Genomic DNA, 230,686 nt, shown 5'->3' on the forward strand with positions numbered 1-230,686 from the left:
CCCCGGCATATGAAAGGAAGAAACTTAGTTTTTTAGACAGGTACCTGACCTTATGGATATTTCTTGCTATGGCCGTGGGTGTGGCAATTGGTTATTTTTATCCATATTCATCAAAGTTTATCAATTCATTTTCTTCTGGTACAACCAATATTCCTTTGGCTATCGGATTAATCTTAATGATGTACCCGCCGTTTACGAAAGTGAAGTATGAAAATCTAAAAGAGGTGTTCAAAAACACCAAGATTTTAGGAGTGTCTTTATTCCTTAACTGGGTAATTGGTCCCATCCTTATGTTTCTACTTGCCATTACATTTTTACAAGGTTATCCTGAATATATGGTCGGTTTAATTCTCATTGGCCTTGCCCGTTGCATTGCAATGGTTATTGTTTGGAATGAATTAGCAGAAGGCAGCAGGGAGTATGCAGCAGGTCTCGTCGCATTGAACAGCATTTTCCAGGTATTGATGTTCAGTGTCTATGCTTATGTATTTATCACAGTTCTACCCCCTTTATTTGGATTTACAGGTTCAGTGGTCAATATCACAATTAGACAGATAGCAGAAAGCGTTGCAATCTATCTGGGTGTTCCGTTTGCTGCTGGATTTTTCACAAGAAAAGTTTTATTAAGCGTAAAGGGGGAAGAATGGTATCAAACAAAATTCATTCCTTTTGTCTCTCCCATCACATTAATTGCTTTGCTGTTTACCATAGTTGTTATGTTCAGCCTCAAAGGAGAATTGATTGTGCAAATTCCGTTTGACGTTCTGCGTATTGCACTTCCGTTGGTAATCTACTTTGCCATTATGTTTTTAGTCAGCTTTTTTATTGGTAAAAAAATGGGTGCTGATTATTCAACAAATGCCTCCATTGCTTTTACTGCAGCTGGTAACAACTTCGAATTAGCTATTGCAGTTGCCATTGGTGTATTTGGTATTAACAGTGGTCAGGCATTTGCTGGTGTTATAGGGCCATTGGTTGAAGTACCAGCGCTGATTGCATTGGTGAATGTTGCTCGCTGGCTTCGCAATAAGTACTATACAAAATCACAAATCGCTTAATAAAATATCAAAATGAGAATCGCATTATTTTCCGACATCCACGCCAATCTTCCTGCACTGGAAGCATGTTTTAAAAGTATAGAAGAACAAAAACCAGATGCCATTTATTGCCTGGGCGATTTGGTTGGTTACAATATCTGGCCGAATGAAGTGATAAATGAAATAAGAAAAAGAAGTATTCCCACTATTGCAGGTAATTATGATCAGGGCATTGGCTTACTGAGTGACGAATGTGGTTGTGCCTATAAAACCGAGGCGGAAAAAGACATGGGTAAAATATCTATCTCGTACACCAACCATCTTGTAAAGCCAGATGAAAGAAAGTATCTTCGGACACTTCCATTACATATTAAAGTGGAGTTTCAATTGAATAACGATAAGCTGAGTTTGCTGTTAGTACATGGCAGTCCAAGAAAAATAAATGAATACCTATTTGAAGATAGAGAAGAAAAAAGTCTTTATCGAATTATGGAACAGGCGGACGCTGATATTATGTGCTTTGGTCATACACATAAACCTTACCACAGGATATTGCCAACAGAGCAAACTGAAAATTTACACTACCGTCATGCAGTCAATATCGGTTCAGTAGGCAAACCAAAAGATAATAATCCAAAAGGATGTTATGTAATTCTTACTATTAATGTAGATAGCAGCACACGTAATAAGGATGCTGTGCAGGTAGAATTTGTCCGTTTTGAATATGACGTTGAGAAAGCTGCTAAAGCAGTTGAGGATAGTCCACTGCCAAATGAATATGCTGATATGCTAAGAAAGGGACACTAACGGTTACATTCAAAGGCCGGCCATTATACCGCTGTTGTTTTAATTATTATTGATAAGGAAAGAATCTTGTGTAAATAATTATTGGCTAAGCAATAGGCTGTTAGCCACTTTAAAACTTACGACTACTTCTTTCTTTCCTTTTAATTGCAGGGTGTAGGTTTGATCATATTTCTCAATCCCTTTTACTTTAATCGGATCGCCTAAGGAGAACCCGGTTTTATCAAGGTAATTCAAAAAAGTAGCAGAATGATCTGTTACGCCCGTAAAAGTACCTTGATCACCTTCTGCAAATGTTGATAGCAAAACCGCTTTCGATTTCGGAAGAATGCCATTTGCATCTGGTATTGGATCGCCATGCGGATCGGCTTTGGGAAATCCCAAGAAACTATCCAGTTTATTGGTCAGGTCTTCACTGTGTATATGTTCCAGTTGTTCTGCGAGGTCATGTACTTCATCCCATTTATACCCCAATTTATCAACCAGAAACACTTCCCAAAGCCTGTGGTTGCGAATGATGCCCACAGCCACCTGTCTTCCTTTTTCTGTTAGTTTAACTCCTTTAGATTTTTGATAAGTAACGAGTTTCTTTCCAGCCATCCTTTTCAGCATATCCGTTACAGATGGGGCATGCACTTCCAGTACTTGCGCTAGTGATGAAGTCGCAACTACTAAACCATTGGCTTCCTGTAACTTATAAATAGCCTTAAGATAATTTTCTTCTGTAAATGAATGCACTGGTTCTCTATTTTAATAAAGGTACGTAAACCTGTATAAAAAATAAATTAGATGAACCTAATTTATTAATTAAAATAATCTAATTTTGAACCCATGTAATCGTATTTACAATGAAGAAAACGATCATCCTATCCATAATAATTTTAAGCATTACAGGTATAATAGCTTGCCAGAAAATATTACCAAAAGCCCCCCCAGAAGATGCGTTATTGGACGGTCCTGTAGAAGGGCTTAGTTACGAAGAGCATAGACGGTTTTTGGCAGGTGATGTAGCTTTTAATGATGAAATATTCACTTCAGCAAACGGTTTAGGGCCTGTCTTTGTAGCCACCAGCTGTGGAAGTTGTCATGCAGGTGATGGCAAGGGACACCCTTTTACCACACTTACAAGGTTTGGTCAGGTGGATAGTACAGGTAACAGATTTTTGCACCTGGGCGGACCGCAATTACAAAACAGGGCATTGCCCGGCTATATGCCTGAGCAGATACCTGCTGGAGCCACATTTTCAAATTTTATGCCCCCCGCTAATACGGGATTAGGATTTTTAGAACTGGTTACCGATGCCGATATATTGGCAATGGCTGATCCTAATGATGTTAATGGTGATGGGATAAGCGGTGTACCCAACTATGAATACCTGCCTCCATTTGTAACTCCCTTTACAAAAGCCATTGCAAGAAACGGAAAGTACATTCATCGTTTTGGTAAAAAGGCTGCGGCGTATAATTTGCTGCAACAAACAGTAAATGCTTACAGCCAGGATATTGGTATCACTTCTACCTTTCAGCCAAAAGACGTTTATACCGGATTAAATATTGAACCCGAAGTTTCTGATGTAACGATACACCATGTTGTCTTCTATCTACAAACTTTGAAAGCACCTATTCAAAGAAATCAAAATGATGCTGACGTAATAAAAGGGAAGAACACATTTATACAAACGGGTTGTGAGCGTTGCCATAAGCAGACACTGAAAACAGATTTTTCTACCATCGCTTCATTATCAAATAAAACATTCCATCCTTATACAGATCTGCTGTTGCATGATATGGGACCGGGCTTAGACGATGGGTATACAGAAGGTAGTGCAACAACGGCTGAATGGAGAACTCCACCACTTTGGGGATTGGGCCTGTCTCCGAATTCGCAGGGAGGGAAATATTTTCTACTGCATGATGGTCGGGCAAAGAGTATTGAAGAAGCCATACTCCTGCACGGAGGCGAAGCACAGCAAAGCAAAAATAAATTTATACAGCTTACAGCACAAGAGAAAAACAACCTGCTGAAATTTTTAGCATCACTGTAGTATTTTGAAAAGATGAACAGAAAAGATTTTATACTTAGATCCTGTACAGCTTGTCTCGGCGTATCCTCTGTGGCAACACTTTTGGGTTCTTGTGCAACTACAAAATTTTCCAATGGTAAGTTACTCAAAGACGGAATCGAAATAGATAAACAAGATTTTGTCATAAAGGGAAGTGATAAACATCGCTTATACATCGTAGTACGCAATGAGGAGTTGGTGTTTCCTATTTGTGTGTACCGGTTTAGTGATCAAGATTATTCCGCTATCTGGATGGAATGTGCGCACCAGGGAGCTGAACTTAATGTGGCAGGTGATTACCTGCAGTGCCCGGCTCATGGCAGTGAGTACGATAATCACGGTAAAGTAACCAACGGACCTGCCGACAAAAACCTGCGGACTTTTCCGGTTACGATCAATAACAACGAACTATTCATTGACTTGAGAAAAATATGAGACTATTTATTTTCTTACTGACATTTGTTTTCTTTTCCTCAACTGCTATTGCACAGATAGACCCTGTATTGCTTCGCAGAATGGCAAAAGACACCTCGGGTATGCTATTAAACATGGATGCCGTGTATAACCGACCTTTTCTTCAGTCAGGTAAATTACCTGTAGCATTGGGCGGTTATGCGGAAGCCAATTATCAATATTTCCAGAAAGACGGTATATCAGAGGGTCACCAGTTTCAAATGAGAAGGTTGACCTTGTTTGTATCCTCCTCTATTTCAAAAAGAATAAAATTTTTAAGTGAAATAGAATTTGAAGACGGTACTAAAGAAATCAATATTGAATTTGGATCTGTTGATTTCGAATTTGCACCTCTCTTTAATCTGAGGGGCGGTATTGTAATGAACCCTATTGGCGCATTTAATCAAAATCATGATGGTCCAAAATGGGAATTTATTGATCGCCCTGTGTCAGCCACTCAAATGCTCCCGGCCACCTGGAGTAATATCGGTTTTGGTTTGTTTGGAAAAAAATACACCAAGGATTGGGTGTATGCTTATGAGGCATACCTCACCAATGGGTTCGATGATAAAATCATTGACAACGCAGCGGGCAAAACATTCCTGCCAGCCAGCAAAGAAAACAAAAATCGCTTTGAGGAAAGCGCTAATGGTAGCCCATTGTTCACGGGTAAAGTTGCGGTACGAAACAGGGGGATAGGTGAATTAGGGCTATCCTATATGGGAGGCATTTATAATAAATATCAAGCTGATGGATTGATATTGGATAAACAAAGAAGCGTCAATGTATTTGCGGTAGACTTTAATACTACCCTTCCCAAAATCAATACCTTCATCAATGCTGAATGGGCATGGGTCAATGTCGATGTACCAGAAACCTATACCGAGCAATTCGGCAGTAAACAACAGGGAGGTTTTATTGATTTTGTGCAGCCTGTTATCAAGCAACCTGTATTTGGCTTTGAAAAGTCAGTTATCAATGCAGCTTTGCGTATTGAATATGTGGATTGGAATAAAGGAAGGTTCAAGTCTTCGGGCGATAATATTGGTGATGAAGTATTTTCCATTGTTCCTGCCATCAGTTGGCGACCTACTGCACAAACTGTGATTCGGTTGAACTATCGTTACAATTGGCAGAAAGATATCTTAGGTAATCCACCAGTTAAGCTGGCAGGATTTCAATTTGGGGTGAGTACCTATTTTTAATCGTTTGTTGGATTGATATTCCTTCGAGCCGCCGAATACCTGCCTGATTTTGTCGACTTCAAATTCCATTTCCATAGAACATGCATCGAGGAGTTTGTAGGTATTGGTAACCAGGGTAGGGTAGCGGCTGTACTCAGTCAATAAAGCAGATGGCCGGTGTGAAGTTGCACAAAGACTTTAGTTAATAGGGTTTGAGATCTTCAATTTTTTTGAGTCATTGAGGTAGATTACAAACACACATGTTCAGAAGCATTGGGATCAGGTGGAAAGTCTAGTTTAGCTATCAGGTGATGTGATAAGAATTCATTGAGCCATTGTAAGCCTTTATTATTTTTACGATTAATAAATAGCAGTGCTGATGTTTGTTTCTGATGCTAACATTAAGTACCGGTTTGATACCCGCTTCGTGACAAAGTTTTACGAATTCCCAGTGGTAGTAGGTGGAGTTGATGTTGCACAAGGTCAGTGTTGTGATGCCATGTTCCACAGCAGCTTTTATGAGGTCTGCAGTAGAGTAGGTGCGGAAACAGAACGAATAATATAATAATATGTCTTTGCGTCTAAATGCATTGATTTTCAGGAATAAACGCTGATGTTTTTGTAAATTAGAGAATGCAAACAATCGAAACGGAATTACCAGGCTTTTGGGCACAGGTTGGGATCAGATCTGGATGTGAGAAGATCTCGCTTGGCGGTGTTGTGCCAGGCGAACATTATACTATCATCTGGAAACAAGGGGAGCGAAAGATTGACTTACACATTACCTACGATGATCCGCAGAAGGCAAAAGATAAAATTTTCGAGATTACTTTCTTCGCTGCTAACCGTGTGCTAGTGCATTTAAAAAAAATGGAAGCACTCTATAAAATATATTTTTTGGGTCGGATCACAACTATGGAAAAGGTCGCAGAAAAGCATAAAAACTGGCTTTTGCATCCGTTAACCGGCTTCGGTGATGAAATATCGAAATGGCTCAAAACAAGTGATAGGGAATTGCGCGTCCGCAAATCAATGAAGCATCATGTAAAAGCTACGTTTCTACATCCTTCCGAAGCATCCTTTTATGACGGTTGTCACTGGCAGGTATATGATGCAAACATCCGGTGGCTCGGGTACTTGTTTCAGAAGGAAAAGACGGGTTCCGCTCCTCAATTTATTTACGTCAGCCGGTACAGGCATAATCTATTTAAAAGAGAGGTTCGGGCACTGATGGTTCACGTATTTTCGGAAGTACAGTATTTTTCTAAATATAAACTGGTATAATACCGTATTGGGATCTTTTAATTATTGAAGCATTTTCCCATCAAACCATAAAGGTGAAGAAGGTTTCTATAGCGTTCATCATCTTTATCAACCCAATGAAGTAAAACTATCATAATAACCTCACCGATAACCAACGCGGCATCGTAGTTCATCATAACTGACCGTTTATCCGAATCATTGTAGTGACTGTGGAGTATATTAAATGTGAACAACCCATTGTGTTCAACTTTTGAGAACAAACTATACAATTTAAGCGCACGATCAGTGGGTTTCTTCAACTCTTCAACATGCAAGCTGTCAATCATTTTTTTTGTTGTAATTCTCTCAATATCCGCTCTGAATTTCCCTGATTCAAAACACCATGGATATTGATTTCTGATTTCAAGTTTTTTTTCTTCATTGGACGTACTTTGATATATAGACCGCACATGATCATTTAAAATATTGTCAATTCTTTTTTTCTGATCCTCTTCATCATTTGTTTGGTCAAGAACATAGTAAAGGCAGATAGTATCCAGCATCGAAGTTCTTGCCAGAATAATCGCACTGTTGGCGTAATGGGGTTTGGCATCAAGGTTCGTGATTAAAAAAGCAATAACGTCACTAACTGTTGCAAGTTTGTGAAGGATGGTATAATAAAACCGCTCTGGTTCATCTACGTATTTTTTTGATGGATAAATGGTTTCATCTATCACTTCATGAACCTGGTGGATAAAGGTTAGAAATTGGCTTCCGAATGTAACTGAGTCTGTCATTAATTGATAATTATATCCGGGGCAATTGTTCTTCGTTATCTAATTCTTCATGCTTGATTTGTTTACGCAAAGAGTTCGCTTCAGAGACTGACCATTGACGCACCAGATCGATAGGGTGATCTTTAAGCAATTGCATCAACCAGAATACCGATTGAAGGTATGGCACGCTGCTACCTACAGAACCGTATGTGCCGATATTAGCTGAAAGGTTGCTGATCACCTCTTTATTCGCCCCAAAATTATCAATAATCATTTTTGCGAAAGGATGCCATTCGATGTTCTCACTTGACCCAGCCTCAATTGGCATCATGTGGGCCATTCGTTTCGGTCCTTCTTCTGGATGCTCTTTGCACCAGGCGATCAGTTTTTCAAATCTTTCCGGATTTTCAAATAAAACACCGACAGATTCTTGGCTTCCCTTCTGTGCACCAATGGTATGGTTAATATGAATAATAAAAATGTAATTCTTCCCCAATAATGCATTTCCAAAAATAGGCCAGGTTTGATCAAAATACTTATCAAACAGGATTCTGTAAATCTTGGGAAGATAAGGATCTATGTTATAGTTATAGTCCCGCTCAGATCCAATATCGATCAATTGCTTCATGATGGTCAGCGCAAATTCATTGTCACTTTCCATTGTCAATAGTTTTTCAACAGTACTTGCCCAATGATAATCGTCCATTTGAAAAGCTATGTTTTTATTGACTACCATGTTCTCTTTTGTGATGATCTCTTTCATAGCAGCGGAGCAGGATTGCCAGTAGCCTTCATTGTTAAAGCAATACATGTAAAGTAACGTCAACGCTACCCAATTACCATCAGGATATGAGTTGATTTTCCTGCAAAAATCGATGACATTCTCTTCAGAAGTATCGGAAAAAAATCCACCGTATTTAAAATTTAGAAAGTAGCCAATGTTTACTTTATTGTTATCAACCAGATTGAACAAACGATACAAATCCGGCATTTTTATATTCAATGCTCGGGCAAAGTAAAAAGCAGTGTGCATGTAAGTGTTACTGTTTAATACCGAAGTGTATAGATCGCTAATTAACTGGTCATCTTTTGAGCCTATTGCAAAACCTGCAAGTAACTCCGGACTTTGCTGGTTAAAGGGAATAGCATCCAGAGCGGAGAGTCCTTTGGTGATAAATTCCTTTTTATCCGACATAAGCTCACCCAGACGTTTGCCAAAATTGAAACTTTGCCGCTGTTCACCTGTTAGAAGATCAGGCAAAAATTCTGATATATCAATGTTGTTCTGGACAATTTTTTCAGCAAGTGCTGTTGCATTTTTAGCAGGCCGATCTCCATTTATATCTTCCGCATGGTCAAACCATTCCGGTTTGGATACTTTCAGTATTAACTCACTGCGTAAGTCCTTCGGGGTTAGCAGTTCAATGATGCTTTCAATTCGGGTTACTAAAACACTCATTCCTTTTACTTCGTATGCGATTGCCCTACGAAGTGCATTGGTAAGATCTGGCCAGGTTCCTTTAAAATCTATTATCACTTCACGAATGAAATTTTCTATTTCACCTAAAAAACCATCCCGTATCAGGATACGGACGTTTCTGGTAAATTCTTTTCTTGCCAATTCTCCGTTAGATGTGTCTTTCTTTGCGATAGATTTAAAAAACGCAAGTAAGGTCTTCCAGTATTCATGAACTTCTTTTCCAGAGGGTACATAATCCTTTAATGGTGCTCCACTTCCCTGATTCTCCAGTCCACCAGAGCGATGAAAATGGTGATTGTCCAAACCGGTTATCATTGCAAGCACAGCTACACGTTCAAAATCCTCCCTGTTTTTCGATAGTGCCCATTCTAAGACCGGGATACGATCGTTCAGGCTTGCTTCTGTACCGGCCAGCCGAATTTGAAATAATTGTCGCAACTGACCTGTGGCATTATTCGCCCATGTTTCGTTCTCAGCCACTGCTAAAGAAAACATCATTTTAGTGGCATCTGTGAAAGTCTCTTTTCTAAAACATAGTTTTTCCAATGCCCAAACTATATTACGGCGAGAAGCAGTTTCAGAACGCAATTCTTCCGTGGATAAACTGCCGAATACATAACTCAGCGTATTCATTGTTTCAACCGGGTTCACTTCAACTACATGGCGGAAGAGGAGTGAGCCCCATTCTGATTTAAGCACTTCCGCTGATCCGAAAAAACCGCCTGTTCCCCAGAGTTTTCCTACTAATTCTTTTGCCTCGTCTATCTGATCCAGATCGGTTAACCGCTCAATAAATTTTGTATCTAACTGAGCATTTTTTAGCTTTTCAAGAATAGTAATAATTCTTTGTGGCGATGTTTCTTTTAACCAAGTCGCTGCCAGGTGCGTAGCGAGTACGGTAGGTTTCACTGAATAGTAAACTCCTTTTTTCTCAATGATGTCTTTATCCTTGTACCGTTTACATATGCTCCGGAACTTAGTATCGGAGATCGTTCCATCGTAAATTTCTTCACGAATAAAATCCATTTGCTTTTGCAGTGTATCAACCAGTTGCTTGTTAATAACAAACTGAAAACTGTCGTCCAGAAAACCAAATGAAGAGAAAACGGAACAAGCACGAATTACATCATAGTCCAAATCATTTTGTTCTCCGTGATCAAAAAGCAGTCGTTTGATTAATGTGTCGATGGGATAATTGTGAAGTTCATTCAATCCCAACTTGGATACCTGATCGGAAAACTTTACCGCCATCCAAGGGTATCCTTCACATACGGAAGATAAATATTGTCTGTCAGCCAGCGTATGCGTTTTCCCTAGCCTTTCATCGATGATCTGTTGTACTACCTCTTTTTGATTGTCCCTGATCAATTTAATTTTTCGATCAGTTACCTCTCTGCTGTCGTCAAGGCCAATAGTAATGAGTTTTATTCCTTCATATGGTTTAACCAGCCCTGAGAATTTCAAGTGTGTACTGACTTCGCAGTTATCAACTACGATTACACCTGATTGTTTTTCCCTGTGCGACATTACATAATCGATAACATCATCAATCTTATTGGTTAATTCGGCATCGAAATAAACGAAGAGGTTTTTCAACCCTTCAACAACAGGATTTGCAGGGCGGAATGTTTCATATATGAATCTTGTTTTTCCCAACCCAGAATGACCGTGAATCCTGTATATCTTTTCTGTTAGAATTCCTGCACGAATGGCTGCAATAGCATCAGTCAGTTCAACATTTGGTTGATAGGTAGCGTCTTTCTCTTTTATGTCAGGCCCCAATTCGTCCCATGTCCGAAATCCAAGTGGTCGTGTTATTCCATTGAATTTTTGTACAAGAATAACTGCACTTAAGTATTGATTCGCCCAGTCCTTGATTTCGTTGGCATCATAAACAGCCATTTCAAAGGTGGCATGATTAACGTGGCCGCTATCTTCAATTGCTTTTCTAAACTTTGCAATTCTTTCCTGTTTGCCATCATCGACAATAGCCCTGTTCGTAAAGAGAATATAACAGCCATCTGCTTTCACAACCTTTTCGATTTCGGCTTTCAGTTTCCTGGGTTGCCCGGCAACCGCATTCTCTAAAATTTCTTCGTAGCATTTCGAAGGAATAAGATCTGTAGCCTTGTTTTGAAAAACGCAGTATTGGTTTAATAACTTCGGTGTTCGCGACGGTGTTCCTGACCACTGAGCCCGGCCATCAGAACCAGCGTCAGCAGTGGTAATATTGAAAGGAACTGATACCGTGAAATGACCGGGAATAAATTTGGAGGCTTCACAATGCAGCAGGTGGTGAAGCAGTTGGCTCAGCTCGATGTCTTTTAGGTTTTTAATCTGATCAAGCGTTATTTCATTAAGACCTGCCATATAATTTAATTTTGCATGTATTCAAATGTATTACAGGTAAACGAATCTTTTGAAATCTAGCTATCAACGTAATTTTTCGATTTGATTATCAATAGATTAAAGGCGGGTAAGTATTTTAATGATCGTTGTTGCCTGCCGGCAAGTCAATATGTTTTGCCACTACATTAAACTGGCTGTAATCAATGTAGAAGTCTGCATAGCGGAGAACCTTTAAAACGATCCTGTTAAAAAGAGTCTGGTATATCCGTGTCATGACAACATCGTTCTGACTTGTTTCATCATCTGAATAATCTCTGACTGAGTGTGCCATTTTATTCCGCAGTGCGAGTGCTTGTTTTTCTAACTTTCCCGGAATGATCCCAATCAGCTGCAGGAACAGCAAAACTTTCTCAGCCGGATTTCTTCGATTGGCACCCTTTATTTTTCGCAAAATATTTTCTGCGCCGTCCAAACCCGAAAGGTTCTTTGACAGTATTTCTAATTCAGGGGAGATCAATTCTGCATACTTTTCATCCGTGATGAATTGCTCGTTTAGTTTTCCTTCTTTTTTCAGGTAATTAGTTGACAGTATTTCGAGCGCATTGGCAAGGATCGGAAGGTTAACACCAATAGGTGTTTTCAAGGCAATAAAATATCTTTCGATTACCTGGTTTAACTGCAATGGCTCATTCAGCCTAATGTATTTTCCAAGCATTGATTGCGCCAGACACTGAAGATTTCCCCAATCATAGTGATAGTTAAAATGAACAGGCGGAAGTGCAAACGAACAGTATTTTTTGATATTGTCTTGCCATGGATTTTGAAAATACGCTTCAGTGGTTTCATTGCCTGATACCATCGAATGACCGACCGGGATCAATACACTGCCCAATAAAAACGAAATACACTTTGTAATGGATTCTTTAACTTGGTTGGTAAAATCCTGTGTATTTACCGGATAATATTCAATACAGATGCCCTGCGCCCATTCCGGTGTAAAATCTTTTGCGACAATCGAAAGTATGAAGTAACCCTCTGGTAAATCAACCTTGATATAATCATGAGACCAGCTTGTGTAAGCCAAATGGTCATCAGTGATTTCTTGTGGGATAATATCAATACCTTCTCGCAGTTTTTTGTAAAACGGTTTGCCTTTGCGTAGCGTTGATCCCTTTAGCCTCGCTTTTGTACGTGCAGTGATGAACCATTCCAAACGTACAGGAGTATTACTTGTGGTTTCTAAGGATGATTTATTGATCTGGCAGGAGTCAATCAGAATATCTGATTCAAAATAATACCCATTCTTATTGCTGTTTGCATTAGTAGATGTAAAGCTATCTATATAGCATTCATGTAAAATCACTTCATTGCCATCAGCATCTTTTCCACGGATTGTATCTCCTTCAATGATTGTTGAATTTCCTTTAAAATAGTCTTTTTGAAAGACTTCAAAATTGTCTGTCCATCCGCGCAGTTTCGCTTTTAGTTTAAATTCGTCCGACCGTTTGATTTCTATCACTGCGCCCTCATCAAAAGTATAAGCACTCCGCTCAAAATGGATTTGAGATATAATCATTGGGTCTGGAAGGTTTTCCCATTCCAGGTGACGGATGGGAGACATATCACTGAGCATATATCGATTTTGTTTATATTTCTATCAAATTCCGTTAAAATGAATTAAAAACTAATTCTTTTCCCAATTTTATTTTGCCTCGTAATTATAGCATTTGGGCAAGGGGCTACCGATGCAAAAACTCAATCCTTTTGGTATCAATATAATATGCCCTGGATCGCTACTTTAGCCATCTCTATCATCACCATAACCATCAATTTCTGGATCTCAAAAGCCGGTTTCAAAGAATATAGAGCGAATCTCCGTCTGCAGTTGAGCGCAGCTCTTTCATCTAATAACCCGCAGAAATGGGTAGATGAATTACGAATAACTGTGGGAGAGGTGAGCGCAAACGCAAAAATGTTGAATATTGAGTTTCAGGATCCGGCGGTTAATCTCGATAGGAAAAAGACCCTGATAGAAAAACTCACACTTTCTAAAAACAAACTGTTGTTGCTGCTTGATCCGGAAAAGGAATTACACATGAATGTTATTCGGGGTGGGCAAGTCTTCCCTTTGCCAGTTCATACCATACCATCGTATCGCATACTACTCTTGTCATGCAGTATATGATTTTGATTTAACCTTGCTCAGGCAGGAAAACATTGCGCATCACTTCAATCAGATCCGCTGGTGATGCCCCAATTTTCATTCCCTTCAGCGACTGCTGAATCCCTTCGCTTTCGGCTTCCATCACAGCGATGAATTTCTCAATATCTGGGCGGATGGAATCAGGAACCGGGAGACGAAAAGCAGGATTGATGACGCTTAACAAACGAAGCACATCTTTTTTGTGTTTGTAAATTTTATCGTCCTGTATTTTCACACCCTTTTCCTTCAGTTCCAGATTGCCAAAGTAGGCGCGAGTCTTTAAGCAAACAAGGCAAGGTTCGCTGGCCACCCTAAGACCATCTATCAGCGGGCTATGCTCCATCGTAAGATTGTAATAATCATCATTCATTAGTATCGCCGACAGGCTGGAAACATCTTCCCCGGTCTCAATATCTGTGATATGAATGTCTTCCGGCGGCGCACTTAGCACTTCCGGGTGCCGTGAAAATAGTTCCAGCATATAAGGATATCCTTTTGCCTTGGGTTCTATAAAACGGTAAAATGTTTTCTTGCCATCGACTTCTGCTAACACGTATTCTCCTGCGCGGATAAAATCATAAAAGTGTTTCACGAACGCATCGTTTAACGCTTCTACCACGAGTATAATATCCAGATCCTTTGTAACCCTGAAGGGTAATTCCCTTTGCGAAAAATGACGGTCACATGCCGTGCCACCAATCAATACATAATGCGCCGTGTGATCTGCAAAATGTTCCGTAAATAGATCCAATCCTTCTACCATTCCATTTTATTTAATAATTCCTGCAATGCTGCTTCCATCCGTTCATCTTCAATATTGTCTTTCATTGATAAATAAAGTGACAGCCTGTCCACTACAGCTCCAAAATTGCCCATGACTAAATCAGGATCGTACTCCCATATCTGGATGATGAAATCACCATAGTGCTGCTGCAGTTGTTGTAATGCTGGGGCCCTCTTTAAAAAAGAAAACATCTTTTTACCTACAGCGTAGGTAGCTCCATTACCTTTTGAAAGCATGGTGTAATGTGCTAAAGCTGTTTCTCCGGATATCTTCATGTCTACAGTCGTATCAATCGGTTTTTCACTCCGCCATACCGTTTTTACAGGGGAGGAGAGTAGCGGCAAAGCCTGATCCCATAGTTCTTTTCCGTGCGCGTTGAAGTAAACCAGATTAGGCTTTCCCTCCTCAATGGTCACCAATCCAGCACTTGCTAATTCCCGCATACTTCTGCTCACTGTCATCAATGAGCAGTCCATAACATTGGTCATGTGCTGGTATTCGAGTGGCTCAATGCACCTTTTATTTAGTTTCCACAGCAATATGGCCTGTGATTGCATCCCCAACTTTTCACCCACATGCAACTGCATCGAATTGCGACCCGAAGTATCATTCAAATGCATCAACAGCTCCGGGACATAGAGCTGTCTCCCAGGTTCAATAAAGGAAACGTTCTGTTCAATCAACCTCGACCGGTTCCAGCTTTCCAATTCCTTCAGCACGAAGATCACCGGATGGTGCAGCATATTCCTGAGATCCCGAGCTTGCTTTTTCAAGCGCGAAGGAGACAGTTCCTCCCTATCTTTTACTTCTGCAAAAATCACTTTATTATTCAGCATCCTTCCCAACCAGAAGTCATATGCTCCCCGCAAATAAACGGGGAGTTTCCCCAAATCCTTGTTGTCCAGCCGGTGCAAAGGTACTTGCAGACCAAAAGCCTTGTCTATATAGTTGCTAATGTCATTCACGATCCAAATATAACACAAAATTGCACAATAACAAAATATATGTTATCGTGCAAAATAATGTTATTATGATAAGCTATTGATTTCCAATTTTATAGCTAGATGCAAAGTTTAATGAAGGGGATGAAATTATAAATCTAAAGGTGCAAACACAATATCGCCATTTTGGTCTGGAATACCGGTAGCCCTGGGTAAGAATGAAATTTCCTTTGGATTTCCTGGGTTTCGCTGGAAATAATACAAAATTGCTACGTCACAATAGATATTTTGAGGGGTAATGAAATCTTTTTCCAGAACGATATTCATCCCTTCGCCTTTTGTATTTGCACTTGGGTAAATCAGGCCGTGTAGCCTATCTTCCATTTGTTCATTAAAGTTCCTAAGCATTTCATTGTGTACACTTGATGTGACACGGTAGGATGCTTTTTTATTTTCAGCACAACAAAACAAACCGCTGAGGTATTCAGCTTTGGCTTTAAGGTCAAGGTAGGTTGCCTCGTCTAGGCTTATCTCCTTCAATTTTGTGTCAAACTGCTCAAAAAGAAATTTAAAATTTTCATTCAGTTCCAGTGAACCTGAATGAAAGGGTAGCACCCAAACCAGCGGTGATTGCCGAAATATCCATCTGGTGGCAACAATAAACCGGTTATTAAAAGTTGGATCTTCTTTAATCCGGTCAAAGCAGGTTTCCATAAAGGAAGATTGTGCGGCATCGCTGAGGTTGGTCATTCCACCGGGGATGGTTCCATAAAATACTTGTTGTCCTTTATTATTGCACCTCTGCAAAGGGATTTGGGTAGTGTCCGGATTATAGGAGCATCTGGAAATATTCTGACAATGTTCACCTGGATCCAACACCGAAGTCCTAACTATAAAAGGCATATTGATCTTCTGAAATGAAATAGGTGTTTGAGACAATAATTGGTTGACAAGCATTATTAGGCTGTCGTCTGGTAAATTTTGTGCAGTGATCAACTTATTGAAAACCTCTATGTATTCAGTTGAGCTCATATACTAATATACACAAACGTAATCGCTCGTTTAGTTGTTGTGATTTTTATAATGATATTTTACTTTCCCTTTTTTTTGAAAGAAACTACTGAGTATTAATCGGATAAGCAAGCATCATTTTTTATCCCTCACTTGTCCATTTAGTTACACATTGTTAACTTCGGTTTGATGGTGGTACTATTTTACTGCCTGTTTTCTTACCCTTGTAACCCTTGAAATGACTGAACTGAATCTTATAACATCCCCGGTATTATTGGTACGCCGCTTACGGGCTGGTGAGGTGGCAGCATTCACTGAAATCTTTGATGCCTACGCAGAACGGTTGCTTGTGTATGCCGTTAATGTATTACACGACCGTGAGACCTGCGAGGATCTTGTTCAGGACGTTTTGTTATGGCTTTGGGTCAACCGGGAGAAACTTGATCCCAACCTTTCACTCGAACCCTACCTTTTCCGGGCCATGCGCAATGAAGTCATTGACCACATACGCAGGGGCAAAGTAAAAGAGCGGGTGTTTGACCAGATTGAAAAAAGAATCTGGATGGAGGCAGTCACTGAAAACCAGGTTTACCAACGGGAGCTACAGGATAAACTAAAACAGGCTATTTACGATCTGCCGGAAAAAATGCAGCAGGTCTACCTATTAAGCAGGGAAGAGCACTTAAGCCATAAGGAAATAGCAGAAAGACTATCCATTTCTACTAAGACTGTTGAAAATCAGCTTGCTACGGCAATGAAAAAGATACGTGCCTCCCTTGGTGACTTTCTGCCCCTTGTACTTTTATTCCTTGGTGGAAAATAATTTTCAAGAGCGCATGGGGGATTTCTCTCACTGATCCGCTATTATCATTGTATTACTATTTTAATCTGTGGTCCATTGAATAAAGAGGAATTCATTATACTTATTACCCGATACCGAGAAGGGAATGCGAGTGAACTGGAAGAGCAGCAGCTTATCAACTATTTTAGTTCATTCCAGCAACCGTGGGACGAGGAAGTATTCGGGTCAAAAGCAGCAGCAGTATCCCGGATAAAGGAACAACTACTTGCAAAAATTGAGCACGAAAGCGTTTTTGCACCTATAAAGCCTAATCATAAAATTCATTTTATCCGGCGGTTCCGTTGGGTTGCAGCGGCCATATTGCTTTTAGCTCTGGGAGCAGGTTGGTTGTATTATATGGGTTTAAAAGACAAACAGGATCTACTTGTATCAAATACACCTGCTCAATTTTTGCCCGGTGGTAACAAAGCTGTATTAACGCTTGCATCTGGAAAAACCATCGTACTTGATGATGCCAGTAATGGAGATGTTGCAGATCAGGACGGCGTTCGGATCATTAAATTGGATAGTGGATTGTTATCCTATAAAGGCACTGCAGTGCAGGTAGGTTATAATACGCTTACCACACCTAGAGGTGGGCAATATCAAGTAGAATTGCCTGATGGATCAAAGGTCTGGATCAACTCTGCATCCACACTTCGTTATCCAACCGCATTTCTTGGTAACAATCGGGAGGTTTCATTAAGCGGGGAAGCCTATTTTGAAGTAGAAAAAGATCCTCAGCATCCTTTTGTTGTTAAGACTAATGAGGTTAATGTTCAAGTCCTTGGAACTGGGTTTAATGTGATGGCATACCCAGAAGAAGGTGCTGTTCGCACTACACTTTTACATGGTAGTGTGAAAGTACAATCACAACAACTTGAGAAAATGATTATCCCCGGAGAACAAGCACGAATAGTAGGTAAGCAATTCGAAGTGACTAAGCCCAATTTGGAACAGGTATTAGCTTGGAAGAATGGCAGTTTTAATTTTCAAGGGGCAGATATGCGAACGATTATGCGACAAATATCCAGGTGGTATGATGTGGATGTAGAAGTGCAGGGGGATCTTGGCTCAGTACAGTTTATGGGGATACTTTCAAGAAGGCAGAATGCAGAGCAGTTACTGGAGATTCTTGCAGAAACAGGGAAAGTGCGTTTTGAAACAAAAGGAAGAAAAATCATTGTGATGTCAACATCTAAATGATTCAACATATTGATTTGAATAAAAAACCGGAAGTGGTGGAACACTCCCGGCAACAATTCAGGTCAATCAAAAAGTCCGACAAGACTCGATATTGTTTAACCCAAACTAATGCAAAGCTATGACTTTGATCCCAAACGGGAAAGACATGCATTCACCAACAGCAGTTTTTCTCTTTTTCCGAACCCCAATCCTTAAAGCAATGAAGCTGACTATTTTATTCCTTCTTGCTGCCTCTTTAACTGTGAGTGCAACATCCTATTCCCAAAAGATTACTTTGAAAGAAAAGGGAATTTCACTCGTCCAGCTTTTTACCGAAATCCGAAAACAGACAGGTTACGAATTTTTCGCAGATCAAGCAATCATGAATGGAGCGAAAAAAGTCAATATATCTGTACAAGGAGAGCCCCTTTCGAGGGTATTGGATGAAACCCTGAAGCCTCAGGGTTTAACTTATTCGATTAAGAACAATTCCATCATTATTAAGAAAAAAGATTTCCCGATTCAATTAAAGGAAGAGAATGAGCTTCCACGAAACGGAATTCTAGAAGAGACTATTACAGTTGATGTGAAGGGTAGGGTAGTCAATGAAAAGGGCGATCCATTGGAAGTAACGATTCAAGTAAAAGGGACACAGAGAGGTGGTTTAACTAATCCTGATGGGTATTTTATTTTGAAGAATATTGAAAAAGATGCGATATTAATCTTTAGTGCTCTAAATGTTGAAACTCGAGAAATTAGTATAAATGGGAAATCTGATTTGTCTACAATTACATTAACAACAGTCATTAATACCCTTGTTCCTGTTGTTATTAATAAAGGATATTATTCTACTTCGCAAAGACTAAATACGGGTAGTGTTTCCAAAATTACTTCTGATGATATTAAGCGACAACCTGTTTCAAATCCAATCATCGCTCTTCAAGGACGCGTTCCAGGACTTTTAATTACCCAAAGAAATGGATTGCCTGGTTCAAATTTAGTTATTCGTATAAGGGGTCAAAACTCAATACAGCAAGGAAATGAACCTCTATATATTTTAGATGGGGTGCCATTTTCTTCTGAAAATTTAGATAAAGCAGGTGTTTCTCTCAGTGCTACAAATCCATTTAATACAATAAACCCATCAGATATTGAAAGTATTGAAATATTAAAAGATGCTGATGCAACCGCTATATACGGAAGCAGAGGTGCAAATGGAGTTATTTTAATTACGACAAAAAAATCAAGAGCTGGAAAAATGGCTGTTAACTTGAGCTATACTGTTGGATTAAATAAGCCTACACGAACAATGGACAATTTGAATACTAAGCAATATATAGAAATGCGAAGAGAGGCTTTCAAAAATGATGGAGTAATTCCCAATTCGACGTTGGCTCCAGATTTATTTCTCTGGGATACTACAAGAAATACAGACTGGAAAAAGGAAATAATTAAAGGTCCAGCTTTCGTGACAAATTTTCAATTAGGTATAACTGGGGGGACTAAAAATATTAATTACTCTTTAAATACAGGATATTACAAAGAAGGTACTGTACTACCCGAAAATCAGAATTATTCTAGAGGGTCTCTTAGTTTTAATGTGACCAATACTTCTAATAATAATAAGTTTTCAGCGATACTTTCAGCACTTTATACTTTTGATAAGAACCGCTTACCAAGTCAAGATATGACTCCATTTATTGGACTTCTTCCCCCCAATATGTATAAGCCATACGATTCGCTTGGTAGGCTTCAATGGAGTGAAGGCGGATTTTCTTATGGTAACCCGTTTTCAATCTTACAACAAAAATATATAGCAACATCAGATAGGTTTATTGCAAATGGGCAATTATTATATAAACTATCAAATAAAATTACTGTAAAGTCAAATTTCAATTTTAATTCAGTTTATTTTAATCAATCCAGCAATAGGCCGATTGCATCTCAAGATCCAATATTTAATCCTAGAGGCTCAGCTAGCTTCAATTATAGTTCTTCGAAAATTTGGAATATTGAACCCCAAATAGATTATAGTAGTTCTTTTTTAGATCGAGGAAAATTTCAATTTTTAATAGGGAATACCTATCAGCAAAAAATTGATAATGTAGTATATTTAATAGGGTCTGGATATACTAATGATGCACAAATCAATTCTATTGTCGGGGCTGGAACTATCAATGTTCAAAATGATTATTCTCAGTATAAATTCTCATCCTTGTTTTCAAGAATAAATATTAACTGGGATGATAAATATTTATTCAATTTTGTAGCAAGAAGAGACGCATCTTCGAGATTTGGACCTGCTAACCGTCTAGCAAATTTCGGGGCGCTTGGAATTGCTTGGGTTTTCGCAAAAGAAAACTTCCTTTTCAATAAAAATCAATCATTCAGCACAGGGAAAATTAGATTTAGCATTGGGTCTACTGGAAATGATAGAATAGGAGATTACCAATATTTTGATACATGGACAAATACGCTTAATTCATATCAAACACAGTTAGGCCTGCGACCCACTAGACTGTTCAATGAAAAGTATGGATGGGAAGAAATAAATAAAATTAATCTTGGTTTTGATATTGGAATTAGTCAGGATCGCTTTACTCTATCTATTGATTTTTATAGACATAGAAGTAAAAATCAGTTAGTTTCTTTTAGTTTGCCTGATCAAACTGGTTTTAATAGTATTATCAACAATATACCAGGGGTTATTCAAAATAAAGGTGTAGAAATTCTTTTAAGTACGAGTAATATTCTGAGCAAGGTTTTTTCGTGGAAAACGTCTTTGAATTTAACAATTCAGAGAAATAGCCTTATTGAATTTTCAGGGTTGTCAAGTTCAAGTTATTCAAATCGTTACATATTAGGCAAGCCCTTAAACTTATTGATTGGGTATGCCTACCAAGGTGTAGATCCACAATCAGGAATTTATCAATTCGACGATAAAAATAAGGATGGTATTTTGAACACTAGCGATTATGCCTATCAAGGAACTACTGATCCTGATTTTTACGGAGGATTAAACAATATAATTCGATATAAGAATATGGAGTTAAGTTTCTTGTTCGAATTTAGAAAACAAATAGGTCGTCATGCTATTTTGGGAAATTCTAACACCCCAGGGGGATTTGCCAATCAACCTGTAGCAGTTTTGAATAGATGGCAAAAACCTGGAGATATTTCTGAGTATCAAAAATTTACACAATCATTTGGGACTCCTGCTTCAGATGCAGCTTCACGAACTTATATTTCGAGTGCTGCATTAACAGATGCATCATTTATACGACTCAAAAATATTGCACTTTATTTCTCTTTACCTGAGCGTATGACTAAAAAAGTAGGATTCAATTCTTGTCAATTATTTCTTCAGGGGCAAAACATTTTTACAAGTACAAAATATGTTGGGGCTGACCCGGAAAATCAAAATATTCAAGCGCTACCTCCAATGTCAGTCTTTACATTCGGATTTAATATTAACTTTTAATTTGAAAGACATGAAAAAAAATATCATACTTTATTTTATTTTGTCCATTATACTGGGATCGTGTAAAAAATTTGTTGATGTATCTCCATCCCCAACTCAAATTATGAATTACAAAGTATTTGAGAATGATGCAACTGCAACTAGAGCTGTGATTGGAATTTACATACAAATGATGCTAAACAATCAATTTACTTCTAGCAATACTACTTTATATGCAGGGTTGTCTGCAGATGAACTATATTATTATACTAATGATCTTAAGCAAGAATTTTTAAAAAATGAGATTGGTTTCTCAAATCATGATTTAATTGCGATCGTTTTTTGGAATCCTGCTTATCGATATATCTATGCAGCTAATGCCTGCATAGAGGGCTTAAATAAATCACAAACTCTAACAGCGAGTATGAAAAGTCGTCTAATAGGGGAGGCTAAATTCATACGAGCATATTGTTATTTTTATTTAGCTAATTTGTTCGGAGACGTCCCGCTAATTACAACAACTTCTTATTTGGATAACGCAATAAAAGCTCGGGATCCTAAATCAAAGGTTTATGATCAAATTGTGAAAGATCTTATTGATGCAGAAATGCAATTGACTAATGATTATCCTACTGCGGAAAAAGTAAGGCCTAATAGTTTGGTAGCAAGTGCTTTGTTAGCAAGAGTGTATTTATACTTGGGAGACTGGAATAAAGCAAATGAACTTTCTACGAAGGTAATAAATTCTGGGGTGTATTCTCTGTCTACAAATTTAAATTCTGTCTTCTTGAAGGGGAGTTCTGAGACTATATTCCAACTTCAACCAGGGGCTAGCAATATAAATACTTGGGAAGGTAGTACTATAATTCCTACTTCCAATTCTGCTTTACCAACTTATTTGATTACAAATACATTATTGAATTCATTTGAAACTGGGGATTTAAGAAGAGTAAATTGGATCCAGTCTAGAATATTTTCAGGTCAAGTAATATACTATCCATATAAATACAAGGTGCAATCCAATCAAGCAATTAGCGAATATTATGTTTATTTGAGACTTGCTGAACAATACCTAATCAGAGCAGAAGCTAAGATTCAGTTAAATGACATAGCTGGATCCCAAGCAGATCTAAACATTATCCGTCGAAGAGCAGGATTAAACAATACTAATGCAACTGATAAGGGATCAATTTTATTAGCAATTGAAAAGGAACGACAAGTCGAATATTTTGCTGAATGGGGACATCGCTGGTTTGATTTGAACAGAACAAATCGTAGTAATACAGTTTTGGCGACACTTAAGCCAGCGACTTGGCAGATAACGGATATGCTTTGGCCAATTCCAACAACCCAATTAAATCTAAATACAGCATTAGTTCAGAATCCAGGGTATTAACGATTTAGTACGGATAATAAGTTAAAACTCAATTGAGTAGTTATTGCTACTTCATATATTTAAATCTATCAAGTTTTGAATAAGATTATATTTTTCTTAATACTAATATTTTTGTCTTATAATATTTTAGGACAAAAAAAAGTAAGCCAATTAAAAATCGGAGATACATTCAAGAATTATTCATTTAAAGTTACACAAGGTGATTCCATATTTAATCTCGATATTAAATCAATAAAAGAAAAAGCTATTATTATTGATTTATGGGATATCCATTGTGCTGGTTGTATTTCAGGAATGTATAAATTGGATTCTATTCAACAAAAATATTCTAGCTCTATTAAAATTATTCTTGTAACAAAGAATTCTAAGGCTGAAGTAACCTCTCTTTTTCGAAGAATCAAAAAGTTGCCGCCAAATTTGCCAATTGTAGTTGCTGACACAATTGTTTATGATATTTTGTTTCCTCATTCAGGAGATCCTCTTCATATTTGGATTGATTCCTCAAGAGTTATTCGATATATAGCAGGAGGATATAACACAAATGAAGAAGCTATAAGCAAATTTCTAAATGGAGTTTCATTAGATTTTGCATATCAAACACGTATTGAGGAACTAGACTATAAGCAACCTTTTATTAATGAAGCTACAACTAAATTGAAAGAATATACAGAGACTTATTCTGTGATAACAAAAGGTCTTCATAATGTCCTTAATACTTATCGAATTGAAGTATTGCCTTCTCAAAAGAGCGAAGAACCTCAACAAATTAAAGTATTGAATGCGTCCATACTTTCACTTCTTCAATTAGCTTACAATAAGGAAATATATGGTGTTAATCCAAATCTCTTTCGATTATTGAAGAATCATAGAGTTCTGTTAGCATCAGATAGAGCAAAGCTTCTTGAATCGCCTAGTTCTATTCAAAAGTTTGATTCATGGAGAGATAAAAATTTATACTGTTATGAGATCTATTTAAATCAAGACAATCCACGGAGTATTTATAAAATGATGCAATTAGACCTTATGCGTTTTTTCGATTATTCAATTTCAATTGAAAAGAAAATTGAAGAATGCTTAGTCTTATCTAATGTTTATATAAACTCAAACGATAGCAATTTAACTAAAAGCCAATCGAAAATTAGTGAAGATTATAATCCCGAGTTTAAGTATGAAAATCGCCAACAGATGAGAGATTTTATTTTGGATTTAATCTACTTAACACAAAAGTTCGGATATCCTTTTTTTGATGGGACTTCGAATACAACAAATCCTAAATTTAAGTTACCTGGTAATGTAAATAGCCTAGAAGAGCTAAACCAATTTTTAGTAAAATTCGATCTTAGGGTTGATAAAAGGAGACAATTGGCTGAGTTTATTGTAATTAAATAATTGTTCCTATATGTATTATTACCAGATTAATATTTTCTATGTTAATTTATTTGAAATAGCATAGGGTCATTTCACAGGTTTCGTTTTCTTGATAAGGGGTATAGCTATTTTCTAACAGATTTTCGATTTTTAATTACAAATTGACTACCCATTATTTTAATTGGGAAAGTCTATACTATGTTAAATAATTAATTATGAAACGATTTGATCAAAATAAAAAGACTTATTTCTTGCTGATTGCGGTATTTCTTATTGCCAATTTTGGGTTAGGACAAATAATTAACTGGCACTTTAAATCATACACTATAAAAGATGGCGTATACTCAGTTTCAATAAAGGCAGCAATTGCAAAGTCATGGCATATTTACTCTCAAGTAAGTCATGAAGATGGCCCTACACCTACTAAGATCACATTTAACTCTAATCCGCTGATCAGGTTAGAGGGTAAAGTCATAGAAAAAGGGAAAAAGATTAAGCACTTTGAAGAGGTGTTTGATTTTGATGTTGAATACTATGAAGATAGTGTTGAATTCTCACAGTTAGTACGTTTTAATGCTAAACAGAAATTCAAAACCAATATCACTGGTACGGTGGAGTATATGCTTTGTACAAATGGAAAATGTTTATCCCCTGCAAAAGAGAATTTTTCCATTGCTCTACAATAAGCAAATAATCGCTTTGATTGTCTGCTGTATAATAGCGATGCAAGGGTGTAGAAGTACACGGATTGATACAATTCAGGGTGAGCCTAAATCAATATATAATTATTGTATTGATTTAGATGCAATAGAAGTATCATCCAGTGAACTGAACCAAGTTATACAGGTGTTAATTAACCTAAAGGCGACTAAAGTAGAAATTATAACTGATTATGCCTTTATTGATACGCATTTAAAGGTTAGGGCCTGGTTTGAAAAATTATCGCCTTTTATGGAGGATAATTTAAGGTATAGGCTGGGGTTATACTTTCCGCAATACAAGATTTCATTATATGCTAAGACAATGAACTGAAAAGTTTTCTCATGTGTATTTTTTTGGAGAATGCACGACCGGGTTTGTTTTTACTTACCCGGTTTTTATACTATCTACGTCCAAAGGTTGAAAAGATTGTTTACATGAAAAGAATCTATTTAGACAATGCTGCTACTACTCCCATCTGCTCTGAGGTATTGGAAGCAATGGTGCCTTACTTTATAGAGGAATTCGGTAATCCTTCTGCTCGATATGCAGAGGGTCGAAACGCAAGACTTGCCATAGAAAACGCACGTAAACAGATCGGAGTCCGCTTAAGTACAGATCCTTCGCAGCTTATTTTCACCTCTGGTGGTACCGAGGCCAATAATCTTGCGTTGCGTGGATTTGTCATGGCAAAAAGGGTTGCCACTGTTTTCAGTTCACCCATTGAACATGCAAGTGTTTCAAGAACACTCAAAGCGTTGTCTAACCAAGGCTTTTTTACCTTACAGATGGTGGATATCACTAAGGAAGGCGTGCCAGATTATGACCATTTAGAAAAATTGTTGCAAGGATCAAAAAATGAAATTGTACTTGTGTCCCTGATGCATGGAAACAATGAGATCGGATCCATGCTTGACCTGAATATAGTCGGGAAACTGTGCAAACAATACCAGGCCTATTTTCATACGGATACGGTTCAAAGCATCGCTTGCTATCCTTTTGATCTTTCTGATACGAGTATAGATATGTTGACTGCTTCGGCACATAAATTTCATGGACCAAAAGGGGCTGGATTCCTGTGGGTCAAAAAGGACCTGGGATTGCATGTTCAACAGACAGGAGGGAGTCAGGAGCATGGATTAAGAGCCGGAACCGAATGTGTAGCCAGTATTGTAGGTATGGGCAAAGCATTTCAACTTGCAATGGAGCATCATGAATCCGCTTTAAAACTGATACAACAACTAAAAGACCAATTAAGGAATGGGCTTGAAAAAATCGGAGTTAGGGTAAACGGAATGAAAAATGGAGAAGGGCTGCCTACGATACTAAATATTGGTTTTGAAGAAAATGAGCGATCCCGCCGTTTATTACTTGAGTTGGATTTAGCAGGTGTATCTGTTGGAAGTGGGCCTGCCTGTGCCGGTGGTACACCCTCCAGTGTTATTTCGGCTATCCAGGCTGAAGACAGAATCAATATCCGGTTTTCCTTTTCCCGGTTCAATACAGCTAACCAGATTTACCGGGTGTTAAACCTGATTGATTATCAATTAAACGACAGCCTATTTTGACGACCAGGACTGACGACATGATCATTGCTATGTTACAATCACTAGAGGGTGAATTGGTCAATCTTGCATCTGATCACCGGCAGGATAGATTGGAGCAGCTAACAGCCATGCAAAGGCTGGTGATTGAAACAGCCAACGCGCTATTGATCCTGGAAATAACAGTTGGATGGGCTTATTTTGAAGATAAAAGCGTTTTTTGTTTTGTTCGTGATCGAATCCTTTACTACCTGGTCTATTTCGAACATGAATTACGAAAAATGGAAGGGGAGAACCTGCTAACTATTGAAGTGATGCAACCTTATTACCGATTGGCTGCATACCAGAATTGGCAAACAGCGTTTAAACATGTGGGCTGTTGTTGGAGTATAACAGCCGCAACCCAACGGATGGTTTTATCCAATGCTATCCATGTGTGGAATTAAGGATTTTCTCATTTGTATGCATTACCATGCACACCCGGATCCGTTTCTACGATGTCCGGTTTTTTAGAAGATTTTTAATCACTAATATGAACTATTGCTTAATCATTCATGATCATCGAGAACAATCAAATTTGCTAGCGAAATACTTAAGTGCAAAAGGTTTTCAGGTGCATGAACTAACTAATCAGGAGGAGGTATATGAGCATGCGAAATTATATGCTTATACATGGGTTTGGATTCATGTGAAGCGATGGGATTTTAATTTGTTGGATTGTTTCCCCAATGATCAGCGTTTTTTACTGTTGAGTAAATTTTTGGAACGATATACTGATTCATTGGATCGTCAGATTCCTTTTCATTTAAAAGAACCTTTTAAAAGTGAAAAAATCGAACGGTTGTTTGAAAGATTAGAAAGGTCAACTGAATATTTAAGAGCAGATTGTATGATTGTAAAATCCCATTGGCAATATCGAAGAATATTTTTAAAGGATATTGAATTTATAAAGAGAAGTAAGGCGCAATATTTTTCATGGATAAAAACAAGCCAAGAATTATTCCCCATTGCTGGTACTTTTAGCTATTGAGATAAGCAGTTATGCAGGCATCAATTGTTCAGGCGTGAAAAAGATCAACTGATTATTCCTGATCAAGTGTATCGTAAGCTTATTGCTGATGAATTGATAACTGCTCACTGATATTATTTTAACTTTCTTGAATCAAACATGCATCTGCAAGAACTACAATAACAGTTGTGTTGCTCTTGAGTAAGCACCGGGTGCATGGGATTACAAGTCTCAGCCAGGGCAGTTTCTCCTGCCAAGCGGGGTATTTTCATACCCCGCTCATTTTTGGTCTATATTCCTATGCGGCTTCTTAGGTTTATCGTAAGTAACTTTCATCAATTAATTTGATTTCCCTAATTTGGCGGCTGGACATGTGCAGCTTTTTTAGTTTGCAAACAGTCTTTTGAGTAACCCCATGTATCAAGTGCATTCTCCCATATCATTGGACCTGATCCACCAGGTTGCTGCCGGTGAACACCTTGCATTTGAGCTTTTTTTCTATCATTACAAGTCTTATGTGTATAGCATCGCACTGAAATTTACACATGAAGAATCCCTTGCCGAAGAAATCGTGCAGGATGTTTTTGTGCGGGTTTGGAAATACCGGGAGAAATTAACCGAAGTGCAGGATATCGATGCCTGGATGCGCACGGTTACAAAAAACCGAAGCCTTACAGAACTAAAAAGGCTGGCTAAGGATGCAGCGGGCAAAAAAGGCTATTTCGATTGGCAACCTGTAGCATGGCAATCAGCCAACAGCAATGGCCAAAGCACCGATCAACTTTTGCAGAAAGCCATTTCCAGACTTACCCCTCAACAACAAAAAGTTTTTGAACTGTCTTTTCTGGAAGGGATGAAAAAGGATCAGATAGCAGCAATGTTGGGTATCAGCCCTGCAACCGTAGGTGTCCATTTAAAACTGGCAGCGAGGTCTGTTCGTGCATTTCTGACCCATCAAAGTGACCTGGCTATCCTGTTATTGATCCTGTATGCATAAGGAATTTCAGGCTGTTCTTATATTTTTTTTCTGTTAACTACTCTTTTTTTCATCCGTTGAAGTCATCTATCATATGGCATCATTCAGATTGGAACAATTGTTTAAGGGGCATCTCGCCCAATCCCTTACTCCATTGGAGACAGCGGAGTTTTACGCCCTGGTGAATGATGCCAATCATACTGAGCAGTTACAACATTTGGCGGATCAGGTTGAACTTGATTCCCATGAACTCATAGATCTAAATGAAGAGAGTTCGAGAGAAATTCTGGATGCGATCCTGTCTCTTCAACAACAAGCTCCGGTTCGAAGGCTCTGGTGGCGTTATGTGGCTGCCGCCTGTGTTATAGCATTGATGGCAGTGGGAACCATTTGGCTTATTCATCCAGATCAGCCAACGCAGCATAGTCTTGTCCAGCAGACTATCATCGCGCCCGGCAGCAATAAAGCGATACTTATTACCGGTGATGGAAAAGAAATGGTCTTAGATGGGAAGGGGAATGTACAAATTGGTAATGCTACTATTCAGAATGGGGTAGCTACCTACCAGGAAGCAAATGCAGTCGCCTATAATACCTTGAAAACACCAAGGGGTGGTCAGTTCCAGGTGATCCTTCCTGATGGTACACATGTGTGGATCAATTCTGCTTCTCAACTGCGTTATCCCACTGCGTTCACGGGATCAACCCGTACCGTTGAATTAGAAGGGGAGGCCTATTTTGAAGTAACAAAAAATACCCAGCAGCCTTTTATTGTAAAAACAAGTACTGATCAAATAGAAGTATTGGGAACCCATTTTAATATCAATGCCTATTCGGATGAAGGTGCAGTAAGGACAACATTGGCTGAGGGTAAGGTGAAAGTGGGACCATTGATCCTGCGTCCCGGTCAGCAACATCAATCCGGTCAATTAACGAATGCTGATCTGGATGAAGTATTGGCCTGGAAGAATGGACGCATGGTTTACCATGATGTTGCCATCGATGGGATACTTCGTGCCATCAGCAGGTGGTATGATGTCGAAATTGAAATGAAGGGTGATCTGGGACAGCAAAGCTTCTATTTTGAAGTATCACGTTCAGCCACCTTAAATGAACTGGTGAAAGTGCTGGAACTGAATGGTTTGAACTGCAGTATTGATGCTGCCCATAAAAAACTAATCGTGCGACCTCAATAAAACAAAACCGCTCCGGGTCGTAACCGAAGCGGGGATGCAGGTTCACTTTTAATAATGTCCGCAAAGACCTATTTGTTAACCCACAAACCAAAGCTATGCATTTTGCTGCTTTCGGCAAATTAATGCCGTACCCTATCCCTAAAACGCTGTTGCGTATGAAATTAACAGCCATTTTACTCTTTCTTTTTGCTCTGCAATCCATGGCAGAGTCCTTTGCACAGGTCACACTCAAAGAAAAAAATGCGACACTTGAGAAAGTATTGCAAACCATCAAAAAACAAAGTGGCTTTGATTTAGTGTACCAAAAAGAATTAATAAAATTGAAATCTAAGCCTGTTTCAGTGTATGTATACAATGCTAACCTAAGGGAAGCATTGTATCAAATCTTTAAAAACCAGGATTTGGATTATGAGATTATAGGTAAGATTATAACAATCAAGGAGAGAGTTAAGACTAAACGACTTGCAATTTCTACCATTGATTCTTTATATCAAAAGGTGATCGAAAATGAGATAGAATTAAATGGAAGGATCGTTGATGAAGAAGATAATCCGGTTAATGCATCTATTACAGTAAAGGGTAAAAATTCTATTGGAGTAAATACAAATGAAAGAGGATATTTTAGTTTAAAATCTATAGAAAGTGGGGACGTATTGATTATTTCAAGTATTGGTTATGTAACAGAAACAATCAGATATGTTGGACAAAAGGAACTTTTTGTAAGGTTAAGAATTGCAATAAATTCTTTAGACGAAAAAATTGTCATCGCTTATGGGAAAACTACAAAAAGGTATTCTACTGGTAGCGTTTCACGCATAAAATCAGACGATTTAAATAAGCAGCCTGTATCTGATCCCATCAGTGTATTAGCCGGAAAAATTCCAGGTCTTCAAATAATTCAAAATTCAGGAGTTCCGGGATCCTTAATTAGCGTTCGATTACGAGGTAGAAACAGTATTGCGAATGGGAATGAACCTCTTTACATTGTTGATGGTGTTCCTTTCCCTTCTACGACTTTAAGTGGCTCATTTGGAGGTGGGGGAGGGATAGCATCAAGCCCTTTTAATAATTTGAGTATGGCTGATATTGAAAGTATTGAAGTACTAAAGGATGCTGACGCTACCGCAATCTACGGATCAAGAGGTGCAAATGGTGTCATCTTAATTACTACAAAGCGAGGGAAACAAGGTCGATTGATTACAAACTTTAGAATGTATAAATCGATTGGGCAAGTATCTAGAAAAATGAACTTGCTTAATACGCAAGAATATATTTCAATGCGTAAGGAAGCGTTTTTAAATGATGGAACTGTTCCTACGGTTTCTAATGCTAGAGATTTATTGTTATGGGATACTACTCGATATACAGATTGGCAGCGTATTCTTATAGGAAATACATCACATACTACTGATGTTAATGTTAGTGTTTCAGGAGGCAGCGAGCTTACACAATTTATGTTTTCAAATAGTTATAGAAATGAATCAACAGTATTCCCCGGTGAATTTGGGCAATCAAAATTTTCAAGTAGTTTAAACTTTTCTCATAAATCATTAAATAATAGGTTGAGAATTTTTCTTAATACAGCCTTTGTATTTACTAAGAACAATTTGCCTCAGCAGGATTTTTCCAGTAGTATAACTCTTTCTCCAAATGCCCCAGCAATATACCTCCCTGATGGGAGTTTAAATTGGGAGAATTCGACTTGGTCAAACCCTTTTGCAGCAATTTATAGTCAGCTCAATTCCAAAACAGAGAATTCGATCTCTAATCTAAATTTTTCTTATAATATTACTAAGGGATTAGATTTTTCTTTTAATACAGGTTATACAAAAATTAGTACACAAGAAAATCTACTAAATCCCAAGAAGTCTTTTGATCCTGCACTTTCCGCCAACGGTAGCGCGGGATTTGGGGATAGGCAGATTTCTACCCTGATCTTCGAACCTCAGCTAAATTATAAGAAAAATTATGAGAAGTCAAGTTTTGAGGCTCTTGTAGGGTCTACTTTACAAAGTACTCGTCAAAGTTCATTGTATGCAGTAGGTCTTGGTTATACGAGTGATGACTTATTATATAGTTTAAGAGCAGCATCAAGTATATTAATTAATAGTGAGAGTGACTCAAAATATAAATACTTTGGAATCTTCGGGAGATTAAATTATAATTATAATAAAAAATATTTAGCCACAATAACGGCCCGAAGAGATGGGTCAAGCAGGTATGGTTTAGCTAATCGGTATGCAAATTTTGGTTCAATTGGACTAGGTTGGATTTTTAGTAATGAAAATCTATTCAAAAATTCTAGATTGTTGAGTTTTGGCAAATTAAGATTTTCAACTGGCGTAACGGGTAATGATCAGATCGGCGATTATCGATTTTTGGATCTTTATTCACCATACACTTTTTCTTATCAAGGAGTTACAACATTATCTCCTACTCAATTATTTAATAGTAGATTTAATTGGGAAAAGGTCAATAAACTAGAGTTCGGATTAGAAACAGGGTTCCTAAACAATCGTATTTTAATAAACATTAACTATTATCGAAACGAAACAAGAAATCAACTATTGGAGTATGGACTACCGGCATTAACCGGATTCAATAGTGTTTTACAAAACCTCCCTGCAAGAATACAAAATACTGGTTTGGAAATCGAATTAAATAGTGATGTTATCAAAACAGATAAGGTTAAATGGAATAGTACTTTTAATATTACAATCCCAAACAATAAGCTGATAAAATTTGATGGACTTGAAAAATCAAGCTATGCAAATCAATATGTGATTGGCCAACCGTTATTTATAGAGAAAAGGTATCAATGGTTAGGTGTGGATCCTAATTCGGGGAATCATAGATTCTTTGATTATGATGGTGATGGTCGCATTACTGCTCCTAATGATCAACAAGTTATTGTTAATACAAGTCAAACTCTATTTGGTGGTTGGGAAAATAGATTAGAATTCGGAGATCTCTCACTTTCATTTCTTATGCAGTTTACTAAACAGCCATATGTTCAAAATTATCTTTCACGTTTTTCCAGACCAGGTTTATTAATGAATCAACCTCGATTAGTATTAAACAGGTGGAGGGTACCCGGTGATTTAACTGATATTCAAAAATTTGCTAATTCTAATACGGCTTCAAATAACGCTTTTACAGCATTTAGACAGAGTAACGCAGCGTTTACTGATGGCTCATTTATTAGATTACGAAATATAAATTTAGAATATACAATTCTTTCCAAAGCGGATAAAAGAAAATACATATCTGACTTGGGGGTTTATTTCCAAATCCAAAATTTACTTACAATTTCTAAGTACGAAGGATTGGACCCAGAGACTCGATCTTTTTTACCCCCAATACGATCATTTACAATTGGTATTAATGCTTCATTTTAAAATCGTTCTTGTATGAAAAGTATCAAACTATTATCATTTATATTTTTAGCTTTTACTTCTTGTTCAAAAATTCTTGAAATTGATAACCCAAATACACAGCTTGTTGGATCTTCTGTATTTGAAAATGATGCTACAGCTACAGGGGCTCTTGTAGCCATTTATTCTCAAATGGAGAATGATGGCTATATTTCAAGTATAGTGCAATTAACTGGGCTATCTTCAGATGAATTCATAAATTATAATAATACATCGGGGGCAATGGATCTCGCTTTTAATAATTTAACATCTGAGAATGCTATCACATCTAGATTTTGGTCAGACTCTTATAAATTTATATACCAGGCAAATGCAGTGATTGAGGCTTTGCAAAAATCAAGAAACGTCCGGAGTGTCGTTAAAGAAAAACTCACTTCCGAAGCTAAATTTATTCGTGCATTTTGTCATTTCTATTTAGTTAATCTATTTGCTGAAGTGCCGATTGCAAACAGTACGGACTATAGAGTGAATTCTACGATTAGTCGCTCTTCAATAAATAAAGTATATGAATTTATAATTGGAGATTTAACTGACGCATCAATTTATTTAAATGATGATTATCTAAATGGGAATAATGCCATATCAACAGAAAGAGTAAGACCTAATCTTTCAGCTGTAAATGCTTTATTGGCAAAAGTATATTTATATATCGGGGATTATAGTAAAGCAGAAGAAACGGCAACAAAAATTATTTCAAAATCGAGCACATATTCATTATTGACAGATTTAAATTCAGTGTATTTAAAAAATAGTAAAGAAGCTATTTGGCAATTAATGGTAACAGCACCTTTGAGAAATTCAAGAATAGGGTTTGATCTTATACTAACAAGCTCTCCCAGCTCTGTTTCTTTGAGGCCTAGCATAGTTAATGAGTTTGAGAATTCCGATAAAAGAGTGAATTCTTGGATAAATTCTATTACAATTGGTTCTCAGCGATATTATTTTCCATTTAAGTATAAGATTGGGCAAAATGCGACATCTGTTGTTGAATATACCATGATTTTCAGATTAAGTGAAATGTACTTAATTCGATCAGAAGCTAGAGGTAGACAATCTAATCTGTTAGGAGCGTATCAAGACTTAAATGCAATAAGGCTACGCGCAGGATTGATTCCTCTTGTCCCAACCACATTGACAGATCTGCTTAATCAAGTAAATAAAGAGCGCTATTTGGAATTGTTTGCTGAATTGGGGGATAGATGGTTGAATCTGAAAAGAAGTAATTCAATAAATCAAGTTATGACTTCTGTGAAAGGCAGTAATTGGGCGACAACAGATCAATTGTACCCAATCCCATTACAAGAGATATTACGAAATGCTAGTTTAACTCAAAATCCTGGATATTAAAAAGTAATTTAACACTACTTATGAAATTTAGCTTAACTATTTTTTTCCTTTCGTTAATACTTGGTATTTATTCTGATGCTCAACCTAAAACAAATGTATCTATAGGTAAGTTGTATAATGACTATACCAATTTTAAAATTGAAAATGAACAAAACGAAACATTCACGATACCGGCATTAAGAGGTAAAAACATTATTGTGGATTTTTTCTCATCTACTTGTATAGTTTGTTTTCGGTCCATGCCTAAAATTGATTCTCTCCAAAGAAAATTTGAAAACAATTTTGAATTTATTCTAATTGGGAAAGAAGATGAAAATATCCGTTCAATATATAAACGTGTTGCAAATAAGTATTCTCTCGATTTGACAACTGTTTTCGACTCTACTATATTTTCTAATTTGGGTATCCAAATGGTTCCATACTATATATGGATTAATAAGGATGGTATCATAGTCGCAACAACGGGACCTGATGAAGTTACAGAAACTAATATTCAAAACTTCATACGCGGAAATGATTTTGTCTTAAATACAAAGGAAACAATAAACACGTTTTATCCTGATAAACTGATTTTTAGTACTGATTCTACTCATGGGGTATTTAAAATATTAAATAGAACATTACTGGCAGAATGGAAAGAAGGAGATCCTTTTTTCATACCCCGAACAATATCGGATTCAAAGTATTCAGATAAATTTCAAGCTATAGGAGTTACATTATTTGATTTGTACAACTATGCTTATTATGGAGAGACTAATTGGGGATACAAAACCGAAAAGTATGAAAAATATTTCCCATTTATAATGATTAAAGATAGTCTTAATGGGATCAAAATATTTGAAAACTCTAAAAAACGCTATCAATATAGCATCTTTAATACTGCCACAAGTTTTACGAATGAATTTATACAAAAAAATTTAAAACGGGATCTTGAAAACTTAACTGGATATCAATCTAAGTTAATTGAAATTAATGCTCCATGTTGGATTCTAAAAGTAACTGATAAAAATAAACTCGTACACGCTACGGATAAGGATAATGTAATTCGAAAAGATAACTTCGGATTGATTTTCAAAAATCAACCAGTTTCAAAACTTCTTGATATTCTACGTCAATATAATCGAGAGGATATACCCATTTTTAATGAGTCAGGAATAAATCATAATATCCAGCTTCACATTGAAGCTGATATGTCGAATTTGCAAGATGTTTCAAAAGAACTTGAAAAGTTTGGTTTAATAATCGAGAAAGGTAAAAGGCTGATGACGGCAATAGTATTGGAACTTAAACAAATTGCTAACGATTAAATTGCAAAGTCTTTCTTTTAAGTTGGAAATATTGTATTTCCTTTTCATTAAAAATCTAATAAGCATCTAAGAAACGATAATTAAATGTAAAACATCTAAGCGATAATATTTCGATTCTTTTTTATATAGTAACTATAGGAGAAAGATTACAAAATGCCAGTATAAAGAGATGTTTAGTCCAGATCAAAGTGGAGATATTGAAACTGCTGGATTAGTTTAATAAAGCCGAGGTTAAGATTAATGAATTCAGTTTTGTCTACGCAATTAGTGTTAGCAGGTATAACTTTCGTTGCTTAGTAAGTCTCTTTTACAATATGTCAATTTACTAGCCCGGCAGATACCTTTTTATCTAAATCCGCCATTCGATTTCGATAAAAATTTATTTTATTGCTTTCCTTTTAGTGTTCTTATTTGTTGGCGCATTTGGACTACGGAGCTCTTTGAATTTTTGAATGTCTGAATCTGTAATTTTTTCATACCGTTTTGCAAAATCAATTATACTTCTATTAAATGCTGAAAGTACAGGCAATAAACTTGTAATTTTAGTACCTGTCTTTCCAGAAAACATTGACAGTAAATTAGATTTTGTAATTCCTGTTTCGGCAGAAAGTTTGCCAAAGGAATTTACGATTTCAATCTTTCTATCATTTATTCGAGCATTTTTGTTTCCAACAGATTGTGCCTCTTTCAGCATTTCGTTTAGTACGATAGCTGTTTTGAGTTTTATCACATCTTGTTCTGAAATCATATGATAAAACAACATCCATAAATCATAATAAGTGGTATTGTAAATAGACCTTTTAGAATATTTGATTTATCTTTGCTGATATTTCCAATCATGCATCAAGATAATTTCAAAATTTACGAAGCAAAAGGGCAGATAACCCTGTTGGAACTCTACTCAATGAATAATTGTCTTCCAGTTTCTATGGATACTTATTTAAGAATCCTTCACGGCTTATTAGCAAAAGGATTGATTAAATTACCCGGATGCAATTCAACAATGCGGGAAAGCCGCCAATGATTCTGTAAACGCCGCCACAGTCACGGTAAGTTCTCAGCATAGTATTGTAACCTAAAACAAATACTATGCAAAACAATTTCATTCAACATTCGATTTCGCTAACTGAAGCGATTCAGTTAACCTCACATTTCCAGGCAGATCGACCTGCTGATATGCCCATCTGCGAGACATTTGAAAAAGCATCTGTGCTTGCCATGCTTGCTGTGGAAGGAGCAACTCAATTCCGTATTTATTACGGGAAAAAAGAAAACGGAGATGTATGTGCAGTGCTGGTTGCGGTTGATGCTGCCGGATATGATATACTGCCTCCTGTCAGCAAAATTGAACCTAATAACCTAGGCGAGGAGGGCGAGGCACTTGTGCTTGAAAACTCTTATAAGTGTCCGCACACCTGCCCGCCTGAGTCGCCCTTAATACCTTAACTATGACAGCTTTTGAATTTTGTCATCTTTCCTCTTTTTCGATACTTATTCCACTTTCAGCAGTTGGCTGGAAGTGGACAGGTATCTCCAAAAAATATCCATTTTTAGTGGTGTTGTTAATCATAGGCGCTTTAAGTGATCTAATCAGTTATATCACTATTAAAGTCTATGGTCAAAATACATTGAACGGGAATATATACCTGTTGTTAGAGTTTGTTTTATTTGGCTTCTTATTCAAAAAGTGGCCATCACATAGAAGCAGTCGTTTTCATTTATTGATTCTTTCTGCTGGTGTACTGGTTTGGGTGGGTGATAATCTTATTGTTCATTCACTGTTTTCCAATAATTCCATGTCAAGACTGGTTTGTTATGTTCTACTGGTGAGTGTCTGTAACGACCAACTGGTTTCCACACTGTTGAACAGAGCCGGCTCGGTTATCTTATCAGATATCCTTATTAGCCTGGCTTTTCTGTTTCATTATATCTATCGTGCTTTTATCGAGTCTTTTCAATTATACACCACCCACCTGGAACCATCCTATTTTATCAGGTTATGGGTGATTGATAATGGACTCAATATCCTGACTAATTTAATGATCACTGTAGCTTTTATATGCCACCGACACAAACCGACTTATTCTATTCTTTCCTCGCAGGGCTGACTGTTATTTCTGTCCTGTTTAGTGTATTTGCCCTTTCCATCTTCTACCATCTCCGGAAGAAGCGCAAACAGTTAAGAGATAAATTGTTTCAGGATGAATGCCTAATTGAAGCTGATAAGGCGAGGATAGCCAGGGATCTGCATGATGATCTGGGTTCATTACTGACCGGGCTGCAGTTTTCTTTTGCTGCGCTTGCTGAAAAGGACCGGAGTAATCTGTTGTTGGTGTCCTCTACTGAACAGATCGGTGCTTCCATTCTGCGACTTCGTGAGATTGCGCTGAACCTGTTGCCGAGGGAACTTGAAACAGAAGGACTGAATGCTGCGATTGAAAGTTTTGTAGAACGTATTAATTCGGTTAACCGGATCCAGGTTAACTATTTACCCGTTGCAGGTATTGAAGCGATGGACAAACAAAAAGCGATGGTGCTATTCAGGGTGATACAGGAAATTGTCAGCAACTCAATCAAGCATTCAAAGGCTTCGGTAATTGATATTGGGATTGTCCTGGATCATTCTCGTCTTATCCTGGAAATCAGAGATGACGGAACCGGGTTTGATTATGAGCGTTGCTTGCAACAAAAACATCATTCAGGGCTTAAGAATATTCAGTCCAGGATTGACATGTTGCATGGGATTATGATTGTTGAATCGAGCGGCGGCAACGGTACGCATTATTTTATTACTATACCTTATCGACAACTTATCCATGCAAAGAACTGGTAAAATAAAGATCGTTTTGGCGGATGATCATGAAGTATTTATTGAAGGCATGCTGCGCGTGTTTGACAATCATCCGGATTATGAGGTTGTTGATACGGTGCGGAATGGGCAGCAGTTGGTGAACAGTGTCCGGGCGAACCGGCCGGATGTGGTGCTGACGGATATTAGTATGCCAGGTGTCAATGGTATTGAGGCGATTCAGCAGATCAGGGTTTTTGCTCCGGATATGCTCTGTGTGGTGCTGACGAATTTTGATAGTGATCATTTGATTTTAAATGCGCTGGAGGCGGGTGCGTTCAGCTACGTGAACAAATCCATGCCAAAGGAGGTCATTTTCACCGCGCTTGAATCCTCTCTTGATGGTGTACCTCATTATTGCGACTCGACTTCTCAGCGGATCTTGCGCATGATACAGGCCAGTCATATCGGTAAGCCACAGAAGTATGAAGAACTATTCAACAGCAGCGAAAAGAAAATCATCTCCCTGATCGTGAAGGACATGATTATGAAGGATATTGCTGCTGAACTCTGCTTAGGTGACAGAACAGTAGAAAGGTATAAGGCAAAGATCAAAGAGAAAATGGGTGTCAAAACCAGGGCCGGGATTGTAGTCTATGCCATTCGAAATAAGCTCGTAATTTTAGACGATAGCGGTGTATAGGAATATTGCGGGAATGCCGCCAGTGTTTCTGCAAGAGCCGCCATCTGCCAAGACAGTTTTAAATGTATTTTCATATCGTCTTATTCCCCCCATAAGACGCAGTTGGTTTAGGGTGGGACGGGCATTTAGTTGGCCCGTCCCTTTTTTGTAACGTGAAAATAAAACTGCTGATGGATGAATTTTTTCAATATCTCTCTACGCTGCACCCGCTTTCTGACGAGATCCGGGCTGCGCTGGTCGGGCGATGTCATCGGTTTAGTTTCCGGAAGAATGTTCCGCTGCTCAGGACCGGTGATCCTTGCGACTGGATGGCTTTTATTGAAAAAGGACTTGTGAAGTGCTGCTATGATATATCCGGTGGGCAGGAGCGTATTATCTGTTTTCTGCGTACCGGTGAAATTACCTGCGCTACCAGTAGTTTTCATGCGCTTGCTCCATCCCGACTTTCTATTGTCGCTCTTGACGAAACAGTGATCCGCAAAATCAGTAGGGTAGAGGCGGAGGCGGTAGCTGACAAATTTCCTGTCTTTCATACGCATTTGCGCAAGATTACAGAGTTGCAATCTGCGCAACTGGAACAACACTACCTGCTACAAGCTGAATCGGCTAAAGAAAGACTTTCCAGGCTTCCTGCACTTTGCGGTTGGATGCTGAAAGATAAACGCATCAAGCAGTATATGATTGCGGATTATCTGGGGGTGGATCGGGCGACGGTGAGCAGGTGGAAGCGGTAGGGATTCCACTCATATATCCACAGGATCATATGGTGGTGTGGTTTTAGGGTTCTGGAGGAAGTCTGTCAAGGATCAATTTATAGAGTTGATCTTGTGGGTGACACGGAGATTTTTATAAAATGTTGGTTATTGTCTACAAAAATGTTCTATTTGTAGATAATAACCAACAAATGAAAACTAAAAAACAGGTGATTTTCCCGAAATACCAGCGTGTACTGGACCAACTGGGGGAAAATATCAAACTGGCGCGAAAGCGCAGGCACCTGACCACTGTACAGGTATCTGAAAGGGCAGGGATTGACCGATCGACGCTTTATGAGATTGAGAAAGGTAGTGCCAGTGTTTCATTGGGGGCTTATTTTAATACATTACGCGTTTTGGGTTTGCAGGATGATTTTTTAAAATTGGCTGCTGATGATGAATTCGGTCGCAGACTGCAGGACCTGGATCTGCTTACTACTAAAAATCGAAGCCGCGATCCTCGTCCTGAATAATCGAAGATTGAGACTGGCATACCAATTATGATCATGGTTCAAGTGGTTTATGGCATTTCAATTTGCCGATCATCCATTCTTTTACCGAGATTTTTGGAAATTAGTATTCAATTCCCCTATATTTATCCCGAAATTTTACTTAAAAGTGAAATAGTTCGGAGATATGGTCCTATTTTTGTACTCTATTTTATGTATAAGTGAAATATCAAATCGTCGAACTAGCAGCGCTTTCGGGAACAATGGCCACCGTTTACACTGTCCTTCTGGATGGTGATGAAACGAGCTTATTTGATTATTTTCTTAGTGAAAATGCGGAAAAATACCCGGACGAGGTGCAATCAATTTTGAAACGTTTACGTGAAATAGGAAGTTCAACCGGAGCAAGGGAAAAGTTCTTTAAACATGACGAAGGAATACCCGGGGACGGGGTTTGTGCGTTATATGATGATCCTGACAGCCATCTCAGGCTATACTGTATCCGTTATGGATCGGTAGCCATTATTTTGGGTGGTGGCGGTCCCAAAGAGGTAAGAGCCTGGCAGGATGACCCTAAACTGGAAATGGAAGCAAGGGAAATGATCGACTTATCTGCCAGTATTATTACCCGTATTTCTAACGGGGAACTTTCCTGGTCGTCCGATGGAGCTAAACTCCTGGGTGACTTAGCCTTCAACAATGATTCTGCTGATAGTGCAGAAGAAGAGGAAGGCAATTAATTTTAGGATAGCCTTGAATAAAGGCTCGTGATATATGAAAACCAAACTACAAGACAACATGACCAAAGAGAGAGCAGTCAGCAAGCACAGCAGTAAGATTCTTGGTGACCTTCTTGCCAAGATCACTCCAGTCAGCCAGTTTCAGACCAACACAAGGATGACAGTTGCCGCCAGAATTGATGATTTAATTATTGCAAGGGGATGGGGCAAAAGTGAACTGGCACAAAAACTGAACAAGAACCCTTCTGAGGTAACCAAGTGGCTTAGTGGTACACAAAATTTTACGCTCGATACTTTATCTGAGATTGCATTCATTATGCAAATTCCTGTTTCTGAGTTATTTGCTCCGATGCAGATACAAATTGTTGGCAGGATGCATGTAACAATAAAGGTTGAGATGGATCGTCCTGCTATACAATATCTGACAAGGTCTATCGGCGGAGAATTATGTGACATTGAAGGATATGAAAATGCGATTAATAAGAACTTGATGATCACTTCTTATTGTTACAATAGAGAACATTCCCGATTCTAATATGGACAACGAACAAAATATTACTTTAGAAGAAGCTACTTTTTCATTTAAGGGCATTGAATTATTGCGAGGCAGTTTGCATTACCCTCCACAGGTGAATACGCAACTCACGAATTTCACTTATGAGCTAGCTGTTGAAAACCAAATTGACTCGGTTCAAAAATTGATATTTGTCATTGTAAAGATCCGGATCAGTTGCAGTGAAAGCAAAGAGCCTGTCGGTGCATTGGACGTAAGTTGTATCTATGAAATTATCAATTTCCCAGACGTGATTAAGTTAAATCCTGATGGTAAATGGTCTGTACCTAAAACATTGTCCGATACGCTGAATTCAGTTTCGATTTCTACTACACGAGGGGTTATGTTCTCTACTTTTAAAGGCACTTTTCTGCATAATGCAATTCTTCCTATTATTGATCCTTCCGCATTGCATTTGGAAAAATAAAGTAACTGTTTATTAGTGGACGTATTTAATTATATAAAAACCTGTGCATACAGGTTTTTTTGTTTGATGTTAACACTATGCTTGTTAAAATCTCAGAAACTGCAATGCTTTATTTTTCTATGATCTCTTTGAATGAATAGTTTTGTTGTTATGCAAGCTGAAAAAGGGTTTATTAATTTACTTCGAGAAGCTATCCAACATAACAAAGGAGAGGTCTTCTTCGCGGATGATTTTTTGCATTTGGGTGAACTTTCTAAAATTCAACGCGGACTATCTTTATTAGTTAAACGACAGGAGATACGACGTATTAGCAGAGGCATATATTATTTGCCGATTATAGATGAATTGATTGGCCCTCTAGTTCCTTCGATTGATGATATTGTTAAAAAAATTGCTCAGCGAGATCAAATCATGATTAGACCTACCGGCGCAGATGCTCTCAATAGACTTGGATTTTCAACGCAAGTACCTATGCGTATTGTGTACCTTACGAGTGGGCCATCCAGGCAAATAAAAATTGGAAAAGGTTTCATCACATTAAAGCATCGAAATCCTAAATACATGGGTGCAAAAGATCCAATGGTTTATCTAATTATTCAAGCCCTTATTGAGATTGGTGACTATATTAAAAAAAATAAAAAACTTAAGGAGCATCTCGTCAAAATATTAAATCTTGTTCCATCTTATATTGTAAGACAGGATGCAGTTTTTGCTCCTGTATGGATCACCCGTTTGCTTCTTTCAACAATTAAACGGATTGAATTGAAAAATGAAACTCTCTCTAAATCATAATGACCTGATAAAAATGATTTCAGTGATCAAAGTCATTTTATATTTTTCTTCCTGTTGACGAGTGTCAATTAAGCCCCTTTCACGTGTAGGTAGTTTTGTGTTGTCAAGTTTCAGCATTTAAACTACTGATCATGAAAACAATTATCGCGATCTTTTTAGTCATCATCAACAGCCAGGGGCAAGCGCAAAATATCAGCCTGCAAATGGGGAAGAGTTTGTGGCCGGCGGATCATATTGCTTTGCGCTATGAACACTGGACCAATGGTGGGATCAATTTTTCCGGTGGTCTGTTTCACCAACGTTCCCATTACAAGCGACTGAACTATTCCTGTTACGGACTTGACCTCTTGGGAGAATATATCAGCAACCGGAATGCAGATCCCTTACCCTGGTTTGGGTTAAGACTGGGGGCGGGTGCGACCTGGCAGGTGCAACAAGAGCCCTGGCTTTATCAAAAACTTTCTTTTCGCGAACGCATGAACTACGGACTGCTTTCTGAAGTCAATCTCGACTGCAATATCACTGAACATTTTCGGCTGAGTCTTTTTGGACAGCAAAAATATTTTTTCCGAAAACAGATGGGCAGCTATGCTTTCTGTTTTGGTCTTGGCCTCGCTTACCGATTGAGTGCCTATTGATTTTAAGTGAACTAAATCCTACTTACATGTCAGCTTTCAATTTTTTCCGGCGATGCCGGCTGGGGATGCTTTTGCTTTTTTTTCTGCCGATTTGTGTACGTGCGCAAAACACCAGCAATAATAATATCCTGATTTCCCTGATCAGTAAAACCTATGATTGTTCCACCGGACAATTAAGTGTCCGCTTCCATATCCGTAATATCGATGAGTTTGGCAATTATGGATTTTACAGAACCATCTGGAACATTGATCTTGGTAATAGCAGTGTCATCGGCAGACTGCTTCCGAGCGGTGATGGAGAAGCAAGTTTTACGGGTGCCTACACACCCGGTGATGAGATCATCTGTTCGGCAGAGGGTTATCGGGAGAATGAAGCACCACTCACGGAATTCCGGGATACCTATATTGTTTCTGCACCGCCGAAACCATCTATCCAGGTAACGGGTTCCACTCCACTCTGTAATGGTGCGTCCGCGACATTGAGCGTGACTGATCCTCTCTATAGTTATGTATGGTCAAATGGTGCGACAGGCAATTCCATTTCTGTGAACACGCAGGGTGCTTATAATGTCTATGCGATCAATGAATGCGGTGTGGCTTCGCCGGTGAGTGATCCGGTTTTTATTGCTACGGCTAGCACACCTGCTGCGCCGGTGATCGGCAGCAGCGGCGGCACACTGCTCTGCAATGGTGCTTCCACAACGTTCAGTGCCACGGTTACAGATGGTATCGTTCAATGGAGTAATGGTGCCAGCGGTGCATCTATGACCACGGCTGCGGCAGGTGCTTATTATGCATCCGCTACCAATGGTTGCGGCACGAGTGGTAACAGTAATGTGATTGTGATCAGCACGAATCAAACGCCGCTGCCACCCGTTGTGAGCAGTAGTAATGGCAGTTCACTTTGCAATGGTTCTTCTACCACGCTTTCTGCATCGCCGTCTTATGGCGGAACTATTAGCTGGAGTACCGGAGCCCTTGGAAACAGTATACAAGTGAACAGTCCCGGTAATTATTATGCGTATGAAACGAATAGCTGCGGCACGAGTGGAACCAGTAACGTGATGGCCATCACTACCGGTTCCGTGCCGTCAGCGCCAATAATCAGTTCTTCCAACAGCACTCTTCTCTGTAATGGTGCATCTACTGTGCTTACGGCTTCGGGATCGGAAACGATTAGCTGGAGCAACGGAGCTGTGGGTGCTTCGATTGGTGTGAGCAGTGCAGGTGTTTATTATGCAGTGGCAACAAATGATTGCGGAACGAGTGGACAGAGTAATAGCATTGTTATCAGCACCGCATCCACACCGGGTGCGCCGACTGTTACCAATAGTAACGGCAATTTGTTGTGTAATGGAGCGAGTACGGTTTTATCTACAATGTCTTCTTTTGGTGGTACGATTCTCTGGAGCAATGGAGCGGCGGGAAATTCGCTGACGGTAAGTGTGGCAGGCTCTTATTATGCTTATGAAAGCAATGGATGCGGTAGTGGCAATATCAGTAATGTATTTAACATACAAACTGCTACAACGCCAACCGCACCGACTGTTACGCCATCGGGTAGCCAGCAATTGTGTAATGGCGAATCCATAACACTGAGTGCTACGGGCAATAATATTATCTGGTCAACGGGTGCGGTCGGTCATTCGATCAGTACGAATACGGCAGGTAATTATTATGCGGTTGATCGCAATAGTTGTGGTAATAGTGTGCAGAGTAATCTGGTCAATCTAACGACAGTTGTTTGTCCGACACCGCTACCCGGCAGTTCTTTCTTTGTTTGTCCGGGTGTGCTGAAAACGCTTGATGCAGGTGCGGGTTATGATACGTATGCATGGTCGAATGGTGCGACTACCAGAACGATTGAAGTTGGACCTGGCACTTATACGGTGACGGTGAGTAAGCAGGGATGTTTTGCGACTTCTGCACCTGTGACCGTGGGTTACTATACGGTCAGTACGCCTACGGTTTCAACCTCGGGTGCGACCAGTTTTTGCGCGGGCGGAACTGTCACACTTTATTCCAGTGCAGCCAGTGCTTATGCATGGAATAATGGTTCAAGTGCCAGTTCTATTACTGTTAACAGCTCCGGTAATTATTTTGTTACTACGACAGATGCCAATGGATGTGCTGCCACTTCATCCGCTATCAATGTTACCGTACATCCATTGCCAATCGCTTCGATCACCGGCGGTGGTAATGCCTGTCTGAATGGAACGGCGCCGAGTGTGGTGTTTACGGGAAGCAATGGAACTGCACCTTATACTTTTAGTTACCGGATTAACGGAGGTGTTTTACAAACCGTATCAAGTGTTGGTAATAGTGTCAGTGTTGCTGTGCCGACAACGGTGTCGGGAAATTATACCTATACATTGGTGAGCGTGCAGGAGTCGGGGATTGGGGCCTGCAGCAATAGTGCGAGTGGTGCTGTTAGTGCTACTATTCAATCTTTGCCTTCTGCTACAATTACTGGCACGACGCAGGTTTGTGTGAACAGTGCTTCACCGATGGTGCAGTTTTCGGCGGCAGGTGGTCAATCACCTTATACTTTTAGTTATCGTATTAACGGTGGTGCTGTACAAACTATCAGTAGCGGACCCGGTCATATTGCCAGTATTCCAGTTCCTACGCAAACTGCCGGTGCATTTGTTTATTCATTGGTTAGTGTGCAGGAAGCGGGGTCGTGCATTGCATCTGCTTCGGGTAATGCGACCATTACAGTTCATGCAGTTCCGACTGCAAGTATTACGGGTGCTGCGACGGTTTGTCAAAATGGGGCTTCGCCTGCTATTGTGTTCTCGGCAAGTGCCGGTATAGCTCCTTATGTTTTTTCTTATCGTGTGAATGGAGGAGCGGAGCAGACGATTACTACTGTGAGTGGTAGTTCTGTGAGTCTTGCCGTTCCTAGTTCTGCGGCGGGTGATTTTGTGTATGAACTTGTGCGTGTGCAGGAGTCTGGGATCGCGGCTTGTGCGAATGCGGCGAGTGGTTCGGTGACGGTGCGTGTTCAACCTTTACCCGATGGTAACATTACGGGTGATGCGGTTGTCTGCAGGAACGCGTCTTCACCATTGATACAGTTTAGTGGAACGGGTGGGACAGCACCATATACTTTTATCTATCGTGTGAATGGCGGTAGTCCGCAAAGCATCAGCACGACCTCGGGTAATGCTGTGAGTCTGCCTGTGTCCACGCAAAACGCCGGTAGTTATACTTATACGCTGATCAGTGTGCAGGAGGCAAGTGGTAATTCCTGTCTGGCTACCATCAATGCATCGGCGACGGTAGTCGTGCATCCGCTGCCTACAGCGAGTGTCAGCGGAACGGCAACGGTTTGTCAAAATGGAACTGCACCGCTCATCAGTTTTACCGGAGCGAATGGAACTGCGCCATACCTATTTACCTATCGCATCAATAACGGAACGGATCTGACTATCAGTAGTACAGGAAATACTGTTTCCATTCAGGCACCGACAACTATTGCGGGGACCTTTAGTTATCAATTGGTCAGTGTGCAGGATGTATCAGCAACAGCCTGTCAGCAAGCTGCGAGTGGAACGGTGCTGATTACTGTTCATCCGCAACCAGTCAAACCAGTTCTCTCTACTGTAAATAATCATTTGTGTAATGGAGAGATAGGTGTGTTGAAGGTCAGCAATTATGTGGCGGGACAGACTTATGCCTGGTTCAAAGATGGTGTGATGATCAGGACGACAACGGGTGATACGATCCAGGTGCAGGCTGCGGGCTCTTATACCGTGTCGGCGGTTTCTGTTAATGGCTGTGTGGGTGAGACGGTTTCCGATCCGCTGGTAATCACTTCGGGGACTGTTGGTAAACCGATTATTACCGGATGGCTCAAAGTATGCGAAGGTGGTAAAACATTACTTACAGCAAGTGTTGAAAAGGGTAGTGGTAGATACCGATGGGGATCACCACCTACCAGTCCCAGCTTATCGGAGGATTCCAGTTTTTTCGCTTATGCCGGACAGTATCGTTTATGGGTTAGTGCGCAGGGTTGCACTGACAGTGTGAATGCAGTTGTGATGAACAACGATACTGAGTTCCCGGCGGGTAGACTGATACTTTCTTCTGATTCGATTGGTTATGGTGAAGCGGTTACGATGCGGGCTGAGGTTAGCCACGCTGCTCGTTATATCTGGGAGATCGGTGATGGAAGAGTTTATACGACAAGTGGCAATACAATGGTGCATCGGTTTTACCAGGAGGGTGATGGTATTCCCATTCGGGTGCGTGCGATCAGTGCGCGCAACTGTTCGACGGAATTTACGGCACGCTTGAAAGTGGCAGCGCGCGTGCCGACCGTGATTCCCAATCATTCTTTTTCCGGACAGCTTCGTGACTGGAATGTATATCCGATTCCCTTTAGCCACTACTTACATGTTTCTGCGGTGCTGAAAAGAAATGAAACGGTGCGCATCGATCTGTTTGCTTCGGACGGCAGGTGGTTACAGCAATGGACATTCAAGGGACAAAAGGGTGATAATGAATTTCAGATCAAAGGGCTGGGTCATCTGTTGAGTGGTACCATCTATTATCTCACTGCTTATTACAATCAACAAAAACATAGTGAACTCATCGTTAAACAATAAAATTATTTCTATGAAATCATTGATGGCAATTTTAATCTTTTTGCTGCTATTCTCTTGTAACAAAAAACAAGAACAGACAGGTGCCGGTGAAACCAATTTCCGGTTTTCCAGGGATACCATTTTTGTGCGGGAGAAAGATTATTTCAATATCAATCAAACCAATAACGGGCTATTCAGCATTTTCAGTCAACCGGCGGAACATCAGCTAAACATGAGTTATAATGAGCCGAGTGGGCGGGTGCGTTTTTATTACCGGGGCGCTCCGCTGGTGGATGGGCAGCCTTTTGTGGTGGCGGCGGACAGCAGCGCGCTATTTTGTGCGGCAGATACTGCGGGTATTTATACAGCTGATTTTTATCTGACGGACAGACTGGGGCGGGTGTTGCACCGACAACTGGTGGTTAAATGTATGACCAGCCCTAAACCCGTGGCGGGGCTTGTTTATAAGCCTTTGGGAAAAAGCCCGGACAATTTTCTTTACTATTTTATTGCGGGTTCGAGCAAGCAGCCTTATGGTGCGATTGTTTCCTATCATTTTCTAATCAACGGGCAACAACAAATTACCAGTACACCTTACCTGCAATGGTATTTCCACGACCGTGGGCAGCAGGAAGTTTTTTTTCATGTGGTGGATGATTTAGGTGTTTCATCTGATACGCTTCACTATTCAATTCTTGTACCATGAAAGCAATCCTGATCTTTTTATTTTTTCCCGTTATAGTCCTATCACAACCGATGCCTTTGCCTACCAGTTTTCATGTGTTGTCCATTCCCGGATCTGCGAGGGGATGGGCGATGGGCAATAGTGGTATTGCGTCATCGATAGCAAATCAATCACTCGTGTACAATGTTGCGAAAGCTGCTTTTACGCAGCACCGTCACCAGGGAAGTTTGCACTATATGCCATGGCTGCCGGGTGTTAACAGTGATGCAAGATTGATACATGCGGGTTATCTCGGTTCGCTGGGCAGTGCTGCGATGGGCGTGAGTGTTCATTATTTGCATTTCGGAACGCTTGCGATCCGGGATGCGGGTGGTGCAACGCTGGGTTTGTATAAAGCGGGTGAATATAGCATCGCCGGTTCTTATGGCTTGCAGATTGGCAGCCAGGCTTCCCTGGGAACGACGCTCCGCTATTTTGCGCAGGTGGTTCCGGGCGTGAACGCGAATAACCGCAGCAGTGTTTGTGGTGATATCAGTTATTACCAGTCCATTCCTTTAAGTGATGCATTACATACACTATCTATCGGTGCTGTTGTCAATAACCTGGGTGCGAATATTGATTTGCCGACTGCTGCGGGTGTTGGGCTAGCTTATCAATCTCATTCACCGGATAATAATGCACTCGCAGTGACAGTGGAAGCCAGTAAGCTGTTGAAAGAGGATTGGCGCGGTACGCGTATTTCCTGCGGTGCGGAATACGGGGTTGCGGAGTCGTTCTTTATGCGCGGAGGTGTCCATCTTGAACATGTAACAAAGGGTAATCGCAAATTTTTCTCACTCGGTGCAGGGTATAAAGGGTTTGTCAGTGATCAGCATTATGGGATCGATTTTTTTTATCTCATCCCCTTTGGCAAACAAGGCGCGGTATCTCCCTTTCAAAACAGTTTTGGGTTCACCCTCTCTTTGAATATCGGTCATCTTGAATAATGGAAATGATCAACACGATTAGCTGGTTGCAGTTTTTCAGGACACTGGTGATTGTCTTTGGCATTTACTACCTGGTACTGCTGGTTTATTATCGAAAAGAATTATTGCAGTGGTGGAAGGAAAGAAAAAAGTGAATCAGGCAACTGCAGTATGCATGTCCCGCTGTCGTGCAGGAAAACCAAGTGCATTCAATTTGGACAGCGGGCATGTTTTTAAAATGATGGTGAAATGAAAAAGTGTATCGATTCTATCATGAGGCGAAAAATATTTTGGTTGTTGGTGATGGTATTTTATTCAGTAACAGTTGTTGGACAGGATGTGAATGCGGGTTTACTGGAGGCGAACCAAAAAGTGAGAAGTTATTTCGCAGCGGGTACGCAACTACTCTATGCGGTAGGTGCCATTGTGGGACTGATTGGTGCTGTGAAAGTGTTTAATAAATGGAACGCTGGTGAACCAGATACGGGCAGGGTGGCGGCGGCATGGTTTGGCTCCTGTGTATTCCTCGTAGTAGTCACTACGGTTATCCGTGCATTCTTTGGTATCTGATGGGAAGGGCATTACCAATCGTTGATATAGCGGGTCAACAATATTTTATTGACCTGCGACTCTATGAGTTTCGTCATGTAGAAAATTTTATGAACCGGGTTTTTATCCATGATGACCTACAGGAAAAGGGGGACAAATTATACCTGCTCTACGATAAATTTCATCGATGTGTGTTTCGCGGAGGGCAGGCAGAGCTGGAACAGCGAAAGGATAAAGAGATTGTGCTTGTTGAACTGCCCAGCCTGGAGAAACTGGACCCTATTGGTTTTGAATGGCTCTGTGCTAATCAGGAAGAGCACCAGCGATCACTCGATACTTTACTGCAGTGGGCTCAACGCATGATGCCGGTGCTTGAAGAGGCGCGCAGGGCGAAACAGGAAGCCAGGACGGTTAAACTTCAAAAGAAAAAATTAAGAAGCGGAAAAGCCAGACGACTATGAACAGTGTTTATGCTATCAATAAGGGCATTCATCAACCGATTGTGTTTAAAGGGTTGAAAGGACAGTGGATTAATTATCTGGCAGGTGGTCTGGTTGCATTGTTTTTGGCTTTTGTGTTTTGTTATCTGCTGGGTGTTCCGCTTGTTGTTTGCAGTTTGGGTTTGCTGGTGCTGGGTGCTGTTCTTTTTTATGTGATTTATCGGTGCAATCGAAAGTATGGCAGAGATGGCTTTATGAAACAATATGCAACGCGTCTTTTGCCCAAACATATCAAACAGGATCAATTTTTTATCGGATGAAATCTATCTCAGACATATTACCCCTTTATGGTGTAGAGCATGATATCCTGCTTTCCAAACGAGGTGATCTGACAATTGCTTACCGACTGGAACTGCCTGAGCTGTTTACGCTTTCGGTTTCTGATTATGAAACGCTTCATCAAAGCTGGTTAAAGCTGATCCGTCTTTTACCCGATGGTTGTCTGTTGCATAAACAGGACTGGTTTCTGGAAGAAAAGTTTGTGGGCGATTTTCAAGAGGTTCAAGGACTTCTGGGACGGTCGAGCGAAAGACATTTTAATGAAAGGCCTTTTATTCAACATCACAGTTACCTGATGCTTACGATGCCAGCCCATACGCGCAGGCAGGTTAATTCACTTTATTCATCGCTCTTACAAAAACATTTTGTTCCGGCTGAAACGATGGATCCGGCTTTTGCACTCAGTTTTGAATCCGTTTGTTCACAGGCAGTTCGTTTATTGGCTGATAGCGGACTGGTCAAGTGCAGCAGGTTAAAGCAGGATGCATTGGTTCGTTTGGTAAATGAATATTTGAGTTTAGATACAGATGGTTTGCGGCGGGATCTAGATTTTCAGGATGGTGTGCGGGTGGGTGAGAAACACTGTGTGCTATACACAATCGGTGATACGGCGGCTCTGCCATCACACTGCGGACCCAGTATCCGCTTTGATCCGTATTCTACTGATACCAGCAAATTTCCGATCGGGTTTGTCAATAGTTTTTGTCAATTACTGCCTGTAAATCATCTCTACCAGCAATTTATCAAAATAGAAAACCAGGGCGAGCTGGTGGAGCGGCTGGAGAAAAAAAGGTTGCGGCTTCAATCCCTGTCTGCTTATTCGAGGGAGAATGCTTTTGCGCGCGATGCGGTGAACCTTTTTTTGCAGGAAGCGGTGGCGGATCAACGGCAAATTGTGAGCGCACATTTCCACCTGCTTGCGTGGACGGATCAGGCAAGTGGTTTACAGGCTTTGCGGAATCAATGTCTAACTGCTATGTCTACTATTGATGCTTTTCCAAAACTGGAAACGGTGGGTGCGCCGCAACTTTACTGGGCGGGTATTCCGGGTAATGCGGCTGATCTTCCATCCAATGAAACTTTTCTCAATTTTTCAAACCAGGCGGCTTGTTTTTTGAATACAGAGACCGGCGCGTTAGCGAAAGGGCAGGGCTTTGGGATCAGGCTGGGTGACAGGGTTAGCGGGCGGCCCTTACTGGTGGATATTTCGGATGGACCAATGAAGCAGGGGATTATCGCTAACAGAAATAAAGTCATCATCAGTCCTTCCGGTGGTGGTAAATCCTTTACACTGAATCATATTGCCCGATCTTATCATGAACAGGGTACGCATATTGTGCTGATTGATATCGGTCATTCTTATCGTGGACTCTGTAGCATGGTGAACGGCACTTATTTTACTTATTCGGATGAACGCCCGCTTTGTTTTAATCCGTTCTTCCTGCCTGCGGGGGTTACTGCTGACGGCGAAAAAAAAGAAAGTATCAAAACATTGATCCTGGCACTCTGGAAAAAGGATGATGAGCATTTTACTCGCAGTGAATATGTGGCATTGTCGAATGCGGTGCAGGGTTACTATGAAAAGGAAATCGGGTTTCGTTGTTTTGATTCCTTCTATACCTTTCTGAGTACTGATTATTCGATGCAGATGAAGGCTGAAGTGATTAGCCCATCTGATTTTGATCTGAACAACCTGCTTTTTGTTTTACGACCTTATCACAAGGGTGGTGAATTTGATTACCTGTTAAACGGAAAGGAAAACCTTGATCTGCTGCATGAACGATTTATTGTTTTTGAACTGGACACGATCAAAGACCATCCGATCCTGCTGCCGGTGGTGACCATTATGATCATGGATGTATTTATTGCCAAGATGCGACAGTTGAAAGGGGAGCGCAAAATGCTGGTGATAGAGGAAGCCTGGAAAGCACTGATGCGAACCGGGATGGCAGAATTTATCAAATTCGTGTATAAGACCCTGCGTAAATATTATGGAGAAGCTATTGTGGTCACGCAGGAAGTGGAAGATATTTTATCCTCACCGATTGTCAAACAAACCATTATCGCCAATAGTGATTGTATGATCCTGATGGATCTGTCGCGTTATGAAAATAAATTCCAGGAAGTGCAGTCCATGCTGGGGTTGACGGAAAAGGAACGAACGATGGTTTTGTCACTGAATAAGGCGAATGATCCGGATAAAAAGTACAAGGAAGTTTTTATTTCCCTCGCTCATCGTCAAAGTAAAGTGTACCGGGTAGAAGTTTCTCCTGAAGAATATTATTGCTATACCACGGAAGAAAAAGAAAAACTGATGGTTACCAAAGCTGCTCATGAATGGGGGGGTATGGAAGCAGGTATTCAATCTATGGTTGCTCATCTTCAAAAATAATTGTCATGAAAAAGGTAGTGCTTGTTTTATTGCTGGTGTCTGTTTCGCATGTGAGCGTGAAGGCGCAAAGTATTGATCCGGTATCCTTACTGATTTCTAAATTGATTCGTGCGCTTGAACTACAGGTAAAAAAAATGCAGTACGCTACCATGGTATTGCAGCAGGCCCAGCAGGTGGCGGAGCGTGGGCTTTCCACGATTAAGATGCAGGAGATTGCGGATTGCCAGCGTAAGCAGCAGGATTTGTATGCGGGTTATTTTAAGGAACTGAGACATGTGAATCAGTGGGTGAAAAATTTAAAACAGGCTAAGCAGATCGGTGATCTGCAAGCCACACTTGAAAAAGCTGGCAGTTATTTATCTGCTGGTTCCAGACAGGCTTATATGCAGCAACTCGACAAAAGCCGTTTGTTGATGCAGTCTTTGAAGCAATTGTTGTCTTCCGATCAATTGGTCATGAAAGATGCAGACAGGTTGCTGTATGTTCAGCAACTGCGAACTGCTATGAATGACTGTGTAGAAGAAGTTGAACGTCTTCAACAAGCATATCTACAGGGTGTTGCATTGAAGGAAAGCAAGCAAAGGGATTTGCGCTATTTGTCCAGTTTAATCAAGCAAAAATGAAACAGCTATTTGTTTTTATTTCTCTGCTGTTGGCGTTTAGCCGATTGGCGGCGCAATCACAGGAGTTGGAAACACTGAAGGTGGAAATGCAAAAGCTCGCACAGTTAAAACTGATGTTAAGCGAAATGAAAAATGGTTACCAGAGCCTTGTAAAAGGATACGATACGATACGTGATATAGGCAAGACTAATTTTCAACTGCACCAGCAACAGTTAGACAAACTGCTCCAGGTTAGTCCGGAACTGCAACGTGATCCTTTGATCAGGTATATCCAGGTTTCTCATCAGCAGATTCAAACTACTGGTGTGACGATTTTGCAGGAGTTCAGGAAAACTCAGCTATTCAGACCCGATGAAATTTTTCAATTGGATGGACAATGTAAGCGCATCATCCATTCCTGTGATGCGGATATGGAAGTTTTGAGCCGGGTACTCAGTCCCGGAAAATTCAGGATGAGTGATGGAGAGCGAAAAGAAGTCATCAACAGCATCCGTCAATCCATGGAGACCAATATGCTCAAACTGGATTCGTTGCGCATGAACTATTTGCGTACGCTTTCAGAGAGACAACAAAAAACTAGGGATATCCAAAGCCTTAAACGATTGAATAAAATTCAGTAGACAGCATGAAAAAGTGGATCGGTCTATTCTTCCTCTGTTCGCCCCTGATGGTTGCGGCGCAGTCTATTTCCAATGGTACTTATATGCAATCCATTCTGGACAACTTATACCACCAGATGATGCCCATGTGTAAACAACTGATTGGCGCGGCGCGTGGCATAGCTGCGATAGCCACGCTTTGCTATATCGCTCTTCGGGTCTGGAAAAGTATTGCAGCGGCTGAACCAGTTGATCTGTATGGACTGCTTCGTCCATTTGTGATCGGGTTCTGTATCCTGATTTTCCCATCCGTGATTGTATTGCTCAACACCCTTTTGCAACCCACGGTAACCGGGACGGCATTAATGGTAAAGAATGCCAACCTGGCTATGGAAAAATATATCGCCATGCAGGAAAGCAATAATACGCTGCTTGAATCATTACATCCGGCGAACTGGATCCGAGATGGAATTAAAATGCTACTGGAATGGATATTTCAGGCGGCTGCACTGATCATTCATGTGATCCGCACTTTCTATTTGATTGTGCTTGCGATTATCGGCCCGATTGTTTTTGCGCTTTCGATTTTTGATGGTTTTCAGCACCTGTTAACCGTTTGGATGGCCAGGTATATCAATGTGTTTCTGTGGTTGCCGGTGGCGAACATCTTTGGAGCCATTATCGCTACGATCCAGGAACATATGGTGAACCCTTTGAGTACAGGTGTGCGTTATCCGGGCGTTTTTATTGCTACTGACTGGGCTTATATCGCTTTTCTGCTGATTGGTATTGTCGGGTATTTCACGGTTCCTTCTGTTGCAGGTTATATCGTGCATGCGGGTGGCGGTAATGCACTGATGGATAAAGTTACCCGGCTTACTGTTGGCTCAGCACGCACAGCAACCAGTGCAGCAACGGGAGGTATGTCAGGGGATGCTTATGGAGGAGCGGCTAATAAGATGAACAATGGGATGAGTGAAGCGGGTGCCAGCAATGGTTATTTCAAAGATAAAATCGGGGGTAAATAATATGTTTCAACCTACTCAAAATATTGATACGGCTTTTCGTGCGATGCGGATGCTGATGTTGGTGGTTATCGTTGGATGTCTTTGTATCAGTCTGTATGCTCTGTACCAAAATGTGCAACTGTCTGCAAGGATGCAAGATCGTGTGTATGTGCTGGCGAATGGGAAGGCCATGGAAGTGGTAGCGAGTAGTCGTACAGAAAACCTGGAAGTGGAGGCGCGCGATCATGTGGCGATGTTTCATCACTGGTTCTTTACGCTTGATCCCGATGAGCAGGCGATCACCACCACTATTACCCGCGCCCTGTATATGGCGGATGGCTCCGCTAAAACCCAATATGATGACCTGGTAGAAACGGGTTATATCTCCGGTATTATTTCGGGCAATGTGAGCCAGCAAATACATATTGACAGTATCAGGGTCAATACAACTGCAGCACCTTACCAGTTTGCCTGTTATGCAAAAGTTCAGATACTTCGTTCTACCAGTCTTGTTACGCGATCCCTTGTTACACAGGGCTATCTGCGCAATGTGAGCAGAACAGATCATAATCCGCATGGTCTTTTGATAGAAAAATGGGATGTTATAGAGAATAAAGATTTAAAAGTTGAAGTGCGATGAAAAAGCGTAGAACAGTCCTCTTTTATGGTATGCTGCCTCTATTTGTGATACCCTTTATCAGTGGGTTTTTCTGGCTGATGGGTGGTGGCAGTCCCTCCGGTAAAGCGAATGCGGCAACTGGATTAAATTTTAAGTTGCCATCGGCCAGGGTCGAAAAAGACAGTATGAGGAATAAACTTTCCTTTTATGAGCAGGCGGGTATGGATTCGCTTAAAAGGGAAGAAGCCTTACGGAATGATCCGAATATTTTAAAAAGTTCCGAGCCTGTTCCCGAATTGACATTTGAGGACTATACTCCTGTCGAGGAAAAATATTCTCCCCGAAAAACATCGGTGCCAGTGGATGAAACTGTTGATGAGGCCATCGATCATTCTGTGAACCATTCAAAAAAAGTTCTTGTACCTGATCCAGAACTGGAAGCCATCAATCAAACCATTGAAAAATTAGCAGCCTTACAAAGGCCCGATATCAGTGTGGAGAAAAAATCAGTGGTAAAGGAATCAGCATTTAGTGTCAGTGGCAAACCGATGCAGGACGAAAGTTATTTTGGTAAGCGCATGGTTTTACCGTCAAATGGCTTTTTAAGCGATCAGCTGGAAAATGAGTCTGTTCAACATTCATTTGGTGCGAGGGTTCCATTCAGACAGGTTTTACAATCCGGGTCGGCCATGCAATTATTACTGAACCAACCACTCTATATAGCAGGTGTAATCATTCCTTCCGGGCATTTATTGCATGGCATTGTTTCGATACAACAGGAACGCTTACAGGTATTGATTCCCTCTATTCGTATTGACAAAAAAATATTGCCTGTTTCACTGTCGGTGTATGATCTCGATGGAATCGAAGGTATTTATATACCCGGATCAGCACCAAGGGAAATACTTAGATCTGCAGCAGATCAATCCATTCAATCGGTCAATGTTCTCTCACTTGATCCATCTATCAAGACACAGGCTGCTATGGCCGGAATCGGTGCGGCTAAAAACCTGTTATTAAGAAAAGTTAAAAACCTGCAGGTGACTGTTGAAGCCGGTTACCAGGTCTTATTGCGGGATACAAAAGAGCAATAGTTATGAGAAACGGAATTGTGGTGCTTTTGTTTTTTTTCTGTTTTGGCGCGAAGGCCCAGCAGGCTGACAGCGTCCGTTATATTGCTGTTTCGTCCAATAAAACGACGAGCGTCATATTCCCTTCCACCATTATTTCCATTGACCGGGGAAGTGAACGGATTGTCGTGCAAAAATCTATCCATAATATTCTGCGGGTGAAAGCTGATTCAGTTTTCACTGATACCACCAGTCTTACTGTAATCACTTCAGACGGAAAACTCTATGCATTTCTGGTTCATTTTTCTGTTGTGTCTTCTGATCTGACGATTCATTTAAGTAAGGGTGTGCAAATACATAAGGATACTTTTCTGCTCGCGCTTTCACAAAGGGTACAGCAGGCGAAAAATTTGTTGCATGGGATTGGGAATACGGAAGGGGGCGTGCGCGCTTCTATACTGGGGATCTACGCAACGGGCGAACTGATCATTTGTAAACTGAAGCTGGAAAACAATTCTTCTCTTTCTTATGAAATAGGGGGTGTACGTGTTTATTCAAAGGAGCGTGTTACTGCCAAGCGCCGATCGTCTCAGGAGCGTGTCGTGGAGCCACTACTGTCCCTTTCCCAGCAAACCATTGTGCGGGAAAAGGGAGTGCTTGTCTTTACGCTGATCATTCCCAAACCGTCACTGACCAATGCAAGGTCGCTTCGGATTGATATTGCTGAAAAGGATGGTGAAAGAAATCATTCGCTCTCGATCGTCAACAGGTACCTGGTGAATGCCATTCTGATTCATTAAAACAATTTCCATGCACATTCAATTCCGTGAGTTGCCAGCAGTGGTGAATACTTTGCAACGCTTTGTGGAGGAAGGTAAAGCATTTGTAGCTATTCACCTGAATGTCGATCAACTCTCAGTGGCTGATTTGCATCCTTTTAAATTCAGAGAGGATGGGTTGGGTTTTGTCGAGTTTAATGAAACGCAATCAAAGGAAGTGTACCTGTTTCCAACTTCGGCTGTTCATGATATGATTCAGGAATTTGCCCGGCAAAGACTGGTCATGAATCCTGATGCAACAAGCACATTTTTAGCATTAAGGGATCAGTATGAAATCAATCTTCGTGAACGGATGGGTGATGCTTTTAATCAATTCGTTTATGAACTCGATAAGGTTGACTGGAACCGGATTGATTATAAAAGAGGGCAGTCACAGTTCGACAATATCGAATCAAAAATCGCCTATAACAGGATTGACTGGCTCATAGATCAGCTTTCTCTTTTTTGTCTTACCCATCTTTCAGGTAAAGAAATCATGGCAGATATATTATACGGTTATTGGCATCATACGCCTATGGAGATGCATATGAACCCTGTCCTCACCGGGCAATATGCTGCCGATCAAATAAAAGCCTACAAAGCATTGCCGGAAGAAGGCTCTGGTTTGCTGAATGAAAAGGATGGAGGTTCCTATTTACAAAATACTAATAAACAAAACAATACAAACATGAACGCAGAAAATTTGGAATACCTGCAAAAGCAAATGCTTTATTCAGGTTTTGGGGAGGGTTTGAACGCTCAATTGGAAAAGAAACTGAAAGAGGGGCATCCTGATTTTCAGATACAGGCCAGCCATGAGTTTGGGCGCGATACAATGGAAGCTGTGCTTTATTTTTCCCGATCGAAGCAGGATGGAAGCGATAAGTATTTTTTCAACAAATACGACGCTACTTTAAACAATGACCATGGAAAATTTCAGCAAACTTTTTTTATCAATAACAAAGGGCAGAGCATCACTTTCCGGGAAGCCTGTAATCTGCTGAACGGCAGAAGTGTGTACAAGGAATTAACGCCCAAGGAGGGCGCGCGCTACAAGGCCTGGGTTAAACTGGATTTCAGTAAGCGGGATGAATTCAACAATGCCAAGCTGAATATTTTCAATGAAAAGTATGGCTTTGATTTAAAGGAGGCACTGTCGCGTATTCCGCTTAAAGAGTTGGGCGATCCTGATAAAATGGCTACACTCTTTACTTCCTTACAGCGAGGTGATATGGCACAGGCTACCATGGTGAAACCAGAAAAAGAAATCTCTGTGCAAATTGCTGCTGATCCCAAGTTTAAAACGATCCGGATGTTTGATAAAGAAGGCACCAAATTGTACGTGCCGGCACCCAAACAGGAAGTGCAGTATGGAAAGGCTCCTGTGGACGAGAAGCGTGTGGAACAGGGGGCTGTGCTGGAGGTGGGTGAACCGCTGAACGCGGGTTACCAACAAAATAACGACAAAGGCCTTCCGCTATCCGAAAATAATGGATCAAAAGCTAGACGCCAGAACCGCAATGAAGTACAACCGGGTCAAGGCGTTAAACTCAATAAAAACAGAACAGGTAAGAGTAAATCAAGAAATATTGGATAAAAGGAAGTGCTATGAATCGTAAAAATATGGACATGCTTGCTGGAAGGCTTCGGCAGCTTGGGTTTTCAGAAGACATTCAATACAGGTTACTGGCCAATGTTTGTTTTGCACCCGCACATTTTGAAATAGAACATCAAATGTTGGTTGGCTCAGATAGATGCAAATTCAGCGTTCATTGTGTGCGTGGCGATCAGGATTTATATGATGCCATTTACTTTATTGCAAGTCTGCGTAAACTCCCTGAAACGCCTCTGGATTTATCAGAGATAGATGCATCCATGCATAAGATTGACTGGCAGGCATTGTATCAGGGAAAAGAAGGTTTGGTATTAGGCGATCCTGTTCAGGACACATATATTATTGCTGATCTATTACAGGAAGCCATCAATTTTGATAAGGATGGGTTGGTGCGATATAAGCATTGGTCCGGAACATCCCTCGAAGAAATGGTTCCAAATCTGGGCTACCTGAAAACACAGTTTGAAATCAGTCAACGGTTTTACCTGATCGATCAACAGTCTCCCATCAATTTTGGGGATGCCATGCGTTTTTTGCAAAGCCGGTGGCTGGAACGAAGGATGAACGCCGACAGAAAACAATTGTTGAAAAGCAATAGCGGGAGACAAGGTAGTCATCTGCTAAAGAAACGGCTTCGCCATAACCGTCGTCTAAATGCCAACAATTCATGAATGCGGATTTCAAACTGCAGGATTTTTTCTCAGTAGTTTCTGAGGATACGCGGATTACTGTTGCCCATATCAGCCTATACCTTGCGTTAGTGAATGAATGGCAGACCCTAGGGTGCCCCATTGGAATACCCGTTGATAGAACAAGATTGATGTATCTCGCTAAGATAAACGCCCGGCAGACCTATGATAAATGTATGCATGATCTCCACGCTTTTCGCTATATCAACTACCTGCCAAAAAGAGCGAAGGGTGAAAGTTGGTTAGAGTTTAGGCGGTTGGTATAGACTTTCTTTTGAGTTTTTCTGGAAATAAAAACCGGTGATTTTTTGCCGGTTTTTTTGTGAGTATGAAAAGTGAATTTTATGGGAAACTTTATCTACATGACCCCTGAAAAGGTTATGGAAATTTTAGCTAAAAATGGTAATTTTGTTACCTTATCCGAGGCGGAGATAATTCTATCATTCCTTGCCAATTTGGCCTCTATATCTTTACATCAAATCGTAGAAAATGAGGGCAGATTTATACATCCGGGTGAGCACGGATGAGCAAGCCGAAAAAGGGTATTCCCAAAGAGATCAGGAAGAAAGATTACGTAAGTATTGTGCTTACAAGAATATCCAGATCCGCGACGTTATTTACGAGGATTTTTCTGCCAAGACATTTCTGAGACCAGCGTGGAAAAAGATATTGGAATCCTACCGATCCAAACGTGGGCAAGTCCAACAGATTTTATTTACCAAATGGGATCGTTTCAGCAGAAATGCAGCGGATGCTTTCCAGATGATTAATCTTCTTCGCAAATTAGGTGTTGAACCCAGTGCTATTGAACAACCCTTAGACCTTGATATTCCTGAAAACAAGATCATGTTGGGCATTTACCTGACAGCTCCTGAAGTAGAAAATGACAGACGTTCATTAAATGTTCGTTATGGTATGCGAAGGGCAGTTAAAGAAGGTAGGTATATGAATGGAGCTCCAATAGGATATCTTAACAGAACCACACCGGAAGGGAAAAAATACATAGCTGTCGATCCTCCAAAAGCTGAAATTATTAAATGGGCATTTGAAACGATTGTAAACCGTCAGCTCCATATTGAAGAAGTATATAGGTTAGCAAAAGAAAAGGGGTTGAGCTGTGGTAAGAATCATTTTTGGAACGTATTGCGGAACCCGGCCTATTATGGTAAGATTTTTCTAAGGGGCTACAAGGATGAGCCGGATTGTATCGTCAAGGGTAATCATGATCCAATTATTTCTGAGAAACTTTTTATTGATGTTCAGGATAGATTAAATGGGGGCAAACGGGTTAGAAAAACCAGTGGAGAAACTCCTGAGAGGTTTTTCCTGCGTGGATATTTGGAGTGTCCCCGTTGCAGAAAAAGTCTTACTGCCAGTTCTTCAAAAGGCAGGTCATCTTATAGTCATTACTACCATTGTAATAGTAAATGCGGAATAAGATTTAAGGCACTGGAAGTAAACGAAAAATTTAGTTCTGAATTAAAAAAGTTCATTCCTAAACCTGGAATGGCAGACATCTATGCTGAAGTTGTCAATGACTTGTTTAAGAAAAATTCATCTTCAAATAATATTGAGATACAAAAATTGAATACCCGTGTTTCGGAATTACAGGATCAGATAAATAAGGCAAGAGGCAAATTTATTATTGATGAAATTGATAAGACAGATTACCACGAAGTAAGGAAAGGGTGTGAAACTGAAATAGAACGACTGGAAGCTGAAATTTTCGAGCTTTCCAAGAAACGGATTAATATCAGTGATCAAATACGAAAAGCGATTCATAACCTGTCTAATTTGAATGAGATTTTTGAGAATGGAACTATTTCTAACCGCAGAAAGGTCGTTGGTTCGATATTTCCTGAAAAATTGGTTTTTGAAGGTTCGGATTTTCGAACCACAAAAGTGAACGAAGCAGTTCAGCTAATATTCAATATGGGGGAGGGTTTTGGAGAAAAAAAAAGTGGACAAACCGATAAGAAAATCGATTTATCCACTTGGGTGAACCGGATTGGATTCGAACCAATGACCTACTGCTTAGAAGGCAGTTGCTCTATCCAGCTGAGCTACCGGTCCTAAAATGAATAGATTCATCCATTTCAGAGGCGCAAAATAAAGGAAAAAATCGTAACCGATCAAAAGAAGCTCAATACTCTTTTTCAAACCCCAAATCCCCTTACTTTGTAGCAAAGGATTGCTTTCATGAGTTATAATTATCTCCCCTTAGACCAAAAATGGCTGCATTTCAGCCAGGTGAAGAACCTGTTAGACTTTAACCAGCATATTTCTATCACTTTCGATGCCCATGAACGTATCCTCGCCTGCAGGGAGTACCTCGACCGTAAAATGGCCGAAAAAGACCGTTCCTATTATGGTATTAATACCGGTTTTGGGTTTCTCCAAAATGTAAAAATAGATGCAGGCCAGATAGGTCAGCTACAATATAACCTGCTCGTCTCACACGCCTGTGGCCTCGGTGAAGAAGTGCCCCATGATATTGTGAAACTGATGCTGATGCTAAAAATTAAATCGCTCAGTTATGGTCATAGTGGGGTGCAGATAGACACGGTAAAACGACTCATGGAAATGTATAATAACGATGTGTTACCAGTTATCTATACCCAGGGATCACTTGGTGCATCTGGTGATCTGGCTCCATTAAGTCATTTAAGCCTGCCTTTAATAGGATTAGGAGAAGTATATTTCAAAGGCGAGCGTATGCCGTCTGCTAGAGCGCTTGAACAACTTAACTGGAAGCCTATTCAATTACAAAGTAAAGAAGGATTGGCCCTCATAAATGGCACCCAGTTTATGAGTGCCTATGGGATGTATTGTTTAAAGAAAGCAGAACACCTGTTGGAAATGGCTGACCTGATCAGCGCAGTTTCATTTGATGCATTTGCCTGTACTACAGAACCGCTTAATGAACGGATTCATGCTATACGGGCACATGAGGGGCAGATAGATACTGCCAATAAACTGCGCAATTATCTGGCAGATAGCGAAATAGCACAACTTAAAAAAGAACAGGTTCAGGACCCATACTCATTTCGTTGCATTCCCCAGGTGCACGGTGCTTCCAAAGATGCTTTTAAACATATTTTGTCCGTCTTTCTTCGTGAAATAAACGCCGTAACAGATAATCCCAATATTTTCCCCGAAGAAGATATGATACTCAGCGGGGGCAATTTCCACGGGCAACCCCTTGCTTTATCTCTAGATTATCTGGCAATTGCTATGAGTGAAATAGGCAATATCGCTGAAAGACGAACTTACCAGCTTATTAGTGGTCAGCGTGGCTTACCGTTATTCCTGGTTAAAGACCCAGGCCTGCATTCCGGCTTTATGATTCCCCAGTACACTGCTGCCGGAATTGTAAGTGAAAACAAACAACTCTGTACCCCGGCATCTGTAGATAGTATTTCGTCTTCAAATAACCAGGAAGATCATGTGAGTATGGGTGCCAATGCTGCCACAAAATGTTACCGGGTAATTCAAAATGTTGAAAAACTATTGGCCATCGAATTGCTGAGCGCTGCCCAGGCCCTGGATTTCCGACGTCCTCAAAAAAGTAGTACTGCTGTAGAAAAAATAGTACAGGCTTTCCGTGAAAAGGTAAGTTTTAATGAACAGGATCGCGTTTTGCATGATGATATGAAGATGGCGATTGACTTTGTAAATAGTTATGGCGTATAGGTAAGATGGTATTTTAGCCACAGATTCACAGATTTTGAATGAATATCTGTGAATCTGTGGCTAAATCGTCACAACAACAGAAACGAGGTTAGTGCACAAGCCTTAACTTTGTGCCCCTAATAGCGTAGTATGTCAGAAGAAAAAAGCCTGAATTTTATTGAAGAAATCGTAGAAGCAGACCTGAAATCAGGGAAATATAGCTCTATTGTAACCCGTTTCCCCCCAGAACCCAATGGTTATTTACATATAGGCCATGCAAAAAGCATCTGCCTGAACTTCGGTTTGGCCCTTAAATATGGCGGAAAAACCAATCTTCGTTTCGATGATACCAATCCTGTTACAGAAGATACCGAATATGTAGAAAGTATAAAAGATGATGTTCGCTGGCTTGGTTTTCAATGGGCGGAAGAACGTTATGCATCCGATTATTTTGAGCAATTATATGGTTTTGCAGTAAAACTAATCGAAAAAGGACTGGCCTATGTCGACGATAGTAGCAGCGAAGCCATCGCCGCACAAAAAGGTACGCCAACCCAACCCGGCACTAATAGTCCATTTCGCGACAGAAGTATAGCAGAAAACAGTCACCTGTTTGCAGAAATGAAGGCAGGTAAATATAAAGACGGTGAGAAAGTATTACGAGCTAAAATTGATATGGGACACGTAAATATGCACATGCGTGATCCTATTATCTATCGTATCAAACACGCCGATCACCACCGTACAGGCAGTAAGTGGTGCATTTATCCAATGTATGATTTTGCACATGGACAGAGTGATGCTATCGAAAATATCACGCACTCTGTTTGTACACTGGAATTTATACCACATAGGGATCTCTATAACTGGTTTATTGAACAACTTGATATTTTTCCTTCCAAACAATATGAGTTTGCGCGCCTTAACATGACCTATACCGTTATGAGTAAGCGTAAACTGCTTCAACTTGTTAACGAAAATTATGTAAATGGGTGGGATGATCCTCGGATGTCTACCATCAGTGGTATGCGCAGAAGAGGGTATACGGCTCCTGCTATTCGTGATTTCTGTGATCGTATAGGAATAGCAAAAAGAGATAACCTGATCGATGTTGGTTTGTTGGAATTTTGCGTAAGGGAACACCTTAATAAAATTGCTGTTCGTCGAATGGTTGTTTTCGATCCTTTGAAAGTGATCATCACCAATCATAATGGTGAAACAGAAATGTTAAGCAGTGAAAATAATCCTGAAGATGCCAATGCAGGTAGCAGAGAAATACCTTTCTCTAATGAATTATACATTGAGCAGGATGACTTCATGGAAGTACCCACCAAAAAGTATTTCAGGCTTGCGCCCGGACAAATGGTTCGATTAAAAAGTGCATACATCATCCGTTGTGATGAAGTTGTAAAAGACGAAAGTGGTAAAATAACAGCCTTGCATTGTACTTATATTCCCGAAAGTAAAAGTGGAGAAGATACTTCCGGTATCAATGTTAAAGGTACCCTACACTGGGTAAGTGCCAAACATGCCGTAAAAGCTGAAGTACGACTTTATGATCGTCTGTTCAAAGTAGAAGATGTTGGTAATGCAGAAGGAGATTTTAAAGATCATATCAATACAGATTCCTTGGAAATTGTAGCCAATGCATTCGCGGAACCTGCGCTGGCAAAGGATTCTTCTGATGACCGATACCAGTTTTTACGCAAAGGGTATTTCTGTCTCGATAAAGACAGTACCCCTGAAAAATTGGTTTTCAACAGAACCGTAACCTTAAAAGACACCTGGGCCAAGGAGCAGAAAAAAGGTAGTTAAGAGGAGCGGGAAAATAAGGAATAAGAAATAAGGAATAAGAAATAAGAAATATGGAATAAGAAATAAGGAATAAGAAATAAGGAATAAGAAATAAGAAATGATTTTTTTTAACCTCACCTAACGCCTAGTACCTAGTACCTAGCTCCTAATACCTAGCACCTAACACCTAACACCTGGCACCTAGCACCTAATGCAATTATCTCAAAACTTTATATTACACTGGTGGAAACAGCGATTCCAACATCTGCCTACAGCTAAAGTACATTTACTATTAGCAGTAAGTGGAGGGGTTGATAGTGTTGTTTTGACAGATTTAGTTGCAAATGCAGGTATTGATTTTTCCATACTACACTGTAATTTTCAATTGAGGGGTGAGGAGAGTAATGATGATGAACAATTTGTAAGAAAACTGGCTGTTAAGTATGGAAAGCAGATCGAAGTAAAACATTTTGATACAGAGCAATTAGCTGCGGAAAGAAAATTATCTATACAGGAACTCGCGCGGGAACTTCGCTATAAATGGTTTAGAGAGATAAAATCTTCTCTTGAAACAACACATCCAGATAAGATCTATAAAATTGCAGTGGCTCACCATGCGGATGATAATATTGAAACGGTACTCATGCATCTGTTTCGCGGAACAGGGTTAAATGGATTGACAGGAATGGATGACTGTCGAAATGATTTAATCAGACCCTTACTCAATTTTAGAAAAGAAACCCTGGTTGCTTATGCAGAAGCGAATGGATTAACCTATCGAGAAGATAGTTCGAACCTGAAGAGTGATTATACGCGAAATTATTTTCGTAATGAATGGATTCCTGCTGTAAAAAATATATTTCCGAATGTGGAGGGTAATTTGCTTCACACAATCGCCCGACTTAAAGAAACGGATATTATTTACCGGAATGCTATAAACGGGATCATTCAAAAGATGGTTACCGTAAAAGGAGAGGAGCTGCATATTCCGGTTTTATTATGGAAGAAAGCAAATCCGATTTTTACTATAACTTTTGAATTGCTGAAAGACTATGGATTTAGTGCAGCTCAAACCGCTGAAGCGATTAAATTATTAGATGGGGATAATAGTAGCTACATTCATTCTTCTACACACCGTTTAATCAAGAACCGTAACTGGATGATTATTGCACCACTGGCCGATACTTATGAGCCTGTATTGATATCCATTGAAAAGGGATCAGATAAGGTTGCATTTTCAATGGGTAGTTTGCAGCTTTCAGTAACCAATAATCCGGCAATTAGTGCAGAGCCTGATAAGGCAGTCATCAATGCTGCATTACTCACCTTCCCTCTAATACTGCGTCCTTGGAAACAGGGAGATTATTTTTATCCCCTTGGAATGAACAAGAAAAAAAAGATCAGCCGCTTTTTAGCTGATTTGAAATTATCTAAAACCGATAAGGAAAAAGTATGGGTGCTAGAGTCCAATAAAAAGATTGTTTGGGTATTGGGCATGCGTATAGATAACCGTTTTCGAATAACAGATTCAACCTCTGATTTCTTGTGCATTACTTATTTAAAGTAGCCCGCAACAGCATCAATAAAATTAGTGATCGGATTAAAGTCGGTTAACAAAAGACTACTTACAATAATAAACACAACACCCCAGATAGCCCCCCAAAAGTGGGCGGAGTGATTAACATTGTCGCCACCTCTTTTAGCCATATAAACAGATAAAAAGAGGTATAAGGGACCAAAAATAAACCCTGGGATCACAGGAGGTAAAATAAAGAGCCCGATTTTTATCGTAGGATCCAGGAATATGCCGGCAAATACCACAGCCGAAACAGCACCCGAGGCTCCAAGACTTCTATACTGATAATTATGCTTCTGTTGCAAATAAGTTGGAACCAGACAAATGATTAATCCGGTTAAGTACATCGCTAAATATAAAGCACGCCCTTTTTCTTCAAAATAATAATTGAAATATTTTTCTACAAAATCACCAAACAGGTATAAGGAAAGCATATTAAATGCCAGGTGGGCAATATCGGCATGAATAAATCCATTGGTTACAAAACGATACCATTGGTTACGTTCTGAAATGGCCGGCGGATAAAATATCAGGTCATCGATTACTTTTTGATTAGAAAATGCGGTAAAAGAAACGACACAGGTAACGATAAGGATGAGGAGAGTAATGCTTAACATAGAGCCAAGTTAGTAAATTCTGCTAAACAGGCTCTAAACATGGTGGTATTTTTCATTTCGTAAAATGGTACAGGCACGGTACAATTGTTCCGCTAAAATCAAACGAACAAGCATGTGCGGAAATACCAGTTTAGATAAGCTCCAGGTTAGATTTGCACGGTTGGTGATACTTTGGTCTACCCCAAATGCACCGCCAATCAGGAATACAATATTACGGGTACTTTCATTGGCTCTTTTTTGAATAAAGTCAGCTAATTCCGTGGAACTAAATTGTTTCCCTCTTTCGTCGAGTAGTACCAAATAATCGTCTTTATCTAAAAGAGATAATAGTTGTGTAGCTTCTGCTTTTTTCAAGGCCGTTTCGTTTAAGGAAGCAGCCTGTTTAGGTGGTGCAATGATCTGCCACTGAGCCGGGAAATAGTTTCCGATTCTTTTGGTGAAATCCTCAATTCCCGATTTTACATAAGTTTCATGCGGTTTTCCGACAGACCATAGTTGCATTTTCATTTGACAAAGTTACTACAGTCCTTTAAAAAAATGGCCGGAGCTGCGAACTCCGGCCCTAAACCTATAAACCTTGAGAAAAACCTACACTATTTTGTTCCATCCGGCTGACTAGCTTTCATTTTTTCCAATATCTCTTTATACTTTTCTGCATCGTCGTTTGCCGGATCGAGGGCTAAAATTTTATCGTAAAGTGCCAATGCGTCGTCGTATTTCTTTTCTGCATTTACCCTATATGCTGCGATATATCCATATGCCTGAATCAGCCACTTTTTATTGTTAGCGTTGCTGGTGTCTTTTAAGGCAACTTCAATCATGTCTTCATAGTGAGGAATGGCAATGCCCATTTCCATTGCGGTATCGATAGCAGCGTTACAACGGGCTCTCCAGTAGTATCCAAAAGTCTGATCGGGGTATTTTTCTGCATAAATACCAAAAACGCTGTCGGCCATTGTATAGTCTTTGGCATTATAATACGCTACCCCCCAGTTAAAAATATCTACATTGGTAAAGGCCGATTTAGTGAGCTTATATTGCTCGCCAGTCCAGGCGGCCTGTTCTGCATAATTTTTTTCCTTTTTATAAAAGGCAGTAATGTTTTTCAGGTATCCAAGTCTTGCGATTGAATCCTTTTCTATTTTAAATGCCTTTTCATACCATTCAGGAGCAGTAGCAGGCGCATTTTTGGCGGCAATTTTAGCCATCAGCTCATAATCTTTTGAAACATAATTACTGTCCGCCTCATTCGAAAAATAGTCTTTCATCCATTTTTCCGCGTTAGTATAATCTTCAAGTCCTTCGTAACTATATGCTAGTAATTTATACAGTCTAGGCTTGGTAGCATCTTCGCCTTTCGCCATGATTTTTTGCGCGGTTTGAATGGCTTCATTGTATTTTTTTGAAACATAATATAGATCGGTAAGCATATAATCATGCTCAATGGTATAATCAGATTTGGCAATATATGTTTGCAGGTATTCCATTGCCTTATTTACATCTCTGAAATAGTAATAATAGTAGAGAGGATAGTAGACAGGCGCAAAATCGGGATCTGCAGCAATCGCTTTATTAAAATATTCTGTGAATACAGATACATTATTTTGTGTTTGGTAAATTTTACCAATCATATAGTAAGGGTAGGCCAGTTTTGCATTATAGTCAATGGCTTCCTGATAGGCTTTTACTGCAGAAGAGCCATCATATAATTTCCTATAAGCATCGCCGGCTGCTATCGCATGGGCGGGGTTCTTTTTGTCTCTTTTTGAGGCTTCTTCCAGTAAATTGAGTGCTTGAATAAGGTTACCTTTTGGGGCATCAATCAAAGCCCTGGCAACGGCCCATTGTATAAATGGATCTTTCTTTCTTTTTGTACCAATGGCATCATTAAACATTGTCCAGGCAGCAACGGAATCGCCTTTATTCAATAAGAGCTCTCCTTTAATTACTTTGGCCAATGGCTGTTCTGCAATAGTTTGAGGCAATTGCTGAATAGTTAAATTAGCACTGTCTGCCTGATCTGCTGCGAGTTGCGATTTGCTAAGCCAATACCAACTGGTTAGATCAGCAGGGTTTTCAGTGATGCTTTTTTTCAGGGTTTGAATGGCACTGTTATATCTTTCATAGTGATACAGTGTTTCTCCTGATTTTGCATCCTGAGCAAATAAGCTGCCAGCAGCAATCAGTAGTATTGCTGTTACAATGGTTCTTTTCATATCTATCCTTTTAAATGCTTCTTCTTAAATACGGTTTCAAGGTGAGGATGTGCAATGCCGATAAAGGCTGCATCATATCCGTAATTTTTCCCTGGAAAAAACCTGGTATCATTTTTTTCTTTTCCGGGTTTACTAAAATCATATCTGCTTTTACCTGGTTTGCATATCTGACTAATGACATATCGGAATCATTTCCGTGCAATATTTTGTATTGCGGTGAATGGCCAAGTTCTGATAGTATTTTATAGGTCAGGTAAAAAGCATCTATTCGAATTTTTGTATTTACATCGTTGCTGTCTAATATGGTTACCAGATGTATATGTGCATTGAATTTTTTTGAAAAAGCCAGTGCCATATGTATTTTTCTTTCTGGAACAAAAGAAGTGACAGGCAACACAATCGATTTTATTGGATGGTTCAGGCAACCTTTTGTTACCGTGAGTACCGCAAGGTTTGCTTTTACGGAAAGGTCTTCATGTATACTTTTCCTAAAAAATGAGAACCCGGTTTTTTGTTGTTGATTAGTAGCGATTACTAAATCAATTTCCTGCTCCTGCACAAACCTCAATAAATTATTGCTGATGGTTGTTTCAGTAATAACTATTGTTTTTACCACAATCTGCGGCACTAAATCATAAATTTTATCACGCAGTGTCTCCAATTTTTTTCGGGCCAGCTCCTTTTTTCGGTTTAGTCTGGGTTGTTTTTGCGTGTTGGTATAAATCAATTTGTGCCAAAACGATTCATACTTGATAATGGCTACCAGGTAAACAGTAGTTTCACCGGCTTCAGATAACTCAAGTGCTTTATCAACCGCAATTTGAGCATTGTAAAGAGAGTCGACCGGGATCAATATATTTTTAAATGGCACCATTTATTAAATCAAACCTACAGTTCAGTAATTAGTGTTTAATTAAACTCGTATTAAAAGCATATTAGAATCTAGTGCACCGCATAAGCCAATACTGGATTAAATCTGGGCTCTTCTATCAATAAATCCGCTGTTTGTTTGAGGTATTCATTCTTAGAGCGGAAAGCCACACCAAATCCTGCTTTTTTTACCATGCAGATATCGTTCTCACTATCGCCTATAGCCATACAATTACCTTCATCTATATCGTATTTTCTCAAAATATGATCCAGTGCATTTGATTTACAAATGGTATGCAGGCATGAGCTATTGTTGTGGTGGAAGAAGAAGGACGGAATTTTTACTTCGCCGGTTGCTATGCTGTTAGAAAACTCAAGCTCATTGGCAAGGTAAAAATCTGCACCGATTTTATGTTTTACATGATTGGCCACAAAATCATAGCTATCCGTAATGATACCTACCACATAGCCTCTTTCATGTAAAATATTAACAACATCCTTTATGTCTTCAATGATTTCTATAGAATTAACCGTATCTATTAATTCACCAAAATGTTTTCCTTTAAATAATTTTGCGATGGCTTTTGTTCTGAGGGTACTGTCAGTGAGTTTTTTTCTGATTTCTTCTAACTCGTCTGTAAGTCCAAACTGCCTTGCATAAGTATCTACAAATCGTCCTAATAGAATGGTATCATCCATGTCGAATACCACCATTTTCTTGGCATCTTTCAATTGTTCGCTAAATGCTATTTCCATTTGATCCCTGATTATATTTATAGATTGAAATTCCTCCATCGATACCGCCTTGCTATTTTGAGAGAATGCTTTTTTAATAATGGCACTAGCCACTTCTTTACTCATTTTCCCCAATTCATGTAAAGGCTTACTATCGTTTTCTATATATCCAATATTTATTTCGGTTATCCTGGCATGTTGTGTATGCATGTCAATAAGAATTCCAACATCTACGCCATAATCGTTGAAGAATTCGATTTTCTCAAAAAATGGCTTCTTCCCGGCAATCATGCCACTCAGTGGTTGCGAATAATGCGATAACCCGGGGAAAAACATGGAAAGTAATGGCTTGGCTACCAATTCAGTTACCCTTCCGCTGTTTCTGGCAAATGTGGCTTTTACAAAGTCGTATTCATTGTTTATAAGGGGGGATGACATCTGCTCTATCATTTGATCGGGGTAAGGGTTAATGTCTCCGTCAATAAAAAGGATGATTTCATTGCTTGCGCAGAGCATACCATCTTTCATAGATGCCCCCTTGCCAATTTTAGTACTGGTTATTACTTTAGCACCAGCCTCCGTGGCGAATTTTACAGTATTATCGAAAGATTGATCATCCACCACAATCACTTCAGAAACATTGGGTTTCGACCAGCAATATTTCACCACACTTGCGATGGTTTTCTCTTCATTTAAAGCGGGTATTATAACAGTAATCATATAAGCAAAAGTCGGAGGGAGGCCTTAGAAAGGCATTAACATGATATTAGAAGCGTATTATAAAGCCAAAATGGCTTAAAAAAACAAAGCCACTCTTAGAAAAGAGCGGCTTTAAACTAAACCCTGAGCAAATAATAACAGTGTTAAATTATTTGCATGCAATATGTTACCGTGCTATTAAGCATGGATTAATACAAGATTAGAATGAGATTAGAAAAGGATAGAAGGGCTTTAGGAGAGAAACTATGACTAGATCAGGTGAAAATGTCTGGCTATAGGCAGGGTAATGGTGAAGCAGCTGCCATGCGGGATTACTTCCGTATATAAGATATCCCCTTTATGCAATTTTATAATTCTGTAAGCCAGTGACAAACCTAAACCAAAACCCTCTGAATTTGAATCTTTTTCACTTCGGAAAAAGGGTTGAAAGATCATTTCCTGGTGTTCTTTTATTATGCCGGGACCGTTATCCGTGATTACAATATATAAGTGGTTATCGGAGAAGTTGAGGGCTACATTTGCAGTATGATTGTTAGAGTATTTACAGGCATTTAAAACCACATTTTTAATGGCACTCTCCAGCAGATCGCCGTTTCCAAATACCAGCAGGTTATCTTCATTTTCAGGGAAAGTTTCGAAATGCAATTCTACCTTATAAAGACTCTTTGTTTTATGCATATCTGCCGGTAACCTCATTAACAACTCATCTATTCTTACCAGGGTTAATTCCATTCCGTCAGAAGTTCCACTTGCTTTCGCTAGTTCAAGCAAACTTCGTGTTAACCTGTTCAGGTTTTTTACGTCTTCATAAACCGATTGAATGATTTGTCGGTATTCATCGGCTGTCCTGTTATTTTGCAGGGTTATTTCCAACTGACTTGAAATCGACGTAAGTGGGGTAGATAACTCATGGGAAGCATTGGCAATAAATCTGCGTTGTATTTCAAAAGATTCCTGTAAGCGGGTCAATAATTGGTTGAAGGTAAAAGAGAGTTCGTATAACTCATCTTTTGTGGAGGTCAACAAGATTCTTCTGGAAAGATTCTGGGAAGAAATCTCGTTTACTTCATTGGTAATTTTTTTAATAGGGCGTACAAGTCTGGATGAAAAAATCAACCCGGTTAATAAGGTAATCAACGAACCGCTGATAAAACTGACTAGCAGAATAAATTTCAACTGTTCAAGTTTATCCAGACCAACATCATCGTAGGCCGCCGCAACTGAAACATATTGATGACCACCGGATTTAAGTGCAACAGCGATCACGTCGCGGCTCCCACTGCTATAGATGTACTCGCCTTTATCCCTTGCGCTTTGTAAAATGGTCAGGGTTGGTCGTTCATAGTTGGCTCCCTGATCTCTGTACCGATAAATTTCCTTATTTTGTCCATCGTACACTAGCACACTTTTTTCCTTCAGTGAAATAAGTGTGTTTTCATCGATACGTTTTAATAAGGCCTGATCCATTCCTTCCACTTTAACAAGCAGACTAATGGTAGAGAGTGCCCTGTTGCGTAAGCGTCTTTTAAAATCTAATTCCCTGTTAAGGTTCGAAAAATAGTATATGGAAGCGCATACAAAAAATAAGATGAGCGTAACCAGAATGGTAAATAATATGGCTATCCGATACTTAATTTTCATCAATAAGGTTCTTTCATGATATAGCCCATTCCAACCTGGGTATGAATTAATCGGGTTTCAAATTTTTTGTCGATTTTGTTACGCAGATAGTTCACATATACGTCTATCACGTTTGTCTGCGTATCAAAATCGATTTCCCAAACCCTTTCTGCAATATCGGATCTTGATAATACCCTGTTTCTGTTACGCATGAAGTATTCTAATAATTGAAACTCTTTAGCGGTAAGGGTAATAGACTGGTTTGCCCTGCTTACTTCCTTTGTGTCAAGGTTCATTTCGAGATCTGCAACCTTTAATATATTTCCAGTGGGTAACTGCTGGTTCATGGTTCTTTTCAACAATGCCCTTATTCGAACCAATAATTCCTTAAACTCAAAGGGTTTAATCATATAATCATCTGTGCCAGTATCGAAGCCTTCAATTTTGTCTTCAGTGGTATTCATGGCCGTTAGCATGATAATAGGAATTTGCTGATTATGATTACGGATGGCCTTACATAACTCAAAACCATTCATGCCCGGCAAGTTGATATCAAGGATGATTAAATCATACTCATTAGAATCGAACAAACGTTTTCCAATATTGCCATCAAATGCAAGATCAACATGGTAACCGTTTTCTGTTAACCCCTTTTTTAGGGTAGTAGCAATCTTTTTTTCATCCTCAATGATCAATAATTTGCGTTCTTCTGACATATTTCAACAATTGAATACTGCGGCAATTTAGTGAATAGAGCTTACTGAATCTTTTCTATTTTCTAATTTTATCAGGTACGAGTTCTGACTTACAGAATACTTAAATTTACAAAAAAGGCGTATTTATTGCTATGACTGACCAATCCAGACGTAATTTTATCGAAAAGGCAACAATACTTGGTATTGGATCTATTACAATGCCAATTGCACATTCGTTCAATCAAAATGAGAAAACCTTGGTACACCATGTATTTTTCTGGCTGAAACAGCCTGGTTCAACCGTTGACCGTTTGAAATTGGTAGAAGGACTAGAAACATTAAAAGCCATTCCTACTATTCAACAATTGCATATTGGCTTTCCGGCTAGTACAGAAAAACGGGATGTGGTTGATAATAGTTGGGATGTTTCTGAGCTCATGTTTTTTGCGGACCTGGAGGGACAAAAAATCTACCAGGATCATCCGATTCACCAGGAATTTGTAAAGAACTATAGTCATTTGTGGTCCAAAGTGTTGGTATATGATATGGGTATATATGTGACAGCAAAATAACAGAGGGGCAAAGTCAGTGCTCTTTTGGAAAATAGGCTGCTAGCTTCTAGCTTCTAGCTGCTAGCCTTGAATGGTGCTTGGTTTAGGTTTTCTGCTATTATTTGAATAAATGAAAATGCTTGCGAATTTGTTTTGTAAAAATCCTACTTTAAATAATAGCAAAAAAAGCTAGAAGATAGTAGTTAGCAGCTGTTTTTCCCCCGAAATCAATAATTGAAATTATGAATTGGTCTTTTACTTTTTATACTATTTCTATGCGTGTATTATTTATTTTTTTGTTTTCAGCAGTATGGATGGGTGTATCTGCTCAGGATAATCCATCCTTAAAGAAATATTATGAACAGGTAAGGAAAGCATTTCAGGAAAAAAGTGCTTTTGAAACAGTTGCTTTTGTGGAGCAACGCTGGCGGTTGCCGGGTAATAGTGGATTTAATGAGAGTATTTATTATGTTGAGAAAATACTCCTGAATGCCGGATATGTTCAGGAAAACATGGCCAGTCCCGATGATAAATTAACTTACCGGATCGAGAAAAGACCCATGCGTAGGAAAACCTGGGAACCGGTTGATGCACTTGTTGAAATAGTAGGAGAGAAAGAGCCCTTGCTTTCTTTTAAGACCAATCGAAATATGCTGGCTATTAATTCTGCTTCAACTCCTGAAGGAGGTTATGAAGCAGAAGTTTTGTTCTTGCCAAAAACATCTGCTGATGTACTTGCTACACAGGATTTACAGGGAAAAATTCTTTATGCTGATCAACCAGTTTCTATGGTAGATCGTGCAGTATCAGGAAAAGGTACAATTGGTGTAATAGGATATTCGCTTCCTTCCTATACACAACCGGAGAAGCATACGAATTCAATTCAATTTTCATCTATAACGCAGGTTGATAGTACCAAAAAACAAGGTTTCGGTATTTTGTTGTCAACAGCAGCAAGGGCCAGACTAAAAAATGCCTTAGCGAAAGGATCAGTAAGATTACGGGTGAAAATTGAGACTAAGTCATACATAGCTGAAGAACTTACCTTGGTTGCAGACATAAAGGGAAATGCAAAGCCTACAGAACGATTTGTATTTTCTGCACATGTGCAGGAGCCAGGGGCTAATGATAATGCATCAGGTGTGGGAACCCTTGCAGAAATGGCGAGTGTAGCTGCCAGGTTGGTTAAAGAAAAATCCGTTATACCTGCACGTACGATTAGTTTTTTATGGGGTGATGAAATAAGCTCAACCAGGAGATATATTGTAGAAGATACAGTAAGGGCCAGGGGAATAAAATGGGGCATGAGTTTAGATATGGTGGGAGAAGACACCAAAAAAACAGGCGGCACTTTTCTGATTGAAAAAATGCCAGACCCTTCCGCTGTATGGACCAGGGGGGAAGAGAAACATACAGAATGGGGTGGAAGTCCACTACCGGAATCTGCCATTGTACCGCATTATTTCAATGATTTTATGTTGAGCCGTTGCCTTGATCAGGCAGCAACAAATGGTTGGGTCGTAAAAACAAATCCATTTGAAGGAGGCTCAGATCATACGCCCTTTCTGAATGCGAAGATTCCGGGATTATTATTGTGGCATTTTACAGATGTGTTTTATCATACCGATGCAGATCGGATTGATAAAGTTTCTGCGTGGGAGATGAAAAATGTAGGCGTATCTGCATTGGTCGCAGCTTATTCATTAACAGCCAACAATAAGTCGATGGTTGAATATTTAATAAAGGAATATGAACAATCGGCCATTAAACGCTTAAATATTGAATTTGCTCTTAGTAAAACTGCTATCGAAAAAGGAGGGAATAAAGAAACGGAAATACATATTCTGGAAGTGTGGGCTAAATTTTATATGGATGCATTGGGGAAGATGAAGGAGGTTGCTTGTTTTCCTATGGATGTTTCAAATTTTATTCAACTTGCCCAAAAGAATGTTTCAAATAGGTTAAAGGAGTTGATGGTAACAATAAACTAATGAAATTATTAAAAACGATTCAGCGGAAATAGCTGAGTTTAGAATCGTCTGTACAAATCGGAATTAGCCTATAGTTATTTCAAATCATTTTTGCAAGAAACAGAAGAAAGAACCATCTAATAATGCGAATCAAGGGTTGAAATCAGCCAAAAATGAAAAAATCATCGATAGAGGACTCATTTAAAATCATTAATGTAGGCTCCTAAAAAATATTAGCATCTAATCTTATTTGGCTGCTTAGATAGAACACGGATTTATCATGATCTATCATGATAATCATGATAAATCTGCGTTCCATTGTCCGCTCCTATGAAATTTCAACCCTTGATTCGCATTAGTAGTTAACTTTTTCTTCTGAGTGACCTCGTCATCCTCCTAATGCGGAAAACCTGAAACCTTCTGATCCGTATTCAGATGCTTCCGTTTGAGGCGGATTGAGCAACGAGATAACATTGTATTTTTTTCGAAAGAACTTTTTGAAGATGATAAGTATAAAAAAAGAGTCAATTATTTAAATAATTGACTCTTTTTTCCGAGTGACCTCGTCAGGATTCAAACCTGAAACCTTCTGATCCGTAGTCAGATGCTCTATTCAGTTGAGCTACGAGGCCATATGAACATTTGCCATTAAAGATGCGTTGATTAAACAACAAAGGCCATTTCCTTATTCAGGGCTGCAAATATAAGACTGCAACCAATAACTAACAAACTATAAGTAGTTTTTTCTGGTTAATCCAGCTCATAAATACTGGCAGCGGTTTTTTCCGCCAGCTTTTTGGGAAATAACCATACAAGAAACGCACCCAGTTGATTTATAAATCCGGTAATTACCTCGGCTTTTCTTGCATACATGGCTTTTACGGCAATGCGTGCTACTGCTTCCGGTGTCATATTTACCTTCTCGGCTGCTTTTAATCCCTTTGCGCCTACCTTGGCCCTGGTCGCGAAACCAGTGTCGGTAGAACCCGGACTAACAGCCGTCACAGAGACTCCCTTATTTCTCAGTTCATACCGGAGACCACGGCTAAAACTTAACAGAAACGATTTGCTGGCTGCATAGGTGGTCAAGCCTGGTACAGACTGGTAGGCTGCAGAGCTTACTATATTCAGGATATAAGATGGCTGATTTGCTTTTAACTGGGGTAATAGAGTGCTGGTTAAAGCTACAGGTACCTGCATATTAACCTGCATCATTGTGGTATGCTCTTCGAGGGTATAATCTGTAAAAGCGCCACTTAAACCATAGCCGGCATTATTCACCAGGATATTTATACGGTATAGATTTGTTTCTATCCAGGTATGTAAGGTTTGTACAGCATTGGGTTGTGATAAATCAAGCCCCAAAAACTGCACATCAACCTGGTATGCTTTTTTTAGGGTAGCACTAAGCTGTTCCAACGAGGAAACATCCCTGGCAACCAATAAAAGGTTTACACCTCTTGAAGCAAGTTCTATGGCTATCGCCTTCCCAATTCCCTTACTCGCGCCTGTAACTAATGCATACATGATGCTGAATTATTTTGAATGAAAAAGGTCAACCCAAAGTTGACCTTTTATAATAAAATTTTCTATTTAATTAGTGGTGTACTTTGCCAGTGAAGCGATGATAAAACGGTGTTTTACTGTTTTCATCTTTTGGTTTGTATTTACCAGTAACAATTGGCACATACATAACCCTTCTGCGGCTTTCTTCACCAAATTTTGGTGATTGTTTCACACGATGCCATAAACGACCATCATGTACAGATAAATCACCAGAGAAAATATCAAACCCAACTTCTCTTGGGTCATCATTATTATCAATGAAATATTTCTTGCCAAATAATAATTTGAACATACCCTGTTTGTGGGTACCTGGTAAAACGCGTAATCCACCATTTTCAAAAGGACAGGTATCAAGGTGTATACCTACGTTCAACATTGGCATAATTTTCTGTCCCATGAATAAATCTCTTGGACTATCTGTATGCCATCCCATTTGGGTAAATGTACTGTTGGGGGTATTGATGTAATTATTTATTACAAGACCATCCTTTTCGTTTTCTGCAATGCGACCTTCATAAGGTTGCAGAAATGCCGTTAAAGCTTTGAGTCTTTCGTCTCCCAAAAGATCGTGAAGCGCATTGCTGTAAAGTGAACTGAAGCAAAGGCGTTGAATAGTAGTATTACCCTGATCGTCTTTTCCAAACTTCAGAGGTATACCATTGATCTTATCCTTTTTTTCATCAAGCCACTGTTTTTCCAGTCTTTGTAACTCACTAATATAAGTGGTTACTTTTTCTTTGTCCAGGAAATTGCGAAACACGATTACACCATGCTTGTCAAAAAAATCCAATTGCTCGGGGGTTACCGTATCGCCAAGCTTAAAATGACTTTCCCATTTTTTCATTCGAATCCGGTTCGTTTAGTATATAACTGTAATGTTAATTATTTATTACAAAATTGTAAAGCACCAAGGTCTGTAAAACAAACAAAAATAAGCAAATTATAGCTAGATTTCTCATTATAATGGTATCAACGGCTTATTTTGCATTTATATGACACCTATTATCAGGCAATTATGGTTATCAGCATTGGTTTTGACCTGTTTTTCCACAGTAGGGGCACAAGATTCCACCCATAAAAAACCTAAACTCGTCGTTTTCCCAGCCATGACCCGATCCGTCGAAACAAGTTGGGCATTTGGAGGAGCTGCTTCTTATACATTCCGGGCTTCAAAAACTGATTCTATATCACGCACTTCGAGTCTGCAATTTGGCGCTTTGTATTCATTAAGAAAGCAACTGGTATCGTCTTTTAGAGGTACACAATACCTCCATAATGAAAAATGGATATTTAACGAACAGGTTTCCTTTAGTTCATTTCCCGATAAATTCTGGGGATTGGGTAAAAATACACTGGACGGTAAGTCAGAAGACTATTCATTCAAGCAGATGTACGTATACCTGCATTTTATGAAAAAAATTGCCCCAAGGCTTTTTGGAGGGTTATTATACGAGTACCAAAGAGTATGGGATATAAAATACCAGCCTGGAGGTTTATTCGACCAGCAACAGATAGATGGAAGGTATAATTACCATGTTTCCGGTCTTGGACTTAGCCTCACATATGACAGCCGAAACCATGCTTTTTATCCTACAAAGGGATTTTTTGCACAGGGGTATTTTAACCATTTCAGTAAGGTTACCGGTTCTCAATTTCCCTATACCAATTTTGTACTTGATTTCCGCAAGTTTATGCCTGCTGGCAGGGAAGGTGTTTTTGCGGCGCAGGCCTGGTTATTTGGTAATATTGGCAAATCGGTGCCTTTGAGAAGTCAGGCTGCTTTTGGAGGAGATAATACCATGCGTGGCTACTATCAGGGCCGCTTTAGAGATCTTCAGCAATTTGTGCTTCAGGGTGAATACCGGAGACATTTATATAAAAAAATCGGCATTGTCGCTTTTGCCAGTTGCGGCAATGTAGCACATGATATTAATGCCTTAAATTTTCAAAACCTGAAATACTCATTTGGTGGGGGACTACGCTATGCGCTGAATGCCTCTGAAAAACTAAACCTTAGGATTGATTACGGAATTGGAAAAGGTCAGAACAGCGGGTTCTATTTTCAACTGGCAGAAGCATTTTAATAGGTGCTTGTTCGTATACTTACCCTGTATATTACATAAGTGAAAAGAAATGCAGCCAATACATCAATCGTATAATGTACATGCTGCACCAGTACAAGAATGCCAACTATAATGGTTGCAATTAATGCCAGGTATTTATCCATTTTTTTCGGCAGACAAAGGCACATCAGGAACATATTTGAAGTATGTCCAGAAAAGAAAAGGTCTTTGGTTATGAATTTATCCTTCCCCCCATAAATCATACTGGTCAACGGATCTTTAAGTTTGATTAGTCCATCAGGCGGGTTTAGCGGTACCATCGTAATACTAACGATTCGTGCAATACAAAGCAGGGTGAATGATGATAACATGAGTAAGGCAAATCCCGGGTCTTTAATCATTCTTACAATAACTAACCCGCTGATCCCCCAAATAATCAGAAAAGTAGGTAAGGATACATCCGTTGCTGGGATGGCCTGTAAAACAAGATCGTGCATATAGGCGCCTTCTCTTTGCTCTATGTATTGAAAGAAGGGCGGTAAGCAAAGGATAATAATGAAAAGAATAATACCAGTTATGGTAAGCTTTCTCCTGAAAACCATGTTTTGCCATGCTTCAGGCCAATTTGACTGAATAGAAAGCTGGTTATGTCCTTTATCCTGCATCCGGCAAATATAAAACCTCCGTTTTGTTTTATAACGGAGGTTTTATAGGAATGGTTTTGCTAATTAATAATGCCAGCGAACAAATGCTTCCATTGCGGCATATTTTGTCATGCCCAATGCTGCATAAAGATTGGCTGTATTTGCATTTCTGTCTTCTGCTCTTTGCCAGAATTCGCGGCTATCACTTCCCTGAAAAGGTACCATGTCTTTTTGCGACTGGTGTATGAAGATGCCGAAACGCTTTTTCATTACCTGATCCGGACTCATAGGGATTGCCATTTCAATTTCAGCGATATCCCATTCCTGCCAGGCGCCTTTATACAACCATACCCAGCAATCTTTTACCCAGCTATCTCCGGCGGCTTTAATTCTGCGAAGACTTTCAAAAACAATATCTAAGCAAACTTTATGTGTTCCATGCGGATCAGCGAGGTCGCCGGCACAATAAATTTGTTGTGGTTGCAATTTGCGTAATAGGGCAATGGTAATTTCAATATCTGCTTCACTCATCGGTTTTTTGTCGATGGTGCCTGTTTCGTAAAATGGCAGGTTCATAAAATGCCAGCGGTCATCAGGCAACCCTACATACCTGCAGGTTGCTTTAGCTTCACATCTTCTTATCAAACCCTTAATAGCCCTGATTTCATTGGTATCGGTCTGATTTTTTTGTTTTGATGCAATGAAATTACTCGCAGATTTGAGGATATGTTGACTCTTCTCATTGTCTATGCCGAATAAATCCTCAAATCCAACGGCAAAATCAAGGAAACGTGTTACAAATTCGTCAGTGACAGCAATATTTCCACTTGTCTGATAGGCCACATGTACTTCATGCCCCTGATCATGCAGTCGCATAAAAGTGCCGCCCATGCTGATGATATCATCATCCGGGTGAGGAGAGAAGATCAGGCATTTTTTTGGATATGGGCTACTCCTTTCAGGGTGTGCAGGTATTACTGCGTTGGCTTTGCCACCGGGCCATCCTGTTAAGCTATCTCGCAGCATGTAGAAAACCTGCAGATTTATTTCGTAAGCTTCTCCTTTTTCTACAATTAAATCAGATAAACCATTTTCATTATAATCAAGTTCAGTAAGACTCAAAATGGATTTATTCAATTTCAAAGCCAGGTTTATGACCGCACGTTTAATCATTTTAGGCGTCCACTCACATTCTCCCGTTAACCATGGCGATTTAATCCTGGTTAATTCAGCGGATGCAGCTTCGTCAATAACAAAAGTGCAATCATTGTGTTGTTGAAGAATACTAGCTGGCACTTGTTCTGTTACATCTCCTTCCACAGATCGTGCAACAATTTTCCCTTTCATTCCCCAACCCATCAGCAATATTCTCTTGGCTCTCATAATTACCTGAATTCCCATTGTAACTGCCAGACGAGGCACTTTCGAAATATTTTGGAATTCGTATGCGTTGGCAATTCTGGTAGTATTATCGAGGTTTACAAGTCTTGTGGTAGAATGAATACTGGAGCCCGGTTCGTTAAAACCAATATGTCCATTATTACCAATTCCCAGAATTTGTAAATCAATGCCACCCAAATCTTCTATTAACTTATCATATTCACTACAATGCTTTTTAATCGAATCTTTTGGCCAATCGCCTCCAGGGATATGAATGTTTTTGGGATCTATATCTACATGATTGAAAAGGTGTCTATGCATAAAACTCCAATAACTCTGATAGGCATCTTTTTCAATAGGATAATATTCATCGAGGTTAAAACTGATTACATTGGAAAAGCTAAGTCCTTCTTCTTTATGCATACGCACTAACTCAGCATACATACTGATAGGAGTAGATCCCGTTGCAAGCCCCAGAATGCAGGGTTGTCCGGCTTGCTGTTTTTCCCTTATCAGGGCCGCAATCTCCGCTGCTACATATTTTGATCCATCCTTAGAGCTAGGGTAAATTTTAACCGGAATCTTTTCAAAAGAGTCAACCATGTTTGTCATGACTTTAGTTTTACGAAAATACAGCGATTTCTCGAAAAACGCAAAAACCTGCATATATGACCTTTTTTATGCGGACTATTTAGCCTGTTTTTGCGTTTTAATGCACGTATTTCTGATTAATTATATTGAAAATAACCTGATAATCAACCCAATGTATGAAGTAACAAAATAAAAAAAGATTCCCACCGGGGAATCTTTTTGTGCAATTAAATTATGAAAGGCACTAAATAACCTTAGTGAGTTTGATAATATTGGTTGGAAGATGCTGATCTACAGGAGTTGAACCCGTGTTTACAACCACATCTCCGGCTTTTACAAATCCGCGTTCTTTAAGGATATTAATCTGGTCGAAAATAATATCATCCAAACTATCTTCTTCAGCATAATAAAATGCGCGCACACCCCAACTCAGACTTAACTGATTTACCAGTGTTTTTTCTTTTGTGAAAATGTAAAGTGGGGAAGACGGACGGTAACTGCTCAACATAAATGCGGTATAACCGCTTTGTGTCATACCAACTAATGCTGTTGCTGCAACATCTTCAGAAATCTTACATGCGTTATAGCAAATAGCATCACTATGGAAAGATGGTGAGTGTGGTTGAGGTTTTAGGTCTTCAGATCTGTTATACCTGTATTCTTTTTTCTCTACCTCCAGGATAATTTTACGCATGGTTTCAACTACCAATGCCGGATGGTTACCAGCAGCAGTTTCACCACTCAGCATTACAGCATCTGCACCTTCAAGTACAGCATTAGCTACGTCTGTAATTTCACTTCTGTTTGGTTTTACCCTGTCTATCATACTTTCCATCATCTGGGTAGCTACGATAACTGGTTTTGCCCGGTGTATACATTTACGGATCAGTTCTTTCTGGATCAGAGGTATTTGTTCAACAGGAAGTTCAACACCCAGGTCGCCACGAGCAACCATGATACCATCACTTTCAATAATGATATCACGAATATTTACCAATGCTTCCGGTTTTTCGATTTTTGCAATGATCTTCGTCTTGCTTTTCTTTTCAGTAAGCTTGCTTCTGAGAATAACGATGTCTTTTACACTACGCACAAAACTCAGGGCTACCCAATCAAGTTGTTGTTCAATGATAAAATCAAGGTCAATCAAATCCTTTTCTGTTAATGCAGGCAAGGAAATTTTGGTATCCGGCAGGTTGATTCCTTTCTTGGATGAGAGTATGCCACCAAGTGTTACCACTACTCTAACGTCACCATTTTTTTCAATGCTGACTACTTTAACTTCAATCTTGCCATCATCAATCATGATGATATTTCCAATAACCACATCGCCTGCCAGATTAGGGTAGGAGACATATATTTTTTCAAGATTGCCAATACATTTTTCATTGGTAAAAGTGAGTATATCGCCCACTTTTACATCTAATGCATTGTTCTCAATTTCACCCACACGCAGTTTCGGTCCTTGTAAATCGCCAAGAATGGAAATATTATAAGGTTGTGTTTTATTGATATTGCGAATATGTTCAATGATGCGTTGTTTGTCTTCATGACTTCCATGTGAAAAGTTCAGTCGGAACACATTTACACCCGCTTTCACCAATGCCAGTAATTGCTCATAGCTATCACATGCAGGTCCAACAGTTGCAACAATCTTTGTCTTATGATTTACGTGTTCAAGTCCTGCTTGTTTGTCCATATTCTTGTGCAGGTACTTGTCTAGGTTCTTTGACATTGTGGAGGGTATGTTTATTGGTTTACGATCCTTTCTCTGTTTGCTTGATATTAACTGGCTAGAATCTTAACGATTTTCATCCAGTCGTCTGAAATTTTTTGTTTGGCTTTAATGGCGTTGTCAAGTGGGATATAGTTCATTTTATTATTGAGGATGCCCACCATTACATTATACTTACCATGGATTAAATTTTCAACGGCATGGTAACCCATTCTGCTGGCGATTAATCGGTCGAGACAGGTAGGAGAGCCACCTCGCTGAATATGTCCAAGTATACAAACCCTGGTATCAGCATTAGGTAAACGTTTTTTTATAATTTCTGCTACTTCATTCCCACCACCGAATTCATCACCTTCAGCAACCACAATCAGGTTAACCAGTTTTTTTCTTTTTTCTTTTTCAGTGAGTGAACTGATTAGTTCTTCGATATCCGTTTTAGTTTCCGGGATAAGGATGTTTTCTGCACCGGTAGCAATGCCACTATGCAAAGCAATATAACCAGCATCGCGCCCCATTACTTCAACAATAAATAATCTGTCATGGGCATCTGCCGTGTCACGAATTTTATCGATGGCTTCAACGGCGGTATTTACTGCTGTATCAAAACCAATGGTAAAATCACTACCGGCAATATCTTTATCAATGGTGCCAGGTAAACCTATGCAGGGGATATCAAATTCATTACTGAATTTTTGTGCTCCCCGAAAGCTACCATCTCCGCCTATTATTACCAATCCGTTAATGCCTCTTTTTTTGAGGTTTTCATAGGCTTTGGCGCGGCCTTCAGGCTCAAAGAAATCTTTACTCCGGGCCGTTTTTAATATGGTGCCTCCTCTTTGGATAATATTAGCAACTGAGCGGGAATCCATCTGGAAGATATCGTCTTCTATCATGCCACTGTAACCTCGCATGATGCCATATACTTCCAAACCGTGATATATTCCAGTTCTAACGACAGCCCTTATTGCGGCATTCATACCAGGAGCATCGCCACCCGATGTAAGTACGCCTATTTTGGTTACTTTTTTAGCAGACATTTCTTTTGACAATTCTTCTTTCTTGATGCAATGGGTATTTCTCTATAATTGTATGTGTATCAGCTACACAGAGTTTCAAAAATAAGCAATTGGTATTAAATGCCAACAATAGCATCTAATTACATTTTAGTAAACTTGCCGAATGAAAATCTTAGTAACCGGTGCTAATGGCTTTACCGGACAGCATTTATGTATAACACTTGCTAATAACGGGTTTGATGTGCATGCTACCGGACGTGGTCCGCAAAGGATTGCTGTTCATAAACAAATTACTTATCATACTATGGAACTAACAAGTGTTCGTTCCGTATTGCGTGTTTTTTCGAAAGTAGCGCCGGATGTGGTTATACATACTGCCGCCATGAGTAAGCCGGATGAATGCGATCAAAACAGGGATGCCTGTATGTTAAATAATGTGACGGCAACCAATTATCTTTTAGAAGCCAGCAGACATTATCCGGTTCATTTTATTCATCTTTCTACAGATTTTATTTTTGGAGAAAATGGTCCCCATAGCGAAGATGACATACCTGATCCCCTGAATTTTTATGGACAAAGTAAATTAATGGCCGAAAAGCTGGTGCAAGACAGCGGTATACTTTATACAATTATTCGACCCGTTTTTATTTATGGCCCGGTATTTCCCGGAATGAGACCAAGCTTTGTACAATGGGTTAAACAGAAGTTAGCAGCAGGGGAAAATATTAAAGTAGTAAATGATCAATTGCGTACACCTACCTATGTTTATGATTTGTGTAAGGGTATTGAACAGGTATTAATGTTTAAAAAGAATGGCGTTTATCATTTAGCAGGTAGTGAAATTCTTTCACCATATGATATGGCTATTGCTGTTGCTGACCATATAGGAGCAGATAAAAATCTAATCGAACCTGTTAATGCAGCAATTTTCCCAGAACCCGTCAGAAGAGCAAAGAAATCAGGTTTAAAAATTGATAAAGCAATTTCGTCATTAGGGTATCAGCCATTGAGTTTTAAAGATGCTTTAGGGATGTGTTTATAGTAACAATCTGTCGAAGTGATTTTTGTCTGGGGGATTTGGCTTCAAGCTTCAGGCTACAAGCTTTGATATGTGGTCATTTTGGGGTTTCTGCCTTTAAAATGCGATTATGAGAACACGGATCTTCATGATTTTCAAGATTTGTCATGATAGATCTTGGAAATCATGAAAATCTATGTTCCATATTGTACTATAGTTGTAGCTAGTACCTAAATTCTATAGACAGTATTGGTTCAAATGCACCACTTATCCCTTGAAGAAAAAATACCCATAACTTTAATTACCACAACCTGCCTTATGAAGCGAAAACAATCATTGATTGCTGTATTTATACTACTATTAATCGCGCATCTGCTTTGTATCTATTCAGAACTGGAATTATGGAGGGCGGTAACAAAGCTATTATTAGTGCCATTGTTAATAACCTATCTGTTATTATCGCAAGACAAATTTAACTGGAAGATAAAACCTGTTTATGCTTTGTTCTTTTCTTTTCTCGGAGATGCGTTATTGATAGGGAAGGGACCTGTATTTTTTCTTTCCGGAATGATTTCCTTTGTGATGGCACACTTGAATTACAGTTATTATTTCATTCAATTAAACCCTGTACAGAAAAGCACAAAACAGCTATTTATTTTACCCTTGATCCTTATGTTGGTTTTTAGTGCAACGGTGTACACGTTTCTGGAAAACTATCTCGGGGCATACCAGTTGCCCGTGGTTTTTTATATGCTATTCATCAGCCTGATGGCTTCTTTGGCAATCCATACTTTCTCTAATCCAACAATCAAACAAATAGCTATTAAATATTTTGCCCCTGGTGCTATTTTATTTGTTTTGAGCGATGCAATACTAGCCTTAAACCTTTTTCGTTTTCATGAACCATTGTTAGATTTAGCGGTAATGCTCACTTATGGGCTCGCCCAATGCTTGTTAACGATCGGTTTTACTAAGACCTCAGCAATTGTTGTATCCCCGGAAAATTAAAGAACAATAAGTAGCTGTATTACCTAATTAATTGGGTACATAAAAAAATCCCCTTGCATTTGCAAAGGGATTTTTTTATGTGTATCAGTAAAAACTGATGAACTTTTGAATTAGTAACCCATACCACCCATGTCAGGTGCACCTGCATGACTATGCGGAGCTTCTGGTTTTGGTTTGTCTGCAATTACGCATTCTGTAGTCAGTAACATTGCTGCAATAGAAGCTGCATTTTCAAGTGCTACACGACTAACTTTGGTAGGATCAATAACACCTGCTTTGAACAGGTTTTCGAATACTTCTGTACGTGCGTTGAAACCGAAGTCAGCTTTTCCTTCTTTGATTTTTTGAACCACGATAGAACCTTCGATACCGCTGTTAGCAACGATTTGACGGAGAGGCTCTTCAATAGCTCTTTTTACAATCTGGATACCAGTTGCTTCGTCTTCGTTAGCACCTTTCAGTTTTTCCAGCGATTCTACAGCACGGATGTAAGCAACACCACCACCTGGTACAATACCTTCTTCAACTGCCGCACGTGTTGCGTGTAATGCATCATCTACACGATCTTTTTTCTCTTTCATTTCTACTTCTGTAGCAGCACCAACGTATAATACTGCAACACCACCGCTTAATTTAGCAAGACGTTCCTGTAATTTTTCGCGGTCGTAATCAGAAGTGGTATTTTCAATTTGCGCTTTGATTTGGTTCACACGCGCAACGATATCAGCTTTTTTACCTTTACCTCCAACAACAGTTGTGTTGTCTTTGTCGATGGTAACAGAAGCAGCCTGACCTAAATAAGACAGGTCAGCATTTTCCAGTTTGAAACCTTGTTCTTCACTTACAACAGTACCTGCAGTAAGAATTGCGATATCTGTAAGCATTTCTTTCCTACGGTCACCAAAGCCCGGAGCTTTAACAGCAGCTACTTTAAGGGTACCACGTAATTTATTCACCACCAGTGTAGCCAGTGCTTCACCTTCAAGGTCTTCAGCGATGATTAACAATGGACGGCCGCTTTGTGCTACTTTCTCCAGGATGTGGAGGATATCTTTCATAGCGCTGATCTTCTTATCGTAGATCAGGATGTATGGATTCTGTAATTCAGCTTCCATTTTTTCGCTATTGGTAACAAAATATGGAGAGATATAACCACGATCGAATTGCATACCTTCTACTACATCAACAGTAGTATCAGTACCTTTTGCTTCTTCAACAGTGATAACACCTTCTTTACCAACTTTGCCCATTGCAGTAGCAATCAGTTTTCCAATTTCATTATCGCTGTTGGCAGAAATAGTAGCAACCTGCTCAATTTTTTTAGAATCGTTACCAACGGTTTGAGACTGTGCTTTCAGGTTTTCAACCACTTTAGCAACAGCTTTGTCGATACCGCGTTTCAGGTCCATTGGATTAGCACCTGCAGCAACGTTTTTCAAACCTTCGCCAATAATTGCTTGTGCTAATACAGTAGCTGTAGTAGTACCATCACCAGCAATATCTGCAGTTTTAGAAGCAACCTCTTTCACCATCTGAGCGCCCATGTTTTCGATAGCGTCTTCAAGTTCAATTTCTTTAGCTACAGTAACACCATCTTTTGTTACAGAAGGTGCACCGAATTTTTTCTCAATAACCACGTTACGGCCTTTTGGTCCGAGGGTTACTTTAACTGCATTAGCAAGGGTATCAACACCCTTTTTCATTTTATTTCTTGCTTCGATATCGAAGAATATTTGTTTTGCCATTTTTTGTCAATTTGAAAATTTGAAAATTTGGAAATTTGAAAATGTAGGTCTTACTTTTTAGTTGAAAATTTGAAACTGAAACATATTCATTTTCAAATTTTCAAATTACCACATTTTCAAATTAGACGATCGCAAGTAAATCGCTTTCACGCATAATGAGAAGGTCTTGTCCTTCGATCTGAATCTCAGTACCTGCGTATTTTCCGTACAGGACATTGTCGCCCACTTTTACGGTCATCGGTTCGTCTTTTTTACCAGTACCTGCGGCTACGATGGTACCTCGCTGTGGTTTTTCTTTCGCTGTGTCAGGGATGATGATTCCGCCGGCAGTTTTTTCTTCAGCAGCGGCCGGCTTAACAATTACTCTGTCATGGAGGGGAGTAACGTTGAGTTTCTTAGCCATACGTTATTGGTTTTTAATTTATTAAGGTTAAAAATCTTTTTGCCATTCATCGATAATTGTGCCACCCGGGGCGAACAGGTCAAAATTGCAGATTTCCTGCTCCGGAATGCCCTGGACAAGCTTTCGTACTGTCAGAACGGGCGGCAAAGATGCAGTAAGTTTCTGGTTTATAGTGCCAAATTTTCATTTGCCTCCCCGGATAAAATTTCTAATTACTCCAATCCAAGTTTAAACGAATGCCGTATCTGCATAAAATGCAATAACATGAAACTACTCAAAAGGATATTAAAAGGGGTGGGAATACTGGTGCTCGTATTGTTTGCTGGGTTGTTTATATATGCAAATAAGGCAAAACCATCATTGGGTGAGCGGGTTTATATGGAAAACCCTACACAGATCGTGGTAATGCAGTTTCCTGATAGCTTTTCCAGTAAAGATTCCACTGAAATGGAAGCCTATTTTATGCAGCAAAAGGGTGTTTATTCTAATGTTATCAGTTTAAAGAGCCAAACCCTTTGTGTGACCATCGACCCCCGCAAAACCAGCAGGTCGGCCATTCTTGATCTGGCGAAGGGGTATCACCCCGGTCTGGTAGAAAGACAACCGCTTCAATCAAGGGCAGAATGTCCGGTAAATATGTATGCTTTCCGGAAACTTACTTATGCCTTAAACATCCGTAAATAATCATTCAAAATACAATCACCATTAAATTAAGAAAACCATGAAAAAAACATTTTTAGGGGTTACCGCAATCGCCTTAGTGGTTGCGATAAGTTTTACAGCCTGTAAAAAAGATGATGCAATGCCTGTAAACAGTGGTAGTGATCTATACAAAAGACTTGGAAGTAACGCAGGTATTAAGAAAGTAGTCGATGATTTTATTGGAATTGTGGTGGCTGATAATGTGATCAATGGCTTTTTTGCGAATACTGCCAAATCACAGGAGCGGGTTGATGACCTGAAAATGCACCTGGTTAACCAGATCGGAGAGGCAGTAGGTGGACCAGAGAAGTACACAGGTTTGTCTATGAAAGCCGCACACGTAGGGCTGGGTATTAAAGACGTTCATTTTAACGCATTGGTTAATGATCTGGTGGCGGCCCTGAAAAAGAACAATGTTTCTGATGCAGATGTGAACACCATTGGCGGAGCACTTGTTCCTTTAAAAGGCGATATCGTAGAACCTTAATCCGGAAAGGGTTATGTATAGGTTGTATCAAGGTTAAACCTGTCCGTTCCCGGACGGGTTTTTTCATTTTGACATGCATCCTGAAATTAATACCTTTGCAACTTTCCAATAAGTTCTTACCAGATGATCAGTAGAAGAAATATCCGTGTTAAAGTAATGCAGCTCCTTTACATGATTGAGGCTGCAGATACCAGCGTAACACGTCAGAAGCCTGAAATTGAATTGAAGAAGCAATTTGATCAGACAACTTCCCTGTTTGTATACCTGCTTTATTTTTTAACTGAAATTGCCCGTTATGCCGAAACCAATGCGGTTAAGCGTGCATCCAGAAACCTTCCCACCAGTGCCGATTTAAATGTTAATACCAAAATCGCTGGTAATGAGTTTTTATGGCAGATTTTAGAGTCGGCAACTTTTCAGAAGGCTAAAGAAGCCCATTTTCCAGAGAAAATACTCGATAAAGACCTGGTCTATAAGATTTACCAACAGTTAACCGAACTTCCCCAATATCAGGAATATATAGCGGTCCCGGGTAGAGAAAAGGTGAAGGAAAAAGAAATCATTAAAATCATCTTTACTCATCTGATGTTACCAAATGAGTCGTTTATCAGTCATTTGGAAGAGCATTTCAATAACTGGGATGATGATGCTGAAATGATGGAGCAACTAATGCTCAATTATATTCAAAAGCCAACGAGTTATAATCTCCAGGAAATGATTAGTCAGGAAAAATGGCAATTTGCCAAAACCCTGCTAATTACCAGCATTGAAAAGAAAGAACTGGCCACAGATCTAATCAAACCAAAATTGAAAAACTGGGATGCCGAAAGAATCGCCTTATTAGATATGATCCTTATGCGCATGGGAGTATGCGAGTTGTTATATTTCGAAACGATTCCCACCAAAGTTACTATTAACGAATACATAGACCTGGCCAAGGAATACAGCACCCAGCAAAGCGGACAGTTTGTAAATGGTATTCTGGATAATATTCATAAAGAGCTTACAGATGCCGGTAAAATCCAGAAAATAGGCTATAAGAAATAGCAAATACGAAATAAGGAATAAGAAATATATAATTTATGGGGTTTGTTTTCATAAGACGGATTGTCTTGGGGTGTGTTATCGGGGGTTGGATAATAGCTTGTGCAGGACCTGATAAAAAATCTCCCCTTACTAATCCAAAATTGATCGATACGGCAAATTATACAACCATACAGTGGCTTGATTCACTGGTAGATTTTGGAACTATAACCCAAGGAGAGAAAATTCAACTTAAATTCAGGTTCAGGAATACAGGAAATAAGCCATTATTTATAACAGATGTAAGGGCTGGCTGTGGTTGCACGGTTCCTGATTATACAAAAGAAGCCGTAGTTCCCGGGGGAGAAGGGGCCGTAACAGCGGCATTTGATACCAATAAAGCCATGACGGGAGATACCAGAAAAACAGTACTGGTATTTACAAATACTTTTAATGGTAGCGAACACACCCTTATCTTTACAGGCCATGTTAAGGGCGTCAAAAATTAATTAGTCATTTTTCATTTAAACAAATAACAATGTTTTATCTCAATTCAGTATTACTTGCCGCTGGTGGTCAGCAAGGTGGTGGAATGGTTCAATTGGTAATGATGGGTGCTATCATCCTTGTTTTTTGGTTGTTTATGATTCGTCCACAAGCCAAAAAAGCCAAAGAGCAAAAGAAATTCGTAGAAAATATGCAAAAAGGTGATAAAATCGTTACCATCGCTGGTATCCATGGCGTCATCAATAAAATCAATGAAGACAATACTATCCAATTGGAAGTGAGTCCGGGCAGCTACCTGAAAATCGAAAAATCATCCGTTAGTATGGAATGGAGTGCTGCTATTAATAAGTCTGCGGACAAAAAATAAATCAACCTTCAACAGGTGGAAAATAAAGGTCCGGGAATGCAGTTTCCGGACCTTCTTGTTTTATCTTTAATCTATGTTGAAAATCGGACTCACAGGTGGTATTGGTAGCGGCAAATCTACCGTTGCAGGAATTTTTCAGGTACTGGGTATTCCGGTATTTGATGCTGATGCGAATACCAAAATAATTATGGAGTCAGATGCAACTCTTCAGGCTGGTATAAAGTCTTTATTTGGAATTGATTCATTTATTGGAGGTCGGTTAAACAGAAAATTAATCGCCGATATTGTTTTCAAAGATCCTTTGCAATTAGAAAAATTGAATGCCCTTGTTCACCCAGCGGCTATTCGTGCAGCGGAAGAATGGGCGGATAAGCAGAAGGCGGCATATGTTATAAAGGAGGCGGCTCTGTTTTTTGAAGCTGGGTCTGCTGAAGGGATGGATTATATCATTGGGGTATATGCTCCGAAACATATCAGGATTAAACGGGTTATGGACAGAGATGCTTTGTCAAGGGAAGCGGTACTCGACCGAATGAATAAACAAATTCAGGAAGAAATTAAAATGCGTTTATGCGATTATGTTATTCTGAATGATGATCAACACTTGCTTATTCCGCAAGTATTACAACTGCACGAACAGTTTTTAAAAGAAGTTAACGATTCTTCAGATGAATAAAATAAATGTGTTAGAAGCCTTTAATCAGGTTAATGGTTACTGGAATCCTTTAGTAGCCGGATCTTTAAACGGTCAGGAGGTAAAATTGGTTAAATTCAAAGGACCATTTACCTGGCACCATCATGATCATGAAGACGAGTTGTTTTATGTTGTGAAAGGTTCTTTTGTCATGGAGTTTAGGGATAAAGATGTTTTACTTGAAACAGGGGATTTCCTCATTGTTCCCAAAGGAGTAGAGCACAGACCCAATGCAAATGAGGAAGTATGGGTAATGTTATTCGAACCAGCTACTACGTTAAACACAGGTAATGTTCAAAATGAATTCACTAAAACAAATCTTAATAGAATATGATCGCTGAAACTCCAGCACCTCCGTATTACGCAGTAATATTTACGAATGGACTTACAGAAAATACAGAAGGTTACGAAGCAATGGCAGATAAAATGTGTGAAATGGCTTTACAGTCACCCGGATGTCTGGGTTTTGAATCGGTAAGGAATGGGATGGGTATAACGATTTCTTACTGGAAAGACCTTGAAGCTATAAAAAACTGGAAAGCCAATATTGAGCATATGGAAGCACAAAAAAAAGGGCGGGATATTTGGTATCAATACTTTAAAACCAGAATTTGCAAGGTAGAACGTGATTATGGCTTCGATCGTTCAGTTAATCAACTTTAATACCTGTAAAATTAAAAAATGATACCGGCAGAAAATCCAAATAATGAACAGGATCGTTTGCGGGAATTACTTCGCTATGAAGTACTTCATACACAGTATGAAGAAGATTTTGACCAGATAGTGCAACTGGCCTCATCTATCTGTAAAACACCGATCTCTACTATAACCTTACTGGACATTCACCAGCAATGGTTCAAAGCAAAAATAGGTATTGATAAAGCAAGTGACGATCGGAGTATTTCATTTTGTGGTCATGCCATCCATCAGACGGATATCATGGAAGTAGAAGATGCACTGAATGATATTCGTTTCTTTGATAATCCACTTGTATTAGGTGATCCGAATATTAGATTTTATGCAGGTTACCCATTGATAAGTCCATCTGGCTATCCCTTAGGTACTCTTTGTGTTATTGATAAAATTCCCCGAACACTTACTGAAGAACAGAAATTTGCATTGAGGACTTTGGGAAATCAGACCATGAAAATGTTTGAACTCAGGCTGAAAAACAAAGAAGAAGTATTAAGGAATCAGGTAATTGAAGAGCAAAAGAAAAAACTTGAAATCTCAAAAGCAATTCAGAATAAAATTATATCCATTATTGCACACGATGTACGCGGGCCGGTAGCATCTGTTAAAAGTATGATCGAATTGAGTAACGATCAAGAACTTGCGAAACAGGATCAGGAAGAGTTGTTAAGATTGCTGGATAAACAGATGGATGCTACGTTGGATATGCTGACTAATTTGGTAGAGTGGGGTAGTATACTTATTCAAAAAGATAAGCCACAGACACAGGTTCTTGATTTGAGAAAAATTGTTCAGAACATAGTGACCAATCTCCAGCCGTTTGCGAGTATTAAAAATAATACAATCGTCAATGATATTGAACCAGCCTGTATTGTTCACTCCGACGAAAATTCTCTAAGGTTTATATTTCGCAATATTATCAGCAATGCCAATAAATTCACCAGTTCCGGAACAATTCGTTTAACCAGTGAACGGTTGGGAGCCAATAAAGTTAAAATAGCTATTACTGATACCGGGTGCGGTATGACGGAAGATATGTTAAAGCAATTATTTATTCCGGGAATACGTAATAGCAGGGAAGGTACCAATAAAGAAAAGGGGAGTGGTTTGGGTTTAATTTTAGCCAAGGAGTTTGCTGAAGCATTGGGAATTGAAATGGAAGTTGCCAGTACACCTGAAGTTGGAACAACATTTAATCTTTTATTCCAGCTTGTATCATAATATTTAAAGAAACTATAAGAAAGCATAGTTTGCTTTAAATTGTGTTTTTAAGCATGTTATTTCTCGAAAAAACATGTCTGTTATCTATAAACCAGTTTTACACGACATTTTCTACAATACACCTATTTATTTTCATATCCGATCACCTGTTGATTTGAAGGGATAACTGTGTTGATAGTTTAAAAGAAATAAGGGTATGATTAGCTTTAGGAATGCAACTTCCAGTGATAGCAATATAATATTGGATATTAAATTAAATTCTACAAAACAACTCACCGAGCCAGTTTGGGGATGGGATCCAGTAATACAGATTGCGTATCATGCAAAACATTTTCGTCCTGAAACCTATCAATTAATTATCGTCGATGAAAGGATTGTTGGATATTTTTCTGTGTACCAAACTGCTTCCAATCTGTTATTCCTGGAAGCTATAGTCATTATAGATGATTTTCAGCGTAAAGGAATTGGCAGTATAATTCTTGATAATTTAAGAAAAATAGCGATTCAGGATTCATTTGAGATTGAGCTACATGTCCAGAAGAATAATCTAATGGGTAAAAAATTCTTTCTTAAAAAAGGGTTTAGTGTATCTACTCATTCTGTAACGCATTACAAAATGAAATACGTCCCGGAAAAATCAATTAATTATGAATTATAAACCCCTCGCTATCCGCTTAATAACGCTCATGTTATTATTCATTTGCTTTTTTTTCACAACAGACTTAAATGCACAAACTGGCTTTATAGGTAATAGAAAACTTGATTCAATGCGTTTGCATTACCTGAATGAACAATATATCCAGTCATGGATCAGGTCAGATACCATTACCTATAACCATTTGTTGTGGGACAAAAATTTTGTTCATCTTGGCGCAAGTAAAGGGCGGCTTATACCTCGTGTGGAATTAGCGCCCATTTTTGGTGAAAAACGATTTGGTGCAATCAGACTATTTTATGCTGACAGTGTTGAGATTCGGTTTATTAGTGATTCTATCGCATTTGTATATGCAGTAACGCCTTATGCGGATTTTGACGCAGAAACAATTTCCTATAGCAGGTATAATGATGTGTATTTAAAAAGTGGAGAAGGGTGGAAATGTATTGCAGCCAATACTGCTAATATAGCCCTGGATAATTACATCCTTCCTGAAATTACTAGTGTGCCTGTGCTGCTAAAGCCAGCTATAGCCACATCCCAAAACCAATATGAGGAAGAGTCAAACGTAATGAAATTAAACAGAAAATGGGTAAATGCATTTGCGCTTAATGATATTGCTTTAATGAAAAATGATACTTCAGCCGAAACCTGGATATCTTATCCTGATGGAAGTTTGCATAAGGGGGGCTTACAATTTTTAAATCCTTGCAGACAATCAAGTATAAACACGACATTATTAATGAGGTTGTCTTCTTTCCGCGTAAAGATTTTGCTGTAAGCTGGAGTGTGATCAAATTAACTAAAGCAAATGCAAGAATAAGTGCCTTGCAATTGTGTAATTACTATTTCTATGAGCAAGGCCAATGGAAACTAGTTTCGTTTAATGCTGTGGCGATACAAGATTAAATTCATGCAATAGTCGGTCCTGTTATGATATCTGCATAAATGATTCGACCTGTTTCTTATAAGACCTGCCAATAGGTATCTGGTGTTCGTTAAGGTGAATTTTGCCATGTTGTATATACTTTATACGGTTCTTGGCAACAATAAAGGATTTATGAACCCGAATAAATAAATCTTCAGGCAATTTTGATTCAATGATTTTCATATAGCCGAGAATTACATGCTTTTGATTGCCTGCATAAACGATTGCATAGTCTTTGAGTCCTTGCACATGTGTAATATCATTGATGTTTACCCTGGTATATTTAGTGCCTGATTTTATAGTAATTATTTCAGTTTCTATTTTGGAAGGTTGTTCAATCGTTTGGGCACCAGCGTGAATCAGGTCTAGTAGTTCTTTCGCCCGATTGCAAGCCTGCTCAAATCTTGGAAGTTTTATTGGTTTCAGCAGATAGTCAATAACACCGGCATCAAATCCATCAAGTGCATATTGTCTGTATGCCGTTGTTATAATTGTAATAGGCTTGTTTTCAAGCGATCTTAAGAAATCGAGTCCATTAATTGTAGGCATTTCTATGTCTAAAAAAAGAATGTCTGGTTTTTCATTCTCAATTTCTTTTTTAGCATCAGATGGATTAAGATGTTTGCTATGAAGTTGTAATAAATTTGATTTGTGGATATAATTCTCTATTACTTCCATAGCCAAAGGTTCATCATCTAATATGATACATTTATACTTTCTCATAATTCAATAGATAATTGAATGGAATAAATGTCAGCATTTTTCTCCTGTGTAAATTGGTGTTTATCTGGATAATATAATGCCAACCTTCTCCTCAGGTTTATCAGGCCCATTTGTTTGCCGGGTTTCTGAATTGAAGCCGAATAACTGTTTTCGCAATGAAATAATAATATATTTTCATTTAGTCGGCAGCTTATTTGAATGAAACTCTTTTTATGATCCGCTGCATGCACATACTTAAACGCATTTTCAACGATTGATAATAAAAGCATTGGTGCAATTTTGAATGATTTTTTGGGTATTTCATCAATCCTGTATTGTATATCGTATTCACTAATGTCTTTGCGGAGTTTTTCAAATTCTATGTAGTTAACCAGGTTATTTATATCGGCTTCAAGTGGAACAGTATTTTCGTCCGTTTCATAAAGCATATACTCCATCATATCTGATAACTTAAGTATGAGTTCAGGTGTTTTCGCTGAATTCTTTAAAGACAATGCGTAAAGGTTATTTAATGTATTGAAGAGAAAATGAGGGTTAATCTGAGCTTTGAGCAGGGTTAGTTCTGTAGATAAATAATCAATACGCATCGCATTTATTTGCTCTTTTTGTCTGAATTGCTCTTTTAGGTAATAAAACAAAGAAGAAATCAGGATATATCTTAAGGCGAGAAAATAGTTGTTCCAGAACTGGATTGGGTTTGATTTATAGGTAATAAACATTTCTGATAAACTCCTGTAGTCGGCCTGATAACAAAAGGCAAATCCAGTCATTAAAAGCAAGTGTATCAGGCAGTATTCAATATATTTCTTTTTTACGTAGAATTGAGGTATCAGGTACCAAAGATTGATATAGGTAATACATGCCAATAAAAAAACACGGTAGAATAGTGAAAAGAAAAATACAAAAGGGTATTCGGGCAATAACCCGATTACATCAAAGATGAAAGAGCAAAACATCGTAATCCAAAACAATACATGGTAAATGATCCATGATTTTTTTTGCTTTTTTTGCATCTTTTACGGGGTTTGTATTAGTGCAAAGGTACTCGATCATTAGTCTTGCAACGCGCTCAAAAACCTGTGGTAGTCGTTTTTGATCGAATTCTAAAGTTGTTTATCGGTAATGTTTAGGAGTCGAAATTTGCCATTAATAATATTGAAGTTCAATACCCTTCAATATGACGATCAAAAAACTACTGGTATTTCTAGGTATTTTCCTCCAAATTAAGGTTGCTGGTCAAACAATTACCCTGACACAGCCACCCAATGGCGGTAATCAAAAATCAGCCGTCTCACAATGGATGGGGATTGGGTTTGTTACCGTTACCTACCGGGGGCCAGATGTTCATGATAACAATGGAAATGATCGCAGGGGAAAAATATGGGGAAACCTGGTTCATAATGGGTTCGCGGATTTAGGTTTTGGACCATCTATGGCTTCTCCCTGGAGAGCAGGCTCCAATGAAATTACAACGATTCAGTTCTCGCATGCTATGAAAGTAAACGGCAAATCAATTTTACCGGGTACTTATGGGTTGATGCTGGCTTTAGACTCCCTGAATGCATGGACCTGGATATTTTCCTCTGTTTCCACAAGTTGGGGTACGTATTATTATAATGAAGAAGACGATGTTCAGCGCATCCCGGCAAATCCGGAGAATGCACCATATTCAGAATGGTTAACGTATACATTTGAGCAAAGAAATGCTGCATCCTGTCAATTGTGGTTGAATTGGGAAGATAAACGGATAGGTTTTCGAATTGAACTTCCCAATGCCAATGATTTATATGTTGCCAAAATGAAAGAAGAATTGGTAGGATATGCTGGGTTTGATAGCCGGAATTGGATTCGTGCGGCTAAATTTTGTTTAGATAGCATGGTTCAAATGGAAAAAGGACTATGGTTCATTGACCGAGCACTTGATACAGCTCGCATGAATGGAATTATAGATGCGAATTCACTACGTATAAAATATGAACTTTTACTACAATTAAATAGGGGAGAGAAAGCGAAGTTGGTATTTGATCAGTTGGTCGGACTGAAAGAGCTCCTGGTAACAGATCTTTATTTGCTTGGAAGAAATGTACTCAAAAAAGGATATTTAAAAGAAGCATCCTCAATTTTTATTTCCAATAAAGAGAAATTCCCGATGGACAAATATTGGACAAATATGGGATTGGCATTATCTCTCACTGCTGAAGGAAAAAATACTGAAGCTATTGCATGCTGGGAGCAAGTGATTGAAAATTCTCCACCAGATCGTATTGCCAGTATTCCTGAATATGAGGCACAAATAAAAAAATTAAAGGAGGAAAAATGAAACAACAAGGTGTTCCTCTATTTAACTGGTTCTTACTCTTATTTACTAACAACACTAAGAAAACTTTTATTTTTTTGCATACTCAAATTGCAAAGTTGATATGATGTAAATAGGTATAAGAAACATCGTTATTAAGCAAACAGGTTACCTGACCGACAAAGTTTATCCCACTCTTGTTAACTCCCCAAGCTTATCAAAAGCGTAATGGTAACCTTTAATGAGAACAGGCAAGGTTTAGATTTCTCATGTGTGTAATTCGCATAGGGTACGCACATCGGCCTGTATTTCTATACGGGCCCATTTTCATTCATCGGTTTTATCCGCATGATGGGTCGAATTCAACAATTATTGTTTTCTATTTATAGAAACAGGTAGGTCGTTTTTTATATAATGTATGATACATGAAAAGGTATAATTTATGCAGACAATTACAATAACCGCAGCAGATGGTTACAAGTTAAGCGCACTTTATAGCAAGCCCGTAGGCCAAAATATTGGCTATATAGTTTTAAGTTCTGCCACAGGGATAAAAAAGGAATTCTATATAAATTTTGCCCGATATCTGGTTCAAAATGGTTACGCTGTTTTATTGTATGATTATAGAGGTATCGGCAAATCGGCTCCTGTAAACCTACGGAAATGCGCATCTTTTATGCATGAGTGGGGTACTCTAGATATGAATGCTGTTTTGGATTATATGGTAACCGAAAAAAAAGCGACCGATATTATTTGGGTTGGACATAGTGTTGGAGCACAATTGGTTGGATTTCTAAAACATAAAGAACATATCCGGAAAGTAATTGCTATTAGTGCAGCATTTGGCTACTGGAAATATTTTCCTTCCCCCATAAAATGGAAAATATGGGGACTCTGGTTTTTTATAGGCCCACTTATGGTGTCTTTGTTTGGATATGGTGCGATGAAAAGAATTGGATGGGGAGAAAATTTGCCGCGTAATATGATGAAAGAATGGAGAGAGTGGTGTTTAAGTAAAACCTACTTTGCCTCAATGCTGAACAGGAAAATACATGCCGATAAATTTTATGGATTTGACATTCCGATCACTTCTGTATATATGAGTGATGACCCACTGGCAAATGATACTACAGCTCCTATGATGCTATCTTTTTTTCCAGATGCTAAATATGAATTATTAAAACTTTATGTAGATGAATACACCCATTGTCCTGTTGGACATGTTGGTATCTTTCGGAAGAAATTTCAAAACAATCTCTGGCCATTGCTGGTAGAGATTATCGAAGGGAGTCATTATATGAAGAAAATTCAGCGATTATAATAAAACAAGCCATGAATATGCATTTCTAATGCATATTCATGGCTTGTTTTAGGTTAGCTTACCTAACGGCCTCCAGCCACTTCGCTGATCACTTTACCAACTGCGCCATTAGGCATTTGGATACTCAACATTGCCGCAACTGTTACAGCAATATCAGTCATATAGTGTTCTTTATAAGTTTTGCCCGGATTTACTTTCCATCCATACCATACTAAAGGTATATGAGAATCATAGGGGTTCCAAACGCTATGGTCTGTGCCTTTGGAATTATCTTTAAACCAGGCTGGTTTTGGAATTATTTGAAGCTCGCCGCTTCTATATGGAAAATATCCGTTGATTAATCTTTCACGAATGGTATGCTGAAGATTAGATTCCCCAAGTGTTGCTTTATCAACAACCCTGTAAATACCTTCTTCTTTTTCCATCATGTTAATAATGAATGATTTGATTTCAGTAAGATTTAGTTTTAATGAATCAATATCCTTCAAATTCAATGCAAGATTATAATAGGTTGAATTGATGATGCCATTCTTTAATTTGTATTTAGTCAACAGTTCGGCATTTATTTTTCGAACGATTGAGCCTAGTGGAATAGATCCACCCGGAAGATTGTGCTCCTTTAAAAATGCAGGAACATGCGCTGCACCATGGTCTGCAGTTAGAAACAATAAATAATTACCCTTTCCCACTTGCTGATCCAGAAAGTTCAGGAATTGCTCAACGTCTTTGTCAAGGCGCAGGTAAGTATCTTCCAGTTCTACAGCATTTGGACCATAAGTATGTCCAGCATAATCTGGCGATGATATACTAACTGCCAGGAAATCAGTTTCCTTTCCCTTACCCATCTTTTCATTGATTGCAGCCGCTTTGGCCATTTCAAATGTATACGTGGCTGCTTGGGGAATATGAGGAAGTTTATAGTAGTCTTTTCCTACATAGCCAGACAGGTCATAAGGGAAACTGGTTTTAGCTACTAATTCAGAACGTTCATAATCTTTTACATCTTCTGAACTCTGTGTATAGGTGTCAATTGGATAAAGCGTTTTCCAACCTTCTTTATAGTAGGTGTCTGGCAGTTTTTTGTTATTGAAGTCATTTACCCATTGAGGTAATTCTTTCATGTAATAAGTGCTGGAAATGAAAAGGCCCTTTGATTCGTCATACCAATAAGCAGCATTGGCCGAATGACCAGCCGGAAATATGGCACCGCGGTCTTTAATTGAAATGCCTATCACTTTACTCCTGAAATTTGTCGCAAGTCTTAATTCATCGGTTACTGTATTAGATACCATGTTGGCCGGGCTCATTTCACCATCCTTACTGTCAGAACCCACTGTTTTAACAGTTTTATCTTCTGCACAGTAAACGGTTCTTTGCATTTTGGTATCCCACCAATTGTTGCCGGTAATACCATTGATGGCAGGTACCGAACCTGTATAAACGCATGAATGACCGCAACCGGTTGCAGTAGGAGTATAGGGAATAAACGTGTTCTCACAACTAAATCCCTGATTCAACAAGCGGTTAAATCCACCCTTGCCATAGCGATTTTGATAGCGGTAGAGGTAGTCCCAACGCATTTGATCAACCATGAGTCCAACCACCAGTTTTGGTCTTGAAACGCCATTTGTGGCTGGTGCAGGGGCTTTCTGAGCGTGTCCGGCTGTTGTTATAACCAGGAGGCTTGCAATAAACAGAATTCTTTTCATGAGATTGAGTTTTCCTTTGTAGAAGCTTAAAACGGGGTGAAGATACGATACCGTGTATAAATCAGCTTGCCCCATAGTCTTAAAAAGATTAGTTTTGCGGCAATTTCGAACCAAAGTAATAATTTAATAATATGGCAGACATTTTTGAGAAACTGGTTAAGAACTATGGTCCAATTGGTCAGCACCGTGAGCGTGCGCATGGTTATTTCGCTTTTCCAAAACTGGAAGGTGAAATTGGAAGCAGGATGATTTTTCGTGGAAAGGAAATGATTGTCTGGAGCCTGAATAACTACCTGGGTCTTGCCAATCACCCGGAAGTTCGTAAAACCGACGCAGAAGCTTCTCAGCAGTTTGGTCTTGCATTACCTATGGGAGCAAGGATGATGAGCGGAAACAGTAATTACCACGAGCAGCTAGAGCAGGAACTGGCCGCTTTCGAATCAAAAGAAGATGCTATCCTGATGAATTTTGGTTATCAGGGTATCATGAGTGCTATAGATGCAATTTGTGGCAGACATGATGTGATTGTTTATGATGCAGAAAGTCATGCTTGTATAATTGATGGATTACGTTTGCACCCCGGACATCGTTATGTATTCAAGCATAATGATATGGAGGATTGTGAAAAGCAATTACAACGTGCAACCGCTTTAATTGAAAAACAAAAAACCGGTGGCATCCTTGTAATTACTGAAGGTGTATTCGGAATGGCCGGTGATCAGGGTAAATTAAAAGAAATAGCCGCATTAAAAGCTAAATATGAATTTCGTCTGCTGGTAGATGATGCACATGGTTTTGGTACACTTGGTGAAACTGGAGCAGGTGCAGGTGAAGCACAGGGTTGTCAGGATGCAATCGATCTTTATTTCTCCACTTTTGCAAAATCAATGGCATCAATCGGTGCATTTATGGCCGGACCAAAAATCATCATCGATTTTATTCGTTATAATATCCGCTCTCAAATCTTTGCCAAAAGCTTACCGATGCCTATTGTAATTGGTAACTTGAAAAGATTGGATATGTTGCGCACCATGCCTGAGTTAAAAGAAAAACTCTGGAGCAATGCCATGAAATTGCAGAATGGACTAAAAGAAAGAGGTTTTGATATTGGTAAAACCGATACTCCTGTTACACCTGTTTATATGAAAGGTGGGGTAGAAGAAGCTACTGCAATGGTAATGGACCTCCGCGAAAACTATCATATTTTCTGTTCTATTGTTGTGTATCCGGTAATTCCTAAAGGACATATCATCTATAGATTGATTCCTACAGCCGCACATACGGATCAGGATATTGAAGAAACATTGAAAGCTTTCAGTGAAACCAAAGCCAAACTGGATGCCGGAGCTTATAAGGTAGAAGCGATTCCTGATATGGCGGAAGCGAAATAAACAGAGGAACAGAGGAACAGAGGAACAGAGGAATGACAAATTTCGAAGTTAGTATATTAATAAAAGAAGCCGCTCATTTTGGGCGGCTTCTTTTATTAATTAGACTCGAAGTGTTTACTTATAATTTTTTGATCAACTCTGTGCCGAGTTTTACGTATTCTAAGTTTGGTGTGGGAGCAGCTTTGGCTAATTCGATACATTTTTCTGCACTGGCTTTCGCACTTATTTTATCTCCCAGGTCGCGCTGAATTTTGGCCTTTAAAAGAAACATCCAAAAACCGTTCGGATTTGATTCGGTTGCTTTTGTAACTGCTACTAATGCTTTATTCAGGTCTTTATCCATTTCATAATAAAAGTTAGCAGCAGGGAAGTAAGCATTTGGATTTACCTTTTCGGCACTTAAAGCCTTTTCTACCTGAGCACGAATACGATCTTTAATGTTTGTACTTATGGGAATACGTACAGAAGTACCACCCCATATAATAGTCAGATCGCAGGTTTCCGGAGCGATATTGGCAAATTGCATGGTAAACGTTTCGGTATTACCTGCTGATTTATCGGCTTTTACTTTAAATCTAACCACATCTTCTGCTTCTTTATATCCATCTGTACCCCAGTTAGATAAACCTTTGTTTAGGATAACTTCCCAATTGTCTTTTCCGGGGATAGTGTATAATACATAAGCACCTGTATCTAATCTTTTACCGCCAATTGTAACATTATCAGTGAAAGTAAGACGGGTAGCTGCATTGGCACCGGTTCTCCACATTACATTAAGTGGAGCCAGGTCGCTGCCTTCTTTCAGGTAACTGCGGCCATTGATATTTGGTCTTGAATAGGTTAATTCAATTGTTCCCATGCCAAAAGCCTGTTTTATGGTTTGAGTAGTACTGGGCTGGGGCATATTGATTTGTGCAAACGCATTGATGCTGCATACAGTAGCGGCAAGCAATAAAAGTTTTTTCATACTGATAATTGTTTTAGAGTCACAAAACTACCCGAAAATCATTCAATAAAGCTTGTTCTTTGTTAACGAAGGCTATTTTTTTTAAAGGCAGGGTGGAATTGCTGTAAGGTATTTCGAAGAAAATCCCGATCGAGGTGTGTATAAATTTCAGTAGTGGTGATGCTTTCATGCCCTAACATTTCCTGCACAGCTCTTAAATCTGCGCCACCTTCTACCAGATGGGTAGCGAAAGAGTGACGGAATGTATGCGGGGAAATTTGTTTGTTTATCCGGGCTTTCTGGGCCAGATCCCGGATAATATAAAATATCATTACCCTTGATAAATGCTTCCCCCTGCCATTCAGGAACAAAATATCTTCAAAGCCAGGCTGGGGTTGTTGGTGCACCCTTATTTGTTCTTTGTATATTTTAATACACTTAATGGCATCTGAACCGATTGGTACCAGTCTTTCTTTATCACCTTTTCCGATTACCCTTATAAAACCTACATCAAGGTATAGACAGGAAATCTTTAATCCTACCACTTCGCTTACCCGTAAGCCACAACTATACATGGTTTCAAGTATGGCTTTATTGCGACCACCTTCTGGTTTACTCAAATCTATTTGCTGGATAATCAGTTCAATTTCCTCAAAACTTAAAACATCGGGTAATGCCCTTTTGGTTTTTGGTGCTTCCAATAACGCAGATGGGTCAACGGTTATGGATTGCTCGGTAAGCAGGTATTTATAAAAACTTCTGATTCCAGAAATGATCCTGGCCTGTGAAGTGGCGGTCATGCCAAGTTCTCCGATCCACTTTACAAAACCCTGAAGATCTTTTAAAACAACTCCGGAAGGAGCTACTTGTTTTTCGTTAAGTAAAAGGTATTGGGTAAGTTTTTCAACATCACGGAGATAAGCTTCCACAGTTAAATCGCTCAGCGATTTCTCCAGCCGTAAAAATGCTTTAAATCCTTTTTTATAGGCATCCCACATATAATTTGAAAATTAGTGAATTTGAAGATTTGAAAATGGAATGCTTTTGATTTTTACCAAGGTAAAAATAAGGATTCATTAGCGGTAATGATATTTTCAGTTATGCCTTAGCTTCTAGTCTTGATTGAAACTTATTTGAATCTAATACTATTATTTGAATCAATGCGTTTACCATTGACTATTGACTATTGACTATGGTCTATGGACCATTGTCTAAACTGCCATAAGTCAGAACCTGTGCCGAATACTACATTGTATAAAATGATTTGGCATAACGCCGCTGCTCACCGATATTGCAAGCCAAACACTTTAATACTGTACATGCAGCCGATTAATCTCCGTTCGTTTAAACAGAAAGTACGACATCACCAGAAGGCATTTAAAAAATTCTTAGGTAAAATTGAGAAGAACCCGCCCAGACATTTGGATAAGATTGCTGAAACAATTGATACAGAAGTGTGGAAGGAGATTGACTGCTTATCCTGTGCCAATTGTTGTAAAACAATGAGCCCCACTTTTACGAATACGGATATTAAAAGAATAGCCACTCATTTCAGCATGTCGCCTAAGGAGTTTAAAGAGAAATGGTTATACTTTGATGAAGAGGATGGTGATTGGATGAATAAAAAACAACCATGTCAGTTCCTGGATATGTCTACCAATATGTGTGCGATTTATGAAGTAAGGCCTTCTGATTGTGCCGGGTTCCCTCATTTGAAGAAAAAGAAAATGGTAGAATATATTCACGTACATCAACAAAACGTTGAATATTGTCCGGCCACTTTTAAGATGGTAGAAAAAATGATGGAACGGTTCTAATCTCTGATTCATTATCCCATCAAGACTGAAGTCATAGAGATAGAACCATAAATGGTCTTGTCGTTGAAAAAATGCATGTTATCTTCTGGCGATTTTAGTCCAAGCAGGTACAATAAAGGAAGAAAATGCTCTGGTGTAGGAATCGATTGTTGTACGGCTTTGCCCAGCATAGTATAGTTACTTAACGGCTGGTAATCGCCTTGTATAATCATCGATTTGAATTGCTGGTTTGCTTCAACTGCCCAATCATAACCTGAATCTGGTTTATGCCAGTCGATCATCCGGAGATTATGTACCATATTTCCGCTAGCAACAATTAAAACACCTTTATTTCTAAGTGCCGTCAATTCTCTGGCAAACTGATAATGCCATTCCGGTTTTTGTAATTGATTCATACTAAGTTGAACAACAGGAATATCCGCTTTAGGATACATGTGGTTCAGAATACTCCAGCATCCATGATCTAATCCCCATTTATAATCTGGTTGTATGACTTCCTTTGTAACAATTTCTTGTGTGAGTGCTGCAAGAGTTGGACTTCCAGGTGCAGGGTATTGAACATCAAATAGTGGTTTAGGAAAGCCGTAGAAGTCATGGATGGTAGATGGCTTTTCCATAGCTGTAACAAATGTTCCCCGGGTTTCCCAATGAGCCGAAATACAAAGTATGGCTGTTGGAGTTGGAATTTCTTTCGTGATATTATGCCAGCCAGTAGAGAATTCATTGTATTCAATTGCGTTCATAGGACTTCCATGTCCTACAAATAGAGCAGGCATTTTTTGGGTGGTTGCACTGTTCCCTAGGATCTGATGAAGGGTTTGAAAAGACAATATTCAATGTTTAGACATTAAATATACAAACTATTTAGCATCTTCAGAAATAAACATCATCAATTCGAAATATTTCTTTTGCGATACCATTTACTAGCGTAATAGCTATCACATCAAATTGGAGGTATTTCCAACTGGGATTTTGTAATTGGTATGCTTCTGCAGCATTTTTCAGGTGGTTCATTTTTTCCCTTGTTATGCTTTCTTCCGGTTTACCGAATCGGTGAGAGTTTCTTGTTTTTACTTCAACAAAATGCAGTTTTCGGGCTTTGGAAGCAATGATATCTACTTCCCAATGCTTAAAGCGCCAGTTTTGCTCCAGAATTTCGAACCCATTTTCTTTAAGATAGGAGCAGGCAATTTCTTCTCCTTGCTGCCCTATTTGCTGGTTATGATTTGCCATAGATTGTTAAAACTTATTACTGATATATTATTTAGGCTGTTTTCGACGTTACTTCATCTATAAATCCTGTTATGCAATCGTCGTATACTATTCTTCCCATCCAAGGTAAAGTGCAGCACTACGAGTGGGGTGGCTTTAGCTTTTTGCCTGCTCTTTTGGGGATAAAAAATGAAGAAAACAAACCCTTTGCAGAATATTGGCTGGGGGTTCATCCACTTGGATTAGCATCGGTGACCGTTCAAAACGAAATATATACTTTGACGGATCTGATTAATCAAAATCCTGAACAGGCTCTTTCACCTTCAGTTTTGGCACAATTTGGTGGCTTGCCATACCTTCTGAAAATACTGGATGTAAATCAAATGCTTTCAATCCAGGTGCATCCAACCAGAGAAGTCGCTAAAGCGGGTTATGCAAGGGAAGATAATCTCGGAATAGCCAGAAATGCATATAATCGAAATTACAAGGATGAAAATCATAAGCCAGAAGTTATGCTGGCTATCAGTGAGTTCTGGCTGTTACATGGATTTAAAAATGAAGTAAAGCTAGCAGCTACACTTGATTCTGTAAACGAATTTCAGGTACTATTGCCTCTTTTCAAAAAGGAAGGAATTAAGTCATTGTACAGTTTTATCATGGAAATGGATCAGGCATCCGTAACCAACCTTTTAATGCCCTTGGTTAAAAGAGAGATACGTAATAAGAAAGATGGTATTCTTACCAAAAACGATCCGGGTTGGTGGGTTTCAAAATATTACCATGATACAAACCCGGCTGGGGACATCGACAGAGGCGTATTCTCAATTTATTTTTTCAATATAGTACAGTTGCAACCCGGAGAAGCCATCTTTCAGGGGGCAGGTATTCCACATGCATACCTCGAAGGACAAAATGTAGAATTAATGTCTAACAGTGATAATGTATTAAGGGGTGGATTAACCAGCAAATACATTGATGTGGCTGAATTATTGGCTAATACCAGTTTTGACCCTGTAATACCTCAGATTTTAAAAGGCACCAAACTAAAAGATGGGGAAACGGTTTTTGAATTTCCTGTTCCGGATTTTGGCCTTACACATGTTTCTTTAGCCGAGTCAGGAACATTTGAGGACCATGCATTCGGACCTGAAATCTGGATAGTGATGGAAGGAGGGGTAATCATAAATAATCAATTAGTGCGCAAAAAAGGAGATGCTTTTATTGTTTTTCCAGGTCAGGATTACCATTTTCAAACCTCAGGTAAAACCCAATTATGTAAAGCATTTGTTCCATTAAAAAATGCTTATGCACAAAATGAGGAAAATTGAGGGCTGAACTTTACCGATAAGACCTATTTTTGCTGCTGAAACTCATTACAATGAAATTGAACCGTTCCTTAATTATTTCGATCGTACTTACTGTTTTTCTAAGTGCTATTTATCGTGCAATGCCAAACAGGCCTTGGGGATTTGCTCCACAATTTGCCATTGGGTTATTTGCAGGGGCCTTATTTGTAAAAGATAAAAAATGGGCTTTTATTATACCATTGATTTCAATGTTTCTTTCAGATTTGCTTTACCAGGCATTATATGTAAACGGATTAACTGAAATACAAGGCTTTTATAGTGGTCAATGGCAGAACTATCTATTATTTACCGGGTTAACCTGTTTTGGATTTTTATTGAGAAATGGAAAACCTATGCATGTATTGTTGGGTTCCCTCGCTTCTCCAACTACTTTTTTCCTCGTATCAAATTTCATGGTATGGTCTGGCGGCGGTGGATTGAACCGTACAAAGACATTTGAAGGTTTAATTCAATGTTACACCGATGCATTACCTTTTTACGGAAACAGTTTAATAGCTACAGTAGTATTCTCCGCAATACTATTCGGTGGCCATTACCTGTTGACCCAATCAAAAAATAAGGCAGAACTAATTAAATAAGGTTATAAATCCTTTTTGAAAAGCAGCTTATCGATTGATAAGCTGCTTTTTTATGTGAGTACAAGCTCCGAGAACCAATATTGCTCATGCTCCATTTTATTGGTAACAGACACATTAAGTGCATCTGAAAAAAGCGGACAATTGTACACCAGTGTATGAAATTCTCCATTTTCACCACATGCATCAACTCCAAGCGCTTCTAATTCATCTACCAAAGAAGGCGTAATAGTTTTACCTAAAAAGGATGGCCCCATGATGGAATTACAGCTTACAATCATAGTCTCAATACCTGATTGCATCATTTCAAACACAAGCTTTCTTCTGTCGCCTAACCATAATGGGAGATAGGCTTCTAACCCTGCTTTGCCACATACCTTTTCTTCCCAGTCACGATGTGCTTGCAGGTCTATATCGCCAAACACAGCATGCGTTAGGTGATAATTTGTCTTTAGATAAAGTAGTGCTGCCACAAAATTTTGTTCATAATCCTGCCAACTACTGCTGATCAGGTGTATAGGTAAGCCTGCTGCCGCAGCCTGCGCCCTCAGTATGTTTTCAGGGATACCATGACTCCTGGAAATTTTTCCCGACTCGTTCATCACATTCAAAAGAACAGCAGGTTTTAACCCTGCTTCCATTGCTTTCATCAAAGCAAAACAACTGTCTTTACCACCACTCCAGGAAGAGAGAGAATGCATATAATTTGAAAATTTGAAGATTTGAAAATTTGAAAATGATGAATATTTGTGTCTAAGACACAAATGATTCATCCTGACAATTTATTTTCTGATTAAAAACTGATTTCTAGTCGACCATTGGCAATAAAAGCTTCCCACATTTCCAAATTTTCAAATTTTCAAATTTTCAAATTCCTCATCCACCAACAAATGATTGCCATCTGCAGCCGATGTTGCTAACTCATCGCAACGATTGTTCCAGGGGTTATCGGCATGACCTTTAACCCAAACAAAACGTACCTTGAAATGATTGGCAATTGCTTTATAACGTAACCACAGATCCTTGTTTTTTTTGCCGCCTTTAAAATCTGTTCGGATCCAGTTGTCTAACCATTTTTTTTCTACTGTATTTACAATATACTGGCTATCGGTATAAATGGTAACGGCGATATTTTTTTTGGTGAGAGATTCCAATGCAACAATCACCGCTAATAATTCCATTCGGTTATTGGTGGTGAGTCTGTATCCTGCTGAAATTTCTTTTCGCTTATCTCCCCAGATCAAAACAATACCATATCCACCCGGCCCCGGGTTACCCCTGGATGAACCATCTGTATATATAATTAATTGATGCTTTTCCTTTTCACTCATTGTATCCTGTATGTTCCTTTCATGTATAAAACTGCTTTGCCGGAAATAGTAACACGATCGCCCTGCAATCCGCACCAGAGATGTCCCTTTCGTTTAGAGAGTTGAACTGCTGTTAAACTAGTTTTGTTTAATGTATTGGCCCAATATGGAATTAGTGTTGCGTGTGCAGAACCGGTAACAGGATCTTCCCCTATAACAGAATTAGGTACAAAGAAGCGGGATACAAAATCCGTTTCTTTTCCTTTTGCAGTGATAATAATGCCGAGCGTTTCTACCTGGTTCAGTTTCGTAAAATCAGGCACCGCATTTAATACTTCTTCTTCCGATTCATAAATCAGGAAATAATCGCGGGAACGCAATACTTCTTTAGGTTTAATACTGAATCCTTCCAGTAAGTGCGCTGGAATTTCACAAGCAACCGGCATACGTGCAGGAAAATTCATTTCCATCAGATCGTTATTCCTGGAAACCGTTAGAAGACCACTTTTGCTATGGAATTGTATGGTGGTTTTGGCGTATCCTAGTTCATAAAACAATACATAAGCAGTAGCTAGTGTAGGGTGTCCGGCAAGATCAATTTCCAATTCAGGCGTGAACCAGCGGATATCGTAATCACCATCAGCTCTTTGTACAAAATAAGCCGTTTCTGAAAGGTTGTTTTCTGCGGCCAGTTGTTGCATGGTTTCTGTCGGTAACCATTCCTTAAGTGGACAAACCGCTGCCGGATTTCCTCCGAATACATGATCGGTAAAAGCATCTACCGTATAAATTGGGTATGAAGACATAGTATAATTATTGATCGCAAAGTAAATGGATTCAAGCCAAGAATGTTAACCGTTTATAGATAATACGTTTAAATCAAAAGCAGGAGTCATTCTGACAAGGTTCGGACTGCAAATAACCCGTTTATGGGACACAGATTTTCATGATCTTCAAGATTTATCATGATAGATCTTGAAGATCATGAAAATCTGTGTTCCATCCTACGCTTATCTAATGCTTGCAGCTAAATTATATTGCATTTAAACCTGAAAAACACCTGTTTTAAAAGTTTCCATATCAGGGTTATGGTTGGCGGCATTCAGTCCTTCCGCAATTACTTTCCTGGTTTCAATCGGGTCAATGATATTGTCTACCCAAAGTCTTGCAGCGGCATAATAGGGAGTTGTTTGTTTTTCATATCTCCCTTTTATTTCATTCAATAAATCCTGTTCTTCCTGCTTATCCACTTCTTTGCCTTTGGCTTTTAAACCTGCAACCTGTATTTGCGCCATAGTCTTGGCAGCCTGCTCTCCACCCATAACCGCAATTTTTGCAGAGGGCCAAGCATAAATAAAGCGAGGATCATAGGCTTTACCGCACATGGCATAATTTCCTGCACCATAACTATTACCAACAATGATGGTAATTTTTGGAACAACTGAATTGGCAACAGCATTCACCAGTTTGGCACCGTCTTTAATAATGCCACTGTGCTCGCTTCTGCTTCCTACCATAAAACCGGTTACATCCTGTAAAAAAACAAGGGGGATTTTTTTCTGGTTACAGTTCATGATAAACCTTGCGGCTTTATCGGCACTATCATTATAAATAACACCGCCAATCTGCATTTCACCTTTTTTATTTTTACAGATCAAACGTTGGTTTGCTACAATACCAACGGCCCATCCTTCAATACGGGCGTATCCGCAGAGAATGGTTTTGCCATAATCCTGTTTGTATTGTTCAAATTCACTGTTGTCTGTAATACGCTCGATAATCTCAAGCATATCATATGGTTTCAGGTTTCCTTCTGGTATTATTCCATATAATTCAGCTGGATTTTTTACAGGTGCTTTTGCCGCAATTCGGTTAAATCCCGCTTGCTGTGGACTACCCAGTTTCGACATCATTTTTTTGACGTGGTCGAGGCAGTCTGTTTCGGTTTTAAACTTATAATCAGCAATACCACTTATTTCGGTATGTGTAACTGCACCACCCAATGTTTCATTATCAATATCCTCCCCAATTGCAGCTTTTACTAAATAGGCACCTGCCAGAAATATGCTTCCGTTGCCTTCAACCATCAATGTTTCATCACTCATAATTGGCAGATAGGCCCCTCCGGCCACACAAGCGCCCATTACGGCAGCTATTTGTGTAATACCCATAGCACTCATACGGGCATTGTTTCTGAATATGCGGCCAAAATGTTCTTTATCTGGAAATATTTCATCCTGCATCGGCAGGTATACACCTGCACTGTCTACCAGATAAATTACCGGCAAACGGTTTTCCATGGCAATCTCCTGCATCCGCAGGTTTTTCTTACCAGTAATAGGAAACCATGCACCGGCTTTTACAGTTTGGTCATTGGCAACAATTACAGCTTGTCTGCCACTCACATAACCAATACCTGCTACTGTTCCGCCTGCCGCGCAGCCACCTTCTTCCTGGTACATTTCAAAACCTGCAAAAGCACCTATTTCAACAAAGGGTTGATCCTTATCGCATAAATATTCAATACGCTCCCTTGCGGTTAACTTGTTGCGTTCTTTTTGTTTTTCCATTGATTTTTTCCCACCGCCCAGCTTAATTTTTTCCATGTGTTGATTAAGCTGTACTGTGCTAAGTTTCATCCAGTCTTCATTCCTGTTAAATGCCAAATCAGTCATACGAACAATTGTTAGTTTTTACAAAGATAGGGGTTGGGATTGATGGATAAACATGGACCATCTGTTGTATTATGATCAAATCTATCCTGAAAGCTTGTATAGCAGACAATTTCGTTTATTTTTAGCGGAACAGCAATCAAACTGTTGTTAAACTGGCTTTATCGCTGGTGATTGGATCCTTTGAGCAAAATTCGAAACCAACTGCAATATTTCGTTTATGTCATTCGACTACATCATCATCGGTGCTGGATCAGCGGGTTGTGTACTGGCCAATCGTTTATCTGAAAACAAAGCCTGTTCAGTATTATTACTGGAAGCAGGTGGGCGTGATACCAAAAAAGAAATACATATTCCGGGTGCTTATGGAAAGCTGCATAGATCAGAGGTAGACTGGGCATTCTGGAGCACTCCTCAAAAGAATATTGATAACAGACGCTTATATATACCAAGGGGTAAAACATTGGGAGGAAGTAGCTCAACCAATGCAATGGCATATGTTCGGGGTAATCGGGCAGACTTTGATGATTGGGCAGCTATGGGTAACAGTGGATGGTCTTACGAGGAAGTATTACCCTATTTCAAAAAATCGGAACACAACCTGCAATTTGGTGGTGAATACCATGGTTGGGAAGGGCCGCTGACTGTTACTCAGTCTATGCAACCGCACCCACTATCCAATGTTTTTTTACAGGCTTGCGAGGAAGTGGGTATACCCAGGAACGATGATTATAATGGTGCTGATCAAATGGGTGCTTCCTTACTTCAGTTTACCATCAGAAATAATATGCGTCACAGCACGGCAACTGCATTTCTAAAGCCTGCAAAGAAGCGAACAAATCTTACTATCAGAACCGGTTGCCAGGTAAAATCAATTTTAATTGAAAATGGAACGGCCGTTGGGGTAGAAGTGATGTCTGGACAAACTGGCACTGAACGCATCAATTGCAAAAAAGAAGTGCTGCTAAGTGCCGGTACCATTCAATCCCCACAATTATTAATGTTATCCGGTATTGGAGACCCGATAGAATTGGGAAGAGCTGGAATTAATATTTTACATCATTTAGAAGGTGTTGGTAAAAACCTGCAAGATCATGTATGGACAGGTGTTGGTGCCCAAACTATTTTGCCTACTGGTAATGCACTGTTGTCGCCGGTTAAAATGGGCATGGCTTTTTTACAACATTTATTAATGAAGAATGGCCCTCTTGCAAACAGTCCTATAGAAGCCAATGCATTCATAGCATCAGATAGCCAATCCACAAGACCCGATATCCAATTTCATTTTGTTCCGGTTGGTATTGCAGACGATTATAGCACGGATATCTATAACCTGAATAGTTTTCCCAAACAGAGTGGTATTGGCATTTTAGCAATTTTATTGAAACCACAAAGTCGGGGAACCATTGGTTTAAAAACTGCTAACCCAAAAGATTATCCGGTTATCAATCCTAATGTATTAAGTGAAAAAAATGATCGTGATAAACTGTTGGCAGGATTACAAAAAGCCATCGAATTAATGCGCACTAATGCCATGAATGCCTATTGCATAGACGGAATAAACTTGCCCAAGGATCCGGATAATGAAGCAGCACTACACCAACACATCAACCGAAGCCTGGAAACCTTATATCATCCTGTAGGTACTTGTAAAATGGGAAATGGAGCCGACGCTGTTGTTGACCATCAGTTAAGGGTACATGGGATCAAAGCCCTCAGGGTTGTAGATGCGTCGATTATGCCAGAAATAATTTCCGGTAATACCAATGCTGCTACTATTATGATTGCAGAAAAAGCAGCCGACCTTATTAAATCAAGCTGGTAGTCTTAGTTTTGCCTGCCTATTATTGAATTATTGTGTTGTATTTACACATTAAATAACTACTTTGTGACTCCAAAACCAGCTCAAGTGGCTACTACTAAAAAAACGATTGCAGCACCAAAAGGTAAACCTATGCCCATAACCGGCAAAGGAACAGAAAAATCTAGCCCTAAAAAGTCTGCGCAAACTAAGCCTGTTGCTAAAAAGGCCGCAAAAAAGCCAGCCAAACCCAAGTCAGGGGTTAAACATGTAACTTTTCAAATACGATTTAATACATCATTCGGACAAGACCTACTCGTGTTGGGTAATCATCCATTATTGGGAAGTGATCAGGTAGAGCAGGCCGTTCCCATGCAATATTTTAATGAAGAATACTGGGTATTAACGCTTCCTTTTGAATCAGCAGATTGTACAGGAGAAGTTACCTATCATTATGTACTTCGAAATGCGGATGGTTCTATACAACAGGATTGGGGTAATGACAAAACATTCAACCTGCTCACTACAAAAGTGAACCATTTGCATATTATAGATACCTGGAACTATGCTGGGTATTTTGAAAATGCTTTTTATACAGAACCTTTTAAACAGGTATTACTTAAGGATAATAACACTTTCTTCAAAATTGATCAACCAAAATCGTATACGCATATAATGCGTGTGAAAACGCCCTTATTAAAAAAGGGGGAAACGGTTTGCCTTGTAGGTAGTAGTAATACTTTAGGCTTCTGGGATACAGCATCTCCTGTGTTATTATCAAAACAACCAGGGTCTGATTATTATGAAACTGCCTTGAACTTAAATAAGGATGGATTTCCCATTGCTTATAAATACGGAGTCTTTGATATAATCCAGCAGAAATTTATTCGCTTTGAAGAAGGCAATAATCGCATACTGCATGAAGTAGCTCAAAAAGATAAACTCACGATAGTACACGATGGCTTTGCTGTTTTGCCTGAAAGCAATTGGAAAGGAGCAGGGGTAGCCATTCCTGTATTTAGCATTCGAACAGAACATGGATTAGGTATCGGGGAGTTTACCGACCTGAAACTGATGGTTGACTGGGCCGTTAAAGCAGGGTTGAAAATGATTCAGCTTTTGCCCATTAATGATACTACTGCAACCCATAGTTGGATGGATTCTTATCCCTATGCCGCTATTTCTGCCTTTGCATTACATCCCATTTACCTGAACCTGGATGCATTGGTTACGGATGACGCAAAACTTCAGAAACAAATCAATGTTGAAAAAGCAAAACTGAATGCATTAACAGAAATTGATTATGAGGCTGTACTGAAATTCAAGACAAAGCTGATTACAAAAGTTTATGCTGAAAAAGGTCTAGTAACTTTAGCTACAGAAGGTTTTAAGGACTATTTTAATCAAAATAAACATTGGCTGCAGTCTTATGCTGCGTTTTGTTATCTCCGCGATCAATATGGCACCGTTGATTTTAGCCAGTGGCCTGCTTACAGGCATTTTCGTGAAGAAGAAATCAATGCGTTAACTGCTGCTGATACGGCCGCATATCCGGAAATAGCCCTTCATTATTATATACAGTACCAGTTACATCTGCAATTGAAAGAAGCTACCGCCTATGCTCATCAAAACGGCATCATACTCAAAGGAGATATTGCAATTGGCGTGTACAGACATGGAGCAGATGCGTGGCAGCATCCTGAATTATATCACATGGATGCACAGGCGGGTGCGCCACCTGATGATTTTGCTGTAGCTGGTCAAAACTGGGGTTTCCCTACTTACAACTGGCAACAAATGCAAGCAGATGGATTTGCCTGGTGGAAGCAAAGATTCGCCCAAATGAGCGATTATTTTGACGCATTCCGAATCGATCATATTCTCGGCTTCTTCCGTATATGGAGTATTCCAATGCATGCGGTTGAAGGCATTATGGGACATTTTGTTCCCGCTATTCCTGTTCATATCAATGAATTTCAACAAAGAGGTATTTCGTTCGATCACCATCGCTTTACCCAGCCTTTTATCAACGAAAATGTATTATGGGAACTTTTTGGGTATGATAATGACCTGGTAAAAAAAGAATTCCTTGAACCGGATGGGGAAGGATTTTATCGCCTTAAACCAACATTTGCTACACAACGACAAGTGGAAGCCTATTTTAATACACTTGAACAGGATGAGCAGCATGAAAAAGTAAAAAAAGGATTGTATGACCTGATCAGTAATGTGTTATTGTTCCCTGCAGCAGAAGCAAGCAATGACTCATTTCATTTTCGTATCGGTATAGAAAATACCTCATCCTTCCGCTATCTTGATGCACATGTACAGGGTTTACTTAAATCGCTCTACATAGATTATTTCTATCGTCGTCAGGATGATTTCTGGAAGAATGAAGCCATGCAAAAACTCCCTGCGTTGAAAAGGGTAACCAATATGCTGATATGTGGAGAAGACCTTGGAATGGTACCAGATTGTGTACCTGATGTAATGCGTCAACTCGGACTTTTGAGCCTGGAAATTCAAAGGATGCCAAAAGATCCTAAGAAGACTTTCTTTCACCCGAATGATGCTCCATACCTCAGTGTGGTGACTCCATCAACCCACGACATGAGTACAATTCGTGGATGGTGGGAAGAAGACAAGGAAAGGATTCAGCAATTTTACAACCACGAATTGGGTCAGTGGGGCGAAGCACCGAATTACTGCGAAGCCTGGATCAATCAGTCCATTGTATTGCAACATTTATATTCACCCGCAATGTGGGCAGTATTTCAGCTACAAGACTTACTTGGCATGAATGCAGTACTCAGACGTGAAAATCCCAATTCCGAAAGAATCAATGTTCCGGCAAACCCTAAACATTACTGGCGTTACCGCTTACATATAAGTATAGAAGAATTACTCAAAGAATCGCTATTCACAGAGGAAATACATGGCTTTGTAAAGGCAAGTGGGAGAGCCTAGTTGCATCCTTTGAGAAGCTGGTCCATAGACCATAGTCGATAGTCCATAGTCCATAGACCATAGTCCATAGAATATTGACCATGGACCATGGACTATGGTCTAAATTGCATAAATCCAGTTACACCCGAATACCAAGTCGTTAGCCATCATAACAATAATCTGTTGAATAAAATCCGGCACTTATTAATTCAATAGGCATCACTAGGGCATATCTATTATATTTGCGATTCCAAAATCAATCCCTTTGAAACTGAGTTATCGGGCAATCAATCTGCCATTTCAATACCCATTTACCATTTCTCACGGAAGAACCAAAACACACCAGCCTTCACTAATTGTGGCCCTTGAACTTGGCCCATTTGTGGGCTTTGGTGAAGCGCCTGCTATTACCTATTACAATATTACCGTAGAGGAAATGATCGCCGACCTGGAGAAACACAGGGTAATGATCGAAAAATTTGCACTTACGGAGCCAGAACGATATTGGCATTATCTGCATCATTTGCTTCCTAATAACCCTTTTTTGGTTTGTGCCCTCGACATGGCCTGCTGGGATCTTTTTGGTAAGATGAAGGGGAAACCTGTTTACCAATTATGGAATACTGAGTGGGATCATACACCTGAAACAGATTATACGATTGGCATCGACACTATTGATGTGATGGTCAATAAAATGAAAGCCCACCCATGGCCCGTATATAAAATAAAACTTGGCACTCCTCAGGATATAGCCATTATTGAGGCATTAAGACAATACACCAATGCAAGTTTCAGGATTGATGCCAATGCTGGCTGGACAACCGAAGAGGCATTGAGCAAAATTCCTCAACTGGCAACATTAGGGGTTGAGTTCATTGAACAACCACTGGCAAAAGATAATTGGGAGGGGATGAAAATTTTATACGAAAAATCTTCACTTCCTTTATTTGCGGATGAATCATGTGTATCGGAACATGATGTAAAAAAATGTGCCGGTCATTTTCATGGAATCAATATTAAACTTACCAAGTGCAGTGGACTTACCCCCGCAATCAGAATGATTCAGGAAGCAAGAACACTGGGATTAAAAGTAATGATGGGCAGTATGAATGAATCTACCATTGGATCTGCTGCAATAGCCCAGTTTTTACCACAACTGGATTACGTGGATATGGATGGGCCATTGCTATTGGCAGAAGATATTGCATCAGGACTTAACTACGATTTTGGTAAAGTTCAATTAACCGGTAAACCGGGATTCGGTGTACAACTGATTTAATCGGTGTACGCCAATTCAGCTATTTCCACATTCACTTTTTTATAACAGTTGTGGCCATTTCTGGCATTGCGTTTGGCTTATATAATGTATAAACCAACAAACCATGAAATGAGCCATAATAGTGTTAGGATTACCTGCAATATTCATCGGCAAGTTTCATGTATTTAAACGCTAAAAACGATTAGTCATGAAAAAGAAAATTTTACCCATCGCCATTGTATTATCAGTATTACTGATCAACACATCCGAAGCTCAAGTGAGGGTAAACCTCAACGTGAATATTGGTCAACGACCAGCCTGGGGCTTGCCTGGTAACTATGCGGGAGACTTCTACTATTTCCCCGAAATCGATGTCTACTATAATATTCCCCAACGCCGTTTCGTATACCTCGAACGTGGCAGATGGATATATGTGAGTGAATTGCCAAGAGCCTATCGTGGATTCGATCTTTACCGTGGTAATAAAGTGGTGATTAACGACCCAAATCCTTTCGCCCGCCCTCAATATTATCGGGAAAGATATGGCCGTCAATACACTGCCTACAGACCACCGGTAGTAATTGTTGATAAAAGAAGAGGATATGACCGCGACGATCACCGTCGAGACAGGAGAGACCACGATCGCGGCCGCGGTAGATGGTAAGGGCAATGGTGAATGATGAATAATGAATGATGAACGTTGAAGTAAAGCACAACCCCTCCTTCGTTATTCATCATTCGTTATTCAATATTGTCCTGTAAATAACAGCTTTTAGCTTTTAGCCTTTAGCTGTTAGCCAGGATTGGCGGTTATTTTAGACTATCTACTAATAATGGAATAAATGACAGGGCTTGCAAATTTGTTTTGTAAAAATCCTACTTTAAAGAAGTATTTAATTGTCTCGGTTCTGATCGTAGATGGTTAAATTCATAGCAAAAAAGCTAATGGCTAACAGCTAATGGCTAATAGCTGTTTTATCCCCTGACAGCAATGATTCGTTATTCAACATTCTTTTGTCTATTTCTGATTTAGTACCGACTTTCGGGTTATGACGCCAGCACGAAGAGAAAAATTACTCCGGGTTCTGCAGAACAGACAGGCGAATCTGGCTGTTGTTATGGAAAATGTACAGGATCCGCATAATATTTCCGCCGTTATGCGCACTTGTGATGCAGTTGGTATACAGGATATTTATATTCTGAACACCAAAATCCCCCGACACTTGAAATTTGGACCTAAAAGCAGCAGTAGTGCCGCTAAATGGTTAACCATACACCAGTATGAAGATGCTCAGCTCTGCTTTCAGGACCTACGAAAGAACTATAAGAAAATATTAACCACCCATCTTGCTTCAGATGCGATAAGTCTTTATGATATTAATTTTACGGAAAGCATTGCACTTGTATTCGGCAATGAGCATGCAGGTGTTAGCGATGAAATAAGGGCTCTTGCTGATGGCAATTTCGTCATACCACAAATGGGTATTATCCAAAGCCTGAACAATTCTGTAGCTTGTGCTGTAAGTATTTATGAAGCCTGTCGTCAAAAGCAAATAGCTGGACAGTATAACCAGGTGTCTATGTCTACTGAAAGACAAGAACAATTGTTACAGGAATGGGGATATGAAGAAGAAACTTAGTTTAATACGGTTTTAGTTCTGTCTGTCGGGGTCGAGTAATTCTATAAACTTATATAAGTTGAAAATGAAAAAAATATGCTTTCTTTTTGCCTGTATTTTATTATTAAACCAGGCAGAAGCGCAACAAAAAAATATTCAGAAAGTCAAGATCAAGGACCTGCAGAAAATCATTGATACAACTTCTGTTCCATTGGTCGTAAATTTTTGGGCAACCTGGTGCCCTCCATGTATCAAAGAAATTCCCTGGTTCGAAAAAGCAGTTGCTTCTTACAAAGATCAACAGGTAAAATTATTACTGGTGAGTTTGGATTTTGCAGACGACTATCCAAAAGGAATTGCCGATTTTGCAAAGAAAAATAATTACAGCTCTACCATCATCTGGCTTGATGAAACAGATGCCGATGTTTTTTGTCCTAAAATAGACAAACAGTGGGATGGAGCTATCCCAGTTACACTAATGGTAAATAAAAAGAAAAAATACCGGAAGTTTTTTGCGCAGCAATTACCGGAACAAAAGTTTATACAGGAGTTAAACGCATTGACTGCGCAATAAACTATTGGTAATCATTTTCAGATTCTTCTAACTGTTTATCCATACGCGTAGTAAGATAAATGGCATAAACAAGGGCAATCAGACTGCAGGTTGCTAATACAATGCCAGTTGTGCTTCCATAGTTTATCCCTTCAGCAAGTGCATAAGCGATTAATACCAGCATAATGATGATAAGAATGGGTCGCATATAACAGTAGTTTGGTTACTAATTGGATGCCTGAACGATTATTTTCCATAAAAAAAGCGGATATTTTTTTTACCTAAATAATCCGCTTTTACAATTTATTGATATTGAATCAGTTTCGTTTAATGCCGCAACCGACAGAACGACTTTCACGAACTGTAATGGATTGCCCTTTAACAAGCTGATTAATGGCTTCAACACTATGTACACGTTTCACATTTCCGGCATCGGAAGGGTTATCATCTATGGCTCCTTTATATTGTAATTTTCCCTTGGCATCAAAAAGAAATATCTCTGGCGTTCTTGTTGCGCCAAATGCATTGGCAATTTTCGAATCTTTATCAACTACATAAGCAAAATCATACCCTTGGGTTTTCGCATATTCCTGCATCGCACTAAATGAATCATCATCATCTCTGGATGCTTCATTCGAATTCAATAGGATAATGCCAATATTATTTTGTTTGGCATAAGCTGCCAGGTTTAATGTGCGTTGTTGGTTTTTAACTACATAAGGACATGTATTACAGGAGAACATTACCAATACACCATTTTGCTGAAACTCATTTTTTATACTCGTTTCTTTTCCTGAAACATCTTTCATTTTCACATCACCCATTGGTAAATCAGCTCCAATGGATAGAGATTGGGCTTCTAGCGATAAAAGACTACCCAATAACAAGGCTGTTATAAACAGTTTTTTCATAAGGTATACTTTAATTAGGTTAGAAATTGACTGACTTATTTTTTGGATGTGTAAAAATCAGACTTCTTTAGCAGCTTCTTTTTGCTGTCTGAGTTCAGCTTCTCTTGTAAGATAAGTTATACTAACATTAAGTTCAAACCCAATTAACAAAATTAACGAATTGATATAAGTCAATAGCATGAGAATCAATACAGTGCCAATTGAACCATAAATTCGGTTATAGTTTGAATTGGCAAATAGACTTACCCAATAAGAAAAGATAATAGTCGTAATCAGGGTTAAAAATGTAGCTAGTAAGGAGCCTGGAGTTACCAATTTCCATCTCTTGGTAACTGATGGAGCATATTTATAGGTAAAAGCTATTCCATAAAATACCAGCGCAATAATTACCAGCCAGCGTAAAACATTCCAGAATGGAAGTGATTGTGATCGTATGTTGAATAAGTTTTTCAGGAGTTTCAAAAGTTGTTCCTGTCCAATTAAAGCGATAGACGACCCAAGCACTAACAAAATTAGAATGGCGGTTAATTGAATAGCTCTCCAGCGCTGGTGAAATATAAATGCTTTCTGCTGTTGAATAGATCTGTCGAAAGTTCTGATAATACCAATCATGGCATTTGAAGCATAAAAAATCAATAACAGAAATCCGAAGGAGAATACACCGACTTGTTTATCAAGTAAATCAGCTAAAATTTTATCCAGGAACTCGTATGTTTCTGTACCTGGCGATATATCCTTAAATAACCCCAGTATTTGTTTTTCTACATTGATGGATGCAGGAAAATAGGGAATAAGCGAGAAAAGAAACAATAGTGCAGCAGGCAATGCCATGATCAAATTAAATGAAATAGCTGAGGCCCTTTCATTTAATCCCACTTTATTAATCTGTTTGAAAAAGAACACAACCACATCATACAATGGAAGTCCACGAAACCCTGGTATTAAAAGGGTTTTGCTTTTGCGAATTACAAAAGCAATAGGTTTCCAGGAAATGATGATTCGTTGTAGTTTAATCAAAATGTCGTTATTTTTTATTGGCCATATAGATATCTAACTGACGCTGGTATTCTTTTGCATATTTATTATGCTCTTCATAATTAGCGCTAAAATGATGATAACCACTAAAGTCGCTTTTAGCTACAAAGAAAAGATAATCAGTAACGGGCGCTTCTAAAATAATATCGATTGTTTTGGGTGATGGGGTACAAATTGGGCCAGGAGGCAATCCTTTATTACGATAGGTGTTGTAAGGAGAAGGATTCGATAAGTATTTTTCGTAGATCCTGGTAATGGTAAAGTCCTGCATCGCATACTTTATCGTAGGGCATGCCTGAAGGGGCATTCCTTTATCCAATCTGTTCAGGTAAACACTTGCGATCTTATATTTATCACTGTCGAAATTGGTTTCTTCCTCCACAATTGATGCAAGGGTGTATGCGTCGGTTTGTGTTAGTCCTTTAGACTGCGCTTTAGCGAGCCGGTTATTTTGTTGCCAGAATTGCTCGCTACGGTCTTTTAGTTTACGCATGATTTTAATCAAAGGAGTGTTCCAGTAAAAAATATACGTATCTGGAATTATCTGTGTAAACAAAAGAGTAGTATCTGTACCTAATTGAATCAAAGAATCATTAGATGAAAGAAATGCCATTGTTTGGACAGAATCCGTTGAAAACTGTTTGCCTATCAATTTAGCAAGATCTGCTTTTGTGCGAATTTTATTGATGACCAGTTTAAGCTCAGCCTGTTTTCCATTACGAAGCATTCTTGCTATACTAAATGCCGACTGACCTTTCTTCACTTCATATTTACCCACTTTCAACTTTGGCCAGAGGGTAGTTAATGACCCGATTATTTGCAAACCAGTTGTACGGGATACAATATTTTCATCTTTTAAAAGTGCCAATACTGCTGCTTTATCTGTTTGTCCTTCCCGAATGATAAAATAGCGACTCTTTTCATCAAAATTGGTGGTACTCCCAAAAAGGAGCCATGCGGCTACAGAACCTACAAAAACCGCCAGTAAAAAGGCCCAGGCCGATATCCGTTTCATGTGTTTGAAAGATTGATTTTATCCAGCAATTTCAGGCCAATAAATATGCCAATAATTAATGGTTGATGTTTTACCACATCAATTTAAACAAAAAACCCTGTCTGTACTCCAGGCAGGGTTTTGAATGAATATTTTTTATGGTTATTTCTTACCAGTGTCCGGTGTAGCTGTTGCAGTATTTGCAGGAACAGTTGGCGTTGGAGCAGGTTGGCTGGTAGTTGTATTTACTTTTTGTAATACAGAATTATCAACCCCTGAACCACCTTTCAGGAACAGGCTTGAAACAAGTGCAAGTACAGCAATAATGGCAGCAAAGATCCAGGTGCCTTTCTCCAATACATCGGTTGTTTGTTTAACACCCATAAAGTTATTGGTCAGGCCACCCACATTGGCAGAGAGGCCGCCACCTTTGGGGTTCTGAATCAGTACAACAAAACCTAGTGCCACACAGGCTAACACAATCAGAACAAGAAACAGAATGATCATTTTATATACCTTTTAAATGTTGAATCCTGGCCGCAAAATAAGCGGATTTTTCAGGATTTATGAAACTTAATTTAATATAGAGCTGGATTGCTTTCTCAGTTTGCCCCTGTTTTTCGAGCACTTCGGCCATGGTTTCGGTCACAACCTCCCTTGATTCATTGGAATTTTCCGCTATCAGCGCCACAGCCTGTTCAAGGTCGGAGCCGGTTCCCAGGTCTGTATTTGACGGGTTTGCCTGCTTCATTTGCTTTAGCCAATCGGTAAATTTCCTGAGTTGGGACGTGAGCTTATCCTGTGGAATACTACTCAGATCGATTTTAATGCCCTGAGAAGCAAAATAATCGATGGTATGGAGTTTCTCGGTTTCAATTTCCAGCTTTTCATCCTCCTTAACCGGTTTTTTAAAATCGGCCAATTGTTCCGATAACAGATCTGAAAGCTTTGCATCGGGTAGGGGGAGGGCCTCTGTATCATCCGGATCAACTGCATCAGTATCGTCTACATCAGGAGGGTTGTCGGGTATTTTCCGGGGATCTATGGCTCGGATAATATCCTGAACGTCTTCTATGGAAGGAATGGAAATATTTTTATGAACCGGCTTATCAATTACCGGAGTTTCCGGCATACCAACCGTTTCCGTCCTGGCATCCACTTCTACGATATATTGAAACCATAGTGCATTGGGAATATGTAATAAAGACTTGCCAATAGACTTTTCATAAGCAGCCGAATTACCCAATTGCCTGAGTCTGGCACTGTATAATACCTGTGCAGGTGCAAAATAGGGGTACGACTTCACCAATGCCTCCAATTGATCAACAGGTACAAAATCAGCAGAAGACTGACCTGTTAAGTGGAATAAAGCTTTTTCCCGGATGGCATTCATTTGTTTCTATTGGTTGATTTAAGCCAGTTTAAAGAAGCAGTTAAACCTGCCACTGTTCTAAATGGGTTAATTCGTAGCGATAAATGTACTAATTGATTACCAGTTAGAAAAAAGTCGGTTAAATATTTCATCAACCATATTTCTTACTACTTCATCTAATAATTGCGCTTCTGCTGTATTGAAAGCTAAATTGGCACTGTAATCGAAACTTCTGCTTACATCAAATTCTTCTTTCTGGTTGTCTAGTGTTTTATTGAAGATGATATGAATGGTAACTGTTAATCGGTTGGTACTGGCTTGTCTGTTGCTAACACCCACGGTTTGTGTACCGTTATAGGTAGTAATACTTCCCCCAACTATATAATGTGCATCATCAGTGGTTACCCGGGTGAGTTTGGTTTGATTGGTTATTTTTTGTTGCAGTTTATCATTCAGTTTTGGACTAAGCTGTGGGTTGATATACGATGCTTTATTGTCGATAAAGTTGAGCTTAATGGTTTTTACTTTGGGATCGATACTTGCATCGTTGAATTGGTATTGCACTTTGCAGCCTGCAAATAATACAGTCAACATTATCAGGGTAAGAAAACCATGTATATTATATGAACCGGTTGATTTTTTCATGCTTAATTATTCTTCAATATCGTATTCTTTTAGTTTCCGATAAAGGGTTCTTTCACTGATGCCTAAATCAAGCGAGGCATCTCTACGCTTACCCTTGTGTTTTTTTAATGCTTTCAGGATAAGTTCCTTTTCCTTATCCATAATGTTTAACGATTCTTCCACTTCTTCATGGTGATGAATATCTTCATCATGCAATATTACTGGCTGACCATTCGCAGGTAGTATCTGGTGCTGCGGGGCACTGTTATTCATTACCGGTTGAAGTTCGCTGTTCGATTGAAAATCCTGCAGTAATGAATCTCTGGTAAAATTAGCCGCAGAACCTGCCAGTGAAGGATTCTGCAATATTTCCAGGAACATTTTTTTCAGCTCTGTAACATCCTTCTTCATATCGAAGAACAACTTGTACAATATTTCACGTTCATTGGCAAACTCTCCAGATCCGCCGTTAGACTGTCCCGCCAAAACAGGCATTCTTGAATATTTAGCCTGATCTGGTAAGAACTGGCTAAGTGTTGCTGCAGATATCTGGGTTGTTTGACTAAGCACAGAAATTTGTTCTGCAATATTCTTTAATTCGCGGACATTACCCTGCCATGGATGGTTAATTAACAGGGTTTTTGCGTCATCATCCAACTGTACCGGGGTTGTTTTATAGCGCTCGGCAAAATCAACTACAAACTTTCTGAAAAGTAAGAGCACATCTTCTTTACGGTCGCGCAGAGAAGGTACTCGGATAGGGACGGTACTTAAACGGTAATATAAATCTTCCCTGAATCTGCCTTTTTGTGTAAACTCTAATAATTCACGGTTGGTTGCGGCAATTACCCGCACATCGGTTTTTTGCACTTTTGAAGATCCAACCCTGATGAATTCTCCTGTTTCTAGCACACGTAGTAATCGGGCTTGGGTACCCAATGGCATTTCGCCAATTTCATCGAGGAAAATGGTACCGCCACTAACCGTTTCAAAATATCCTTTGCGGCTGTCTACCGCGCCGGTAAAAGCACCCTTTTCATGTCCAAACAATTCTGAATCGATGGTACCTTCCGGAATTGCCCCACAGTTAACTGCTATAAAGGGGTTATGTTTTCTTGCGGATAAAGCATGAATAATCTGCGAAAAAACTTCCTTACCCACACCACTCTCACCCACAATAAGCACCGTAAGATCAGTAGCCGCAACCTGCACAGCAGTATTCAGCGCATGGTTTAATGCCGGCGCATTTCCTATAATCCCAAACCTGTTTTTTATACTTTGAAGATCCATAAGATTAATTTGATGATGGCTGACGGCTGATGTCTGATTTGATTTTTGGATCTCAGATCTCAGATGTCAGATTTAATGTTTCTATACTAACTCACTAATAACAATTAACACCCCACTGTCACGCTCAATTTCGATATTGGATATTGGATATTGGATATTGAATATTCTTCATTCCTTCTCTCTTTCCCCCAACAGTGTTGTTTTGGTGCAATCTGTAACCTTGACCATTACATAGCTGCCTTTGAGGTTTTCATTCGGATCAATTTTAGGGAATACGAGTACTTTATTTTGGCTCGTTCTGCCCATCCAGGCTGCATCACTTTTACGGCTATTTCCTTCTACAAGCACTTTGAATGTTTTACCCAGATCATTTAGATTGCTTTGTCTCGATAATGCTCCTTGCAGGTCTACGATTTCCTGTAAGCGTCTTTTTTTAACATCTTCTGGAATATCATCTTTGTACCTTCTTGCAGCAAGTGTTCCTGGTCTTTCGCTGTAGAAGAACATATAACTCATATCGTATCCACTATAGCGCATGATGCTTAGTGTATCCTGGTGATCCTCTTCCGTTTCAGTACAAAATCCAGCGATGATATCTGCACTGATACCACATTCAGGTAATAGTTCCCTGATGCGATCAACCTTGGACATATACCATTCACGTGTATAGGTTCTGTTCATCAATTGCAATATTCTCGTACTACCACTTTGAACAGGTAAGTGTATATACTTACAGATATTTTCATACCTGGCCATGGTTTGCAATACTTCGTCTGTAATGTCTTTCGGGTGTGACGTACTGAAACGAACCCTAAGGTCCGGACTTACCAGTGCAACTTTTTCGAGCAGGGAAGCGAAAGTTACTGTTTCATCTTTTTGCTCATCGATCCAATAATAACTATCTACATTCTGACCAAGTAAAGTAACTTCTTTATACCCTTTGCTCACCAATTCGCTTACTTCATGTAAAATTGAATTGGCATCCCGGCTTCTTTCTCTTCCTCTGGTAAAAGGTACCACACAGAAACTACACATGTTATTGCAGCCACGCATGATCGATACAAATGCACTGATGCCATTACTATCTAAACGAATCGGAGCGATGTCGCTATAAGTTTCTTCCCGACTCAATAATACATTCACGGCTTTCTGTCCGGTTTCAGCTTCTTCGATTAGTGCCGGTAGACTTCTATAAGCATCCGGACCGACTACAATATCAACCAGCTTTTCTTCTTCCAATAACTGGGCTTTTAGTCTTTCGGCCATACAACCCAACATGCCGATCAATAAACCGGGTGTTCGCTCTTTCAGCTTGCGAAATTCAGTTAAACGCTTACGAACCGTTTGCTCCGCTTTTTCGCGAATAGAACAGGTGTTTAAAAATATCAGGTTAGCGGCTTCTACATTTTTTGTAGCACCAAAACCTGCATTGTTTAGTATGGAGGCAATTACTTCACTATCCGCAAAATTCATTGCACAACCATAACTTTCTATATAGAAATATTTCGAATACCGATTGGGGTCATTTGTAAATGGACTAAATGCTTCTCCCTGGCGAGCTTCGTCGTGTACTTTTTCCCCTATATCCAATACATCCATGAATCTTAGAATTTAAGAAATGCAAAATTAACAAAATTGTCTGGTTTTTGTGCCAGTTTGACAGGTTTTCAAGCTTGAAAATTCTGTTAATCAATTAGTTTTGCAGCGTAAATGCCCAAAACACATGAAGAAATGGATCTTAGGCCTGCTTTTAATTGTAATTGTTAAGGCAGGATTAGCACAGGATATAGTTGTTAATAAGCTCAGAAGCGAAACATCCCGTACCATTAAGAAAGAAGCAGATACCAGCAGATGGACCTGGAAAAGGGGTGGATTATTAAGTGCAAATTTATCACAAGGCTCCTTGAGTAACTGGGCTGCGGGTGGTGATAATTTTTCTCTTGCGGTTAGTTCCTATTTTAATACCTATTTCTTTTTAAAGAAAGGGAGGCATTACTGGGACAATAACTTCGATATGAACCTGGGGTATGTACAAACAACAAGCTTAGGAGGACGTAAGAATGATGATCGTTTTGATTTCCTGAGCAAGTATGGTTATAAAATGGACAGTGTAGGTAAAATATTCCTCTCAAGTCTGTTTAATTTCCGTTCACAATGGTTTGATGGTTATACATTTTCTGGTGGGGTTCCTTCTTTAGCTTCTTCATTCCTTTCTCCGGCATATGTAATCCTATCTGTTGGTTTTGATTATAAGCCCAATTCCAAACTTTCTGTATTCGTATCACCGCTAACATCCAGGTGGACAATCGTAGCGAATAAAAGTCTTTCAGCATTAGGTAAATATGGTGTGCCAATTGGCAAGAATTCATTTAATGAGATAGGTACTTTTGCAACCGTAAACTATAACAATACGATTGCTAAAAACATTACCTATAAAGCAAGGCTTGATATGTTCTCCAATTACAATAACAAAGCGCAGAATATCGACTTCTTTATGACCAACCTCTTTTCATTCAAAATCAATAAATTCTTCTCTGCTACCTATAGTCTGGATTTGATTTACGACGACGACGTTCGCCTATTCGGCCCCAACAAAAACTCTCCCGGACTTCAAACAAAAAGCCTAATAGGCATAGGGTTTCTGAAACCGTTCACGGTTAAAAAAGGATAGGGGAGATTTAGGGTTGTCTGATGGTAGGTTTTTTATGGCTGATGTCTGATTTAGGAAAGCAGTAATAGGATTAAAGCTAGATTTGTTAATATACAATGTTTAGTACACAATCTACTTAATTCAACAACCCAACTCCTAACAGCTAATATCCAAATCGACATCAGCAATCAGACATCAGCGATCAAAATCTGCCATCTGAGATCTAACATCATCAAAGCCCGTTATGCCTTTACTTTCAACAGGTGCTTAATCTTATTCGCTTTGTGTGTAAGATCCTGGTAGTCTTTGTGGATGATGGTTACATGTCCCATTTTACGGCCTGGTTTGGTTTGTTGTTTTCCGTAAAGATGAACAAAGACATTGTCCATTTTTAATACTTCTTCGAGGTTTTCATAAAATGCATTTCCGCTGTATCCTTCAGCACCTAAGAGGTTTACAATTGCAGAGGGAAGTATGGCATCAGGGTTACCTAATGGGTAGCCTAACATAATGCGCCAGAGCATATCGTATTGACTCGAATAATTGGCTTCGATGGTATGATGTCCGCTGTTATGAACCCTTGGGGCTGTTTCATTAACCAATACTTCTTCTTGTTTGTCAACAAATAATTCAACTGCAAATAATCCTGGACTATTAAGGGCCTTTACCACACGAAGAGCGATGGCTTCTGCTTTCCAGAGTACTTTTTCGGGGAGTTTTGCCGGACTAACCTGGTAATCTAATAAGTTCAATACCGGATCGAATACCATTTCTGCGGGAGGGTATAAAGTAGTTTCTCCTTTTTCGTTCATGGCAACAATCATAGCGATCTCCTTTTCAATCGGTACCATTTTCTCTAGTACCGCCGGGGCATCGAAGCCTTTAGGAATATCATCTTCTGCTTTAATGATCTGTACACCTTTACCATCATAACCACCCTGACCTATTTTATGTACTGCAGGAAGCAGGTTGATATGTTGTTGAACTTCTGCCAGTGTTTGGGTTACCACAAATAGAGAAGTGGGGATGTCGTTTTGCTGGTAAAATTCTTTCTGCAGTATTTTGTTTTTTATGGTACGAATTGCAGATGGTTTAGGAAATACTTTCACACCTTCCGATTCCAGTTTTTCAAGGGCATCAACATTTACTGATTCAATTTCGATAGTCAATACATCAAGGTCTTTCCCAAACTGATAAACCGTGTCAAAATCGTTGATATTACCCTGAACAAAATGGTGGCATAAATGGGCCGCGGGACAGTTAGGATCGTTTTCCAGAACATAAGTTTCTACCGTATAATTGGCCGCGGCTTGTAATAACATGCGGCCCAGTTGGCCTCCTCCAAGTATTCCTGCTTTCATGCAGCGAAGATAAGGGGGGAACAGAGAAATAAGGAACAGAGAAATACGAAATGGCAGGCAGAATCCCCTAATTTTGTTGCATGCTTCCCGACTATCCACATAAAATCTTTGGCGACAAGCGATTCTGCTATTGCCTGCTTATGGAAGCATTGGCTATGGATGCGGCGATCTGATTGATAACCTCTGCCGTTTTATTTATTCATCCTTAAATTTTATCGAATGGGAACAAGCGCCAATACCATGGTTTCTCCTGATATTACCACAGATTTTCTGCCTTTACAGGGCACTGATTATGTAGAATTTTATGTAGGCAATGCCAAACAGGCTGCCCATTTTTATAAGACAGCATTTGGGTTTCAAAGCCTGGCTTATGCCGGCCCTGAAACTGGTGTTAAAGACAGGGCCAGTTATGCTGTGAGACAAAACAAACTCACTTTTGTATTTACAACAGCATTACGTGGCGATAACCCTATTGCAGATCATGTTTACAAGCATGGCGACGGCGTTAAAGTACTTGCCCTAAAAGTGGAAGATGCTACTGATGCCTGGCATCAAACTACCAAAAGGGGAGGGAAAAGTTATATGGAGCCACAAAAATTTACCGACAATGATGGTGAATTAGTTATGAGTGGTATTCATACCTATGGAGATACCGTGCACCTTTTCATCGAAAGGAAAAATTACACAGGTGCATTTTTACCTGGCTATAAAGCATGGAATAGTCATTATAATCCAACCCCAACAGGACTCCTATATGTTGACCATTGTGTAGGCAATGTCGGATGGAACCAGATGAATCCATGGGTGAAATTTTATGAAGATGTAATGGGTTTTAAAAATATCCTCAGTTTTGATGATAATGATATCTCTACCGAATACTCTGCACTGATGAGTAAGGTAATGAGTAATGGAAATGGATTTGTTAAGTTTCCGATCAATGAGCCGGCCGAGGGAAAGAAAAAATCGCAGGTAGAAGAATACCTGGATTTCTATAATGGAGAAGGTTGCCAGCACGTAGCCCTTGCAACAAATGATATTGTTCAAACAGTAACAGAACTCCAGGACAGGGGTGTTGAATTCCTGAAAGTTCCCACTACTTATTATGATGATCTTTTGGACAGGGTAGGACATATCGACGAAGACCTTGCTCCGCTGAGAGATTTAGGGATTCTGGTAGACAGGGATGATGAAGGTTATCTGTTACAGATATTCACGAAACCCGTTGAGGACCGTCCAACCTTATTCTTCGAAATAATACAGCGCAAGGGCGCCAAAAGTTTCGGCAAGGGCAATTTCAAAGCCCTTTTTGAAGCCATCGAAAGAGAGCAGGAAAGCCGCGGCAATTTGTAGCGCCGCTGGCGCTAGACCATAGTCGATAGCCCATAGACCATAGTATTTTAATACATTGTTTTCCTATGGACTATTGTCTATGGTCCCGCCAGCGGCCAGGCTCGCAAACAATAATCTTCGCCAAACTTCGTTTCTTTAACACGATATTGAAACCAGCGTATCAATCGTTTTATTATTTTGCAGCTATGCGGCGATCCCTGCTCCTTATTATTTTCAGTTTTATAGCCAGTTTTGTGTTGGCCCAAAATGGCTTTATTGATTACCAGCGAGTTTTTCCCAGGGTTGCCGGTGCGATAAAGACCAAGGAAGATACCCTCAAAAAACAGTTTGCTGCGGCTAAATTGCAATGGCCGGCAAAAGATATCTATGTACGTAGTTTCAAATATGATAGTCAACTGGAAGTATGGGTAAGAAATACTTCAGCAGAACCGTATAAGTTGTTCAAAACCTACAAGATATGTGCTTTATCGGGGACGCTTGGACCTAAACGAATTGAGGGTGATTACCAGGTTCCGGAAGGGTTTTATTATATTAATCAGTTCAACCCCAAAAGCATGTATCATCTTTCCCTTGGGTTGAATTATCCGAATGCATCAGACCTTTTACTAAGTGATTCTATTAAGCCGGGCAGCGATATTTTTATCCATGGAAGTTGTGTAACTGTTGGTTGTATACCTATACAGAACGACCAGATCGAGGAACTCTATGTGCTCGCATCGCATGCACGTAATCAGGGACAGGATTTTATCCCCGTACATATTTATCCTGTTCGTTTCAGCAATAACAGGAGCCAGGAATACCTCTCCAGAAATAGCAAAGAAGACAGCGACTACCAAAAATTCTCCACACGTTTAAAAGAAGTGTACGACTTCTTCGAAGAACACAAAAAACTCCCATTGATTTCGGTGAACAAAAAAGGGGAATACGTGATTCTTTGATGGCTGATGGCTGATCGCTGATGTCGGATTTTTGATCTTAGATTTTTGATCTTTGATTTGAAATAATGAATTTGCCCTATGAAAAATAAATCCTAGATCAGAGATCCTAGATCAAAGATCAATTTTTTGGGCTGAGTTTTTGCCTCACAACATGATACAGTTGCATGGCGTCGGGGGTTAGTTTGAAATAGAATACTCCTCCGATCATGATACTGGAGAACACAATACCATTGAGGATAATGGATATCCAACCATTTAATGTTCCAAAAGCAAAATAACATACGCCATATGCTGCCACACTAAGTAATATGGCATAAACCGTTTTTGCATTGAATGGTTGCATATTGAATTTTCGCCGGAGGAATTCGTACCGAATGAAATTATAGGTGGCATAAGCAATCAGTTCTGCAATAGCAGACCCAAGTATGCCATAATTTTTAATTAGGTAATAAGTAAGTGGTAAGCGCAATCCGATAAGTACCACACCGCTAATAAAATCAAATCGCCACGAGGTAGAGGTATTAATTACCATAGCATTTAACCCAGTACCTGCATCAATAATACGAACCATGCTTAGAATAAATAAAACGGTCATGCCATCTAAATATTCGTTTTGTATATTCAATACACTAATTCCTTCCCTGACATTAAGCCAGATATTGCCAAATAAAAACAAGGCCATCAGCAATAAATTAATACAGGAGCGTGAGTATATACGGTTAACTTCTGCGTGATTCTTATCCTTCCAGGCCCTGGCAAGAAAACTGGATGATACCGCCTGAATACTTCTTTGAGGTACTTGTAAAACATTGGCTCCAAACTGTGCAAATACAAAGATGCCAACTGCTGTAAGGTCATAAAATTTAGCAATGATAAAGGTATCGATGGTTGCAGCAAGAGAAGCGATTAATGTTCCACCATAAACAAGAGCCTGCATTGCCAACATTTTTTTCCAGAACTTACGAGTTACCTTACTGAGGGAAATCGTAAAGGGGAATTTCCCGCTACGGATCATGTATACCAGCAGGAAAAGAAAAACAGCCAGGTATTGAAAAGCAAATAGTTTAATAAATAAATTGAAATCAATAACCTTGAAATAAAAACAACCAATTAGTACGCTGGTTATAATGCGTAAAACAGTTTCTTTTAAAAAATTAGAAACAACAGATAATTGTAATGCCCAGCAAAATCCTTCAATGATCGAAAAAAACAGGAGCCCAATAGCGAAAGGAAACATCCAGTAATAATAATGAACAATTAACGAAGATTTTTTCAAGTATTGTTCTACAAAATAAGGTTGAAGGGCATAACCGCTGATCAGTACAATTAAAAAGCCAATAAAGGAGGCTACCATAGCCCAGCTCATCAGGTCAATCTTCTGAAAAGGCAGGTTGTCTTTATAATAAGGATAGAATTTATAAATAACAGGAATAATACCCATTGCACCAAAGGCCGTCATATTTTGTGCGAAATCGAAAAATATTCTTGTAAGACCGAACTCCTCTGGCGTAAATGATCCGTCTTTGGTATATAAATACTGATTAATAAAACCAATCAAAAAGCCAATATAAATTAGCACACTAGAAATAATTGTTTGTTTCCTGATACTTCCCATGCCTGGTTAATAATTTATAGTGGCTTTTGCATTGATCGGTTAAAAATAGGATATTCGGGGCAGGATGAAAGCAATCAATAATACAATAACTTTTTTTTATATACTTATCGGTGCTTACCTGGTAATAGGTACGGGTTGCAACACGAAACTTCAGTCAGACAAAAAAGTCTTTTATTACAATGAAACAACCGGAATTGCTACCCTTGATCCTGCATTTGCTAAGAACCAGTCTATCATGTGGGCCATTCACCAGGTCTACAATACATTGGTTGAAATAGACAGCAACCTAAATATTGTTCCATCACTTGCTAAAAGCTGGGATATAAGTCAAGACCGCAAGACCTACACTTTCCACCTCCGTACAGATGTTTATTTCCATGATAGCAATATATTTCCTGGTGGGAAAGGGAGAAAAATGAGTGCCGGCGATATTGCATTTAGCCTGGGAAGAATAATAGATAAAAATACTGCCAGCAGTGGGGCATGGATTTTTAATAACAGGATAGATAACGATCAACCATTTACGGTAATAGACGATTCGACTTTTCAGTTAAAATTACTTCGGCCTTTTCACCCCATTATGGGTATTTTAAGTATGCAATATTGCTCCATAGTTCCCAAAGAAGCGGTGGATAAATATGGCAAAGATTTCAGGAGAAACCCTTGTGGTACCGGACCATTTAAATTTGTATCATGGGATGAAGGTGAGGCCCTGGTATTTCATAAAAACGAACAATACTGGGAACGCGACGAAGAAGGCAAAACCTTGCCTTACCTGGATGCAATACAGATAAGTTTCTTCGATAATAAAGCAACGGAGTTCCTGCAATTCAGGCAGGGCAGACTTAGTTTTATCAATGATATTGATGCTTCTTTTAAAGATGAATTATTAACTAAAAAAGGATTGTTGCGGAAGGAGTGGGAGGGTAAGCTATTACTTAATAAAGCCGCCTACCTCAACACGGAATATTTTGGCATATTGGTAGATGACCAAAATCCACTGGTGAAAAATTCTCCGGTTAAATTAAAGCTGGTAAGACAAGCCATGAACTATGCAATCAACCGTCAACAATTGATGATGTATATGCGTAATTCAATTGGTATTGCTGCTGAGTCTGGCTTTGTTCCGGGTGGATTACCTTCAAAAAATATAGACTCGGTAAAAGGCTATCATTATAGTCCTGAGACTGCCCGTAAGTTGCTTAAGCAGGCTGGTTTTACAGATAACAGGAAGTTGCCAGAGATAAAACTACTCACCATTCCCATATATGTCGATATCGCCAGTTTTGTGGCCAAACAAATGGAGGAAGTGGGTATTCCGGTTCAGGTAGAAGTAATTCAAAAAAGCCTGCTCCTTGAACAAACCGCTAAGTCGCAAGCCATGTTTTTTCGTGGCAGTTGGATAGCTGATTATCCTGATGCGGAAAATTATATGGCGATGTTTTACAGCAAGAACCCGGCTCCACCAAATTATACAAGGTATAAGAATCCGGAATTCGATAAGCTATATGAGCAGTCATTACTCGAAACCAATGACTCCCTTCGCTATGCACTTTATCGCAAAATGGATCAGATGGTCATTAATGATGCACCCGTAATCCCAATCTGGTATGACATGGCAATCCATTTCGTTCAACCCAATATAAGCGGATTTCATGCCAATGCATTAAACCTGCTGGAACTAAGAAAAGTAAAAATTCAATAAGCGGGCAATAGAACGCAGATTTATCATGATAATCATGATAATAGATCATGATAAATCTGTGTTCTATCTAAGCAGCCAAATAAGATTAGTAGCGATTATTTTATAGGAGTCTGCTTTAATGACGTCAAAACTCCCTCTATGGATAATTTTCTCTTTTTGGCAGATTTCAAGCCTTGATTCGCATTACTCACTATAATTTATTGACAATTCACAATTCACAAATGACATCTCACCCTTTTTTCTTCAATTTATCCTTAAACACTTTTTCAAATTTCTCCAGTTTAGGTCTGATTACAAACCTGCAGTAACCCTGATTAGGGTTATCGTTGTAATAGTTCTGGTGATAGTTTTCTGCGGGATAGAAATTTTTAAAGGGCTCGACTGTGGTGACGATCGGTGCATCCCAGGCGCCGCTTTTGTCGAGCAGGGCCTTATATTTCTCTGCTTTTTCTTTTTGAGATGCATTGTGGTAGTACACTACACTCCTGTATTGCGGGCCTATATCATTGCCTTGCTGGTTTGGAGTAGTAGGATCGTGTGTTTTCCAGAATACTTCCAGTAATTCATCATAACTGATTTTTTTAGGATCGAAAATAATCCTTGCCAACTCCACATGTCCGGTATTTTTATCACAAACCTGTTCGTAGGTAGGGTTTTCAACAAATCCTCCTCCATAACCGCTGATTACTTCCAATACACCGTCAAGACGTTGAAAAAAAGCCTCTGTGCACCAAAAACATCCTTCTCCGAAAGTTGCAGTATCTGTTTCGATGCCTGCATAGTTAATCTTAGTGTTCATCTTATTTGATTTTGTTGCGGGTTGCTGGGCGCAGGATACCAGGCTAAACCCCAGTACCAGTAAACTCATGACCATTCGCATATTTCCTGTTTTAATAAAATTACGTAATTGGTAGTATAACAGATTAGACTATATATATGTTCTGTACTTACAAAAAAGCTGTTAAAACTCATGTTGTTAATTTTTTAGGGAGGGGGCAGAATTCAAAAATCAAAAGTCAAAATTCAAAAATCCCTAAGGAGGCCAACCTCTAAAAATCAAAAAATCAAAGATCAAAGATCAAAATTTCCCCCCTTACCTTTGCGCCTGAAATAACCATTATGCGCTTATACCCGGAAACAGCCTTGGTACAACTGGAATTCGACAAAGTACGTGCTTTGCTGGAAGGGTATTGTAAAACAGTATATGCCAAAGAAAAGGCTGCCCAATTGCGCATACATACCCGAAAAGAATACATAGAGCTGGAATTGAAGCAAAGTTTCGAGTTTAAGTCCATTCTTCAGCAGGCACAATATTTCCCCAACGATTTTGCACAACCACTACAGAAAGAAATAAAGCTTTTAGGTATGCAGGGAGCATTAATTACCGGAGAGCAGTGGTTACAAATTCGAAAACTGGCTGAAAACACCGCCAATATTTTTCGTTGGTTCGATCCCGAAAAAAGAATGGCCTTCCCGGCAATGGCAAAAGTGATAGAAGGGGTTTATTATGAAAAAGCAATTATTGCACTGATCGATGAAGTAATAGATGAACAGGGAAATGTAAAAGATAATGCTTCTGATGACTTACATAAAATCCGTATGAGTCTTTACCGGAAGCGTAATGAATTGAGGCGTGTGTTTGAGAAAGTGATCAGTAAACTCGCCAAATCGGGTTATACGGCTGATATCGACGAAAGTTTCAGTAATGGAAGAAGGGTAGTAGCTGTGTTTTCAGAACATAAGCGACAGGTAAAAGGTATTCTGCATGGAGAGAGTGATAGTCGCAAGACAGCATTTATTGAGCCGGAAGAAACCATTGACCTCAATAACCAGGTATTCTCGCTTGAAAACGAAGAAGCAAAAGAGGTTCAGCGAATACTTCGCCAACTTACATCACGCATATCTGCTTATGCTTCATTACTAGCACAGTACCTGATGATTGCCGGAGAATATGATTTTATCAGGGCAAAAGCAAAACTGGCCATTGACATGAATGGTCAATTACCTGAGTTATCAGATAAAGCACATATACACTTAATCAATGCCTATCATCCATTATTGTATTTGTATAATAAAACAAGTGGTAAAGCAACCATTCCGGTAACCCTTACCCTGGATGATAAAAACAGGATATTGGTGATCAGTGGCCCGAATGCGGGGGGTAAAACGGTTACGATGAAAACCATTGGACTAAACCAGCTATTACTCCAAAGTGGTTTACTGGTGCCCGTTAGTCCCGATTCGCAGATGGGTATTTTCAAGCAATTGTTTATTCATATTGGGGATACACAAAATTTAGAGTTTGAACTGAGTACTTATAGCAGCCATTTACTACACATGAAATATTTCATTGAGTCTGCGAATGGTAAAACCATGTTTTTTATTGATGAATTAGGTAGCGGAAGTGATCCCAACCTGGGTGGTGCTTTTGCAGAAGTGATTATGGAAGAATTGGCCAGGAGACATTCATTTGGGGTTGTTACCACACACTACCTTAACCTGAAAGTGATGGCTAACAGAACACAGGGTATCATCAATGGGGCCATGCAGTTTGATGAAGTGAACCTTCAACCAATGTATAAACTCATTGTAGGCAAGCCGGGCAGTTCATACACTTTTGCCATTGCTGAGCGAATTGGCTTACCTCAGCACCTCATCAACAGGGCAAGAAAATTGGTGGATGAGGATCATTTTAAACTGGATCGTTTATTAAACCGTACAGAGCAAGACCTGCAGCAATTAGAGCAGGAGAAAAAGCAATTACACAAACTCCTGCGTGAAAATGACCGGTTGAAAAAGGAGATGGAGACGGTAATGGACAAAGAAAGGCATCGTCAACAGGTAGAATTACTGAAAAACCAGAATCGTATTACCGAGGAGCGTTTGGCGTACCTGAAAGACATGGAACGTAAGTTGAAGCAAATTGTGCTCGACTGGAAAAAAGCTGAAAACAAGCAAGATGTAATCAAAAACCTGCAAAACCTGCTCTTTAAACAAAAAGAAGCAATTGTAGTAAACAAACTTGCTAAAAAAGTAGACCAGAAATACAAAGAATTGAACCAGCTTATTGCAGTAGGCTCAATGGTTAAACTGAAAAAGAATTACCAGGTAGGCGAGGTAAAAGAGATCAGGGGCAAAAGAGCCATTGTGCAGGTAGGCCAACTCCCCATCAACGTAGACTTAGCTGATCTTGTGGTAGTGGAGAAAGTAGTGAATAGTGAGTAGTGAATGGTCAATGGTGAATTGTCAATAGAAAATTGCAAGTAATGCTCTCTATTGACAATTCACCATTGACCATTCACATCAAAACTATCCTTTCTTATAAACCGCCTTAGTATCAAAATCTCCCTGAGGAGTAGACAGGTGGTTGCTGAGGGTTAATGTTTTTCCATCGGCGCTGATTTCCCATTTTTCGTTGCCTTTCATTTCAAAGCTGTTTCCCTGAAATTCCATTTTGAGGTCAAAGTCTATTTTAAAACTTTGTTCACCATCCCAGGAAAGGGTACCGGTCTTCTTACTGTTCATCATACCTGCATTTTCTACGGGTTTTCCTACTGTATAGTTTTCGGTAATTTCCCCAGCGCTACCATCGAATGCGGTAACAGAGCGCACCATTTTAAATGCATCAGTTGATTGTTCAATGACAATTTTAGACGCAGCAGATCTTGCACCAAATTGTCCCAGTTCACTGGCACTCTCATCGAGGTTCCAGGTGCCAGAGAAATTAGCTGCTTTGTATGAAAAAGAGAAAAGTACAGACAGGCTTAAAAATGCGCCTGCGAGTAGAAATAGTTTACGGGTCATGGTTGTTAGTTTAGGTCTTAAATATAGTTAATTTATCATGTAAAATTCAAGTCGCTGTTTTAATTTGGATGAGCGGATGAGGCCAGGCCACCTGGTATAACTCCTTGTTAATCTGTTTATTTTGATAATCTTTTGAATATTTTTTGGTAGAAATTTTTCAACCCTTACTTTTGCCGCGGAGAGATGGCAGAGCGGTCGAATGCGGCGGTCTTGAAAACCGTTGACTGTCAAAGGTCCGGGGGTTCGAATCCCTCTCTCTCCGCCTTCACCCACCGAAGCCTTGGCGCAGGTGGGTTCTTTTTTTTTTATACATGCTCAATTGCTGGTGGGTTTCGGCGGACAAGTCCATTCCCTCGACCACCGAAGCCTTGGCGCAGGTGGTTTTTCTACCCGCCCAATTCCCTTGTGGGTTTCGGCGGGCAAGTCCATTCACTTGACCACCGGAGATTCTGCTAAGGTGGAAGAAGGTGGAGTTTCACCCACCAAAGCCTCTGCATAGGTGGAGTTGCACCCACCAAAGCTTCAGCTTAGGTAATATTTCGGCTTGCCCACCGAAGCTTCAGCGTAGGTGGGGAGGTGGGGAAATCAGGTATAAATACGTATTGTCAACTTCTTTTTTAAAAGAAATCTTTGCTTTAAAAAATGCAATACGTATACATACTCTTATGCAACAATGGACATACCTACGTTGGATGTACGAAAGATCTGAGGGCTAGAATTAATCAGCATAATGAAGGAAGCGTAACGTCCACAAAGTCTTATTTACCTGTAAAACTGCTATTTTATTGTGCTTTTCCTGATAAAATAAAGGCTTTCAATTTTGAGAAGTATTTGAAATCAGGATCGGGAAGAGCATTTATGAATAAGCGTCTTTATTAATCGGTTGGTTTAGCTTCAGGGCATCTTTTTTGAAAAGGAATATTTGTAGTCAACTTGTCGGCTTTTAAATCTTCTTTACCCGATTCGGTTATTTTGACTAATTTTTCCATCAATAAGTCATTTTTTTAATTATTATGATGGAATTTGCCGTCTTTTTAATATCTTTGTATTGTTGAGATAAGCCAACATTATCTAATATTAATGCCTTTAATGATGGAAAATAACAACACGAATTGGTATTCTTTCAGTGATCCTGCTATACTGGTTCAATTGGGCAGTTTTGTGCAACAAACACGTTTGCAACAGAATAGAACACAGCAGGAAGTAGCAAAAACTGCAGGCATCAACCGTTCAACACTTGTTCAGATTGAAGGAGGAGGGGGCGGAACCTTGTTGTCATTCATTCAGGTATTAAGGGCTTTACAACAATTACAGTTGCTGCAAAATTTCGAAGTAAAACCAGTAATAAGTCCCTTACAACTGGCGAAAATGGATCAGCAAAAAAGAAAAAGAGCCGGTAGAAAAAATACTGAATCAGATTCACAACAAAAATCAGATTGGTAATGATCACCACAGCTTTTATACATATCTGGAACAAGCGGGTTGGAGCCATTGCCTGGGACGATAAAACAGGTATTGCCTCTTTCGAATATGAACCTTCATTTCTGAATCAGCAATGGAACTTATCGCCAATAAAAATGCCCATAGCAAATGCCTCTGGCAGGATATTTTCATTTCCGGAACTGAGAGACAGTATTACTTTCAAAGGATTACCCGGATTGTTGGCAGATGTCTTACCCGATAAATACGGTAATAGTCTAATCAACGCATGGCTTTCTAAAAATGGACGGCCAGCAAATAGTATGAACCCCGTAGAGCTTCTTTGCTTTATTGGGAAAAGGGGAATGGGTGCATTGGAATTTGAACCTGGACTTTATACCGCCAATAAAACTGCTACAAAAATTGAATTGGATGGACTGGTAAATATGGCACAGGAAATTTTATCGGGCAGGCAGGAATTCAATACCAAACTAAGTGCGGATGAAGCGAAGGCTTTGACAGATATCTTAAAAATTGGCTCTTCAGCAGGGGGAGCAAGGGCAAAAGCAGTTGTGGCATTTAATCCGGATACCGGTGAAATAAGGTCTGGTCAGGCAGATGTGCCCAATGGATTTAGTCACTGGCTACTAAAATTTGATGGTGTAACTGATCAACAACTAGGTTCATCTTCCGGATATGGAAGGGTAGAAATGGCCTATTACCTGATGGCCAAAGAAGCAGGTATTGAAATGATGGAATGCCGATTACTCGAAGAAAATAATCGGGCGCATTTCATGACCAAACGCTTCGATCGTTTACCCGGTAATGAAAAATTACACGTACAAAGTTTTTGCGCAATGGCCCATTATGATTTTAATGAAATTACTTCATTCAGTTACGAACAGCTATTCGAAACCATGCGCAGTCTTTTACTCCCCTATACAGATGCTGAACAACTATTCAGAAGAATGGTTTTTAATGTGATGGCAAAAAACTGCGATGACCATACCAAAAACTTCTCCTTTGTAATGGATAAAAACGGTAGCTGGAAACTTGCACCTGCATTTGACCTTTGCCATGCTTACCGTCCCGATAGTTCATGGGTAAGTCAACATTCACTCAGTATAAATGGCAAACGACTAAATATTACAAGAGACGATCTGCTGGCTGTGGCCAAAAATATGAATATCAAAAAAGCGGCCTCTATCATTGATCAGGTAAAGGAGGTTATAAGCAGGTGGAACGATTTTGCTTCAAGTACTTCCGTAAATACCGAATTAAGAGAAGCAATCGGAAAAACCTTGTTATTATTATAAATAACTGCTTAAGTTAACTTTTCTGAATTAATACATGCCTTTATTTCAAACCATATTACATTATTTTTTGCATTTCGGATTACCGGTAATTATTTCATGGATTTTTTTCAGAGAATATTGGAAAAGAGCAACACTGATCTTATGGTTAACCATGCTCATTGATCTCGATCATCTGCTCGCCACTCCTTTATTTGATGCCTGCAGATGTAGTATTAATTTCCATCCGCTACATAGTTACCCGGCTATTGCTGTGTATGTAATTTTGCTATTTGTTCCCAAATGCCGAATTATTGCCATCGGACTTCTTATCCATATACTCACCGATCAACTCGATTGTCTGATCAATTTATATACCTGCCAATAAATAAATACAGCTATTTCCTGTAGAACTATTTGTTTTCGGATTTATACATGCCATTGCTGAATAAGGGTTTCAGCTATCATCCTGATTATTGATTCTGATCTTGTTACCATTAATATAAAAACTACATGTCTGCGTTGGGATATGCATTTACTTACGGCAAATAATTAAATAATATGTTCGTAAATCGATTGGCAGGTATGCTTGTTTATACATTGGTTGTAGTTGCAATTGGCTTTGCACAGGATACTAAGAAAATAATCACAGGTGTTGTAATCGTTGCTGATGGAACCAAAGCAGATGGTGCAAATGTTTTTTTATACCGCTCAAAGGATTCATTGCTCGTTAAAACCAGTATTACAGATGCCTCAGGAGCTTTTGTGCTAACCAATATTAATATCGGAAATTATTTTCTCCAGGTAAAATACAATGGCTATGAAGAACTGATAATAAATCCGGTAAATATTGATGACTCAAAACCTGCATTTAACCTTCCGCAAATAAGCTTGGGAAAACCAGTTGCAAATCAACTGAAAGAAGTTGTAGTAAGTAGCCGCAAAAGTTTTGTTGAACGAAAATCCGACAGGGTAGTAGTTAATCCGGATGCACTCATCAGTAATGCAGGAACAACAGCATTAGAAGTACTGGAGAAAGCACCTGCCGTTCAAATTGATGCCGATGGCAATATCAGCTTGCGAGGTCGACCAGGTGTTTTAGTTTTTATCGATGATAAACCTACTTATATGTCTCAGCAAGACCTTACAGCTTACCTTCGATCCCTGCCTTCTGGCGACATTGAAAGTATTGAAATCATGACTAACCCACCCGCCCGTTATGATGCTTCGGGAAACAGTGGTGTAATAAATATCCGGCTAAAGAAATCTAAAATAAGCGGATTCAACGGTGCGGTTAATCTTGGTTATGGACAAGGTACCTATGCGAGAAGTAATAATAGTTTCAGTTTAAACTATCGGATCAATAAACTTAATTTCTTTACTAACCTGAGTAGTGCTATTAATAATACGTATCAGGATCTTACTTTAAAAAGACAATATTTCTCTCCATCAGGCATCCTTCAATCGGCATTTACACAACGTTCTTTCATAAAAAGAATGCCACGTGGATTTAATTATAAAGCCGGAGTGGATTATTATGCCAATAAAAACCTAACCATGGGTATTGTTATTACCGGTGTGTCTAACAGAAATAAAGAAGATATAAAGAATGATGCAGTTATCAGTAATGGTAATGGTGACCTTATTAATACAGTTTCTGCTTATGCTCCCCGCAACAGGTCGTTCAATAATATAGGAACCAATCTTAACCTAGCATATAAGCTGGATGGAAAATCAAAATTACTCACCGTGAATGCGGATTATCTTAAGTATCGTTCAGATCAGGACAATAGCCTGTTAAATATTGTATACAATCCTGATCAGACCATCGCAGGAAGAACCAATCTGATATCTGATTTACCCGCTTCCATTGAAATAACTACTGCTCAGGCTGATTATTCACAACCCTTGTTTAAAGGAACGCTTGAAGCTGGAGCAAAAACGAGTATCATCAGAACCAATAACAATGCCCTCTTTTATGATGAACAAGCGGGTGGCGGCTTTTCTTTGAATACAGAGTTTTCGAATAATTTTAAATACGAAGAAAATATCAATGCTGCATATCTGACCTATAGTATCGATAAAAAAAGGTTTAGCAGCAAAGTTGGACTTCGATATGAAAATACAGAGATCAGGGGCCTTCAATATGGTACTCCGGGTAAACCAGATTCTTCCTTCAAACGTACATTCAATAATCTTTTCCCGACCTTTTATTTATCCTATAAGATCGATACAGCCGAAAATCATTTGCTCAATATTAATTTTGGAAGGAGGATCAACAGGCCAAATTATCAGGATATGAATCCGTTTACCTACCCCTTAGACAGGTACACTTTATATGGCGGTAACCCGTTCCTCAAGCCTACATTTTCCTACAACACAGAATTGAGTTATACTTATAAAAGAAATTATACCTTTTCGTTACAATATAGTTTTGTCAATGACCTGATTATGGAAACTATTGAACAGAAAAATGGTATTTTTTACAGCAGGCCCGGCAATTTCGGTAAACAGGTTTCTTTCAGTGCATCGCTAAGTGGCATGGTACCGATTACTAAATGGTGGAAACTTCAAATGTATACTGAGCTAACTAAAAATAAATTTACCGCAACACTCTATCAGCAAAATTTGTTGAACGAAGGAACTTATGTTTATGTAGGGCCGGTGAATATTTTTCAAATCAATTCATTATGGTCGGCTGAACTGGGAGGTAATTATCAATCCAGTGTGTATGTTGGACAGTTTGTTACTATACCAGTAGGTTCAGTAAGAGCTGCGGTTGCTAAAAAGATTTTAAAGCAAAAAGGAACAGTACGCTTTAGTGTGAATGATTTTCTTTATACCAATCAGCCTGGCGGAAACATCAAAGGAATTCAAAATTCCACTGCAAACTGGAAAAGCTATTTAGATTCAAGGGTATTTACACTTTCCTTCTCTTACCGATTTAATAAAGGTAAAAGTCTTGCTCAGCGTAACACAGGATCTTCCGATGCTGAAAGAGGCAGGGTTGGTGGATAGGGAAGGTTTATGGTTTTAAGCCATTGATGTCCGGGGAAAATTGGCTTCAAGCTTCAAGCTGCAAGCTACAAGCCTTGATGCGTGCTTATTTTAGGATTTCTGCTTTTTATTGGAATTATTGGGGACTTAGGAATTAAATAATCTAAAGTCTCTGATGCTTAAAGGAATATTTGGTTGAGGTGAATGCATTTGTTGCTAATAATTGAACACAGATCTTCATGATTTTCAAGATTTATCATGATATATCTTGAAAATCATGAAGATCTGTGTTCAATCATACGCACGCCTACAACTCGTATTACAAATTTCCCAGGACAGCAATACGTCCTAATGCTAGGTAACAAAAAGTGTCATTTCCTCGCTATCATGTTCTGCGATGTAGAAGATAAAAGGATCTTTTTGAATAAAAGACAATTCCCCAGCCTCATCCATTTCACGAAGTGCGAGGTGCAGGAATAGCCGTGATTGGTATTGGTAAAAATTCATTAACTGACTTCCGAGGTTTAGCAAGTCGCCATCTAAATCTGTCCGCTCAATCAATTCACTGCAATCAGGCCATACTGGTGAAAAATCCGGGCCCTTTGCAAATGCATCGTAATGATCGGGCGGTAATTCATGGTTCAGGTACCTTGGCTCAAGTATAATGGGGTAGGAGAAAATATCTTTGAAGAAGTTTATGCCGGAATCATAATGAAAGTACCAATCGTAAGAAAATGAAACAGCGCCAGATTTTTTAAACTGTTGTCTTGCTGCTTCCTCCGAAAAGCATTCCCTAAGTTCCTGTTTTAAGTAATGTACTGCTTGCTTAATATCTACTTGATGAGCATCCATAAATGCTGCAAATTCATTTTGGGCACCGATATCATTGGCTTTCTCAGACAGAATGGACTCAATATCTTCCGAATCTGAAAATATAACACGGCCATCATGGTGCATTTTTAATAACTCGGCATACTGAAGAAATACGGGTCTGGTCAGTTGTTCCTGAATGGACAGAACCTGCTCTTCTAGTTTTTCGTAAATCAGCCTGTTTAATGATGCTTTTGCCATGTGCTGTATATTAGACACCCCAAAATCTCAAAACGCTGTTTCCTATTTAAGTGGAAGGAATACCTCGGCCATCATACACCTTGCGCTTCCTCCTCCATTGGTTTCAATAGTCTTAATGCCTGAATGTAGAATAGGATTAAATGCTTCTATGGCTTTGATCTGGGTTTCTGTAAGACTGTTATAAGCCTGGCTAGACATTACAAGGTATTTATTGCCGGAATTATTTTGAACCTGTAACATATTACCTGCAAATTGATTCATCTGAGAAAAACTGATTGGAATAATCGTTTTGCCCGAATTCAATAAAGCATCCTTCACCATATTTTGTTTGGCTATATCTGGTATAGCTTCCAAACAGATAACGGCATATTGGTCTGCCACACACATCATCACATTGGTATGATAAATAGGCAAACCATTATTATCAACAGCAATAAAATCAATAACTTTATAACCTGCTTTTTCTGCCCAGTTATTTAAAACAGTAATAGCTGTTCTTGGTGATAAACAGGCATAGGCTATTTTATTGACCCGATCCAGCACCATACTTCCAGTACCTTCCAGGAACAAATGACTATGTTCAAAACTGGTAAGGTCAATGGTTTGTTTTAAAATGAATTTTTGCTTAATGGCTTCTATTACTGCCGGCTTTCTTTCCAGGCGACGATTCTCAGCAAACATGGGGTAAAGAAACACCGTGCCATCATCATGAAAGGAAATCCAGTTATTAGGAAATACAGAATCAGGTGTATGTGGCTCTGGGCTATCCTGTACAACCGTTACATCAATACCGGCATTGGAAAGTACAGTAACAAACTGATCAAATTCCATTGCAGCTTTTTCAGCTATAGAATCATCAGGTGAATATTGCTGAAAACTATTATTAACCGCCGTCTCCGCATTAAAATCGAATCGAACGGGTTTTATCATGAGCAGGTGTGATGTTGTTTGCATAGGGGATCGGTTTATTGGTGAGCAAGGTGTGAATGGTGAATGGTGAATGGTGAATTTTTACCTATTGACCATTCACCATTCACAATTCACATCCCTATCCCTCCTCGCTTCTCCAAAGCGGCATACTCATACAGTGAAATCCTCCGCGTGCACGGGAGAGTTCGGCTGATGGCATTAATATCAGTGTATCAGTAATTGATTCCGGACTCACCGTGCCAGCTTCCAGTTGGTTTAATAAATCTTTTACATGTACAATCGTAAATCCTGCTTTGCGAAAAGCTTCTGTGGTTTTGTCGTTTCTGTCGTAGCCTAATACAACACCCTCTTTCAACGCAAGCAGGTTACAGGAATCTGTCCATTGTTCCCTTGCATTATAGGGGAATTCATTATTACCCGAGAAGATAAAACGCACTTCGTTTTCACAATGCAAATCATTTACGCTGATATCTACCAGTAAATCTTCCAGGCTATCGAAAATGGTGGGGTTATCTGGACATTTCTTATGAAATTGGGTAATCTTTATTTTCTCTTCTTTCTTTACCTGTAATATTCTTTCAATGGTATTATCGTCTTCATGTTTCACTGCCTTACGTGAAAAATTACCCAACATCACCCATACATCTTTTTTAACCTGTGTAAAAACAGTATCAATATGCATGTAATCACGCTTTTTAGGAATGCGTATGATGGAGACTTTTTCCATTAAATTTTTTTCAAACACCAGGTTGGTAATCAATGCTGCGGCTTCTGCAGATGTTCGTTCACTGATACCTACCAATAAATGCTTTGGACTAACCACCATTATATCACCGCCCTCAAGGGTTGTTTTTCGATCATCTTCTTCTTCCTCGGGCATAAGAAAGCCCTGGTTCGAATCGTTTAGTTCAATGATATTCTTCTGCCAGGCTGCAAACATAGGGTGATGGAAAAAGATGTATTTGGATAGAAGGGCTTCCCTGGTTCTTGCTTTTTTTGCAGGCTTATTCAATAGCACATGATCTTTGATGGTAATGCCGATATCACGTGTAAAAATAAAATTGGGAATAGGGGCAAAAAGCAATTTTTTATCGATCGAAGTACCAGAGATAAAAGTTTTGGAAAGCTCCACTGCTGAATATTCAAATAGCTTTTGCTGTACTTCAAAAGTACATCCTTCAAGTGCAGCTACGGATGCTATTAATTGAGAGCGGATATTTTTATCTTCCAATATTTCTGCCAGCAGACATTGTAATTCAACTACTTTATCTGACTTATGAAAAGAAGGTGAATCCGGTTTGAAAAAATTTCTGTCATCCTGATCCACTTCTTTAAGTCTTCCCTTTATTTTTCCCGGATCAAGAAAATACAAAAGCAGCTTTGTATAATAATCGTATTCGTCTTTGCGAATGGTATCAAGGTGAACGATATCTTCAAATAACCAGTCCTGCGCCTTTGAAGGCACTACTTTTCCTAAACCACTATCAGGACTATGTACCAATAAACGTTTTAACGTACCTATTTCTGAGGTAACAAACAATGTATGTTCCATGTAAGAACGGAATTAAATGAATAAAGTAATGCTAACGGGGAAAGGGAAAATATTTCGACCTCAGTGGTCGGGCATTGAATTAAGACCACGATACATCCAGGCAAAATGTGCGGTAAGTAATGATATGGTCGAGCAATGATGCATCTATAGTATAAAGTTACGAATTTTCCCTAATTGGCGATAATACATTCAGATCTCCTTCATTATCAATGATTTGGAAACGGACGAACATTTCTTCGCTATACCAGTTTTCGCTTCTTGTTTTCCTGACTACTTCTGCATGCTCCTGCATTTTATAGGCAAAGCTGGTCATAGCATCTTTTGATTCCCATATGCTGAATGTGGCTTGTTTGATCCATGGTACTTCACCAATACCTACTGAGCCAAGAAAGCCAGGAGCTGTTGCCATTTTCTGTGCTACAGCATCTACCTGGCTCCAGAAACTGCTGAGTTTATTGATCCGGATGGTGGCCCTTGTTAAGATGGCGATCTTCCCATTGTACAAACTTTTCTTAGGCAATGTTCCGAATACATGTTTATGATCCCAGGTGCCATGACCTTCAATCGGGTTAAGCAGTAATATTCTTTTATTGCAACCGAAGAATTTCCACCATAGTTGTATGAATCGGGGATGGGTTCCTTGTTTTGTTTTGGCGTCCCATATTTCAAGCAGAGCCCATTGTCGCCAGTCGGGTGTTTTATCGAAACTGCCATTCCTTCCACAACCCATCAGTTTCCAAAAGCTGTGTGTACTGCTTAACCATAATGGAATACGAAACAATGCCATCGACAAAAAACCTGCCCATCCCATCCATTTAGGATATTTTACTATGGTCAATCTTGCTATCACCTGCTTAATAGTTTTGAATTAGTCGAAGGTAACATATTCATTATTGGTGTTAATCATCGTTTATTTACAACTTAGGATAACCGACAGGGTGATTAATCATTGCCAATAATTTCATTTCAAGGCAATATGTTTTTCCTTAATTTGCTGGTATGTCTAATTTGCTAATCACCAACATTCATCAGCTCATAAATGTTCGCAAGCATCCTGAATTATTAAGGGGAGAAGCTTTAAAAAACTTGCCCGTGCTGAATAATGCATGGGTACAGATCATCAATGGACGTATTGCAGATTTTGGCACCATGGATATTTGTCCGGACGCAACTGAAGTACTCGATATTAAAGGAGGAAGTATATTGCCATGCTGGTGTGATAGTCATACTCATGCTGTATTTGCGGCCAGCAGGGAAGATGAGTTTGTAGATAAGTTAAAAGGACTTAGTTACGCAGAAATAGCTGCAAAAGGGGGAGGCATCTTGAACTCAGCAAATAAACTGGCCCTTACAACAGAAGATGTGCTTTATGAACAAGCCAGAAAAAGAATACTAGAACTTATTGCTTTAGGAACCGGAGCTATTGAAATAAAAAGTGGATATGGTTTATCACTGGATGCTGAGTTAAAGATGCTGCGCGTTATTCGCCGTTTGAAAGAACACCTCCCGATACCGGTAAAAGCTACATTTCTGGGAGCACATGCATATCCGGTATTATTTAAAGAAGACCATGAATCGTATATCGACCTAATCATCAACGATATGTTACCTGCAATCGACAGAGAGCAGTTGGCAGATTATATAGATGTTTTTTGCGAGGAAGGTTTTTTCAGTCAGGAAGAAACCATGCGCATCTGTGAAGCGGGTAAGCGATATGGATTAAAGGCAAAAATTCATGCCAATCAGCTAAACCTTTCAGGAGGAGTGCAGGCAGGTGTTGCTGTGAATGCTGTATCTGTAGATCATTTAGAAACCATGGATGAAGCGACTATCAATATATTGGCATCATCCAATACTATTGGTACACTCTTACCTACAGCAGCCTATTTTCTTCGCATGCCCTTCCAGCCTGCAAGAAGCATTATAGATGCAGGAGCGGCCGTTGCCATAGCTTCTGATTACAATCCAGGATCAAGTCCAAGTGGCAACATGAATACCGTTGTTTCGATGAGCTGTATTCAAATGAAAATGTTACCCGAAGAAGCCATTAATGCGGCCACTATTAATGGTGCATTTGCCATGGGACTCGAAAAGGAAGTAGGAAGCATTACAGTCGGCAAGCGTGCAAACCTCATCATAACTAAACCTATTCCGTCAATAGCCTATATTCCCTATGCTTTCGGATCGAGTTTAATTGACCGGGTTTTGGTGAATGGGAGTGAATGGTGAATGGTGAATTGTGAATGGGGAATGATGAATGGGGACTAGTTAGTTTGGTTGATACTTATATATCGTGCTATTGACCATTCACAATTGACAATTCACCCCTCACTTTTTCCCAGTTTTCCGTATATTCAACTACAAAACCCAACGCTTTGCAACTGCCACATTTGAAAATTTATAATAAGCAGGATATCCTGTCTGTTACACGCATCCGTCGGTTTGAGACAAAAATCGGGGAGCGGATACAGGTTTTACAACATGCGCCTGATTTGGAAACAGCTATCAGGCAGTCTAGTGCGCCTTTTGTATTGATTGGTATTCCGGAAGATATTGGGGTATTGGCAAACCAGGGTGTGGGAGGTTGTGATTCTGCATGGATTGCTTTCTTGCAGGCATTTTTAAATACACAGAGTAATGATTTTTTTGAAGGAAGTAGTATCCTGTTAATTGGTCACTTTGATTTTAATGAAGCCAAGCAACTCATCGATTCAAATGCGCAGGGATACGATGAACAATTAGCCGCCTACAGACATGCCGTAAATATGATTGATGATGAAGTGGAGCAGTTGATACACCTCATCACCCAGAACCAAAAAATTCCGATTGTAATAGGAGGTGGACATAATAATGCTTACCCCTGTATCAAAGGAGCGGCAAAAGGGTTGTATAAATCCGGAATAATTCCATTAGCACAAATCAATGCGATTAACCTCGATGCACATGCAGATTTCAGACCCATGGAAGGCAGGCATAGTGGCAATGGATTTTCCTATGCTGAAGCTGACGGTTACCTGGAGAAATACTGTGTAATCGGCTATCATGAAAACTATCTCCCTCAAAATGTATGGATGGATATGGTGAATAATCCGTTCATAGATTGTATCAGTTACGAAGATATTTTTCTCCATGAAAAAAGAACATTCCTGCAATCAGTAGCACATGCCACTGGTTTTACCGAAGATACTTACTGCGGTATTGAATTAGATATGGATGTAATTGAAAACAGTATCAGCAGTGCGTCTAGTCCGGCAGGTATCTCCCTGGCTCATGCCCGTCAATATATCAACTTCACCGCCACCGACAGCAAAGTGGCCTATCTCCATATTTGCGAGGGCGCCGTACAACTATCAGACGGCCGCGGCGGACACGGTACCGGCAAAATGATCAGCTATCTTGTTGCCGATTTTGTGAAAGCAATGTTTACGAGCAGGGCGTGAATTGTCGGGTGTGAATTGTCAATGGTGAATTGTCAATAATAAAATTTTATTACTCATAACTTCCTATTACCATTCACCATTCACCATTGACAATTCACGCCGGACAATTCACACCCGACAATTCACTATTTTCGCTTCAAATTTCTGCTATGTCCGTAAATGTTGAGCAGTACCAGGAACTCAGTGCAGCATTAACTGCTGATGGAGTTTCCTTGGTTGCAGTTAGTAAAACCAAACCTGTTGAAGATATTCAAGCATTATACGCATTAGGGCAACGTGATTTTGGTGAGAACTATGTTCAGGAACTGGTAGATAAACAGGCTGTACTTCCTCAGGATATCCGTTGGCATTTTATTGGACATTTACAATCCAATAAAGTAAAATATATCGCACCGTTTGTACACCTGATTCATGGTGTTGATAGTTTAAAGTTGCTGAAGGAAATTGATAAGCAGGCAGCAAAAAATAACAGGGTTATCAATTGCTTATTACAGGTTCATATAGCGAGCGAAGAGACTAAATTTGGAATGGATGAACATGAATTGACTGAAGCGATTAGCCAGTTGCATTTATTTCCAAATGTAAAAGTTGCTGGCCTTATGGGGATGGCCTCTTTCAGTAATGATGAAACCAAAGTGCGGAATGAATTTAAAGTTCTACACCAATTACTAATCAAATCCGCCATCAGCGATCCTACATCAGCCATCCTAAGCATGGGCATGAGTGGTGATTATAAAATTGCTATTGAAGAGGGGAGTACAATGGTTAGGATTGGAAGTTTGCTGTTTGGGGCGAGAAATTATGCCTAAAATTTATTGCCACTGAGGGCACTGTATGACTCTGTGCTCCTCTGTGCCCTCAGTGGCAATAAATATATTATCTACTTCTTAACCTTCGCATAATCAAACACCAATTGACAAAAAGCCTTCACTCCTAGATCAAATCCGCTTTCATCAATATAAAAATCGGGTGTATGGTGCAAAGAAGCTTTGGCCGGATCCATGCCCTTAGGCATTCCACCCAGATAAAAGAAAAAGCTGGGAATATCAACCCCATAAAAAGAAAAATCTTCAGCGCCGGTATCCCAGTCTCTTTCAACCACATTGCCTTTACCAGCCGCCTTTTCTAAAAAGGGAAGGGTTAGTTTTACTAATGCGGGATCGTTGTAGGTAACCAGGGTTTTTGTATCAATAAATACATCCGCTTCTGCACCGGAACTGGCTGCTATATGTTTTACAGTATTGCGGATGCGTTCATGTACTTCTTTCTGCATTTTACTATCGAGTGTACGGATGGTGCCGAGCAATTCACATTCTTCCGGAATGATATTATTTCTAACACCGGAATGAATAGAACCCACACTAATTACCACCGGAGCTTTTGTAAGTTCCATTTGTCTGCTAACAATCTGTTGTAATCCTTCAATAATATTAGCTGCCGAGGCAATAGGGTCAACGCCAGTCCAGGGTTTGGAACCATGTGCGCCTTTGCCTTTTACTTTAATGCGGAACCAGTCTGACGAAGCCATAAATGCCCCGGTTTTATATTGTAGTTGTCCGGCAGGCACTTCTGATTTTATGTGCATTCCGAAAACCGCTTCAACTTTAGGGTTATTCAATACGCCTTCTTTAACCATTAATGATGCCCCACCTTCTTCATTTTCTGGAGCACCTTCTTCAGCAGGCTGGAATAAAAAGACAACGGTCCCCGGAACATCTTTTTGCATTTGTTTTAAAACAGTAGCAGTTCCCATTAAAATGGAAGTATGTGAATCATGTCCGCAGGCATGCATTACGCCAACGTTTTGTCCATTGAAAGAAGTAGTTACTTTGGATGCGAATGGAATATTTACCCTTTCTGTAACAGGCAGCGCATCTATATCTGCTCTTAATGCCACTACAGGACCAGGCTTGCCGCCTTTGAGTACTGCGACAACTCCTGTTTTCGCAACATTGGCTTTTACTTCATACCCTATTGAGCGCAGGTAATCGGCGATATAGGCACCTGTTTTAAACTCACGGTTAGACAATTCCGGATTCTGGTGAAAATGTCTGCGCCATTCAACCAGTTTAGGGGTTATATCTTTTACCAGTTGAGGATAAGTAGCGGGTAAATCTTGCGCCGTCACTACTGTGCCTATCAGCAATGCTGTACTGAATAAAATAGTTCTCATGTAATTAGCCTTGGTTAAAGTGAATTTGTTTACAGAATAGCAATATACATAGAGATTATGACCTTTCCAGCAAATTAAAATGTCGTATTTTCAATGTTAAATCCATCAAGTATGAAAATCTTTACCCTTCTGTCTATTGCACTTGGTTTAACGATTACTACTCAAGCCAGTGTAATTACCTCCAAAACAAGTAATACGGATACTTCGGCCGCTATAACCACAGAGCCAGTTATGAATGATATCGTGGTTGAAGACGCAATGCGTGAATTTAAAAGCCTGACCAGAACCGAAAGAAAAGCCAGGATGAAAGAAGTAAAGAAAATGCTTCGAGAATACAAAGCCACCAAGAAAGCCGGGGGAGAAGTGAGTACCAATCAGGTATTACTAGGTATCCTCTGTGTAATACTCCCACCATTAGCCGTAGGCTTACACCAGGGCGAAATAAATGGAAAGTTCTGGCTTAGTTTACTACTAACACTCTTATTCTGGCTACCCGGCGTTATTTATGCGTTGATAGTGGTTTTCGGGAATTCTTAATTATAAATTTGGAAATTTGGAAATTTGAAAATTTGAAAATGAGGAATATGGAGTGTAAGAACTAATTTTTACAATGAACATTTTTATGCACAGCATAAAAAATTCCCTCATTTTCAAATTTCCAAATTTCCAAATTATCACATCCCACTCATCCGCATGATCCCAATAAGTATGAATGGTTTTGAAGCCTACTTTTTCGTGGGCACGTAGTGAACGGTGGTTGGATGTGGATACTTCGGTCAGTAAGAAATCATAGGACTGTCCGTATACTTTTTTGTGATGCTGGTATAGCTGTTCAAATAAACCTTTACCGCGATGTGCTTTTGCAATGCAGATTTGTCCCATCATATAATACCGGTAATCATTAAGGGGTTTGCCCAGGTATTGAAGTGTTGAAAGATTTTGGAGCATTACTTTCATTTCAGCATGAACATCTGCCATTGCATGTGTGGCAGTTAATGCATATCCGACCACATCACCCTGATAAGTAACGATAACACTTGACGCTATCTCATGCATGGCAGATAACAATTCCACGTTGTATTCCCAGGTAAGAAACCCTTGTTCAATTTTAGTATTTTCATCAACTGCAGATTTTAAATTTGCTGCCGATAAATCAGCGATCTGTTGAATCTGTCTGGCATTGGTAACCAATTCTGTCTGATACATGATGTAATGCTTATTGGTATTCTCCAAAAACTTTTCTGAGGGTATCTGAAATTTCTCCAAGGGTTGCATATTGTTCTACTGCATGAATGACTAACGGCATCAGGTTTTCACCAGACACTGCAGCCTGACTGATTGCTTCAAGAGCTTTTTTAACCTGGTCATTATCTCTTTTAGCCCTAAGCACTTGAAGTTTATCGGATTGTACCTGACGGATGGTATCATCAATTTTAAATACCGGTGTGGAATTGGTTTCTGTTACCTGGAATTTATTTACGCCAACAATTATTTTATCTCCACTCTCAATATTCCGCTGGTATTCATAGGCACTCTTGGCTATTTCATCCTGCATAAACCCTTCTTCAATGGCACTTACACTGCCACCCATTGCATCAATTTTTTGTACCAGTTGCCATGCTTTTTCTTCCACTTCACTGGTAAGATTTTCTATAAAGAAACTACCAGCCAGTGGATCTACGGTATCGGGGGCACCACTTTCAAAAGCAACAATTTGTTGAGTACGAAGTGCTATCCTGGCGGCTTCTTCTGTAGGCAGACTTAATGCCTCATCATACCCGTTTGTATGCAAACTCTGTGTTCCGCCCAATACTGCAGCGAGGGTTTGGATGGTTACCCTACAGATATTATTCAAAGGTTGTTGTGCAGTTAGGGTAGCTCCACCAGTTTGCGTATGAAAGCGCAGCATCATTGCTTTTTCATCTGTAGCACCTAGTTCACGCATCATTTGTGCCCACATTCTTCTGGCTGCCCTGAATTTGGCCACTTCTTCAAACAAATTATTATGCGCATTAAAGAAAAAGGAGAGTCGTTTTCCAAATACATTGATATCAAGTCCTTTTTCTAGTGCTGCTTTTACATAGGCTTTCCCATTGCTGAGTGTGAATGCTATCTCCTGCACCGCTGTACTTCCTGCCTCACGTATATGATAACCTGAAATAGAAATGGTATTCCATTTAGGTAATTCCTTACTGCACCATTCGAAAATATCGGTGATGATACGCATCGATGGTTTTGGAGGATAGATATAGGTGCCTCTGGCAGCGTATTCTTTTAAAATATCATTTTGGATGGTTCCGCTGATTTTAGACAGATCCGCACCTTGTTTTTTGGCAAGTGCAACATAAAAAGCCAATAAAATAAAACCAGTAGCGTTGATGGTCATAGAAGTGCTGACCTGTTCAAGTTGTATGCCTTTGAAAAGGGTTTCTATATCTTCCAGACTGTCAATCGCCACACCTACTTTTCCTACTTCTCCCTCAGCAAGCGGATGATCGCTGTCGTAACCAATTTGAGTAGGAAGATCAAACGCCACACTTAAACCCATTACCCCCTGTGATAATAAATAATGATACCGTTTATTACTTTCTTCTGCCGTTGAGAAGCCAGCGTACTGACGCATCGTCCATAATTTACCACGATACATATCTGGCTGTACGCCTCTTGTGTAAGGGAATTCTCCGGGTGCTTCCAAATTTGTTACAGGATTATCCGCAGACTGGTATACCTGTTTTATTTCTATTCCGCTATCAGTAGTTATTTTTTTCATTGGCAAGAGTTTAGGGTGTGAATGGTCAATTGTGAATGGTCAATTTATTCACCATTCACAATTGACCATTCACATCATCACAATAATTTCTTGGCTTCATAACTTAAAGCCTCGCTGACTATTTCATGAAGATTTGATTTAGGATCGTTCACCAGATATTCCAGTATTGCACGGTTTAATAGGGAGGCCGGGGCATTATCTGGAAGTGTAGCCGCTATCTGATGAATGAGTAAAAGGTTTTTTTCTTTAAGGTTTTTAATGGCATTCCAGATTTCGGGAACTACATAAATCTGTTGGGTGATATTATAATCGAATTCATCCTTAATATGTTTGCTTAAAAGGAATTGCATGTCTTTAGCAGGAATATCCGGAGTGCCCAGTCTGCTGATAAGATTTGGTAAGGCAATCCTGTCGGTTAACAAGGTCAGACGCTCATAAGCCTGTAACTGAAGTTCAACGGAGCCTTTTTTGTCTTGCTTTTCTTCACGCTGGTTTTTTCTCTGAAGATAAAAAAGGTATCCTGCAAAGCCGGCAATCATTAAACCAATCACCACGGTTAACAACATCGTAGTATCCATCATGTAAGCGAATTTCGACAAAAATAGGCTCTCTGATTGAATTGACCGTTATATACCAGAAAAGGCTAAAAATGGGTTTTTCGGGAATCGAAAACGACAAAAAACCGGGTTTATTAAATCATTCGTAATTTTGTCATAGAATTAATGATTTATGAATACAGTAACCAGTACTCCCGTAAGTTTAACAGAAGGCGCCATTCTTGAAATAAAACGCCTGATGGGAGAACCTTCGTTCGACCAAAACCAGGTTCTTCGTGTTGGTGTGAAGGGTGGAGGTTGTAGTGGTATGACTTATGTTTTAGGATTCGATCTTCCCACAGATGAAGACGAGCATTTTGTAATTGAAGGAATACCCTGCGTTATGAATAAAAGCCATCAATTATACCTCTATGGAATGGAAGTTGACTGGCAAGGCGGCTTAAACAGTCGTGGCTTTACATTTACCAATCCCAATGCAAGCAAAACCTGCGGCTGCGGAACTTCATTTGCAGTATAAATTAGGATGTCTGATGTCTGATGTCTGATGTCTGATGTCTGATGTCTGATGTCTGATGTCTGATGTCTGATGTCTGATGTCTGACATTTTTTGGAATTGCAAGGTACAATAATTACTTAATAGCGCTATAGGCCTAATAACTAAATCCGCCATCAGCCATCCGACATCAGCCATAAAAAAGAGGTTGCCTTTCGAACAACCTCTTCTTAAATTATCTTCTCTCTGTAAGATTATTTCTCTTTATTAGCCTTACCCAGTGGTTTATCTTTTGCAAAATCTACCAGGATTGGAGCGGCTACAAATATGGATGAATAAGTACCGGTGATTACACCAATCATCATTGCGAAGGAGAAACCACGGGTTACTTCACCGCCAAAGATGAACAGAATCAACAGTGTCAGGAACACAGTTAATGAAGTCATTACGGTACGACTCAATGTTTCATTAATCGCTTTATTGATAATTGATGCATTATTCATGCCTTTCAAAATGCCACTATCTTCACGAATACGGTCATACACAATTACAGTATCGTTCATTGAGAAACCGATTACCGTTAATATCGCGGCAATAAAGTGCTGGTCAATCTCAAGTGGGAAAGCAACAAAATTACGAGCATAACTGAACACAATCAATGTTACGAATACATCGTGCATCAGTGAGAAAATGGTTCCCAATGAATATCTCCAGTCACGGAAACGGATGAAGATATACAGACAGATTATGATTACCGCGAAAATGGTTGCCTTAGTCGCACCAGCTTTCAGGTCATCAGAAATCGTAGGTAATACCGTCTGTGAACTCTGTTTATACTTGGTTTCAAAATCGTAAAGGCTTAGTCCTTGAGGCAGGTGTTTTTGTAACCCGGTAAACAAGGTGCTTTCTACCAATGAATCAACATTGTTGCCAGACTCTTCGATTTTATACGATGTAGTGATGTTAAGCTGATTATTGCTGTTAACTGTTTTGATAATCGGTGATTCACCAAAAACTACTTTCAGGTCATCACGCACCGCTTCAACATTAACAGGCTTATCAAACTTAATAGTATAGCTACGACCACCCGCAAATTCTACACCTTCATCAAAACCATTGAAGAAGGTTGATACACCCATCACAAAAATTACTGCTGAAATGGTGTAGGCAACTTTTCTGTATTCAATGAACTTGAATGAAGCTTTCTGGAAAATAGTTCTTGAAAGCTTGGTGAAGTATTCGAAGTGACGGTTCTTATTTGTGTACCAGTCTGTAATGAGGCGTGAAACAAGGATACCGCAGAACAATGATAATAAGATACCAATGATCTGTGTGGTAGCGAAACCTAATACCGGACCAAGACCAAAATAAGCAAGTATAATCGCGGTTAATAGGGTAGTGATATGTCCGTCAAGTACAGGAGCCATAGAACGCTTGTAACCATCGTTTACAGCGGCCTGGTATCCTTTACCCTTGGTTAATTCTTCTTTGATACGTTCGAAGATGATTACGTTGGTATCTACTGCCATACCGATGGTTAGTACCAGACCGGCAATACCAGGAGCGGTTAACGTAAAGCCTAATGCACTCAGAATACCTACTGTAAACAATAAGTTGAGGATAAGGGCAATATTCGCAACCCATCCGCCGGTGTTAAAGTAAACCAGCATCAGGATAAAAATCACCAGGAATGAAATACCAAATGATAATGCACCACCTTTTACAGATTCATTACCGAGGGTAGGACCAACCTGTTGTTCCTGTACAATTTTTGCAGGAGCAGGAAGTTTACCACTTTCCAGTATTTCAGATAAATCCTGTGCTTCTTTCAGGGTATAGCTACCGCTGATTTGAGAATTACCAGTAGTAATCGGATCATTTACATTGGGAGCTGAATAAACGAAATTATCCAGAACGATAGCAATTGGCTTGCCCACATTACGTGTGGTCATTTTAGCCCAGATATTGCTACCAACTTTATCCATATTCATTTTGATAGCAATCTTACCACGCTCATCAAAATCCTGTGATGCACTTGAAATATGATCGCCTTCCAGTTCTGCCTGGCCGTTATCCAATGTTTTAATTGCATAGAATGCAAGGATATCTTTCATGCTGGCATCTGAAGATTCAGTTTTACCATACATGAATACCAGGTTAGAAGGGAACTTGTTTTTTACGAAATCAAGTTTCAGGTAATCATTTAAAGTACCTGTGTCTTTCGACTGAATATAGCCTAAAGCAGCAGGAAATATAGTTCTGCCAGATGCCTGATCAGCATATGGTTGAGAGAACTGAATCAAACGCGCAAGTGGATTTTGATTCAGACTGTCTTTAGGCACAGCAGTTTTAGCAGTAGCGCCGGTTTTACCTAAATCAGATAATGTACCTGTTTTAGTGGTGTCCACTGCATCTTTTGCTACAGGAGCAGTTGCGGCTGTATCTGTTGTCTTTTGAGTAGTTCCGTTCAGGTAATCCTGCACAGCTTTATCTGCGGCAACCAAACCATCCTGTAAATCACGGCTCTCAAAAGTATATACTTCAAAGAACTGAAGGTTAGCGGTAGATTGTAAATAAGATCTTACACGCTCTTTATCGTTAACACCAGCAAGTTCAATGTTGATGATACCCTTGGCAGGATCTGGGTTAATATTCGGAGACGCAACGCCAAATCGGTCGATACGTGTACGTAAAATGCGGAAAGTATTATTAAATGCAGCCGTTGCCTGGTCTTTCAGGTAGCTTGTAACTGCGTCGTCAGAAGCATCAAATTTGACCTTACCATTACTTCTTGTAGCAAAGAAAGGGGCCAGGTTGCCAGAAGGATTAAGCTTTTTGTATTCCTCACGGAAAAGCGTAATCAAATCTGCACCGCTGTTAGCCTTACGGGCAACTGCTGTTTCCAGCGCTTTATTAAATACAGCATCCTTACTATAATTGGCGAGCGACTTAATCAGTCCATCCAATCCAACTTCCATGGTAACACTCATACCACCCTGGAGATCCAGACCCAGCATAAGTTCTTTTTCTTTGGCACTGCGATAAGTGGTAAGTCCAAAAGCCAGTTTAGTGTCTTTGGTACTATCCAATAAGCGCTGAAGTCTGTCTTTCTTCACTTCTGCAATACTATCAGCATAAATAGCCTGCAGTTCCTTATTACCCGGATATTTTTGTTCAGGGGTAGGGAAACGTGAAATCCAGGCCTGAGCCTTTTCGTCCATGGCTTTCTCATGACTGCGAACAAACCAGGTAAAAGATAACTGGTAGAGGCAGATTAAAATCAGGGCAATCGCAAAAAATCGCACTAAACCTTTCAGTTGCATATTAGTAAGGGTTTACAAAAAATTTTAGAGCGGCAAAGATAGGGGAATGGTAATGAAATTTCTCAGTTCCGCCAAGTTTGACTTTTTTGGGTTGGAAAATCTTCTAACAGATTGATATACAATACATATAGATATGCAGATACGGAATGATAACCCGTCTTATCAACAGATGTTATAAAATAGCACTGTTTTCACCAGCCGATAAACCTATTTAACGTCTGTCAGTGTAACATCAAAAAACAATGGACTATTAGGCGGAATCGATCCGGAACCAGTGCAGCTATAAGCTAAAGCCGAAGGGATTACCATTAAAATCCGACCTCCTTTCTGAATGAGTGGGATACCTATTTTCCAGCCTTCAATAACCCCACCCAGCGAGAAGCTTACAGGATTTGCGGTGGCGTCGAAGGTCGTTCCGTTTAATAATTTGCCTGTGTACACGGTTGATACCGTATTATTTACGGTAGGGGTATTGCCAGACCCCTGGGTAATAATCTGGTATAAAATACCACTGGAATGCTCTGTATAGTTAATATTATTACTGGTGCAAAATGCTACCATATCTGCCTTTTCTGAAGCAGGTGTTTTGGGTTGACAACCAGATTCCTGTTTGCCACAGGATAAGAGAAGCGAAAAAATCACGACACTCAATAACAACAAAGTTCTTTTCATGGATATATTCATCTATTTGCCTATTAGACCATTTTTTTGCCCGTGGGGCTGCTTAAGAATTATTTTTTTGGAGGGCTTTTTTCTTTGCTAGGAGCTCCTTGTATTGTTGTTCGCGACTTTCCCATCTGAATTTGCGATATACAAAAGCCATAAAAAAGGATATTCCCATAATAGCGAGCAAAAAAACAAATGAGCTTAATCTGGCATTGGCAACCATATTTGCCCTTTCATACCATCCTGTATAAAGCACCGAAATAACACCTATACCAAATACAAAACCAGCAGAAAGCCCTATCATAAATGGCCTTGTACTATGTTTTTGCTGTATCCGGTTTTTCTCCCAGAAAACAATAAAGTTCTCTTCCTCACTGGTTAACATGCCGCAAATGTAAGTGTTGTTGTTAAAAGAGCTCCAGGCATCTCGTTTGATGGACCGCAGATTTTCATGATTTTCAAGATTTATCATGATAGATCTTGAAAATCATGAAAATCCGTGTTTTAATTATAGCAAATAGTGAATTTACACAACCAACTATTTCTTAAACAGGTCTAAATATTTATATGAATAATAGCAGGATTTCCTAAATGCACACCAATTAAAGCTTGCCGCTTGCTGCTTGAAGCCTGCAGCTTTAAAAACCTACTTTATGATTGCTCTAACAATTCCACTTATAACAAATTACCTCACACTTGGACTGGTCGCTTTATTTTTGCGTTTAAATCGGCCATATTAGTGAAGCAACTCTCCGCGGTTAATAAATATTTCTGGAAATACAGGTATCGGTTCTTTCTGGGTATCTTTTTTGTATTGCTTTCCAACTATTTTGCTGTACTGGCACCGCAGATTACAGGGTATGTGGTTGGTGCTGTTCAACAGCAATTGCCCGGTGCAAAAGCAGTCACCAGCAGACCAGTAAACGATTCTCTGGTTACCCTTTTTATTCAATGGATTACTAATTCGAAGTTTAGTTTTACCTGGCTTGTAGCAGTCTGTAGTATTGTAATACTGCTTCTGGCCATTTTACGTGGTATCCTGATGTTTTTTATGCGTCAGACTATTATCGTAATGAGCCGTCATATTGAGTATGACCAGAAAAATGAAATCTTTCAGCATTACCAGCAATTAGATACCAGTTTTTATAAGGTACATAGTACCGGTGATTTAATGAGCCGCATGACAGAAGATGTTAGCAGGGTAAGGATGTATACGGGGCCGGCTATCATGTACTTGATTAACCTGATTAGTTTAATCGGCTTTTGTGTGGTAAACATGTTTCGGAAAGATGCTATGCTTACTATATATGTATTAGCACCATTGCCAATTCTGGCCCTTACCATTTACTGGGTAAACAGCATTATTAATCGCAAAAGTGAAAGAATTCAGGCACTATTGGCCAATCTAACTACCAATGCGCAAGAATCTTATTCAGGTATCCGGGTTATCAAATCTTTCGTTCAGGAGAAGGCAATGATGGGCTTTTTTCAGAAAAATAGTGAATCGTATAAGAAAAATGCTATTGGTTTGGCAAAAGTTGAAGCAATTTACTTTCCAAGCATGGCTTTAATGATTGGGTTAAGCACCCTGATCACCATTTTTATTGGAGGAATGCAGGCATTGCAAGATCCAACAAGAGTAGGTTTGGTAGTTGAATTTGTGATCTATATTAACATGCTCACTTTCCCGGTTAGTGCAATTGGCTGGACAGCCAGTATGATACAAAGAGCAGCTGCTTCACAAAAAAGATTGAACGAGTTCCTCGATACCAAACCTACCATTACTGACAGTAAAGAAGCAAGTAATACAGCAGTTACCGGGGATATCAATTTTAAAGAGGTTTCATTTACCTACGCGCATACTGGAATCAAGGCATTGCAGGATTTTAATCTTACTATCAAAAAAGGAGAAAAAGTATTGGTGCTGGGTAAAACAGGAAGCGGTAAAACAACACTGGCACAACTATTACTTCGATTCTTTGATCCAGACAGCGGGTCAATTGAAATAGGAGGGAAACCACTAAAATCTATTAGTCTTGCCCAGTTACGTTCGCAAATAAGCTATGTACAGCAGGATGTATTTCTATTCAGCGACAGCGTACACGACAATATAGGGTTTGGTTTAAAGGAACCTGCTACCACCACCATGGTTGAAGAGGCAGCCAACTTTGCAAGTGTTCACAAGGAAATCCTGGGTTTCAGTAATGGATATAAAACGATGATAGGGGAACGCGGAGTAACCTTGAGTGGCGGTCAGAAACAAAGGATATCAATTGCCAGGGCTTTGATTAAAAATCCAGAGATCATCGTTTTTGATGATTGTCTCAGTGCGGTAGACGCAAAAACAGAATTTGAGATCATTGGCAACCTCTACCGATTTTTACATGATAAAACAGCCATTATCATTACGCATAGGATATTTTCCAGCTTCCATTTCGATAAGATTATCGTACTCGAGAACGGTAGATTAATAGAATCTGGTACCCATCAATCTTTAATAGATCAAAACGGTTACTACGCAGAATTGTACAGACTGCAACTTACAGATGCTGCAAAAAATACAGAGATAAACACTGTTTCTGCGGATAAATAAGTTCTTCATTGAAGATGCATTGAATGATGCGTCCGGAAAATTTGGTTTATAAAGTACCGTTGCCGGCTTTCAAAAGCTTGTCCCATCTGGCTTATGACATATTTCTATTTAGTTTCTATAAAATTTTGGTAATTCCGAAACATCCCTATATTTGTCAGGCATTAAAAATCAGATAACCAAAAAACAACAACTGTGGCGTACGAGAACAACGACAAGAAAATGGAAAGTGTTTACAGCAAGCGAATCAGGGCTGGAAAGAGAAGAACCTATTTTTTTGATGTAAGGGCTACTCGTGGTAATGATTATTACCTGACAATTACCGAGAGCCGTAAGCGATTTGATAACAATGGTTACGACAGACATAAAATCTTCCTGTACAAAGAAGATTTTAACAAGTTCATTAAAGCATTAGGAGAAGCGGTTGATTATGTGAAAACGGATCTTATGCCTGATTTTGATTTCGACGCATTCAACCATGAATACGATGATGTAGAGGGCGCTGAGGGTCAGAACGACAGCTTTGCTGGCGAAACTGAAACCGAAGAGGTAGTTACTGCTCCAGTAGCAGAAGCACCTACTCCGATAACCGATGCTGCCGCTGCTTCTACCACTGCTTCTGAAGAAGTAGACAAATGGTAAAAAACCACCAAAACCAACTGCGAAAAAGCCGGTCGATTGACCGGCTTTTTTAATAAGAAATAAGGAATAAGAAATAAGAAATATAAAACGGAGTGGAGAAAAGTGTTGTACTTGTAAACCAGGTTTTCCTAATCGAATTTCCTGTTTCCTATTGATTATTTTCTATTGTCTTTAGCATCCATATATCACATCCATTATGGCCACTATTGCCCATTGGACCTGAGAGATAGGAGAAACCAAATTTTTCGTATACACTTACTGCCTTTTTTAGCTCTGGCATGGTTTCGAGGTAAATTTGATGAAACCCTTTTGCTTTTGCTGCCTCAATACATTTTGCTATCATAGCACGGCCCAATCCTAAACCGCGGGCAGCCGGAGATAGATACATTTTCACCAGTTCGCAAGTGCCCTCCGGTAAAGCTTCAGTAGGGTAGATGCCGGCACCTCCTAATAAAATACCCTCCTTTTCTGCAACGAAATATTCACTTAAAGGTTCGGCTTGAAATAATTCAAATAAATGATCGGTGCTTTCATCAAAATATACAGTGCCTGGCTTGTTGGCACCAAATTCTTCCAGGGCATTACGGATAATTTTAGCCATTGCAGTATTATCGCCGGCTTCAATATGACGAACAATTATATCTTCCATACTATACCTTACGGAATTGTTTGTAAGCATTGATCAAACCGTTGGTAGAACTGTCGTGGGAATTTATTTTATCCTCAATCGCCAATTCTGGTAACACACGGTTGGCCAATTGTTTGCCTAGTTCAACACCCCATTGATCAAAACTGTATATATTCCAGATTACTCCCTGCACAAATATCTTATGCTCATACAATGCAATAAGTGATCCCAAAGTGAATGGATTTACCTCTTTTACCAGTATTGAATTAGTAGGTTTATTTCCTTCAAAAATTTTAAAAGGGGTAAGTTTTTTTATTTCCTCCTGATTTTTCTCCTCCTTCATCAATTCAATCTTCACTTCATTTTCAGATTTACCATTCATCAATGCTTCTGTTTGAGCGAAAAAGTTGGATAATAGTTTCTGGTGATGATCGCCTATTGGGTTATGACTAATTGCAGGGGCTATAAAGTCGGCAGGTACTAATGGTGTTCCCTGGTGCAACAATTGATAAAAAGCATGTTGGCCATTCGTTCCGGGCTCACCCCAGATTACAGGGCCTGTGCTGTAGTTAACCGGGTTACCGCTTCTATCGATACTCTTGCCATTACTTTCCATATTTCCCTGCTGGAAATAGGCGGCAAAGCGGTGTAAATATTGGTCGTAAGGTAGAATAGCTTCGCTTTGTGCACCAAAGAAATTGGTGTACCAGATACCTAATAAAGCCATCAATACGGGAATATTCTTATCAAATTTTTCTTTTCTGAAATGTTCGTCAGCAGCATAAGCACCTTTCAATAAATCTTCAAAATGATCATAGCCGATGGTCAGTGCAATAGATAATCCGATTGCACTCCACAATGAATAACGACCGCCAACCCAATCCCAAAATTCGAACATGTTCTTTTTGTCAATGCCAAATGCCGTTACGGCCTGTTCATTGGTACTAAGTGCCACAAAATGTTTGGCAATATGTTTTTCATCAACGGCTTTTTCAAGGAACCAGTTTCTTGCAGTATGTGCATTGGTCATGGTTTCCTGTGTAGTAAATGTTTTAGACGCAACAAGGAATAGTGTTTCTTCCGGACGAACCAGTTTTAGCACTTCGCTGATATGCGTACCATCAATATTGCTTACAAAGTAGGTTTCTATTCCTTTCTTCCAATAAGGTTTGAGTGCTTCTGTAACCATTACTGGTCCCAGATCGCTACCACCAATTCCTATATTAACAATAAAGCGAATTTTTTTGCCTGTATATCCTTTGTGTTTACCGCTGTGTACTTCCTCACAAAATGTTTTCATGTGCGCCTGTACCCTTTGAATATGCGGCATAATGTCTTTGCCGTCTACCAGGATGGGCATATCAGAAAAATTGCGCAAAGCAGTATGTAAAACGGAACGGTGCTCTGTTTCATTGATCTTGATGCCTGCAAACATTTCGTGAATGGCATCTTTCAGTTTGCAATCGTCCGCAAGTTGCAGTAATAACTGCAGTGTTTTCTGGTTGATGATATTTTTGGAATAATCAAAAAGTATATCATTAAAAACAAGGGAGAATTTTTTGAATCGATCCGGGTCGGCTGCAAACAGGTCTCGCATATGCCTGCGGTTCATTTCTTCCTCATAATGTTTCTGCAACAGGAACCATGCCTGCGTATTCGTAGGGTTGATCTTAGGTAACATGTGTTTGCTTGCTCTTTTAAATACTTTTAATCCTTGCTAATACAACAATCGTTCTATAGGGCTTTTAAAACATTTAGTGTTTCCTGAATTTTGGCAGGTGTAATATCTAAATGTACCACGAGCCTGATCTGGGTAGGAGATATGGCTATGGCAAGAATATTGGATCGTTGGAGGGTTGTCACCAGATCGGGGGCGGTGAAGCGTCCATTGACCTCAAAAATAATGATATTGGTTTCAACGGGCAGAATTTCCCCGACAAAATCTTTTTCCTTTAATGCGTTTACCAGTAATTGTGCATGTGAATGGTCTTCTTGTAACCTGGCCACATGATGCTCTAATGCATATAAACCAGCAGCAGCCATAAATCCAGCCTGACGCATACCTCCACCAAATACCTTTCTAAATCGTCTGGCTTTGCGAATAAAATCTGCAGGCCCCAATAGCACACTTCCAACAGGAGCGCCTAATCCTTTACTTAAACAAATGGAAATTGTATCAAACACTTCTCCGTATTGCTTGCAGGTTTCATTTTTAGCAACCAGGGCATTGAAAAGTCTTGCACCATCTAAATGCAACTTCAAATTATGCTTTAAGCAAACGGATTTAATTGCTTGTATTTCATTAAAATCATAACAACTTCCACCGCCTCTGTTTGCTGTATTTTCAAGTGATACAAGTGTGGTAACCGGCTTATGAATATCGTTGGGGTTAATGGCAGCTGCAACCTGGTCTGCAGTAATCCTGCCTCTGTTTCCATCCAGCAAACGAACTGAACAACCGCTATTAAAAGCAATTCCTCCGCCCTCATATTGGTATATATGCGATAAGAAATCACATATCACTTCATCACCCGGTTGGGTATGACATTTAATAGCAATCTGATTGGTCATTGTGCCACTGGGACAAAACAGCCCGGCTTCCATTCCAAATAAAGCTGCGCTAAATTTTTCCAGTTGGTTAACGGTAGGATCTTCTCCAAAAACATCATCACCAATGGGTGCCGCAAACATGGCTTCTTTCATACCAGGGGTAGGTCTGGTAACAGTGTCGCTCCGAAAATCGATCATAGTTCTCAAAGATAAGGTCTAAGTAAGCGAAAGCAATATTTACATGCTCCGCTCATCCAAATTATGAAAATCTGACAAAATAATGTTGCAACTATGAATCATTCCTTTATACCTTTACACGCATTTTCTTCAAAATTGTAACCCTCAATTGAAGTTTTGCTGACTTCTGCAGATAAAACGCCTTACGATTACCTGTCGCCATTCCAGAAAAGCGAAAAGAAAAACTTATGATGCTACAAATACGTTCCTGCTACAGGATATTGTTGATGAATTTATTATTATGGACGAGCCTGATTGGTTATAGTCAAACAAATAACGACCCTCTTTATTTAACACAGGGCACACTTGACCAGGTTATACAGTATGCACTTAAACACCAGCCAACAATTAAGCAGGCTGAAATTGACCAGGAAATTGTTGAAACAACTTTGCGAAACAAACTTTCCGCCTGGTATCCTCAGTTAAATTTCAATTATAGCCTGCAACATAATTTTCAGGTGCCGACCAATATTATCGGCGGTAACCCTATCAGACTTGGTGTAAATAATACCTCTAATGCCCAGTTCAATGTATCACAAAATATATTTAATCGCGATGCATTATTGGCAAACAGGAGTCAGGCAGACGTACGCAACCAGGCCAAACAACAAACAGGATTAAACAAAGTAGAACTGGTTGCTGGTGTATCCAAAGCCTTTTACGATGTATTGGCCACTATGCAGCAAATAAAAGTGGCAGATGAAAATATTACTCGCATTCAGAACAGTCTGGCAGTGGCCACCAATCAATATAAAGCAGGCATTGCTGATAAAACTGATTACAAAAGGGCTACCATTCTGTTAAACAATACACGTGCAACCAGGTCGGCCAACCAATCTGCCCTTGAAGCAAAAATCAGCTACCTGAAAAACCTGATGGGATATCCTGACAGTCTTTCTTTACCTATCCAATACGATAGTTTATTATTGGAAAAGGAAGTATCACTAGACACACTTCAGGTGGCAGATGCAACAGCAAGACCAGAGTATGTTTTATTGCAAACCCAACAAAAACTACTCAACGCAAACCTGCAATATGAGAAATGGTCATTCCTTCCTCAGGTAAGCTTAAATGGAGCCTATAACCTAAATTATCAGAACAACCAGTTCAGTAAATTATATAGTAATAATTTTCCGAACTCTTTTGCGGCACTTACATTATCGTTCCCTCTTTTACAGGGTGGTAAACGTAAAGCCAATATTGATCAGGCAGGCTGGCAGATTAAAAGAAAAGAACTTGATATACTTCAATTCAAACAAACTGTAAACACACAATATGCCCAGGCTCTCGCTGCCTACAAAGCCAGCTACAGTAATTTCACTGCATTAAAAGAAAACCTGGATCTGGCAAAAGAGGTTTATGGTATTATTGATCTGCAATACAAAGCAGGTGTAAAAACCTATTTAGAAGTAATTACTGCTGAAACCGACCTACGAACTTCTCAAATTAATTATTACAATGCGCTTTACCTGGTATTGGCCAGTAAGGTTGATGTTAAAAGAGCTTTAGGTCAAATCAATTATTAATTCATTCAAGCAATCTTATATTATGTTTTCCATGAACAAAAACTACTACATCATTATATGCGCCATTACCGGAGCAATGGCTTGTGGAAACCCTCAACCTACTACTCAGGCATCTACAGCACCGCCAGCAGTAGCTATTACTATTGATACGGTTGAGACAACTGCTGCTGTATTTCATGATGAATATCCCGGCACTGTTGTAGCGCTTAACCAAACTGAAATACGTGCTCAGGTAAGTGGTTATATTACCGGTATTTATTTTAAAGATGGTGATAGGGTTCAAAAAGGACAAAAACTCTATTCTATCGATGCCCAGGTATACAATGCCAATTACCAGCAGGCACTGGCCAATCTTCAGGTGCAGGAAACCAACCTCATAAAGGCACAAAAAGATGCAGATCGCTACCATGAACTGGATAAAAACGATGCGATTGCCAAGCAACAGGTAGATTATGCCGATGCCGCACTGGCCGCTGCTAAAAAGCAGGTTGAAGCAGCAAGAGCAGCTTTAAACAGCACGAAGAGCAGTGTTAACTTCGCCACAATTTATGCCCCTTTTACCGGAACAATCGGTATATCACAGGTAAAAGAAGGAACAGCAGTGGTGGCAGGACAAACGATTTTAAATACAGTATCTACCAATGATCCTATTGCGGTAGATTTTGAAGTAAATCAACAAGACCTATATCGCTTCTCTCAATTACAACAAACAGGTTCAACAGATTCCACTTTTACGATTGCATTTGGAAATGATATCTATCCTTATACGGGAAAAATTAGCCTGATAGATAGGGCCGTAAATCCACAAACAGGAACAATAAAAACAAGGTTGAGTTTTCCAAATGGGAAAGACTTACTGAAACCTGGTATGACTACACTCGTAAGGGTATTAAATAAGCAAAATACCGAGGCAGTATTGATTCCATATAAAGCGATTACGGAACAATTAGGTGAATTTTTTGTGTATGTAGTAACAGATAGTAATACCGTAAATCAGCGTAAACTCAAACTAAGTAAACAGATTGGTAAAAGCATTATTGTGACAGATGGATTAACGGCAGGTGAAAAGATTGCTGTTGAAGGTGTACAGAATTTACGTGAAGGAGCGAAAATTACCGTTCCATCTGCTGCACCAGCAAAACAATAGGGTGGATTAACATAAAAAGAAAAGCATGATTGCAGATATATTTATAAAAAGACCAGTTACAGCCATCGTAGTATCGATTGTGATTGTGCTGGTTGGACTTATCTCTCTGAGCACATTACCGGTGGCTCAGTATCCGGATATTACACCACCAACTGTTGCTATCAGTGGTAACTATTTTGGTGCCGATGCCCAAACAGTAGAACAAACTACTACAACAGCTATTGAGACACAGGTGAATGGTACTCCTGGTATGACTTTCATTAACAGTAACAGTACTGGTAGCGGACAGAGTAGTATTACTGTTTCATTTGAAGTGGGTACCAATATTGACCTTGCTACACTCGATGTACAAAACAGGGTAGCAGTGGCAGAACCTACTTTGCCAGATGCGGTAAAAAGATTAGGATTAACAACACGCAAGCGTAATCCAAGCATTATGATTGCACTTGCCTTGTATTCTCCGAATGGTACACATGACGCATTGTTTTTAGGGAACTATGCTAACATCTACCTGAAAGACGCCTTATTAAGGGTGAAGGGAGTGGGTGATATTGTAGCACGTGCAGATGATTTCGGAATGCGTATCTGGCTTGATCCACAAAAACTCGCTGCACTTTCGCTCACACCAGCAGATATTAATGCTGCGTTAACTGAACAGAATTTACAAATAGCCGCAGGAACGGTAGGAGGAAATCCACAACCGGGTGCACAGGTGTTTGAATATAGCGTACTCACCAATAGCCGCATTAATACCAAAGAGCAGTTTGAAAAAATTATTGTAAAGACCCAACCAGTAAGTGGTAGTCTCGTTTACCTGAAAGATGTTGCAAGGGTTGAACTGGGTAAGTTTGATTATTCATCCAATGCTTTTGTAAATGGTAAGCCTTGTGCTTTTATCCTGATATACCAGGCACCCGGAGCAAATGCATTAGATACGTATAATGGGGTTATTAAGGCATTGGAAAATATGCGCAAAACCTTCCCTAAAGATGTTGATTACCTGATACCACTCGAAACCGCTTCTGTAGTAAAAGTGTCGATTAATGAGGTAATGCATACACTCATTGAAGCTTTATTATTGGTAGTATTTGTGGTGTTTTTATTCCTGCAAAACTGGAGGGCTACTTTAATACCCGTTTTAGCCATCCCGGTTTCATTGATCGGTACATTTATACTTTTTGTTCCCTTTGGTTTTACCATTAATACACTAACCTTATTCGCCTTTGTATTGGCTATCGGTATTGTGGTGGATGATGCAATTGTGGTAGTGGAGGCAGTGCAACATAATATTGATCATGGTAAGATGTCGCCCAAAGAAGCCACACAAAAAGCCATGAAGGAAATATCAGGTCCGGTAATTGCCATTGCATTAATCCTTGCAGCGGTGTTTATTCCGGTTGGGTTTATTCCAGGTATAGTGGGTAGACTTTACCAGCAATTTGCTATTACCATTGCAGTATCTGTTTTAATTTCTGCATTTGTGGCACTTTCACTGACTCCTGCTTTGTGCAGTATTATGCTGAAGCCATCAAAAGATGCCGATGCGAAAAAGAACCTGCTCGATCGTTTCTTTATCAGCTTTAATAATGGTTTCGGAAGAGTTACCAGAAGATACGGAAGAAGTGTAGGTAAATGGATAAAAGCAACACCATATGTTTTAATTATGATGGTTTGCTTATTTGCGGGGCTGTTCATATTATTCAAAAACAAACCATCTGCATTTATTCCAACCGAAGATGAGGGCCGCTTATTCGTTACCTATGAAATGCCGGAAGGAACTTCAACAACGCGAAATATCGCCATGATGAAAGACCTGATGGCCAGGGTGCAGGATATTCCTGCCGTTAAAGTGGTAGGTGGATTGGCTGGTTTAAACATCCTCAACTTTTCAAACAAGTCTAATACAGGTACGATGTTCGTAAACCTGAAGCCTTGGGAAGAAAGAAAGAGCAAAGAACTGCAGTTGCAGGGAGTAATTGCAGAAATAATGAAACGAACTGCCAATGTGAAAGAAGCAAGAGTATTGCCAATTGCACCACCAGCGATTCCCGGACTTGGACAAAGTGCCGGATTTAGTTTTGCGATTCAGCAAACAACCAGTACGGATAATATCCAGCAATTTGAAGCGGTGACCAGAAAATTCCTGGGTGCATTAAACCAGCGACCTGAAATTGCAATAGCTTATACCTTCTTTTCAACCCGTACACCTGCTTATCAGGTAGATGTAGACAAAGAAAAAGCCAAAAAACTTGGTGTATCAGTTGCCGAAGTTTATAGTACGATGTCAACCCTTTTAGGAAGTAGCTACGTAAATGATTTTAACCTCTATGGAAGAAATTTCAGGGTGGTAGCACAGGCTGATAGCAGTTTCCGTGGATCTGTAGCGCAACTGGCAAATTATTATGTAAGGAATAACCAGGGTAGTATGATACCATTAAATACATTGGTAACAACAAAAGTAATCGAAAACCCTGCGCTCATTACGCACTTCAACCTTTACCGGTCTATAGATATAAATGGTTCGGCTAAACCTGGTTTCAGCAGTGGACAAGCCATTGAGGCCATTAAAGAAGTGGCGGCTAAAGAATTACCAGCAGGGTATGGGTATGAATTTACCGGTATGAGCAGGGAAGAGATAAAAGCCGGTGGAAGCAGCACTTATATTTTTGCGATTTCCATTGTGTTTGTATTCCTGTTTCTGGCAGCATTGTATGAAAGTTGGTCTATTCCATTCTCAGTATTGTTTGCGGTTCCGATTGGGGCATTTGGTTCAATCTTAACTCTTACATTACTGCCTTCAATTACCAATAATATCTATGCGCAGATTGGTTTGATAACCTTGATTGGACTGGCAGCTAAAAATGCCATCCTGATCGTGGAATTTGCCAAGGAGAGGGTGGATAAGGGGGTTGAAGTGGTACATGCCACTTTACAGGCTGTGGAATTACGATTAAGACCGATCATAATGACCTCCTTTGCCTTTATTCTTGGGGTATTACCACTGGTTTTTGCAAGTGGGGCTGCCGCAGAATCGAGGAAAACGATAGGGTGGACTGTTTTTGGCGGTATGCTGGCAGCTACTACTTTGGCCATTTTTGTGGTACCGGTACTGTTTGTATTGTTTACCAAACTGGCATATGGCCGCAAACTTAAAAAGCTGCGGGAAGCCCAGCTTACAGAAGAAGCTGTGGATCAATCGATTGCAGAGGGTAGAATTAGTTAAATGGCCGATTTTTTTGCCCATTTAAGCAAGTTTTTCCACAAAAACTGGCATATTCAAAGGCTGATTCGTAACTTTGCACGCTTCTGAAAGCGGTTTTGGTGCAAAATTTTAACGTATCAGTCGACAGCTTTTATGCAACATTAGGGGTCTAATAGTCGTTTATATAAATAGATAATAGCACAACATGAGGCAGCTCAAAATTGCAACACAGATTACCAATCGCGATTCACAAGCCGTTGAGAAGTACTTACAGGAAATCTCGAAAATTCCGATGATCACCCCTGAAGAGGAAACAACACTGGCCCAAAGAATCAAGATGGGTGATCAGAGAGCACTCGACAAATTGGTGCAGGCGAACTTACGTTTCGTGGTATCTGTGGCTAAGCAGTACCAGCACCAAGGCCTTTCACTTAGCGATCTGATCAACGAGGGAAACCTCGGTTTGATAAAAGCAGCCCAGCGTTTCGATGAAACCAAGGGTTTTAAATTCATCTCATACGCCGTATGGTGGATTCGCCAGTCCATTTTACAAGCGTTGGCAGAGCAGGGCAGATTGGTCCGCCTGCCTCAAAACAAAATTGGCACCTACAACAAAGCCAATAAAGCTTATATGGCTTTTGAACAGGAACATGAGCGTGAGCCTTCAACAGAAGAGCTTGCTGAAATCCTGGAAATGAGTGAGACCGAGATCAACAACATTTTCCAAAGCAACACCCGTCACACTTCACTGGATGCCCCTGTGCACGAAGCTGAAGATGTAGCCATGGGTGACTTATTGGAAGGTAGTGATGACACAGATGATGATGTGATGAAAGATTCACTCCGCGAAGAAATCCGCAGGGTACTGAAATCACTTAGTCCACGCGAAGCCGAAATCGTTAACGCGTATTTTGGTCTAGACGGTGAAAACGGTGTAACCATTGAACAAATTGGTATGAAATACGATCTTACCAAAGAACGTATCCGCCAGATTAAGGAAAGGGCTATCAAACGCTTGCAAAAAGCACGTTATAGCAATGCCCTCAAAGCTTATCTAGGCTAATAACTATTTAGTTTCTAAAAAAGCCCTTTCACTTTTGGAAGGGCTTTTTTATGATTATTTTATCATATGTTTTAAAGTAAATTTGCCGCATGAAACGCTTGATTGGAGCTTTGTTTGTATGGATGGCAATGACCGGATGTGAGAGAGACATTGATATATCTCCAATATCCGCAAGCCCCAAACTTGTAGTAGACGCAGAAATTGAAACAAATCGCCCTCCACTTATATTTTTAAGTAAATCACTCAATTTCTTCACCACCATCGACTCGGCAGAATTAGCTAATTCTTTTGTACACAATGCCACCGTAACCATTCAGGAAGGAAATACGGTATATCCGATGAAAGAATTTGAGATAAGAGGATCCAATGGTAACCGTATCTTTTTTTACAGCAATGATCCTCTCAATTCGCAACCATTAACTGGTCAACAAGGTAAAAAGTACAAATTAAGCATAACCGTAGATGGTAATACCTATACCAGCGAAACAGAAATACCCCTGCTTACAAAAACGATCGACTCTCTCTGGTGGAAGAAAGCACCTAATAATGAAGATAGCGCCAAGGTAGTTATTATGGCCAGGGTAACTGACCCTCCCGGACTTGGAAACTATATCCGTTATTTCACCAGTGTAAACAACCAGCCTTATTTTCCCGGTGCCAATTCTGTTTTCGACGATAATATTATTGATGGAAAAACTTATGATATCCAGATTGATAAAGGTGTTAATAGAAACGAGGAGATAGACTTTAAAGAGTATGGCTTTTTTGCCAAAGGTGATACAGCCGTTATAAAACTTTGTAATATATCAAAACCCACCTTTGATTTCTGGCGAACCTGGGAATTCAATTTTCAATCCATCGGCAATCCCTTTTCTTCTCCCGGAAAGGTAATCGGCAATATAAGTAATGGCGCTTTAGGGGCTTTTTGCGGTTACGCATCACAATATAAAAGCCTTATTATCCCCAAATAGACGATACTGTGTAAAACCGGCATTTAAAACTGCAAGGGTTCTATAAATTTGTTCGTCTAATAAGTAAAACACACAGTATGGCAAGTGAAGCAACAGAAAAAGTACATGTATTGATTATCGGCTCAGGGCCTGCCGGTTACACAGCCGCAATTTATGCAGCCCGTGCAAATATGAAACCCGTATTATACCAGGGTATACAACCAGGTGGACAGCTCACCATTACCACAGAAGTAGAAAACTATCCGGGTTATCCTGAAGGTATTCAGGGGCCGGAAATGATGGTACATTTTGAGAAACAGGCTGCACGTATGGGTGCAGATATACGTTATGGACTGGCTACAAAAGTAGATTTCAGCAAGCAGCCCTATCGCGTTGAAATAGATGAAGAAAAATGGATCGAAGCAGATGCTGTGATCATCAGCACTGGCGCATCAGCTAAGTGGCTGGGACTGGAAAGTGAACAAAGATTAAATGGTTTTGGGGTTAGTGCCTGCGCAGTATGTGATGGATTTTTCTTCAAAGGAAAAGATGTTGCTATCGTAGGGGCAGGAGATACTGCTGCTGAAGAAGCACTTTATCTGTCGAAACTCTGCACCACTGTACACATGTTTATTCGCAGAGATCAGATGCGTGCAAGTAAAGTAATGCAGGATCGTGTGCTAAATACTCCAAATATTAAAGTGTACTGGAACACAGACACAGATGAAATTTTGGGTGAGAAAAAAGTAGATGCTGTTCGCATTAAGAATAACCAAACTGGTAATACAGAAGAAATTCCTATCAGCGGATTTTTCGTTGCTATCGGTCACCAACCCAACAGCGATATTTTTAAAGGTTGGATCGATATGGATGATACAGGCTATATAAAAACTATTCCTGGCACCACCAAAACCAACCTGGAAGGTGTGTTTGCCGCCGGCGATGTACAGGATAAAAATTACCGCCAGGCTGTAACCGCCGCAGGCAGCGGATGCATGGCCGCACTCGATGCAGAACGCTATCTTACATCCAAAGGGTTGGCCTGAGAAACATAGAAATAAGGAATAAGGAATGAGAAAGTGAGATTCTGCTACCCAATTCCTTTTTCTCCCTACTTTTTTATTCCTTATTTCTCATTCCTTATTTCTTATTTCATATATATATGCTTTCCATCCATCTCCACCAACTACAGTTACACGCATACCACGGGTTGTATGAAGAGGAGAAAGTGTTGGGGAATGATTTTATCATTGATCTGACAGTTAACTATCATCCCCCTGTATTACCCGTTGTTGAATTGGAGCAAACCATCAACTATGTATCTTTATTCGAACTGGTGAAGAAACATATGCAAGAGGCTACACCATTGCTGGAAACAGTGATTTCTAATATTGCATCAGATATTCTGGCACAGTTTTCTCTGGCTGAAGAAGTGAATATTGCTATTCGGAAAATGCATCCACCTATAGCAGGTTTTATCGGAGCTACAGGTGTTTCACTTTCCATTCACCGAAAAGACATTCAAGCATGAAGATTTTTTTTAAAAAGTGGGTCACTCTCTCAGTAATAATGCTTTCCGTACAATTAATTGCTGCGCAGGACATTAATATTCTGTATAAAGAAGCCAGCAACCTGGAAAGGGTGCAGAAAGACAATGAAGCATTAGAGAAGTACAAACAAATCCTCACTACAGAGCCGACACAAATAAAGGCACTGGTTAGGGCCGCAGAACTGAGTGCTTCTATCGGAGGCAAACAAACAGATAAAAAAACAAAGCGCTTGTTTTATGAAACGGCTTTATCTTACGCAAAAAGAGCCTGGCAGGCAGATAGTACACAGGCCGACGCTGCCTATGCTATGGCAATGGCATCAGGGAAAATGACGGATATTGAAACCGAAAACAAACAAGTGGTTGCCTACGTTAAAGATATTCTACAGTATGCCGAAAAAGCACTGCAAATAAACCCTGAACATGCCAAAGCAAATTATACCATGGGCAAATGGCATTATGAGATGGTAACATTATCTGGTTTCAAAAAAGCTGCTGTGAAGCTATTATACGGTGGGTTACCACCTAGCGATCTGGATAAAGCGATTCAATACATGGAAAAATGTAAAACACTTGAACCCTATTTTGTAGCCAATTACCTGGATCTTGCTAAAGCTTATAAAGAAAGCAGACAACCCGCAAAAGCCATTGAAGTATTGAATAAACTGGTGAAGCTACCTACGCGTACCGGAGACGACATTGGCTTAAAAGCCGAAGGGGCCAAATTGTTGGAATCAATGCAATAATAATTAAGAATATAAACCCTAACTATGTCATTACAAGAACTATTTACAACGGCTGTTGCCAACAGTAAAACACTAACAGAAAAGCCTGATAACGAAACCCTGTTAAAACTTTATTCGCTTTATAAACAAGCTACAGAAGGTGATAATAATGATGCAGGCCCGGAAAACATGTTCGATTTTGTTGCAAAATTTAAACATGAAGCCTGGGTAAAACTAAAAGGCATGACAAAAGACGACGCCATGCAGCAATACGTAGATCTCATTAATAAATTAAAAGGAGCATAATTTAAAAAGCCACTGCTATCTAAATGCAGTGGCTTTTTAAATTTGGTTATTTTAACGGATAAGGTACCCGACACCAATCGAAAGATTATTGAATGGTGTACCATTGAAACCTCCTGTGAAGTTAATACTGTTGTTTTTTACATCACTTACTACCAGTCCGGCATTGTTATATGCTTTTGTCCGCGCATTATTATAAGATATCTGTCCTAGTGATATGATATTAGCCATGAACACCCATCTTTTTTGTGTCTGGTATAATAAACCCATATTAGCAGAGATTGCTACTGAAAAAGAATTACTGGAAGATGACAATACATTATTGTTCCTGGTTTTGCCATTCCCCACACTAAAACCTCCGGTAAAAGGAAAGCTCAGGTAAAATCTATTGGCAAGTTGCGAAAGCATGGTATGTCCTAAAGCAAGCCCTATTTGGTTATAGGAGAACTTATTGATATTGCTTCCACTTTCCTGTTTATTTGTTGTATTAGAATAAGAAAGTTGAATACTATTAAATCTTGTAGGTGAGCTGAATTTTGATGCAGAGAGATTTATACCTGTGCTAAATCCAGTAACTTTTGTATTGGAGATTGAATTTTTTTCAGCGCCATTATTAAAGAAAACCTGACCAGCCAATAATCGGTCATTTTTTTGAAATTGAGCAAAGCTGGCCGATGTAATCACAGTTCCCAAAATCCATAATAGTGTTTTTTTCATCGCATTTTTTTACTAAGAAAAGACAAATAAAATATAGTAGGAATGTATTAGTGTTATTTAACAATTGATTACAAGCTTGTAGTGCATAGTCCATAGACCATGGTCCATGGTCTATGGACTAGATCTTCCCCAGCTTCCATCTACCGCTACGCATAAACCAGAAAGAAGGGATGAGCAGGGTAGTCCAGTATATTCCTTCACTTGCCCAACCCCAGCCAATGGGGAGGTTAAGTTTTTCAAGTACGATGTATACATAAATGCAGTAAAGACATATTGCTGCTATTTCGCTGTACAGGTTCACTTTTGTATTTCCCGTTCCGGTAACTGCGTTCAGCCAGATTACTGATACAGCCATTAATACCAATGCAAAAGACACGATTCGCATAACCGGAATAGCTGCTTCAATAAACCCTTCTCCTTGTCCGTATATGGAAAGAAATGTATGAGGAAATAGATTTAGAATAATACATACACAAACGGCAAAACCTAAACTCCACTTCATTATTTTATTGACCAATTCAGGTACGCGATGTTCTAATCCCTGACCAATAATATTGCTTACCATACTATTGGCGGTTGCTCCGAATGCCCAGGTAAAACAACCAAAAAATCCAAAAATATTTCGCATGGTATTCGAGATGGCTAGATCCCTTTCGCCATGGTGCTCAATAAGTATATAAAAAAACTCCCAGCTAATTACACTGATTGCTAATTGCATAATAATAGGGAAGGAGATACGTAAAATCAATTTTACATTGATCCAGTCGAATTGTATATTCTTAAACAATTCGAGCTTTTGTCCTAGTCCTTTTTTGTGTATCACCAAAAAAATAACCAGCAACCCTGCTATTTCAGAAATGATGGATGCATAAGCAGCCCCATTAAACCCTAATTCGGGGAGTCCTAATTTGCCATAAATAAACCCATAATCAAAATAGATATTGGTGAAAGCTTCTACTGCGGTTCCTATAATCAGTAATCGGCTCTGATTGATGCCCACGAGTAATGCATTTCTCATTTGGTATATATACAAAAAAGGCAGTCCCAGCATACGGATGTTCAGAAACTCAATAGCCATTTTAACGCTTTGTGCATCATGCAGAGCGAATCGAAATAAAATAGGGGCAAAAAACCAGGTAAAAAGGATACCAAATAATGAGAATATCAGAGAAATGCGAATACCCTGGGAAAATAGGTTTCCTATCTGATCAATACGGTTTTCACCGGCTCTTCTGGATATAAGCGCCTGAAGCCCGTTATTCAGTCCATTTCCAATAACAGCAAAAATGAGGTAATAAACGCCTGTAATGCCCGCTACACCCAATGCTTTCTGTCCAAGTCCGCCAAGGAAAATATTATTTGTGATAAAATTGATCTGAGGAACAACAATAGAAGCCGATATTGGCAATGCGATTGACAATATCTGCCTGTTTGTTACAGACACCTGTAAGTTAATATTTGATCCTGCGGAAGCCATGGGCCGCGCAAAGCTACTATTAAAACAGGTGTTGAACTCAGGGTCTTTTTTTATATCATTGCAAAGAATAATCGAACAATGGCCCAAAAAACAATTGCATTTTATCATCCCGCTGGAATCGATTCGGGTAATGGCAAAACCTTAAGACTGGATATTGCGCCCGTTCATGTAGCCTGTGCGGTGATAGCTGACGGAAAACCTTATGCGTTCGAATTTTTTGAGCTTACTGATGATATAAACGATTGGAGCGATGTTTTTTTTGAAATAAAGCGAAATTCCGTATTGCTCGAGCATCATTTTGATCAGGTTTTCATTACTTGTAATTTTAAAGAGGCCGTAATGATACCAGTTGAAAAATCAAGTAATGCCGCGGGTGAAGATTTTTTAGCCCTTTTATTCGGAGATAATTATACCGACGACACCAAACACGATAAACTGGATACGGAAAAGCCGATGATGAATGTTTACCGGGTAAAGAAATCTATCCACGAGCAGGCTCTCCGACATTTTCACCTTTATCAGTTCAAGCATATTTATACTGAAATAGTTGAATCGTTGTCGCAAAACCAAACACCACATTTGTTATTCTTACAGGTTTATCAATCAACCTTTATTGTAACATTATGGGATAATAATCAACTGCAATTCATCCAAACATACGATTATAGCTGTCCGGAAGATATAGGCTATCATATACTAGCTTTACTGAAAGAGTACCAGTTACAACCAGAAGATATTATGTTGGAGATGAGTGGGTTTATAGAACCGCATGGCGAATTACACCGAAAATTACAGATGCTCTTTGTGAACAGACAGTTTAAGCAAATTCCTGAATCATTACTACTCCCAGGTATGCTTGAATCACATCATCCACATACTTTTACCCCTTTCTTTAATTCAATCATATGAGGATTATTTCAGGGAAATGGGGTGGACGAAGGATAAGTCCACCTGCAAACATGCCGCATACGCGGCCAACTACAGATATAGCTAAAGAGGGTCTATTCAACATACTACAAAACCGAATGGATTTTGAAGGCATTAAAATACTTGATTTATTTGGGGGCACAGGTTGTATCAGTTATGAGTTGGCATCAAGAGGGGCGGCTGATCTTACCATTGTAGAAAAAGATACGATCATGCATGGTTTCATAAAAAATAATGCGACCATGTTGGGTATGGAAAACCATAAGATCCTTAAAATGGATGTTTTTGCCTACCTAAATACCTGCACTGAAGACTTTGATTTCATATTCGCGGGCCCACCATATGCACTGGGCACTATTGATGAAATACCGAAAATAATTGTAGCGAAAAAAATGATCAGACCCGGTGGCTTTTTTGTGCTCGAACACACACCGAGGAACAATTATGAGAAATTCCAGGGATTCAGTTTTCAAAGAAATTATGGAACGACGTTGTTTTCCTTTTTTAATAGTGTGAATGGTTAGATGTGAATTGTCAATGGTGAATGGTCAATTTTACGGGTGATTAAAGAATATTAATTACTCCCTATTGACAATTCACCATTGACAATTCACATCTGGACATTGACGATTCACCATTGACAATTCACAATATGCGCCAACCCATCCTCATAACCGGCATTGGTACCGATATTGGTAAAACATTAGTTTCAGCAATTGTTACTGAAGCATTGCATGCTGATTACTGGAAGCCTGTACAGGCTGGCTTTGCAGATGGTACAGATGCCCAAACAGTGGCTGCATTAATCAGCAATGCCAATACAGTAATACACAAGGAAGCATATTGTTTAGCAATGCCCGCATCTCCACATATAGCAGCGGCAAAAGAAGGGATGGAAATTGACTTATCTTTTATTCAAAAACAATGCACCGATATACTTGGTGCATTAGGTAGTAAGCAATTGATTATTGAAGGTGCAGGAGGATTACTGGTGCCATTGAATAAGAATGAAACTGTTGCCGATCTTGCTAAACGGTTGAATGCAAAGGTAATTTTGGTAAGCCGTAATTATCTTGGAAGTATCAATCATTCCAGACTGACTGCAGCTTACTGTAAGCAGCATGGAATTGATGTGGCCGGTTGGATATTTAGTGATCAATACCTCGATTATGAACAGGAAATTGTTGAGTGGACAGGCTATCCTTCTCTGGGAACAATTCCTTACCTTGAACAAAAAAATCCTGATACCATCCATTATTATGCGGATTTGCTGAAAAACAACTTAGCATCGGTATTGTAACCTCAAATGACTAAACAGGAACTAAGAAAAAAAATCAAAGCAGAAAGACAACAACTATCTGCGCGCGAAAGGATGATCATGGATGATCTCATGCTCATTCAATTGCAGCGTTTACCACTTGACCCCTGGCAAATTCTGATGAGTTATATGCCCATGGATAAATATGGAGAACCGAATGTTGCGTTATTTGAGTCATATTTAGAACATTTTCTTCCGGGCTTACAATTCGCTTACCCGGTTAGCAATTTGCAGGAACATCGCATTTCTGCACATCTGGTATCAGATTCTACCATATTCCAACAAAATGAATGGGGCATTGAAGAGCCCATTTATGAACCAGTATTAGACCCCATGGATATTGATGTCATATTCGTCCCAATGCTTTTATGTGATGAAAATGGCTATAGATTAGGGTATGGTAAGGGGTTCTATGATCGTTTTCTACCTGAATGCAAACCAGATATTGTTAAAATAGGATTCAGCTATTTCGAACCCATTCCCCTTATCTCCGACACCCATGAATTTGATGTACCTTTGAATTACTGTATTACGCCGAAGGATATCTATGAATTTTAATACCCTTTTTCTTAAATCGTTCCGAGTTCTATTATTGCCAGTTGCCCTGCTGTATGGTTTGGTAATACGCATCAGGAATTGGATGTTCGATAAACAATACCTCAAATCTTCCGGATTTAATTTCCCACTGATCTGTGTTGGTAACCTGGCTGTTGGTGGTACCGGTAAATCTCCCATGGTTGAATATTTGCTGTACCTGCTTAGCGCACAATTCAAAGTCGGTACACTTAGCAGGGGATATAAGCGGAAAACAAAAGGATATGTATTGGCAGGAAATAACACAACGGCACTTGAAATAGGCGATGAGCCCATGTTGTTTCACCTGAAATTTCCGAATGTTCCTGTGGCTGTGGGTGAAGAAAGATTGGTGGCTATTCCGCAATTGCTACAAGATGTTTCAGACCTGCAGGCAATTATACTCGATGATGCTTTTCAGCATCGTTCGGTAAAAGCCGGGTTCAATATATTATTAACAGAATACAGCAATATTTACATGCAGGATTTTTTCCTGCCAACAGGCGATTTACGCGATGAAAAAGCGTCTGCAAAACGAGCTTCTGTAATAGTGGTTACAAAATGTCCGCAGGATCTGAGTTATGAAAAAAAACAACAGATCATTCGCAGCCTTCAACCCAATGCCGACCAAAAAGTATTTTTTACCCGAATTGCTTATGGGGTTCCTTATCATATCTTCAATTACGATGACGAATGGTTATTAACCCCACGCGATGAGGTATTACTGGTTTGTGGTATTGCCAATCCAAAACCACTGAAAGATTATCTTCTCGAAAGAACACATACTTATTACCAACAGGACTATTCTGATCACCATATTTTCTCTATAGATGACCTGAATGAAATAAGGACAAAGTTTGATGAAATTCATGCAAAAGACAAAATCATCCTGACTACTGAAAAAGATGCGGTTCGCCTCATGAAATTCCGTGACGAATTAGCCAATCTTCCGATGTATGTGTTACCAATCAGGCACGAGTTCCTGTTTGGAGAAGGTGAACAATTTAATGCGATGGTTACTGATTTTATCAGGAACTTTAACTTCAAGCCGATGACATGAGTAGAAAAAAAAGTAAACAAAAACAAAAGCAGAAATCAAAGCCCTCACAGGCACAGTTACTTAAAGGTAAACTTGAAGTAACCCGCTCTGGTATGGGCTATGTTGTGATAGAAAATGGCACCGGTGATGTATTGGTACGCCCTGGTGATTTTTTGAACGCTCTCAATGGCGACGTTGTACGCGTGAAAGTGGTAAAAGAAAATGGTCGTACCGGTAAAAAAGAAGGAAAAATTACAGAAGTGGTTTCGCGCAGGCAGACCGAATTCATAGGTTATGTGCAACTGTCTACCAACTTCGCCTTTTTTGTACCAGACACAGATAAACCAATGCCGGATCTGTTCATCCCCCTTAGTTCATTGAATGGGGCAAAACACAAAGACAGGGTAGTAGCCAGACTGGTAAAATGGGATAAAGAAGATAAGAAACCGGTAGGAGAAATTGTGAGTATCATGCAACCGGAAGATGAGAACGATGCGGCCATGAAAGAATTGCTGGCACAGGCTGGGTTCCCTTTATTCTTTTCAGAAGATGTTTTAGAGGAAGCAGAGCGTTTACCGGAAATACTGGATAGCGAAGAAATTAAGAAAAGAAAAGACTGCAGAGATATCCTGACATTCACCATCGATCCTGTTGATGCTAAAGATTTTGATGATGCTATTTCGATTCGCTTATTATCTAACGGAATTTATGAAATAGGCGTACATATTGCAGATGTGAGCTATTACGTATCCCCGGAAACAGAACTGGATGAAGAAGCCTACAAACGTGCTACTTCTGTTTATCTTCCAGACAGGGTAAACCCTATGTTGCCGGAACGTATATCAAATGAATTATGTTCCTTAAGACCCCATGAAGATAAATTCACCTTTTCTGCCATTTTCCAGATGAATACAAAAGGAGAAGTAAAACAATATTGGTTAGGCAGAACGGTCATTCATTCTGATCATCGTTTTACATATGAAGATGTGCAGGAAATTATTGAAAAGAAAGAAGGCAAATACCTGGATGAAATATTGCTGTTAAATGACTTCGCACAACGTATGCGAAAAAAACGTTTCAGCAAGGGAGCCATCAATTTCTCATCGCAGGAAGTTCGCTTTAAGCTCGATGAAAAAGGAAAGCCTATAGGCATTGTTGTAAAAGAAAGCAAAGAAGCTCATCAACTGATTGAAGAATTTATGTTACTCGCCAACAGAACTGTTGCAGAGAATGTTTCCAAGATTCAGATCAATAAAAAAGGGATTCCTTTTCCTTACAGGGTACACGACCAGCCTGATGCGGAAAAGCTGGCACCGTTTATGGATTTTGCCAAAAAATACGGACACAAATTCGATCTAAGCTCGCCTGAATCAATTGCCAGAAGCTTTAATACAATGCTTGAAGCTGCGAAAGGCAAACCCGAACAACATGTTTTAGAACAACTGGGTATCCGAACCATGGCAAAAGCAGTGTATACAACCGAGAATATTGGTCACTATGGTCTTTCTTTCGAACACTATTGCCATTTTACTTCACCAATCAGGCGATATCCGGATGTACTCGTACACAGGGTATTGCAATCAGTGTTGCAGGGCAAGCCCATGATCGATAAGAAAATGGAGGAGAAATGTAAGCACAGCAGCGATCGCGAACGGGCAGCAATGGAATGTGAAAGGGCAGGTAACAAGTATAAACAGGTAGAGTATATGCGCGATTACCTCGGAGAAACTTTTGAAGGGGTTATCAGTGGTGTAGCCAGTTTCGGTTTTTGGGTTGAAACAGTGGCACATAAATGTGAGGGACTCGTTAGTTTATTAAGCCTAACTGACTATGATGATTTCAGGTTGGTGGAAAGTGATTATAGCCTTGTAGGTCATAGAAGCGGACGTACTTTTAGAATGGGTGATAAAGTAACGATCAGGGTGGTAGCTGCTAATCTTGAAAAAAGACAGCTTGATTATGAATGGGTACTTGGTGGCGATGAAAAGAAAACACCCAAATCAGCCAAAGCTGCTGCAGAAGGTACTTTAACTCATAAACCCAAAGCCAAGGTTCAGAAGAAGAAGAAATAATAGGGATTATTTAGCGGGGGTTAATTCAGATAATACTTCATGGAATTGAATCCCTTCTTTTTCCAAACTGGAAAGCACTGGTTCATAAATTGCCGGAATGATGGGGATATGCAAACCAGTTTCTTTTAATTGTCCATCAGCTATTAATGCCGCAGCAATGGCAAGTGGCAAACCAACAGTTTTGGCCATGGCAGTTCTGAGATAGTCTTCCCCGATTACTTTTAAACTGCTGTTAGCTTTATATTGCTTATTATCACAGGAATAGGTGATTTCATGCATCATCACAATCATGTCTTTATCCTCTGGTTTCAATAACCAACTTTCTTCCATGCGCCATTGGAGTATTGCTGCTGGAGTATGTAGTTCTTTTTTGATTGGCGTACTATCAAATAACCCCAAAAATCTGAACTGCTCATTAAGTACCGGATCTGCAATAAAAGATTTCCATTTAGGGTTAAGTTGATGATGATTGATATGCATTTCAACAAAATCTTTGACGGTTAAGTCGCGGGTATCGTATTCGTAATCTTCATCTGTCAACTTTAAATCTACCAATGCAGCCCAACCTTTACAAAATGCGGGATATCGAAGCGTAGTACGTAGAAAATCTCTGGCATTAGTTAATGAATAGAGTGTTGTATAACTCAGGGAATCCCTGTTTGCATAATACGCCAGTTGTCCCAATTCAGGAAAGTCTACCGTACCACTTTGATGGAATATTTCAGTATAGTCAAGCTTAATTTCTTTCCCATTCATTTTGTACAATGCACCTGCTTTTCCCGCCAATACAACATTTCTTGGGTTCCAACTGATTTTATAATGCCAGGGATTATCATCAGATGCAGGCGCTACCAATCCACCACAGTGTGAATAAAATGAATTGATCTCACCACCCTTTGCTTTGATATTATGAATGAGTTGCATGGCACTCATATGATCGATACCCGGATCGAGTCCCATTTCACAGAGGAAGAGCAGGTTTTTATCTTTTATCTGCTTAGCCATTTCCCGTATGGCCGGATCAACATAGGAAGCGGTCAGTAAATGTTTTCCGAATTGAATACAGTCTTTTGCAATAGGCAAATGAAGGTGAGGGGGCATAAGTGAAATAACGATATTGGCTGATTGAATAAGCTTCCCTCTTTTATCAGCATCTGTAATATTGATTTCAACTGCATGCAGGTTATTGCCTTCACCCAACTTCTGACGGATGGCGATTAAATCAACATCGGCTACGGAAAGTGACCAATTTCTTTCAATAACTAGTTTTTTCAGGTACTCAATTAAAACGGTAGCTGATTTTCCAGCACCAAAGACAAGGAAATGTGTATTTGCCGACATGATTGCAAGCTAAGAAAACTATGGGATTAGCCGTTAGGTGTTAGCCATTAGCCATTAGCTTTGGCTAACTAACCCTAGGTCGACTTATATTAGCCATTGACACACTAATACTAATACTAATACCTAACGCCTAACACCTAATGGCTAACAGCTAATGGCTAACCCCTAACAGCCTGTAACTATTTCCCTTCCCCTGCGTTTCATTAAAAAAAACTGTATGAAAAAACTGATAGCTGTCTTTTTGCTGCTCTGCACTATGGGTGCACAGGGCTGGTCGCAAAAAACCATTAAAGATGCCAATGCGCAGCAACGCAACCTGAAGAATTTTACGGGAATAAGGGTATCACATGGTATCGACTTATACCTGACGCAGGGTAATGAAGAAGCAGTTGCCGTAAGTGCTTCAGAAACCTCTTACAGGGACAAAATCATTACTGAAGTGGTGGATGGGGTATTGAAAATTTATTATGAGAAGGAAAATGGAGGCTGGTCATGGACAGATGGTTGGAGAAACCGTAAGCTTAAAGCCTATGTATCTGTAAAAACACTGGAAAAATTACAGGCATCTGGTGGTTCTGACGTATTCTGTGAGGGAATGATTAATGCAGCAACATTATCTATTGGAATTTCCGGGGGATCGGATCTGAAAGGTCAGTTTTCGTGTACTGAAATAAAACTTTCTGCCAGCGGAGGAAGTGATGCAAGCCTGAGTGGTAAAACAGAGCGTATTAAAATTGATGCCAGTGGAGGAAGTGATGTAAATGCCTACCAGCTAAGTACTGATTACTGCAATGTTGTATCATCAGGCGGAAGCGATGTGAATATAACCGTCCATAAATCGATTATAGCCAATGCCAGTGGTGGCAGCGATGTGTATTATAAGGGAAGTCCTACAGAAACCAAGACATCAAAAAGTGGCAGTTCAGACATCAAAAAAGTGAATTAAAACACCCCCTTTTAGCCATAAAAAAGGCCCCATAATCATTGCTTTAAGGGCAGTGGGTTAGGGGGCCTTTTTTTTATGCCCCTTTGTGGATAAAACAGGCCAAAAAACAGGGTATTTTACCCCTGTTTACCCCTCAAAAAAACTATCTTCGCCAACCGGCAAAATTCAGGGGTCTATCCCGGCCGGAGATACTTTAAAAATTAAGTACGAGATAAGCGAATATGGAAGAAAACCTGCTACCTGAACAGACCAGCGATAACGACCGGATTATTCAGGTTAATATCGAAGAACAAATGAAGACGGCCTATATCGACTACTCTATGTCGGTAATCGTAGGCAGGGCATTACCCGATGCGAGAGACGGCTTTAAACCGGTTCACCGCCGCGTTTTATATGCCATGAATGAATTGGGCAACAACAGCAATAAACCTTATAAAAAATCTGCCCGTATTGTGGGGGAGGTAATGGGTAAGTATCACCCACACGGTGACTCATCCATTTACGATACCCTGGTAAGGATGGCCCAGGACTGGACCATGCGTTATACCTTGGTTGATGGTCAGGGTAACTTTGGTAACCAGGATGGTGATCCACCGGCTGCCATGCGTTATACCGAGGCACGTTTGCAGAAGATTGCAGAGGCAATGCTGGATGATATTGAAAAAGAAACGGTTGACTTCCAGCTGAACTTCGATGATTCGATGCAGGAACCTACTGTTCTTCCTTCTCGTATTCCTCAGCTATTGGTAAATGGTTCATCAGGTATTGCCGTAGGTATGGCCACCAATATGATGCCACATAACCTGAGCGAAGTAATTGATGGATGTGTTGCCTATATCGACAATAAAGAAATTACTGGTGAAGAATTAATCAGTATTGTTAAAGCTCCGGATTTTCCAACAGGTGGCGTGATTTATGGAATGGAAGGTGTACGCCAGGCATTGCTAACCGGCAGAGGCCGTGTAGTTGTGCGTGGTAAATGTCATGTAGATACCAAAGCCAGTGGCAGGGAACAGATTGTTATTACAGAAGTGCCTTACCAGGTAAACAGAGACCAATTAACCGATCGTATCGGACAATTGGTGATCGATAAAACGGTTGAAGGCATAGCACACGTAAACAATGAAAGTAATAAAAGGGAAGGTACACGTATTGTGCTTGACTTGAAACGCGATGCTGTTGCACAGGTGGTGATTAACCAGTTGTATAAATACACTGAATTACAAACCAGTTATGGTATCAATAATGTGGCGCTGAGCAAGGGGAAGCCAAAGATCATGTGTTTACGCGACCTGATCGTAGAATTCATCGACTTCCGTATGGATGTGGTGATTCGCAGGGCAAAATTTGAGCTTAGAAAAGCGGAAGAAAGAGCTCATATTCTGGAAGGTTACCTCAAAGCACTGGATCATCTGGATGAAGTGATATCACTGATTCGCGCGAGTCGTACGCCTGATGAAGCAAAAGAGAGCCTGATTGCAAAAAGTAAAGAAGGCAAATGGTTGCTCAAACAGGAACTGTTCAGTGATCTTACCAATGAACTATATACTCAGGCTGAAGGTCTTTCTGAAGCACAAGCCAAAGCCATACTGGAGCTGCGTTTACAGCGCCTTACAGGTATGGAAAGAGAAAAAATCATTGAAGAGTTCAATGGTTTAATCAATACCATCAAAGATCTGAAAGCTTTATTGGCCAGTGAAGATTTACGTTATGCACTAATTCGTAAAGAATTACTGGAAATAAAAGAGCAATTTGGTGATGCCCGTAAAAGTGAGATTCAATACCTCGCCGATGAAATGCGTATTGAAGATTTAATTGAGGAAGAAGATGTGGTTATCACCATTTCACACCTTGGTTATATCAAACGTACTTCTGCATCCGAATACCGTCAGCAACGCAGAGGCGGAAGGGGAGCTGTAGGTTCTAAAACAAGGGAAGAAGATTATGTAGAACATCTTTTTGTAGCATCTACACATGATACTATGATGTTCTTTACAGAAAAAGGACGTTGCTACTGGATGCGTGTTTATGAAATACCAGAAGGTGAAAAACAAAGCAAAGGAAGGGCTATCCAGAACCTGATTCAATTACCAGGTGATGATAAAGTGAAAGCGATTATTGATGTGAAGAACCTGGCAGATAAAGAGTTTGTACAGCAACATTATATTGTACTCTGTACCAAAAAAGGTATCATCAAAAAAACATCTCTGGAAGACTTTAGTCGCCCACGTGCAAATGGTGTAAATGCCATTACTATTGTTGAAGGCGATGAGTTACTCGAAGCAAGGATGACCGATGGTAATTCAGAAATCATGCTTGCGGTGAAAAGCGGAAGGGCAATTCGTTTTGAGGAAGAAAAAGTTCGGGTTACCGGAAGAGGCGCCATAGGTGTAGCTGGTATTGAAGTAGAAGATGAGAAAGATGAAGTAATTGGCATGATCTGTGTAAATAAGGAAGATGCCAGCAGAACCATACTGGTAGTGAGTGAGAAAGGATTTGGAAAAAGAACGGCCATTGATGAATACCGTATAACAAACCGCGGCGGAAAAGGGGTAAAAACCATTAATGTTACCGATAAAACCGGAAGTTTAGTCGGCATTCTCTATGTAACTGAAAAAGAAGACCTTATTATTACATGCAAATCAGGCATAACCATCCGTACCGGCATCAGCGATATCCGCGAAGCTGGTAGGGCAACCCAGGGTGTTAAACTGATTCGTATTGATGAAGGTGATGAAATTGCAGCCATTTCACAGATAGAAGAAGATGATGAGGAACAGGCTGAAATAAATCCAACCGCCGAAACAGAAACAAACCCGGATCAAACAACCGATAATAACGAAACAAATTCGAACGAAAATCAAGAATAAAAACCTCCCATTATGAAGAAGCTTTTATTGCTTTCTATGTTTGCTATGTCATTGCAGTTCCTTGCTGCCCAGGATTATAAAAAAGTAAAAAATGCTATTTTATTAGGCAGAATAGAAGATGCAAAAACTGAAATAGATAAAATGGCTGCCGATCCAAAGGCACAAGCCAAAGCTGAGACCTATATGTGGAAGGCTAAAATCTATGCAGCTATATTCAATAACCCACAGTTAAATGAAAAATTCCCTAATGCTGAAGCAGAAGCAGATGCAGCCATCAAAAAATATGAAGAGCTGGATCCTACTTTTGCTGTGGCAACAGCCAATGATGGCCTGACTCCATATTTCGACATGTACTATTCCTATATCAAACAGGGTAGTAAATTGTTTGAAACCAAAGAATTTTTGAAAGCTGGTGGTGCATTTGAAAATGCCATTAAATTTATTGACCTGATTATTTCAAGAAAATGGTCATCAGTAAATATTGCGATGGATACTTCAACTATTCTGTATACAGCAATCTGTTACCAGAATGGCAAGGATCTTGAAAAAGCATCTTCATTCTATAAGCGTCTGGCTGAAAACAAAATTAGTGATACCAATTATGTTGATGTATATCGTTTCCTCGTTGATTACTATACCCGTGGTAAAAAAGATGAAACACAATTCTACAAATACCTTGCTTTAGCAAAAGAAGTACATCCTTCACTGAATACAGAATGGGATGATTATGAAATTGATTTTATTGATTCTTATAGTGTAAAAGATAAAATCAATATGTATGCAAAAGAAATGGCGGCAGGTACACTCACTGAAAACAAATACATTCAATACGGGAGTGCTTTTGCCAATTCTAAAATGAGAGACGACCTCGATAGTGCCACCGCGGCCCAATATGGAGAGAAAGCACTGGATGCATTTAAAAAAGCTTATGCTTTAAATAATAAGAATGCAATCGCAGCATTCAATACCGGCGTAATCTACTATAATAATTTCGGTGATATGGATGATAAGGTTCGTGATAATATCAGATCTGTTCAACGTATAAATGCAGAAAAGCCAGTAGAAAAAGATCCAAAGAAAAAAGCAGCAGCAGATGCTAAAGCCAAAGCTGAGGCTGAACCTTTTCTTAAAGCAAATGCAGCACTCGAAGCACCAATTGCTAAAGAAGTAGATCAGGCAATAGAATGGCTTGAAAAAGCATATACACTGCTTAAGGATAAATCAGATCGTACCAATAACGAAAAAAGTGTGATCAACAAATCTGTAGACTGGCTGGCTAATTTATACGCTTATAAGCGCGATAAAATAAGGGGTAAAGATGATGCTGCCTTTGATAAATATGAAGCCAAATTCAAAGAATTTGATGCTTTACATAGTAAGTTTTAATCCAACAAGTTTAACTATACAAAAGCCCTGTAAATACAGGGCTTTTTTGTTGCAATAATCGTATATTTATTACAATCATTTCACCCCATTACAGCGCATCATATGAAATACCGATTACAAAATATAAGTGTGTTTTTATTTACGTCAGTGATATTATTTTCCTGCAAAGGATCATCATCCGATGCCGGTTCAGAAACACCATCTACACCTCCAACGCTAAAAACATCTGTACTGGTAAATAACCATGAAATCATTTGGGGAATGGACTTTTTACCCGGAGGTGATTTATTATTTACTGAAAAACGTGGACGAATTTACCGCTATACTACAGCAGGAAATACCACAGAAATTACAGGAGTACCTTCAGGTATTAATACAAATGGACAAGGCGGACTACTCGACATAAAAGTTCACCCTTCCTATACCAGTAATGGTTGGATATATATATCATATGCCATTGATAACCCTGGTGGTGGAAGCTTATTAAGACTTAGCAGGTTTAAACTAAACGGAAATACAATCACTAACCTCGAGCCAATTTTCACCACAAAAACACCCAATAACTGGTATGGACATTATGGTAGCAGGATTGTATTTGATAAAGCAGGTTTATTATACTTAAGCATAGGGGAGGGAGGAACTTCCAGCTATGGTGGGGTTAATAGTCCTAACCAAAATGCACAAGACACAAAGAGCGACTGGGGTAAAGTTCACAGGATGACCGATGACGGAAAAGTTCCTGCAGATAATCCAATCTTGCCGGGCAATACTGCAGCTTCAACAGTTTTCTCTTATGGTCACCGTAACCCTCAGGGACTCACATACGATGCGGTTAACAATCGTATCTGGGAAAATGAACATGGTCCAATGGGAGGTGATGAACTAAACCTGGTGGAAAAAGGAAAAAACTACGGATGGCCACATGTAAGCTATGGTAAAAACTACGACGGGGTGGCGGTGTCTGCAAGTCCAACAGGAGCCGGCTTTACCAATCCCGCAAAGTATTGGGATCCATCGATTGCTACCTGTGGATTAGCAATCATAACAAGCGCAAATTTCAAATCATGGAAAGGTAGTTTACTCACGGGCTCACTAAAGTTCAACCATGTTAGCAGGGCAGTAGTCCAGGGTGATAAAATTTTTTCTGAGGAAAAAATACTCGAAGGCATCGGCCGCGTCCGCAACATCAAAGAAGGCCCGGATGGCAATCTCTATGTTTCTGTTGAGGGACCGGGGAGGATAATAAAGGTAACTGCGGAGTAAATAAAAATATTTCAGATGTCAGATGGCAGATGTCAGATTTGAATTGAATATCTCAAAGAAATCCGACATCTGCCATCTGACATCTGCCATTAAACCCTATTTTTTCTTCCTATACCTGAGACTCACCTCCACAACTCCCTGCCTTGTCATCTCTATTTTCTTTGCGGCTTTTTCGCTGAGGTCTATTATTCGGCCTTTTACAAAGGGACCGCGGTCGTTGATGCGAACTTTGATGGTTTTACCATTACTCAGGTTCTTCACTTTAACAACTGTACCAAAAGGAATGGTTTTATGTGCTGCTGTTAGTTTATTCTTGTTGAATATTTCTCCATTGGCAGTTTTACGTCCATGGTAACCATCACCTGCACCATAAAAAGAAGCCATACCATTTTCGGTGATTTTTCTTGAACAGCCTATAGTTACCATCACTATTAGCAATAAACAATTTGCTATGCGCCATTTGCCCTTAACTGAAAGGAAGGAATTTCTCATCTTGTATTTCTTTCAAAACGGGAGGATGGGTGTTTAAAGTATATCCATTCAATACTTTTTCATATTTTTTCAGATATGCCTGCATCATTTGAGTAGCGCTAAACTGCTCCATAACATATTCGTGACAGGCTTTGGGACTAAATGCACCGATATTACCCAAGGCTGTAACAAGTTCGGCAGAATTGGCTGAGAGATAGCCTACAGAAGACTGTATAATTTCTGGTAGAGACCCATAGGGCGTGCCAAAAACGGGGCAGCCAAAATAGAGGCTTTCGATTAGTGCTAGTCCAAAAGGCTCATGCCAGCGAACAGGGAAAAGGAGGGCTTTTGAACTTCTCAGAATATTATTCTTTGCCTCACCGCCCTGCATTCCATGAAAATGAACATGACGGTCGAATGTTAAGCGGATACCCTGGTTGAAATTGAAACGGTATCCACCAATTACATGTAGTGGAAGTTTTGCTTTACGCGAAACAGAGATGGCACCCTGCACATTTTTCACCCGCCATGCGGCATCGCCGAGGAAATGAATATAGGAGCGGGGACGGGAGAGTGCCGGGTCACCATAATCATCGGGATCAATGCCATTATAAACAAAAGAATCTGTACAAAAACGCTCGGCATGGTTGCGGGATACAAACACAGTATTAATAGGCAATGGCACCTGCTCATTCATGTTGCCATGCATAGTAAAAATATATGGCAATAAAGGTGTTTCATTCACACCATGATTGAGGTGAATGATATCAATTCCTTTGTCAACAGGAACCTGTTCGTTAAAAGGAAGTGATGGATTAAATGGATATACATCAGCAAATGGACAATAAGAACCTGGCGCTACCAGGTAAGAAACTTTGTGTCCGGCATTTACAAGGGTTTTACCCAACCACCAAATAACCCTTTCAGTGCCTCCGTATTTAAGGGCAGGAATGGAGGTATTGTTAACTATGAGAATATGCATGTAACGTAGTATAGCGTATAAATACGGTAATAAATGATGTATTCACCACAAATTTAATAGGTGAAGATGGATTAATTATTCAGCGAGCATATTTTCACAGTGTTAATTCCGAAATTATGTATTTGATGTATGTGGATGAAAGTGGTGATCCGGGAATAAGTGAGGGTTCATCAGAACATTATATTTTAACAGCGCTAGTGATATATCATACTGAATGGGAGCAAAGCCTGTCTAATCTTAAACGATTCAGAAGACAAATTCAGGAACTATATGGATTGGATACCCATACTGAAATTCATGCCACTGAATTACTCAGAATTAAAAAACAAGAAGCGTACAAATCGATACCAAAGGCGAAACGTATTCAGGTTTTAAAACGATATGCAGAAAGTTTACCTGAAATATTTCCCAATGCTGTGTTGTTAACAGTAAATCATATTAAGCAGTTTGATAAATCAGATGATACAATTCCTGAAAAAGCATGGCAGGAATTATTGGTAAAATACCAGCAATTTTTATCAGGAAAAAAAGAGAAAGGAATGTTAATTGCTGATGAGGGGAATGAACGAAGACTAAGAAACATGTTACGAAATTTGAGAAAAGAAATTTCATTAAATCAGGTTATTGAAGATTTTTCTCACCGAAGTTCTAAAGCATCTTATTTTATTCAAACGGTAGATGTGATTGCCTTCTTGCTATATAAAAAAACATACCCGAAAGGTTCTGCCAAAAAGTATAATCTTGATTTACTATTCGACCGTTTTAGCGCACTCGTATTAGATTAGGATATATGCAGGTGAAAAAGAAAAGCCCCGGTTTCAAACCGAGGCTCAAATATTTTTGATTTTCGCTACCCGATAGAGGCATGTAAGCCAAACCCGGCAGCAAAACAAAAGTACAAAACAATTGTGACTTCAAAATAAAAAACTGATTTTTCTTTGAAATAAATCGCTCACTTCACCTCAGGAAAATTTCGCTACGGCTGTGTTGTATTTAGATAAGGATAGTGCTTTCTTTATTGAATAACTGACTGGCAAACTTGCGTATGGTGCGCGCAAATTGATAGAATAATTTAAAAGAATAGGATTAGGTAGAATATAAGAGAAACGATAGCGTCCGCTATCGCCTGGCTTATTACCTGCTCAGGCTTGTATAAATTTTTCCGGTTTCTGAATCATAAAAAAGAAGGGGATTATTTTCATAGGATCGTTTTACAAAAACAAACCAAAGAAGGCTTGTTAAATACTGTAACAGAGTTTCATTGGATGGAATTACTCCATTATGAAGTAACCGTGAAAACTGCAATGGTTACTTATACTTTCAGGTTGTCTGATGGGCAGTTTGCGGTTCGTCTAAATGACTCCGGTTGTGTTATATTGAAAATGGAAAACAATAAACCGCGTGAAGTGGTTCAGCTATAAATATTTTTTTTGGACCTTAAAAAAAGTAATAATTTTATAAAAATATTGATAAGGCAGGGGAAAAAGCTGGACAGCCATTTTTTATGGCAGGAGTTTTAACTGAACAGCCTTATTTTTTTGAAGCCACTTTTGAGTGGCTTTTTTATGCACGATGGATTTATTATTTAAGTAGTTTAGTTTAATGGAGATTGAATTCCTCTATGGGTAAAAGAAAAGCCAGCGAGGGAAACGAGCAACTATTTGCACTGTTATTGTATAACTAAAACTCTTTGATACATAATTTATAAAATTTATTCTGCATGCCGGCCAAATCAAAGAAAATTGAGATTGATTTTAGAGGGGAATGCATTTTTTTTACTTCCCAGATAGAATCTTGGTTAGCTAAAATTATTCTATTTATAAAGTTTGAACACCCAGAATTGGGAATCAAAAATGTTGATTTTAAAAATTTGAAATTTGCTAGCAAAATAGATAAAGTTTTATCTCTATTTACTAAGCATTACCCTGATATATTAGCAAATGATCCGAATTTATTTGATGATCTAACAAGAGTGAGAATATTCAGAAATAGAGTAGCACATTGTGAATTTTCTTGGGATGAAAACGAATTAGACCATTCCTACTTCGATATATGGGATATAGAAGAAGATGAAGAAAAAAATCAATTTTTTGTACCAATACGGTATACAATAGCTGAATCCATTGCTGAGTTAGAACATATTGTAAAAACAGGGTCTAGATTATTAGAAATTACAAGAGATTTTCAAAAAAGATTCAACGATAAGTTTGGAACATCTAATTAAAGCATAATTTCTTTCCTCTTATTTATTTTTTCTGTTCTAATTGTTTTAAACGTATAAATCTATTCACGCTACGATCAAAATAGCAGTAGATCCTTTTTCTTTTTTTCTCGTATTTCGCTGTGCGTGATTTAACATAAAAGTTAGTTATAAGTGTTTTTCAATGCCTTGGGGTCGGTTATTGCGAACTTGCCCTCAATTCTCCTACACTACCAACGGCAAGTTCGCAATAACCGACCCCCAATCGTGCGTTCGTGCGCACAAATAGACAGACCATTGAAAAACACTTATAACTCAATATTATGTTACTTCGTGTGGCGTTGTGGAGGGGCAATGCTAATTTGCGTAGCTGCATTGCCACGGTGCGGGCAGAAATACGAGTAAAAAAGAAAACTTAGGGCAAGCGAGGGAAACGAGCAACTATTCGCACCGTTTCTATAATTAATATTCTATGTTAAAGAGGATATTAATTAATTTAAAACGCTTAAACCAATATAAAATGGAATCTAATATAGAAAAAGCCTATGATACAGTAGATAAATGGTTAAACGACAATAAAGAAAAGGGAGGAGCTCTTTATAGGATAGCTGAGAATGAATCAATAGAGGGTATTGCATTACAAATTATTCATGAAAATAATTTAGTAATATACCTCAAGCCTGAAAGTAGAAATTCATGGATTGTATTATCTCCAGAGGGAATAAAAGTAACTGAAACAAAAGGCGGAATTAGAAAATACCTAGAAAATAAAAATAGTACATCTATAAAAGATGCTTTAAATGACTTTAAAAAAGGGTTATTTGAAACATTAGGAAACTACACAGCAAAAGGAATTATAGCTGCTTTATTATTACTTGTATTTTGGTTAGGATGGGATAAATGCAATACACAAAGAAAAGACAACCCAGATACATCCCGAACAGAAATGCAACCGCCTTTAGCCAAATACTAGGTATGTATTTATTATTCATTTACTCATATCCACACTCGCTACGATAAAAGAAAGAAGCAGAGCCGTTTTCTTTTTTACTCGTATTTCGCTGTGTGCGATTTAACATAATATTAATTATAGGATAATAGTTGAATCCTGATATGCAGGATTTGTGGATGAAAACATAACCCGAACTACAAAGTAACTGGTTGATATACAACTATATATCTGCCTCCCAAAAAAATATCTCCATTTCTTTATCATTATTTCCAGAAACTTTCTACCTTTGTTAACTAAATGGTTAAACCATATGGATAATCCTATACAAACAGATATCGGCACAGAACAAAAAATTCTGCTTGCTGCCAGAAAGATCTTCTTTCAGAAAGGTCTTGCCGGTGCCCGTATGCAGGATATCGCAAATGAGGCCGGAATCAATAAAGCATTATTACATTATTACTTCCGCAGCAAAGACCAACTTTTCGAAACCATCTTTAAAGAAAGCGCCGGAAGGTTTATACCCAGGGTTAAACAAATCCTGACCTCTGAGGATTCATTCTACCAGAAAATAGAAAGCTTCTGCACAGAATACATCACCATGGCAATTACCAATCCCTTTATTCCCATGTTCGTACTAAGCGAGGTAAACAATAAACCCGATGACTTTCTCCAGAAACTGTTTAGTGGAAGTCCACCAGACCTTTCTCTTTTCAAAAAACAACTAGAAAATGAAATAAAAGCAGGACATGTTCGTCCCATCCAGATGGAACAACTGCTCATGAGCATGCTGGGGATCTGTATTTTCCCCTTTCTAAGTAGACCCATTCTCAATTCACTTTTCAACATTAATAATGAACAGTTTATGCAGCTAATGGAAGAAAGAAAAAAAGCAGCAACTGAATTTATTTTACAAGCAATCCGTCAATAATTTTTTTATGCGCTATTTAACTAAATGGTTAACTTTTTTACTCCTCACGCTACCAGCAGTAAATTTACTTGCCCAGGCACCATTACAACTGGAGTCGGTATACCAAAAAGCCAGGGAAAAATATCCCCTCTTACAGCAGAAAAAACTGGTACAACAAACCGCCGCACTGAGTATCGATAACCTCACCAAAGGTTTCCTTCCTCAAATCAGTATCAACGGACAAGCATCCTACCAGTCTGAAGTTACAGCGGTGAACATCTCATTTCCCGGTGTTAACATCACCCCTTTGAGTAAAGACCAGTATCGTTTAACCGCCGATGTTTCGCAGCTTCTATATGATGGTGGACTCAACAAGCAACAACAGACTTTACAAGAAATGAACGCTGTTGTTGAAGACCAGAAACTGGAAGTAGAACTCTATAAACTTAAAGAACGAATTACGCAAGTCTACCTCAGTATACTCTACCTCGATGCTCAATTAAAACAGGTTGAACTGCTTACAGCCGATATAGAAACAGGCATGAAAAAAGTGCAGGCACAGGTAGAAAATGGTACTGCTTTTAAATCGGGTTACAATGCCCTTAAAGCAGAAAAATTAAAGACACTGCAACGTTGCATTGAACTGAAAGCATCCAGAAAAGGTCTCGTTTCTGTACTCGGTTTATTTATGCAGGAAACATTGCCTGAAGATATTAGTCTGCAGCAACCTGTTATGACATCAATCGCTGATACCGCGGATATTGTTCGTCCGGAGATAGGCCTGTTTCAACAGCAACAAAAATTACTCCAACAACAACGTTCCTTAATTGATATCCGCAATAAACCAAAAGCCAGTGCTTTTTTACAGGCTGGATATGGAAGGCCAGGACTGAATATGTTGAAGAATTCTTTCGAACCATTTGGTATTGGTGGATTAAGATTTACCTGGTCTTTGAATGGTTTCTATACATCTGCTAAAGAGAAAAAGATCAGCAACATTCAAATGCAAACCGTACAAATTCAGCAGGAAACTTTTATGCTGCAAACACGTACACAGTTTACCCAACAGGAAGCTGAAATCGCAAAATTGCAACAGTTGATTGCCACCGATCAGGAAATCATCGACCTAAGACTTTCTGTAAAAGAAGCATCCAGCGCACAACTTGAAAATGGAGTCATAACAGCAAACGATTATCTACGTGAAGTAAATGCAGAAGATCAGGCACGTCAGCAAATGGCTACACATAAAATACAATTATTACAGGCTCAGGCAAACCTCCGGCTTATTTCCGGTCATTAATACAATACTTACAAAACATCTATATGAAAATTAGAAACTTAATTGTTGGATCAGCTACACTCCTTCTCCTCGCCTCCTGCAAAAATGGCGACAGCAAATTTGATGCTCAGGGCACTTTTGAAGCCGATGAAGTACTCGTATCTGCAGAAATTCCGGGTAAACTCAGCTCTTTCACCATACAGGAAGGCGATACCCTACAGGCTGGCGCTATTGTTGGCCAGGTAGATGCACTGAATCTTTCTTTACAAAAAGAACAGGTGCAGGCTTCTATCAATGCACTTTCACAAAAAACAATGGACGAACAACCTCAATTACAATTACTGAAAGATCAGATAGCGGTTCAGGAAACCCAATTTCAAAATCTTTCCAAAGAAAAAAACAGGATTGAACGTCTCCTGAAAATGGATGCCGCTACCGGTAAGCAACTTGATGATATCAACTATCAAATCGATGCACTACAAAAACAAATGGTACTTACCAAACAGCAGGTTGCGGTGCAGTTAAACAATATCCGTACCCAAAACCGCAGTATTTTAAGCGAGGCCGACCCATTGAAAATTCGTGCGGAACAAATAGATGATCAGATCAAACGTGCATCCATCACCAACCCCATTTCCGGAACCGTACTCAACAAATATGCGGAACAGGGAGAAATTACAACGGTAGGTAAAGCATTATACAAAATCGCTGACCTGAGCACCATTACGCTACGAACCTATCTAACCGGAAATCAATTGCCTGGTATCAAACTTGGTCAACAGGTTACCGTGTATACCGACAACGGCAAAAACGATTACGATAAACATACCGGTACTATTAGCTGGATCTCAGATAAAGCAGAGTTTACCCCAAAAACGATCCAGACCAAAGAAGAAAGGGCCAACCTGGTTTACGCTGTTAAGATAAGGGTAAAGAACAATGGCTTCCTTAAACTAGGCATGTACGGTGAAATCACTTTTTCAAAATAAAAGCATGAACAACGGCGTCATCATTCAGGATGTATCAAAACAATACGGAACCAAAAAACAAACGGTTCAGGCATTGTCTGATATATCGCTTAACATAGCTTCAGGAGAATTATTTGGATTGATTGGTCCGGACGGAGCCGGTAAAACCACTTTGTTTCGCATCCTCACTACCCTTTTACTGGCAGATAAAGGAACAGCAACTGTAGCAGATTATGATGTGGTGAAAGATTACAAGGCAGTCAGAAGAATTGTAGGTTATATGCCCGGTAAGTTCTCCCTGTACCAGGATCTCACAGTAGAAGAAAATCTCCAGTTTTTTGCGACCATCTTTCATGCATCTGTTGAAGCCAATTACCACCTTATCAAGGATATATACGAACAAATTGCTCCTTTCAAAGACAGACGTGCCGGAAAATTGTCTGGGGGTATGAAACAAAAACTGGCACTTTGCTGTGCATTGATTCATGAACCCAAAGTGCTGTTTCTTGATGAACCTACAACTGGTGTAGATGCTGTTTCCAGAAATGAATTCTGGGATATGCTGCAATTATTGAAACAAAAAGGCATTACCATCATCGTTTCAACACCCTATATGGATGAAGCCAGCAGGTGCGACAGGGTTGCATTAATTCAAAATGGGAAAATACTACAGGTTAATACACCCTCGGCAATTATCGCAGGTTTTACCAATCCGCTTTTAGCGATTAAGAGTCCGGAAATGCTTCCACTGTTAAAACAACTAAAAAACATACCCGGCATATTAAACGCATATCCATTTGGCGAATACCATCATGCCGTATTGAAACCAGGCACTACCCTGCCCTTTTTAGGAAATGATATTGAAGTGAAATCAGCCATTCCAAATATTGAAGATTGTTTCATCCAGTTAATGCAACATCATGCTTAAAGAAAAAGCCATCACCGCAGAAAAGCTTACCAAGAAATTTGGCGATTTCGTAGCCGTAAATGCCATTTCGTTTGAAGTTGACAAGGGTGAAATATTTGGGTTCCTTGGAGCCAATGGAGCAGGTAAAACCACTGCCATGCGTATGTTCTGCGGTTTGTCGAAACCCAGCTCCGGTAAGGCTACTGTTGCCGGACTCGACATTTACAACGACAACGAAACCATCAAGCAACGGATTGGATATATGAGTCAGAAATTCTCCTTATATGAAGACCTGACCGTGAAAGAGAATATCCGATTCTTTGGTGGCATTTATGGTAAAAGCGATGCCTATATTAAATCAGAAACAGCTAATCTTTTACAACAACTAGAGCTTGAAGCACAGGCAGATACATTGGTAGGTGCATTACCTCTGGGTTGGAAGCAGAAGCTTGCTTTTTCAGTAGCCATCTTTCACCAACCTGATATTGTTTTTTTAGATGAGCCCACAGGTGGCGTAGATCCGGTAACCCGACGCGAATTCTGGAACATGATCTACGAGGCAGCCGCAAAAGGAATTACCGTTTTTGTTACCACCCATTACCTCGATGAAGCAGAGTATTGCAACAGGGTAAGCATAATGGTAGATGGCGTGATCGCTGCATTGGATACGCCTGCAGCATTAAAAAAACAATTCAATGCCAAAGGAATGGATGAAGTATTCCAGCAGTTAGCTAGAGGCGCAAAAAGAAACGATAATTAACCAGTGCATTATGAAGCAATTCCTGAGTTTTGTTAAAAAAGAATTCCTGCATATCCTTCGGGATAAACGTACCCTTTTCATTTTATTGGGTATGCCGATTGTGCAGATCATCATATTTGGTTTTGCCTTAACCAATGAGGTTAAAAATGAAGGCATTGCCGTACTAGATCTTTCCAAAGACCTAAGTTCCAATGCCCTGGTTAAAGAAATGGATGCCAGCAGGTATTTTGAGCTTAAGGAAAATCTGCAACGCTACGATCAGATAACTGAAGCTTTTCATAAAGGATCTATTAAGCTGGCTCTGGTAATTGCACCCGGATTTGATGAGCAACTCCGACATACCAACCAGGCTCAGGTACAGTTAATAGCAGATGCTAGTGACCCAAACCTGGCCAACACAATGGTAAACTATGCCAGTGCCATCATTCAACAATTTCAGGGAAATATTTTCCCGCAACAGCAGTCTAAATACCAGATACAAACCGAAACCAGGATGCTGTACAATCCTCAGTTAAAAGGGGCGTACAATTTTGTGCCAGGTGTAATGGCGATGGTATTACTGATGGTTTGTACAATGATGACAGCTATTACCATCGTAAAAGAAAAAGAAACTGGCACTATGGAAATCATGCTGGTATCTCCCTTGGTTCCATTCAGCATTACGCTTGCTAAAGCGGTACCTTACTTATTGTTATCCATTGTAAACATCATCAGTATTTTATTATTAAGTGTATATGTGTTGGATGTTCCAATAAGAGGCAGTGTGCTACTTTTAATAGGTATGAGTATCCTGTTTACCATGGTATCTCTTTCTTTAGGACTATTAATCTCTTCCCGCGCAGCCTCTCAACAAACAGCTATGTTCGTTTCACTGGTGGGTATGTTTTTACCAACTGTTATGTTCAGCGGCTTTATGTTCCCCATTGAAAATATGCCCCGTCCATTACAAGTGATCTCGAATATCGTACCGGCAAAATGGTTTTATATCATCGTAAAATCAGTAATGATCAAGGGTGTAGGCTTTAGCGCTATTTGGAAGGAGGCTTTGATATTAGCTGGCATGTGTACTTTTTTCCTTGCCATGGCTATTCGCAACTTTAAAATCAGACTGGCATGAGAACATTAAGATTTTTACTACAAAAAGAGTTCCGACAGATTTTTCGCGACCCATCTATATTGCGTATCATCTTTATGATGCCAATTATTCAACTCATTATCCTGCCAATGGCAGCAGATTATGAGATGAAAAACATCAATCTGGTCGTAACCGATCATGATCATTCTACCTATTCCACCCAACTCATCCAAAAAATAACCGCATCTGGTTACTTTAAACTGGTCGACATTAATAATAGCTACAATCAATCATTACAGGATGTAGAATTGGATAAAGCTGATTTGATCTTAGAAATCCCGGTTGCTTTTGAAAAAAAGCTGATCCGGGAAAACAATAGCAACACTTTTATCGCAGTAAATGCCATTAATGGTACCAAGGGTAATTTAGGGGCTGCCTATATCAGAACAATTATACAGGACTATAACCAGGAAATCAGGACAAAACTTCAGCCATTTTCAGGTATTTCTCCCCAACCACAAATTGCCATTACTTATGCCAACTGGTTCAATCCACAAATGAATTATAAGTTCTTTATGGTTCCGGGTATCCTGGTATTATTGTTAACCATGGTAGGTGCAAACCTAACCGCCATCAATATCGTTAGGGAAAAAGAAATAGGCACAATAGAGCAGATCAATGTAACACCGATCCGTAAACATCATTTTATACTGGGTAAACTCATCCCCTTCTGGATTTTGGGATTGATAGTGATGACGCTCGGATTTGTCATTGCCAGGGTAATATATGGCATTACGCCTGCAGGAAGTTTCCTGACCATCTATGCATTTGCAGCAGTTTACCTGTTGGCGGTACTTGGACTTGGGCTCCTTGTTTCTACCTATTCAAATACCCAACAACAGGCAATGCTTGTATCCTTTTTTATCATGATGATATTTGTACTGATGGGTGGTTTATACACCAGTATCAGCAGTATGCCAGAATGGGCACAATGGATTACACGTCTGAATCCGGTAAGTTATTTTATTGAAGTAATGCGGATGGTAGTGCTGAAAGGCAGTACAATGAAAGATATATTACCCCAGTTTTTTACCATTACCGGCTTTGCCATTGTATTAAATGGTTGGGCAGTTTGGAATTACCGAAAAAGGGCCTGATAAACCTAAGCTGAATTTCAAGTAACCACTTCAATACATTAACAGATTATTATGTGTATAACTAATAGAAGTATACGCAGTATTTCAAATGAATTTTAATAAATTTAAATACATGATTGTTGCTCAATTGCACAATCGTGTATACCATGCTTCAACCTACCACTGCTGCCCCACATGCCAGAAACGGAAAGAACCTGTTATTTGTAATACTGGCTTGCCTCCCAATAGTCTTTAATGCCTGTAAACAAAAGGAGAAACTGGTAAAAATTGATCCTGCATTCAGCAGGTATGTGGAAGCTTATACTTCGGGGGTAGTATCAAAGAAAGCAACCATCACCATCAAACTGGCTGCTGGTGTAGTGGTTGCACATACACTCAATGAACCAGTGAAAGAGGAGCTTATTCAATTTTCACCTGCCGTGAATGGTACAGCTATCTGGACAGATCAACGTACCATTCAATTCACTCCGGAAAAAACATTTGAACCAGATCAGTTATATACTGTTTCTTTTCACCTCAATAAACTGATTGATCTCCCCAAACAATTCAGCAAATTTCAATTCAATATTCAAATCATTAAACCTGCCTATCAGGTAGAAGATTATGGACTTACCAGCTATGGCAAAGACAGTATGAGTTATACTGGCAGACTCATCACTTCCGATTTTGAATCTGTTGAATCGGTTGAGAAAATGATTGAGGCAGACTACAACCCATCTACCACAAAAATAAAATGGACACATAATGAAGCTGCCCGTACACATGATTTCCAGGTTGATGGAATAAAAAGAAAAAACAGTGAAGGAAAGCTTCAGCTCAACTGGAACGGTAACCCGATAAAATCAGATTATAAAGGGAATAAAACCATTGCTATTCCTGCAGCAGGAGATTTTAAAGTGATAAACATGCGGGTTGTGCAGGGTAATGAACAATATGCCCTCATTCAATTTAGCGATCCGCTGAAAACAGTACAGGTACTGGAAGGACTGGTTGGCATTAACCAACTCGAAGGGTTAAGTTTTACCATTTCCCGCAATGAAATAAAAGTCTATAACAGCGGACAGATGGAAGGCAATCACACCATCTATATCAATGCAGGAATACAAAATGAATGGGGTGATAAACTGCAGAAAAGTCTAACAGGAAATCTCTTTTATGAAAACCGTCTACCCTCCGTTCAAATGAAAGGACAAGGTGTGTTCTTACCAAATAGCGGCGGGAAGGTAATTATGCCATTTGAAGCGACTAACCTGAATGCGGTAGACATATCCATCATACGAATTTATGAAACAAATGTTCCCTCTTTTCTTCAGTATAATCAATTAAATGGAAGCGATGATCTCCGACGTGTTGGATCTCCTGTTGCAGAAGCTACTTTAAGACTCGATACGGATCCTTCTGTTGATCTGCATAAAAAGAATCGTTTTTTCCTTGATCTTGATCAATACATAAAAACAGATCCTGGTGCCATTTATCGGGTAAAAATTGCATTCAGGCCCTCCTACTCTATTTACGCATGCCCGGAAAAATTAACGGGAGACAATAAAACAGATATCAATGAGTACTCCTATTATTATGAAGATGTAGACGATGACAGAGAATTTTGGTATCGATATGATGAATATTATCCTTACGGATATGATTGGAACGAAAGACAAAACCCATGTAACAAAGCTTACTATAACGGTGAAAGATTTGTAAGCAGAAACGTCATCGCCACCAACATGGGTGTTATCGCAAAACGAAATGCAGACAACAGTTTCTTTATCGCTGCGCATAACCTGATAGACGTATCCTCTATTGCCAATGCCAACATTACCTTACTCGATTACCAACAACAGGTAGTTGGTAAGGGTACAACGGGCAGTGACGGAACAGTTACCATTGAAGCAAAAAGAAAACCTTTTTTACTGATCGCACAAAAGGATAAAGAAAAAACTTATCTGCGTATCGATGATGGCACCAATCTGCCGGTATCGAAATTTGATGTAGGTGGTGTAGAAGTAACCAAAGGAATCAAGGGGTTTATTTTTGGTGAAAGAGGCGTATGGCGGCCTGGGGATAGTCTATTCCTGACCTGTATGATTTACGATAAACTGGCAACCTTACCCGAAGGGCATCCAGTAGAACTGGAATTATTTACACCTCAAGGACAGCTTTATAAAAAATCAATACTTCCCTATACAAACACAGGCATTCATGTATTCCGTTTAATGACTGATGCCAGTGCCCCTACCGGAGGGTGGAACTGCAAAGTTAAAGTGGGCGGTGCCGTATTCAGTAAGCGACTGAAAATCGAATCAATCATGCCCAATCGGATGAAACTCGATCTTCAGTTTGATAATATGAAGTACCTGAGTAAAGCCAACCCTGTTGCCGGAACTTTATCAGCAAAATGGTTATTTGGGGCCGCTGCCAAACAACTCAAAGCAAAAGTGGACGCACAATTCTATAAAAACAATAATCCGTTCCCGGCATTTACAGGATATAGTTTTGAAGATCCTACCAATAGCTTTTCGCCACAATCAACCACTTTGTTTGATGGTAAACTAAACGCTGAAGGACAAGCTTCCGTGAAATCGAGTTTTAATATGGAAGAAACGGCACCGGGATTATTAACGGCCAATTTAACGGTGAGGGTGTTTGAACCAGGAGGTAATTTCAGTATCGATAATTTCTCCATCCCCTACCACCCTTATTCCAGTTATGCAGGATTGAAAGCACCAAAGGGTAATGAATACTCAGGTGTATTGCCTGCTGGCAAAACCCATTCCTTTCAGGTTGTTGATCTTGATAATAATGGCAATCCAGTGAACGGAAACACCGAAATGGAAATGCGTTTGTATAAACTACAATGGCGTTGGTGGTGGGATAATGCTTCCAGCGATCTTAAAAACTTTTCAGAAGACAGCTACAATAAACCCATTAATACCAAAACCATCACTTTAAACAATGGCAAGGGTAATTATCCCTTATTCTTTAAGGAAGGTGAATTTGGCCGTTTTATGTTACTGGTTAAGGATAAAAGAAGTGGCCATATTTCAGGACAAGTTTTTCATGTTACAGACGATGATATGCCTAATACCGAAGGCATGGATAATAGCTCCATCACAATGCTTTCCCTGAGCTCGGATAAAACAAGTTATCAAACTGGACAAAAAGTAAATATTGCGATCCCTACCAGTGAATCGGGCAAAGCCATCATAAGTATTGAAAACGGTAGTAAAGTACTGAAGACATTTCAGGTAGATGCACAAAAAGGGAAAACCAATTTCAGTTTCGTAGCCACAGAAGAAATGTCGCCAAATGTTTATGTGCATGTTAGTTTATTACAACCACATGCACAAACGGTTAACGATCTTCCGATACGTATGTATGGAGTAATTCCAATAATGGTAGAAGACAAGGCAACCATATTAAAACCCGTAATTAGGGTAAAAGAGGTACTTAAGCCGGAAGAGCAAAGCAGCATCACTGTTGCTGAAGCAAATGGCAATGCTATGAATTATGTGATTGCTATTGTTGATGAAGGTTTGCTTGACCTTACCCGTTTTAAAACCCCTGACCCTCACCAGTCATTTTTCGCCAAAGAAGCATTGGGCGTTAAGAGCTGGGATGTTTATGATTACATAATTGGAGCATGGGGAGGTGAGTTACAACGAATATTGACCATTGGTGGTGATGCTGATGCCGAGCTTGCTTCAAAAACAAGAAGGGCCAATCGTTTTAAGCCCGTGGTTAAATTCATGGGGCCATTCAGTACCAATGGAAAATCTACAACCCACCAGTTTCAGTTACCTCCGTACATGGGCGCTGCAAGGGTAATGGTAATAGCCAGTAATAAAAACAGGTTTGGCATGGCTGAAAAATCAGTCCAGGTAAAAAAGCCCCTGATGTTATTGTCAACAATGCCAAGGGTTTTAGGTCCATCAGAAGAAATTCAAATTCCGGTAACCGTATTCGCAACCAGTACTCAAATAAAAAAAGTAAGGGTACAAATTGAAAGCAATCCTTTTATTGAAGCTGCAGGTACGCAAGAACTAAATTTCACTGGCACAGGCGAACAGGTGGCTACATTTACAGCAAGGGTTAAAAACAAAACAGGAATCGGCAAAGTAAAATTCACAGCTCAATCAGGAAATGAAAAAGATGCGCAGGAAATTGAAATAGATATCCGAAACCCGAATCCGGTTATTACACAGACACAGGAAATGACTTTGCAACCGGGAGCCAGTTGGAAATCTATTGTTGATGCAATTGGTGATGGAATATCCAGTAATACAACACTTGAAATTTCATCCATCCCATCCATACAATTACAAAAACATTTAAACTACCTTATTCAGTATCCACATGGTTGTATTGAGCAAACTACATCCGCTGTTTTTCCGCAATTGTATCTGGCTCAATTGATGGAACTCACGGATCAGCGTAAAAAAGAAATGGCCAAAAACATCCAGGCTGGAATTAATAAAATACAACATTTCCAAACTTCCAGTGGTGGCTTTGGTTATTGGCCAGGTGGAAATGATGATGAATGGGGCACCAATTATGCCGGACATTTTCTCCTTGAAGCCAGTTCAATGGGGTATCAGGTTCCAACATCTGTAATGCAGCAATGGAATAGCTATCAGCGCAAAAAAGCCAATGCCTGGAACATGACACAAGCACCCTATTATGGTTCAGACCTTACACAAGCTTACCGCTTATACTTACTGGCATTGAATAAGTCGCCCGAACTCGGTGCAATGAATAAATTGAAAGAATACAAATTCATTCGCCCTGAAACAAAATGGCGACTCGCAGCGGCATATCAGTTAATTGGTCAACCAAAAATAGCCCTTGAACTGATCAATGGTCTGCCAACCAGTTTCGAAAACAGGACTGATTGGGGGCCAAGTTATGGCAGTAGTTTAAGAGACCAGGCAATGGTTCTCGAAACCGTTACATTAATGAATAGAAGAACAATGGCAGATCAATTGGTAAGATCAATTGCAGCTTCTTTATCTCAAGATAATTGGTACAGTACACAAACCACTGCTTATAGTTTATTGTCTATTGCAAAATACAGTGGTAGTAATGCTTCAAAAGATATAAAAATTGATGCGGCGGTGAAAAATAATGAGCAACGTAGTACCATACGTTCTTCATCCACCCTATCACAATTAAACCTTAACCGAAAAGCAGGTAAAGCAGGCGTTGAAATAAACAACAATGGGAAAAATGTTCTTTATGTGCGCATTATTAATACCGGACAACCTTTTAGTACATCCACAACACCACCGGTGAATAACCCATCGATATTACAGGTTGCAGCTCAATACATGAATACAGCAGGTGAAACTATTGATCCTACGGTATTGAAACAAGGAACTGATTTTGTAGCGAAAGTAACGATCAAAAATCCGGGTTACAGAGGTCATTATACACAAATGGCTTTATCGCAGTTATTCCCCGGAGGATGGGAAATACTGAATACCCGCTTATTTGATCAGGAAGGTATATTCAAATCTTCAGAGTCAGATTATATGGACATCAGAGACGACAGGGTCTATCATTATTTTGGTTTAAAACCCGGAGAAAGCAAAACATTTTATGTACAGCTTAATGCCGCCTACCTTGGAAAGTATTATTGGGCAGGTGTGTATTGCGATGCGATGTATGATCATACAATAAGTGGCGGTACAGGTGCTAAATGGGTTACGATAGAATGAAAATGATTGCGTTTGTAAAAAACATGCTGGCTAAAATTCAACACTTAAGCTTTCGATTGATAGAGCGAATAAAAAAATGGTCGCTCAGAAAAAAGATAAGTGTAGGGATTGTATTGCTCTTATTTGGTTGGTTTCTGTTAGCCTTGCCAGGAAAATTATTTACTTCTCCCACTAGTTTTGTATTAACGGATGCAAATGGGGTTTTACTAAGCGCAGCAATCGCTTCAGACGGGCAATGGCGATTTCCTTATAACCCAACGGTGCCGGAGAAATTCAGGCAATGTATTATGGTGCAGGAAGATAAAAGATTTATGTACCATCCGGGTGTAGACCCAATTGCAATGGTAAGGGCCATCCGTCAGAATATTGGAAAAGGCGGCGTTCATAGTGGTGCAAGTACCCTCACCATGCAAGTAATCCGCTTACATAAAAAAAATAACCGGAGAAGCATCTGGAATAAATTACAGGAAACCATTTTAGCCATACGATTAGAATGCAGTTATCGTAAAAAAACAATAATGGCCATGTATGCATCCAATGCACCTTTTGGCAGTAATGTAGTTGGTTTGGATGCTGCAGCCTGGCGTTATTACGGTAGAGACGCGCAGTTATTAAGTTGGGGTGAAATGGCCGCACTGGCTGTTTTACCAAATGCACCATCACTGGTGCACCCGGGCAAGAACCGGGAGATATTATGGCAAAAAAGAAATCAATTACTCGATAAGCTGGTTGCAGCAAAAACAATTGATCAGACAACTGCCGATCTTGCCAAACTTGAGCCACTTCCGGGTAAACCAAAAGCTTTACCACAGCTTACTCCTCACCTGCTGGATTATTTCAGGAAAAATTATGCTTCTTTAGAAAAAGTGCAGGAAGACTTACCCACAGGTATTTCAACTACGATCGACAGTAAATTACAGCTTCAACTGATACAACTGACCAACCAATACCATGACCAACAAAAAGGCAATCAGATCAATAATATTGCCGCCATGGTTGTTGAAAATAATTCAGGAAATATATTGGCATACCTGGGCAATATTTATCGTCCATCTGATCCGGCACTGGAAAGTCATGTAGATGTTTTACAGTCGCCCAGAAGTCCGGGCAGCACCTTAAAACCTTTACTCTATGCAGCCATGTTAAGTGGAGGTGATATCATGCCAACACAACTGATTCCTGATATACCCACCCAGATTGGCGGATACTCACCTCAGAATTTTGACCTTGGTTTCGATGGTGCTGTTCCTGCCCAGCTTGCACTTGCCAGAAGTCTCAATATTCCTGCGGTTAAAATGTTGCAGCAATATAAATACCAACGGTTTTATGACTTGTTAAAACAGGCAGGTTTTCAAACGCTAGTGCAACCGGCAGATTTTTATGGACTTAGTCTTATTCTTGGTGGTTGTGAAATCACCCCATTTCAATTGGCGGGTGTTTATAGCAGCATGGCCAGGATGTACCAACACCAGCAGCAAAATAAACAACAATGGAATAGTAAAGATTGGTTCATGCCCAATTATATAGATGCAAAAAAATCGAATCTTCCAATTGGTGGGCAGCATAGCACCCAAAGATTATTTGATTATCCCTCCATGTATCAGATGTTTAATGCTATGACGGAAGTGATGCGCCCAAATGAAGAAGGTTTATGGAGTCAGTTTAACTCAGCACAAAAGATAGCCTGGAAAACAGGCACCAGTTTTGGGTTTCGCGATGGATGGGCAATAGGACTTACCCCGAAATATTGTGTGGTTGTCTGGATGGGAAATACCACTGGCGAAGGCAGACCAGGACTTATAGGCATTCAAACAGCAGCACCTCTTATGTTTGATATTTTCAGACTGCTTCCAAAATCAAATTGGTTTCAACATCCTGCCGGAGGATTTCATTATATACCTGTCTGTAAAAAATCTGGGTTCAAAGCAGGTAAAGATTGCTCATTACAAGATACTGTTATGGTTGGTGAAGTCGGGCTGGTTACAGGAAATACCTGTTCCTACTGCAGAATTATACACCTCGATAGAACAGGGCAATACAGGGTAAGTACACAGTGTGAAGAACCCCAACTCATGCAACATAAATCCTGGTTTACCCTTCCACCAACAATGGAATATTATTACAAAGTGCAAAATCCTTCTTACCAGGTTTTACCACCTTATGTAAAAGGTTGTGAACCCGAAACACAAAAAATATTGGATTTTATCTATCCGGAAGAAGGCAACAAAATTTATATACCGCTTGAAATATCTGGCGTGAGAGGAAATGTAATATTTAAGGCTACCCACTCAACTGCAAGGATGAAATTGTATTGGCACCTGGATGAACAGTTTGTATCGACGACAGATAAAATACATCAATTATCCATCAACCCATCTCCCGGCAAACACAGGATTACTATTATCGATGAAATGGGTAACAATGCTATACGAAACTTTGAAATCATACAACATTGAAGTAGTTATTATACTGAACTTTTTGTAACTTGTTCATATGCGTAATTATGATAACCTCGTTGAAGCGATCAAAGACCTTAAATCATCCGGATATACTACGGATTTTAACCTTGCATTCGACCAGATCAAATGCCTTGAAACCGGAGTTTGTCTATTACCAGCTCAATTTGAAATTGTAGCACACCATCGATTTGAAGGCGATACAGATCCGGGAAACTCCAGTATACTTTATGTAATTGAATCTCATGATCATAAAATAAAAGGCATACTCATCAGTGCCTATGGTGTTTACAGTGATCCTGTGAATGATGAAATGATTCGTAAGCTTACCATCAATGAATAATTTATCCAGTTGCAACAAACTACCCTGTCAAGTCTTTAAAATTTCGGTCAAATTCCCTCAAAAAAAAGCGATCCCTCATAAATGAAGAATCGCTACAGACCTATAAAACCAGACTCAAATGACTACTGACTAATATATCCTGAACTTAATGGGTAAACTGAAATAGCTTTTTACATTGCGTCCCTTAATCTGACCCGGATTCCATCTAGGCATTTTAGATACAACCTTTAAAGCCGCTTCATCCAACCCATATCCTGCCTCTTCTCCATTAATATATGGCGTATAAATAACGCCCATTTCGTCAACAGCAAAATTTACCACTAAATTACCTTCTGCTCCATTATCAAGCGCCATTGGTGGATATTCAATATTCTCCTGAATAAATTTGGTCAGTGCTTTCTCACCACCCGGAAATGATGGTTTAACTTCTGTGCGATAGTAAATTCCCTTTGTATCCATCTCTATCATCATGCCAGCATAGGCATCTTCAAAAGACTGGTTTCGCTCCACTATAATTTCGCCCCTGCCATTTTTTTTCTGTGGATTTACAACCGCTTTGCCACTTGTAATAGTGGTTGTTACTTTGGTAGTGGTAGTTGTTACCGTTCCTGCCGCTGCTTTTTTCAGCGAATCTGCTAACAAAGAATCTTTCACCAACTCTTCCGGATTTTTACCGGTTTTGCAGGCACTCATTGAAATTATACCCGCTATTGCGATTAACAGGTAGCATCCAGGTTTAAACGTAACATTGTTCTTTAACTTATTTTGATAAAACATATTTAAATAAGGAGAAAAAATCAGGCATAAAACCAGATCTTCATCCAAAGGCAAAATTGCATGTTTCCTTTTTTCTTTCTTTATACATCTGCCGTTATAAATTACATATTTCACAGGATGGAAATGTTTACAGGAATTATTCAACATAGGCCATGAGACGAATGAATCTTACTGTCACCTTCCTAGTGTAACCAATGGAAACTTTATCCTTTTCACTTTTGGCTACTCTTTCATACATTCGACTAAATAAATATTATCACATGCTCCACCGTCGTAATTTTCTGCAGATAAGCTCATTTGGCTTAACAGCACTGGGTTTCACTTCATTTAGGGGGAAAATAAACGCAAAGAAACCCCTGGTACTTTCTACCTGGGATGCAGGTATTGCTGCCAATAAGGCGGCCTGGAATGTGCTTAAAGCTGGTGGAAGAGCATTGGATGCGGTGGAACAAGGCGTTAGGGTTACCGAAGCATCCCTGAACTGTTGTGTTGGGTTGGGAGCTAATCCAGACAGGGATGGATTTGTTACACTGGATGCCTGTATAATGGATGAATTCGCCAACTGCGGCAGCGTAGCTTTTCTGGAAAGAATCAAACATCCTATTTCTGTTGCAAGAAGAGTGATGGAAAAAACACCGCATGTAATGCTGGTAGGTGAAGGCGCACAACAGTTTGCAGTCGCAGAAGGCTTTCCGTTGGAAAAAAATGAACTCTCAGAATCCGCTAAAAAAGCATACGAAAACTGGCTTAAAAAAAGCGAGTATAAACCTGTGATCAATATTGAAAACACAAAACGACAGGAAGCATTTGTGCCTGCTAAACTGGAAAACGGAGATTGGAACCATGATACAATTGGCATGATTGCCCTGGACGCCAATGGTAACCTGAGCGGTAGTTGTACTACCAGCGGAATGGGCTTTAAGATGAGGGGAAGAATTGGTGATTCGCCAATTATCGGAGCAGGCTTATATGTAGATAATGAAGTTGGCGCAGCAGTTGCAACCGGTCAAGGCGAAGACATTATCCGTATTTGTGGGGCACATACCATTGTTGAAATGATGCGTCAGGGACTGTCGCCAGAAGATGCCTGCAAAAAAGCAATGGAAAGATTATATAAAACAAAAGGACATGAAAAAGCTAAAGCCATTCAAGCTGGTTTTATCGCTATTGCAAAAAATGGAGAATATGGAGGATATGCATTGCAAAAAGGATTTAATTATGCAGTTTGCCATGCTGATGATAAAAACTTCCTGGTTGATGCAAAACCTTTAATTTGATAAATTCCTTATCCCTGCTTCAGACTTAAATCCAAAGCAGGAATAAGGATTGAACTAAAAAAATTACATGTCATTACCCCTTGAAATATGTGTGTTTAACACCGCTACTGCAATCGCTGCTGCTGAAGCCGGCGCTGATAGGATTGAATTATGTGAAAACTATGCCAACGGTGGCACTACCCCTTCTTACGGTTATCTAAAAACGACCAGGGAAAAAGTAAGCATTCCTATTTTCCCGATGATACGACCAAGAGGCGGTGATTATTTTCACAGTGCAGAAGAAATTGCAATCATTGCAAAAGACATTACACTTTGTAAAGAACTCGGTTTTGAAGGAGTGGTATTTGGTTTATTGAATCAGGATGGTACAGTTGATAAAATAAACACTGCCAGACTGGTAGAACTCGCCTACCCACTTGATGTAACCTTTCACCGTGCGTTTGATCGATGCAAGGATCCGCTTGAAGCATTGGAAACCATTGTTGCCTGTGGTTGTACAAGAATCCTCACCAGCGGCCAGCACCCAAAAGCACCCGATGGAAAAACTTTGATAAAACAAATGGTAGAACAGGCTGATGACAGAATCATCATAATGCCCGGCAGCGGTATTAACAGCACTAACATTCAGGAGATGATGACCTATACCGGCGCTAAAGAATTTCATACTTCTGCCAGAATATTGCGACCATCTCAAACAACTTATACAAACCCTCTCATATCGGAAGATTTTAGTCAAGACTTTACAGATGCCAACGAAATTCGTAAACTTAAACAGTTGTTAAGCCAATAAATTGTAGTCTTTCAGCATAAATTGAAATACTAACTATGAATATCAGGGAAGCGCTAGCGCAGGAACATTCAAAAGAACAGGCACTTCGTATTGCCAATTATGCTATTCAAAATAAAAAGCAGTTCAAAGAGTTGATGAACTGTTATACAGATCAAGACTACAGAATATCTCAAAGGGCAGCATGGAGTGTTAGCTGGGCAGCCAGGCATAAGCCATCTATGATTGCTCCCTATATAGGCGTACTGGTTAAACGACTACAGGAACCTGGTGTGCACGATGCTGTAATAAGAAATGCTGTAAGGGTTTTAGAAGAGATAGCTATTCCGGAGGAATTTCATGGAGAATTGATGAATTGTTGCTTTGCTTTTATTGAGAACCCGGCAACCGCCGCTGCCATTAAAGCTTTTTCGTTAACGATATTATTCAATCTCTCCAAACAATATCCTGAGATAAAACATGAATTAAAGCTTATCATTGATGAGCGATGGGACACAGAAACAGCAGCATTCAGAAGCAGGGGGAGGAAAATACTCAGAGGAATCGCTGATGGCTGATCGCTGATGTCGGATTTATTTCAAATGTCAGATGTCAGATCTCAGATTTATTCAAGTGCAGTTTCTTACATATCCGACATCAGCGATCAGACATCAGCCATAAAAATTTGACATCAAAAATCAGTAAAGCATTCTAACCTTAATCGTCTCTTTCACTTCTTTCAGTAGCTCCGCTGCTTTTTTAGATAATTTTTTGTCTACATCGAGTACAACATATCCAATCTCTTCGTTGGTTTTGAGGTATTGTCCAACAATGTTGATATCATTTTTAGATAAAGCAGTGTTGATGGCACTCAATACACCAGGTACATTTCGGTGTACATGAAGAATACGGTGGGCCCCATCAACTGGTGGCAATCCAATTGCGGGAACTGTATGAGAACCATTGGTGATACCACGTTCGAGGTATTGGAATAGTTTAACGCTTACGTCTTCTCCGATATTCTGTTGTGCTTCTTCGGTCGACCCACCAATATGAGGTGTAAGTATAACATTGGATAATCCTTGAAGAGGTGTTTCAAAATGATCGCCATTTTTTTCTGGCTCCCATGGATAAACATCAATTCCTGCACCGGAAATGGAACCATCTTTTATTGCCTCACTCAATGCTTTTAAATCAACTACTTCTCCCCTGGCATAGTTTAATAATATAGCTCCCTTTTTAATATTTCGGATGGCCTGTTTATTTATCAGGTTTTTTGTCTGAGCAGTTTCCGGAACATGTAAAGAAATAATATCACTGTTGCCAAGTACTTCTTTCATTGATTTTGCCGCAACCGCATTACCCAAGGGCAATTTGGTTTCTGTATCATAAAACAACACTTTCATGCCAAGCGCTTCAGCGAGCACACTCACCTGTGAGCCTATATTGCCATAACCAATAAGTCCTAATGTTTTTCCACGCAACTCATAACTTCCTTTGGCATCTTTCATCCAGATACCTTTATGTGCTGCAATATTTTTGTCGGATATTTTTCTGATCAGCATTACAGAAATACCAATAACCAGTTCTGCTACACTACGGGTATTGCTGTAAGGTGCGTTGAAAACAACCACTCCTTTCTTAGTGGCGTACTTAAGGTCTACCTGATTTACCCCGATACAAAAGCAGCCAATGGCCTGCAATTTTTTTGCTGCATCAAGTACATTGGCGGTAATCTGTGTTTTTGAACGAATACCAAGCAGGTGTACATCTTTCACTTCTTTTATCAATTCAGCTTCGCTAAGTGCACCGCTGATTTTTCGCACATTTGCATATCCCTGTTGTTTGAAATACTGTACAGCTTTATCGCTGATATTTTCCAGAAATAAAATATTGATCCTTTCTTTCGGATAACTTGTTGTTGCCTGCTTGCTCATACAGCGAAAATAATGTTTTTATTTTCTGCATAACCTTTCGCTTTTTAACCATTTCTATAACACATAGTTTTTTATTTTCGCCACGAAGAAATACTAACAGATGATCGTAAGAACCTTTGGTGTCGCTATTTTGAGTTGTTTATTGCAGGCCTGTTCAGCACAACCCCCGAAAAACGAATCGGTAGAAACCGTATCGCCGATACCTTCGACCAATAAAGCTGTTTATGCTGCCGAAATTGAGAAACAATACCAACAACTGTTAGGTAATAAAGGATTTAATGGAAGTATCCTCGTAGCAAAAAATGGCGAAGTATTATTTGAGGATTATAAAGGATACAGCAATTTCAAGACCAAGGAACCTATTACCCCAAATACTACTTTCCACCTGGCATCGGTATCAAAAACATTTACCGGTATGGCCATCCTTAAACTAAGGGAGCAGGGTAAACTAAACCTGGATGATTTTGTCACAGATTTCTTCCCAGATTTTCCCTATCCCAATATTACCGTACAACTCCTGTTGAACCACAGAAGCGGATTAAACAATTATGTTTACTTTCTGGTAGACAGGAAAGTAGAAACCTATAGGGTAAAGAATAAAAAAGGTCGCTGGGTCAGAAGAACCCGTACCATTAAAATGCCACCACTGAAGCCAGGCCTGCTCACCAATCAGGATATGTTGGATTATATGATCAAATACAAACCAGCACCGTTATTTGGTCCGGATAAGGCTTTCCGTTATAGCAATACCAACTATGCACTACTTGCGCTGATCATTGAAAAGGTGACGGGACAATCATACCCTACTTATATGAAGGATAGTTTATTTACACCCCTTGGTATGACCGACAGCTATGTTTTCAGTTTGGCTGATACAGGCCGTTATGTGCCATCCTACAAAAACAATAATGTTCCTTATCGCATCGAAAAGCTGGATTGTATTTATGGTGATAAAAACGTGTACTCCACTGTACGGGATATGTTTTTGTGGGACAGGGCACTCCAGGAAGGTATTTATGTAAATCAAGCCTCACAAACACTTGCATATCAGCCATATAGCTTTGAAACAAAATCATTTCACAATTATGGACTTGGATGGCGGCTATTGAATTCACCAACGGAGGAAATTGTATACCATAATGGCTGGTGGCACGGCAATAACACCGTTTTTACCCGTTATATCAAAGATTCAGCCACCATAATAGTATTGGGCAACCGTTATAACCGCAATATTTACCAGGCCAAAAAACTCTCCTCAGCCTTTACCGGCCGCACAGACACAACAGAACTGGAGGAATAGTCCATGGTCGATAGTCCATAGACCATGGACCATGGACTATGGTCTATGGGCTACCCCGCAAAATCACAGTTTTTTTTACCCTTTTACCCCTATTTTTGCAGACTTTTAATATAAACATTACCAGACAAACTGATTATGGACAAAATCTTGTTTTATGCCGTTCCGGCGATGGGGGTTGTAGGATTGCTCTACACTTTTTTGAAGTTTAATTGGGTTTCAAAACAGGATGCGGGCAATGACCGCATGAAAGAGATCAGCAATTATATTGCTGAAGGTGCCATGGCTTTCCTGAAAGCAGAATGGAGAATTTTGACCTATTTCGTAGTGATCGTGGCCCTTTTACTGGGTGTAATGGCAAGCAGTAACCCGCATTCACATTGGTCTATTTCGTTGGCCTTTGTACTCGGAGCCGTTTGTAGTGCCGTTGCAGGTTATATAGGTATGAAAGTTGCTACCAAAGCAAACGTACGTACCGCGCAGGCTGCAAGAACAAGTCTATCTAAAGCATTGAATGTATCATTTACAGGAGGTGCTGTAATGGGGCTTGGTGTTGCCGGTTTGGCTGTATTAGGTTTGGGTGGTGTTTACCTGATCCTCAAACAAATATTTGCTCCTGAAGCAGCAGCCAATTCAGAAGAAATGCTTCGCACCATTGAGGTATTAACCGGTTTTTCATTGGGTGCTGAATCTATTGCTTTATTTGCCCGTGTGGGTGGTGGTATTTACACCAAAGCTGCCGACGTTGGTGCTGATCTGGTTGGTAAAGTTGAAGCTGGTATCCCGGAAGATGATCCGCGTAATCCTGCAACTATTGCCGATAACGTAGGTGATAACGTAGGTGACGTGGCAGGTATGGGTGCCGATTTATTTGGTTCTTATGTGGCTACTGTTCTTGCTACCATGGTACTTGGACAAGAAACCATTTCTACAGATAATTTTGGGGGATATGCTCCTATCCTGCTGCCTATGCTGATTGCAGGCGTAGGTATCCTTTTTTCTATTGTAGGTACCTGGTTTGTACGCGTGAGTGATTCAGCAGGTATCAATACAGCGAATGTTCAGAGAGCCCTGAATATGGGTAACTGGGGTTCTATTGTATTAACCGCAGCAGCCTGTGCAGGTCTTGTATATTATATCTTACCTGAAACGATGAGCCTCCGTGGTCACGATTTTACCCGTAATGGTGTATTTGGTGCCATCGTGGTAGGTTTGGCCGTAGGTACATTGATGAGTATTATTACCGAGTATTACACCGCAATGGGTAAGCGTCCGGTAATGTCTATTATTCGTCAATCTTCTACCGGTCATGCTACCAATGTAATTGGTGGTTTAGCAGTAGGTATGGAGTCTACCTTCCTCCCTATCCTGGTATTAGCTGGTGGTATCTGGGGTTCTTATGAGTGTGCAGGATTATACGGTGTGGCAATTGCCGCAGCAGGTATGATGGCCACAACTGCTATGCAATTAGCGATTGACGCATTTGGTCCAATTGCAGATAATGCTGGTGGTATTGCTGAAATGAGCGAATTACCTAAAGATGTACGTGAGAAAACGGACGTATTAGATGCCGTTGGTAACACTACCGCAGCAACTGGTAAAGGCTTTGCCATTGCATCTGCAGCCCTTACTGCACTTGCCCTATTCGCAGCTTTCGTAGGAGTAGCAGGAATTGAAGGTATCGACATCTATAAAGCAAAAGTGCTGGCTTCTCTATTCGTAGGAGCTATGATACCATTTATATTCTCTTCTCTCGCTATACGTGCAGTTGGTGAAGCAGCGATGGCAATGGTGGAAGAAGTTCGTCGCCAGTTCCGTTCTATCCCTGGTATCATGGAAGGTACTGGTAAACCTGAATACGATAAATGCGTAGCCATTTCTACTGAAGCATCCATCAAAAAAATGATGCTGCCGGGTGCAATCGCAATTGTTTCTCCTTTGATCATCGGATTCCTTTTAGGTCCGGAAGCATTGGGTGGTTTCCTTGCAGGTGCTACTGTAAGTGGTGTGTTGATGGGTATGTTCCAGAATAATGCAGGTGGTGCATGGGACAATGCGAAAAAATCATTCGAGAAAGGTGTTGAGATTAATGGCGAAATGTTCTATAAAAAATCTGAACCACATAAAGCATCTGTAACGGGTGATACCGTAGGTGATCCTTTCAAAGATACTTCTGGTCCATCAATGAACATCCTGATTAAACTGATGTCGATTGTATCACTGGTAATTGCACCTACACTTGCGCAATTGCATGGTGAATCATCAAATAGTACTCACACAGTTGAGAAAAGAATCGAAATTAAAGCAAGCAATGGTGGCGAATCTGCAAGCCTTACTGTAAATAGCACCGATGAAAACATCGACCAGCTGATTGCAGCAATTAAAAATGCTGGTTTAACCATGCCGGATAATGTATCGTTAGAAATCAAAAATGGTAAGATCATTGTTGATGGAAAAGAACTTTCAGAAGATGTAGCTAAACAATTTTCTATCTATCTTGATGGCAAAGAAAATTTGAACATTAAGGTTGATGTGAAAAAACAATAAAATTTATTACTGATAAAAGAGAAGGGCTCCGGTAATCGGGGCCCTTCTCTTTTATATTTATGATTTCTTTCTATAAACAATATGTTTTCTTTCCCAAAAATTAAACAAAGGCAAATCAAACATCAATCCCAAATAGACCCTTGTGCTATTAAACTGTTGTTCATTGGGCTTGCCTGCTTCCTGGTATTTACGTAATTGTGGGGTGTATTGTATGCCTGTAGATATGGTAAATGGACTTCCAGGTAATGCCAATGCTGCATGCAAACCAGGACTAATCAATTGCGCCCATTTAAAGCTCTGGCCGATGGTGGTATCACTTGATTGAAATAACCTGTAAGAAACAGGAGCACCAAGATCGATGACACTGGCTGTAATGGTTAGTGTCCATCCGGTTCTGTTATACAAATGATTTCTTTTAATTTTCACCTTATCAGGATTGCGGATATAGTCGTCGGGAAAGAACCCGCCATTCGCATCAAATTCTCTTTTTCCTGAACGCCATTTTCTACCAAAAGTTTTACTGAGTGATATACCAATCGGAACAGAGAAACCCCATACGGCCCCACTCCTGCTGTTGGCCATTCTGCCAGTATCGTATTGTTGTCTTTTTGTCCATTCATAACCAGCGTACACACCTGCAAAAGCATTCAAATCAACCGACCACCAATTATTACGCTTACGCTTATAAGAGCCAACAGGCATGGCATAAGACTCTACTACTTTTGCCAGTTGCTTATCGTTCTGCGCCAACGCCGCATCATTCAGGAAGCCGCTTAATTTTCTGATGAGTTGTATGGCCTGACGGTCTTTATCGAATAATAAGGCTGCGGCAGGACTTTTCTTCTCAAAGCTGATTGCCTGATTGGTGGTATCGTATCGATAAAGCAAAGTTTTGGCATACTGTGCTGTATTTCTTAGTATAGAATCTTTTAGATAAGATGATGCATATAGAAATTCATTCTGCAAATCTTTTAAATCAATGGTAAACTGATGCCCGGGTCTTGATTCATAAAACAGGGTATCAATGAGTGACAGCGTGTTCATAACTGCCCCTGCGAAATTCTTTTTGGTAACCAGGTTATAAATTTCAAAAACCTGTGTTCCATAACCGAATGCCTTCATAGCCTGTTCTGATACAGATGGTCGAACAATCTGACTATCTAGGCTGTTCAACACACTAAACACCTGGTTTACGGCGCCCCACATATTATAAGTACTATAGAACCAGTCTTTTTGTCCATTTTGCTGTAACCGTTTCTGCTCTTCCTGATATTCTGTGCCGATTTTTTCTACCTGAGCAATAGCTGTTCTGATATTTCCCAATAACCGGCGCATACGTTCAACATCAAGTACAATGGTTTGACCTTCGATTTGTTTAATCCCCTTAAAGAACTTACTGAATACCGCTTTATATTTAAGATCAAGCAATGCAAGCATGATTTCCATTTCTGTTCTGTTCATGTTTCGTAAATCCTCATAGGAAAGTAAACGAATCCGATTGGCACTATCTATTACAAACATTTCTGTATTGATGGCATAAAGTAGGGTAATATAATCCTGAAACACTGGCTTGTTTGAAACAGAATCCAATACAGCGGGAACAGGTGGAGTTGAAAGATATAATGCCTTAATAGCGTCGCGGTAACTATATCTTTTTACAATCAGCTCAGCAAAATCACAAACCCCGGTAATATAGGCAGCATAGGTTGCTGCTTCGGGCCATCGTTTTGCAAGCCAGGCACTGTTGAGTACATTTTTTGGCATCTGCATAAAGTCTTTTGATAGCGCATATTGCCATTGAGCCCCAAGGTTGGGAATCTCATATACTTCGTTCCCTTGCAATAATTTCATTGTTGTAGGAAAAAACAGGTTCAGGAGTTCATATCTGTTGGCATTCTGGGTAATTTTTTCAAAAAACCACATCACAGATTCCTGTTTAATTCTGTTCGCAAGATAAATGGCCAGTGCATTGATCATTTCTGCTTCTGAGGGTAGTCTGAAAGCTACTTTATACGCTGATTCTGCTTCGGAAATCACTTTCTGAATATCCGGCAATGTATTCAGGTTAAACGAATTCAGTGCATCTTCAAAACTCAAACCCTCTCTTCCGGGTTGTTGAGTAATCCCACTGATATGAAATAAGAAACTAAGAAGGGTATTTCGCTGGTCCTTTAACTGTTGCAATACAATAGTCTTCCATTGATTGAAGCCATTTTCAAGGGAAAGAAATTCTGCCCTTGCTGAATCGTATTGTTGGTTTACTAAATGAATAGCATTCTCTAAAGATTGCACGGAATCTGCTGCCTGAACCTTTATGTTATTGCGAGAATTGGTATCTGGTTGAAGTCTGGCCAGACTGTCAAAAGAGAAAATGGTTTGCTGCCTGCGTAATACCAAAACCGCACTTGTTGTACGTAAGTCTGCAGTAAAGCTTCGGTAAGCAGTTTTTACCGCAACATAATCAGCATTCTTTTTTATGTACAAACTTTTTATGGTCTTTAGTGATTGCTGCACTGTATCTGGTAAATGAGCGGCAGATTGAATAACGGTTGCTGAATCGAGTTCGAAAAATCTTGCGAACTTAATCAGGCTGTCAGACAACTTATTC

At 39.5% G+C, this 230,686-nt stretch carries 203 protein-coding genes, 3 tRNA genes and 1 pseudogene (2 of these 207 cut by a window edge); 136 read left to right on the forward strand and 71 right to left on the reverse strand.

All coding sequences use genetic code 11. The annotated features are described in order from the left end of the window. Together arsB and ACH30E_RS07625 are read left to right on the forward strand one after the other, a co-directional pair. A protein-coding gene (arsB, locus tag ACH30E_RS07620; RefSeq protein ID WP_178887924.1) for an ACR3 family arsenite efflux transporter crosses the window boundary here: on the forward strand, nt 1-1,058 show its 3' portion. The gene continues 19 nt to the left of window position 1, outside the view; the window shows 1,058 of its 1,077 coding nt (coding positions 20-1,077); its start codon lies off the left edge, out of view; it ends in the stop codon at nt 1,056-1,058. 12 nt (nt 1,059-1,070) lie between these two features. Continuing rightward, nucleotides 1,071-1,844, forward strand: coding sequence for a metallophosphoesterase family protein (locus tag ACH30E_RS07625; protein ID WP_178887922.1), 774 nt, complete (start codon nt 1,071-1,073; stop codon nt 1,842-1,844). 78 nt (nt 1,845-1,922) lie between these two features. On the opposite strand, the gene ACH30E_RS07630 is transcribed toward ACH30E_RS07625, so the two are convergent. Next, nucleotides 1,923-2,579 (reverse strand): metal-dependent transcriptional regulator, encoded by a 657-nt coding sequence (locus ACH30E_RS07630; protein WP_178887920.1) that lies wholly within the window; start codon nt 2,577-2,579, stop codon nt 1,923-1,925. A 110-nt stretch (nt 2,580-2,689) separates the two neighbouring features. Here ACH30E_RS07630 and ACH30E_RS07635 point away from each other — a divergent pair, with 110 nt between their 5' ends. The 4 genes from ACH30E_RS07635 (at nt 2,690) to ACH30E_RS07650 (ending at nt 6,825) form a co-directional block, all read left to right on the forward strand. Then, the gene (locus ACH30E_RS07635) at nt 2,690-3,886 is read left to right on the forward strand and encodes a di-heme oxidoredictase family protein (protein ID WP_490824333.1); all 1,197 of its coding nucleotides are present in this window, start codon (nt 2,690-2,692) and stop codon (nt 3,884-3,886) included. Between the two features lie 12 nt (nt 3,887-3,898). After that, complete coding sequence (locus ACH30E_RS07640) at nt 3,899-4,339, forward strand: QcrA and Rieske domain-containing protein (protein ID WP_490824334.1); 441 nt, start codon at nt 3,899-3,901, stop codon at nt 4,337-4,339. Further along, nucleotides 4,336-5,562, forward strand: a complete 1,227-nt coding sequence (locus tag ACH30E_RS07645) for a hypothetical protein (RefSeq protein WP_490824335.1) — start codon at nt 4,336-4,338, stop codon at nt 5,560-5,562. The genes ACH30E_RS07640 and ACH30E_RS07645 overlap by 4 nt, the downstream gene beginning before the upstream one ends. A gap of 612 nt (nt 5,563-6,174) precedes the next feature. Continuing rightward, entirely contained in the window at nt 6,175-6,825 is a 651-nt protein-coding gene (locus ACH30E_RS07650) for a hypothetical protein (protein WP_490824336.1), read from the forward strand. Nucleotides 6,826-6,842: 17 nt separating this feature from the next. Here the strand turns inward: ACH30E_RS07650 and ACH30E_RS07655 are convergent, their stop codons facing one another. The 3 genes from ACH30E_RS07655 to ACH30E_RS07665 all read right to left on the reverse strand — a co-directional run bounded on the left by ACH30E_RS07655 (nt 6,843) and on the right by ACH30E_RS07665 (nt 13,021). After that, the gene (locus ACH30E_RS07655) at nt 6,843-7,580 is read right to left on the reverse strand and encodes a hypothetical protein (protein WP_490824337.1); all 738 of its coding nucleotides are present in this window, start codon (nt 7,578-7,580) and stop codon (nt 6,843-6,845) included. Between the two features lie 10 nt (nt 7,581-7,590). Next, on the reverse strand, nt 7,591-11,409 hold the full coding sequence (locus tag ACH30E_RS07660; protein WP_490824338.1) for a hypothetical protein: 3,819 nt from the start codon (nt 11,407-11,409) through the stop codon (nt 7,591-7,593). A 115-nt stretch (nt 11,410-11,524) separates the two neighbouring features. Continuing rightward, nucleotides 11,525-13,021, reverse strand: coding sequence for a hypothetical protein (locus tag ACH30E_RS07665; RefSeq protein ID WP_490824339.1), 1,497 nt, complete (start codon nt 13,019-13,021; stop codon nt 11,525-11,527). 147 nt (nt 13,022-13,168) lie between these two features. Between ACH30E_RS07665 and ACH30E_RS07670 the strand changes: the two genes are divergently transcribed. Continuing rightward, complete coding sequence (locus tag ACH30E_RS07670; RefSeq protein WP_490824340.1) at nt 13,169-13,573, forward strand: hypothetical protein; 405 nt, start codon at nt 13,169-13,171, stop codon at nt 13,571-13,573. A gap of 7 nt (nt 13,574-13,580) precedes the next feature. Here the strand turns inward: ACH30E_RS07670 and ACH30E_RS07675 are convergent, their stop codons facing one another. The 3 genes from ACH30E_RS07675 to ACH30E_RS07685 all read right to left on the reverse strand — a co-directional run bounded on the left by ACH30E_RS07675 (nt 13,581) and on the right by ACH30E_RS07685 (nt 16,066). Continuing rightward, nucleotides 13,581-14,354, reverse strand: coding sequence for a hypothetical protein (locus tag ACH30E_RS07675; protein WP_490824341.1), 774 nt, complete (start codon nt 14,352-14,354; stop codon nt 13,581-13,583). After that, entirely contained in the window at nt 14,348-15,340 is a 993-nt protein-coding gene (locus ACH30E_RS07680; RefSeq protein ID WP_490824342.1) for a hypothetical protein, read from the reverse strand. Before ACH30E_RS07680 ends, ACH30E_RS07675 begins: the two co-directional genes overlap by 7 nt. 126 nt (nt 15,341-15,466) lie before the next feature. Further along, nucleotides 15,467-16,066 (reverse strand): hypothetical protein, encoded by a 600-nt coding sequence (locus ACH30E_RS07685; RefSeq protein ID WP_490824343.1) that lies wholly within the window; start codon nt 16,064-16,066, stop codon nt 15,467-15,469. Between the two features lie 499 nt (nt 16,067-16,565). On the opposite strand from ACH30E_RS07685, the gene ACH30E_RS07690 reads away from it, so the two are divergent. The 14 genes from ACH30E_RS07690 (at nt 16,566) to ACH30E_RS07755 (ending at nt 36,088) form a co-directional block, all read left to right on the forward strand. Then, nucleotides 16,566-17,150 (forward strand): RNA polymerase sigma-70 factor, encoded by a 585-nt coding sequence (locus ACH30E_RS07690; RefSeq protein ID WP_490824344.1) that lies wholly within the window; start codon nt 16,566-16,568, stop codon nt 17,148-17,150. A 75-nt stretch (nt 17,151-17,225) separates the two neighbouring features. Next, nucleotides 17,226-18,374 carry a FecR family protein gene (locus ACH30E_RS07695; protein ID WP_490824345.1) on the forward strand — a complete coding sequence of 383 codons (1,149 nt, stop codon included), beginning with the start codon at nt 17,226-17,228 and terminating at the stop codon, nt 18,372-18,374. 118 nt (nt 18,375-18,492) lie between these two features. Beyond that, a complete protein-coding gene (locus ACH30E_RS07700; protein ID WP_490824346.1) occupies nt 18,493-21,834 on the forward strand; it encodes a SusC/RagA family TonB-linked outer membrane protein in 3,342 nt (1,113 codons plus the stop codon). Nucleotides 21,835-21,844: 10 nt separating this feature from the next. After that, nucleotides 21,845-23,209 carry a RagB/SusD family nutrient uptake outer membrane protein gene (locus tag ACH30E_RS07705; RefSeq protein ID WP_490824347.1) on the forward strand — a complete coding sequence of 455 codons (1,365 nt, stop codon included), beginning with the start codon at nt 21,845-21,847 and terminating at the stop codon, nt 23,207-23,209. Nucleotides 23,210-23,320: 111 nt separating this feature from the next. Continuing rightward, the gene (locus ACH30E_RS07710; RefSeq protein ID WP_490824348.1) at nt 23,321-24,598 is read left to right on the forward strand and encodes a TlpA family protein disulfide reductase; all 1,278 of its coding nucleotides are present in this window, start codon (nt 23,321-23,323) and stop codon (nt 24,596-24,598) included. 194 nt (nt 24,599-24,792) lie between these two features. Further along, complete coding sequence (locus ACH30E_RS07715) at nt 24,793-25,263, forward strand: protein-disulfide reductase DsbD domain-containing protein (protein ID WP_490824349.1); 471 nt, start codon at nt 24,793-24,795, stop codon at nt 25,261-25,263. A gap of 450 nt (nt 25,264-25,713) precedes the next feature. Then, nucleotides 25,714-26,844 carry a cysteine desulfurase family protein gene (locus ACH30E_RS07720; protein WP_490824350.1) on the forward strand — a complete coding sequence of 377 codons (1,131 nt, stop codon included), beginning with the start codon at nt 25,714-25,716 and terminating at the stop codon, nt 26,842-26,844. A gap of 29 nt (nt 26,845-26,873) precedes the next feature. After that, a complete protein-coding gene (locus tag ACH30E_RS07725; protein WP_490824351.1) occupies nt 26,874-27,266 on the forward strand; it encodes a hypothetical protein in 393 nt (130 codons plus the stop codon). An 86-nt stretch (nt 27,267-27,352) separates the two neighbouring features. Then, on the forward strand, nt 27,353-27,850 hold the full coding sequence (locus ACH30E_RS07730; RefSeq protein WP_490824352.1) for a hypothetical protein: 498 nt from the start codon (nt 27,353-27,355) through the stop codon (nt 27,848-27,850). Nucleotides 27,851-28,244: 394 nt separating this feature from the next. After that, complete coding sequence (locus ACH30E_RS07735; protein WP_490824353.1) at nt 28,245-28,826, forward strand: RNA polymerase sigma factor; 582 nt, start codon at nt 28,245-28,247, stop codon at nt 28,824-28,826. A gap of 73 nt (nt 28,827-28,899) precedes the next feature. Beyond that, complete coding sequence (locus ACH30E_RS07740) at nt 28,900-30,000, forward strand: FecR family protein (protein WP_294993876.1); 1,101 nt, start codon at nt 28,900-28,902, stop codon at nt 29,998-30,000. Nucleotides 30,001-30,155: 155 nt separating this feature from the next. Next, complete coding sequence (locus ACH30E_RS07745) at nt 30,156-33,398, forward strand: SusC/RagA family TonB-linked outer membrane protein (protein WP_490824354.1); 3,243 nt, start codon at nt 30,156-30,158, stop codon at nt 33,396-33,398. Between the two features lie 12 nt (nt 33,399-33,410). Next, nucleotides 33,411-34,781: a RagB/SusD family nutrient uptake outer membrane protein gene (locus tag ACH30E_RS07750; RefSeq protein ID WP_294993871.1), complete on the forward strand. Its 1,371-nt coding sequence runs from the start codon at nt 33,411-33,413 to the stop codon at nt 34,779-34,781. Nucleotides 34,782-34,801: 20 nt separating this feature from the next. Then, nucleotides 34,802-36,088: a TlpA family protein disulfide reductase gene (locus ACH30E_RS07755; RefSeq protein ID WP_294993868.1), complete on the forward strand. Its 1,287-nt coding sequence runs from the start codon at nt 34,802-34,804 to the stop codon at nt 36,086-36,088. Between the two features lie 379 nt (nt 36,089-36,467). Here ACH30E_RS07755 and ACH30E_RS07760 read toward each other — a convergent pair whose 3' ends face one another. Further along, complete coding sequence (locus tag ACH30E_RS07760; RefSeq protein WP_294993865.1) at nt 36,468-36,836, reverse strand: hypothetical protein; 369 nt, start codon at nt 36,834-36,836, stop codon at nt 36,468-36,470. A gap of 341 nt (nt 36,837-37,177) precedes the next feature. On the opposite strand from ACH30E_RS07760, the gene ACH30E_RS07765 reads away from it, so the two are divergent. The 28 genes and pseudogenes from ACH30E_RS07765 to ACH30E_RS07900 all read left to right on the forward strand — a co-directional run. After that, the gene (locus ACH30E_RS07765) at nt 37,178-37,534 is read left to right on the forward strand and encodes a hypothetical protein (protein WP_294993862.1); all 357 of its coding nucleotides are present in this window, start codon (nt 37,178-37,180) and stop codon (nt 37,532-37,534) included. Nucleotides 37,535-37,536: 2 nt separating this feature from the next. Then, the gene (locus tag ACH30E_RS07770; RefSeq protein WP_294993859.1) at nt 37,537-38,196 is read left to right on the forward strand and encodes a hypothetical protein; all 660 of its coding nucleotides are present in this window, start codon (nt 37,537-37,539) and stop codon (nt 38,194-38,196) included. Next, on the forward strand, nt 38,148-38,921 hold the full coding sequence (locus tag ACH30E_RS07775) for a sensor histidine kinase (protein ID WP_490824355.1): 774 nt from the start codon (nt 38,148-38,150) through the stop codon (nt 38,919-38,921). The genes ACH30E_RS07770 and ACH30E_RS07775 overlap by 49 nt, the downstream gene beginning before the upstream one ends. Further along, nucleotides 38,905-39,579 (forward strand): response regulator transcription factor, encoded by a 675-nt coding sequence (locus tag ACH30E_RS07780; protein WP_294993853.1) that lies wholly within the window; start codon nt 38,905-38,907, stop codon nt 39,577-39,579. Before ACH30E_RS07775 ends, ACH30E_RS07780 begins: the two co-directional genes overlap by 17 nt. A 152-nt stretch (nt 39,580-39,731) precedes the next feature. Then, nucleotides 39,732-40,313: a Crp/Fnr family transcriptional regulator gene (locus tag ACH30E_RS07785; RefSeq protein WP_490824356.1), complete on the forward strand. Its 582-nt coding sequence runs from the start codon at nt 39,732-39,734 to the stop codon at nt 40,311-40,313. 170 nt (nt 40,314-40,483) lie between these two features. Beyond that, nucleotides 40,484-40,807 (forward strand): helix-turn-helix domain-containing protein, encoded by a 324-nt coding sequence (locus ACH30E_RS07790; protein ID WP_490824357.1) that lies wholly within the window; start codon nt 40,484-40,486, stop codon nt 40,805-40,807. Nucleotides 40,808-41,151: 344 nt separating this feature from the next. Beyond that, a complete protein-coding gene (locus ACH30E_RS07795; RefSeq protein ID WP_490824358.1) occupies nt 41,152-41,523 on the forward strand; it encodes a hypothetical protein in 372 nt (123 codons plus the stop codon). A 34-nt stretch (nt 41,524-41,557) separates the two neighbouring features. Continuing rightward, complete coding sequence (locus tag ACH30E_RS07800; protein ID WP_294993841.1) at nt 41,558-42,058, forward strand: helix-turn-helix domain-containing protein; 501 nt, start codon at nt 41,558-41,560, stop codon at nt 42,056-42,058. Between the two features lies 1 nt (nt 42,059). Beyond that, a complete protein-coding gene (locus ACH30E_RS07805; protein ID WP_294993838.1) occupies nt 42,060-42,503 on the forward strand; it encodes a hypothetical protein in 444 nt (147 codons plus the stop codon). A gap of 132 nt (nt 42,504-42,635) precedes the next feature. Continuing rightward, nucleotides 42,636-43,295 carry a DUF6088 family protein gene (locus ACH30E_RS07810; protein WP_490824359.1) on the forward strand — a complete coding sequence of 220 codons (660 nt, stop codon included), beginning with the start codon at nt 42,636-42,638 and terminating at the stop codon, nt 43,293-43,295. 131 nt (nt 43,296-43,426) lie between these two features. Beyond that, nucleotides 43,427-43,933 (forward strand): hypothetical protein, encoded by a 507-nt coding sequence (locus tag ACH30E_RS07815; RefSeq protein ID WP_490824360.1) that lies wholly within the window; start codon nt 43,427-43,429, stop codon nt 43,931-43,933. A gap of 26 nt (nt 43,934-43,959) precedes the next feature. Beyond that, entirely contained in the window at nt 43,960-48,546 is a 4,587-nt protein-coding gene (locus tag ACH30E_RS07820; protein WP_490824361.1) for a beta strand repeat-containing protein, read from the forward strand. 10 nt (nt 48,547-48,556) lie between these two features. Beyond that, a complete protein-coding gene (locus tag ACH30E_RS07825; protein ID WP_490824362.1) occupies nt 48,557-49,231 on the forward strand; it encodes a hypothetical protein in 675 nt (224 codons plus the stop codon). Between the two features lie 50 nt (nt 49,232-49,281). Beyond that, nucleotides 49,282-50,196 carry a PorV/PorQ family protein gene (locus ACH30E_RS07830; protein WP_490824363.1) on the forward strand — a complete coding sequence of 305 codons (915 nt, stop codon included), beginning with the start codon at nt 49,282-49,284 and terminating at the stop codon, nt 50,194-50,196. Further along, nucleotides 50,196-50,330, forward strand: a complete 135-nt coding sequence (locus ACH30E_RS07835; protein ID WP_490838983.1) for a hypothetical protein — start codon at nt 50,196-50,198, stop codon at nt 50,328-50,330. The genes ACH30E_RS07830 and ACH30E_RS07835 overlap by 1 nt, the downstream gene beginning before the upstream one ends. A gap of 94 nt (nt 50,331-50,424) precedes the next feature. Continuing rightward, on the forward strand, nt 50,425-50,745 hold the full coding sequence (locus ACH30E_RS07840) for a DUF4134 domain-containing protein (RefSeq protein ID WP_490824364.1): 321 nt from the start codon (nt 50,425-50,427) through the stop codon (nt 50,743-50,745). Next, complete coding sequence (locus ACH30E_RS07845) at nt 50,745-51,185, forward strand: BTB/POZ domain-containing protein (RefSeq protein ID WP_250685584.1); 441 nt, start codon at nt 50,745-50,747, stop codon at nt 51,183-51,185. Before ACH30E_RS07840 ends, ACH30E_RS07845 begins: the two co-directional genes overlap by 1 nt. Further along, nucleotides 51,182-51,484: a DUF4133 domain-containing protein gene (locus ACH30E_RS07850; RefSeq protein ID WP_294993817.1), complete on the forward strand. Its 303-nt coding sequence runs from the start codon at nt 51,182-51,184 to the stop codon at nt 51,482-51,484. Before ACH30E_RS07845 ends, ACH30E_RS07850 begins: the two co-directional genes overlap by 4 nt. Further along, entirely contained in the window at nt 51,481-53,895 is a 2,415-nt protein-coding gene (locus ACH30E_RS07855; protein ID WP_294993814.1) for a TraG family conjugative transposon ATPase, read from the forward strand. The genes ACH30E_RS07850 and ACH30E_RS07855 overlap by 4 nt, the downstream gene beginning before the upstream one ends. Nucleotides 53,896-53,900: 5 nt before the next feature. Continuing rightward, nucleotides 53,901-54,518: a hypothetical protein gene (locus ACH30E_RS07860; RefSeq protein ID WP_294993811.1), complete on the forward strand. Its 618-nt coding sequence runs from the start codon at nt 53,901-53,903 to the stop codon at nt 54,516-54,518. Further along, nucleotides 54,515-55,138, forward strand: coding sequence for a hypothetical protein (locus ACH30E_RS07865; RefSeq protein WP_294993809.1), 624 nt, complete (start codon nt 54,515-54,517; stop codon nt 55,136-55,138). The genes ACH30E_RS07860 and ACH30E_RS07865 overlap by 4 nt, the downstream gene beginning before the upstream one ends. A 5-nt stretch (nt 55,139-55,143) precedes the next feature. Then, nucleotides 55,144-56,145 (forward strand): TraJ family protein, encoded by a 1,002-nt coding sequence (locus tag ACH30E_RS07870; RefSeq protein ID WP_490824365.1) that lies wholly within the window; start codon nt 55,144-55,146, stop codon nt 56,143-56,145. Between the two features lies 1 nt (nt 56,146). Further along, nucleotides 56,147-56,764 carry a conjugative transposon protein TraK gene (gene traK, locus ACH30E_RS07875; RefSeq protein ID WP_490824366.1) on the forward strand — a complete coding sequence of 206 codons (618 nt, stop codon included), beginning with the start codon at nt 56,147-56,149 and terminating at the stop codon, nt 56,762-56,764. After that, a complete protein-coding gene (traM, locus tag ACH30E_RS07880) occupies nt 56,761-57,837 on the forward strand; it encodes a conjugative transposon protein TraM (protein WP_490824367.1) in 1,077 nt (358 codons plus the stop codon). Before traK ends, traM begins: the two co-directional genes overlap by 4 nt. A gap of 2 nt (nt 57,838-57,839) precedes the next feature. Beyond that, a complete protein-coding gene (locus tag ACH30E_RS07885) occupies nt 57,840-58,613 on the forward strand; it encodes a DUF4138 domain-containing protein (protein ID WP_490824368.1) in 774 nt (257 codons plus the stop codon). A 10-nt stretch (nt 58,614-58,623) separates the two neighbouring features. Then, complete coding sequence (locus ACH30E_RS07890) at nt 58,624-60,228, forward strand: hypothetical protein (protein WP_490824369.1); 1,605 nt, start codon at nt 58,624-58,626, stop codon at nt 60,226-60,228. A gap of 11 nt (nt 60,229-60,239) precedes the next feature. Beyond that, nucleotides 60,240-60,917 (forward strand): hypothetical protein, encoded by a 678-nt coding sequence (locus ACH30E_RS07895; RefSeq protein WP_490824370.1) that lies wholly within the window; start codon nt 60,240-60,242, stop codon nt 60,915-60,917. 507 nt (nt 60,918-61,424) lie between these two features. After that, a pseudogene (locus ACH30E_RS07900) lies at nt 61,425-62,198 on the forward strand (recombinase family protein); the annotation flags it as partial. Between the two features lie 736 nt (nt 62,199-62,934). Here ACH30E_RS07900 and ACH30E_RS07905 read toward each other — a convergent pair. Beyond that, nucleotides 62,935-63,008 (reverse strand) — tRNA-Arg (locus ACH30E_RS07905). A 126-nt stretch (nt 63,009-63,134) separates the two neighbouring features. Here ACH30E_RS07905 and hutH point away from each other — a divergent pair. From hutH to tilS, 3 genes are all read left to right on the forward strand, one after another. Next, nucleotides 63,135-64,628 carry a histidine ammonia-lyase gene (gene hutH, locus ACH30E_RS07910; RefSeq protein WP_490824371.1) on the forward strand — a complete coding sequence of 498 codons (1,494 nt, stop codon included), beginning with the start codon at nt 63,135-63,137 and terminating at the stop codon, nt 64,626-64,628. A 129-nt stretch (nt 64,629-64,757) separates the two neighbouring features. Continuing rightward, complete coding sequence (locus ACH30E_RS07915) at nt 64,758-66,422, forward strand: glutamine--tRNA ligase/YqeY domain fusion protein (protein WP_490824372.1); 1,665 nt, start codon at nt 64,758-64,760, stop codon at nt 66,420-66,422. 190 nt (nt 66,423-66,612) lie between these two features. Continuing rightward, nucleotides 66,613-67,968 carry a tRNA lysidine(34) synthetase TilS gene (tilS, locus tag ACH30E_RS07920; RefSeq protein ID WP_490824373.1) on the forward strand — a complete coding sequence of 452 codons (1,356 nt, stop codon included), beginning with the start codon at nt 66,613-66,615 and terminating at the stop codon, nt 67,966-67,968. Here tilS and ACH30E_RS07925 read toward each other — a convergent pair. The 7 genes from ACH30E_RS07925 to ACH30E_RS07955 all read right to left on the reverse strand — a co-directional run bounded on the left by ACH30E_RS07925 (nt 67,956) and on the right by ACH30E_RS07955 (nt 75,471). After that, the gene (locus tag ACH30E_RS07925; RefSeq protein ID WP_490824374.1) at nt 67,956-68,594 is read right to left on the reverse strand and encodes a rhomboid family intramembrane serine protease; all 639 of its coding nucleotides are present in this window, start codon (nt 68,592-68,594) and stop codon (nt 67,956-67,958) included. The two genes, tilS and ACH30E_RS07925, sit on opposite strands and share 13 nt — an antisense overlap. A 33-nt stretch (nt 68,595-68,627) precedes the next feature. Then, on the reverse strand, nt 68,628-69,101 hold the full coding sequence (locus ACH30E_RS07930; protein ID WP_294993773.1) for a 23S rRNA (pseudouridine(1915)-N(3))-methyltransferase RlmH: 474 nt from the start codon (nt 69,099-69,101) through the stop codon (nt 68,628-68,630). Between the two features lie 86 nt (nt 69,102-69,187). After that, complete coding sequence (locus ACH30E_RS07935; protein WP_294993770.1) at nt 69,188-70,810, reverse strand: tetratricopeptide repeat protein; 1,623 nt, start codon at nt 70,808-70,810, stop codon at nt 69,188-69,190. Nucleotides 70,811-70,820: 10 nt separating this feature from the next. Next, the gene (locus ACH30E_RS07940; protein WP_490824375.1) at nt 70,821-71,684 is read right to left on the reverse strand and encodes a universal stress protein; all 864 of its coding nucleotides are present in this window, start codon (nt 71,682-71,684) and stop codon (nt 70,821-70,823) included. Between the two features lie 68 nt (nt 71,685-71,752). Next, nucleotides 71,753-73,135, reverse strand: a complete 1,383-nt coding sequence (locus ACH30E_RS07945; RefSeq protein WP_294993763.1) for an HAD-IB family phosphatase — start codon at nt 73,133-73,135, stop codon at nt 71,753-71,755. Between the two features lie 249 nt (nt 73,136-73,384). Continuing rightward, nucleotides 73,385-74,776 (reverse strand): sensor histidine kinase, encoded by a 1,392-nt coding sequence (locus ACH30E_RS07950; RefSeq protein ID WP_490824376.1) that lies wholly within the window; start codon nt 74,774-74,776, stop codon nt 73,385-73,387. Continuing rightward, on the reverse strand, nt 74,776-75,471 hold the full coding sequence (locus ACH30E_RS07955; RefSeq protein ID WP_294993758.1) for a response regulator transcription factor: 696 nt from the start codon (nt 75,469-75,471) through the stop codon (nt 74,776-74,778). Before ACH30E_RS07955 ends, ACH30E_RS07950 begins: the two co-directional genes overlap by 1 nt. Before the next feature lie 131 nt (nt 75,472-75,602). Here ACH30E_RS07955 and ACH30E_RS07960 point away from each other — a divergent pair, with 131 nt between their 5' ends. Both ACH30E_RS07960 and ACH30E_RS07965 read left to right on the forward strand, forming a co-directional pair. Then, nucleotides 75,603-76,022, forward strand: a complete 420-nt coding sequence (locus ACH30E_RS07960) for a Dabb family protein (protein ID WP_490824377.1) — start codon at nt 75,603-75,605, stop codon at nt 76,020-76,022. A 254-nt stretch (nt 76,023-76,276) separates the two neighbouring features. Next, complete coding sequence (locus ACH30E_RS07965; protein WP_490824378.1) at nt 76,277-77,992, forward strand: M28 family peptidase; 1,716 nt, start codon at nt 76,277-76,279, stop codon at nt 77,990-77,992. Between the two features lie 537 nt (nt 77,993-78,529). Here ACH30E_RS07965 and ACH30E_RS07970 read toward each other — a convergent pair. From ACH30E_RS07970 to ACH30E_RS07980, 3 genes are all read right to left on the reverse strand, one after another. Beyond that, nucleotides 78,530-78,603 (reverse strand) — tRNA-Arg (locus ACH30E_RS07970). Nucleotides 78,604-78,721: 118 nt separating this feature from the next. Further along, nucleotides 78,722-79,498: an SDR family NAD(P)-dependent oxidoreductase gene (locus ACH30E_RS07975; RefSeq protein ID WP_490824379.1), complete on the reverse strand. Its 777-nt coding sequence runs from the start codon at nt 79,496-79,498 to the stop codon at nt 78,722-78,724. Nucleotides 79,499-79,568: 70 nt separating this feature from the next. Then, entirely contained in the window at nt 79,569-80,381 is an 813-nt protein-coding gene (locus ACH30E_RS07980; RefSeq protein ID WP_294997214.1) for a phytanoyl-CoA dioxygenase family protein, read from the reverse strand. Nucleotides 80,382-80,643: 262 nt separating this feature from the next. On the opposite strand from ACH30E_RS07980, the gene ACH30E_RS07985 reads away from it, so the two are divergent. Next, nucleotides 80,644-81,621, forward strand: coding sequence for a BamA/TamA family outer membrane protein (locus ACH30E_RS07985; RefSeq protein ID WP_490824380.1), 978 nt, complete (start codon nt 80,644-80,646; stop codon nt 81,619-81,621). On the opposite strand, the gene ACH30E_RS07990 is transcribed toward ACH30E_RS07985, so the two are convergent. The 4 genes from ACH30E_RS07990 to pfkA form a co-directional block, all read right to left on the reverse strand. Next, on the reverse strand, nt 81,618-82,265 hold the full coding sequence (locus ACH30E_RS07990; protein WP_294997218.1) for a phosphatase PAP2-related protein: 648 nt from the start codon (nt 82,263-82,265) through the stop codon (nt 81,618-81,620). The two genes, ACH30E_RS07985 and ACH30E_RS07990, sit on opposite strands and share 4 nt — an antisense overlap. A 63-nt stretch (nt 82,266-82,328) precedes the next feature. Next, nucleotides 82,329-84,290, reverse strand: coding sequence for a glucosamine-6-phosphate deaminase (gene nagB, locus ACH30E_RS07995; RefSeq protein ID WP_294997220.1), 1,962 nt, complete (start codon nt 84,288-84,290; stop codon nt 82,329-82,331). A 169-nt stretch (nt 84,291-84,459) separates the two neighbouring features. Further along, nucleotides 84,460-85,950, reverse strand: coding sequence for a pyruvate kinase (pyk, locus tag ACH30E_RS08000; protein ID WP_294997222.1), 1,491 nt, complete (start codon nt 85,948-85,950; stop codon nt 84,460-84,462). Between the two features lie 50 nt (nt 85,951-86,000). Beyond that, nucleotides 86,001-86,987 carry a 6-phosphofructokinase gene (gene pfkA, locus ACH30E_RS08005; RefSeq protein ID WP_294997224.1) on the reverse strand — a complete coding sequence of 329 codons (987 nt, stop codon included), beginning with the start codon at nt 86,985-86,987 and terminating at the stop codon, nt 86,001-86,003. A gap of 142 nt (nt 86,988-87,129) precedes the next feature. Here pfkA and ACH30E_RS08010 point away from each other — a divergent pair, with 142 nt between their 5' ends. Together ACH30E_RS08010 and ACH30E_RS08015 are read left to right on the forward strand one after the other, a co-directional pair. Beyond that, nucleotides 87,130-88,008 carry an SDR family oxidoreductase gene (locus ACH30E_RS08010; protein ID WP_490824381.1) on the forward strand — a complete coding sequence of 293 codons (879 nt, stop codon included), beginning with the start codon at nt 87,130-87,132 and terminating at the stop codon, nt 88,006-88,008. A gap of 294 nt (nt 88,009-88,302) precedes the next feature. Continuing rightward, nucleotides 88,303-88,992: a lysoplasmalogenase gene (locus ACH30E_RS08015; RefSeq protein WP_294997228.1), complete on the forward strand. Its 690-nt coding sequence runs from the start codon at nt 88,303-88,305 to the stop codon at nt 88,990-88,992. 110 nt (nt 88,993-89,102) lie between these two features. Here ACH30E_RS08015 and groL read toward each other — a convergent pair whose 3' ends face one another. Both groL and ACH30E_RS08025 read right to left on the reverse strand, forming a co-directional pair. After that, nucleotides 89,103-90,737 (reverse strand): chaperonin GroEL, encoded by a 1,635-nt coding sequence (gene groL / locus ACH30E_RS08020; RefSeq protein ID WP_294997148.1) that lies wholly within the window; start codon nt 90,735-90,737, stop codon nt 89,103-89,105. Nucleotides 90,738-90,858: 121 nt separating this feature from the next. Then, nucleotides 90,859-91,140, reverse strand: coding sequence for a co-chaperone GroES (locus tag ACH30E_RS08025; protein ID WP_294997150.1), 282 nt, complete (start codon nt 91,138-91,140; stop codon nt 90,859-90,861). A gap of 264 nt (nt 91,141-91,404) precedes the next feature. Between ACH30E_RS08025 and ACH30E_RS08030 the strand changes: the two genes are divergently transcribed. From ACH30E_RS08030 to ACH30E_RS08080, 11 genes are all read left to right on the forward strand, one after another. Then, entirely contained in the window at nt 91,405-91,824 is a 420-nt protein-coding gene (locus tag ACH30E_RS08030) for a hypothetical protein (RefSeq protein WP_490824382.1), read from the forward strand. 37 nt (nt 91,825-91,861) lie between these two features. Next, entirely contained in the window at nt 91,862-92,329 is a 468-nt protein-coding gene (locus tag ACH30E_RS08035) for a group I truncated hemoglobin (protein WP_490824383.1), read from the forward strand. Nucleotides 92,330-92,452: 123 nt separating this feature from the next. Continuing rightward, entirely contained in the window at nt 92,453-93,376 is a 924-nt protein-coding gene (nusB, locus tag ACH30E_RS08040) for a transcription antitermination factor NusB (protein WP_490824384.1), read from the forward strand. A 140-nt stretch (nt 93,377-93,516) separates the two neighbouring features. Then, nucleotides 93,517-93,861: a DUF1573 domain-containing protein gene (locus ACH30E_RS08045; RefSeq protein ID WP_490824385.1), complete on the forward strand. Its 345-nt coding sequence runs from the start codon at nt 93,517-93,519 to the stop codon at nt 93,859-93,861. Between the two features lie 29 nt (nt 93,862-93,890). Then, entirely contained in the window at nt 93,891-94,226 is a 336-nt protein-coding gene (gene yajC, locus ACH30E_RS08050; RefSeq protein WP_490824386.1) for a preprotein translocase subunit YajC, read from the forward strand. Between the two features lie 73 nt (nt 94,227-94,299). After that, complete coding sequence (gene coaE, locus ACH30E_RS08055; protein WP_294997161.1) at nt 94,300-94,902, forward strand: dephospho-CoA kinase; 603 nt, start codon at nt 94,300-94,302, stop codon at nt 94,900-94,902. Next, nucleotides 94,895-95,254 carry a cupin domain-containing protein gene (locus ACH30E_RS08060; RefSeq protein WP_490824387.1) on the forward strand — a complete coding sequence of 120 codons (360 nt, stop codon included), beginning with the start codon at nt 94,895-94,897 and terminating at the stop codon, nt 95,252-95,254. The genes coaE and ACH30E_RS08060 overlap by 8 nt, the downstream gene beginning before the upstream one ends. Then, nucleotides 95,251-95,583: an antibiotic biosynthesis monooxygenase family protein gene (locus tag ACH30E_RS08065; RefSeq protein ID WP_490824388.1), complete on the forward strand. Its 333-nt coding sequence runs from the start codon at nt 95,251-95,253 to the stop codon at nt 95,581-95,583. The genes ACH30E_RS08060 and ACH30E_RS08065 overlap by 4 nt, the downstream gene beginning before the upstream one ends. An 18-nt stretch (nt 95,584-95,601) precedes the next feature. After that, on the forward strand, nt 95,602-96,834 hold the full coding sequence (locus tag ACH30E_RS08070) for a GAF domain-containing sensor histidine kinase (protein ID WP_490824389.1): 1,233 nt from the start codon (nt 95,602-95,604) through the stop codon (nt 96,832-96,834). Nucleotides 96,835-97,030: 196 nt separating this feature from the next. After that, nucleotides 97,031-97,492, forward strand: coding sequence for a GNAT family N-acetyltransferase (locus tag ACH30E_RS08075; RefSeq protein ID WP_490824390.1), 462 nt, complete (start codon nt 97,031-97,033; stop codon nt 97,490-97,492). Continuing rightward, nucleotides 97,482-98,270, forward strand: coding sequence for a hypothetical protein (locus ACH30E_RS08080; protein ID WP_490847332.1), 789 nt, complete (start codon nt 97,482-97,484; stop codon nt 98,268-98,270). The genes ACH30E_RS08075 and ACH30E_RS08080 overlap by 11 nt, the downstream gene beginning before the upstream one ends. Nucleotides 98,271-98,420: 150 nt before the next feature. On the opposite strand, the gene ACH30E_RS08085 is transcribed toward ACH30E_RS08080, so the two are convergent. Both ACH30E_RS08085 and ACH30E_RS08090 read right to left on the reverse strand, forming a co-directional pair. Further along, nucleotides 98,421-99,140, reverse strand: a complete 720-nt coding sequence (locus ACH30E_RS08085) for a LytR/AlgR family response regulator transcription factor (RefSeq protein WP_294997173.1) — start codon at nt 99,138-99,140, stop codon at nt 98,421-98,423. Continuing rightward, nucleotides 99,137-100,153, reverse strand: coding sequence for a sensor histidine kinase (locus tag ACH30E_RS08090; protein ID WP_294997175.1), 1,017 nt, complete (start codon nt 100,151-100,153; stop codon nt 99,137-99,139). Before ACH30E_RS08090 ends, ACH30E_RS08085 begins: the two co-directional genes overlap by 4 nt. A 164-nt stretch (nt 100,154-100,317) precedes the next feature. Here ACH30E_RS08090 and ACH30E_RS08095 point away from each other — a divergent pair, with 164 nt between their 5' ends. Further along, entirely contained in the window at nt 100,318-101,460 is a 1,143-nt protein-coding gene (locus ACH30E_RS08095; protein ID WP_490824392.1) for a DUF2911 domain-containing protein, read from the forward strand. Nucleotides 101,461-101,878: 418 nt separating this feature from the next. Next, nucleotides 101,879-102,757: an alpha/beta hydrolase family protein gene (locus ACH30E_RS08100; RefSeq protein WP_490824393.1), complete on the forward strand. Its 879-nt coding sequence runs from the start codon at nt 101,879-101,881 to the stop codon at nt 102,755-102,757. A 62-nt stretch (nt 102,758-102,819) separates the two neighbouring features. Here the strand turns inward: ACH30E_RS08100 and pafA are convergent, their stop codons facing one another. Further along, nucleotides 102,820-104,466 carry an alkaline phosphatase PafA gene (gene pafA / locus ACH30E_RS08105; protein ID WP_490824394.1) on the reverse strand — a complete coding sequence of 549 codons (1,647 nt, stop codon included), beginning with the start codon at nt 104,464-104,466 and terminating at the stop codon, nt 102,820-102,822. Between the two features lie 131 nt (nt 104,467-104,597). Here pafA and ACH30E_RS08110 point away from each other — a divergent pair, with 131 nt between their 5' ends. Then, nucleotides 104,598-105,857 (forward strand): aminotransferase class I/II-fold pyridoxal phosphate-dependent enzyme, encoded by a 1,260-nt coding sequence (locus ACH30E_RS08110; protein WP_490824395.1) that lies wholly within the window; start codon nt 104,598-104,600, stop codon nt 105,855-105,857. 118 nt (nt 105,858-105,975) lie between these two features. On the opposite strand, the gene ACH30E_RS08115 is transcribed toward ACH30E_RS08110, so the two are convergent. Both ACH30E_RS08115 and xerD read right to left on the reverse strand, forming a co-directional pair. Then, the gene (locus tag ACH30E_RS08115; RefSeq protein ID WP_294993244.1) at nt 105,976-106,824 is read right to left on the reverse strand and encodes a DUF2911 domain-containing protein; all 849 of its coding nucleotides are present in this window, start codon (nt 106,822-106,824) and stop codon (nt 105,976-105,978) included. A gap of 62 nt (nt 106,825-106,886) precedes the next feature. Beyond that, the gene (xerD, locus tag ACH30E_RS08120; RefSeq protein WP_490824396.1) at nt 106,887-107,801 is read right to left on the reverse strand and encodes a site-specific tyrosine recombinase XerD; all 915 of its coding nucleotides are present in this window, start codon (nt 107,799-107,801) and stop codon (nt 106,887-106,889) included. 321 nt (nt 107,802-108,122) lie between these two features. Here xerD and ACH30E_RS08125 point away from each other — a divergent pair, with 321 nt between their 5' ends. Then, nucleotides 108,123-108,620, forward strand: coding sequence for a YkgJ family cysteine cluster protein (locus ACH30E_RS08125; protein WP_490824397.1), 498 nt, complete (start codon nt 108,123-108,125; stop codon nt 108,618-108,620). 11 nt (nt 108,621-108,631) lie between these two features. Here ACH30E_RS08125 and ygiD read toward each other — a convergent pair whose 3' ends face one another. Next, nucleotides 108,632-109,396 (reverse strand): 4,5-DOPA-extradiol-dioxygenase, encoded by a 765-nt coding sequence (gene ygiD, locus ACH30E_RS08130; RefSeq protein WP_490824398.1) that lies wholly within the window; start codon nt 109,394-109,396, stop codon nt 108,632-108,634. A gap of 97 nt (nt 109,397-109,493) precedes the next feature. Continuing rightward, nucleotides 109,494-109,853 (reverse strand): YraN family protein, encoded by a 360-nt coding sequence (locus tag ACH30E_RS08135; protein WP_294993233.1) that lies wholly within the window; start codon nt 109,851-109,853, stop codon nt 109,494-109,496. 71 nt (nt 109,854-109,924) lie between these two features. Here ACH30E_RS08135 and manA point away from each other — a divergent pair, with 71 nt between their 5' ends. Beyond that, on the forward strand, nt 109,925-111,160 hold the full coding sequence (manA, locus tag ACH30E_RS08140) for a mannose-6-phosphate isomerase, class I (protein ID WP_490824399.1): 1,236 nt from the start codon (nt 109,925-109,927) through the stop codon (nt 111,158-111,160). A 50-nt stretch (nt 111,161-111,210) separates the two neighbouring features. Continuing rightward, nucleotides 111,211-111,777, forward strand: a complete 567-nt coding sequence (locus ACH30E_RS08145) for a DUF6580 family putative transport protein (protein ID WP_294993227.1) — start codon at nt 111,211-111,213, stop codon at nt 111,775-111,777. A 50-nt stretch (nt 111,778-111,827) separates the two neighbouring features. Here ACH30E_RS08145 and ACH30E_RS08150 read toward each other — a convergent pair whose 3' ends face one another. The 4 genes from ACH30E_RS08150 to ACH30E_RS08165 all read right to left on the reverse strand — a co-directional run bounded on the left by ACH30E_RS08150 (nt 111,828) and on the right by ACH30E_RS08165 (nt 115,759). Beyond that, nucleotides 111,828-112,475, reverse strand: a complete 648-nt coding sequence (locus ACH30E_RS08150; RefSeq protein WP_490824400.1) for a Dph6-related ATP pyrophosphatase — start codon at nt 112,473-112,475, stop codon at nt 111,828-111,830. A 150-nt stretch (nt 112,476-112,625) separates the two neighbouring features. After that, nucleotides 112,626-113,105: a ribonuclease HI gene (rnhA, locus tag ACH30E_RS08155; RefSeq protein ID WP_294993223.1), complete on the reverse strand. Its 480-nt coding sequence runs from the start codon at nt 113,103-113,105 to the stop codon at nt 112,626-112,628. Next, entirely contained in the window at nt 113,102-113,890 is a 789-nt protein-coding gene (locus ACH30E_RS08160; protein ID WP_490824401.1) for a PhzF family phenazine biosynthesis protein, read from the reverse strand. Before ACH30E_RS08160 ends, rnhA begins: the two co-directional genes overlap by 4 nt. A 237-nt stretch (nt 113,891-114,127) precedes the next feature. Continuing rightward, nucleotides 114,128-115,759, reverse strand: a complete 1,632-nt coding sequence (locus ACH30E_RS08165; RefSeq protein WP_294993217.1) for an acyl-CoA carboxylase subunit beta — start codon at nt 115,757-115,759, stop codon at nt 114,128-114,130. Nucleotides 115,760-115,976: 217 nt separating this feature from the next. Here ACH30E_RS08165 and ACH30E_RS08170 point away from each other — a divergent pair, with 217 nt between their 5' ends. The 6 genes from ACH30E_RS08170 to ACH30E_RS08195 all read left to right on the forward strand — a co-directional run bounded on the left by ACH30E_RS08170 (nt 115,977) and on the right by ACH30E_RS08195 (nt 123,954). Further along, nucleotides 115,977-117,581, forward strand: a complete 1,605-nt coding sequence (locus ACH30E_RS08170) for a GMC family oxidoreductase (protein ID WP_490824402.1) — start codon at nt 115,977-115,979, stop codon at nt 117,579-117,581. An 84-nt stretch (nt 117,582-117,665) separates the two neighbouring features. Next, nucleotides 117,666-120,524 (forward strand): 4-alpha-glucanotransferase, encoded by a 2,859-nt coding sequence (locus ACH30E_RS08175; RefSeq protein WP_490824403.1) that lies wholly within the window; start codon nt 117,666-117,668, stop codon nt 120,522-120,524. A gap of 244 nt (nt 120,525-120,768) precedes the next feature. Beyond that, nucleotides 120,769-121,782: a dipeptide epimerase gene (locus ACH30E_RS08180; RefSeq protein ID WP_490824404.1), complete on the forward strand. Its 1,014-nt coding sequence runs from the start codon at nt 120,769-120,771 to the stop codon at nt 121,780-121,782. 187 nt (nt 121,783-121,969) lie between these two features. Beyond that, entirely contained in the window at nt 121,970-122,425 is a 456-nt protein-coding gene (locus ACH30E_RS08185) for a hypothetical protein (protein ID WP_294993207.1), read from the forward strand. A 385-nt stretch (nt 122,426-122,810) separates the two neighbouring features. Beyond that, nucleotides 122,811-123,401, forward strand: coding sequence for a TrmH family RNA methyltransferase (locus ACH30E_RS08190; RefSeq protein ID WP_490847333.1), 591 nt, complete (start codon nt 122,811-122,813; stop codon nt 123,399-123,401). Nucleotides 123,402-123,465: 64 nt separating this feature from the next. Continuing rightward, the gene (locus tag ACH30E_RS08195) at nt 123,466-123,954 is read left to right on the forward strand and encodes a TlpA disulfide reductase family protein (protein WP_294993203.1); all 489 of its coding nucleotides are present in this window, start codon (nt 123,466-123,468) and stop codon (nt 123,952-123,954) included. Nucleotide 123,955: 1 nt separating this feature from the next. On the opposite strand, the gene ACH30E_RS08200 is transcribed toward ACH30E_RS08195, so the two are convergent. The 9 genes from ACH30E_RS08200 to miaB all read right to left on the reverse strand — a co-directional run bounded on the left by ACH30E_RS08200 (nt 123,956) and on the right by miaB (nt 131,758). Beyond that, on the reverse strand, nt 123,956-124,141 hold the full coding sequence (locus ACH30E_RS08200) for a hypothetical protein (protein ID WP_294993200.1): 186 nt from the start codon (nt 124,139-124,141) through the stop codon (nt 123,956-123,958). A 109-nt stretch (nt 124,142-124,250) separates the two neighbouring features. Then, nucleotides 124,251-124,844 carry a redoxin family protein gene (locus tag ACH30E_RS08205; RefSeq protein WP_294993197.1) on the reverse strand — a complete coding sequence of 198 codons (594 nt, stop codon included), beginning with the start codon at nt 124,842-124,844 and terminating at the stop codon, nt 124,251-124,253. 57 nt (nt 124,845-124,901) lie between these two features. After that, complete coding sequence (locus ACH30E_RS08210; RefSeq protein WP_294993194.1) at nt 124,902-125,861, reverse strand: YihY/virulence factor BrkB family protein; 960 nt, start codon at nt 125,859-125,861, stop codon at nt 124,902-124,904. 7 nt (nt 125,862-125,868) lie between these two features. After that, nucleotides 125,869-126,894 (reverse strand): endolytic transglycosylase MltG, encoded by a 1,026-nt coding sequence (mltG, locus tag ACH30E_RS08215; protein ID WP_490824405.1) that lies wholly within the window; start codon nt 126,892-126,894, stop codon nt 125,869-125,871. A 141-nt stretch (nt 126,895-127,035) separates the two neighbouring features. Continuing rightward, nucleotides 127,036-127,380, reverse strand: coding sequence for a preprotein translocase subunit SecG (gene secG, locus ACH30E_RS08220; protein ID WP_294993188.1), 345 nt, complete (start codon nt 127,378-127,380; stop codon nt 127,036-127,038). A gap of 1 nt (nt 127,381) precedes the next feature. Continuing rightward, nucleotides 127,382-128,266 (reverse strand): DUF8458 domain-containing protein, encoded by an 885-nt coding sequence (locus ACH30E_RS08225; RefSeq protein ID WP_294993186.1) that lies wholly within the window; start codon nt 128,264-128,266, stop codon nt 127,382-127,384. Between the two features lie 96 nt (nt 128,267-128,362). Beyond that, nucleotides 128,363-128,890, reverse strand: a complete 528-nt coding sequence (locus ACH30E_RS08230; RefSeq protein ID WP_490824406.1) for an LptE family protein — start codon at nt 128,888-128,890, stop codon at nt 128,363-128,365. Between the two features lie 6 nt (nt 128,891-128,896). Then, nucleotides 128,897-130,159 (reverse strand): sigma-54 interaction domain-containing protein, encoded by a 1,263-nt coding sequence (locus ACH30E_RS08235; protein ID WP_490824407.1) that lies wholly within the window; start codon nt 130,157-130,159, stop codon nt 128,897-128,899. A gap of 168 nt (nt 130,160-130,327) precedes the next feature. Continuing rightward, on the reverse strand, nt 130,328-131,758 hold the full coding sequence (gene miaB, locus ACH30E_RS08240) for a tRNA (N6-isopentenyl adenosine(37)-C2)-methylthiotransferase MiaB (protein WP_490824408.1): 1,431 nt from the start codon (nt 131,756-131,758) through the stop codon (nt 130,328-130,330). Between the two features lie 124 nt (nt 131,759-131,882). Here miaB and ACH30E_RS08245 point away from each other — a divergent pair, with 124 nt between their 5' ends. Beyond that, entirely contained in the window at nt 131,883-132,830 is a 948-nt protein-coding gene (locus ACH30E_RS08245) for a DUF3078 domain-containing protein (protein WP_490824409.1), read from the forward strand. 221 nt (nt 132,831-133,051) lie between these two features. Here ACH30E_RS08245 and ACH30E_RS08250 read toward each other — a convergent pair whose 3' ends face one another. Continuing rightward, entirely contained in the window at nt 133,052-134,170 is a 1,119-nt protein-coding gene (locus ACH30E_RS08250) for a 5-(carboxyamino)imidazole ribonucleotide synthase (protein ID WP_490824410.1), read from the reverse strand. 219 nt (nt 134,171-134,389) lie between these two features. Here ACH30E_RS08250 and hppD point away from each other — a divergent pair, with 219 nt between their 5' ends. Together hppD and ACH30E_RS08260 are read left to right on the forward strand one after the other, a co-directional pair. Further along, the gene (gene hppD / locus ACH30E_RS08255) at nt 134,390-135,520 is read left to right on the forward strand and encodes a 4-hydroxyphenylpyruvate dioxygenase (protein ID WP_490824411.1); all 1,131 of its coding nucleotides are present in this window, start codon (nt 134,390-134,392) and stop codon (nt 135,518-135,520) included. Nucleotides 135,521-135,705: 185 nt separating this feature from the next. Further along, entirely contained in the window at nt 135,706-136,458 is a 753-nt protein-coding gene (locus ACH30E_RS08260; protein ID WP_294993167.1) for a L,D-transpeptidase family protein, read from the forward strand. 118 nt (nt 136,459-136,576) lie between these two features. Here ACH30E_RS08260 and ACH30E_RS08265 read toward each other — a convergent pair whose 3' ends face one another. Then, nucleotides 136,577-138,073 carry a lipopolysaccharide biosynthesis protein gene (locus ACH30E_RS08265; protein ID WP_490824412.1) on the reverse strand — a complete coding sequence of 499 codons (1,497 nt, stop codon included), beginning with the start codon at nt 138,071-138,073 and terminating at the stop codon, nt 136,577-136,579. Nucleotides 138,074-138,137: 64 nt separating this feature from the next. On the opposite strand from ACH30E_RS08265, the gene ACH30E_RS08270 reads away from it, so the two are divergent. Then, nucleotides 138,138-139,778 (forward strand): ABC transporter substrate-binding protein, encoded by a 1,641-nt coding sequence (locus ACH30E_RS08270; RefSeq protein ID WP_490824413.1) that lies wholly within the window; start codon nt 138,138-138,140, stop codon nt 139,776-139,778. Nucleotides 139,779-140,007: 229 nt separating this feature from the next. Here ACH30E_RS08270 and msrA read toward each other — a convergent pair whose 3' ends face one another. After that, complete coding sequence (msrA, locus tag ACH30E_RS08275) at nt 140,008-140,658, reverse strand: peptide-methionine (S)-S-oxide reductase MsrA (RefSeq protein ID WP_490824414.1); 651 nt, start codon at nt 140,656-140,658, stop codon at nt 140,008-140,010. Nucleotides 140,659-140,897: 239 nt separating this feature from the next. Between msrA and ACH30E_RS08280 the strand changes: the two genes are divergently transcribed. After that, entirely contained in the window at nt 140,898-143,003 is a 2,106-nt protein-coding gene (locus ACH30E_RS08280) for an endonuclease MutS2 (RefSeq protein WP_490824415.1), read from the forward strand. A gap of 84 nt (nt 143,004-143,087) precedes the next feature. On the opposite strand, the gene ACH30E_RS08285 is transcribed toward ACH30E_RS08280, so the two are convergent. Beyond that, nucleotides 143,088-143,582 (reverse strand): lipocalin/fatty acid-binding family protein, encoded by a 495-nt coding sequence (locus ACH30E_RS08285; protein WP_294993152.1) that lies wholly within the window; start codon nt 143,580-143,582, stop codon nt 143,088-143,090. 177 nt (nt 143,583-143,759) lie between these two features. Here ACH30E_RS08285 and ACH30E_RS08290 point away from each other — a divergent pair. The 6 genes from ACH30E_RS08290 (at nt 143,760) to ACH30E_RS08315 (ending at nt 149,311) form a co-directional block, all read left to right on the forward strand. After that, nucleotides 143,760-143,844 (forward strand) — tRNA-Ser (locus ACH30E_RS08290). Nucleotides 143,845-144,224: 380 nt separating this feature from the next. Next, entirely contained in the window at nt 144,225-144,461 is a 237-nt protein-coding gene (locus ACH30E_RS08295; RefSeq protein ID WP_490824416.1) for a GIY-YIG nuclease family protein, read from the forward strand. Between the two features lie 210 nt (nt 144,462-144,671). Then, complete coding sequence (locus ACH30E_RS08300) at nt 144,672-145,025, forward strand: helix-turn-helix domain-containing protein (RefSeq protein WP_490838980.1); 354 nt, start codon at nt 144,672-144,674, stop codon at nt 145,023-145,025. Continuing rightward, nucleotides 145,025-146,317, forward strand: coding sequence for a type II toxin-antitoxin system HipA family toxin (locus ACH30E_RS08305; RefSeq protein ID WP_490824417.1), 1,293 nt, complete (start codon nt 145,025-145,027; stop codon nt 146,315-146,317). The genes ACH30E_RS08300 and ACH30E_RS08305 overlap by 1 nt, the downstream gene beginning before the upstream one ends. 34 nt (nt 146,318-146,351) lie before the next feature. Beyond that, nucleotides 146,352-146,681 carry a DUF6122 family protein gene (locus ACH30E_RS08310; protein WP_490824418.1) on the forward strand — a complete coding sequence of 110 codons (330 nt, stop codon included), beginning with the start codon at nt 146,352-146,354 and terminating at the stop codon, nt 146,679-146,681. Nucleotides 146,682-146,854: 173 nt separating this feature from the next. Further along, on the forward strand, nt 146,855-149,311 hold the full coding sequence (locus ACH30E_RS08315) for a TonB-dependent receptor domain-containing protein (RefSeq protein WP_490824419.1): 2,457 nt from the start codon (nt 146,855-146,857) through the stop codon (nt 149,309-149,311). Between the two features lie 333 nt (nt 149,312-149,644). Here ACH30E_RS08315 and ACH30E_RS08320 read toward each other — a convergent pair whose 3' ends face one another. The 4 genes from ACH30E_RS08320 to ACH30E_RS08335 form a co-directional block, all read right to left on the reverse strand. Continuing rightward, a complete protein-coding gene (locus ACH30E_RS08320) occupies nt 149,645-150,361 on the reverse strand; it encodes a hypothetical protein (RefSeq protein ID WP_490824420.1) in 717 nt (238 codons plus the stop codon). A gap of 42 nt (nt 150,362-150,403) precedes the next feature. Continuing rightward, a complete protein-coding gene (ctlX, locus tag ACH30E_RS08325; RefSeq protein WP_490824421.1) occupies nt 150,404-151,315 on the reverse strand; it encodes a citrulline utilization hydrolase CtlX in 912 nt (303 codons plus the stop codon). Nucleotides 151,316-151,409: 94 nt separating this feature from the next. Continuing rightward, nucleotides 151,410-152,843, reverse strand: a complete 1,434-nt coding sequence (locus tag ACH30E_RS08330) for an arginine deiminase family protein (RefSeq protein ID WP_490824422.1) — start codon at nt 152,841-152,843, stop codon at nt 151,410-151,412. Nucleotides 152,844-153,000: 157 nt separating this feature from the next. Next, nucleotides 153,001-153,693, reverse strand: coding sequence for a spheroidene monooxygenase (locus ACH30E_RS08335; protein ID WP_490824423.1), 693 nt, complete (start codon nt 153,691-153,693; stop codon nt 153,001-153,003). 149 nt (nt 153,694-153,842) lie between these two features. On the opposite strand from ACH30E_RS08335, the gene hutI reads away from it, so the two are divergent. From hutI to ACH30E_RS08350, 3 genes are all read left to right on the forward strand, one after another. Continuing rightward, on the forward strand, nt 153,843-155,072 hold the full coding sequence (gene hutI, locus ACH30E_RS08340; RefSeq protein ID WP_490824424.1) for an imidazolonepropionase: 1,230 nt from the start codon (nt 153,843-153,845) through the stop codon (nt 155,070-155,072). Between the two features lie 146 nt (nt 155,073-155,218). Next, a complete protein-coding gene (locus ACH30E_RS08345; RefSeq protein WP_294993121.1) occupies nt 155,219-156,283 on the forward strand; it encodes a formimidoylglutamase in 1,065 nt (354 codons plus the stop codon). A gap of 149 nt (nt 156,284-156,432) precedes the next feature. Beyond that, complete coding sequence (locus tag ACH30E_RS08350) at nt 156,433-157,092, forward strand: YggS family pyridoxal phosphate-dependent enzyme (protein WP_490824425.1); 660 nt, start codon at nt 156,433-156,435, stop codon at nt 157,090-157,092. A 71-nt stretch (nt 157,093-157,163) separates the two neighbouring features. On the opposite strand, the gene ACH30E_RS08355 is transcribed toward ACH30E_RS08350, so the two are convergent. Next, a complete protein-coding gene (locus ACH30E_RS08355; protein WP_490824426.1) occupies nt 157,164-158,456 on the reverse strand; it encodes an amidohydrolase in 1,293 nt (430 codons plus the stop codon). Between the two features lie 111 nt (nt 158,457-158,567). Between ACH30E_RS08355 and ACH30E_RS08360 the strand changes: the two genes are divergently transcribed. Beyond that, entirely contained in the window at nt 158,568-158,993 is a 426-nt protein-coding gene (locus tag ACH30E_RS08360; RefSeq protein WP_490824427.1) for a YqaE/Pmp3 family membrane protein, read from the forward strand. Here ACH30E_RS08360 and ACH30E_RS08365 read toward each other — a convergent pair whose 3' ends face one another. From ACH30E_RS08365 to ACH30E_RS08375, 3 genes are all read right to left on the reverse strand, one after another. Continuing rightward, nucleotides 158,994-159,662 (reverse strand): GNAT family N-acetyltransferase, encoded by a 669-nt coding sequence (locus tag ACH30E_RS08365; RefSeq protein ID WP_490824428.1) that lies wholly within the window; start codon nt 159,660-159,662, stop codon nt 158,994-158,996. A gap of 10 nt (nt 159,663-159,672) precedes the next feature. Next, on the reverse strand, nt 159,673-161,226 hold the full coding sequence (locus ACH30E_RS08370; RefSeq protein ID WP_490824429.1) for an acyl-CoA mutase large subunit family protein: 1,554 nt from the start codon (nt 161,224-161,226) through the stop codon (nt 159,673-159,675). Nucleotides 161,227-161,303: 77 nt separating this feature from the next. Further along, nucleotides 161,304-161,807 carry a DUF7935 family protein gene (locus tag ACH30E_RS08375; RefSeq protein ID WP_294993107.1) on the reverse strand — a complete coding sequence of 168 codons (504 nt, stop codon included), beginning with the start codon at nt 161,805-161,807 and terminating at the stop codon, nt 161,304-161,306. A gap of 148 nt (nt 161,808-161,955) precedes the next feature. On the opposite strand from ACH30E_RS08375, the gene ACH30E_RS08380 reads away from it, so the two are divergent. After that, the gene (locus ACH30E_RS08380) at nt 161,956-162,300 is read left to right on the forward strand and encodes a HesB/IscA family protein (protein ID WP_294993104.1); all 345 of its coding nucleotides are present in this window, start codon (nt 161,956-161,958) and stop codon (nt 162,298-162,300) included. Between the two features lie 230 nt (nt 162,301-162,530). Here ACH30E_RS08380 and secDF read toward each other — a convergent pair whose 3' ends face one another. From secDF to ACH30E_RS08395, 3 genes are all read right to left on the reverse strand, one after another. Further along, nucleotides 162,531-165,599, reverse strand: a complete 3,069-nt coding sequence (gene secDF, locus ACH30E_RS08385) for a protein translocase subunit SecDF (RefSeq protein ID WP_490824430.1) — start codon at nt 165,597-165,599, stop codon at nt 162,531-162,533. A 207-nt stretch (nt 165,600-165,806) separates the two neighbouring features. Continuing rightward, nucleotides 165,807-166,271 carry an FKBP-type peptidyl-prolyl cis-trans isomerase gene (locus ACH30E_RS08390; RefSeq protein ID WP_490824431.1) on the reverse strand — a complete coding sequence of 155 codons (465 nt, stop codon included), beginning with the start codon at nt 166,269-166,271 and terminating at the stop codon, nt 165,807-165,809. Nucleotides 166,272-166,323: 52 nt separating this feature from the next. Next, the gene (locus tag ACH30E_RS08395) at nt 166,324-166,650 is read right to left on the reverse strand and encodes a hypothetical protein (protein WP_490824432.1); all 327 of its coding nucleotides are present in this window, start codon (nt 166,648-166,650) and stop codon (nt 166,324-166,326) included. Between the two features lie 354 nt (nt 166,651-167,004). Between ACH30E_RS08395 and ACH30E_RS08400 the strand changes: the two genes are divergently transcribed. Next, nucleotides 167,005-168,858: an ABC transporter ATP-binding protein gene (locus ACH30E_RS08400; RefSeq protein ID WP_490824433.1), complete on the forward strand. Its 1,854-nt coding sequence runs from the start codon at nt 167,005-167,007 to the stop codon at nt 168,856-168,858. 192 nt (nt 168,859-169,050) lie between these two features. Continuing rightward, nucleotides 169,051-169,497 carry a DUF3276 family protein gene (locus ACH30E_RS08405; RefSeq protein ID WP_490824434.1) on the forward strand — a complete coding sequence of 149 codons (447 nt, stop codon included), beginning with the start codon at nt 169,051-169,053 and terminating at the stop codon, nt 169,495-169,497. A gap of 148 nt (nt 169,498-169,645) precedes the next feature. Here the strand turns inward: ACH30E_RS08405 and ACH30E_RS08410 are convergent, their stop codons facing one another. Genes ACH30E_RS08410 through ltaE form a run of 3 tightly spaced genes read right to left on the reverse strand, consistent with a single transcriptional unit; the run spans nt 169,646 to nt 172,873 of the window. Then, nucleotides 169,646-170,146 carry a GNAT family N-acetyltransferase gene (locus tag ACH30E_RS08410; RefSeq protein ID WP_490824435.1) on the reverse strand — a complete coding sequence of 167 codons (501 nt, stop codon included), beginning with the start codon at nt 170,144-170,146 and terminating at the stop codon, nt 169,646-169,648. Nucleotide 170,147: 1 nt separating this feature from the next. Further along, nucleotides 170,148-171,806: a glucose-6-phosphate isomerase gene (gene pgi, locus ACH30E_RS08415; RefSeq protein WP_490824436.1), complete on the reverse strand. Its 1,659-nt coding sequence runs from the start codon at nt 171,804-171,806 to the stop codon at nt 170,148-170,150. A gap of 53 nt (nt 171,807-171,859) precedes the next feature. Continuing rightward, nucleotides 171,860-172,873, reverse strand: coding sequence for a low-specificity L-threonine aldolase (gene ltaE / locus ACH30E_RS08420; RefSeq protein ID WP_294993080.1), 1,014 nt, complete (start codon nt 172,871-172,873; stop codon nt 171,860-171,862). Between the two features lie 227 nt (nt 172,874-173,100). On the opposite strand from ltaE, the gene ACH30E_RS08425 reads away from it, so the two are divergent. The 9 genes from ACH30E_RS08425 to ACH30E_RS08465 all read left to right on the forward strand — a co-directional run bounded on the left by ACH30E_RS08425 (nt 173,101) and on the right by ACH30E_RS08465 (nt 183,380). After that, nucleotides 173,101-174,438: a TolC family protein gene (locus ACH30E_RS08425; RefSeq protein ID WP_294993077.1), complete on the forward strand. Its 1,338-nt coding sequence runs from the start codon at nt 173,101-173,103 to the stop codon at nt 174,436-174,438. A 31-nt stretch (nt 174,439-174,469) separates the two neighbouring features. Further along, the gene (locus ACH30E_RS08430; protein ID WP_490824437.1) at nt 174,470-175,585 is read left to right on the forward strand and encodes an efflux RND transporter periplasmic adaptor subunit; all 1,116 of its coding nucleotides are present in this window, start codon (nt 174,470-174,472) and stop codon (nt 175,583-175,585) included. Between the two features lie 25 nt (nt 175,586-175,610). Continuing rightward, a complete protein-coding gene (locus tag ACH30E_RS08435) occupies nt 175,611-178,808 on the forward strand; it encodes an efflux RND transporter permease subunit (protein WP_490824438.1) in 3,198 nt (1,065 codons plus the stop codon). Between the two features lie 184 nt (nt 178,809-178,992). Then, nucleotides 178,993-179,850, forward strand: a complete 858-nt coding sequence (locus ACH30E_RS08440) for a sigma-70 family RNA polymerase sigma factor (RefSeq protein ID WP_026770093.1) — start codon at nt 178,993-178,995, stop codon at nt 179,848-179,850. Nucleotides 179,851-179,939: 89 nt separating this feature from the next. Next, the gene (locus ACH30E_RS08445) at nt 179,940-180,821 is read left to right on the forward strand and encodes a DUF4249 domain-containing protein (RefSeq protein WP_490824439.1); all 882 of its coding nucleotides are present in this window, start codon (nt 179,940-179,942) and stop codon (nt 180,819-180,821) included. Nucleotides 180,822-180,898: 77 nt separating this feature from the next. Next, nucleotides 180,899-181,846 carry a thioredoxin-disulfide reductase gene (gene trxB / locus ACH30E_RS08450; RefSeq protein WP_490824440.1) on the forward strand — a complete coding sequence of 316 codons (948 nt, stop codon included), beginning with the start codon at nt 180,899-180,901 and terminating at the stop codon, nt 181,844-181,846. Between the two features lie 116 nt (nt 181,847-181,962). Further along, complete coding sequence (gene folB / locus ACH30E_RS08455; RefSeq protein WP_294993061.1) at nt 181,963-182,331, forward strand: dihydroneopterin aldolase; 369 nt, start codon at nt 181,963-181,965, stop codon at nt 182,329-182,331. After that, on the forward strand, nt 182,328-183,095 hold the full coding sequence (locus ACH30E_RS08460; protein ID WP_490824441.1) for a tetratricopeptide repeat protein: 768 nt from the start codon (nt 182,328-182,330) through the stop codon (nt 183,093-183,095). The genes folB and ACH30E_RS08460 overlap by 4 nt, the downstream gene beginning before the upstream one ends. A 24-nt stretch (nt 183,096-183,119) precedes the next feature. Further along, nucleotides 183,120-183,380, forward strand: coding sequence for an acyl-CoA-binding protein (locus tag ACH30E_RS08465; RefSeq protein WP_490824442.1), 261 nt, complete (start codon nt 183,120-183,122; stop codon nt 183,378-183,380). Between the two features lie 51 nt (nt 183,381-183,431). Here the strand turns inward: ACH30E_RS08465 and ACH30E_RS08470 are convergent, their stop codons facing one another. Together ACH30E_RS08470 and ACH30E_RS08475 are read right to left on the reverse strand one after the other, a co-directional pair. Further along, nucleotides 183,432-184,094 carry a hypothetical protein gene (locus ACH30E_RS08470; protein ID WP_490824443.1) on the reverse strand — a complete coding sequence of 221 codons (663 nt, stop codon included), beginning with the start codon at nt 184,092-184,094 and terminating at the stop codon, nt 183,432-183,434. Nucleotides 184,095-184,212: 118 nt separating this feature from the next. After that, entirely contained in the window at nt 184,213-185,571 is a 1,359-nt protein-coding gene (locus tag ACH30E_RS08475) for an MATE family efflux transporter (RefSeq protein WP_490824444.1), read from the reverse strand. A gap of 78 nt (nt 185,572-185,649) precedes the next feature. On the opposite strand from ACH30E_RS08475, the gene ACH30E_RS08480 reads away from it, so the two are divergent. The 6 genes from ACH30E_RS08480 (at nt 185,650) to rnr (ending at nt 191,500) form a co-directional block, all read left to right on the forward strand. Next, complete coding sequence (locus ACH30E_RS08480) at nt 185,650-186,480, forward strand: DUF3822 family protein (protein ID WP_490824445.1); 831 nt, start codon at nt 185,650-185,652, stop codon at nt 186,478-186,480. After that, nucleotides 186,477-187,022 carry an RsmD family RNA methyltransferase gene (locus tag ACH30E_RS08485; RefSeq protein WP_294993043.1) on the forward strand — a complete coding sequence of 182 codons (546 nt, stop codon included), beginning with the start codon at nt 186,477-186,479 and terminating at the stop codon, nt 187,020-187,022. The genes ACH30E_RS08480 and ACH30E_RS08485 overlap by 4 nt, the downstream gene beginning before the upstream one ends. A gap of 128 nt (nt 187,023-187,150) precedes the next feature. Then, nucleotides 187,151-187,798, forward strand: a complete 648-nt coding sequence (gene bioD, locus ACH30E_RS08490; protein ID WP_490824446.1) for a dethiobiotin synthase — start codon at nt 187,151-187,153, stop codon at nt 187,796-187,798. Between the two features lie 6 nt (nt 187,799-187,804). Further along, nucleotides 187,805-188,374, forward strand: coding sequence for a 5-formyltetrahydrofolate cyclo-ligase (locus ACH30E_RS08495; protein ID WP_294993037.1), 570 nt, complete (start codon nt 187,805-187,807; stop codon nt 188,372-188,374). Continuing rightward, complete coding sequence (lpxK, locus tag ACH30E_RS08500; protein ID WP_490824447.1) at nt 188,364-189,449, forward strand: tetraacyldisaccharide 4'-kinase; 1,086 nt, start codon at nt 188,364-188,366, stop codon at nt 189,447-189,449. The genes ACH30E_RS08495 and lpxK overlap by 11 nt, the downstream gene beginning before the upstream one ends. Next, nucleotides 189,446-191,500, forward strand: a complete 2,055-nt coding sequence (gene rnr, locus ACH30E_RS08505) for a ribonuclease R (RefSeq protein ID WP_490824448.1) — start codon at nt 189,446-189,448, stop codon at nt 191,498-191,500. The genes lpxK and rnr overlap by 4 nt, the downstream gene beginning before the upstream one ends. A gap of 6 nt (nt 191,501-191,506) precedes the next feature. Here the strand turns inward: rnr and ACH30E_RS08510 are convergent, their stop codons facing one another. Next, a complete protein-coding gene (locus ACH30E_RS08510) occupies nt 191,507-192,841 on the reverse strand; it encodes a saccharopine dehydrogenase C-terminal domain-containing protein (protein WP_490824449.1) in 1,335 nt (444 codons plus the stop codon). Between the two features lie 217 nt (nt 192,842-193,058). Between ACH30E_RS08510 and ACH30E_RS08515 the strand changes: the two genes are divergently transcribed. The 4 genes from ACH30E_RS08515 to ACH30E_RS08530 all read left to right on the forward strand — a co-directional run bounded on the left by ACH30E_RS08515 (nt 193,059) and on the right by ACH30E_RS08530 (nt 199,306). After that, nucleotides 193,059-193,787 carry a head GIN domain-containing protein gene (locus tag ACH30E_RS08515; RefSeq protein WP_490824450.1) on the forward strand — a complete coding sequence of 243 codons (729 nt, stop codon included), beginning with the start codon at nt 193,059-193,061 and terminating at the stop codon, nt 193,785-193,787. Between the two features lie 221 nt (nt 193,788-194,008). After that, nucleotides 194,009-196,657 carry a DNA gyrase subunit A gene (gene gyrA, locus ACH30E_RS08520; RefSeq protein WP_490824451.1) on the forward strand — a complete coding sequence of 883 codons (2,649 nt, stop codon included), beginning with the start codon at nt 194,009-194,011 and terminating at the stop codon, nt 196,655-196,657. Between the two features lie 12 nt (nt 196,658-196,669). Further along, on the forward strand, nt 196,670-198,043 hold the full coding sequence (locus tag ACH30E_RS08525) for a hypothetical protein (RefSeq protein ID WP_294993019.1): 1,374 nt from the start codon (nt 196,670-196,672) through the stop codon (nt 198,041-198,043). A gap of 102 nt (nt 198,044-198,145) precedes the next feature. Beyond that, on the forward strand, nt 198,146-199,306 hold the full coding sequence (locus ACH30E_RS08530; protein WP_490824452.1) for a PQQ-dependent sugar dehydrogenase: 1,161 nt from the start codon (nt 198,146-198,148) through the stop codon (nt 199,304-199,306). 96 nt (nt 199,307-199,402) lie between these two features. Here the strand turns inward: ACH30E_RS08530 and ACH30E_RS08535 are convergent, their stop codons facing one another. Both ACH30E_RS08535 and ACH30E_RS08540 read right to left on the reverse strand, forming a co-directional pair. Further along, nucleotides 199,403-199,798, reverse strand: a complete 396-nt coding sequence (locus ACH30E_RS08535; protein WP_490824453.1) for a septal ring lytic transglycosylase RlpA family protein — start codon at nt 199,796-199,798, stop codon at nt 199,403-199,405. Then, on the reverse strand, nt 199,773-200,759 hold the full coding sequence (locus tag ACH30E_RS08540) for a glycosyltransferase (RefSeq protein WP_490824454.1): 987 nt from the start codon (nt 200,757-200,759) through the stop codon (nt 199,773-199,775). The genes ACH30E_RS08535 and ACH30E_RS08540 overlap by 26 nt, the downstream gene beginning before the upstream one ends. Before the next feature lie 116 nt (nt 200,760-200,875). Between ACH30E_RS08540 and ACH30E_RS08545 the strand changes: the two genes are divergently transcribed. From ACH30E_RS08545 to ACH30E_RS08610, 14 genes are all read left to right on the forward strand, one after another. Then, complete coding sequence (locus tag ACH30E_RS08545; protein ID WP_490824455.1) at nt 200,876-201,544, forward strand: DUF3800 domain-containing protein; 669 nt, start codon at nt 200,876-200,878, stop codon at nt 201,542-201,544. A gap of 363 nt (nt 201,545-201,907) precedes the next feature. Next, on the forward strand, nt 201,908-202,180 hold the full coding sequence (locus ACH30E_RS08550; protein ID WP_490824456.1) for a hypothetical protein: 273 nt from the start codon (nt 201,908-201,910) through the stop codon (nt 202,178-202,180). A 299-nt stretch (nt 202,181-202,479) separates the two neighbouring features. Further along, nucleotides 202,480-202,983, forward strand: coding sequence for a hypothetical protein (locus ACH30E_RS08555; RefSeq protein ID WP_490824457.1), 504 nt, complete (start codon nt 202,480-202,482; stop codon nt 202,981-202,983). A gap of 448 nt (nt 202,984-203,431) precedes the next feature. Beyond that, nucleotides 203,432-203,932 (forward strand): hypothetical protein, encoded by a 501-nt coding sequence (locus tag ACH30E_RS08560; RefSeq protein ID WP_490824458.1) that lies wholly within the window; start codon nt 203,432-203,434, stop codon nt 203,930-203,932. Nucleotides 203,933-204,221: 289 nt separating this feature from the next. Further along, nucleotides 204,222-204,839 (forward strand): TetR/AcrR family transcriptional regulator, encoded by a 618-nt coding sequence (locus ACH30E_RS08565; protein WP_490824459.1) that lies wholly within the window; start codon nt 204,222-204,224, stop codon nt 204,837-204,839. A 7-nt stretch (nt 204,840-204,846) separates the two neighbouring features. After that, on the forward strand, nt 204,847-206,118 hold the full coding sequence (locus ACH30E_RS08570) for a TolC family protein (protein WP_490824460.1): 1,272 nt from the start codon (nt 204,847-204,849) through the stop codon (nt 206,116-206,118). A 23-nt stretch (nt 206,119-206,141) separates the two neighbouring features. Next, on the forward strand, nt 206,142-207,086 hold the full coding sequence (locus ACH30E_RS08575) for an HlyD family secretion protein (protein ID WP_294992998.1): 945 nt from the start codon (nt 206,142-206,144) through the stop codon (nt 207,084-207,086). A 4-nt stretch (nt 207,087-207,090) separates the two neighbouring features. Further along, complete coding sequence (locus ACH30E_RS08580; RefSeq protein ID WP_490824461.1) at nt 207,091-207,993, forward strand: ABC transporter ATP-binding protein; 903 nt, start codon at nt 207,091-207,093, stop codon at nt 207,991-207,993. After that, the gene (locus ACH30E_RS08585; protein WP_294992993.1) at nt 207,986-208,732 is read left to right on the forward strand and encodes an ABC transporter ATP-binding protein; all 747 of its coding nucleotides are present in this window, start codon (nt 207,986-207,988) and stop codon (nt 208,730-208,732) included. Before ACH30E_RS08580 ends, ACH30E_RS08585 begins: the two co-directional genes overlap by 8 nt. A 10-nt stretch (nt 208,733-208,742) precedes the next feature. Next, complete coding sequence (locus ACH30E_RS08590; RefSeq protein ID WP_490824462.1) at nt 208,743-209,849, forward strand: ABC transporter permease; 1,107 nt, start codon at nt 208,743-208,745, stop codon at nt 209,847-209,849. Next, a complete protein-coding gene (locus tag ACH30E_RS08595; RefSeq protein ID WP_294992987.1) occupies nt 209,846-210,964 on the forward strand; it encodes an ABC transporter permease in 1,119 nt (372 codons plus the stop codon). Before ACH30E_RS08590 ends, ACH30E_RS08595 begins: the two co-directional genes overlap by 4 nt. 146 nt (nt 210,965-211,110) lie before the next feature. Continuing rightward, a complete protein-coding gene (locus ACH30E_RS08600) occupies nt 211,111-216,678 on the forward strand; it encodes an alpha-2-macroglobulin family protein (RefSeq protein WP_490824463.1) in 5,568 nt (1,855 codons plus the stop codon). Next, on the forward strand, nt 216,675-219,134 hold the full coding sequence (pbpC, locus tag ACH30E_RS08605; protein ID WP_490847334.1) for a penicillin-binding protein 1C: 2,460 nt from the start codon (nt 216,675-216,677) through the stop codon (nt 219,132-219,134). The genes ACH30E_RS08600 and pbpC overlap by 4 nt, the downstream gene beginning before the upstream one ends. Before the next feature lie 37 nt (nt 219,135-219,171). Further along, nucleotides 219,172-219,477: a phosphoribosylpyrophosphate synthetase gene (locus tag ACH30E_RS08610; RefSeq protein WP_294992978.1), complete on the forward strand. Its 306-nt coding sequence runs from the start codon at nt 219,172-219,174 to the stop codon at nt 219,475-219,477. A gap of 129 nt (nt 219,478-219,606) precedes the next feature. Here ACH30E_RS08610 and ACH30E_RS08615 read toward each other — a convergent pair whose 3' ends face one another. Further along, nucleotides 219,607-220,254 (reverse strand): energy transducer TonB, encoded by a 648-nt coding sequence (locus ACH30E_RS08615; RefSeq protein WP_490847335.1) that lies wholly within the window; start codon nt 220,252-220,254, stop codon nt 219,607-219,609. Nucleotides 220,255-220,514: 260 nt separating this feature from the next. Between ACH30E_RS08615 and ACH30E_RS08620 the strand changes: the two genes are divergently transcribed. From ACH30E_RS08620 to ACH30E_RS08630, 3 genes are all read left to right on the forward strand, one after another. Then, on the forward strand, nt 220,515-221,531 hold the full coding sequence (locus ACH30E_RS08620; protein WP_294992973.1) for an isoaspartyl peptidase/L-asparaginase family protein: 1,017 nt from the start codon (nt 220,515-220,517) through the stop codon (nt 221,529-221,531). A 67-nt stretch (nt 221,532-221,598) separates the two neighbouring features. Next, nucleotides 221,599-222,321, forward strand: a complete 723-nt coding sequence (locus ACH30E_RS08625; protein ID WP_490824466.1) for a copper homeostasis protein CutC — start codon at nt 221,599-221,601, stop codon at nt 222,319-222,321. Between the two features lie 35 nt (nt 222,322-222,356). Next, complete coding sequence (locus ACH30E_RS08630) at nt 222,357-222,875, forward strand: HEAT-like fold family protein (RefSeq protein ID WP_490824467.1); 519 nt, start codon at nt 222,357-222,359, stop codon at nt 222,873-222,875. Between the two features lie 120 nt (nt 222,876-222,995). On the opposite strand, the gene serA is transcribed toward ACH30E_RS08630, so the two are convergent. Next, on the reverse strand, nt 222,996-224,234 hold the full coding sequence (gene serA / locus ACH30E_RS08635; RefSeq protein WP_490824468.1) for a phosphoglycerate dehydrogenase: 1,239 nt from the start codon (nt 224,232-224,234) through the stop codon (nt 222,996-222,998). Nucleotides 224,235-224,334: 100 nt separating this feature from the next. On the opposite strand from serA, the gene ACH30E_RS08640 reads away from it, so the two are divergent. Next, nucleotides 224,335-225,534: a serine hydrolase domain-containing protein gene (locus ACH30E_RS08640; RefSeq protein ID WP_490824469.1), complete on the forward strand. Its 1,200-nt coding sequence runs from the start codon at nt 224,335-224,337 to the stop codon at nt 225,532-225,534. Nucleotides 225,535-225,669: 135 nt separating this feature from the next. After that, the gene (locus tag ACH30E_RS08645; RefSeq protein WP_490824470.1) at nt 225,670-228,078 is read left to right on the forward strand and encodes a sodium-translocating pyrophosphatase; all 2,409 of its coding nucleotides are present in this window, start codon (nt 225,670-225,672) and stop codon (nt 228,076-228,078) included. 57 nt (nt 228,079-228,135) lie between these two features. Here the strand turns inward: ACH30E_RS08645 and ACH30E_RS08650 are convergent, their stop codons facing one another. After that, nucleotides 228,136-230,686: the 3' portion of a hypothetical protein gene (locus tag ACH30E_RS08650; protein ID WP_490824471.1), read on the reverse strand. 284 nt of this gene lie beyond the right edge of the window; the window shows 2,551 of its 2,835 coding nt (coding positions 285-2,835); its start codon lies off the right edge, out of view — the gene reads right to left on this strand; the stop codon is at nt 228,136-228,138.

The organism is Sediminibacterium sp. FW305-C-61, assembly GCF_058231065.1.

What these genes read in the sequence shown, in the direction of transcription:
- ACH30E_RS08430 (WP_490824437.1), top strand. Translation starts at nt 174,470, where the DNA reads ATGAACAAAAACTACTACATCATTATATGCGCCATTACCGGAGCAATG.
- groL (WP_294997148.1), bottom strand. Translation starts at nt 90,737, where the DNA reads ATGGCAAAACAAATATTCTTCGATATCGAAGCAAGAAATAAAATGAAA.
- ACH30E_RS08205 (WP_294993197.1), bottom strand. Translation starts at nt 124,844, where the DNA reads ATGAAAAAACTGTTTATAACAGCCTTGTTATTGGGTAGTCTTTTATCG.
- ACH30E_RS08060 (WP_490824387.1), top strand. Translation starts at nt 94,895, where the DNA reads ATGAATAAAATAAATGTGTTAGAAGCCTTTAATCAGGTTAATGGTTAC.
- ACH30E_RS08435 (WP_490824438.1), top strand. Translation starts at nt 175,611, where the DNA reads ATGATTGCAGATATATTTATAAAAAGACCAGTTACAGCCATCGTAGTA.
- ACH30E_RS08250 (WP_490824410.1), bottom strand. Translation starts at nt 134,170, where the DNA reads ATGAAAGCAGGAATACTTGGAGGAGGCCAACTGGGCCGCATGTTATTA.
- ACH30E_RS08515 (WP_490824450.1), top strand. Translation starts at nt 193,059, where the DNA reads ATGAAAAAACTGATAGCTGTCTTTTTGCTGCTCTGCACTATGGGTGCA.
- rnr (WP_490824448.1), top strand. Translation starts at nt 189,446, where the DNA reads ATGAGTAGAAAAAAAAGTAAACAAAAACAAAAGCAGAAATCAAAGCCC.
- hppD (WP_490824411.1), top strand. Translation starts at nt 134,390, where the DNA reads ATGGGAACAAGCGCCAATACCATGGTTTCTCCTGATATTACCACAGAT.
- ACH30E_RS08135 (WP_294993233.1), bottom strand. Translation starts at nt 109,853, where the DNA reads ATGGCAAATCATAACCAGCAAATAGGGCAGCAAGGAGAAGAAATTGCC.
- ACH30E_RS07730 (WP_490824352.1), top strand. Translation starts at nt 27,353, where the DNA reads ATGAACTATTGCTTAATCATTCATGATCATCGAGAACAATCAAATTTG.
- ACH30E_RS08025 (WP_294997150.1), bottom strand. Translation starts at nt 91,140, where the DNA reads ATGGCTAAGAAACTCAACGTTACTCCCCTCCATGACAGAGTAATTGTT.
- ACH30E_RS08030 (WP_490824382.1), top strand. Translation starts at nt 91,405, where the DNA reads ATGAAACTACTCAAAAGGATATTAAAAGGGGTGGGAATACTGGTGCTC.
- ACH30E_RS07935 (WP_294993770.1), bottom strand. Translation starts at nt 70,810, where the DNA reads ATGAAAAGAACCATTGTAACAGCAATACTACTGATTGCTGCTGGCAGC.
- ACH30E_RS07675 (WP_490824341.1), bottom strand. Translation starts at nt 14,354, where the DNA reads ATGGTAGAAGGATTGGATCTATTTACGGAACATTTTGCAGATCACACG.
- ACH30E_RS08630 (WP_490824467.1), top strand. Translation starts at nt 222,357, where the DNA reads ATGAATATCAGGGAAGCGCTAGCGCAGGAACATTCAAAAGAACAGGCA.
- ACH30E_RS08280 (WP_490824415.1), top strand. Translation starts at nt 140,898, where the DNA reads ATGCGCTTATACCCGGAAACAGCCTTGGTACAACTGGAATTCGACAAA.
- secDF (WP_490824430.1), bottom strand. Translation starts at nt 165,599, where the DNA reads ATGCAACTGAAAGGTTTAGTGCGATTTTTTGCGATTGCCCTGATTTTA.
- ACH30E_RS07985 (WP_490824380.1), top strand. Translation starts at nt 80,644, where the DNA reads ATGACCCGATCCGTCGAAACAAGTTGGGCATTTGGAGGAGCTGCTTCT.
- ACH30E_RS08225 (WP_294993186.1), bottom strand. Translation starts at nt 128,266, where the DNA reads ATGAATGCCATCCGGGAAAAAGCTTTATTCCACTTAACAGGTCAGTCT.
- ACH30E_RS08510 (WP_490824449.1), bottom strand. Translation starts at nt 192,841, where the DNA reads ATGTCGGCAAATACACATTTCCTTGTCTTTGGTGCTGGAAAATCAGCT.
- ACH30E_RS07805 (WP_294993838.1), top strand. Translation starts at nt 42,060, where the DNA reads ATGGACAACGAACAAAATATTACTTTAGAAGAAGCTACTTTTTCATTT.
- ACH30E_RS07755 (WP_294993868.1), top strand. Translation starts at nt 34,802, where the DNA reads ATGAAATTTAGCTTAACTATTTTTTTCCTTTCGTTAATACTTGGTATT.
- ACH30E_RS07645 (WP_490824335.1), top strand. Translation starts at nt 4,336, where the DNA reads ATGAGACTATTTATTTTCTTACTGACATTTGTTTTCTTTTCCTCAACT.
- ACH30E_RS07735 (WP_490824353.1), top strand. Translation starts at nt 28,245, where the DNA reads ATGTATCAAGTGCATTCTCCCATATCATTGGACCTGATCCACCAGGTT.
- ACH30E_RS08010 (WP_490824381.1), top strand. Translation starts at nt 87,130, where the DNA reads ATGAAAATCTTAGTAACCGGTGCTAATGGCTTTACCGGACAGCATTTA.
- ACH30E_RS07750 (WP_294993871.1), top strand. Translation starts at nt 33,411, where the DNA reads ATGAAAAGTATCAAACTATTATCATTTATATTTTTAGCTTTTACTTCT.
- ACH30E_RS07640 (WP_490824334.1), top strand. Translation starts at nt 3,899, where the DNA reads ATGAACAGAAAAGATTTTATACTTAGATCCTGTACAGCTTGTCTCGGC.
- pgi (WP_490824436.1), bottom strand. Translation starts at nt 171,806, where the DNA reads ATGTTACCTAAGATCAACCCTACGAATACGCAGGCATGGTTCCTGTTG.
- ACH30E_RS08095 (WP_490824392.1), top strand. Translation starts at nt 100,318, where the DNA reads ATGACGATCAAAAAACTACTGGTATTTCTAGGTATTTTCCTCCAAATT.
- ctlX (WP_490824421.1), bottom strand. Translation starts at nt 151,315, where the DNA reads ATGCAAACAACATCACACCTGCTCATGATAAAACCCGTTCGATTCGAT.
- hutI (WP_490824424.1), top strand. Translation starts at nt 153,843, where the DNA reads ATGTCTAATTTGCTAATCACCAACATTCATCAGCTCATAAATGTTCGC.
- ACH30E_RS07655 (WP_490824337.1), bottom strand. Translation starts at nt 7,580, where the DNA reads ATGACAGACTCAGTTACATTCGGAAGCCAATTTCTAACCTTTATCCAC.
- ACH30E_RS07670 (WP_490824340.1), top strand. Translation starts at nt 13,169, where the DNA reads ATGCCCTGGATCGCTACTTTAGCCATCTCTATCATCACCATAACCATC.
- ACH30E_RS07870 (WP_490824365.1), top strand. Translation starts at nt 55,144, where the DNA reads ATGAAAAAGTGGATCGGTCTATTCTTCCTCTGTTCGCCCCTGATGGTT.
- ACH30E_RS08610 (WP_294992978.1), top strand. Translation starts at nt 219,172, where the DNA reads ATGCGTAATTATGATAACCTCGTTGAAGCGATCAAAGACCTTAAATCA.
- manA (WP_490824399.1), top strand. Translation starts at nt 109,925, where the DNA reads ATGCAATCGTCGTATACTATTCTTCCCATCCAAGGTAAAGTGCAGCAC.
- trxB (WP_490824440.1), top strand. Translation starts at nt 180,899, where the DNA reads ATGGCAAGTGAAGCAACAGAAAAAGTACATGTATTGATTATCGGCTCA.
- ACH30E_RS07625 (WP_178887922.1), top strand. Translation starts at nt 1,071, where the DNA reads ATGAGAATCGCATTATTTTCCGACATCCACGCCAATCTTCCTGCACTG.
- ACH30E_RS07665 (WP_490824339.1), bottom strand. Translation starts at nt 13,021, where the DNA reads ATGCTCAGTGATATGTCTCCCATCCGTCACCTGGAATGGGAAAACCTT.
- ACH30E_RS08390 (WP_490824431.1), bottom strand. Translation starts at nt 166,271, where the DNA reads ATGAAAAGAACTTTGTTGTTATTGAGTGTCGTGATTTTTTCGCTTCTC.
- ACH30E_RS08600 (WP_490824463.1), top strand. Translation starts at nt 211,111, where the DNA reads ATGCTTCAACCTACCACTGCTGCCCCACATGCCAGAAACGGAAAGAAC.
- ACH30E_RS08070 (WP_490824389.1), top strand. Translation starts at nt 95,602, where the DNA reads ATGATACCGGCAGAAAATCCAAATAATGAACAGGATCGTTTGCGGGAA.
- ACH30E_RS08445 (WP_490824439.1), top strand. Translation starts at nt 179,940, where the DNA reads ATGAAACGCTTGATTGGAGCTTTGTTTGTATGGATGGCAATGACCGGA.
- mltG (WP_490824405.1), bottom strand. Translation starts at nt 126,894, where the DNA reads ATGAAACGGATATCGGCCTGGGCCTTTTTACTGGCGGTTTTTGTAGGT.
- ACH30E_RS08185 (WP_294993207.1), top strand. Translation starts at nt 121,970, where the DNA reads ATGAAAAAGAAAATTTTACCCATCGCCATTGTATTATCAGTATTACTG.
- ACH30E_RS08545 (WP_490824455.1), top strand. Translation starts at nt 200,876, where the DNA reads ATGTATTTGATGTATGTGGATGAAAGTGGTGATCCGGGAATAAGTGAG.
- ACH30E_RS07810 (WP_490824359.1), top strand. Translation starts at nt 42,636, where the DNA reads ATGAATAGTTTTGTTGTTATGCAAGCTGAAAAAGGGTTTATTAATTTA.
- ACH30E_RS07790 (WP_490824357.1), top strand. Translation starts at nt 40,484, where the DNA reads ATGAAAACTAAAAAACAGGTGATTTTCCCGAAATACCAGCGTGTACTG.
- ACH30E_RS08410 (WP_490824435.1), bottom strand. Translation starts at nt 170,146, where the DNA reads ATGGAAGATATAATTGTTCGTCATATTGAAGCCGGCGATAATACTGCA.
- rnhA (WP_294993223.1), bottom strand. Translation starts at nt 113,105, where the DNA reads ATGAGTGAAAAGGAAAAGCATCAATTAATTATATATACAGATGGTTCA.
- ACH30E_RS07725 (WP_490824351.1), top strand. Translation starts at nt 26,874, where the DNA reads ATGTTACAATCACTAGAGGGTGAATTGGTCAATCTTGCATCTGATCAC.
- ACH30E_RS08540 (WP_490824454.1), bottom strand. Translation starts at nt 200,759, where the DNA reads ATGCATATTCTCATAGTTAACAATACCTCCATTCCTGCCCTTAAATAC.
- ACH30E_RS08590 (WP_490824462.1), top strand. Translation starts at nt 208,743, where the DNA reads ATGAAGCAATTCCTGAGTTTTGTTAAAAAAGAATTCCTGCATATCCTT.
- ACH30E_RS08485 (WP_294993043.1), top strand. Translation starts at nt 186,477, where the DNA reads ATGAGGATTATTTCAGGGAAATGGGGTGGACGAAGGATAAGTCCACCT.
- secG (WP_294993188.1), bottom strand. Translation starts at nt 127,380, where the DNA reads ATGATCATTCTGTTTCTTGTTCTGATTGTGTTAGCCTGTGTGGCACTA.
- coaE (WP_294997161.1), top strand. Translation starts at nt 94,300, where the DNA reads ATGTTGAAAATCGGACTCACAGGTGGTATTGGTAGCGGCAAATCTACC.
- ACH30E_RS07830 (WP_490824363.1), top strand. Translation starts at nt 49,282, where the DNA reads ATGCCTTTGCCTACCAGTTTTCATGTGTTGTCCATTCCCGGATCTGCG.
- ACH30E_RS08230 (WP_490824406.1), bottom strand. Translation starts at nt 128,890, where the DNA reads ATGAAAAAATCAACCGGTTCATATAATATACATGGTTTTCTTACCCTG.
- traM (WP_490824367.1), top strand. Translation starts at nt 56,761, where the DNA reads ATGAAAAAGCGTAGAACAGTCCTCTTTTATGGTATGCTGCCTCTATTT.
- ACH30E_RS07855 (WP_294993814.1), top strand. Translation starts at nt 51,481, where the DNA reads ATGAAATCTATCTCAGACATATTACCCCTTTATGGTGTAGAGCATGAT.
- ACH30E_RS08245 (WP_490824409.1), top strand. Translation starts at nt 131,883, where the DNA reads ATGAAGAAATGGATCTTAGGCCTGCTTTTAATTGTAATTGTTAAGGCA.
- ACH30E_RS07765 (WP_294993862.1), top strand. Translation starts at nt 37,178, where the DNA reads ATGCAAAACAATTTCATTCAACATTCGATTTCGCTAACTGAAGCGATT.
- ACH30E_RS08640 (WP_490824469.1), top strand. Translation starts at nt 224,335, where the DNA reads ATGATCGTAAGAACCTTTGGTGTCGCTATTTTGAGTTGTTTATTGCAG.
- ACH30E_RS08375 (WP_294993107.1), bottom strand. Translation starts at nt 161,807, where the DNA reads ATGATGGATACTACGATGTTGTTAACCGTGGTGATTGGTTTAATGATT.
- pfkA (WP_294997224.1), bottom strand. Translation starts at nt 86,987, where the DNA reads ATGTCTGCTAAAAAAGTAACCAAAATAGGCGTACTTACATCGGGTGGC.
- ACH30E_RS07965 (WP_490824378.1), top strand. Translation starts at nt 76,277, where the DNA reads ATGCGTGTATTATTTATTTTTTTGTTTTCAGCAGTATGGATGGGTGTA.
- ACH30E_RS08555 (WP_490824457.1), top strand. Translation starts at nt 202,480, where the DNA reads ATGCCGGCCAAATCAAAGAAAATTGAGATTGATTTTAGAGGGGAATGC.
- ACH30E_RS07885 (WP_490824368.1), top strand. Translation starts at nt 57,840, where the DNA reads ATGAGAAACGGAATTGTGGTGCTTTTGTTTTTTTTCTGTTTTGGCGCG.
- ACH30E_RS07860 (WP_294993811.1), top strand. Translation starts at nt 53,901, where the DNA reads ATGAAAAAGGTAGTGCTTGTTTTATTGCTGGTGTCTGTTTCGCATGTG.
- ACH30E_RS08425 (WP_294993077.1), top strand. Translation starts at nt 173,101, where the DNA reads ATGATGCTACAAATACGTTCCTGCTACAGGATATTGTTGATGAATTTA.
- ACH30E_RS08595 (WP_294992987.1), top strand. Translation starts at nt 209,846, where the DNA reads ATGAGAACATTAAGATTTTTACTACAAAAAGAGTTCCGACAGATTTTT.
- ACH30E_RS07800 (WP_294993841.1), top strand. Translation starts at nt 41,558, where the DNA reads ATGAAAACCAAACTACAAGACAACATGACCAAAGAGAGAGCAGTCAGC.
- ACH30E_RS08580 (WP_490824461.1), top strand. Translation starts at nt 207,091, where the DNA reads ATGAACAACGGCGTCATCATTCAGGATGTATCAAAACAATACGGAACC.
- ACH30E_RS07940 (WP_490824375.1), bottom strand. Translation starts at nt 71,684, where the DNA reads ATGGTGCCATTTAAAAATATATTGATCCCGGTCGACTCTCTTTACAAT.
- ACH30E_RS07690 (WP_490824344.1), top strand. Translation starts at nt 16,566, where the DNA reads ATGACTGAACTGAATCTTATAACATCCCCGGTATTATTGGTACGCCGC.
- ACH30E_RS07950 (WP_490824376.1), bottom strand. Translation starts at nt 74,776, where the DNA reads ATGAAAATTAAGTATCGGATAGCCATATTATTTACCATTCTGGTTACG.
- gyrA (WP_490824451.1), top strand. Translation starts at nt 194,009, where the DNA reads ATGGAAGAAAACCTGCTACCTGAACAGACCAGCGATAACGACCGGATT.
- ACH30E_RS07770 (WP_294993859.1), top strand. Translation starts at nt 37,537, where the DNA reads ATGACAGCTTTTGAATTTTGTCATCTTTCCTCTTTTTCGATACTTATT.
- ACH30E_RS08015 (WP_294997228.1), top strand. Translation starts at nt 88,303, where the DNA reads ATGAAGCGAAAACAATCATTGATTGCTGTATTTATACTACTATTAATC.
- ACH30E_RS08190 (WP_490847333.1), top strand. Translation starts at nt 122,811, where the DNA reads ATGACGCCAGCACGAAGAGAAAAATTACTCCGGGTTCTGCAGAACAGA.
- ACH30E_RS08565 (WP_490824459.1), top strand. Translation starts at nt 204,222, where the DNA reads ATGGATAATCCTATACAAACAGATATCGGCACAGAACAAAAAATTCTG.
- ACH30E_RS08535 (WP_490824453.1), bottom strand. Translation starts at nt 199,798, where the DNA reads ATGAGAAATTCCTTCCTTTCAGTTAAGGGCAAATGGCGCATAGCAAAT.
- ACH30E_RS07780 (WP_294993853.1), top strand. Translation starts at nt 38,905, where the DNA reads ATGCAAAGAACTGGTAAAATAAAGATCGTTTTGGCGGATGATCATGAA.
- ACH30E_RS07930 (WP_294993773.1), bottom strand. Translation starts at nt 69,101, where the DNA reads ATGAAAATGCAACTATGGTCTGTCGGAAAACCGCATGAAACTTATGTA.
- ACH30E_RS07650 (WP_490824336.1), top strand. Translation starts at nt 6,175, where the DNA reads ATGCAAACAATCGAAACGGAATTACCAGGCTTTTGGGCACAGGTTGGG.
- ACH30E_RS08295 (WP_490824416.1), top strand. Translation starts at nt 144,225, where the DNA reads ATGCAATACGTATACATACTCTTATGCAACAATGGACATACCTACGTT.
- ACH30E_RS08570 (WP_490824460.1), top strand. Translation starts at nt 204,847, where the DNA reads ATGCGCTATTTAACTAAATGGTTAACTTTTTTACTCCTCACGCTACCA.
- ACH30E_RS08560 (WP_490824458.1), top strand. Translation starts at nt 203,432, where the DNA reads ATGTTAAAGAGGATATTAATTAATTTAAAACGCTTAAACCAATATAAA.
- ACH30E_RS07715 (WP_490824349.1), top strand. Translation starts at nt 24,793, where the DNA reads ATGAAACGATTTGATCAAAATAAAAAGACTTATTTCTTGCTGATTGCG.
- ACH30E_RS07660 (WP_490824338.1), bottom strand. Translation starts at nt 11,409, where the DNA reads ATGGCAGGTCTTAATGAAATAACGCTTGATCAGATTAAAAACCTAAAA.
- ACH30E_RS08125 (WP_490824397.1), top strand. Translation starts at nt 108,123, where the DNA reads ATGCAGCCGATTAATCTCCGTTCGTTTAAACAGAAAGTACGACATCAC.
- ACH30E_RS08265 (WP_490824412.1), bottom strand. Translation starts at nt 138,073, where the DNA reads ATGGGAAGTATCAGGAAACAAACAATTATTTCTAGTGTGCTAATTTAT.
- ACH30E_RS08440 (WP_026770093.1), top strand. Translation starts at nt 178,993, where the DNA reads ATGAGGCAGCTCAAAATTGCAACACAGATTACCAATCGCGATTCACAA.
- ygiD (WP_490824398.1), bottom strand. Translation starts at nt 109,396, where the DNA reads ATGCCTGCTCTATTTGTAGGACATGGAAGTCCTATGAACGCAATTGAA.
- ACH30E_RS08160 (WP_490824401.1), bottom strand. Translation starts at nt 113,890, where the DNA reads ATGTCTTCATACCCAATTTATACGGTAGATGCTTTTACCGATCATGTA.
- ACH30E_RS07960 (WP_490824377.1), top strand. Translation starts at nt 75,603, where the DNA reads ATGACTGACCAATCCAGACGTAATTTTATCGAAAAGGCAACAATACTT.
- ACH30E_RS07915 (WP_490824372.1), top strand. Translation starts at nt 64,758, where the DNA reads ATGTCAGAAGAAAAAAGCCTGAATTTTATTGAAGAAATCGTAGAAGCA.
- hutH (WP_490824371.1), top strand. Translation starts at nt 63,135, where the DNA reads ATGAGTTATAATTATCTCCCCTTAGACCAAAAATGGCTGCATTTCAGC.
- pyk (WP_294997222.1), bottom strand. Translation starts at nt 85,950, where the DNA reads ATGTCAAAGAACCTAGACAAGTACCTGCACAAGAATATGGACAAACAA.
- ACH30E_RS08470 (WP_490824443.1), bottom strand. Translation starts at nt 184,094, where the DNA reads ATGAAAAAAACACTATTATGGATTTTGGGAACTGTGATTACATCGGCC.
- ACH30E_RS07840 (WP_490824364.1), top strand. Translation starts at nt 50,425, where the DNA reads ATGAAAAAGTGTATCGATTCTATCATGAGGCGAAAAATATTTTGGTTG.
- ACH30E_RS08090 (WP_294997175.1), bottom strand. Translation starts at nt 100,153, where the DNA reads ATGCAAAAAAAGCAAAAAAAATCATGGATCATTTACCATGTATTGTTT.
- ACH30E_RS08065 (WP_490824388.1), top strand. Translation starts at nt 95,251, where the DNA reads ATGATCGCTGAAACTCCAGCACCTCCGTATTACGCAGTAATATTTACG.
- miaB (WP_490824408.1), bottom strand. Translation starts at nt 131,758, where the DNA reads ATGGATGTATTGGATATAGGGGAAAAAGTACACGACGAAGCTCGCCAG.
- ACH30E_RS08380 (WP_294993104.1), top strand. Translation starts at nt 161,956, where the DNA reads ATGAATACAGTAACCAGTACTCCCGTAAGTTTAACAGAAGGCGCCATT.
- ACH30E_RS08530 (WP_490824452.1), top strand. Translation starts at nt 198,146, where the DNA reads ATGAAATACCGATTACAAAATATAAGTGTGTTTTTATTTACGTCAGTG.
- ACH30E_RS08615 (WP_490847335.1), bottom strand. Translation starts at nt 220,254, where the DNA reads ATGTTTTATCAAAATAAGTTAAAGAACAATGTTACGTTTAAACCTGGA.
- ACH30E_RS07820 (WP_490824361.1), top strand. Translation starts at nt 43,960, where the DNA reads ATGTCAGCTTTCAATTTTTTCCGGCGATGCCGGCTGGGGATGCTTTTG.
- ACH30E_RS07895 (WP_490824370.1), top strand. Translation starts at nt 60,240, where the DNA reads ATGAATCGTAAAAATATGGACATGCTTGCTGGAAGGCTTCGGCAGCTT.
- ACH30E_RS07865 (WP_294993809.1), top strand. Translation starts at nt 54,515, where the DNA reads ATGAAACAGCTATTTGTTTTTATTTCTCTGCTGTTGGCGTTTAGCCGA.
- ACH30E_RS07990 (WP_294997218.1), bottom strand. Translation starts at nt 82,265, where the DNA reads ATGCAGGATAAAGGACATAACCAGCTTTCTATTCAGTCAAATTGGCCT.
- traK (WP_490824366.1), top strand. Translation starts at nt 56,147, where the DNA reads ATGTTTCAACCTACTCAAAATATTGATACGGCTTTTCGTGCGATGCGG.
- ACH30E_RS08195 (WP_294993203.1), top strand. Translation starts at nt 123,466, where the DNA reads ATGAAAAAAATATGCTTTCTTTTTGCCTGTATTTTATTATTAAACCAG.
- msrA (WP_490824414.1), bottom strand. Translation starts at nt 140,658, where the DNA reads ATGCGAATGGTCATGAGTTTACTGGTACTGGGGTTTAGCCTGGTATCC.
- ACH30E_RS08330 (WP_490824422.1), bottom strand. Translation starts at nt 152,843, where the DNA reads ATGGAACATACATTGTTTGTTACCTCAGAAATAGGTACGTTAAAACGT.
- ACH30E_RS07980 (WP_294997214.1), bottom strand. Translation starts at nt 80,381, where the DNA reads ATGAAAAAATGGGAAAGTCATTTTAAGCTTGGCGATACGGTAACCCCC.
- ACH30E_RS07705 (WP_490824347.1), top strand. Translation starts at nt 21,845, where the DNA reads ATGAAAAAAAATATCATACTTTATTTTATTTTGTCCATTATACTGGGA.
- ACH30E_RS08235 (WP_490824407.1), bottom strand. Translation starts at nt 130,159, where the DNA reads ATGGATCTTCAAAGTATAAAAAACAGGTTTGGGATTATAGGAAATGCG.
- ACH30E_RS08575 (WP_294992998.1), top strand. Translation starts at nt 206,142, where the DNA reads ATGAAAATTAGAAACTTAATTGTTGGATCAGCTACACTCCTTCTCCTC.
- ACH30E_RS08165 (WP_294993217.1), bottom strand. Translation starts at nt 115,759, where the DNA reads ATGACTGATTTGGCATTTAACAGGAATGAAGACTGGATGAAACTTAGC.
- tilS (WP_490824373.1), top strand. Translation starts at nt 66,613, where the DNA reads ATGCAATTATCTCAAAACTTTATATTACACTGGTGGAAACAGCGATTC.
- ACH30E_RS08150 (WP_490824400.1), bottom strand. Translation starts at nt 112,475, where the DNA reads ATGCATTCTCTCTCTTCCTGGAGTGGTGGTAAAGACAGTTGTTTTGCT.
- ACH30E_RS08300 (WP_490838980.1), top strand. Translation starts at nt 144,672, where the DNA reads ATGATGGAAAATAACAACACGAATTGGTATTCTTTCAGTGATCCTGCT.
- ACH30E_RS08305 (WP_490824417.1), top strand. Translation starts at nt 145,025, where the DNA reads ATGATCACCACAGCTTTTATACATATCTGGAACAAGCGGGTTGGAGCC.
- ACH30E_RS07825 (WP_490824362.1), top strand. Translation starts at nt 48,557, where the DNA reads ATGAAATCATTGATGGCAATTTTAATCTTTTTGCTGCTATTCTCTTGT.
- ACH30E_RS08115 (WP_294993244.1), bottom strand. Translation starts at nt 106,824, where the DNA reads ATGAAAAAACTTTTATTGCTTGCCGCTACTGTATGCAGCATCAATGCG.
- ACH30E_RS08080 (WP_490847332.1), top strand. Translation starts at nt 97,482, where the DNA reads ATGAATTATAAACCCCTCGCTATCCGCTTAATAACGCTCATGTTATTA.
- ACH30E_RS08465 (WP_490824442.1), top strand. Translation starts at nt 183,120, where the DNA reads ATGTCATTACAAGAACTATTTACAACGGCTGTTGCCAACAGTAAAACA.
- ACH30E_RS07720 (WP_490824350.1), top strand. Translation starts at nt 25,714, where the DNA reads ATGAAAAGAATCTATTTAGACAATGCTGCTACTACTCCCATCTGCTCT.
- ACH30E_RS07975 (WP_490824379.1), bottom strand. Translation starts at nt 79,498, where the DNA reads ATGTATGCATTAGTTACAGGCGCGAGTAAGGGAATTGGGAAGGCGATA.
- ACH30E_RS08170 (WP_490824402.1), top strand. Translation starts at nt 115,977, where the DNA reads ATGTCATTCGACTACATCATCATCGGTGCTGGATCAGCGGGTTGTGTA.
- nusB (WP_490824384.1), top strand. Translation starts at nt 92,453, where the DNA reads ATGATCAGTAGAAGAAATATCCGTGTTAAAGTAATGCAGCTCCTTTAC.
- ACH30E_RS07835 (WP_490838983.1), top strand. Translation starts at nt 50,196, where the DNA reads ATGGAAATGATCAACACGATTAGCTGGTTGCAGTTTTTCAGGACACTG.
- xerD (WP_490824396.1), bottom strand. Translation starts at nt 107,801, where the DNA reads ATGTGGGATGCCTATAAAAAAGGATTTAAAGCATTTTTACGGCTGGAG.
- ACH30E_RS07745 (WP_490824354.1), top strand. Translation starts at nt 30,156, where the DNA reads ATGAAATTAACAGCCATTTTACTCTTTCTTTTTGCTCTGCAATCCATG.
- ACH30E_RS08145 (WP_294993227.1), top strand. Translation starts at nt 111,211, where the DNA reads ATGAAATTGAACCGTTCCTTAATTATTTCGATCGTACTTACTGTTTTT.
- ACH30E_RS07925 (WP_490824374.1), bottom strand. Translation starts at nt 68,594, where the DNA reads ATGTTAAGCATTACTCTCCTCATCCTTATCGTTACCTGTGTCGTTTCT.
- ACH30E_RS07740 (WP_294993876.1), top strand. Translation starts at nt 28,900, where the DNA reads ATGGCATCATTCAGATTGGAACAATTGTTTAAGGGGCATCTCGCCCAA.
- ACH30E_RS08315 (WP_490824419.1), top strand. Translation starts at nt 146,855, where the DNA reads ATGTTCGTAAATCGATTGGCAGGTATGCTTGTTTATACATTGGTTGTA.
- ACH30E_RS08110 (WP_490824395.1), top strand. Translation starts at nt 104,598, where the DNA reads ATGGCAGACATTTTTGAGAAACTGGTTAAGAACTATGGTCCAATTGGT.
- yajC (WP_490824386.1), top strand. Translation starts at nt 93,891, where the DNA reads ATGTTTTATCTCAATTCAGTATTACTTGCCGCTGGTGGTCAGCAAGGT.
- ACH30E_RS08370 (WP_490824429.1), bottom strand. Translation starts at nt 161,226, where the DNA reads ATGAAAAAAATAACTACTGATAGCGGAATAGAAATAAAACAGGTATAC.
- folB (WP_294993061.1), top strand. Translation starts at nt 181,963, where the DNA reads ATGCTTTCCATCCATCTCCACCAACTACAGTTACACGCATACCACGGG.
- nagB (WP_294997220.1), bottom strand. Translation starts at nt 84,290, where the DNA reads ATGCAGGTTTTTGCGTTTTTCGAGAAATCGCTGTATTTTCGTAAAACT.
- ACH30E_RS08495 (WP_294993037.1), top strand. Translation starts at nt 187,805, where the DNA reads ATGACTAAACAGGAACTAAGAAAAAAAATCAAAGCAGAAAGACAACAA.
- ACH30E_RS08075 (WP_490824390.1), top strand. Translation starts at nt 97,031, where the DNA reads ATGATTAGCTTTAGGAATGCAACTTCCAGTGATAGCAATATAATATTG.
- ACH30E_RS07815 (WP_490824360.1), top strand. Translation starts at nt 43,427, where the DNA reads ATGAAAACAATTATCGCGATCTTTTTAGTCATCATCAACAGCCAGGGG.
- ACH30E_RS08395 (WP_490824432.1), bottom strand. Translation starts at nt 166,650, where the DNA reads ATGTTAACCAGTGAGGAAGAGAACTTTATTGTTTTCTGGGAGAAAAAC.
- ACH30E_RS08585 (WP_294992993.1), top strand. Translation starts at nt 207,986, where the DNA reads ATGCTTAAAGAAAAAGCCATCACCGCAGAAAAGCTTACCAAGAAATTT.
- bioD (WP_490824446.1), top strand. Translation starts at nt 187,151, where the DNA reads ATGCGCCAACCCATCCTCATAACCGGCATTGGTACCGATATTGGTAAA.
- ACH30E_RS07945 (WP_294993763.1), bottom strand. Translation starts at nt 73,135, where the DNA reads ATGATTACTGTTATAATACCCGCTTTAAATGAAGAGAAAACCATCGCA.
- ACH30E_RS08285 (WP_294993152.1), bottom strand. Translation starts at nt 143,582, where the DNA reads ATGACCCGTAAACTATTTCTACTCGCAGGCGCATTTTTAAGCCTGTCT.
- ACH30E_RS08200 (WP_294993200.1), bottom strand. Translation starts at nt 124,141, where the DNA reads ATGCGACCCATTCTTATCATCATTATGCTGGTATTAATCGCTTATGCA.
- ACH30E_RS08085 (WP_294997173.1), bottom strand. Translation starts at nt 99,140, where the DNA reads ATGAGAAAGTATAAATGTATCATATTAGATGATGAACCTTTGGCTATG.
- ACH30E_RS07700 (WP_490824346.1), top strand. Translation starts at nt 18,493, where the DNA reads ATGACTTTGATCCCAAACGGGAAAGACATGCATTCACCAACAGCAGTT.
- ACH30E_RS08320 (WP_490824420.1), bottom strand. Translation starts at nt 150,361, where the DNA reads ATGGCAAAAGCATCATTAAACAGGCTGATTTACGAAAAACTAGAAGAG.
- pbpC (WP_490847334.1), top strand. Translation starts at nt 216,675, where the DNA reads ATGAAAATGATTGCGTTTGTAAAAAACATGCTGGCTAAAATTCAACAC.
- ACH30E_RS07775 (WP_490824355.1), top strand. Translation starts at nt 38,148, where the DNA reads ATGCCACCGACACAAACCGACTTATTCTATTCTTTCCTCGCAGGGCTG.
- lpxK (WP_490824447.1), top strand. Translation starts at nt 188,364, where the DNA reads ATGAATTTTAATACCCTTTTTCTTAAATCGTTCCGAGTTCTATTATTG.
- ACH30E_RS08625 (WP_490824466.1), top strand. Translation starts at nt 221,599, where the DNA reads ATGTCATTACCCCTTGAAATATGTGTGTTTAACACCGCTACTGCAATC.
- ACH30E_RS08355 (WP_490824426.1), bottom strand. Translation starts at nt 158,456, where the DNA reads ATGAGAACTATTTTATTCAGTACAGCATTGCTGATAGGCACAGTAGTG.
- pafA (WP_490824394.1), bottom strand. Translation starts at nt 104,466, where the DNA reads ATGAAAAGAATTCTGTTTATTGCAAGCCTCCTGGTTATAACAACAGCC.
- ACH30E_RS08365 (WP_490824428.1), bottom strand. Translation starts at nt 159,662, where the DNA reads ATGTATCAGACAGAATTGGTTACCAATGCCAGACAGATTCAACAGATC.
- ACH30E_RS07955 (WP_294993758.1), bottom strand. Translation starts at nt 75,471, where the DNA reads ATGTCAGAAGAACGCAAATTATTGATCATTGAGGATGAAAAAAAGATT.
- ACH30E_RS08525 (WP_294993019.1), top strand. Translation starts at nt 196,670, where the DNA reads ATGAAGAAGCTTTTATTGCTTTCTATGTTTGCTATGTCATTGCAGTTC.
- ACH30E_RS08475 (WP_490824444.1), bottom strand. Translation starts at nt 185,571, where the DNA reads ATGGCTTCCGCAGGATCAAATATTAACTTACAGGTGTCTGTAACAAAC.
- ACH30E_RS08350 (WP_490824425.1), top strand. Translation starts at nt 156,433, where the DNA reads ATGTCCGTAAATGTTGAGCAGTACCAGGAACTCAGTGCAGCATTAACT.
- ACH30E_RS07685 (WP_490824343.1), bottom strand. Translation starts at nt 16,066, where the DNA reads ATGACCAACCTCAGCGATGCCGCACAATCTTCCTTTATGGAAACCTGC.
- ACH30E_RS08260 (WP_294993167.1), top strand. Translation starts at nt 135,706, where the DNA reads ATGCGGCGATCCCTGCTCCTTATTATTTTCAGTTTTATAGCCAGTTTT.
- ACH30E_RS08480 (WP_490824445.1), top strand. Translation starts at nt 185,650, where the DNA reads ATGGCCCAAAAAACAATTGCATTTTATCATCCCGCTGGAATCGATTCG.
- ACH30E_RS08460 (WP_490824441.1), top strand. Translation starts at nt 182,328, where the DNA reads ATGAAGATTTTTTTTAAAAAGTGGGTCACTCTCTCAGTAATAATGCTT.
- ACH30E_RS08360 (WP_490824427.1), top strand. Translation starts at nt 158,568, where the DNA reads ATGAAAATCTTTACCCTTCTGTCTATTGCACTTGGTTTAACGATTACT.
- ACH30E_RS08100 (WP_490824393.1), top strand. Translation starts at nt 101,879, where the DNA reads ATGCAGACAATTACAATAACCGCAGCAGATGGTTACAAGTTAAGCGCA.
- serA (WP_490824468.1), bottom strand. Translation starts at nt 224,234, where the DNA reads ATGAGCAAGCAGGCAACAACAAGTTATCCGAAAGAAAGGATCAATATT.
- ACH30E_RS08270 (WP_490824413.1), top strand. Translation starts at nt 138,138, where the DNA reads ATGAAAGCAATCAATAATACAATAACTTTTTTTTATATACTTATCGGT.
- ACH30E_RS08035 (WP_490824383.1), top strand. Translation starts at nt 91,862, where the DNA reads ATGAAAAAAACATTTTTAGGGGTTACCGCAATCGCCTTAGTGGTTGCG.
- ACH30E_RS08620 (WP_294992973.1), top strand. Translation starts at nt 220,515, where the DNA reads ATGCTCCACCGTCGTAATTTTCTGCAGATAAGCTCATTTGGCTTAACA.
- ACH30E_RS07890 (WP_490824369.1), top strand. Translation starts at nt 58,624, where the DNA reads ATGCACATTCAATTCCGTGAGTTGCCAGCAGTGGTGAATACTTTGCAA.
- ACH30E_RS07845 (WP_250685584.1), top strand. Translation starts at nt 50,745, where the DNA reads ATGGGAAGGGCATTACCAATCGTTGATATAGCGGGTCAACAATATTTT.
- ACH30E_RS08645 (WP_490824470.1), top strand. Translation starts at nt 225,670, where the DNA reads ATGGACAAAATCTTGTTTTATGCCGTTCCGGCGATGGGGGTTGTAGGA.
- ACH30E_RS07850 (WP_294993817.1), top strand. Translation starts at nt 51,182, where the DNA reads ATGAACAGTGTTTATGCTATCAATAAGGGCATTCATCAACCGATTGTG.
- ACH30E_RS07760 (WP_294993865.1), bottom strand. Translation starts at nt 36,836, where the DNA reads ATGATTTCAGAACAAGATGTGATAAAACTCAAAACAGCTATCGTACTA.
- ACH30E_RS07635 (WP_490824333.1), top strand. Translation starts at nt 2,690, where the DNA reads ATGAAGAAAACGATCATCCTATCCATAATAATTTTAAGCATTACAGGT.
- ACH30E_RS08310 (WP_490824418.1), top strand. Translation starts at nt 146,352, where the DNA reads ATGCCTTTATTTCAAACCATATTACATTATTTTTTGCATTTCGGATTA.
- ltaE (WP_294993080.1), bottom strand. Translation starts at nt 172,873, where the DNA reads ATGATCGATTTTCGGAGCGACACTGTTACCAGACCTACCCCTGGTATG.